General features: G+C 63.1%; 210 protein-coding genes and 7 pseudogenes (2 of these 217 cut by a window edge). 111 read left to right on the top strand and 106 right to left on the bottom strand.

Annotated elements, in window-relative coordinates; genetic code table 11:
• A protein-coding gene (locus BCCGELA001_RS26635) for an ABC transporter substrate-binding protein (RefSeq protein WP_060736681.1) crosses the window boundary here: on the bottom strand, positions 1-262 show its 5' end (the start). The gene continues 920 nt to the left of window position 1, outside the view; the window shows 262 of its 1182 coding nt (coding positions 1-262); its start codon is at positions 260-262; its stop codon lies off the left edge, out of view.
• A 60-nt stretch (positions 263-322) separates the two neighbouring features.
• Between BCCGELA001_RS26635 and BCCGELA001_RS26630 the strand changes: the two genes are divergently transcribed.
• Positions 323-895, top strand: coding sequence for a DUF3280 domain-containing protein (locus BCCGELA001_RS26630; RefSeq protein WP_144441480.1), 573 nt, complete (start codon positions 323-325; stop codon positions 893-895).
• Between the two features lie 5 nt (positions 896-900).
• Here BCCGELA001_RS26630 and fghA read toward each other — a convergent pair whose 3' ends face one another.
• Both fghA and BCCGELA001_RS26620 read right to left on the bottom strand, forming a co-directional pair.
• Positions 901-1746 carry an S-formylglutathione hydrolase gene (fghA, locus tag BCCGELA001_RS26625; RefSeq protein WP_008562539.1) on the bottom strand — a complete coding sequence of 282 codons (846 nt, stop codon included), beginning with the start codon at positions 1744-1746 and terminating at the stop codon, positions 901-903.
• A gap of 71 nt (positions 1747-1817) precedes the next feature.
• Entirely contained in the window at positions 1818-2438 is a 621-nt protein-coding gene (locus BCCGELA001_RS26620; RefSeq protein WP_008562541.1) for a response regulator, read from the bottom strand.
• A 192-nt stretch (positions 2439-2630) separates the two neighbouring features.
• On the opposite strand from BCCGELA001_RS26620, the gene BCCGELA001_RS26615 reads away from it, so the two are divergent.
• From BCCGELA001_RS26615 to BCCGELA001_RS26605, 4 genes are all read left to right on the top strand, one after another.
• Positions 2631-3989, top strand: a complete 1359-nt coding sequence (locus BCCGELA001_RS26615) for a histidine kinase (protein WP_060736680.1) — start codon at positions 2631-2633, stop codon at positions 3987-3989.
• Between the two features lie 165 nt (positions 3990-4154).
• Positions 4155-6626 (top strand): TonB-dependent receptor, encoded by a 2472-nt coding sequence (locus BCCGELA001_RS26610; protein WP_060736679.1) that lies wholly within the window; start codon positions 4155-4157, stop codon positions 6624-6626.
• Between the two features lie 112 nt (positions 6627-6738).
• Entirely contained in the window at positions 6739-6906 is a 168-nt protein-coding gene (locus BCCGELA001_RS38500) for a hypothetical protein (RefSeq protein ID WP_008562564.1), read from the top strand.
• A 61-nt stretch (positions 6907-6967) separates the two neighbouring features.
• The gene (locus BCCGELA001_RS26605) at positions 6968-7378 is read left to right on the top strand and encodes a hypothetical protein (RefSeq protein ID WP_060736678.1); all 411 of its coding nucleotides are present in this window, start codon (positions 6968-6970) and stop codon (positions 7376-7378) included.
• Between the two features lie 63 nt (positions 7379-7441).
• On the opposite strand, the gene BCCGELA001_RS26600 is transcribed toward BCCGELA001_RS26605, so the two are convergent.
• Positions 7442-8017, bottom strand: a complete 576-nt coding sequence (locus BCCGELA001_RS26600) for a YybH family protein (protein ID WP_008562568.1) — start codon at positions 8015-8017, stop codon at positions 7442-7444.
• A 128-nt stretch (positions 8018-8145) separates the two neighbouring features.
• Between BCCGELA001_RS26600 and BCCGELA001_RS26595 the strand changes: the two genes are divergently transcribed.
• From BCCGELA001_RS26595 to BCCGELA001_RS26580, 4 genes are all read left to right on the top strand, one after another.
• The gene (locus BCCGELA001_RS26595) at positions 8146-9054 is read left to right on the top strand and encodes a LysR family transcriptional regulator (RefSeq protein ID WP_335339427.1); all 909 of its coding nucleotides are present in this window, start codon (positions 8146-8148) and stop codon (positions 9052-9054) included.
• Positions 9055-9120: 66 nt separating this feature from the next.
• On the top strand, positions 9121-10584 hold the full coding sequence (locus BCCGELA001_RS26590) for a GH1 family beta-glucosidase (RefSeq protein WP_008562573.1): 1464 nt from the start codon (positions 9121-9123) through the stop codon (positions 10582-10584).
• A 113-nt stretch (positions 10585-10697) separates the two neighbouring features.
• On the top strand, positions 10698-11930 hold the full coding sequence (locus BCCGELA001_RS26585; protein WP_060736677.1) for an acetyl-CoA C-acetyltransferase: 1233 nt from the start codon (positions 10698-10700) through the stop codon (positions 11928-11930).
• Between the two features lie 358 nt (positions 11931-12288).
• Entirely contained in the window at positions 12289-12591 is a 303-nt protein-coding gene (locus BCCGELA001_RS26580; RefSeq protein WP_060736676.1) for an HU family DNA-binding protein, read from the top strand.
• Positions 12592-12663: 72 nt separating this feature from the next.
• Here BCCGELA001_RS26580 and BCCGELA001_RS38495 read toward each other — a convergent pair whose 3' ends face one another.
• The 8 genes and pseudogenes from BCCGELA001_RS38495 to BCCGELA001_RS39470 form a co-directional block, all read right to left on the bottom strand.
• Complete coding sequence (locus tag BCCGELA001_RS38495) at positions 12664-12819, bottom strand: hypothetical protein (protein ID WP_193409740.1); 156 nt, start codon at positions 12817-12819, stop codon at positions 12664-12666.
• Between the two features lie 4 nt (positions 12820-12823).
• A complete protein-coding gene (gene lon / locus BCCGELA001_RS26575; RefSeq protein ID WP_060736675.1) occupies positions 12824-15217 on the bottom strand; it encodes an endopeptidase La in 2394 nt (797 codons plus the stop codon).
• A gap of 8 nt (positions 15218-15225) precedes the next feature.
• On the bottom strand, positions 15226-15609 hold the full coding sequence (locus tag BCCGELA001_RS26570) for an Hsp20/alpha crystallin family protein (protein ID WP_060736674.1): 384 nt from the start codon (positions 15607-15609) through the stop codon (positions 15226-15228).
• Positions 15610-15763: 154 nt separating this feature from the next.
• A complete protein-coding gene (locus BCCGELA001_RS26565) occupies positions 15764-16330 on the bottom strand; it encodes a YciE/YciF ferroxidase family protein (RefSeq protein WP_060736673.1) in 567 nt (188 codons plus the stop codon).
• A 103-nt stretch (positions 16331-16433) separates the two neighbouring features.
• Entirely contained in the window at positions 16434-16640 is a 207-nt protein-coding gene (locus tag BCCGELA001_RS26560) for a hypothetical protein (protein ID WP_008562594.1), read from the bottom strand.
• An 80-nt stretch (positions 16641-16720) separates the two neighbouring features.
• Positions 16721-17908 (bottom strand): carboxylate-amine ligase, encoded by a 1188-nt coding sequence (locus tag BCCGELA001_RS26555; protein WP_008562597.1) that lies wholly within the window; start codon positions 17906-17908, stop codon positions 16721-16723.
• Positions 17909-17912: 4 nt separating this feature from the next.
• Positions 17913-18635, bottom strand: a complete 723-nt coding sequence (locus BCCGELA001_RS26550; protein WP_008562599.1) for a gamma-glutamyl-gamma-aminobutyrate hydrolase family protein — start codon at positions 18633-18635, stop codon at positions 17913-17915.
• Positions 18636-18782: 147 nt separating this feature from the next.
• Positions 18783-18860, bottom strand: a pseudogene (locus BCCGELA001_RS39470) (hypothetical protein); the annotation flags it as partial.
• A gap of 134 nt (positions 18861-18994) precedes the next feature.
• On the opposite strand from BCCGELA001_RS39470, the pseudogene BCCGELA001_RS26545 reads away from it, so the two are divergent.
• The 3 genes and pseudogenes from BCCGELA001_RS26545 to BCCGELA001_RS26535 all read left to right on the top strand — a co-directional run.
• A pseudogene (locus BCCGELA001_RS26545) lies at positions 18995-19295 on the top strand (MarC family protein); the annotation flags it as partial.
• 167 nt (positions 19296-19462) lie between these two features.
• Complete coding sequence (locus BCCGELA001_RS26540; protein WP_008562603.1) at positions 19463-20116, top strand: L-fuculose-phosphate aldolase; 654 nt, start codon at positions 19463-19465, stop codon at positions 20114-20116.
• A gap of 12 nt (positions 20117-20128) precedes the next feature.
• A complete protein-coding gene (locus tag BCCGELA001_RS26535; protein ID WP_082813684.1) occupies positions 20129-21916 on the top strand; it encodes a chloride channel protein in 1788 nt (595 codons plus the stop codon).
• Between the two features lie 106 nt (positions 21917-22022).
• On the opposite strand, the gene BCCGELA001_RS26530 is transcribed toward BCCGELA001_RS26535, so the two are convergent.
• Positions 22023-22274 carry a DUF2798 domain-containing protein gene (locus BCCGELA001_RS26530; protein WP_008565736.1) on the bottom strand — a complete coding sequence of 84 codons (252 nt, stop codon included), beginning with the start codon at positions 22272-22274 and terminating at the stop codon, positions 22023-22025.
• A 289-nt stretch (positions 22275-22563) separates the two neighbouring features.
• On the opposite strand from BCCGELA001_RS26530, the gene BCCGELA001_RS26525 reads away from it, so the two are divergent.
• The 3 genes and pseudogenes from BCCGELA001_RS26525 to ftsH all read left to right on the top strand — a co-directional run bounded on the left by BCCGELA001_RS26525 (position 22564) and on the right by ftsH (position 26175).
• On the top strand, positions 22564-22962 hold the full coding sequence (locus tag BCCGELA001_RS26525) for a hypothetical protein (protein WP_060736672.1): 399 nt from the start codon (positions 22564-22566) through the stop codon (positions 22960-22962).
• Between the two features lie 892 nt (positions 22963-23854).
• Positions 23855-24136 carry a hypothetical protein gene (locus tag BCCGELA001_RS26520; RefSeq protein ID WP_008556031.1) on the top strand — a complete coding sequence of 94 codons (282 nt, stop codon included), beginning with the start codon at positions 23855-23857 and terminating at the stop codon, positions 24134-24136.
• 198 nt (positions 24137-24334) lie between these two features.
• Positions 24335-26175: pseudogene (gene ftsH / locus BCCGELA001_RS26515) on the top strand (ATP-dependent zinc metalloprotease FtsH).
• A 47-nt stretch (positions 26176-26222) separates the two neighbouring features.
• On the opposite strand, the gene BCCGELA001_RS26510 reads toward ftsH, so the two are convergent.
• Positions 26223-26456, bottom strand: coding sequence for a hypothetical protein (locus BCCGELA001_RS26510; RefSeq protein ID WP_008556029.1), 234 nt, complete (start codon positions 26454-26456; stop codon positions 26223-26225).
• Between the two features lie 38 nt (positions 26457-26494).
• Positions 26495-26938 carry an NADH dehydrogenase ubiquinone Fe-S protein 4 gene (locus BCCGELA001_RS36200; protein WP_144441478.1) on the bottom strand — a complete coding sequence of 148 codons (444 nt, stop codon included), beginning with the start codon at positions 26936-26938 and terminating at the stop codon, positions 26495-26497.
• Between the two features lie 391 nt (positions 26939-27329).
• Here BCCGELA001_RS36200 and rpoH point away from each other — a divergent pair, with 391 nt between their 5' ends.
• Positions 27330-28337 (top strand): RNA polymerase sigma factor RpoH, encoded by a 1008-nt coding sequence (rpoH, locus tag BCCGELA001_RS26500; protein WP_008556028.1) that lies wholly within the window; start codon positions 27330-27332, stop codon positions 28335-28337.
• 288 nt (positions 28338-28625) lie between these two features.
• On the opposite strand, the gene BCCGELA001_RS26495 is transcribed toward rpoH, so the two are convergent.
• The 5 genes from BCCGELA001_RS26495 to BCCGELA001_RS26475 form a co-directional block, all read right to left on the bottom strand.
• A complete protein-coding gene (locus BCCGELA001_RS26495; protein ID WP_008556026.1) occupies positions 28626-28961 on the bottom strand; it encodes a hypothetical protein in 336 nt (111 codons plus the stop codon).
• Between the two features lie 79 nt (positions 28962-29040).
• Positions 29041-30660 carry a chaperonin GroEL gene (gene groL, locus BCCGELA001_RS26490; RefSeq protein WP_008556025.1) on the bottom strand — a complete coding sequence of 540 codons (1620 nt, stop codon included), beginning with the start codon at positions 30658-30660 and terminating at the stop codon, positions 29041-29043.
• A 33-nt stretch (positions 30661-30693) separates the two neighbouring features.
• Entirely contained in the window at positions 30694-31008 is a 315-nt protein-coding gene (gene groES / locus BCCGELA001_RS26485) for a co-chaperone GroES (RefSeq protein WP_008556022.1), read from the bottom strand.
• Positions 31009-31291: 283 nt separating this feature from the next.
• On the bottom strand, positions 31292-31597 hold the full coding sequence (locus BCCGELA001_RS26480; protein WP_008556020.1) for a helix-turn-helix transcriptional regulator: 306 nt from the start codon (positions 31595-31597) through the stop codon (positions 31292-31294).
• A 31-nt stretch (positions 31598-31628) separates the two neighbouring features.
• Positions 31629-32117: a hypothetical protein gene (locus tag BCCGELA001_RS26475; RefSeq protein ID WP_008556018.1), complete on the bottom strand. Its 489-nt coding sequence runs from the start codon at positions 32115-32117 to the stop codon at positions 31629-31631.
• A 74-nt stretch (positions 32118-32191) separates the two neighbouring features.
• On the opposite strand from BCCGELA001_RS26475, the gene BCCGELA001_RS26470 reads away from it, so the two are divergent.
• From BCCGELA001_RS26470 to BCCGELA001_RS26445, 6 genes are all read left to right on the top strand, one after another.
• Positions 32192-32407, top strand: coding sequence for a helix-turn-helix domain-containing protein (locus BCCGELA001_RS26470; RefSeq protein WP_008556016.1), 216 nt, complete (start codon positions 32192-32194; stop codon positions 32405-32407).
• A gap of 45 nt (positions 32408-32452) precedes the next feature.
• Positions 32453-33340, top strand: a complete 888-nt coding sequence (locus tag BCCGELA001_RS26465; protein ID WP_008556012.1) for a DUF7146 domain-containing protein — start codon at positions 32453-32455, stop codon at positions 33338-33340.
• Entirely contained in the window at positions 33337-35166 is a 1830-nt protein-coding gene (locus BCCGELA001_RS26460) for a hypothetical protein (RefSeq protein ID WP_008556010.1), read from the top strand. The genes BCCGELA001_RS26465 and BCCGELA001_RS26460 overlap by 4 nt, the downstream gene beginning before the upstream one ends.
• The gene (locus BCCGELA001_RS26455) at positions 35163-35645 is read left to right on the top strand and encodes a hypothetical protein (RefSeq protein WP_008556008.1); all 483 of its coding nucleotides are present in this window, start codon (positions 35163-35165) and stop codon (positions 35643-35645) included. The genes BCCGELA001_RS26460 and BCCGELA001_RS26455 overlap by 4 nt, the downstream gene beginning before the upstream one ends.
• 53 nt (positions 35646-35698) lie before the next feature.
• Positions 35699-36250 (top strand): hypothetical protein, encoded by a 552-nt coding sequence (locus tag BCCGELA001_RS26450; protein WP_008556005.1) that lies wholly within the window; start codon positions 35699-35701, stop codon positions 36248-36250.
• 254 nt (positions 36251-36504) lie between these two features.
• Positions 36505-36825 (top strand): hypothetical protein, encoded by a 321-nt coding sequence (locus tag BCCGELA001_RS26445; RefSeq protein ID WP_008556003.1) that lies wholly within the window; start codon positions 36505-36507, stop codon positions 36823-36825.
• On the opposite strand, the gene BCCGELA001_RS26440 is transcribed toward BCCGELA001_RS26445, so the two are convergent.
• Both BCCGELA001_RS26440 and BCCGELA001_RS26435 read right to left on the bottom strand, forming a co-directional pair.
• Entirely contained in the window at positions 36803-37501 is a 699-nt protein-coding gene (locus tag BCCGELA001_RS26440) for a recombinase family protein (protein ID WP_008556001.1), read from the bottom strand. The two genes, BCCGELA001_RS26445 and BCCGELA001_RS26440, sit on opposite strands and share 23 nt — an antisense overlap.
• 1103 nt (positions 37502-38604) lie before the next feature.
• Positions 38605-38790: a hypothetical protein gene (locus BCCGELA001_RS26435; protein ID WP_008555999.1), complete on the bottom strand. Its 186-nt coding sequence runs from the start codon at positions 38788-38790 to the stop codon at positions 38605-38607.
• Between the two features lie 940 nt (positions 38791-39730).
• On the opposite strand from BCCGELA001_RS26435, the gene BCCGELA001_RS26430 reads away from it, so the two are divergent.
• On the top strand, positions 39731-39967 hold the full coding sequence (locus tag BCCGELA001_RS26430) for a hypothetical protein (RefSeq protein WP_008555995.1): 237 nt from the start codon (positions 39731-39733) through the stop codon (positions 39965-39967).
• A 620-nt stretch (positions 39968-40587) separates the two neighbouring features.
• Here the strand turns inward: BCCGELA001_RS26430 and BCCGELA001_RS26425 are convergent.
• Entirely contained in the window at positions 40588-41046 is a 459-nt protein-coding gene (locus tag BCCGELA001_RS26425) for a MaoC/PaaZ C-terminal domain-containing protein (protein WP_060736666.1), read from the bottom strand.
• Between the two features lie 320 nt (positions 41047-41366).
• Here BCCGELA001_RS26425 and BCCGELA001_RS26420 point away from each other — a divergent pair, with 320 nt between their 5' ends.
• Positions 41367-42041, top strand: a complete 675-nt coding sequence (locus BCCGELA001_RS26420; RefSeq protein WP_008555928.1) for a helix-turn-helix domain-containing protein — start codon at positions 41367-41369, stop codon at positions 42039-42041.
• A gap of 138 nt (positions 42042-42179) precedes the next feature.
• Here the strand turns inward: BCCGELA001_RS26420 and BCCGELA001_RS26415 are convergent, their stop codons facing one another.
• Positions 42180-42479 (bottom strand): hypothetical protein, encoded by a 300-nt coding sequence (locus BCCGELA001_RS26415; protein WP_008555925.1) that lies wholly within the window; start codon positions 42477-42479, stop codon positions 42180-42182.
• Between the two features lie 533 nt (positions 42480-43012).
• On the opposite strand from BCCGELA001_RS26415, the gene BCCGELA001_RS26410 reads away from it, so the two are divergent.
• Complete coding sequence (locus tag BCCGELA001_RS26410; protein WP_158511637.1) at positions 43013-43951, top strand: ABC transporter substrate-binding protein; 939 nt, start codon at positions 43013-43015, stop codon at positions 43949-43951.
• A gap of 177 nt (positions 43952-44128) precedes the next feature.
• On the opposite strand, the gene BCCGELA001_RS26405 is transcribed toward BCCGELA001_RS26410, so the two are convergent.
• Entirely contained in the window at positions 44129-44596 is a 468-nt protein-coding gene (locus BCCGELA001_RS26405; RefSeq protein WP_008555920.1) for a MaoC/PaaZ C-terminal domain-containing protein, read from the bottom strand.
• Positions 44597-45035: 439 nt separating this feature from the next.
• Between BCCGELA001_RS26405 and BCCGELA001_RS26400 the strand changes: the two genes are divergently transcribed.
• From BCCGELA001_RS26400 to BCCGELA001_RS26395, 3 genes are all read left to right on the top strand, one after another.
• A complete protein-coding gene (locus BCCGELA001_RS26400) occupies positions 45036-45971 on the top strand; it encodes a 2-dehydropantoate 2-reductase (protein WP_008555916.1) in 936 nt (311 codons plus the stop codon).
• A 167-nt stretch (positions 45972-46138) separates the two neighbouring features.
• Positions 46139-46291: a hypothetical protein gene (locus BCCGELA001_RS38000; protein WP_158511636.1), complete on the top strand. Its 153-nt coding sequence runs from the start codon at positions 46139-46141 to the stop codon at positions 46289-46291.
• A 145-nt stretch (positions 46292-46436) separates the two neighbouring features.
• The gene (locus BCCGELA001_RS26395; RefSeq protein WP_008555914.1) at positions 46437-46616 is read left to right on the top strand and encodes a hypothetical protein; all 180 of its coding nucleotides are present in this window, start codon (positions 46437-46439) and stop codon (positions 46614-46616) included.
• Between the two features lie 1567 nt (positions 46617-48183).
• Here BCCGELA001_RS26395 and BCCGELA001_RS26390 read toward each other — a convergent pair.
• The gene (locus tag BCCGELA001_RS26390; RefSeq protein ID WP_008555911.1) at positions 48184-48438 is read right to left on the bottom strand and encodes a DUF1127 domain-containing protein; all 255 of its coding nucleotides are present in this window, start codon (positions 48436-48438) and stop codon (positions 48184-48186) included.
• Positions 48439-48597: 159 nt separating this feature from the next.
• Here BCCGELA001_RS26390 and BCCGELA001_RS26385 point away from each other — a divergent pair, with 159 nt between their 5' ends.
• A complete protein-coding gene (locus tag BCCGELA001_RS26385) occupies positions 48598-50172 on the top strand; it encodes a winged helix-turn-helix domain-containing tetratricopeptide repeat protein (protein ID WP_008555909.1) in 1575 nt (524 codons plus the stop codon).
• 2624 nt (positions 50173-52796) lie between these two features.
• Here the strand turns inward: BCCGELA001_RS26385 and BCCGELA001_RS26375 are convergent.
• On the bottom strand, positions 52797-53729 hold the full coding sequence (locus tag BCCGELA001_RS26375; protein ID WP_060737846.1) for a hypothetical protein: 933 nt from the start codon (positions 53727-53729) through the stop codon (positions 52797-52799).
• 440 nt (positions 53730-54169) lie between these two features.
• Here BCCGELA001_RS26375 and BCCGELA001_RS37370 point away from each other — a divergent pair, with 440 nt between their 5' ends.
• The 3 genes from BCCGELA001_RS37370 to BCCGELA001_RS26360 all read left to right on the top strand — a co-directional run bounded on the left by BCCGELA001_RS37370 (position 54170) and on the right by BCCGELA001_RS26360 (position 57273).
• Positions 54170-54385, top strand: coding sequence for a methyltransferase (locus BCCGELA001_RS37370; RefSeq protein ID WP_144441773.1), 216 nt, complete (start codon positions 54170-54172; stop codon positions 54383-54385).
• Positions 54386-56452: 2067 nt separating this feature from the next.
• Positions 56453-56908: an Hsp20 family protein gene (locus BCCGELA001_RS26365; protein WP_008555893.1), complete on the top strand. Its 456-nt coding sequence runs from the start codon at positions 56453-56455 to the stop codon at positions 56906-56908.
• Between the two features lie 83 nt (positions 56909-56991).
• Complete coding sequence (locus BCCGELA001_RS26360) at positions 56992-57273, top strand: hypothetical protein (RefSeq protein ID WP_335339425.1); 282 nt, start codon at positions 56992-56994, stop codon at positions 57271-57273.
• Between the two features lie 1263 nt (positions 57274-58536).
• On the opposite strand, the gene BCCGELA001_RS26350 is transcribed toward BCCGELA001_RS26360, so the two are convergent.
• Positions 58537-62859, bottom strand: a complete 4323-nt coding sequence (locus tag BCCGELA001_RS26350) for a hypothetical protein (protein ID WP_060736665.1) — start codon at positions 62857-62859, stop codon at positions 58537-58539.
• 268 nt (positions 62860-63127) lie between these two features.
• Positions 63128-64531, bottom strand: a complete 1404-nt coding sequence (locus BCCGELA001_RS26345; protein WP_060736664.1) for a tyrosine-type recombinase/integrase — start codon at positions 64529-64531, stop codon at positions 63128-63130.
• Between the two features lie 1008 nt (positions 64532-65539).
• Between BCCGELA001_RS26345 and BCCGELA001_RS36170 the strand changes: the two are divergent.
• From BCCGELA001_RS36170 to uraD, 4 genes and pseudogenes are all read left to right on the top strand, one after another.
• A pseudogene (locus tag BCCGELA001_RS36170) lies at positions 65540-65816 on the top strand (hypothetical protein).
• A gap of 89 nt (positions 65817-65905) precedes the next feature.
• Entirely contained in the window at positions 65906-66319 is a 414-nt protein-coding gene (locus BCCGELA001_RS26340) for a DUF3830 family protein (protein ID WP_014493672.1), read from the top strand.
• On the top strand, positions 66320-67255 hold the full coding sequence (puuE, locus tag BCCGELA001_RS26335; protein ID WP_008555871.1) for an allantoinase PuuE: 936 nt from the start codon (positions 66320-66322) through the stop codon (positions 67253-67255).
• A gap of 5 nt (positions 67256-67260) precedes the next feature.
• Complete coding sequence (gene uraD, locus BCCGELA001_RS26330) at positions 67261-68148, top strand: 2-oxo-4-hydroxy-4-carboxy-5-ureidoimidazoline decarboxylase (RefSeq protein ID WP_060736663.1); 888 nt, start codon at positions 67261-67263, stop codon at positions 68146-68148.
• Here the strand turns inward: uraD and BCCGELA001_RS26325 are convergent.
• Together BCCGELA001_RS26325 and BCCGELA001_RS26320 are read right to left on the bottom strand one after the other, a co-directional pair.
• Positions 68145-70871 (bottom strand): molybdopterin-dependent oxidoreductase, encoded by a 2727-nt coding sequence (locus BCCGELA001_RS26325; RefSeq protein WP_060736662.1) that lies wholly within the window; start codon positions 70869-70871, stop codon positions 68145-68147. The two genes, uraD and BCCGELA001_RS26325, sit on opposite strands and share 4 nt — an antisense overlap.
• The gene (locus tag BCCGELA001_RS26320) at positions 70868-71695 is read right to left on the bottom strand and encodes an FAD binding domain-containing protein (protein WP_008555855.1); all 828 of its coding nucleotides are present in this window, start codon (positions 71693-71695) and stop codon (positions 70868-70870) included. Before BCCGELA001_RS26320 ends, BCCGELA001_RS26325 begins: the two co-directional genes overlap by 4 nt.
• Positions 71696-71831: 136 nt before the next feature.
• Here BCCGELA001_RS26320 and BCCGELA001_RS26315 point away from each other — a divergent pair, with 136 nt between their 5' ends.
• Entirely contained in the window at positions 71832-73181 is a 1350-nt protein-coding gene (locus BCCGELA001_RS26315; RefSeq protein WP_008555852.1) for an 8-oxoguanine deaminase, read from the top strand.
• A 111-nt stretch (positions 73182-73292) separates the two neighbouring features.
• On the opposite strand, the gene BCCGELA001_RS26310 is transcribed toward BCCGELA001_RS26315, so the two are convergent.
• The 10 genes from BCCGELA001_RS26310 to BCCGELA001_RS26265 form a co-directional block, all read right to left on the bottom strand.
• Complete coding sequence (locus BCCGELA001_RS26310; protein WP_008555850.1) at positions 73293-74369, bottom strand: BMP family ABC transporter substrate-binding protein; 1077 nt, start codon at positions 74367-74369, stop codon at positions 73293-73295.
• Positions 74370-74445: 76 nt separating this feature from the next.
• Positions 74446-75363, bottom strand: coding sequence for an ABC transporter permease (locus tag BCCGELA001_RS26305; protein WP_008555848.1), 918 nt, complete (start codon positions 75361-75363; stop codon positions 74446-74448).
• Positions 75350-76441, bottom strand: a complete 1092-nt coding sequence (locus BCCGELA001_RS26300; protein WP_008555847.1) for an ABC transporter permease — start codon at positions 76439-76441, stop codon at positions 75350-75352. The genes BCCGELA001_RS26305 and BCCGELA001_RS26300 overlap by 14 nt, the downstream gene beginning before the upstream one ends.
• Entirely contained in the window at positions 76425-77996 is a 1572-nt protein-coding gene (locus BCCGELA001_RS26295) for an ABC transporter ATP-binding protein (protein WP_060736661.1), read from the bottom strand. Before BCCGELA001_RS26295 ends, BCCGELA001_RS26300 begins: the two co-directional genes overlap by 17 nt.
• 311 nt (positions 77997-78307) lie before the next feature.
• Entirely contained in the window at positions 78308-78793 is a 486-nt protein-coding gene (locus tag BCCGELA001_RS26290) for a nucleoside deaminase (RefSeq protein WP_008555839.1), read from the bottom strand.
• A gap of 13 nt (positions 78794-78806) precedes the next feature.
• Positions 78807-80339, bottom strand: a complete 1533-nt coding sequence (locus tag BCCGELA001_RS26285; protein ID WP_083543392.1) for an ABC transporter ATP-binding protein — start codon at positions 80337-80339, stop codon at positions 78807-78809.
• On the bottom strand, positions 80336-81019 hold the full coding sequence (gene biuH, locus BCCGELA001_RS26280) for a biuret amidohydrolase (protein ID WP_008555826.1): 684 nt from the start codon (positions 81017-81019) through the stop codon (positions 80336-80338). Before biuH ends, BCCGELA001_RS26285 begins: the two co-directional genes overlap by 4 nt.
• Positions 81020-81030: 11 nt before the next feature.
• Complete coding sequence (locus BCCGELA001_RS26275) at positions 81031-81957, bottom strand: ABC transporter permease (RefSeq protein ID WP_060736660.1); 927 nt, start codon at positions 81955-81957, stop codon at positions 81031-81033.
• Complete coding sequence (locus BCCGELA001_RS26270; RefSeq protein ID WP_008555813.1) at positions 81957-83069, bottom strand: ABC transporter permease; 1113 nt, start codon at positions 83067-83069, stop codon at positions 81957-81959. The genes BCCGELA001_RS26275 and BCCGELA001_RS26270 overlap by 1 nt, the downstream gene beginning before the upstream one ends.
• Positions 83066-84178 (bottom strand): BMP family ABC transporter substrate-binding protein, encoded by a 1113-nt coding sequence (locus BCCGELA001_RS26265; RefSeq protein WP_060736659.1) that lies wholly within the window; start codon positions 84176-84178, stop codon positions 83066-83068. The genes BCCGELA001_RS26270 and BCCGELA001_RS26265 overlap by 4 nt, the downstream gene beginning before the upstream one ends.
• A gap of 400 nt (positions 84179-84578) precedes the next feature.
• Here BCCGELA001_RS26265 and BCCGELA001_RS26260 point away from each other — a divergent pair, with 400 nt between their 5' ends.
• Positions 84579-85853, top strand: coding sequence for an allantoate amidohydrolase (locus tag BCCGELA001_RS26260; RefSeq protein WP_060736658.1), 1275 nt, complete (start codon positions 84579-84581; stop codon positions 85851-85853).
• Positions 85854-85946: 93 nt separating this feature from the next.
• Entirely contained in the window at positions 85947-87320 is a 1374-nt protein-coding gene (locus BCCGELA001_RS26255) for a hypothetical protein (RefSeq protein WP_060736657.1), read from the top strand.
• Between the two features lie 33 nt (positions 87321-87353).
• On the opposite strand, the pseudogene BCCGELA001_RS26250 reads toward BCCGELA001_RS26255, so the two are convergent.
• Together BCCGELA001_RS26250 and BCCGELA001_RS26245 are read right to left on the bottom strand one after the other, a co-directional pair.
• Positions 87354-88368 (bottom strand): annotated as a pseudogene (locus tag BCCGELA001_RS26250) (formamidase).
• A gap of 122 nt (positions 88369-88490) precedes the next feature.
• A complete protein-coding gene (locus BCCGELA001_RS26245; protein ID WP_008555786.1) occupies positions 88491-88712 on the bottom strand; it encodes a hypothetical protein in 222 nt (73 codons plus the stop codon).
• Between the two features lie 346 nt (positions 88713-89058).
• On the opposite strand from BCCGELA001_RS26245, the gene BCCGELA001_RS26240 reads away from it, so the two are divergent.
• Positions 89059-89241: a hypothetical protein gene (locus tag BCCGELA001_RS26240; protein ID WP_060736656.1), complete on the top strand. Its 183-nt coding sequence runs from the start codon at positions 89059-89061 to the stop codon at positions 89239-89241.
• Positions 89242-89266: 25 nt separating this feature from the next.
• Here BCCGELA001_RS26240 and BCCGELA001_RS26235 read toward each other — a convergent pair whose 3' ends face one another.
• From BCCGELA001_RS26235 to BCCGELA001_RS26225, 3 genes are all read right to left on the bottom strand, one after another.
• The gene (locus tag BCCGELA001_RS26235; protein ID WP_008555782.1) at positions 89267-90646 is read right to left on the bottom strand and encodes a vWA domain-containing protein; all 1380 of its coding nucleotides are present in this window, start codon (positions 90644-90646) and stop codon (positions 89267-89269) included.
• Positions 90647-90651: 5 nt separating this feature from the next.
• Positions 90652-91599 carry an AAA family ATPase gene (locus tag BCCGELA001_RS26230; RefSeq protein WP_060737842.1) on the bottom strand — a complete coding sequence of 316 codons (948 nt, stop codon included), beginning with the start codon at positions 91597-91599 and terminating at the stop codon, positions 90652-90654.
• 140 nt (positions 91600-91739) lie between these two features.
• Positions 91740-91940, bottom strand: coding sequence for a hypothetical protein (locus tag BCCGELA001_RS26225; protein ID WP_060736655.1), 201 nt, complete (start codon positions 91938-91940; stop codon positions 91740-91742).
• Between the two features lie 223 nt (positions 91941-92163).
• Between BCCGELA001_RS26225 and BCCGELA001_RS26220 the strand changes: the two genes are divergently transcribed.
• Positions 92164-93138, top strand: a complete 975-nt coding sequence (locus tag BCCGELA001_RS26220; protein WP_060736654.1) for a quinone oxidoreductase family protein — start codon at positions 92164-92166, stop codon at positions 93136-93138.
• A gap of 39 nt (positions 93139-93177) precedes the next feature.
• Here BCCGELA001_RS26220 and BCCGELA001_RS26215 read toward each other — a convergent pair whose 3' ends face one another.
• Together BCCGELA001_RS26215 and BCCGELA001_RS26210 are read right to left on the bottom strand one after the other, a co-directional pair.
• Complete coding sequence (locus BCCGELA001_RS26215; protein ID WP_008565982.1) at positions 93178-93453, bottom strand: hypothetical protein; 276 nt, start codon at positions 93451-93453, stop codon at positions 93178-93180.
• 101 nt (positions 93454-93554) lie between these two features.
• The gene (locus BCCGELA001_RS26210; protein WP_011088876.1) at positions 93555-94163 is read right to left on the bottom strand and encodes a S24 family peptidase; all 609 of its coding nucleotides are present in this window, start codon (positions 94161-94163) and stop codon (positions 93555-93557) included.
• A 163-nt stretch (positions 94164-94326) separates the two neighbouring features.
• Between BCCGELA001_RS26210 and BCCGELA001_RS26205 the strand changes: the two genes are divergently transcribed.
• Positions 94327-94857 (top strand): GcrA family cell cycle regulator, encoded by a 531-nt coding sequence (locus tag BCCGELA001_RS26205; RefSeq protein ID WP_008555772.1) that lies wholly within the window; start codon positions 94327-94329, stop codon positions 94855-94857.
• A gap of 45 nt (positions 94858-94902) precedes the next feature.
• Positions 94903-95478 (top strand): hypothetical protein, encoded by a 576-nt coding sequence (locus tag BCCGELA001_RS26200; RefSeq protein WP_008555770.1) that lies wholly within the window; start codon positions 94903-94905, stop codon positions 95476-95478.
• 45 nt (positions 95479-95523) lie between these two features.
• Here BCCGELA001_RS26200 and BCCGELA001_RS26195 read toward each other — a convergent pair whose 3' ends face one another.
• Positions 95524-95880, bottom strand: a complete 357-nt coding sequence (locus BCCGELA001_RS26195) for a hypothetical protein (RefSeq protein ID WP_008555768.1) — start codon at positions 95878-95880, stop codon at positions 95524-95526.
• Between the two features lie 704 nt (positions 95881-96584).
• Here BCCGELA001_RS26195 and BCCGELA001_RS38185 point away from each other — a divergent pair.
• On the top strand, positions 96585-96770 hold the full coding sequence (locus tag BCCGELA001_RS38185; RefSeq protein ID WP_008555766.1) for a hypothetical protein: 186 nt from the start codon (positions 96585-96587) through the stop codon (positions 96768-96770).
• A gap of 135 nt (positions 96771-96905) precedes the next feature.
• Positions 96906-97247: a phasin gene (locus tag BCCGELA001_RS26185; protein ID WP_008555763.1), complete on the top strand. Its 342-nt coding sequence runs from the start codon at positions 96906-96908 to the stop codon at positions 97245-97247.
• Between the two features lie 193 nt (positions 97248-97440).
• Here the strand turns inward: BCCGELA001_RS26185 and BCCGELA001_RS26180 are convergent, their stop codons facing one another.
• From BCCGELA001_RS26180 to BCCGELA001_RS26170, 3 genes are all read right to left on the bottom strand, one after another.
• Complete coding sequence (locus tag BCCGELA001_RS26180; protein ID WP_060736653.1) at positions 97441-97761, bottom strand: c-type cytochrome; 321 nt, start codon at positions 97759-97761, stop codon at positions 97441-97443.
• A gap of 279 nt (positions 97762-98040) precedes the next feature.
• The gene (locus BCCGELA001_RS26175; RefSeq protein ID WP_060736652.1) at positions 98041-98871 is read right to left on the bottom strand and encodes an alpha/beta hydrolase; all 831 of its coding nucleotides are present in this window, start codon (positions 98869-98871) and stop codon (positions 98041-98043) included.
• Between the two features lie 147 nt (positions 98872-99018).
• On the bottom strand, positions 99019-100815 hold the full coding sequence (locus tag BCCGELA001_RS26170; protein ID WP_060736651.1) for a ShlB/FhaC/HecB family hemolysin secretion/activation protein: 1797 nt from the start codon (positions 100813-100815) through the stop codon (positions 99019-99021).
• Between the two features lie 131 nt (positions 100816-100946).
• Between BCCGELA001_RS26170 and BCCGELA001_RS26165 the strand changes: the two genes are divergently transcribed.
• Both BCCGELA001_RS26165 and BCCGELA001_RS26160 read left to right on the top strand, forming a co-directional pair.
• Positions 100947-102224 carry a FecR family protein gene (locus BCCGELA001_RS26165; RefSeq protein ID WP_060736650.1) on the top strand — a complete coding sequence of 426 codons (1278 nt, stop codon included), beginning with the start codon at positions 100947-100949 and terminating at the stop codon, positions 102222-102224.
• Between the two features lie 50 nt (positions 102225-102274).
• Positions 102275-105016 carry an EAL domain-containing protein gene (locus BCCGELA001_RS26160; RefSeq protein WP_008555751.1) on the top strand — a complete coding sequence of 914 codons (2742 nt, stop codon included), beginning with the start codon at positions 102275-102277 and terminating at the stop codon, positions 105014-105016.
• A 9-nt stretch (positions 105017-105025) separates the two neighbouring features.
• On the opposite strand, the gene BCCGELA001_RS26155 is transcribed toward BCCGELA001_RS26160, so the two are convergent.
• A complete protein-coding gene (locus BCCGELA001_RS26155) occupies positions 105026-105286 on the bottom strand; it encodes a hypothetical protein (RefSeq protein WP_008555749.1) in 261 nt (86 codons plus the stop codon).
• Positions 105287-105546: 260 nt separating this feature from the next.
• Between BCCGELA001_RS26155 and rocF the strand changes: the two genes are divergently transcribed.
• Entirely contained in the window at positions 105547-106524 is a 978-nt protein-coding gene (rocF, locus tag BCCGELA001_RS26150; protein ID WP_060736649.1) for an arginase, read from the top strand.
• A 704-nt stretch (positions 106525-107228) separates the two neighbouring features.
• Positions 107229-107462, top strand: a complete 234-nt coding sequence (locus tag BCCGELA001_RS26145) for a hypothetical protein (RefSeq protein WP_144441474.1) — start codon at positions 107229-107231, stop codon at positions 107460-107462.
• Between the two features lie 203 nt (positions 107463-107665).
• Here BCCGELA001_RS26145 and BCCGELA001_RS26140 read toward each other — a convergent pair whose 3' ends face one another.
• A complete protein-coding gene (locus BCCGELA001_RS26140; protein ID WP_008555737.1) occupies positions 107666-107977 on the bottom strand; it encodes a nuclear transport factor 2 family protein in 312 nt (103 codons plus the stop codon).
• A gap of 142 nt (positions 107978-108119) precedes the next feature.
• Between BCCGELA001_RS26140 and BCCGELA001_RS26135 the strand changes: the two genes are divergently transcribed.
• Entirely contained in the window at positions 108120-112001 is a 3882-nt protein-coding gene (locus tag BCCGELA001_RS26135; protein ID WP_008555734.1) for a response regulator transcription factor, read from the top strand.
• A gap of 13 nt (positions 112002-112014) precedes the next feature.
• Here BCCGELA001_RS26135 and BCCGELA001_RS26130 read toward each other — a convergent pair whose 3' ends face one another.
• A complete protein-coding gene (locus BCCGELA001_RS26130; protein ID WP_060737840.1) occupies positions 112015-113193 on the bottom strand; it encodes a hypothetical protein in 1179 nt (392 codons plus the stop codon).
• Positions 113194-113431: 238 nt separating this feature from the next.
• On the opposite strand from BCCGELA001_RS26130, the gene BCCGELA001_RS26125 reads away from it, so the two are divergent.
• Positions 113432-113710: a hypothetical protein gene (locus BCCGELA001_RS26125; RefSeq protein ID WP_060736648.1), complete on the top strand. Its 279-nt coding sequence runs from the start codon at positions 113432-113434 to the stop codon at positions 113708-113710.
• A gap of 24 nt (positions 113711-113734) precedes the next feature.
• On the opposite strand, the gene BCCGELA001_RS26120 is transcribed toward BCCGELA001_RS26125, so the two are convergent.
• From BCCGELA001_RS26120 to BCCGELA001_RS26110, 3 genes are all read right to left on the bottom strand, one after another.
• Positions 113735-114949 (bottom strand): mandelate racemase/muconate lactonizing enzyme family protein, encoded by a 1215-nt coding sequence (locus tag BCCGELA001_RS26120; RefSeq protein ID WP_060736647.1) that lies wholly within the window; start codon positions 114947-114949, stop codon positions 113735-113737.
• A gap of 344 nt (positions 114950-115293) precedes the next feature.
• Positions 115294-116586 carry an NRAMP family divalent metal transporter gene (locus BCCGELA001_RS26115; protein ID WP_060736646.1) on the bottom strand — a complete coding sequence of 431 codons (1293 nt, stop codon included), beginning with the start codon at positions 116584-116586 and terminating at the stop codon, positions 115294-115296.
• A 186-nt stretch (positions 116587-116772) separates the two neighbouring features.
• Positions 116773-116958, bottom strand: a complete 186-nt coding sequence (locus BCCGELA001_RS26110) for a hypothetical protein (protein ID WP_008555701.1) — start codon at positions 116956-116958, stop codon at positions 116773-116775.
• Between the two features lie 170 nt (positions 116959-117128).
• On the opposite strand from BCCGELA001_RS26110, the gene BCCGELA001_RS26105 reads away from it, so the two are divergent.
• From BCCGELA001_RS26105 to BCCGELA001_RS26095, 3 genes are all read left to right on the top strand, one after another.
• On the top strand, positions 117129-117344 hold the full coding sequence (locus BCCGELA001_RS26105) for a hypothetical protein (protein ID WP_008555699.1): 216 nt from the start codon (positions 117129-117131) through the stop codon (positions 117342-117344).
• A gap of 311 nt (positions 117345-117655) precedes the next feature.
• The gene (locus BCCGELA001_RS26100; RefSeq protein ID WP_008555696.1) at positions 117656-117841 is read left to right on the top strand and encodes a hypothetical protein; all 186 of its coding nucleotides are present in this window, start codon (positions 117656-117658) and stop codon (positions 117839-117841) included.
• A gap of 126 nt (positions 117842-117967) precedes the next feature.
• Positions 117968-118216, top strand: a complete 249-nt coding sequence (locus BCCGELA001_RS26095; protein WP_060737839.1) for a DUF6894 family protein — start codon at positions 117968-117970, stop codon at positions 118214-118216.
• An 82-nt stretch (positions 118217-118298) separates the two neighbouring features.
• Here the strand turns inward: BCCGELA001_RS26095 and BCCGELA001_RS26090 are convergent, their stop codons facing one another.
• The 3 genes from BCCGELA001_RS26090 to BCCGELA001_RS26080 form a co-directional block, all read right to left on the bottom strand.
• Complete coding sequence (locus tag BCCGELA001_RS26090) at positions 118299-118937, bottom strand: hypothetical protein (protein WP_060736645.1); 639 nt, start codon at positions 118935-118937, stop codon at positions 118299-118301.
• 19 nt (positions 118938-118956) lie between these two features.
• Entirely contained in the window at positions 118957-119283 is a 327-nt protein-coding gene (locus BCCGELA001_RS26085; RefSeq protein ID WP_008555682.1) for a hypothetical protein, read from the bottom strand.
• A 120-nt stretch (positions 119284-119403) separates the two neighbouring features.
• The gene (locus BCCGELA001_RS26080; RefSeq protein ID WP_060737838.1) at positions 119404-119604 is read right to left on the bottom strand and encodes a hypothetical protein; all 201 of its coding nucleotides are present in this window, start codon (positions 119602-119604) and stop codon (positions 119404-119406) included.
• A 131-nt stretch (positions 119605-119735) separates the two neighbouring features.
• Here BCCGELA001_RS26080 and BCCGELA001_RS26075 point away from each other — a divergent pair, with 131 nt between their 5' ends.
• Together BCCGELA001_RS26075 and BCCGELA001_RS26070 are read left to right on the top strand one after the other, a co-directional pair.
• A complete protein-coding gene (locus BCCGELA001_RS26075; protein ID WP_008555679.1) occupies positions 119736-119963 on the top strand; it encodes a hypothetical protein in 228 nt (75 codons plus the stop codon).
• A gap of 135 nt (positions 119964-120098) precedes the next feature.
• Positions 120099-120290 carry a Myb-like DNA-binding domain-containing protein gene (locus tag BCCGELA001_RS26070; RefSeq protein ID WP_008555677.1) on the top strand — a complete coding sequence of 64 codons (192 nt, stop codon included), beginning with the start codon at positions 120099-120101 and terminating at the stop codon, positions 120288-120290.
• 33 nt (positions 120291-120323) lie between these two features.
• On the opposite strand, the gene BCCGELA001_RS26065 is transcribed toward BCCGELA001_RS26070, so the two are convergent.
• Entirely contained in the window at positions 120324-121094 is a 771-nt protein-coding gene (locus BCCGELA001_RS26065) for an EAL domain-containing protein (RefSeq protein WP_060736644.1), read from the bottom strand.
• A gap of 333 nt (positions 121095-121427) precedes the next feature.
• Between BCCGELA001_RS26065 and BCCGELA001_RS26060 the strand changes: the two genes are divergently transcribed.
• The gene (locus BCCGELA001_RS26060) at positions 121428-121676 is read left to right on the top strand and encodes a hypothetical protein (RefSeq protein ID WP_060737837.1); all 249 of its coding nucleotides are present in this window, start codon (positions 121428-121430) and stop codon (positions 121674-121676) included.
• A 114-nt stretch (positions 121677-121790) separates the two neighbouring features.
• A complete protein-coding gene (locus BCCGELA001_RS26055) occupies positions 121791-122060 on the top strand; it encodes a DUF6894 family protein (RefSeq protein ID WP_008555661.1) in 270 nt (89 codons plus the stop codon).
• On the opposite strand, the gene BCCGELA001_RS26050 is transcribed toward BCCGELA001_RS26055, so the two are convergent.
• Together BCCGELA001_RS26050 and BCCGELA001_RS26045 are read right to left on the bottom strand one after the other, a co-directional pair.
• Positions 122054-122266: a hypothetical protein gene (locus BCCGELA001_RS26050; protein ID WP_008555659.1), complete on the bottom strand. Its 213-nt coding sequence runs from the start codon at positions 122264-122266 to the stop codon at positions 122054-122056. The genes BCCGELA001_RS26055 and BCCGELA001_RS26050 overlap by 7 nt on opposite strands.
• Complete coding sequence (locus BCCGELA001_RS26045) at positions 122263-122463, bottom strand: hypothetical protein (RefSeq protein WP_008555657.1); 201 nt, start codon at positions 122461-122463, stop codon at positions 122263-122265. Before BCCGELA001_RS26045 ends, BCCGELA001_RS26050 begins: the two co-directional genes overlap by 4 nt.
• Positions 122464-122806: 343 nt before the next feature.
• On the opposite strand from BCCGELA001_RS26045, the gene BCCGELA001_RS26040 reads away from it, so the two are divergent.
• Complete coding sequence (locus tag BCCGELA001_RS26040; RefSeq protein WP_008555655.1) at positions 122807-123004, top strand: hypothetical protein; 198 nt, start codon at positions 122807-122809, stop codon at positions 123002-123004.
• Here the strand turns inward: BCCGELA001_RS26040 and BCCGELA001_RS26035 are convergent.
• Positions 122976-123185 (bottom strand): hypothetical protein, encoded by a 210-nt coding sequence (locus tag BCCGELA001_RS26035; protein WP_144441473.1) that lies wholly within the window; start codon positions 123183-123185, stop codon positions 122976-122978. The two genes, BCCGELA001_RS26040 and BCCGELA001_RS26035, sit on opposite strands and share 29 nt — an antisense overlap.
• Positions 123186-123356: 171 nt before the next feature.
• On the opposite strand from BCCGELA001_RS26035, the gene BCCGELA001_RS26030 reads away from it, so the two are divergent.
• The 5 genes from BCCGELA001_RS26030 to BCCGELA001_RS36165 all read left to right on the top strand — a co-directional run bounded on the left by BCCGELA001_RS26030 (position 123357) and on the right by BCCGELA001_RS36165 (position 128528).
• Positions 123357-123848: a DUF417 family protein gene (locus tag BCCGELA001_RS26030; RefSeq protein ID WP_008555650.1), complete on the top strand. Its 492-nt coding sequence runs from the start codon at positions 123357-123359 to the stop codon at positions 123846-123848.
• 87 nt (positions 123849-123935) lie between these two features.
• Positions 123936-124721: a DUF4261 domain-containing protein gene (locus tag BCCGELA001_RS26025; protein WP_060736643.1), complete on the top strand. Its 786-nt coding sequence runs from the start codon at positions 123936-123938 to the stop codon at positions 124719-124721.
• Positions 124722-125144: 423 nt separating this feature from the next.
• On the top strand, positions 125145-125636 hold the full coding sequence (locus tag BCCGELA001_RS26020) for an imm11 family protein (RefSeq protein WP_335339424.1): 492 nt from the start codon (positions 125145-125147) through the stop codon (positions 125634-125636).
• Positions 125637-125854: 218 nt separating this feature from the next.
• Entirely contained in the window at positions 125855-126484 is a 630-nt protein-coding gene (locus BCCGELA001_RS26015) for an imm11 family protein (protein ID WP_083543391.1), read from the top strand.
• A 409-nt stretch (positions 126485-126893) separates the two neighbouring features.
• A complete protein-coding gene (locus tag BCCGELA001_RS36165; protein WP_083543390.1) occupies positions 126894-128528 on the top strand; it encodes an AHH domain-containing protein in 1635 nt (544 codons plus the stop codon).
• Between the two features lie 147 nt (positions 128529-128675).
• Here BCCGELA001_RS36165 and BCCGELA001_RS26005 read toward each other — a convergent pair whose 3' ends face one another.
• From BCCGELA001_RS26005 to BCCGELA001_RS25995, 3 genes are all read right to left on the bottom strand, one after another.
• The gene (locus tag BCCGELA001_RS26005) at positions 128676-130208 is read right to left on the bottom strand and encodes an FAD-dependent monooxygenase (protein ID WP_060736642.1); all 1533 of its coding nucleotides are present in this window, start codon (positions 130206-130208) and stop codon (positions 128676-128678) included.
• A gap of 246 nt (positions 130209-130454) precedes the next feature.
• Positions 130455-130799: a response regulator gene (locus tag BCCGELA001_RS26000; RefSeq protein WP_008555614.1), complete on the bottom strand. Its 345-nt coding sequence runs from the start codon at positions 130797-130799 to the stop codon at positions 130455-130457.
• Positions 130800-130862: 63 nt separating this feature from the next.
• The gene (locus BCCGELA001_RS25995; RefSeq protein ID WP_008555611.1) at positions 130863-131081 is read right to left on the bottom strand and encodes a hypothetical protein; all 219 of its coding nucleotides are present in this window, start codon (positions 131079-131081) and stop codon (positions 130863-130865) included.
• 466 nt (positions 131082-131547) lie between these two features.
• On the opposite strand from BCCGELA001_RS25995, the gene BCCGELA001_RS25990 reads away from it, so the two are divergent.
• From BCCGELA001_RS25990 to BCCGELA001_RS25960, 8 genes and pseudogenes are all read left to right on the top strand, one after another.
• The gene (locus BCCGELA001_RS25990) at positions 131548-131874 is read left to right on the top strand and encodes a hypothetical protein (RefSeq protein WP_060737836.1); all 327 of its coding nucleotides are present in this window, start codon (positions 131548-131550) and stop codon (positions 131872-131874) included.
• Positions 131875-132376: 502 nt separating this feature from the next.
• Positions 132377-132949: pseudogene (locus BCCGELA001_RS25985) on the top strand (phage terminase large subunit); the annotation flags it as partial.
• Positions 132950-133193: 244 nt separating this feature from the next.
• Positions 133194-133403: pseudogene (locus BCCGELA001_RS39465) on the top strand (hypothetical protein); the annotation flags it as partial.
• Entirely contained in the window at positions 133400-133699 is a 300-nt protein-coding gene (locus BCCGELA001_RS25980; RefSeq protein ID WP_060737835.1) for a hypothetical protein, read from the top strand. The pseudogene BCCGELA001_RS39465 and the gene BCCGELA001_RS25980, both read left to right, overlap by 4 nt.
• Before the next feature lie 42 nt (positions 133700-133741).
• Entirely contained in the window at positions 133742-134170 is a 429-nt protein-coding gene (locus BCCGELA001_RS25975) for a GNAT family N-acetyltransferase (RefSeq protein WP_008555597.1), read from the top strand.
• Positions 134171-134414: 244 nt separating this feature from the next.
• Positions 134415-135680: a CaiB/BaiF CoA transferase family protein gene (locus BCCGELA001_RS25970; RefSeq protein ID WP_060736641.1), complete on the top strand. Its 1266-nt coding sequence runs from the start codon at positions 134415-134417 to the stop codon at positions 135678-135680.
• Between the two features lie 145 nt (positions 135681-135825).
• Positions 135826-137055, top strand: a complete 1230-nt coding sequence (locus BCCGELA001_RS25965; protein ID WP_008555593.1) for an acyl-CoA dehydrogenase family protein — start codon at positions 135826-135828, stop codon at positions 137053-137055.
• A gap of 9 nt (positions 137056-137064) precedes the next feature.
• Positions 137065-137628, top strand: coding sequence for a flavin reductase family protein (locus BCCGELA001_RS25960; RefSeq protein ID WP_008555591.1), 564 nt, complete (start codon positions 137065-137067; stop codon positions 137626-137628).
• 6 nt (positions 137629-137634) lie between these two features.
• On the opposite strand, the gene BCCGELA001_RS25955 is transcribed toward BCCGELA001_RS25960, so the two are convergent.
• Positions 137635-138558 carry an NAD(P)-dependent oxidoreductase gene (locus BCCGELA001_RS25955; protein ID WP_060736640.1) on the bottom strand — a complete coding sequence of 308 codons (924 nt, stop codon included), beginning with the start codon at positions 138556-138558 and terminating at the stop codon, positions 137635-137637.
• 176 nt (positions 138559-138734) lie between these two features.
• On the opposite strand from BCCGELA001_RS25955, the gene BCCGELA001_RS25950 reads away from it, so the two are divergent.
• The 6 genes from BCCGELA001_RS25950 to BCCGELA001_RS25925 all read left to right on the top strand — a co-directional run bounded on the left by BCCGELA001_RS25950 (position 138735) and on the right by BCCGELA001_RS25925 (position 145081).
• Positions 138735-139718 (top strand): ABC transporter substrate-binding protein, encoded by a 984-nt coding sequence (locus tag BCCGELA001_RS25950; protein ID WP_060736639.1) that lies wholly within the window; start codon positions 138735-138737, stop codon positions 139716-139718.
• A gap of 72 nt (positions 139719-139790) precedes the next feature.
• Positions 139791-141485 carry a dihydroxy-acid dehydratase gene (gene ilvD, locus BCCGELA001_RS25945; protein WP_060736638.1) on the top strand — a complete coding sequence of 565 codons (1695 nt, stop codon included), beginning with the start codon at positions 139791-139793 and terminating at the stop codon, positions 141483-141485.
• Between the two features lie 125 nt (positions 141486-141610).
• Positions 141611-142456 carry an ABC transporter ATP-binding protein gene (locus tag BCCGELA001_RS25940; RefSeq protein WP_060736637.1) on the top strand — a complete coding sequence of 282 codons (846 nt, stop codon included), beginning with the start codon at positions 141611-141613 and terminating at the stop codon, positions 142454-142456.
• Positions 142453-143238, top strand: coding sequence for an ABC transporter permease (locus BCCGELA001_RS25935; protein WP_008555572.1), 786 nt, complete (start codon positions 142453-142455; stop codon positions 143236-143238). The genes BCCGELA001_RS25940 and BCCGELA001_RS25935 overlap by 4 nt, the downstream gene beginning before the upstream one ends.
• Positions 143235-144002 carry an ABC transporter permease gene (locus BCCGELA001_RS25930; RefSeq protein WP_008555570.1) on the top strand — a complete coding sequence of 256 codons (768 nt, stop codon included), beginning with the start codon at positions 143235-143237 and terminating at the stop codon, positions 144000-144002. The genes BCCGELA001_RS25935 and BCCGELA001_RS25930 overlap by 4 nt, the downstream gene beginning before the upstream one ends.
• A 32-nt stretch (positions 144003-144034) precedes the next feature.
• On the top strand, positions 144035-145081 hold the full coding sequence (locus BCCGELA001_RS25925) for a hypothetical protein (RefSeq protein WP_008555567.1): 1047 nt from the start codon (positions 144035-144037) through the stop codon (positions 145079-145081).
• Here the strand turns inward: BCCGELA001_RS25925 and BCCGELA001_RS25920 are convergent.
• From BCCGELA001_RS25920 to BCCGELA001_RS25900, 5 genes are read right to left on the bottom strand one after another with little or no spacing between them, the layout of a single operon-like run.
• Complete coding sequence (locus tag BCCGELA001_RS25920) at positions 145078-146064, bottom strand: 3-hydroxybutyryl-CoA dehydrogenase (RefSeq protein ID WP_008555565.1); 987 nt, start codon at positions 146062-146064, stop codon at positions 145078-145080. The two genes, BCCGELA001_RS25925 and BCCGELA001_RS25920, sit on opposite strands and share 4 nt — an antisense overlap.
• Positions 146065-146067: 3 nt before the next feature.
• The gene (locus BCCGELA001_RS25915) at positions 146068-147156 is read right to left on the bottom strand and encodes an NAD/NADP-dependent octopine/nopaline dehydrogenase family protein (protein WP_008555563.1); all 1089 of its coding nucleotides are present in this window, start codon (positions 147154-147156) and stop codon (positions 146068-146070) included.
• Entirely contained in the window at positions 147153-148688 is a 1536-nt protein-coding gene (locus tag BCCGELA001_RS25910) for a class I adenylate-forming enzyme family protein (RefSeq protein ID WP_060736636.1), read from the bottom strand. The genes BCCGELA001_RS25915 and BCCGELA001_RS25910 overlap by 4 nt, the downstream gene beginning before the upstream one ends.
• Before the next feature lie 2 nt (positions 148689-148690).
• Positions 148691-149980 (bottom strand): acyl-CoA dehydrogenase family protein, encoded by a 1290-nt coding sequence (locus tag BCCGELA001_RS25905; RefSeq protein ID WP_008555554.1) that lies wholly within the window; start codon positions 149978-149980, stop codon positions 148691-148693.
• A gap of 12 nt (positions 149981-149992) precedes the next feature.
• The gene (locus BCCGELA001_RS25900; protein WP_083543389.1) at positions 149993-150808 is read right to left on the bottom strand and encodes an alpha/beta fold hydrolase; all 816 of its coding nucleotides are present in this window, start codon (positions 150806-150808) and stop codon (positions 149993-149995) included.
• Positions 150809-150999: 191 nt separating this feature from the next.
• Between BCCGELA001_RS25900 and BCCGELA001_RS25895 the strand changes: the two genes are divergently transcribed.
• The 4 genes from BCCGELA001_RS25895 (at position 151000) to BCCGELA001_RS25880 (ending at position 156391) form a co-directional block, all read left to right on the top strand.
• Positions 151000-151761, top strand: coding sequence for an SDR family NAD(P)-dependent oxidoreductase (locus tag BCCGELA001_RS25895; protein WP_008555550.1), 762 nt, complete (start codon positions 151000-151002; stop codon positions 151759-151761).
• A gap of 42 nt (positions 151762-151803) precedes the next feature.
• The gene (locus BCCGELA001_RS25890; RefSeq protein ID WP_060736635.1) at positions 151804-152640 is read left to right on the top strand and encodes an enoyl-CoA hydratase family protein; all 837 of its coding nucleotides are present in this window, start codon (positions 151804-151806) and stop codon (positions 152638-152640) included.
• A gap of 97 nt (positions 152641-152737) precedes the next feature.
• Positions 152738-155089: a bifunctional salicylyl-CoA 5-hydroxylase/oxidoreductase gene (locus tag BCCGELA001_RS25885; protein ID WP_060736634.1), complete on the top strand. Its 2352-nt coding sequence runs from the start codon at positions 152738-152740 to the stop codon at positions 155087-155089.
• A gap of 51 nt (positions 155090-155140) precedes the next feature.
• Complete coding sequence (locus BCCGELA001_RS25880; RefSeq protein ID WP_008555527.1) at positions 155141-156391, top strand: flavin-dependent oxidoreductase; 1251 nt, start codon at positions 155141-155143, stop codon at positions 156389-156391.
• A gap of 9 nt (positions 156392-156400) precedes the next feature.
• Here the strand turns inward: BCCGELA001_RS25880 and BCCGELA001_RS25875 are convergent, their stop codons facing one another.
• Together BCCGELA001_RS25875 and BCCGELA001_RS25870 are read right to left on the bottom strand one after the other, a co-directional pair.
• Positions 156401-156856, bottom strand: a complete 456-nt coding sequence (locus tag BCCGELA001_RS25875) for a cupin domain-containing protein (RefSeq protein ID WP_008555525.1) — start codon at positions 156854-156856, stop codon at positions 156401-156403.
• A gap of 29 nt (positions 156857-156885) precedes the next feature.
• The gene (locus BCCGELA001_RS25870; RefSeq protein WP_060737834.1) at positions 156886-158061 is read right to left on the bottom strand and encodes an ABC transporter substrate-binding protein; all 1176 of its coding nucleotides are present in this window, start codon (positions 158059-158061) and stop codon (positions 156886-156888) included.
• 250 nt (positions 158062-158311) lie between these two features.
• Between BCCGELA001_RS25870 and BCCGELA001_RS25865 the strand changes: the two genes are divergently transcribed.
• From BCCGELA001_RS25865 to BCCGELA001_RS25855, 3 genes are all read left to right on the top strand, one after another.
• Positions 158312-158830 carry a MarR family winged helix-turn-helix transcriptional regulator gene (locus BCCGELA001_RS25865; RefSeq protein WP_008568331.1) on the top strand — a complete coding sequence of 173 codons (519 nt, stop codon included), beginning with the start codon at positions 158312-158314 and terminating at the stop codon, positions 158828-158830.
• A gap of 147 nt (positions 158831-158977) precedes the next feature.
• Positions 158978-160669, top strand: a complete 1692-nt coding sequence (locus tag BCCGELA001_RS25860; RefSeq protein ID WP_008555515.1) for a benzoate-CoA ligase family protein — start codon at positions 158978-158980, stop codon at positions 160667-160669.
• Between the two features lie 21 nt (positions 160670-160690).
• Positions 160691-161149, top strand: a complete 459-nt coding sequence (locus BCCGELA001_RS25855) for a RidA family protein (protein ID WP_008555513.1) — start codon at positions 160691-160693, stop codon at positions 161147-161149.
• A 27-nt stretch (positions 161150-161176) separates the two neighbouring features.
• Here BCCGELA001_RS25855 and BCCGELA001_RS25850 read toward each other — a convergent pair whose 3' ends face one another.
• The 3 genes from BCCGELA001_RS25850 to BCCGELA001_RS25840 all read right to left on the bottom strand — a co-directional run bounded on the left by BCCGELA001_RS25850 (position 161177) and on the right by BCCGELA001_RS25840 (position 164527).
• A complete protein-coding gene (locus tag BCCGELA001_RS25850; RefSeq protein WP_008555511.1) occupies positions 161177-161905 on the bottom strand; it encodes a CBS domain-containing protein in 729 nt (242 codons plus the stop codon).
• 94 nt (positions 161906-161999) lie between these two features.
• Positions 162000-162971, bottom strand: coding sequence for a CHAD domain-containing protein (locus BCCGELA001_RS25845; RefSeq protein WP_008555510.1), 972 nt, complete (start codon positions 162969-162971; stop codon positions 162000-162002).
• 11 nt (positions 162972-162982) lie between these two features.
• On the bottom strand, positions 162983-164527 hold the full coding sequence (locus tag BCCGELA001_RS25840; RefSeq protein WP_060736633.1) for a bifunctional aminoglycoside phosphotransferase/ATP-binding protein: 1545 nt from the start codon (positions 164525-164527) through the stop codon (positions 162983-162985).
• Between the two features lie 318 nt (positions 164528-164845).
• On the opposite strand from BCCGELA001_RS25840, the gene BCCGELA001_RS25835 reads away from it, so the two are divergent.
• Positions 164846-167539: a bifunctional acetate--CoA ligase family protein/GNAT family N-acetyltransferase gene (locus BCCGELA001_RS25835; protein ID WP_060736632.1), complete on the top strand. Its 2694-nt coding sequence runs from the start codon at positions 164846-164848 to the stop codon at positions 167537-167539.
• 7 nt (positions 167540-167546) lie between these two features.
• Here BCCGELA001_RS25835 and BCCGELA001_RS25830 read toward each other — a convergent pair whose 3' ends face one another.
• Together BCCGELA001_RS25830 and BCCGELA001_RS25825 are read right to left on the bottom strand one after the other, a co-directional pair.
• Positions 167547-168032: a phage holin family protein gene (locus BCCGELA001_RS25830; RefSeq protein ID WP_060736631.1), complete on the bottom strand. Its 486-nt coding sequence runs from the start codon at positions 168030-168032 to the stop codon at positions 167547-167549.
• Positions 168033-168308: a hypothetical protein gene (locus BCCGELA001_RS25825; protein ID WP_060737833.1), complete on the bottom strand. Its 276-nt coding sequence runs from the start codon at positions 168306-168308 to the stop codon at positions 168033-168035.
• A gap of 175 nt (positions 168309-168483) precedes the next feature.
• On the opposite strand from BCCGELA001_RS25825, the gene BCCGELA001_RS25820 reads away from it, so the two are divergent.
• From BCCGELA001_RS25820 to BCCGELA001_RS25800, 5 genes are all read left to right on the top strand, one after another.
• The gene (locus BCCGELA001_RS25820; RefSeq protein ID WP_008555475.1) at positions 168484-169620 is read left to right on the top strand and encodes an ABC transporter permease; all 1137 of its coding nucleotides are present in this window, start codon (positions 168484-168486) and stop codon (positions 169618-169620) included.
• Positions 169621-169622: 2 nt separating this feature from the next.
• Positions 169623-170390: an ABC transporter ATP-binding protein gene (locus BCCGELA001_RS25815; protein WP_008555474.1), complete on the top strand. Its 768-nt coding sequence runs from the start codon at positions 169623-169625 to the stop codon at positions 170388-170390.
• A 3-nt stretch (positions 170391-170393) separates the two neighbouring features.
• Positions 170394-171497 (top strand): ABC-type transport auxiliary lipoprotein family protein, encoded by a 1104-nt coding sequence (locus BCCGELA001_RS25810; protein WP_060736630.1) that lies wholly within the window; start codon positions 170394-170396, stop codon positions 171495-171497.
• Between the two features lie 139 nt (positions 171498-171636).
• On the top strand, positions 171637-172350 hold the full coding sequence (locus BCCGELA001_RS25805; protein WP_008555461.1) for a helix-turn-helix domain-containing protein: 714 nt from the start codon (positions 171637-171639) through the stop codon (positions 172348-172350).
• 220 nt (positions 172351-172570) lie between these two features.
• Positions 172571-173299, top strand: coding sequence for a Crp/Fnr family transcriptional regulator (locus tag BCCGELA001_RS25800; protein WP_008555459.1), 729 nt, complete (start codon positions 172571-172573; stop codon positions 173297-173299).
• A gap of 10 nt (positions 173300-173309) precedes the next feature.
• Here BCCGELA001_RS25800 and BCCGELA001_RS25795 read toward each other — a convergent pair whose 3' ends face one another.
• A complete protein-coding gene (locus tag BCCGELA001_RS25795; RefSeq protein ID WP_008555458.1) occupies positions 173310-174086 on the bottom strand; it encodes a cyclase family protein in 777 nt (258 codons plus the stop codon).
• 302 nt (positions 174087-174388) lie between these two features.
• Here BCCGELA001_RS25795 and BCCGELA001_RS25790 point away from each other — a divergent pair, with 302 nt between their 5' ends.
• From BCCGELA001_RS25790 to BCCGELA001_RS25770, 5 genes are all read left to right on the top strand, one after another.
• The gene (locus BCCGELA001_RS25790; protein ID WP_008555456.1) at positions 174389-175360 is read left to right on the top strand and encodes a TRAP transporter substrate-binding protein; all 972 of its coding nucleotides are present in this window, start codon (positions 174389-174391) and stop codon (positions 175358-175360) included.
• Between the two features lie 64 nt (positions 175361-175424).
• Positions 175425-175976: a TRAP transporter small permease gene (locus BCCGELA001_RS25785; protein ID WP_008555455.1), complete on the top strand. Its 552-nt coding sequence runs from the start codon at positions 175425-175427 to the stop codon at positions 175974-175976.
• Positions 175967-177259 carry a TRAP transporter large permease gene (locus tag BCCGELA001_RS25780; protein ID WP_060736629.1) on the top strand — a complete coding sequence of 431 codons (1293 nt, stop codon included), beginning with the start codon at positions 175967-175969 and terminating at the stop codon, positions 177257-177259. The genes BCCGELA001_RS25785 and BCCGELA001_RS25780 overlap by 10 nt, the downstream gene beginning before the upstream one ends.
• Before the next feature lie 22 nt (positions 177260-177281).
• Positions 177282-178088 carry an SDR family NAD(P)-dependent oxidoreductase gene (locus tag BCCGELA001_RS25775; protein ID WP_008555443.1) on the top strand — a complete coding sequence of 269 codons (807 nt, stop codon included), beginning with the start codon at positions 177282-177284 and terminating at the stop codon, positions 178086-178088.
• A 161-nt stretch (positions 178089-178249) separates the two neighbouring features.
• On the top strand, positions 178250-180340 hold the full coding sequence (locus BCCGELA001_RS25770) for a molybdopterin oxidoreductase family protein (RefSeq protein WP_008555441.1): 2091 nt from the start codon (positions 178250-178252) through the stop codon (positions 180338-180340).
• Positions 180341-180530: 190 nt separating this feature from the next.
• Here the strand turns inward: BCCGELA001_RS25770 and BCCGELA001_RS25765 are convergent, their stop codons facing one another.
• Positions 180531-181916, bottom strand: a complete 1386-nt coding sequence (locus BCCGELA001_RS25765; RefSeq protein WP_008555439.1) for a caspase family protein — start codon at positions 181914-181916, stop codon at positions 180531-180533.
• Between the two features lie 161 nt (positions 181917-182077).
• Between BCCGELA001_RS25765 and BCCGELA001_RS25760 the strand changes: the two genes are divergently transcribed.
• Entirely contained in the window at positions 182078-182860 is a 783-nt protein-coding gene (locus BCCGELA001_RS25760; protein ID WP_060736628.1) for an enoyl-CoA hydratase/isomerase family protein, read from the top strand.
• A gap of 162 nt (positions 182861-183022) precedes the next feature.
• Here BCCGELA001_RS25760 and BCCGELA001_RS25755 read toward each other — a convergent pair whose 3' ends face one another.
• From BCCGELA001_RS25755 to BCCGELA001_RS25745, 3 genes are all read right to left on the bottom strand, one after another.
• A complete protein-coding gene (locus tag BCCGELA001_RS25755) occupies positions 183023-183451 on the bottom strand; it encodes a GlcG/HbpS family heme-binding protein (RefSeq protein ID WP_060736627.1) in 429 nt (142 codons plus the stop codon).
• Positions 183444-186419 (bottom strand): FAD-binding and (Fe-S)-binding domain-containing protein, encoded by a 2976-nt coding sequence (locus BCCGELA001_RS25750; RefSeq protein ID WP_060736626.1) that lies wholly within the window; start codon positions 186417-186419, stop codon positions 183444-183446. Before BCCGELA001_RS25750 ends, BCCGELA001_RS25755 begins: the two co-directional genes overlap by 8 nt.
• 107 nt (positions 186420-186526) lie before the next feature.
• Complete coding sequence (locus tag BCCGELA001_RS25745; protein WP_060736625.1) at positions 186527-187264, bottom strand: GntR family transcriptional regulator; 738 nt, start codon at positions 187262-187264, stop codon at positions 186527-186529.
• A gap of 134 nt (positions 187265-187398) precedes the next feature.
• On the opposite strand from BCCGELA001_RS25745, the gene BCCGELA001_RS25740 reads away from it, so the two are divergent.
• The 7 genes from BCCGELA001_RS25740 to BCCGELA001_RS25710 all read left to right on the top strand — a co-directional run bounded on the left by BCCGELA001_RS25740 (position 187399) and on the right by BCCGELA001_RS25710 (position 195176).
• Positions 187399-188601, top strand: coding sequence for a pyridoxal-phosphate-dependent aminotransferase family protein (locus BCCGELA001_RS25740; RefSeq protein WP_008555414.1), 1203 nt, complete (start codon positions 187399-187401; stop codon positions 188599-188601).
• Between the two features lie 141 nt (positions 188602-188742).
• Positions 188743-189942 carry a pyridoxal-phosphate-dependent aminotransferase family protein gene (locus BCCGELA001_RS25735; RefSeq protein ID WP_060736624.1) on the top strand — a complete coding sequence of 400 codons (1200 nt, stop codon included), beginning with the start codon at positions 188743-188745 and terminating at the stop codon, positions 189940-189942.
• A 29-nt stretch (positions 189943-189971) separates the two neighbouring features.
• A complete protein-coding gene (locus BCCGELA001_RS25730; protein WP_060736623.1) occupies positions 189972-190769 on the top strand; it encodes an enoyl-CoA hydratase/isomerase family protein in 798 nt (265 codons plus the stop codon).
• 149 nt (positions 190770-190918) lie between these two features.
• Positions 190919-191899, top strand: coding sequence for a Bug family tripartite tricarboxylate transporter substrate binding protein (locus tag BCCGELA001_RS25725; RefSeq protein ID WP_442855180.1), 981 nt, complete (start codon positions 190919-190921; stop codon positions 191897-191899).
• A 175-nt stretch (positions 191900-192074) separates the two neighbouring features.
• Positions 192075-192617 (top strand): tripartite tricarboxylate transporter TctB family protein, encoded by a 543-nt coding sequence (locus tag BCCGELA001_RS25720; protein WP_008555393.1) that lies wholly within the window; start codon positions 192075-192077, stop codon positions 192615-192617.
• A 12-nt stretch (positions 192618-192629) separates the two neighbouring features.
• A complete protein-coding gene (locus BCCGELA001_RS25715; protein ID WP_008555390.1) occupies positions 192630-194147 on the top strand; it encodes a tripartite tricarboxylate transporter permease in 1518 nt (505 codons plus the stop codon).
• 156 nt (positions 194148-194303) lie between these two features.
• Entirely contained in the window at positions 194304-195176 is an 873-nt protein-coding gene (locus BCCGELA001_RS25710; RefSeq protein WP_008555389.1) for an outer membrane protein, read from the top strand.
• 129 nt (positions 195177-195305) lie between these two features.
• On the opposite strand, the gene BCCGELA001_RS25705 is transcribed toward BCCGELA001_RS25710, so the two are convergent.
• Complete coding sequence (locus BCCGELA001_RS25705) at positions 195306-196499, bottom strand: CaiB/BaiF CoA transferase family protein (RefSeq protein ID WP_060736621.1); 1194 nt, start codon at positions 196497-196499, stop codon at positions 195306-195308.
• A gap of 114 nt (positions 196500-196613) precedes the next feature.
• Entirely contained in the window at positions 196614-196928 is a 315-nt protein-coding gene (locus BCCGELA001_RS25700) for a hypothetical protein (RefSeq protein WP_060737831.1), read from the bottom strand.
• Positions 196929-197155: 227 nt separating this feature from the next.
• On the opposite strand from BCCGELA001_RS25700, the gene BCCGELA001_RS36160 reads away from it, so the two are divergent.
• Entirely contained in the window at positions 197156-200470 is a 3315-nt protein-coding gene (locus tag BCCGELA001_RS36160; RefSeq protein WP_083543388.1) for a M10 family metallopeptidase C-terminal domain-containing protein, read from the top strand.
• A 366-nt stretch (positions 200471-200836) separates the two neighbouring features.
• Positions 200837-202417: a hypothetical protein gene (locus BCCGELA001_RS25690; RefSeq protein WP_008555368.1), complete on the top strand. Its 1581-nt coding sequence runs from the start codon at positions 200837-200839 to the stop codon at positions 202415-202417.
• A 10-nt stretch (positions 202418-202427) separates the two neighbouring features.
• Here the strand turns inward: BCCGELA001_RS25690 and BCCGELA001_RS25685 are convergent, their stop codons facing one another.
• The 7 genes from BCCGELA001_RS25685 to BCCGELA001_RS25655 form a co-directional block, all read right to left on the bottom strand.
• On the bottom strand, positions 202428-203612 hold the full coding sequence (locus BCCGELA001_RS25685; protein ID WP_236840752.1) for a glycosyltransferase: 1185 nt from the start codon (positions 203610-203612) through the stop codon (positions 202428-202430).
• Positions 203613-203632: 20 nt separating this feature from the next.
• Entirely contained in the window at positions 203633-204400 is a 768-nt protein-coding gene (locus BCCGELA001_RS25680; RefSeq protein ID WP_008555358.1) for a class I SAM-dependent DNA methyltransferase, read from the bottom strand.
• Positions 204397-205518, bottom strand: a complete 1122-nt coding sequence (locus BCCGELA001_RS25675; protein WP_008555356.1) for a DegT/DnrJ/EryC1/StrS family aminotransferase — start codon at positions 205516-205518, stop codon at positions 204397-204399. The genes BCCGELA001_RS25680 and BCCGELA001_RS25675 overlap by 4 nt, the downstream gene beginning before the upstream one ends.
• A complete protein-coding gene (locus BCCGELA001_RS25670) occupies positions 205515-205961 on the bottom strand; it encodes a hypothetical protein (RefSeq protein WP_008555354.1) in 447 nt (148 codons plus the stop codon). Before BCCGELA001_RS25670 ends, BCCGELA001_RS25675 begins: the two co-directional genes overlap by 4 nt.
• Before the next feature lie 127 nt (positions 205962-206088).
• Positions 206089-207267: a CgeB family protein gene (locus BCCGELA001_RS25665; RefSeq protein ID WP_060736619.1), complete on the bottom strand. Its 1179-nt coding sequence runs from the start codon at positions 207265-207267 to the stop codon at positions 206089-206091.
• Positions 207268-207271: 4 nt separating this feature from the next.
• On the bottom strand, positions 207272-208576 hold the full coding sequence (locus BCCGELA001_RS25660) for a hypothetical protein (protein WP_060736618.1): 1305 nt from the start codon (positions 208574-208576) through the stop codon (positions 207272-207274).
• Between the two features lie 28 nt (positions 208577-208604).
• Entirely contained in the window at positions 208605-209567 is a 963-nt protein-coding gene (locus BCCGELA001_RS25655; protein WP_060736617.1) for a UDP-glucuronic acid decarboxylase family protein, read from the bottom strand.
• Positions 209568-209757: 190 nt separating this feature from the next.
• Here BCCGELA001_RS25655 and rfbF point away from each other — a divergent pair, with 190 nt between their 5' ends.
• Together rfbF and rfbG are read left to right on the top strand one after the other, a co-directional pair.
• On the top strand, positions 209758-210528 hold the full coding sequence (rfbF, locus tag BCCGELA001_RS25650) for a glucose-1-phosphate cytidylyltransferase (protein WP_060736616.1): 771 nt from the start codon (positions 209758-209760) through the stop codon (positions 210526-210528).
• Complete coding sequence (rfbG, locus tag BCCGELA001_RS25645) at positions 210525-211583, top strand: CDP-glucose 4,6-dehydratase (protein WP_060737829.1); 1059 nt, start codon at positions 210525-210527, stop codon at positions 211581-211583. The genes rfbF and rfbG overlap by 4 nt, the downstream gene beginning before the upstream one ends.
• Here rfbG and BCCGELA001_RS25640 read toward each other — a convergent pair whose 3' ends face one another.
• Together BCCGELA001_RS25640 and BCCGELA001_RS25635 are read right to left on the bottom strand one after the other, a co-directional pair.
• The gene (locus BCCGELA001_RS25640) at positions 211584-212474 is read right to left on the bottom strand and encodes a phosphotransferase family protein (protein ID WP_060737830.1); all 891 of its coding nucleotides are present in this window, start codon (positions 212472-212474) and stop codon (positions 211584-211586) included.
• Positions 212464-213417, bottom strand: coding sequence for a sulfotransferase family protein (locus BCCGELA001_RS25635; protein ID WP_008555304.1), 954 nt, complete (start codon positions 213415-213417; stop codon positions 212464-212466). The genes BCCGELA001_RS25640 and BCCGELA001_RS25635 overlap by 11 nt, the downstream gene beginning before the upstream one ends.
• A gap of 155 nt (positions 213418-213572) precedes the next feature.
• Between BCCGELA001_RS25635 and BCCGELA001_RS25630 the strand changes: the two genes are divergently transcribed.
• Genes BCCGELA001_RS25630 through BCCGELA001_RS25620 form a run of 3 tightly spaced genes read left to right on the top strand, consistent with a single transcriptional unit; the run spans position 213573 to position 216218 of the window.
• The gene (locus tag BCCGELA001_RS25630; RefSeq protein ID WP_060736615.1) at positions 213573-214502 is read left to right on the top strand and encodes an NAD-dependent epimerase/dehydratase family protein; all 930 of its coding nucleotides are present in this window, start codon (positions 213573-213575) and stop codon (positions 214500-214502) included.
• Between the two features lie 43 nt (positions 214503-214545).
• Positions 214546-215298: a transketolase gene (locus BCCGELA001_RS25625; protein WP_236840751.1), complete on the top strand. Its 753-nt coding sequence runs from the start codon at positions 214546-214548 to the stop codon at positions 215296-215298.
• On the top strand, positions 215295-216218 hold the full coding sequence (locus tag BCCGELA001_RS25620; protein ID WP_008555285.1) for a transketolase family protein: 924 nt from the start codon (positions 215295-215297) through the stop codon (positions 216216-216218). Before BCCGELA001_RS25625 ends, BCCGELA001_RS25620 begins: the two co-directional genes overlap by 4 nt.
• A gap of 13 nt (positions 216219-216231) precedes the next feature.
• On the opposite strand, the gene BCCGELA001_RS25615 is transcribed toward BCCGELA001_RS25620, so the two are convergent.
• From BCCGELA001_RS25615 to BCCGELA001_RS25575, 9 genes are all read right to left on the bottom strand, one after another.
• A complete protein-coding gene (locus BCCGELA001_RS25615; RefSeq protein ID WP_008555283.1) occupies positions 216232-217197 on the bottom strand; it encodes a glycosyltransferase family 2 protein in 966 nt (321 codons plus the stop codon).
• A 28-nt stretch (positions 217198-217225) separates the two neighbouring features.
• Positions 217226-218605 (bottom strand): DUF6056 family protein, encoded by a 1380-nt coding sequence (locus tag BCCGELA001_RS25610; RefSeq protein WP_236840750.1) that lies wholly within the window; start codon positions 218603-218605, stop codon positions 217226-217228.
• Between the two features lie 201 nt (positions 218606-218806).
• Positions 218807-219556: a glycosyltransferase family 2 protein gene (locus tag BCCGELA001_RS25605; RefSeq protein WP_008555278.1), complete on the bottom strand. Its 750-nt coding sequence runs from the start codon at positions 219554-219556 to the stop codon at positions 218807-218809.
• A 12-nt stretch (positions 219557-219568) separates the two neighbouring features.
• A complete protein-coding gene (locus BCCGELA001_RS25600; RefSeq protein WP_008555276.1) occupies positions 219569-220972 on the bottom strand; it encodes a capsular polysaccharide export protein, LipB/KpsS family in 1404 nt (467 codons plus the stop codon).
• Between the two features lie 4 nt (positions 220973-220976).
• The gene (locus tag BCCGELA001_RS25595; RefSeq protein ID WP_193409738.1) at positions 220977-222365 is read right to left on the bottom strand and encodes a surface carbohydrate biosynthesis protein; all 1389 of its coding nucleotides are present in this window, start codon (positions 222363-222365) and stop codon (positions 220977-220979) included.
• 25 nt (positions 222366-222390) lie between these two features.
• Entirely contained in the window at positions 222391-223317 is a 927-nt protein-coding gene (locus BCCGELA001_RS25590; protein ID WP_008555262.1) for a hypothetical protein, read from the bottom strand.
• 62 nt (positions 223318-223379) lie between these two features.
• On the bottom strand, positions 223380-224915 hold the full coding sequence (locus BCCGELA001_RS25585) for a lipopolysaccharide biosynthesis protein (protein WP_008555260.1): 1536 nt from the start codon (positions 224913-224915) through the stop codon (positions 223380-223382).
• A 13-nt stretch (positions 224916-224928) separates the two neighbouring features.
• On the bottom strand, positions 224929-225750 hold the full coding sequence (locus tag BCCGELA001_RS25580; RefSeq protein ID WP_008555258.1) for an SDR family oxidoreductase: 822 nt from the start codon (positions 225748-225750) through the stop codon (positions 224929-224931).
• A protein-coding gene (locus tag BCCGELA001_RS25575) for an acylneuraminate cytidylyltransferase family protein (protein WP_008555257.1) crosses the window boundary here: on the bottom strand, positions 225747-225843 show its final stretch. It continues 620 nt past the right edge of the window; only the last 97 of its 717 coding nucleotides appear in the window; its start codon lies off the right edge, out of view — the gene reads right to left on this strand; it ends in the stop codon at positions 225747-225749. The genes BCCGELA001_RS25580 and BCCGELA001_RS25575 overlap by 4 nt, the downstream gene beginning before the upstream one ends.

Genomic DNA, 225843 nt, shown 5'->3' with positions numbered 1-225843 from the left:
GGACCGGATCCTCGCCTTCTTTGATGCGACGCTCCTCCAGCGCAAAGCGCTGATTGAGGAATTTCCCGGTGGTGTTGTTGTCCTCGATGGCAAGGCGGGCGCCGGCGACGCCGTCATTCTCCGCGGGCTGCTCCACCAGCGACAGCGTCGATCTGGTGCCGGCGACGCCGAGATAGCCGACGCCGATCGCGACGGGGTCGGCCGCGAGCGCACTCGTCGCGGCAACGCCCAAGCCGATCAGGCCGACCAACCATCGGATCATGTTTCCTCCGGACGATCTCTGCGGCTTGACCGCCGCTGGAGAATTGTCTCTGCTTCAAGCATGACCAATTTGCCAGGGCATGCAACCCCGCATTTCGTCCCCGCGCGCACGAGGATTGGAATCACGATCATGCGAGCGTTGATGTGTTTCGCAGCATTGCTGTTGACGGGCTCGGTCGCGCGCGCCGATCCGCCGAAGCTCGCCGTGTTCGATTTCGAGCTGATCGACACCAGCCTGCCCGGCGAGTTCTATGGCTCGCGCCCCGAGGAGGCGCGGCTGGAGCGCATCAGCGAGCAGCTGCGCAAGGAATTGGCAGAGTCAGGCAAGTTCCAGGTGCTCGACATCGCGCCGGTCAGGGACGCCGCCCGTCGCGCGAACTTGCAGGCCTGCGGCGGCTGCGACCTCAAGCTCGCAGGGCAACTCGGCGCCGATCTCGAGATCACCGGCCTCGTGCAGAAGGTCTCGAACCTGATCATCAACCTGAACATCTATCTGCGCGACGTGAAGACCGGCAACATGGTCGCGGCAGCCAGCGCCGACATGCGCGGCAACACCGATGAAGCCTGGACCCGCACGATGAGCTATCTCATCCGCAACCGGTTGCTGGCGCCGAATTACGGGCGGCCGCAATAGGGGGCTTACCCCTTCAATCTCTCTGCGTGCCAATGCAGATGATCGCCCATGAAGGTTGAGATGAAATAATAGCTGTGGTCGTACCCCGCCTGGCGCCGCAGCGTCAGGGGGATGCTTGCCTTGGCGCAGGCGGCTTCGAGCAGCTCCGGCTTGAGCTGCTCTTTGAGGAAATTGTCGGCCTCGCCGATGTCGACCAGGAAGCCGGAGAATTTCGCCCCGTCTTCGATCAGCGCCACCGTGTCATGGCTGCGCCAGGCGTCCTTGTTCGACCCGAGATAGCCGCTCAGCGCCTTAATGCCCCAGGGCACGAGCGAGGGCGCCACGATCGGCGCGAAGGCGCTTGCCGCGCGAAAACGGTGCGGATTGCGCAGCGCCACCGTCAGCGCGCCGTGGCCGCCCATGGAGTGGCCCATGATCGATTGCCGCTTGGCATCGACCGGAAAATTCTCCGCCACCAGCTTCGGCAGCTCGTCGGTGACATAGCTCCACATGCGATAGTTGCGCGCAAACGGCTCCTGCGTCGCATCGACATAGAACCCGGCACCCAGGCCGAAATCATAGGCGTTGTTGGCATCGCCGGGTACGTCGGGCCCGCGCGGTGAGGTATCGGGCGCGACGAAGATCAGGCCGAGCTCGGCGCAGGCCTTGCGGAATTCGCCCTTCTCGGTGACGTTGGCATGCGTGCAGGTCAGCCCGGAGAGGTACCAGACCACGGGCAGCTTGGCGCCGTCCGCATGCGGAGGAACATAGACCGAGAACACCATGTCGGTTCCGGTCGCCGCGCTCGCATGGCGATAGACGCCCTGCACGCCGCCATAGGACTTGTTCGTCGAGACAGTCTGGATCGTCATGCCCTTAAGCTCCGTGGCATCTCACTGCAATCAACAATGCAACGCTTGTGTGACCGAAATTTGTGGCGCCGTCAGGCAACGCCGCTGTCGATCGCCAGTCGCACCAGCTCGACCGAGGTCTTCACCCCGAGCTTCTGGCGCATGATCGAGGACGTGTTGGCCACCGTCTTGTAGGACGATTGCACCAGCCAGGCGATCTCGGACAGGCTCTTGCCGGCGCTGAGCAGCCGCAGGATCTCCATCTCGCGCGCGTTCAGCTTCGAGAGCGGGCTCTGCGCCAGTGCAGGTCCCGCGAAGGCGATGCTGCGCGCGATCGCGGTCGGCAGGTAGGTGCCGCCGCCGCCGACGGCGCGGATCGCCTCAACGAGGTCGTCGGGGTCGCCGGTCTTGGAGACGTAGCCCTTGGCGCCGCATTCGATCGCGCGCGCGGCGAAGGCAGGGTCGTCGTTCATGCTGAACATGATGATGCGGGCCTCGGGCGCGCGTTCGAGGATGCGGCGCGCGAGCTCGAAGCCGGAGACGGTCGGCAGGTTGATGTCGATGATGCAGAGGTCGGGGCGTTCGACGATGAAGACGCACTCGCCGTCTTCGGCGTCGGCGGCCTCCAGGATCTCGATCTCGCCTTCGTCGGCCAGCACGGCACGGCAGCCGGAGGCGACAATGGGATGATCGTCGACGATCAGAATGCGCATAGGCGTTCCCCGCGACAGCTTCGGACCTGTGCGCCGCAAGAAGCCGACCAGGCAAGACGCGTGCGCCTCATGTCGCCTCATGCAACCCGGCCGGGATTGCTGTACGTTTCCGATTAGATATCCGCCGCTTCGTCTCTGTCAACGTCATCGGACAGGCGGGCAAAACCTTCGCGGGGGCACCAGGCGAGACCAATGTGGCAAAATCTATCCTTACGCGGGCGCATCAACCTGCTGCTGGCGTTGCTGTTGGCCCTGGGGCTCGCCGTCAATATCGGCCGCCAGATCGCAGAGGCGGGGCCGCGCGTGCAGGCCGAGGACCAGAGCGTGATCCGGCTCGCGCGCGAGTTCATCGAGATGATCGTGGCGGACCTGAACGAGGCGCCGGATCCGGATGCGAGGCTGAACCAGATCGCGCGCGATCTCAGCCGCCTGCGCCACGTCAGCATCGCGCTCCATGACGGCGGCGGCCGTCCGTTGACGCCGCCTCGAACCGGGGCCGATGCCGACACGCGCGGGCCGCCGGCCTGGTTCGTCGGGCTGGTTCACCCCGAGCAGACCGCGGTCAGCGTGCCCGTCTCGATCCAGGGCAAGCCCGGCTCGCTGGTGATTACCTCGCATCCGACCGACGAGATTGCCGAGATCTGGGACAGCATCGTGACCCAGCTCGAGGTGGGCTCGGTCGTCGCATTGGTGCTGTTCCTGCTTATGACGAATGTCGTCGGCCGTGCGCTGGCCCCGCTGCAGTCGCTTTCCGAGACGATGCGCGAGATCGAGGGCGGGCACTATGACGCGCGGGTCACGCCGGGCGGCGCCCCCGAGCTTGCCGCGATCTGCGGCAAGCTCAATCATCTGGCGGCGGCGCTAGGCGAGGCGGTCGAGGACAAGCGGAGGCTTGCCGAGCGCGCGGTCTCGCTCCAGGACGTCGAGCGCAAGGAGATCGCACGCGAGCTGCATGACGAGTTCGGGCCGTATCTGTTCTCGCTGCGCGCTCATGCCAGCGCGTTGGCGAAGCTGGCGGACGGCCGCGAACCGAGTGCCGAAGCGGTCCGAAAGCATGGCAGCGCCTTGCTGGAGCAGATCAACGCGCTCCAGCAGTTCACCCGCCGGGTGCTGGAGCGGCTGCGCCCCGTCGGTCTTGCCGAGCTCGGTCTGCGTCAGGCGCTGGAATCGCTGCTGCGGCTGTGGCGGGAGTCGCATCCGGAGGTCGCGATCGAGACCACGATCTCGCCCGAGCTGGGCACGACCGGGGAGACCGCGGACCTCACCATCTACCGCATCGTGCAGGAGGCGCTCACCAACGTGTTCCGCCACGCCGGTGCGACCTCGGTCAATGTCGTCATCGAGCCCGCAGGGCAGCTCGGACGCGACGGCCGCTTTTGCGCGAGGGTGCGCGTCAGCGACAATGGCCGCGGCATGGAGCTGGGTCAGAAGCTCGGGTTCGGCCTTGTCGGCATGCGGGAGCGGATTCTGGCCCTGGGCGGTACGCTCAACGTCGTTTCCGGGGACGGCGGCTTGACGGTCGAGGCGCTGGTGCCGATGGCGGCGGCCTGATCGCGCCCGAAACGATCGGGAAAAATTCCCGATCTGATCGGGAAAACGGGTGTGGATACCGCCCGATCTTTTGTGGCTGGCGCACCCATTACGGCCGAATAAACTCGTCTGGACAAATCGGCGAAAAAATCAAAACAGCCGGTCGTTGCGGATGGGAAGGCGGGGATGGGCAAGGTTCTTTCGTTCAAGTTTCGTTTGTTGATGGCTTCGGTATCGACCGGGCTGGTCTCGGGTTTGGTCTATGCCGGCCCTGCCGGGGCCGCTCCGGACGAGGAGACCAACGTCCAGAACCTGCCGCCGGTCGAGGTGACCGCACCACCGCCGGCAACGCGGCGCGCGGCGCCGTCGCGACCGGTGGCGCGCATAGGCGCGCCGGGATCTGCCGCGCCGAGGACACGCCTTTACGTCTACCCGACGTCGCCGGGCACCGGCCGGGGTCTCGACGTCGACAAGGTCCCGTCGGCGATCAATGCCGTCGATGCCAGCCAGATCAGGCGCACCAACTCGCTGAACATCACCGATGCGCTGCGCGACAACATCCCCGGCGTCAACATCAGCGAGGTCACCGGCAATCCGTTCACGCCCGATATCGAGTTCCGCGGCTTCGTTGCGTCGCCCGTGGTGGGCACGCCGCAAGGCCTCGCCGTGTACCAGAATGGCGTCCGCATCAACGAAGCGTTTTCGGACGCCGTCAATTGGGACCTGATCCCAACGGCCGCGATCAGGTCGGTGACACTGGTGACCAACAATCCAGCCTTCGGCCTCAACGCGCTGGGCGGCGCCCTCAATCTGCAAATGAAAGACGGCTTCACCTATCAGGGCGCGGAGCTCGACATCATGGGCGGCTCGTTCGGCCGCATTCAGGGCTCGGCGCAATGGGGCAAGCAGGTCGATCAGAACTACGCGGTCTACGGCGCTCTCGAAGGCGTGCGCGACAACGGCTTCCGCAACTTCTCGCAATCGGAAGTCCGGCGCTTCTACGGCGATGTCGGCTACCGGGCCGGCGACAGCGAATTCCACGTCAACATGGGGGCCGCCAAGAACAATTTCGGCGCCAGCGCCACCGTCCCGGCCGAGCTGCTGGAGAAATATTGGGGCGCCACCTACACCACGCCGCAGACCACGTCCAACCGCGTCGGCTATCTCAACCTGACCGGAAAGGTCGACGCCACGCCGACCTGGACGCTTGAAGGCACCGCCCATGTGCGCAGGTTCGAGCAGAACATCGTCGACGGCAATCCGACCGACGCGGAGGAGTGCGCTGCAAATCCGGCGCTGCTCTGCTTTGGCGACGACACCTCGCCCGCCTACGGCGCCGGCGGCGTGCAGCTCGCCAATCCCTTCGCGCCGGGAACGATCCTCGGTGCGATCGACCGCGGCTCGATCCGTTCGTCCACATTCGGCGTGTCGGGGCAAGCCACGAACATCGATCAATTGTTCGGCCATGACAACCGCTTCGTGGTGGGCGCAACCTATGACGCCGGCGTCACGCGCTACAACGCCTCCTCAGAGATCGGCTCGATGGGAGAGAACTACGTCGTCAGCGGCAGCGGCGTTTTCCTCGGACCAACTCCTGCGGTAAATCCCGTCGCCGGCCCCGTCTCGTTGCGGACCGTCAATCAATATAACGGCCTCTACGCGATGGATACGTTCAACGTCACGGACGCCTTCGCCATCACGGGCGGCGGCCGCTTCAACGCGGCGCGGATCACCTTGGAAGATCAGCTCGGAACTGCGCTCAACGGCGACCATACGTTCATGCGCTTCAATCCGGTCATCGGCGGCACCTACAAGATCACGCCGGGCTTGACCGCTTATGCCGGCTATTCCGAGGCCAACCGCGTGCCGACGCCGCTCGAGCTCGGCTGCTCCGATCCAGCCAGGCCTTGTCTCATTGCAGCCTTCCTGGTTGCCGATCCACCGTTGAAGCAGGTGATCTCGAAGACGGTGGAGGCCGGCTTCCGCGGCACCACGGAGCTGAACATCGGCACGCTGGGATGGAAGGTCGGCGGCTTTCGCGCCACCAATCACGACGACATCATGGCGGTGCCGGTCGTTGGCCGGACCGGCTTCGGCTATTTCACGAATGTCGGGCGGACACGGCGGCAGGGACTCGAGGCGGAAGTTAACATCAAGTCGCCCACGCTGCAGTTCCAGGCGAGCTACGCCTTCGTCGACGCGCGCTACGTCGATCCGCTCGAACTCGGCTCGGAAAGCCCGTTCGCCGATCCGGCCACCGAGACCATCCAGGTCAGGCCCGGCAACCAGATCCCCGCGATCCCGCGCCACCGCGTCAAGGTCGGCATCGACTATGCCGTGACCGACGTGTGGAAGGTCGGCGGCAACGCGCTGTTCGTCTCGAGCCAGTACATTGTCGGTGACGAATCGAACCAGTACGCGAAGCTGCCTTCCTACACGGTCTTCAACCTCCACACCTCCTACCAGGTCGCCAGGAACGTCCAACTCTACGGCCGCGTCGACAACGTGTTCGACAAGCGCTACGTGACCTATGGTCAGTTCTTCGACCGCGATGCCTTGCCCAACTTCACCAATGGCGGCGCAGATTTCACCGACCCGCGCTCACTCAGCCCGGCGCGGCCGAGGGCCTTCTATGCGGGCATGCGGGTGACGTTCTAGGACGGGGCGCTGCGCAGCCTCTTTAACCGACCAGAAACCATCGCAAATGATCGGAAAATTTTAACGAAACGACTTGGCTACCTCCGCGTCAGTTCGTCGGAGGGCCCGTCCGATGACAGAGCGCCAGTTGAAAGAGCAGGAATTCCAGATCGCGCGTTACAAGCGTCTGGAGCGGGAAGTGACGGATCCGCTCGCCGCGTGTCTGCTTCACAGCATCATCGAGGACCTTGAAGCCGAACTGCGGCGAGACTTACCGGATTGGCACGGGCCGCGCGATTAACGCTTTCTTAGCGCTAATGATGCGGATTATCCGCTTGGGAACACCAACGGAGATGGCTCCCATGCTGAAGGACGGCACCTACGCGGCGTGGTACAAGACGCCACTCGATCAGGGGACCGGCATCGTCCACGTTGCCGACGGACAGATCTGGGGTCGCGACAGCCTGATGACGTATCATGGCTCCTGCCAGATCGACGGAGACCGCTTCACCGCCACCGTGTCGACGAGGCGTCATACCGACGGACGCGCGACGGTCTTCGGCAACGACGATGAGCTCACGCTGAACATCGAAGGAAATTGCCCCGGCAGGATCGCGACCTACACGGCGACGGCCGTGCAAGTTCCGGGAATGGTTCTCCAGGGCACGCTCATATTGACGGAGCAGCAGCAGTCCCCGGCGTCTGAACGAGCCGGCCAGATGCCGGCGTTCAACCCCGACAAGCTTCCGAAGTTGCCGAAGCGCTCGCGCTGAGTAATGTCACGCGGAAGATGACGCCCCAACCATTGGCCGGCTGACCCAGCGAGACGAGCGACATCATTTTTCCTCCGGCCAGCCTCGGGCGAGCGTCGCCGCTTGTTGCAAGGTGATGCGTCGCACCAGCGGATCTGCGTGACGGTGCACGAGCTGCCAATCGGTGCCATCCTTGCGGTAGATTTCGGTCACGCGCAGCGACCAGTCCTGAGCCGCTAATCCACCCACCTCGGCCCGCTGGCGTTCGATCAAGACGAGAACGACGAGCGCGTCCGATGCGTAGGTTTGCAAAATCTCGAGCTCGGTTTCACCTTCCCTGAAGTATTGCGATAGTTCGGCCAGACGCTTGGGGCTGGCGTCGAATCCCCGACTGGCAGGCCCGCCGAACGGCTGCATCAATGTGAAATCTTGCGCGATGCGGACAAGCTGGAGCCAGCGATCCATGTCGCCACGCATGAAGGCGGCATTCTTCTCGCGGGCGCGTTCGATGAGGCCGGCTATCGCGTCGTTCCCTGTGGCCGCATCGGCCGAAAGCTGAACGGTCAGCGGCATTGCAGCCGTAGCGGCCATCATCGAACGCCGCGACATCGTGTCCTGCGAGTTCGGCCATTTGTTCACTCCCGGCGGTGTCTCAGTCATGTCACGGCTCCTGATCGAACGGCGAAGGTGCCCTATCCATGAAGCCTTGATCTTGATGAATCCAGCGATATGATTTCAGCAATATGCTGAACCAAATTGATCTATCCAGGATCGACCTCAATCTCCTTGTGCTCTTCCGCGTCGTTCTGGAGGAACGTCATGTCGCGCGGGCAGCCGCGCGGCTTAGCCTGACGCCGTCGGCCGTCAGCCATGCGCTGGGCCGGCTCCGCCTGTTGCTGAACGACCCTCTGTTTCTGCGGACACCGAAAGGCGTCGTTCCGACGGCGCGGGCCTTGGAGCTTGGCGAGCCGGTGGCCGAGATCATCGCACGCATCGAGCAACTGATCGGCTCGGCTGCACCGTTCGATCCTGCGAAAAGCAGCCGCCGGTTCACGATCGGCGCTCCCGATGCCGTCCTGGTCTCGACATCCGCTCAGCTGTTGCGATCGATCGCGACTGTGGCGCCCCATATCGACGTCGGCCTGATTCACCTGATGCCTGCGCCGCGCGGCAGCGCGGTCGGACAGCCCTGGCAGCAAAGTCTCGACATGCTCGAAAGACTCGAGCTCGACATCGCAATGCTGCCGCTGCCGACGGTCTCACCCCGGTTCGAGGCGCGCAGGCTGTACGATGAGGATTTCGTGCTGGCCATGCGCAAGGGACATCCCCTGGCAAAAGCGCCGGCCCGCAGTTTGTTCTCGCAATCACAGCACCTGCTGGTGTCGCTCAGCGGTGAGGCGCGCGGCTTCGTCGATGAGATCTTGGCCAAGCGCGGCCTCGAGCGCCGCATCGCCTTGACCGTTCCCCATTTCATGATGGCGCTGGTCCAGCTTTCCGGGTCTGATCTGATCGCAGCATTGCCGCGCCGATTGGTGGATCACCATGCCGGTCGTTTCGGGTTGGTGTTCGCCGAGCTGCCTTTCACGCGCAAACCGGATACGATCCGGGCCATCGCAACCAAGGCGGCGATGAGAGACGCCGGCACCGCGTGGCTGATGCAGGTCGTAGTCGGTTCAATCGGATCAGGCCGGCCCTAAATCCGCCCTTTCTGAACCCTGGAACTGACGATCGTGCCTCGAACCAAGAGAAGTGGAGCAGCATCAATGTCGGACAAGGTCTCGCGTCGCCAGTTTGCCACGCTGGCGGGATTGTCCGCAGCCGGGATTGCAAATCCGCTTGAGGCGGCTGAGGTCAAGCCGGCACGGCCGCCGCGCGGCGGAAGCGGATTTCCGGCGGGCTTCGTCTGGGGTACCGCAACCTCGTCCTATCAGGTCGAGGGTGCCGTCAACGAAGACGGGCGAGGGGCCTCGATCTGGGACAAGTTCGTGCGCATCCCCGGCAAGATCGAGGACGGCACCACGGGCGATCGCGCCAATGAGCACTATCACCGCTACAAGGAGGACATCGCGCTCATCAAGGCGCTCGGCTGCAAGGCCTATCGCTTCTCGGTGGCTTGGCCGCGGGTGTTTCCGGATGGCGACGGCAAGCCCAATCCCAAAGGGCTCGACTTCTACAACCGTCTCGTCGACGAGCTCCTGAAGAACGGCATCGAACCGTGGCTGACGCTCTATCATTGGGACCTGCCGCAATCGCTCCAGGACCGTTTCGGCGGTTGGCGCTCGACCGAGACCTGCAAGATTTTCGGCGACTATGCAGCCTATATCGCGGAGCATCTGACCGACCGGGTCAAGAACGTGTTCACGCTGAACGAGAGCGGCCGCTTCGTCTATTTCGGTTACGGCATCGGCATCGACGCGCCGGGCGTGACGCTGCCGCAAGCCGAGGTCAACCAGATCAGGCACAACAGCGCGCTCGCGCACGGGATCGCAGTGCAGGCGGTGCGCGCCCACGGCCGACCGGGCACAAGGGTGGGACCGGCCGAGAACATCGATGCCTGCGCGCCTGCAATCGACACGCCGGAGAACGTCCGCGCCGCGGAGATCGCGCTGCGCGAGATGAATGCCGGGTATCTCAACGTCATCATGACAGGCGAGTATACCGACGCCTTCCTCAAATTCGCCGGGCCCAATGCGCCGAAATACACCGATGCGGAGTTGAAGATCATCTCCTCGCCGGTCGATTTCCTGGGCCTCAACATCTACGCGCCGCAGAACTACGTCGTCGCCTCCGACCAGGGCGCCGGCTTCATGCCGCTGCCGATCCCGAAATCATTCCCGCACATGAATTCGGACTGGCTGCGCGTCGGCCCCGAGACGATCTATTGGGTGCCGAAGCTCGCGGCCAAGATTTGGAAGACGGATGCGATTTATATCAGCGAGAACGGCACGTCCGGCGATGACGTCGTCACGCCCGACGGCAAGATCTACGACACTGATCGCATCATGTACCTGCGCAACTACCTGGCGCAGCTCCAGCGCGCCACCGCCGAAGGCGTACCGGTGCGCGGCTATTTCCTCTGGAGCCTGATGGACAATTTCGAATGGGTGTACGGACTGAGCAAGCGCTTCGGGCTCTATCACGTCAATTTCGACACCCAGGTCCGCACGGCAAAACTCAGCGCCAGCTTCTACCGCAACGTGATCGCGAACAATGCGGCGGGGGTGTAGCCGATTTTACGCGTAGCGGAAAATTCGGGTGAGAGGCGCCATCGTCGCGCATTGACTCCCCTCATCCCCTGATTCACAACGTCCTCAACGCTCATAACAAGAGGACAACGCCAATGGCTGACGCGCTGATCATCGATGCCTGCCGGACCCCGCGCGGCGTCGGCAAGGCCGGCAAGGGAGCACTCTCGGGCATTCATCCGCAGCAGCTCGGTGCAACCGTGCTGCGCGCGCTCGCCGATCGCACCGGCATCAATACTGCCGATGTCGACGACATCGTCTGGGGCTGCAGCGCGCAGGTCGCCACCCAAGGCGGCGATCTCGGGCGCATGTCGGCGCTCGATGCCGGCTACGACGTGCGCGCCAGCGCCGTGACGCTCGACCGCTTCTGCGGAAGCGGCATCACCAGCGTCAACATGGCCGCAAGCTCGATCATGGCGGGCGCGGAAGACCTCGTCATTGCCGGCGGCTGCGAGATGATGTCGATGGAGGGACGACGCGGCGGCGGTCCGATGATGATGGATTCCGGCAATCTGCGCCTGCGGGCGAGGCATCCGCAGTCGCATCAGGGCGTCTGTGCCGATGCGATCGCGACGCTCGAAGGCATCATTCGACAGGATGTCGACGCGCTCGGCCTGGAGAGCCAGAAGCGCGCCGCGCATGCGATGGCGAACGGTCACTTCAAGAAGAGCCTCGTCCCCGTCCACCGCGAGGATGGCAGCCTCGCGCTCGACCACGAGGAGTATCCGCGGCCGCAGACCACGATGGAGGGCTTGAGCAGCCTGAAGCCGGCATTCCCCGCGATCGCCGATTATGCGCTCGACGACAAGGGCACGACCTATCGCGGCCTGATCCTGCAAAAATATCCGGATCTCGACATCGACTTCGTGCATCACGCCGGCAACTCGTCCGGCGTCGTCGACGGTGCCGCGGCGATCCTGCTGGCCTCGCCCGCCTACGCCAAGGCACATGGTCTCAAAGCCCGCGCCCGCGTGGTGGCGATGGCGAACATGGGGGACTCGCCCACGCTGATGCTGAATGCGCCGGTGCCGGCGACGCGCAAGGTTCTGGCGAAGGCGGGCCTTTCCATCGACGACATCGACCTGTTCGAAATCAACGAGGCCTTTGCAGTAGTTGCGGAAAAATATATCCGCGACCTCAAGCTCGACCGCGACAAGGTCAACGTCAACGGCGGCTCGATCGCGCTCGGCCATCCGATCGGCGCCACCGGCTCGATCCTGATCGGCACCGTGCTCGACGAGCTCGAACGGCGCGATCTCAAGCGCGGTCTGGTCACCATGTGCGCCGCCGGCGGCATGGCGCCGGCCATCATCATCGAGCGCATCTAGCGCGAGCGGAGCTCGTCGCGCCGCCCGTAAGAACAGGGTGAGAGAGCCGTTGAGGCGCCGCAACACGACGTTCTAGCCTTATTTTTCAGGGTGAATCGCGACCGGCCTCGCACAAAGAGGCCGGTCGTCGCTTGTCGAAAGCCTCGAATCAGCTTTAGCAAGGTGGCTTGCGGGCCTTTGAAACAAGGCAAAAACCGCTGCCTGAGGCTCCTTTCACTCCGGAAGCAGCTAAAAAAGCAGGGTTTTTTGCTACAGAGGGCCAAAAAAGCCCGTAAAACCGCGACAAAACTGTGCAGAAGGCTATAGGCCTTCGCCGGTTGGTCTAATATGCAACCGGCAACGAATCAGAGGAGACACGATGCCGACCCAACTTTCCAAATCGCAGTTGATCGAAAAGATTGCGACTGCCACCGAGCTTTCCAAGCGTGACGTCAAGAGCGTCATGGAGACGCTGACCGACGTCGGCCACAAGGAGCTCAAGAAGAACGGCCTGTTCCTGGTGCCGGGCTTCGCCAAGTTCGTGGTCATCAAGAAGCCCGCGACCAAGGCGCGCAAGGGCACCAACCCGTTCACGGGTGAAGAGATGATGTTCAAGGCCAAGCCGGCCCGGAAGATCGTCCGCGCCCGCCCGGTCAAGGCCGCCAAGGACGCCGTGGGCTAACAACGCAAAGGCCCCCTCGCATGGAGGGGGCCTTTTGTTTTGGGGCTGCCGCGAGGGCTCGAGACGGAGGGCTCAACCCTTGCGGCGCTTCACCCGGACCGGGATCGGCTGAAGCCGCGGCTCGGGTCCTGCAAGCGGATCGCGCACCCGGTCGATGGCACGATCGAGCAGCTGGCGCAGCCGCTGCGTCTTCCGTGATCGCTTCGCTCTTTCCAGCAGTTTTGTCATCACATTACTCCGCTGCCTCGACCTTGGCCTCGGCAGGTTCGAGCGCTGCGGCGATGGCCTCGTCGACGCGCTCCAGCCAGATGAATTCGAGGTTGTCCCGCGCGCTCTGCGGGATGTCGTCGTAATCCCGCTTGTTGCGCGCCGGCAGCATCACCCGCTTCAAGCCGGCAGCGGCCGCAGCCACCACCTTCTCCTTGATGCCGCCGACCGGCAGTACGAGGCCGCGCAGCGAGATCTCGCCGGTCATCGCCGTGTCGCTGCGCACCGTGCGGTTGGTGAGCAGGGACGTCAGCGCCGTGAACATGGCGACGCCCGCGCTCGGTCCGTCCTTAGGGGTTGCTCCCGCCGGCACGTGAACGTGGATGTCGCTCTTCTCGAACGCTTGCGGATCGATACCGAGCTGCGTGGCTTTGCTCTTCACCAGCGTCAGCGCAGCCTGCACGCTCTCGCGCATGACGTCGCCGAGCTGCCCGGTCAGGATCAGGCCGCCCTTGCCGGGCACGCGCGTTGCCTCGATGAACAGGATGTCACCGCCGACCGGCGTCCAGGCGAGACCGGTGGCAACGCCGGGAACGCTGGTGCGCAGCGCAATCTCGCCCTCGAAGCGTGGTTGGCCGAGCACAGTGGCGATGTCCTTCGCCGTCACCACGACCTTCTCAGCCGTGCCTTCGGCGACCTGCACCGCGGCATGGCGGAACACCTTGCCGATCTCGCGCTCGAGGTTGCGCACGCCGGCCTCGCGGGTATAGCCCTTGACGATCAGCTTCAGCGCCTCCGGCTCGATCTCAGCCTGCTCGGCCGAGAGGCCGTTGGCCTCCAGCTGCCGCCGCACCAGATAGCGCCGGGCGATCTCCAGCTTCTCGTCCTCGGTGTAGCCGGCGAGGCTGATCAGCTCCATGCGGTCCAAGAGCGGACCCGGAATTTGGTCCAGCATGTTGGCGGTCGCGATGAACACCACGCGCGACAGGTCGAAGGGCACGCCCAGGTAATTGTCCCGGAACGTCCCGTTCTGCTCGGGGTCGAGCACCTCCAGCATCGCGGCGGAGGGATCGCCCTGCACGCCGCGGCCCATCTTGTCGATCTCGTCCAGCATCATCACGCAGTTGCGCGCGCCGGCCTTCTTGATGCCCTGGATGATGTTGCCGGGCAGGGCGCCGATATAGGTACGCCGGTGGCCGCGGATCTCGGCTTCGTCGTGCACGCCGCCGAGGCTGACGCGCACGAAGGGGCGATCCATCGCGCGAGCGATGGATTGTCCGAGCGAGGTCTTGCCGACGCCGGGCGGCCCGACGAAGCACAAGATCGGCGCCTTGCCCTGTGGGGCGAGCTTGCGCACCGCCAGATATTCGATAATCCGGCTCTTGATCTTCTCCAGACCGAAATGGTCGGCATCCAGGATGCGGCGTGCCTCCTTGATATCGATCGGCTTCTCCTCGGGCAGCGCCCAGGGCAGCTCGATCAGCCAATCGAGATAAGTGCGGACCATGCCGGCCTCGCCGGCAGCCTCCGGCATGCGCTCGTAGCGGCGCAGCTCCTTCTTGGCGTGCGCGTCGGCCTCCGGCGGCATGTTGGCCTTGGCGATGGCAGCCGTCAGCTCGGCGACCTCGGCCGCCTTGCCGTCGCCTTCGCCTAGCTGGCGCTGGATGGTCGCCATCTGCTCGCGCAGGATTGCCTCGCGCTGCCGCTCGTCGAAAGAGGCCTTGGTCTTCTGGCCGATCTCGTTGGAGATGCGCAGCACCTCCAGCCGTTCGGCCAGATGCTTCGACACCTTCTCGACGCGCAGAGCGAGATCGATGGTCTCCAGCACCTCCTGCTTGTCCTGCGGCTTGATGTCCATGAACGAGGTCGCCAGATCCGCCAGCGCGCCGGGCGCGCTGGTGTTCTGAAACATCGCCACCAGCTCGGGCGGTGCCTGCGGCAGCAGCTCGATCGCCTCGATCGCCTGGCGCTGCAGGTTCAGCGCGCGGGCCTCGATCTCCGGCGAGGTCGTGGTCGGCTCGGGAATCTGCTGGATGCGCGCGGCCGGGAACGGCGTCCCCGGCAGGAAGTCGAGGAGGCGCGAGCGCTGCACGCCCTGGCAGACGATGTGATGGGTGCCGTCGGGCGCGGTGATGTAGCGCACGATATTGGCGATGGTCGCGACGCGGTAGAGGTCGTCCGGCCCGGGCTCCTCGATCTCGGGGCTGCGCTGCAGGACGATGCCGACCGGCCGCTGCTCGCGCAGCGCCTGCTGCGCCGCGGCGATGGACTTCGGCCGGCCGATCGCGATCGGCGCGATGGCGCCGGGAAACAGCACCATCTCGCGCACGGGAATGATGATCAGGGCGTCTTCGGGGATATTCACGTCGGGGCCGTTCTGGGAATTGGTCTGTGCGGTATTCATCTGTTCGGTGGCCATGATCGACCTCAGGATTTGGCGAGGCGCAGCGCGACGCAGCCGTCCATCACGAAGCGGCTGATGGCGTAACGGCCGATGGGAAGCGCGATGCGCCGCTCGAAGCGGCCCTGCGGCAGCTCAAGGCGGTGGATGCGCGCGTTGCGAAGCTCCGGCGGAAGCGTGCGCTGGCCGGAGATGACGAGCACGCCGTCATGGATCACCGTCTCGACATTGTCCGGATTGACCCCGGGAAGTGCAACCAGAATCAGCAGTTCATGCTCGGTCTCAAGCACGTCGATCGGCGGCTCCCAGCAGGCTTCCTGGCGGCCGAACTGGTGACGCAGCCGTTCGGCGCGGGTCAGCTGGTCCAAGGCTTCGGACAGCATCCAGTCGAGGGGATTTTTGGGTTGCATGATGGAGGCTCGGCGGTGGGAAAGTCAGCATATGGGGCTGGTTCCCGGGAAATCCAGTGCGAGTGCGCGGACGTGCCATGCGCCGTCGCGCGGTTCAAAAAGCAAACGCCGCGGCATCGGCCGCGGCGTTCTGTCGTGGCAAGGAGACGCGGCATCAGGCCGCGGCGCGGTACTCGTCTTCCGCTTCGAGGTTGATCACGGACGTGGCGAGCTCGGTCAGCGTGTGATCGGTGGCTTCTTCCTCGTCCAGCGTCGCCTGGAGCAGCCTTGCCGCGTCCTGCATGCCGAGCTCCTCGGCCCAGGTGCGCAGTGTGCCGTAGCGGGAGATTTCGTAATGCTCGACCGCTTGCGCCGCCGCGAGCAGGCCGGCGTCGAGGGCGGGGGCTCCCTTGAACTCCTTCATGATCTCGGCGCCTTCGTCCGTGATGCCGTTGATGGCCTCGCACGGCTTGCCGCGCGCCGGCTTGCCCAGCATCTTGAAGATCTGGTCGAGCCGTTTGACCTGGCCCTGGGTCTCGCGCAGATGCTTGTTGAAGGCGGCCGCAAGCTCCTTCGAGTTCGCGGCCTTGGCCATCTTGGGCAAGGTCTTGATGATCTTGTTCTCGGCGAAATAGATGTCCTTCAGCGTCTCCAGAAACAGGTCGCTGAGCATCTTGGGCGCCTGACGCGGGCGGCGCGCCGCCGTCTTCTTGGTTGTCCGTTTCTTCGCTCGTTTAGCCATACGTCCTCCTCTTGAGGTGACACGGGAAGGCGTCGCCTTCCTCAATCCTCGGGCGATCAAAGCCCGCCGGAGAACGAAAGTTCCAAACTGCAACCGCGCGGGCTCAGGTCGGACGCTTGTAAGGGTCTTCCTGGCGCTGTCGCTCTTCCGTCGCGCGGTCGAGACGAGCCCGCTCGCCGCGCCTGAGGTGGCCGGCTTTCATCACCCCGTACACCAGGGCCCCGCCGAGCACGAACGCGCCGATGAACCAGAGCCAGAGCATTTGCCCCGAGGCGTGGCCCAGCAGCATGCCAACTCCGCTGTCGCTCATAGTCAGTCTCCACGGATGTCTATCTCTGATGACCTAAGTCGGCTGCCGAAACCTCGTTCCACGCGGCCGCCTCTGGCACGTCAGGCGAGATCCGGCAGGGGCTGTCGAGCAGGTGCGCCCCTCGGCTCTCCGCCCCGGGCGGTGAAGTCGCCCGCTTCGGTCGAGGTCCGCAGCCATTTCGTCACGTCAGCGATCGCTTCGCGCGGCGACCGACCGAATTTGCGCAGGCCACGGAAATATTCGAGCTGAAGATGCGCCGACGTGCCGCGTTTCGGGATGGTCTTGAGATGCTGGACATCGTCCTCGATGCCGAGATGCGCGATATCGGGCGCCAGCATGGCGATCACCGCCTCGAGCCAGCTGCGAAATGAAATCGGCTCGAACGACATGAGATCGATATAGGTGCCATCGGTTCCATAGCGCTGGGCGCGCCAGCGGTTCTCCTCGATCAGCGCGCGGTGCACGGCCGAATAGGTGGCGTTCAGATCGGGATGGTGGATGACGTGCCGGACCAGCGCGCGGAACAGCGCGGCGATCCCCACCGAGTCTGCAATGGCCGTGCAGCAATCCGTGATGCGCAGTTCGAGCGTGGGATGCTGGAGCGAAGGCCGTAGCGCCCACCAGACATAAGTGGCGTTGGGGACGATGCCGGCGCCGACCAATGTCTTCACATAGGTCTCGTATTCGGCAAGGTCGCGAAACATCTCCGGGAAACCGGTGCGGGGCAGGGCGTCATTGGCGGCATTGCGGTATCCCAGCAATCCCGTGGGGTAGCCGCACCAGAATGGCGAGGAGGTCGACAGTGCCAGCAGCAGTGGCAGGAAGGGCACCAGGCGGTGCATGATCTCGACGCGCAGGTCCGGCTCAGGCACCTCGACGTGCACGTGCAGTCCGCTGATGGGGTTGCCGAGGCCGACCATTCCGAGGTCGTTGATGACCTTGCTGTAGCGGCGCTTGCGCGTCATGCGTTGCTGCTGCGGCTGGGCCAGCGGATGCGTTCCGGCAGCGATGATGCCGACCCCGTGCTCCTTGCCGACCTCGGCGAGAACCGAGCGGTAGCGCGCGAGCTCGGCGATCGCATCGGCCGAAGATGCCAGAGGCGGGGTCGCCACCTCGATCTGGGATTGCAGGATTTCGGTGGTCAGCCGTTCTCCGAGGCGTTTCTGAGCCGCTGCCATGTAAGGCTTGGGCAGTTCGGACCGTGGGGCTGCGGATTGGCGATTGACCAGAAAATATTCTTCCTCGATCCCGAAGCGGTAGCGGTGCATGGCTTTAAGCTGCCCCTTGCGTCTTGGCTTGCTGGCGGACCGCGTCTCCGAATGAAGAGAGGATGCGGGCCGACGCATGGTCCGTGCTTGCCCAATAATCAGGATGAAACAGCGTGCCGAGCGCGAACGCGCCCGCGCCATCGACACTGACCGCCTCGATCGCGCCGTCCTCGGCGACGGCTTCCGCCACGAGACCCGGCGCCAGATCGCCGATCAGAAAGCTGTGCAGCGAATTCACGGTGATGGTGTCCGCGCCGCATATCCCGTGCAGGAGACCGCCCTTCCGCAGCGTGAGATTTTGCCGCAACCGATAGCGGGCGTCCTCATTATCGGCCTCAGGCGTGCCGTGGCGCCTGTCCTCGGGCAGATCATCCGGCTCTTTCACTAGCGTGCCGCCGAAGGCGACGTTCAGCTCCTGGATACCGCGGCAGATGAAGAGAGCGGGGATGCCCCGCGCCAGCGCGCGCGGGATCAGGCGCAGGGCGATCTCGTCGCGGAATTCATCGAACGGGCCGTCGCGCTTCTCGTCGACTGTTTGCCCGTAACGGGAGGGATGAACGTTGGTCTGACCGCCGCCGACGAAAAGGCCGTGGAGGCCATCGAGATAGGCATCGATATCGGCTTCCGGCGTCGCGGGCAGAATCCGCGGCACGGCGCCGGCGACGAGGCCGACGGCATTGACGCAGACGAGGGAGACAGAAGCGAGCTGCTCTCCGCGCGCGACCATGGAATCGGAGAGGATGCCGACCTGCGGTGCGCCGCTGCGGCCTTGCCACTGTCCACGCGAGCCGCTACGCCGCCATTGCTCGAGGCCGTACGCGACGGCATCGGCGGCGCTCCCGAATTGATGGATCGCAGCCTTGAGTTCTCGGACGTTTGTCCCTAATCGAAGCGCCCAGTGGCTGCAGGCAATCGGATCGTGCGGATCAATTCTGGAACGGGGTTCGTGCAATTGTCTTGGCCGCTTCTGTTCGGACGTTGATGCTCTTGCAAACGGCAATCAGCACGAATGGTTGCTCGGGTGGCGAGCGGCTTGATGTCTTTCCGAGCACGAGCGTTTAACTTTTGTTATGGCGCCTCGCGCCCTCCGACGTCGCGGTGTTTCCGCTCGCCATTCCGATGATGGCCGGCCCCCGGCGCGATCGCGACCACGCTGCTGCTGTCGGGGGATGCCGGCTATGGCGCGAAGCTTGCGATCATCATCGCGGTGGTGCTCTCGGTTTGCCTGCTCTGCATGCTGTGCTTCGTCTCAGCGGGCCTGATCGCGCGCACCCTGGGGCGCACCGGAAACGCCGTGCTCTCGCGCGTGCTCGGCATGCTGCTCGCCGCCTATTCGGTGCAGTTCGCCATCAAGGGGATTGCGGCCGTCCGGGCGAGCCTGCCGTAAGCTGCGACAATCTGGTAATTTGTTGATTTTACATTCCATTTCGAGAGGTGGCCGGTCCCTCGGCAAGATCGCGCGTGATCGGGTCGCTTTCGCTTGCACTGCCGCATGGCTTTGACGTACTTCCCCTCTGACAAACGTCCATCGCCAAGAAGCCGAGAAAAATCCAGATGTCGATGACAAAGGACGAGCTCGCCAAGAGACAGGCCGTCATCGACGCCTGCCGCCGCATGAACGCGCTCGGCATCAACCAGGGTACCTCGGGCAATATCAGCGTCCGACATGCGGACGGGCTTCTGGTCACCCCGACCAGCGTGCCCTATGACGCCATGACGCCCGACCAGATCGTGTTCATGGCGATGGACGGCTCCCATGCCCCCGATCGCAAGCCGTCGAGCGAGTGGCGTTTTCATCGCGACATCCTGAAATCGCGGCCCGACGTCAATGCCGTCGTCCACGCCCATCCGACCTATTGCACCATCCTGGCGATCATGGGCATGGAGATCCCGCCCGTGCACTACATGATCGCGGCCGCCGGTGGCGACACCATCCGCTGCGCGCCCTATGCCACGTTCGGCACGGTGGAGCTGTCCGAGCACGCGGTGCGGGCGCTGGAGGGCCGGCTTGCCTGCCTGCTCGACCACCACGGAATGATCGCGATCGGCAAGACGCTGGACAAGGCGATGTGGCTCGCCGTCGAGATCGAGACGCTGGCGCGGCAATATCACGGCTGCCTCCAGATCGGACAACCGCCGCTGCTCTCCAGCGAGGAGATCGAGCGGGTCCGCCAGCGCATGGCCGGCTACGGCCTGTCGGAAGGGTAGGACGGACAGAAGGTGTTCGTGCGGATCAGGCATCTCGTCGATCGCAAGGGAACGAACCGTATCATGGTTCGACTGCGCGCCCTGCTGCGCAGCAACGAGTTCTACTTGATCCCGCTCGCGCTCGTCATCGGCACGCTCGCGGGTGCAGTCGTGACGCTGATGGCCAAGCTTGCCCAGCTCGCGCATGTGGTGATCTACGGCATTCCCATCGATGTCCACCTGTCGGCTCACGAGAGCGTCAGTCCGTGGGCAGCGCTGATCGCGCCTGCGCTGGGGGGGCTCTCGCTCGGCATCATGGAATGGTCGCGGCGGCGCATGAAGATCTCGAACGCGGTCGATCCGATCGAGGCGAATGCGCTCCGCGGCGGCAATCTGTCGATGCGGGACAGTGTGGTGGTGTCGAGCCAGACCCTGATCTCCAACGGCTGCGGCGCCTCGGTCGGTCTCGAGGCCGGCTATACCCAGATCGGCTCGGGCATCGCTTCGCTGCTCGGCAAGTTCTTCAATCTTCGACGCAACGATCTGCGCCTGATGGTCGGCTGTGGCGCTGCCGCCGCGATCGCGGCGGCGTTCGGCGCGCCGATCACCGGGGCCTTCTATGCCTGCGAGCTCATCGTCGGCGTCTATGCGGTCGGCAGCGCCGCGCCGATCCTGGCGGCTTCGCTGGCGGGCGCCTTGACGGCGCAATGGCTCGGCGGCGCGCCTTATTCGCTGGAGATCCCGAAGGTCAGCGCCGTCGGCGTCGAGCAGTACCTGGCACTCATCGGCCTTGCGCTCATCACCAGCGGTGTCGGCATCGCCGTGATGCGCTCCTCGCCGATGTTCGAGCGCCTGTTCGTCTGGATGCCGGTCTGGCTGCGTCCGGTGATCGGCGGCCTCATCGTCGGCAGCTTCGCGATCATCACGCCGCAGGTCCTGGCAGCCGGCCACGGCGCGATGGTGCTCGACCTCTTCAATGACATGACGATCGGCCTGATCGCACTAATCATCGCGTTGAAGGTGACGGCCTGCCTGGTGTCGCTCGCCTCGGGCTTTCGCGGCGGCCTGTTCTTCGCCTCGCTGTTCGTCGGCAGCCTGATCGGGAAGTTCTTTGCGGCGGTACTGCTTCTGATCAGTCCGAACTTCGCGATCGATCCGCTGGTCGCGATGCTGACCGGCATGGCGACGCTCGGCGTCGCCGTCGTCGGCGGTCCGCTCACGATGTCGTTCCTCGTGCTGGAGATGACCCGCAACGTCGACGTCACCGCCGTGGTGCTGGCCGGCTGTATCGTCACCTCGATCTGCGTCCGCTTCATGTTCGGCCACTCTTTCTCGACCTGGCGCCTGCATCTGCGCGGCGAGACCATCCGCAGCGCCAACGACGTCGGCTGGCTGCGCAACCTCACCGTCGAGCGCTTGATGCGCTCCGACGTCGGCAAGGTGCCGTCGACCACGACGATCGCCGCCGCGCGCCGCGAATTCGCGCTGGGCTCGCGGCCGGGGATCGTCATCGTCAACAATGCCGACGAATATGTCGGCCTCGTCCTGCTGCCCGATTTGTTCTCCAACGACCTCGACACCATCGCCGACGACATCCAGGTGATCGAGCTGGCGCGCCTGATCGACATCGTGCTGATCCCGGAAATGAACGTGAAGTCGGCCATGGCGGTGTTCGACGAGGCCGAGGCCGAGATGCTGGCGGTGGTCGATTCCACCGACAGCCGCAAGGTGGTCGGCTTCCTCACCGAGAATTTCGCCCGGCGCCGCTATGTCGAGGAGATCGACAAGGCGACGCGCGGCGTGCTGGGGTCGCTGTCCTAGAGCATGATCCGGAAAATTGTGAAGCGGTTTTCCGAAGAGATCATGCTGAAACAACAACCCAAAGCGCGATGATGACCGTCCCATCTCATCGTGCTTTAGGCGTGTTCTATCGGCCGGGCGGGGCCGCGACGAGGCAGGCCACGATCCGGCGGACCAGCGGCAGCACCATCAGCAGCGTCGGAAAGGCGACGAGCCACGACAACGCCCAAGCGCCGGGCCAGGTCGCCAGGAACGCCGGCGTTGCCCCTAGGCTTCGGAGCGTGGAAATGACCGACACCACAGCCGTCATGAGGATGGACAGTACAAAGGGCATCACGATCGGCGCGTAGCGCGCCGGCAGTTTGCGAACCGCAATCATCTGATTTCTTCGAGGAAAGGACGCGTCGAGCACGGTGAACCCTGGAAATGGCATCGATCCCGACGGCGTCGGTTGATGCGTTGGTTCACGTGAAACGCTTACGGCGACCGAAAACGGCGCGGCTGTTCATTAACCGCTCAGGTTGGATGGTTCAAGCTGGATCTGGTTGTTCGGTTTACAATCGTTCGAAGCGTGGCAGAACGCCGCGATCAGGAAACCATTTCAGTGGTTTGCGCGTTACGCACTGTTTGCCTACATATGTTTTGAGCCAGAACAGAGGAAGATCGAGATGAGTGATGGACCGATGATTTCCGCGGCCGGACGCAACACGGTCTTGGCTGCGTTCGCAGGCCTGGCGCTGCTCGCAAGCGCGGTGTCCCCCTCATCCGCGGCATCTTCGGGTTCGAGCCCGGCGGTGTCCGCAAAGGCTGCTGCGGCCCAGGCCTCCGCCACCGTTACCGATTTCAGCGCTGCCCGTCGTCGCCACTACCATCGGCGCGGGCCCAATGCAGCAGGCCTCGCCTTCATGGGCGCTGCGGCGGGCATTATCGGCGGGGTGATCGCCGAGCAGCGGCGCCGCGACTATTACGAGAACCGCTACTACTATGGTGGCTATGGCCCGCGTCCTTACTACGGCGGCCCCGGCTATTACGGCGGCAGTCCTTATTATTACGATCCGGGCTACTGACACTGGCCGTATCAAACGGCCGGTTCATGCCGCGCGGATCGGTTTCCATCGGTCAGATGCGCTTGTGGTTTGCAACGGGGTGGCGCTTTGCGCCGCCCTTTTTGATTGCGTCTGAACCCCTGCAGTCCTGTGTCGCCCCTGTCAATTCCAACGCGCAAAAATATTCCACTTTACCGAAATTCGGATTCGTCGTATGTGGTTCGCATCCCGGCTCATCTAGAGGGGCGGTCATGTTGTCGCGTGATCGCAGAGCCGGGTTTGCGGTGGACGCAGCAGCGTCGGGCGCGAAAGCCAGGGGCAGGGCGGATTGCTCTCCGTGAGCCCTGAGGCATCGCGCGGACGAACGGCGCTACTAGGCTTTGTCTCGCCTGTAAGTTTCCGGCTCTGTCGACGGAGCCCGGGAATACTGCGGCGAAATGGCGGGCCGTGCGTACGGCAAAACCGTGTGGTCCTTTCCGCAAGCGCTTTCTGCGGTCGACAGAGGGCTCTTAACCGACGGAAAACTAAAGCATTTATCCGGCAGCCGCCGATGACTCAACGGCCTGCTCGAACTGCTGGGCCCCAATAGGCCCTGGTTTCACATAGGAGCCGTCAACGAAAGCCGTCACTGATGGGCCATCCATTAGTCAGCCAAGGGCCAGAGCGGAATTGGCGCAACTTCCTCGGCCACCTGCTCGCACGTGCCAGGAGGCATTCATCGCATAGGCGTGAGAAGCTCGCCTTCGATCGACACGGTCTATCTGCCCTCCAGTGCGCGAACGGCGTTCGAGACTTGAAGTCGTCGCCGCAAATCCTAATTTCAGACGCTGCCGGGCGGTGTCCGGCGAAACGAAACTCATACAGAGGATGGAAGAGCCCGCGTTCATTGCGGGCCGTATTCGAGGGAAGTCACATGAGAAAGCTTGCTTTTGCAATCGCCGCGGCAGCAACGCTCCTCATCGGAACGATTGCGCCGGCTTCGGCTCACTGGCGAGGCCATCATCATCACTGGGGCGGGCCCGGCATCGGCCCGGCTGTTGCCCTGGGTCTGTTCACCGGAGCGCTGGCCGCCGCTGCGGCGCCGCCGGTCTATTATGCGCCGGTCTATGGTCCACCCAGGTATTATTACGGACCCCGATATTATCGGAGCGTTCGCTATTATCCGCCGGTCGACCCCTACTGGTACGCCTGGTAATCGCTTAAGGCCCGGTCTTTGGCCGGGCCTTATCGCTGCCCTGCAAACGTGATCGACGCGTTACGGGCGCCAGGAACAGGGCCGGAGGGAAAGGTTTCCTTCGCTACAACGCAGGTCCGGACGCGTCCCGGGCCCAATCGCGTGCGCAACATGCGCCTCGACATGCCCCGGTGGCGCAACAACATCGGACCTGCTCGCATGAACAAGAATGTCCGCTTCAATCTCGGCTATGCCCTTGCCGCAATCTTCGCGGTCTTCCTCATCCAGCAATTGATCTCGACGGCCAGCCAAATCGCCGTGATCCCCTACAGCGAATATCAGCAATTGCTGCGTCAGGGGAAAGTCGAGTCCGTCGGCATTTCCGACCGGACGCTGCAGGGCACGCTGAAGGAGCCGCTGTCCGGCGGCCAGAAGCAATTCGTCACCACGCGCGTCGACCAGGACGTCGCGCAGGAGCTGGAGAAACACAACGTCCGGTTCACCGGGCAGATCGAGAGCACGTTTCTCCGCGACCTCCTGTCATGGGTCATGCCCGTGCTGCTGTTCTTCGGAATCTGGTGGTACATCGGCCGCCGCATGGCCGAAGGCGGCGGGATAGGCGGCGGGCTGATGGCGATCGGCAAGAGCAAGGCCAAGGTCTATGTCGAGTCCAATACCGGCGTCACCTTTGCCGACGTCGCCGGGGTCGACGAAGCCAAGGACGAGCTTCGCGAGGTGGTCGATTTCTGACGAACCCGACTGACTACGGCCGGCTCGGCGGCCGCATGCCGAAGGGCGTGCTGCTGGTGGGGCCGCCGGGCACGGGCAAGACCCTGCTGGCCAAGGCCGTCGCCGGCGAGGCCAGAGTGCCGTTCTTCTCGATCTCGGGTTCGGAGTTCGTCGAGATGTTCGTCGGCGTCGGCGCCGCGCGGGTGCGGGACCTGTTCAAGCAGGCCCATGAGAAGGCGCCTGCCATCATCTTCATCGACGAGCTCGACGCCCTCGGCCGCGCCCGCGGCATCGGCCCCTTCGCCGGCGGCCACGACGAGAAGGAGCAAACACTCAACCAGCTGCTCGTCGAGCTCGACGGCTTCGATTCGCGCTCCGGTCTCGTCATCCTCGCCGCTACCAACAGGCCGGAAATCCTCGACCCGGCCCTGCTCCGAGCCGGCCGCTTCGACCGGCAGGTGCTGGTCGATCGTCCCGACAAGCGGGGTCGTATCGAGATCCTCAAGGTCCACATGAAGAAGGTGCGTCTGGCCGAGCACGTGGAGGCCGAGACGGTCGCAGCACTGACGCCGGACTTCACCGGCGCGGACCTTGCCAATCTCGTCAACGAAGCCGCGCTGCTGGCAACGCGACGCGGGGCCGAGGCGGTGAGCATGAGCGACTTCAACAATGCGGTCGAGCGCATGATCGCCGGCCTCGAGAAGCGCAACCGCCTGCTCAACGCCAAGGAGCGTGAGATCGTCGCCTATCACGAGATGGGGCACGCTTTGGTCGCGCTCTCGCTGCCCGGCACCGACCCCGTACACAAGGTCTCGATCATCCCGCGCGGGGTGGGCGCACTCGGCTACACTATTCAGAGGCCGATCGAGGACCGGTTCCTGATGACGAAGGAAGAGCTCGAAAACAAGATGGCGGTTCTGCTCGGCGGCCGCGCGGCCGAGTTGATCGTGTTCGGGCATTTGTCCACGGGCGCGGCCGACGATCTGCGCCGGGTGACCGACATCGCGCGCAGCATGGTGACGCGTTACGGCATGTCCGAGAAACTCGGCAGCGTCGCCTATGAGCGCGACCCCGGCAACTTCCTGGCAGGCGCGGACCGCCCCTTTCCAGGCCGCGATCGCGACTATGCGGAGGAGACCGCAGCGGCGGTCGACCGCGAGGTGAAGACGATCGTCGACCAGGTCTTTCAGCGCACCCAGGGCATTTTGAACACACGGCGGCCGATCCTGGACCGCGCCGCCAAGAAGCTGCTGGAGAAGGAAACCCTGGAGCAGAGCGACATCGACGCGCTGATCCGGGAAATGCCCAAGGATGGGCTGCGCGCGATCTGAGCTTCGCGACCAGCGAAGGGCATTCCCCCCGGTCTGCAAGAGAGGCTTTACACGTCCCGCTTCCGCCGGAACTCGGCTGGAAGCTCGATCATCTTTCGTTTTGTTGACGAACCGTTGGAGATCACCGGCAAAGCCGGGCCTTCCCTCTTGGGCGCTTCCAATCCCATGCCGGAATTGGACTGCCTGGCGTGCCATTCGATCAAGAGATGACCGGCCACCAACATCACGCCGGCACAAAACAGCGCGAGAGCTGCGCTGACGAGATCACGGTAATTGACCATCCCACGAACCGAGCATGCGTGTTCGCCGCGTCCTCTTACTAGGCAGCCAATTTGCGATCGCGCTCCGCTGCGGGAGCAGCCGACCTGGCGGCACCGATCTGTCGGTCATCGGGGCTCGGACACTCTGGTGCGTGGATCTCTGAAGCAACATGCAGCTCATGAACCGGCGGCCCGAGCACGGTATAGTCGAGCCCCTGGCATCGCGCATAACCAACCGCAGCGTCTGCGGATGGAAAGGACAGTTCCACCTGGGCAAGGGGATCGTCGTCCTCGGTCCAACCCATCAAAGGTTCGATCCGCAGCGCCGAGCGGCGTTCGAATAGGAGCTTCCACGGCCTTCTCCGCCGCACGGCTGAGGTCATGACGGAAGTCGCCGCTTCGAAGATGAGTGCGTGCGCGTCGGCCGGGAAAGGCAATCTCGTCGGCGGAGTCACGATCTCTCGCGCTGCAGCGGTTGACTGATGTTGATGGCCAACATTCATGGACCTCTCCACATACCAGACGCCCAGCTCCAATCCGCACAAGCTTCTTCCAAGCCATCCGGTGCATAACTGAGACCAGTGCACGCAGACCACCGCGCGCACGCAGCAAGGTAGGATGACTGCCTTGCGTTTCAAGAGACCAGCTGCCGCAGAGAAGAGACAACGAATCTCGCCGGCCAAGCGCCCGGTGTTTACCATCGACGAGCATCATTGGCGCTGGAACATTCCTTCCATTTTCAAATTCTAGAGGCATCACCGGCCTGAGGTATCCGAGCGCCTGATTGGGCTCAGCGAATCAGGGGGATCGGTGGTTCTGACCATCTTGCTCTTTGGAGAATTTGGACATGAGAAAGACCTGCGCTCAAATTGCTGTCTCGGTGAGGAGCGACCGATGCTGACTATCTCGTCGCTGCCTGCGATCCATTCCGAACGCGGGTTGTCCCGGTATCTGAATGAGATCCATCGATTTCCGCTGCTCGAGGCACCGGAAGAAATCGAATATGCGCGCCGCCTGCGTGACTGCGGCGATCCGGAGGCGGCTTACCGGCTGGTGACCAGCCACCTGCGGCTGGCGGCGAAAATCGCGCTTCAACATCGCCGCTATGGCCTCGCCGTCGCCGACCTCATCTCCGAGGCCAATGTCGGGCTGATGCTCGCTGTCAAGCGGTTCGATCCGGAGAAGGGCTTCCGGCTCGCGACTTATGCTTCGTGGTGGATCAAGGCCGCAGTGCAGGAGTACATCCTCCGGTCATGGTCACTGGTCAAGCTCGGCACCACGGCAGCGCAGAAGAAGCTGTTCTTCAACCTGCGAAAACTGAAGAGCAGGCTGGCCGTTGCGGAGGATGGCAATTTGCGTGCCGATCAGCTCAAGCAGATCGCCGGCAGCCTCAACATCAGGGAAGTCGACGTGGTTGAGATGGACGGCCGGCTGCGCGGCGATATCTCCCTCAACGTCTCGCTCAGCGCCGACACCGAGGGAGACGAGTGGCAGGATCGCCTGGTGGACCCCTCTCCCGATCCTGAAAGCCTGCTGCTGCAGGCGAGCGACCGCGAACGGGAGAGGACCGCTCTCGCCGAAGCCCTTGCCGCACTGACTGCACGCGAGCAGAGCATTATCAGGGCACGATATCTGGACGAACCGCAAAAAACTCTGGAGGAGCTTGCCGGCCAGTTCGGCATCTCGCGCGAGCGAATCCGGCAGATCGAGCAGCGCGCGCTGCAACGGATCAAAACAAAGGTCTGCGTCCTTCTGACAGAGCTCGAACCAATGAGGGCAAAAACTGCTGATTGGCCAGAAGGCCGATCAGCACCCGGCGCAGATGTCAGGGACAATACTCTCGGCCGAAAAGCCGGCGCTCCGGCGCCCATTGCGGCGCGGTCTCTCAATATCGCTGCGTGAGACCGCAGCGGAGCTGGTCGCAAGCTGCCGGGTGGGCACGGCCGAACTCCGTACCTCTCCGCGCGGAAGCTCCGTCTCCTTGGCTTGGAGGACGTTCACCATTCCCCACAAAGCAACTCCAACAATGACGCCTCTCATCTCCCATCCTCCTCCCTTCACTCGAGCGTGAGAGCTACTGCATGAGCAACGAGCGGCGCTGCGTCGCTTCGTTGCTCGCCCCTAGGCACGACTGCTCTCGGCAGCGCACGTCGATCGACAGCGGAGCGGCCCGGCGACCGCTCCGACGCCTCAGCTCATGGCGGGTTGTGGGCGGGCCTGATCGTGCGGAGTCGCGTCGAGACGAATACCCGATGGCCCAAGAACCGGTGAGAGCAGCGTATCCACCTTGATGGTGGCGTTGGTCCGCTCCCAGTTCGCCCACGGCATCGTGTCGAGGTATGGGATAGGCGGCAGCGTCAACCGTTCGAAAGTGTCCGCTGTGCTCCGGTCAGAGCTGGGGCTCTCGGCACCATAGGCTGCAAAGGGCACCAGCGAAAGGCCGGCACCGACGGCCATGGCCGCCATGTGCCGCAGCATGTTGCGGGTGTTCTCCGCGCAAGCGGAGAAAGCATGATTCTTGGTCATCTCATCCTCCTTTCGTTCGAAAACAGATCCGATTGAGCGTTTGGAAAAGAGCCCGGCCGTTCGGCCGGGTTCGCTCGTCTCAGAAGTCCATGGCGGGAGCGCTTGCTGCTTCCCCCTTCTTCGGCTTGTCGGCGACCAGCGCTTCAGTCGTGATGAGCAGCGAAGCCACGGAGGCCGCGTCCTGCAAGGCGGTGCGCACCACCTTGGCAGGATCGATCACGCCGGCCTGCACCATGTCCTGGTACTCGCCGGTCGCGGCATTGAAGCCCCACGTGTAGGTTTCGTTTTCAAGCAGCTTGCCGACGACGACGGAACCGTCCTCGCCCGCATTCTGCACGATCTGGCGGGCGGGCACCTGGATGGCGCGGCGCACGATGTCGACGCCGGCCTTCTGGTCGGCATTGGCGGTCTTGACCCCATCCAGCGCCTTGAAGGCGCGCAGCAGCGCGACGCCGCCGCCAGGCAGGATGCCTTCCTCGACGGCAGCCCGCGTCGCATGCAGGGCGTCGTCCACGCGGTCCTTGCGTTCTTTCACCTCGACCTCGGTCGCGCCGCCGACACGGATCACCGCGACGCCGCCCGCGAGCTTGGCCAGGCGCTCCTGAAGCTTCCCGCGGTCGTAGTCCGAGGTGGTTTCCTCGATCTGAGCCCTGATCTGCTGGCTCCTCGCCTCGATGTCCTTCTTGGCACCGGCCCCGTCGACGATGGTGGTATTTTCTTTGTCGATCACGACCTTCTTGGCGCGGCCCAGCATCTTCACGGAGACCTTCTCGAGCTTGATGCCGAGATCTTCGGAGATGACGGTGCCGCCGGTGAGGATGGCGATGTCCTCCAGCATCGCCTTGCGGCGATCGCCGAAGCCGGGCGCCTTGACTGCGGCCACCTTCAAGCCGCCGCGCAGGCGATTGACCACCAGTGTCGCCAGCGCCTCGCCCTCGACCTCCTCCGCGATGATCAGGAGCGGCTTGCCGGATTGCACGACCTGTTCGAGCAGCGGCAACATCGTCTGTAGGCCGGACAGCTTCTTCTCGTGGATCAGCACATAGGGATCATCGAGCTCCACCCGCATCTTCTCAGCATTGGTGACGAAATAGGGCGAGACATAGCCGCGGTCGAACTGCATGCCCTCCACAACCTCGAGCTCGGTGTTCAGGCTCTTGGCTTCCTCGACCGTGATCACGCCCTCGTTGCCGACCTTCTGCATGGCCTCCGCCAGGAAGCGGCCGATCTCGGTATCGCCGTTGGCGGAGATGGTGCCGACCTGGGCGATCTCGTCGTTCGAGGTGACCTTCTTGGCGTGGGACTTGAGATCGGACACGATAGCTTCCACGGCGAGATCGATGCCGCGCTTGAGATCCATCGGGTTCATGCCGGCCGCGACGGCCTTGGCACCTTCCTTGACGATGGCCTGCGCCAATACGGTTGCCGTGGTGGTGCCGTCTCCGGCGAGATCATTGGTCTTCGACGCAACCTCGCGCACCATCTGGGCGCCCATGTTCTCGAACTTGTCCTCCAGTTCGATCTCCTTGGCGACGGTGACGCCATCCTTGGTGATGCGCGGCGCGCCGAACGATTTCTCAATGACGACGTTGCGTCCCTTTGGACCGAGCGTGACCTTCACCGCATTCGCCAGTGTGTCGACGCCCCGCAGCATGCGCTCGCGGGCCTCGGTCGCGAACTTCACGTCCTTGGCAGCCATGGTGCAAACTCCTTTCTGTTCGATGACTGTCAGTTACGCCGCCTTCTTCAGCGTGCCGGCCTGTTCGGCCACGCCGAGAAGATCGCTTTCCTTCATGATCAAGAGCTCCTCGCCGTCGATCTTGACCTCGGTGCCCGACCATTTCCCGAACAGCACGCGGTCGCCGACCTTGACGTCAAGTGGCATGAGCTGACCGTGCTCGTTACGCCCACCCGGCCCGACGGCGATGATCTCGCCCTGCTGCGGCTTCTCCCTGGCGGTATCCGGAATGATGATGCCGCCGGCGGTCTTCTCCTCGGCATCGATGCGGCACACGAGCACACGGTCGTGCAACGGGCGGAAATGCATGCACATCCTCCTTGAGTAGGTTCAGCGATGTCCAAAATCCGGGTCCGGAACCGGCCCCCGGGCGGAAAACGACCTAGGGGCGGGTGATTTTCTGTTCAAGGGGGCTGAGCGAAAAATTTTTGGGTCGACTCGGCTGCTGTTTGCCGCCAGCCGCGCGGCGCTTACTCGGGGAGAGCCCTGCACGCTAGGCTGCCGGGTATTGGCCGGGGAGATTAAGGTCTTGAGATCAATCATCTCCCGGCTGGAATTTCGCATTTGGGGCAACCGGAACGTCGCCGGCGCCTCAGTGTGCGTCCGGTTTGCGCCCCATAGCAGCACTTGCCCGCCGTCCCTTGCCCCGGGACCGGTGCGGATCAAACTCATCGACCACATTCTGCCAAGCGACGATCTGGTCCTCGTACCAGACGCGGCGGTTCGGGCTGATGTAGGTGGACTTCGGAAACCGGCCTGCCTTCTCCATGCGGTACAGCGTGGTGCGGCTCACGGGGATGATGTCCAGCACCTGCTGCTCGTTGAGCATGCGGCGGGCAGCGGACTTGAGCGCTTGGTCGGGGATCATCTCGGTAGGTGCGGGCTTTGCTCTGGTCATTACGAACTTCCCTCAAGGCCCGGTGTGCCACTCAGTCTTCGTTCTTCTCCCCGTTTTGCATCAATTCGCGAAAACGGCGGATATCGAACTTGTCAGATCGCAAACCGAGCGGTCTGACCCTGCGACGGTAGTTTCGGGCTATAGCGCGCCCAATGACCTCAGGAGGATCTTCGGGCCCGGCCTGCTGCTCTCGCGTTCCCAAGGTGATCAATGGCTTCGCGGACAGGTCGGAGCCGTCGATGGGATAGCTCATCACCTGGTCGGCGATGGCGGCCATGAACGCAGCCCGCACCCGTTCATCGCCCCACCACGTCGTGCCGAAATCGCGCATCGCCTCGTGCGCCAAGAACAGGATCGCGTAGATCAGATCGAGCGTGTGACCATCGCCCTGGATGTCGAATGACATCTCCAGACGCTGGCGGATTTCCTCGGCAATCGACCGCTGGTTGAGCCCAGCGGAGCTATCAAGCTTCGCGCGGAGATCGTCGCCGAGGGTGATTTTGAACTGCTGCTGCTTCAACGAGGTAGCCCTTGATATGAATACATGTAGCCCTACAATAGTTGACATAAAGGGTCAACTGGACCAGATTAAACATGACGAATTCTGAAAGCACGACGAGCCACCGCGTGCTCGATCAGCGTTGGGACGGTCGCTCCACGTTCACTGTCGAAGAGGCGGGATGCGAAATTCTGGGCCTCTCGAAATGCAGTGCCTACGCCGCCGCGAACTCCGGCGAGTTGCCTGCCATCCGGGTGGGGCGCCGTTGGATCGTTCCGCGGCACGCGCTGGAACGTATGCTGAGCGGCTGACGAGGGGGCGAGTGGAAGTGATCGGGCGCTAACGGGAGAGCGCATTTGATTTCTATCGAGCAGATCGCTTCGGCCTGCGGCGATGCCAAACGAACGGCACGCGGCTTCATGTGTCGCTGCCCGGCCCACGAGGAGCGGGTCGGCAGCCTTTCACTCGGTTACAGCCAGGACGGCATCGTCCTTGTGCATTGCTTCGGCGGTTGCGATCAGAAGACAGTCATCGATGCTCTGAAGGGCCTCGGCGTATGGCCGGGCTCGCGCGTCGTTGCAGCGCGTAAGTCCGATGTCACGCCGGTGTCGAAAGTTGGCGGTTTGTGCAGCTCATCGTGGGCGGCAGGCATTTGGAACGCCTCGACCTGCGCGAAAGGCTCGCTGGTCGAAATCTATCTGCGACGGCGTGGCATCACGCGGTCGATCCCCTCTGCCATTCGCTTTCACCACGGACTGCGGCACCCGGAGGGGGCGCGCTGGCCCGCCATGGTCGCGTTGGTGTCCAGTGCAATTGGCGACGCGCCGAGTGCGATCCATCGCACGTTTCTCTCGCGCGATGGCACCTCCAAGGCGCCCGTCGACACCGCCAAGATGATGTTGGGTCCCTGCCGCGGGGGGATTGTTCGCCTTGGCGGTCAGGGCGACGTTCTGCTCGTCGGAGAAGGGATCGAAACTTGCCTGTCGGCGATGCAGGCAACGGGACATCGCACCTGGGCGGCGCTCTCGACTTCGGGCATGCGGATGCTCGCCCTCCCTGCAGATGAGCGGGATATTGTCATTCTGGCCGACGCAGATCGGGCCGGGGAGGCGGCAGCCAACGCCGCCGCGTCGCGCTGGGTCAAGGAGGGGCGTCGGGTTCGCATCGCGCGCCCGCCGCCGGGGAAGGATTTCAATGACCTGTTGGCTGATCGTGCGCTCAGCGTGACGGAGCCCCTGACGTGACCGCAGACGAAATCGTCGAGCTTATTGAGCATGCTGAAGAGATTTGCGGCCCTGCGTCGCGCGTGCTGACCACGAAGCCTCGGCTTTTGGTTGAGAATTGCAATCCTGATTTGACGGTCGCCGCGCTGCGGGACGCTCTCGCCGCAGCCGGCGGACTGTTCGAACGCGCCGTCCCTGTTTGCCTCGCGTTCGACCAGATTCAGGGTGGTGCGGTCGCGCAAATCATGACGCCGGATGCCCTCGTTCTCAAAGCTCATACGATCTCTCGTCCGTACGTCAGGAAGGAGCGGCGTGACGGCACGATTGTGGAGGTTGATGCTCGCTTGCCGCGGTCAGTGGCCACCATGTACCTCGATTGGCGGGGTGAATGGCGGCTGCCCCCGCTGAACGGCATCACTTCGGCGCCGCAGCTGCGGGAAGACGGGGCAATCAACAGCAACGAGGGCTATGACGTTGCTACGGGAATGTGGTGTGAGAACGTCCCCGATGTCGGCGTCTTGGTACCCGCCAAGCCGAGCCGCGACGAGGCAGCGGCGGCCATGCGGCGGATCCGCGAGACGTTCAGGACCTTTTGCTTTGCTGATGCCGAGATGATCGGGCCGGCTACCGGCGGCGTTGCGACGGTCGACACGTCCAAGCCGCCGGGACGCGACGAGTCGTCTTTCTTGGCGGCACTGCTCACCGCCGTGTGCCGGCCGAGCCTGCATCTTGCTCCGGGCGTGCTGTTGAGGGCTGCCCCCGTGTCGGGGGCCGGCGTTGGCAAGGGTCTGCTGGCCCGCTGCATCTGCCTTATCGCCTTTGGGCGGGAGCCGCACGCCGTGACGGCCGGTGCAAACGCCGACGAGCTTGAGAAGCGGATCTCCGCCGAGTTGATGGGGGGTAACCCCGCCCTGTTTCTCGATAACCTCAACAATATCGCCTTCAAATCCGATCTGCTCGCGACCGCCATTACGGAGCGGCCGGCGCGGGTGCGGCTGCTTGGTCAGTCGCAGATGGTGCCGCTGAACGCATCCGCGTTCGTGGTTCTGACTGGCAACGGGTTGACCGTTTCCGAGGACTTGGCCCGTCGGTTCGTGACGGTGGAGTTCGACGCGGGCAGCGAGGATCCTGAGCTGCGCCCGTTCTCGACAGACATCCGGCTCGAGGTGATGCAGCGGCGCACCGAACTGCTGGCCGCGGCACTCACGATCTGGCGGTGGGGGAGGACGGCCGACGGCATCGTACCCGGCCTGCCGACTGGTAGTTTTGCCCAGTGGGGCCGGTGGGTTCGCGACCCGTTGCTCGCTTTGGGCTGCCAGGATCCTGTCGCACGGATTGGCGAAGCAAAGCTGCGCGATGGCCGCCGTCAGGCCGTCGCGGACCTGTTCGCGATCTGGTGGGATAAGCACCAGCATCATCCCGTGGCTGTGCGTCAGCTGAATGATGAGGTTCGGCAGGCCTTGGACCCGCAGGGGCGCGGTCGCCAGTACCTCGCATCGCAAGTCGAGAAATTATCAGGGACGCGCATGGCCGGTTTTGTCCTCACCCGGCAGGCGGCCGTCGGCAAATGGGGCTCAGCTACGTACATGCTCACGAAAACGGACGGCGGCGAAAATCATAGGGACCATAGGGGTCATAGGGAGGGCAAGCTGCCGCCCGCGCCCGACATCGGCGCTGATAACCCCTATGCCCCCTATGGTCCCCATGGTTTTGGGGTCACGACGACTTTGTTGAATTCCAAGGAGGCAGTCGCGGAGCGCGAACAGCCGGTCCTGGATGCCGTCGCGGATGGCTCGCCCCGGTCGGAGCCAGCGACATCTCCGCAGGGTTGGAGTGCGCGGCTATGAGCGCGGCAGAAGCTCTCAAGGCGGCCGGCGCCGCCGGTATTCGTCTCGTGCTCGACGGGGAAGATCTCGTGTTGACCGCAGCCGAGGCGCCCCCGGACGAGGTGCTCAGCGGACTCTCCCGGCACAAGCCTGAAATTGTCGCACTCTTGCGGCCCACTCGTAACAGCTGGTGCGAGGTGGATTGGCGGGCCTTCTTCGACGAGCGGGCAGGTATCATCGAATTTGACGGTGGAATGAAGCGCGCGGACGCCGAGGCGCGCGCTTTTGAATGCTGCATCGTCGAATGGCTGGATCGCAATCAGGTCCGCTCAGCGCCTGACTGTTGCGTCCATTGCGGTCAGGTTGATGAGCTGGTGCCGTTTGGCACCGAAGAGTCTGGTCATGCCTGGCTGCATTCGCGTTGCTGGGAGGAGTGGCATGCGAACCGCAAGGCCACGGCAGCCGCTGTCCTGTCGTTCATGCTGATCGGGTGCCCATAGACCCCGGAGTTCGGGTTGGACGCACTCAAAGGCAACAGATGGAGAGCCATCCGATGACCGCAGACCCTTATGTTTTGCTGAAAATGTCAGAGGAGCCCGACTGCCACTTTGTTGCGTCGTGGCTCCTCAAAGCGGCAGAAGCCCAAGCCTCCTGGTCTGAGGTACTGGACAAGCCGGATAGCGCGCGTGGTTTGGAACTGCTCTACGCGGATGGCATTCCAGATGTGGCCGCCGCCGCTCTCGAACTTCTGGGTGAGCTTGAGCACCACCGTCACGTGGTTGCGCTCGATCTCTACCCCGACGATGGCGGTCTTTTCTGCCGCGAGTTGGCACTCCTTGTGCAGCTCGGTTTCTTCGTGCGTGACGGCGAGGGTTACCAGATCGCCATCCCGGACCAGGTTTCACCCGAGTTCGTATTGGCGGCTGCCGTGGAACTGTCATCTGCTGTGAGCGATCTGGAATATGGCGTTGACGTGCTCGAGCCCGAGCTCAAATTGGCCACTCTGTCACTCCGAGAAGCAATGGCCCTACGCGCAACGCTCTTGGCACCGCGTCGGACTGGCGTCGTGGTTCGGCTGGTTCCTCGTCTGAAGGATCAAAGTTAAGCTCGCGGCAGCCGACCATCTGCCGCCCGGTGCCCTGAAGGCGAGATACGTTTCGTCGGCGGCTCAGTCGCATCGACGGGATGGGGACGCGGCAGTTTCCGATTATTCCATCGTGCAGCGCGAATGGCTACGTAACCAGCAACCAGGATTCTGAAGGTGATTGTCAACCACCACCTCCACGGCACTAGTTCCATTGCGAATATTCTAATATTGTCAGGCTTTAACAGCAGTAGATTTAGGCTGCGGAGAAATTCATGGGACGACCGATCGGCAGCGTGAACAAAGAAAAGCCGTTCAACGATGCACTCCGGATTGCGCTGAAAAGTCGTCCGTTGGCGTTGCGCAGGGTGGCGGATCAGCTGATCGACAAGGCAGAAGCGGGAAATCTCGCCTACATCCGTGAGCTGATTGATCGTTTGGATGGTAAGCCGCTTCAGGTCTTTGACCGGCAGGACGTTCCGATCCACGAGCTCAGCGACGCTGAACTTTACCGCATCGCGGCTCGTGGGGGAGTCAGCCCGGACACGATGCTGCTGCTGCCCCCGGCCAAGGTCAGGTCGGACGAGCCGGGGTGAGAGGAATGTCGCCGGCGAAGTGCAGGCGGTTGAGCATTCTGATGACCTGAGTTGCCTGCCATTTGCCGCCTCGCGGCGTCGTCACACCTCGCTCGTTGAGGATCACTGAGATGCGCTTGGCGGGAAGAGCGCGCAGAGGCGCGATAATTGGACGGAGCTGTTCGGCGTGCAGGTCCGCTTCAGCTTTGCGGGATTGCCCGATTGCGGCATTGCCGAGCATCTGACCGCGAGCCTTGGCAGCCGCGAGGGCTTCCCTGGTGCGCTGAGCGATACGCTCGCGCTCCTTTTCGGCCACCGCAGCGTGAATGTGCAGCATGAAGGGATCCACGTCAGGTCCAAGCTCGGTGACGATGAAGGGGATGCGCTGCACCATAAGGCCGCTGATGAAATGAACGTCGCGGCTCAACCGGTCCAGCTTTGCAATGACAATCGGGGCTGCACCTGACTTGCCGCCGCGACCAAGCTTGCGAGCCTGTTTCATTGCCCCCGCGAGCTCAGGACGACGCTCCAGGGCGTCGGCGCCTTTGCCGGTCTCGATCTCGCGGTACTCTGCCTCGATGCTGTAACCATGCTGCGCGCAGAACGATCTGATGGCGGCTTGCTGAGCTTCGAGGCCCAGACCACTACGTCCCTGCTTGGGCTTTGAGACGCGAATGTAGGAAACAGCCGGTAGCATAGAATTTTTATCCTCCCCCAGATTACAAACGGTCGAGCGTCTGTCTGTAAACACAGAAAATCTAACGAGCGATTTTGCATTCCGAATCCCCTACCTTAGGCGAATCGATTTCACGTGAGACACGGCGCGTGCTCGAAGCGCAAGTTTGTCATGCGTCGCCTAGTAGTGAGGTCGGGCTAGATTTCCTGGCGAAGGGGGAGGGGGAGGAAAAATCTACAGAAAAGCATGCTTTTATTTGTGATTGTCGGTTTGTGTGCGGTCGGTGAATACCGGGGCGACGATATCGTCGTACTCGCGCCCGAGCACGAGCTTCACATGCGCGCAAGTCTGACGCGGAGGCTTGGCAGTCACGACAACACGAGATGGGCCGGTTGAGGGTGATTAGATCTGGTCGGTGAGGGGGAGGGAGACCTTCTAAGGCGCTGCAAGTGAATCCGACGTCCGCTTCTGGGAGATGAGCTGACCGGGCAAGCGGGAGGGTTTTGAGGCCGTTTTTGACCCAAGCAGAGTTGGGCGACGGTCAGTGGCCTGCTTTGGTTTGCCAGTGGCTCTGAGTAAGTTACTCAAGAATAATTACTTCCCGCTGCATATCAAAAGATAGGGACCAGACCCGCGGCTGTGTCATTATCCCTTCATCCCGGACCGGACCTTGGCTTTTATCCGTGACGAGAACGCGATTGCGCTCCCGCCTTCCTCCAATTGGAAAGGAGCGCGTTATGACGATCATTCGTCGGCGTCGTTTCAAACAAACTAAGTCACTTAAAGAACGGCTCCTCGAAGAGGCTCACACGCTCTTGGAGGAGGCTAGGTTGCTGCCACACGGACCAGTGCGAGACGCGGCATTAAAAAGAGCAAGGCAAGCAGAGGCAGCCGCTCACATGGACGATTGGCTTAACTCGCCCGGCCTACGTCCGCCGAAGAAGGACAATCTCCCGGGGCCGAAGTAAGCCGCCTCAGTTCGCGGCCTCTTTTGACTATGCCCTGACTTCCGCTTGGCCCTTGAGCCGTTCCGGGCTAGTGGGCCGACGGCGGCTTTTGACCCAAAGCAAGACGTCATCGTCTTAGCCATCGATGTGGCCCGAGCGTCAAGCGCCGCCCGTTTGCTATTTAACGAGCAACCAGACGGCTGGTGCGGAAACCAAGCCGAGGACCATTTGCACCAGCATGAGGCGGCCAAACTTACCCCAAATGCTAAGTTGAGAGAACTCGCGGTTCGGCATCTTGTCCAGCCAACGGCGGAAGCGAGCCAAGTGCGGTCCCAGTCCGCTTAGTTCCAGCCATTCCAGCATTTCAGGCCCTCTCAACCGAGATATTGGTAGAAGCGAGTTAATCCGAGCTTGAAGCCATACTTAGAATTGGGACTGGTGTCTCCTTGTGGCCCGTAGCTGACCTTCACGGCGATGCGAGGCCCGCTTTTGACCCGAAGCGGAAGTAGAATCACGCGGCCCGAACGCAATCTGGTTCATCGAACGCGAGGGCGATCACTGGCGCTCTAGCGCCAGAGCGACTGAGGGTTAAGATACTTTGGCACACATCTCGGGCGGCGTTGCATCCAACCATGCGCGCATCCAGTGGTCGTTAATTCGCGCTGTAGTTGGAGTTTTATGCAGGCAGGAGCGATCTTGAGTTGTTTGACGAAGTTTTGCGGAAACACACGGCTGCTACACTAGATCTTTAGGTAACTGGTCCTGTTCTTTTTGTGCCGACCAAACAAGTCAGCCAACTGCACATTCCGACGCAGGTTCCGAATCGTATTGATCAGGATGGAATCTGAAGGATAACGGGAAGGGCGCCGAAGCTTTGCTCACGTTCGCGCGTGGAGCGGACCAAAGTGAAGAACCGCTTAATTGAAGCTTAGTTGACGGAGGCTTCCAATGCTCTCAGCAATCAAATCGAACTCTCATGGTGCTCGCGAATGGGTAGTGAGGGCCGTGTCGCTCGTCGTCGTCGCGCGGGCAAACCTGCAGAACGGCGAAAAGGAGCAAAGGCGTCCACTCTGGAAGCATTTCGACGACACGCATCACTGGGATCCAATCGCGGAGGAATGGGTCCCCAACATTGACCGCTGATCTGTCGTCCGTGAACGTCAGTTGGCGTGCACGTTCACAGGAGGTCGGGCAGGCCTCGTCAGCTGAACGACGTTCTGTCGTTCGCGGCAACGCGAGCACCATCATCAGGAAGGCCATTATGATTATTGCCCGCAGAGGGCGATCTTAGTGCAAGCCCAGCTTGAAATATGGACTGGCGATGTTCACCTCACGAACGGTCGTACACCTGATCGGCGACCCTTGCCTGAAGCTGCGCCGGGCCAAACGCAATGGCTACTGGTGTTTCGAGTTCGATGACCACGGGTTGCTCACGACCAAGATGATGCTGGTGAAGAATCTTAACGACCTGGCGCTCGGTGCTTGGCTAAGTGAGGGCAGGACATTCGCGGCCGAGATGCGCACGAAACGCAAGCAGTGACGGCGACAGTCCGCCGTAGCTGCGAGAGCCGCTTATGGCCGAAGCGGACTAGCTATGGCGAACTGGCGATGTCCGGTCTTGAAGACTAAGCTGACACGGGCCTGCCTCCGCGCGGGCTGATCGGGTTTAAGAGTACACGCCCTAATAGACGAAGTGACATTGTTGGTTAACCGCGAAATTACGTAGTTTTGCGGGTTCATGACGCGTTCGCTTTTGGAAGATTATTCTCACGACCGCAGCTGCGTTTTGCGGGGCGTATCGCGAACGATTTGTGGCGGTATAGAAGAATTGTCTACGACGTCCGAAGAGTTCACCTTTGCCGAAGGCTGCTCCGCTTCTGGGACTGGGGCCGTCGTTTCTTCGAGCGGCCCAAGCGCTTTCCCATATGCACGCCAAACACGACTGTGTTTAGCATCGTGCGAGGCCACGCTGCGCCGGGCCGGACCGAGATCGTATATTATCCCCCAGCTAGGGTCCGCTTTTGGCCCGTGCCTGGCCTCTAGTCTTGCGCTGGGATATCTGCTTTCCGAAGCTGACCGGACGGGCATGAAAAGCGGCTAGGGCAGCTTTGACCCGAAGCGGACTTCGGCGCGCCACTGGAACTCGCGACCTCCCGCGTCTCAGGAATTCGCAGGCGGTTGTCGTGCCACGAGAACCGTGTTGAAGCATTGAAGAACCGTTTCGCGCTTTTGATTTCGCAGATGTAGCTGGTTACGGACCACGCCTCTGTCGGAATGCGACTTTGACACACGCTTCTCCAAAATTGCCACTTCAAGATCGAGATTGTCTCCTGGGCGCACCGGCGCGGGGAGCCTGAGTTCATCCCAGCCAAGCCCGGCAACGATACGAAGCGAATACGGCTGTGTTCTGCTCAACAAGGAAATAAGTATAGCAAACGTGTGTGCACTCGAAGCGATCAACCCGGAAAAGACCGAGCGTGCGGCAATCTCCTCGTTGGTGTGGAAGGGCAGCGGATCGAATTTTTGAGCAAATTCGATGATCTCATTCTTCGAGACGTGGTAAGGGCCAGCCGTCCGCAGTTTGCCAACCTCCGCCTCCTCGAAATATAAGATGGCCATTGGGGCCCCCTGGAGGACATACGCTGATAAGGCGACAGCTTATCCTTGCGGCCATCCAAAGTCAGCAGGTCTGCATATGGCCTGTAATCGACCTACACGGTGATGCTCGCTGAGGGCCGCTTCTGACCCGATGCGGGCTTTTGGCTCTGCACTCTGTTCTGCGCCTTTAGTGACGGGCTAAATGCAGCAACCTGACATTGTACCTTGGTACAATGACCGAAGAGACAATCCTCAAATACGATCCCTAATAGGTTGAAGGTGCGGCAGTTTGTGAGAGTTCTCATTCCGCATGCTGCTCGATCGGGTAGGGGAGCTTACCAATGTTTGTGCGCGTATCGGATCGCCGAAAGCCGACCACGCTAGGAGACATCGGCCTCAACAGTGCATCTAATCCGATTGTTAATTTGCTGGAATTTACATACCGGAAGGGGACCGAGATATTCGGCGAGAAGGAGCCCGCCGAGCATGTGTATCAAGTAAAGCGCGGAGCCGTTCGCAGCTACAAGCTTCTCTCGGACGGCCGCCGACAAATCGGAGCCTTTCACCTGATGGGCGACATCTTCGGTCTCGAGAGTGGCGAACGCCACAGGTTTACGGCCGAAGCGGTCGTCGAGACCACCGTGCGCATGATCAAACGTGAAAGTCTTCGAGTGGTAGCGGAATCAGATGCAGTGGTTGCGCGCAATTTGCTGAGCATGACCACGAGCAACCTGGAGCATGCTGAAAACCATATGCTTCTCCTGGGGCGCAAGACCGCGTTGGAACGCGTTGCCGCGTTCATAGCCGAAATGGATGAGCGAACCGGAGCCAGCACAATGTCGCTACCGATGAACCGCCGCGACATTGCCGATTATCTCGGTCTAACCCTCGAAACGGTCTCGCGCGCCGTCTCACGACTTCATCATGAGGGAGTTCTGGCGTTCGTGGGCAATACCCAGCGTGAGATGATCGTCCTTGATCGGCAGAAGCTTCGGAGCTTTGATACTCCGATCTAACGCTAATCCGGACGCAGTGTCTTTGCGCCTCGATTACTGCGCAGCAGTAGCAATTAGGAATGCAATCCATCGAAAAGAAAAAGGCCACCGGGATATGACCGGCGGCCTCCGCACTAAACGTGGTTGCTGGACGCGAAACTACAGATCGATGCTGACCGCGATATTGCGGCCCGTTAGTTGGGCAATCTTCATTCCGTCAGCCTGGATCTGCGCAAACTCCGGGTCCTTTGACACGGCTTCCTGCACTCTCCCGTAAACTTCCCAATTGGCGTAGCGCGTTGAGACCAGCAACTCGCCTGCCCAAGGGCCAGTATGGAAACGAGCCAGCCGAAGAAACTCGGCACCGTGTTTCTCGAAGATTTTCTTCGCTTGCCGTACAATCCCGGTCATTTCCTCGGCCTTGTCAGTTTTGAAGCGAGTGAATTGAACGATCGGCATTGGCTACCTCCATCGTGGTGTAAAATGTAAGAGGCATGTATCGAGCTAGGTTTGAGGAGCGAACCTCATCGCAATCTCGATGATTGTTAGTCTTCATCACATGAGCTTGGTTCAGGCTCCACAAGCGACAACAATTCTGCCCCTTCCTTTGGGGGGCTCGCATCCTTAGGTGAGCTGAAATCAGATCTGCCGCTCGGCCTCACTAGTTGTCGGGCTGACGCAGGCGTTTGTTGAGGTTCGCCGCTTGACGAAATCATCGTTGCAGGGAAAGAAGGCCCAACGTCAATATGCCTCCACGTGTCTGGCGGCGCAAAACGCACGAGCGGCTCTTAAAAAATCGAGTTCGCTGGCGGCGAGGACTTTTCAACAGAGTCGACCCATGCGGACATTCGCTAGCAGGATCTAGAGCCGGTTTGTTTGCCTATTCTTGCTCGCCATATTGTCACAGAGTGGTAAGCTGCAGACGCCGACGAGTGGATCCTAGTGGGGGCTCAATGAGACGGCGGGAGTTCATCCTGGTGTTGGGAGTCGCGGTGGCCTTTCCGGCGACCGGCCTTGCGCAACAGAAGAAGGTCTTTCGCATCGGCTATCTAAGCGCCCCCACCCGGGATTCAGTCCAGCGTCCGCTCGAGGCGTTCTTGCGAAGGCTGCGCGAACTGGGTTGGGTTGAAGGCGAGAACTTCATCATTGAATATCGATGGGCTGATGGAAACATCGACTGGTTGCCGGAGCTTGCAAGGGAACTGGTGGCGCTCAACGTAGATCTGATCGTTGCACCTGCCACCTCAGCGGTCCTGGCGGCGAAAAAAGCGACCAGCCGTATTCCCATCGTCATGACTTTTCCTACCGATCCCGTGAAGCTGGGAGTCGTTTCCAGCCTCAGCGAGCCCGGTGGAAACATCACCGGGACGACCGCCTCGGTAGGCATGGGAATTATCGGCAAACTTCTGGAAATACTGAAGCAGGCCGTTCCTCACATCACCGCAGTTGCGGTCCTTGGCAACCCGGCCGACGCGGGTCTTGCTTTACAGATGGAGGAGCTTCAGATCGCCGCGCACTCGTTGAGCATTCGCCTTCAATTGTTCGAAGCGCGAGGTCCTGAAGAGTTTGATCATGCGTTTGCCGAGATGGCGCTGGCCCGCATGGATGCCCTTGCAATCATGACATCTCCTTTCACGCCCCACCGCGCCAAACTCGCCGAACTTGCGATAGCGGCGCGATTGCCCGTTATAACATTCCTCCGGGAGTTCACTGAGGCCGGCACCCTGATGAGCTATGGGGTGAACATGTCCGATTTCATCGGGCGTGCTGCGATCTATGTGGACCGCATTCTCAAAGGCGCACGCCCCGCCGATCTCCCGGTAGAGCAGCCCACAAAGTTCGAACTGGTGATCAACCTAAGGACCGCGAAAGCGATCGGGCTCTCCGTGCCGCCGGCGCTGCTTGCCCGCGCTGATGAGGTGATCGAATAGGGTCGCAATTGCTGCATCGAATGAGTCCGCTTCTGGCCCGTCGCGTCAGGCCGCCTCTCACGTCGTAGTGTCCGAAGCTGGGGACAGACCGGACCTCACCGCGCGGGGGGCGGAACCGGCGCTTTTAGGCGCAAGCAGACATCGGGTCGAAAACCTACTGAGCAGATCGTCCAGCAGCTATGTCGTTGTCGATGCTTTTGCATCCGGCCGCCTCGCAACGAAACCACTGCTGATGCACTGAAGCACAGTCTCGCCCTTTTGGTTGTGCAAGCGGAATTGGCCACGAACGAGTCCTCTATCGAGCTTCGACTTCGACTCGCGCTTTTCCAAGGTGGTCGCTTCGAGATAGAGCTGGTCACCGGGGCGTACTGCGTTGGGCAACCGCAGCTCATCATAACCCAACCCGGCAAGGGCGCGGACCGGAGGCTGTAATTGGTTCGTCAACGAGATGAAGATCGCGAACGTGTGGGCAGCAGATGCCGACAATCCCTTGAAAACGGAGCGAGCAGCTGCTTCCTCATCGATATGGAAGGGCCTAGGGTCAAACTGCTTCGCGACCTGGATGATTTCGTCTTTAGAGACAGAATAGGGTCCAGCCTTCTGAATGTCACCAACTTCGATGTCCTCGAAATATCCGCTGGTCATCAGTCAATCCTCTTCGCGGCGGTTAAACGAAAGGAACGGAGGAACGGCATGAGATGGCCGACTTGGGCCACTATAGCCAAAATCACAGCGTCCGCTAATGACCTTGGCTGTGTAAAAATGCGAACAATCAAAAGCCGGCTAGAACCACTTTCCTCAGTTCGCCATTTCGCTTGAAATTGCTTGCGAGCATGAGCGCTAGATCGGCCCTCGACGAACAACTTGTCCTATCGCGGTCAACCCTCGTGGCGTTTTCACACAGCCAAGACCCGAAGCCGTCCATCTGCGAAGGCGCGGCTTAGTCGGCTTCTTGAGGAGAAGCGGACGAGAGTTCGCGTGGCCAGATACTTCCAAGTCTGACCCAAGGCGGACATCGCTTCTAGCGCAAGGTTGCTCGGCATGCTTTGATGCATCGGCCAAAAGCGAACATTGGGGCAAGCAAATGCGGTATCTGGTGTTGGGCGCGGGCGGCACCGGTGGCTATTTCGGTGGCCGCCTCGCCGAGAGCGGAGCTGATGTTACTTTTCTCGTCCGCGACGGACGGCGCAAGAGTCTTTCCGAGCGAGGCTTGCGGATCGAGAGCCCGTTTGGGGACGCACAAATGGCAGTCAAAACCGTGGTCGCGGCGGAGGTGACGCCGGTCTATGACGCGGTGATCCTTACCTGCAAGGCATATGATCTCGACACTGCAATCGCGGCAATCGCGCCCGCCATGGCGCCCAACGGTTATGTCCTCCCATTCCTGAACGGCATCGCCCATATCGACGTCCTGAATGAGAAATTTGGACGGCACCGTGTGCTTGGTGGCACGGCAAAGATACAGGCGACGATCATGCCGAATGGTGCGATCCGGCAGTTCAACGACTGGCGAACGCTTACCTTTGGCGAGCAATCGGGGGACATGACGGAGCGAGTGAAAACATTGGCCGCGCTGTTCGATGCTGCCAAGGGCGTGGAGGTCTTCACGGTCGCCGATATCGTTCAGCGAATGTGGGAAAAGCTGGTTCACCTCTCGACCGCAGCCGCCATGACCTGCCTTATGCGGGCAAATGTCGGTGAGATTGTCCGCACCCCTCACGGCCGTGCGCTGTTTATTGACCAGCTTCGATGTGGCGCTGCGATCGCTGCGGCCAACGGCCACGCGCCCAGCGCGGCCTTCATGAAATCGTGGGAGGAAACGTTCTCCCAGCAGGACTCGCAATATTCGACGTCGATGCTGCGCGACATCGAACGGGGCGGGCAGACGGAGGTGGAGCACATCCTCGGCTTCATGCTTGGCAAGGCGGCGAAAGCGAAGATACCGTGCAACACGCTGTTGCTCGCCTACACCAACATCAAGGCTTTCGAGCAACGACGCGCCGCGGGGCGCTTGTCCTGATTGCTTTACCGATGTCCGGAATTAACCCATTGCTGACCTTCGCCCCGCCGAGCCGCAATGTCTGCTTCCCGGAGATGAGCCGAGCAAGGTGAAGCAGCCTGCCAAGAGCAGCTTGTGACCCAAAGGAACTTGTCATCCGATCTCGTAGTACCGGCGTCAGGGCGGCCATGAGTGAGAAGTGCGTCGAGCTGGATAAGATCACCCGCTACAAAGCAATGCAGTCGCGGGTCGCAGGCAGGCTGGCCCTGGCGGGATTGGCCGAGCTGATTGCCGAGCTACTGGCAAAGAAGGCCGAACTCCACAGGGGAGGCGAGAAGTAGGAACGGCGCGCTATGCGGGACACCCGCGCGAGAACGGCGCCCCTCGATTAACAGCCGTTAACCAGAGCGCTTTGAATACATTCACATAAGGTTCATTGGCATCGTTCTATCCAGCCGCCTTCTCCCAATCCCGAGAGCGCACGCCATGAAGGACATGCAGGCCAGCCTTGATAAGCTTCGTGCAGATGCCGCCGAAGCAGCCTTGGTTCGCGACCTTGCAACGGAGCCGCGAAAGCGAGCACTCTACACCACTCTGGCCGATCACTTGTCCAAGCTGGCGGATGTGGTCGAGCAGGCGATCATGCAGGAGCGCATGCAGTCCTGAGAGGAGTGAAGGCGAGTGAACGTCGCCTATGGCCCGATGGCGAAGTCCAGGTTGGCTCAGGTATGGTCAGTGATCGGGGCACAACGGAAGTGACAGGGGGCCTTTCAAACCGGCGCTACTGACCTGTTGCGGACGCACATGGTTTCAACGTCTTAAGCGAGCGCAGCGGTTTTCGCTTGAATAAAGAAAGAGCGCGTTGAGGTGATGTAAGTAAGTTTGCAATCATGCGCCTCAGGCCCAGAAATCTCATAACGCACAAGAGCGACGGCCCTATCAGATGAGTTAGCGGGTATGGCCAGAGCATTTGTGGCTGTCTAACCGCAGCAATTACCCATGTGATTGCGATTAGGTGGTGGACCGCATCAAGCAGGCTGCCACCTTTCCTGCTTCGGAGTTGCAAGCGGTCCACGCAGACGGCTGTCCACGAAGCTATGACAAGAAAACCGTGACTGACGGGAAGGCGAATGCGACGCACCATGATGGGTATAGGCGTGGGGGGCGCTCTGCTTGTCGGTCCCTACGGCCGCTCGCTGGCCCAAGTATTCGACGACGTTGCACGGGAGATGAGACGCGCGAATGCCCTCCGTGACCGAAGAGTTTACCTATCCCGAGGCTGCTCGCGTCGAGGATTGAGGCCGCGTCTCTTTGCGCGGGCGGAGCGCCTTCCCTATTCACTACAAGTCTGACGAGCAGGACTGCAGTCCAATCGGCGCGCGTTGGAGGGATACCTAAAAGCATTCAAAGTCGGCTCATGCGAGTTGAGCTGATCATGCTGGCTTAAGCTATATAAGGCTGGTTCTGAGCTAGAGTAGACCTCGGTCTCCACGTTGGTCAATCACTCAACCAACACCTAATCGGCTCGCTTCCTACAATGAGCTCGGACAGAGCGGATGGAAAAGAGCGCTGAAATGCAAGGTCTCTTTGGCACTCCCGTTCGTGCAAGTACGCGAAGGATATCGCTAAGATGATCGATGTAATAACGGCTAAGTACGGCCACCGTTCGCCACTCATTGAGCACTCCGTAGCAGGAGGTTTGCAATCGTCGAACGCGGCTGATCGCCTCTGTCAGCGCACGAAATCGTCCATCGCGACTCCAATGCCCGTGTCAAGACTCTAGCGTAAATAGACAGCCCAAGCCGCTGCGTCCGAGACAACGCATCCGCCTCCGCCGCCGTCTTGAGGCCGGGCCCCAGTGCGTATGGCAGCCGTCGCCCATAACGCGCTGACGCGTACAGCGAGAAGCCGAATGATCGCCACGGACGATGGGTCCAATAACGTACCGTTTTCATACCGCCGCCGGGCGGCGTTGCGAGATGTGAATTGGTTCACGCCCCGGTGCATGTCTTTCGCTCGCTCGTGCGCTCAACCTGAGCAATGCTCGTGCGACACCACGCAAGTGGCCAGTTGCTGACCTTAGGTCAGAGCACGGGTGGTCCGCCTCCGATAAGTGAGCCGACTACGGTTGACGCGAGCTGTTGGGCGGGGCAGCCTTTGACCGAACCGCAAGTCGATATTCTGGACGCGACGCGGTTCGCGTCGGTCATTTTACGACGGACCCCATCGATGCCTACAGCCGACATCGTTCGGCCGACAGTATGCCTCGAGGGTCGGTATTTCGGTTCGAGACTACGTAGTCGATCTCACCATACGTAATCCCAATATCCATCAGCTCTTGATCACTCAGTTTGCAAAGATCGAGCCGCAGCTTCTCCAATTCCCGCCATTCCTGAAAAGCGCGCCACCCTTGCTTTAAAACGCCGACATTGCGTTGGTGCGGTATGGTCGTCTGGGCCAAGCGCTCTATCTGAAGAATCGTGCTCATTGCAGCACTCCTCGGGTGCCTTGTTTCCACCCCGACAAACTGCCATGATCCGACCCAGCACGCTTTTCGTGTTGCTTACATTTTCCTTTCGGGAGGCTTATTCTTTGCTTTCCGAGCGTTGCCGGGTCAAGCCGGAAACGCCTAAAGGGATTTCGCGTCTTGCGCTATCTCTTCGAAAGGTACGAGCTGGATTCCGGCCGTCGCGAGCTATACCGCGATACCAGCCTTGTTGCCCTGGCGCCACAGACCTTTGACTTGCTCGACTATCTCATCCGCAATCGCGAGCGTGTAGTTAGCAAGGACGAGCTCATCACGGCCATTTGGAAAGGGCGGTGCGTATCGGACGCCGCGCTGACGACCCGACTAAATGCCGCTCGATCCGCAATTGGCGATTCCGGGGAGAACCAGCGTCTGATCAAGACGCTGGCGAGGAAGGGCTATCGGTTCATCGGTACGGTGCAGGAAGCTCGCAGCGCTCCGGCCCTGACAGTACCCGATCGCCAGGAAGAAGCGGCTAAACCTGACCTTCCGATCCCCGACAAGCCGTCACTCGCCGTTCTCCCATTCACCAACCTAAGCTCCGATCCAGAGCAGGAGTATTTTGCCGATGGCATGGTCGAGGACATCATCACCGGCCTTTCACGGTCCAAATCGCTGTTCGTCATCGCGCGACAATCCACCTTCACTTACAGGGGCAAGGCTATCGACATTAGGCAAGTCGGGCGCGAGCTAGGCGTTCGGTATGTGCTCGAAGGTAGCGTGCGGAAGTCCGGCGATCGAGTTCGAATTTCCGGGCAGTTGATCGAGGCCACGAGTGGTGCCCATCTTTGGGCCGACCGCTTCGAGAGCCACCTGAACGACATATTCGATCTGCAGGATCAGGTGACAAGTAGCGTGATTGGTGCACTCTTTCCTCAATTGGAGCGGGCCGAGATTGAACGCGCAAAACGCAAGCCAAATGAAAATCTTCGGGCGTACGATTACTATCTTCGTGCACTTTCGAGCTTCTATCAATTCACACGCGAACATAATGTTGAGGCCCTCAAACTGACCAGGCTTGCCGTCGAGATCGATCCGGCATTGGCCGCAGCATACGCGCTTGGTGCCTATTGCTACCTGCAACGAAAGATCTTCGGCTGGACGATCGACGCGGATCAGGAGCTGAACGACACGCGCTGGATGGCAAGGCGCGCCATAGAGCTGGACAAGGATGATCCAATTGTCCTCGTAAGAGCTGGGCAGGCAATTGAAGCCGTACTTCACGAGGTGGACGAAGGCGTGGCCCTGGTCGTCCGGGCGCATGAACTGGACCCAAACCTGGCCATTGCACGGCTAACTATTGGCTGGGGACACATTCGCAGCGGCAACATAGAGGCGGCGCTCAAGCAGTTTCATGCCGGGGGGCGCTTAAGCCCCATGGATCCGTTTCTTTTTATGATGCAGACCGGGATCGCATTCGCTCACTTTTTGGCAGATCGATACGAGGACGGCTCATCGTGGGCCAAGCTAGCTGTGCTAGACCGGCCCAATTATCTAAACGCACAATTTATTCTGGCCGCATGCCTCGCAATGTCTGGAAGGGTCGGGGAAGCGCGGCTGATCGGTGCACGCCTCATGGAAGCGAGGCCCGCTCTGCGCGTGTCCACGCTCGTGCCTAAGATCACCAGATTTTATAGGCCGGACCATCTCGAAAAGATAAGGCAAGCTTGCGTCAACATGGGGCTAACACCGTAATTGTGTGGGCCTGTTCGGAAACGAATTGCATTTTATTCCATTCCCCGTGGACTGGTTGCATGGGTCAGTTGTGGCCCATCACCGCGAGCTCGGCCCGCGCTTGAGGTCGCCAATGAGACCGCTCGCGGCTTATTGCGGCGATCTGCTTTCGAACAGCCGCCCGCGTACCTCCTCCGACACAAAGCGCTCCGCCCGGCATGCCTCATAATCGTCACCGCCGAACTGGAAGTACTTTCTAAACACGACGCGCTGAGCTGTTGTATCGATGACAGCAATCCAAACAATCTGCACCAGCGTGCTCAGTGAGCTTGTGAATGATGCCGATAATCAAGATCGGCGTGCCGCTGCCACGCGGCGCGCAACCCATCGCGCAGCGCGGTCCGTCGACAATTTGCTGCGCAGGTGCAGGGCACGAGCTAAATGCCGCTCCGCTGTGACGACGTCCCGCAGCGGTCATGATAGCCCGCAATCGCTTTTTGTGCACGCCCGTCTAAGGCGTGGCCGGCAGTCACGGTACGGGTGAATAGGCCGGCTATGATGAGAGCGTGCAATGGGCCGGCATGGCGTATGGCCATGACTCGATTGCGGTGAACTTTAACCAAGTATCGATCGCTTACTTTCGTGCCGCTAGCCGGCATCGTCAGTTCAGATTGAGTCGCGTCAGATGTTCAAAGCGAAAAACAAAAACGTTAGAGGTCGGTAGGAGAAAGTCACTTACGTGTTAGCCATCCAAGGCTGTTTGAAGTGCTCGCATTGCAAGCGTCGATAAAGGGCGCAGTTTGCTACAACGCATCACTCCCGCTTATAGCACGTAGCTGCCCTCTCAGGTGATACTCCGACTTAACGCTCAGAGCGCTGCACGCGCTTTGAGCACGTCCACTCGTGGTCCTTAGCGGCAATCGCAGCATGGTGCGCCATGACCCTTACCGACCTCCACGGCGATGCGCGCTGAGAGCCGGCCCATCGCTGACCGACCCCGCCGCCTGCCGAATTTAAAGCTTGTGACCCTTTGCGCACCTTTAGACTCGTTTGCGCTACCTTAGCGAGAAGATGGGATGCGAATAAAGCCTCTGCGATGTGTCAAATGATACGATGGCACGTGCAGAGATCGCCCACACTGTCGTCAACACCGTACGGCCGTTGGCATTTACCGGTGCTGAGATCGCCTGTTGCGCTCCCGCCCTTCTCTAACGATGGGGGGCACATGGCTTTCACTCGCTCACTTCCGAACGACCTTACGCCAGAGCAGCGCCACGTTATCGAATTGGCTTTCAACAATGCGGTTCGAAAGCTCGCCCTGGTAGATCGTGACGAGCCGCTTTGCGATTCGCTCGCCAAGGCGATGATCGACCTAAGTAGGCGCGGCGTGACGGACGCATTGGCGCTCTCCGAACTTACTATTCGACGAATTAGAGCGTCGCGGCAGTAAGTTTCACTGCTTGCTGAGCAACTCGCACAGCCTGTCGTCCTGACGGGGGATCTGCGTCCCGCCCCCGAGCGGGCCTGCCTGCGTTGTTGTTCAGTGCAAAGCAACGACGGCTGCCAAGCCGAATGCAACGATGCAGGCGGCGGCCAAAGACCAAAGCGTTATGACGATCTCTCGCGGCATGAGAATCCAAATACATGTCGCGGCTGCGGGTTCCCGCCCGAAACTCGGACCTGCCTAGGCGCCCAACGAGGAACTCCAGCAGAAGCTTACCTGAGACCTGGCCCAAAGGGCTCGCGCGGCGGCCGCGGCTCTCCCTTTTTCTCCAATCAGCCGGGGTCGCCAGCTCAGTATTGGATTTCTGGAGGACTGGGGGGCGGCAGCCCATAATCTCTGGCACGCTTGGCAACTAGTTCGCGATAGGACTTCGCCTGTTCAAGGAGCTGCCTTCTGAAAGCCGGATCAGGCTCGCTTGCCCCCAAGGTTGCGAGCAGCGATGGCCCGGTCGCGATCTCGCATAACGCCGAAAAGCTGTGCCAGTGAACGGCCGCCGTTGAGCGTCATCAACAATGTCCGCCTTTACCAGCGAAGGTGGTGCCTCCAGCCGTAGTGGTGGCCACGGCCTCTGCCCCAACCGTAGTGATGCCCACGACCCCCGCGGCGGCCCCAGCCATGACCTCCGCCGTGACCGTGGCCCCCTTTGACCTGGACCGCGCTCGACTCAACGGAACCGATCGCATCCGGTGTTGCCGCGGGCATCGCCCAAACCGAGGGTGTGGCAATCGATGCAACGGCCAACGCGACAAAACCGGATAAGCTGACCCACTTCATGTATTCCCTCCAACCTTGAATAGAGCGTGGCTCTGACTGTTCCAAATCCTTCAACCGAAAAGATGGGAAAAAGTTGCAATCCCGGCGCGCTTGCTAGGATAAGCCATCTCGTCCGACGTCCGATGTAGGAGCCGATTGGGGGGCACGCACCTCTCGGCAGCGGCTCTAAGGAAAGGTCCCAACATTCGTCAGGACAGAGCAACCGGCGTTGTGCGACCACCAAAGGGCCTTTTTGGCGAACTGGTGCGAACAGTTTGGCACCTGAGCGGCAACCCGCCATCGGATCGCCTGAGTGGGGCGATCCGAGATTACGCGCACTAGCACGTTCGGCGGTCAGCTTTGTACATGGCCGCTGTTTGTTTCCCCCTCAAGTAGCTCTGACGGAAACCGTCGGAGTCACAGCGCTTGCTCGACCACCGAAAAATGCGGCCAGCGCGCCCAGAAGGAGGGCAAGGGCACCGAACAATGCGCCCTGCGATACACGCTTCGCCGCGGTGTCGGCCGCCTGCTTTGCCTGCTCTTTGGTCTTCGCTACCGTCTCCTTGTACTGCTGCTGATACTGAGCGATCTGACCTTTTGCCTCGTCTTGAGAGATGTTCTGCGCCTTTGCCAAGGCGTCCGCCGCCTTATCATTCGCAGCAGCCTGTTGCGCAGGGTCGCCATTTAGTGCCGCTCGAATAGCTGTCATCGCGGCGTCACGAAGTGCTGCAGGATCCTGGCTCCCAGAAGCGCTTCGCACTTTGCTTTCGATGGCCGCCATCGGGTCGGAAACATTATTCAGGGAGGGAGCTGCGGTCTGAACTGCAGTCTGAAATGTTCCGCCAAGAGCCTTACCTGCTCCACCAAGAGCCGAGGACGCGGTGCTGACAGCGCCACCGATCATGCCCGAGGCCGCCGACGAGAGAAGATAGACCACAGTGAGTGTCGAGACCGCCCAAGATATCAGACCGTGATAAGCCGTCGTCGATTGCGATGCTTTGCCGGAAAGCCGGCCAGCAATGTACCCGCCGAGCGCAGCGGTGACTATTCCCGAGACGACAAACCAAATCCCAGCACCGACCGACATTGAGCCCGCGCTAGGCGCGTCGCCTTGAGCGATATCCATCGTCGATAGACCGACGCCCAGCCCGACCATATTGAGGATAATCTGCATGACCAGCCCGATTACGGCGCCTGCGAAAACAGCGCCCCAAGCGACCTGATTCAGCATGATCGTGCGTATGTCGTCGGCAGGAGCGACGGCACTCCTCTGCGGAGAAGATCGATGATTCTGGCGAGGCGCTTCGGTTGCGTAGGCCATGATGTCCATACCTAAGAAAGGAGGGGTTCGTGCGCTAAGCCGGCGTTCATCATCATGTTCCTAATTCGAGCCATGACATCTTGCCTAAGCGCCACACTCCTACTCTTGGCCTGTGCCGTCACCCATTTGCTTGCCGACGTGCATAGCGCTGCCTCTCAAGCGGAGGGTATCGTAATTACGAAGCAAAGTGTCTTGCCGTAACGGCTCTAGCAACACGAATGACGACCAACACTCTTACACATCCCGTTTTTTGCCGCGCCTTATGCGCGGCGTTATCAAATGATGTCCCTCAGCCTGACTTCGGCATTCCCTTTACCGCCCAACTCAACATCCCGCGGCGAAATTCGAAGCACACGCAGCCAGCGCGCCGGCTCCCATCCGCAGCGAGGTCAACCGGAGCCCATCTGCGTCGGTGAAGGAGAGTCGCCGCAAACAAGGGCCTGCGCGGAACGCTGTTCGATCAGCCGCACGTTGTTGGCAACGCGCTCGAAGTCCTTCACCAACATGGTATTGCGGACAGATGCGAAATCGTCGGAGGCAACTCGATAGAAACCATTTCGGAGGGGGCTGACCCTTATGTGTTGCGGCCGATTATCCACGATTGGACGATGAGGAAAAGATTTCATCCTAAAGACCTGCCGCCGCGCTATCATTGACGTGTGGTTGAGCCGTCGCACGAGGGGCCGATCTCCTAATACAGTGGCTGTCTGATTCACGCTGATGCGCGGACCGCTGGATGCGCGGCTGCGAGACGTAGCGCAACTTTTCGTAAACCCTCTCGGGCTATTATTCCCAGGTGTGGATCATGAGGACTCACCCGATTGGTTCTTGCCGGCTTTAAAGAGTGGCTACGCCCGCTTGGCCGCGATGGATGGTGGGCGGAAATCGCATGCCTGAACCCAGCCGCTCGCCGGCATCCGGTCGAGTAGAGAGATCGGCTCGCATTGACGTAGCACTCTCAGGTGACAACGCCGCCCCGCCCGTAACTGCCGGCGTCGATTACCGAACCGTCGATAGGCATCGCGAATGACAAGTGATCGATCAAGAGGAGGCTCGCTTACTCGCTCTCATCGACCAGGGTTCAACCGCTGATGAGATGGCGCTCACTTGGACTGTTCGCGCCAAGCAGTGTACGCTCGTCTGTTGCGGTTCCGCAGACAGCAAGGTCGAGTAAGCAGAACGAGCGGGATAGCCTTCGAAGAGTTGACGGCCCATTCTCCCGGCGCGCATGTCCCAACCTCGCCGAGCCTCGCCCATTCGGTTTTCGCGTCGACGGCGACACGGTGCGCTAATCAGGGGCAGATCTATTGGTTTGTTGGCTGCGAGTACTTTGATCCGCTCAGGCGGATCTTGATTCGAACGGCGAAGTGACCATGCGATACAAAATCTATTCTGAATTGAATGGACGTGCGGCCGTCGAGTATCGAGAGACAGCTCAGGGAGCAGTACTTCGAGCGAATTGGTTGATAGATTTGGGCGCCGCGGGTGTCATAATCTGGGATCGCCAAACGCTGGATCGAGTTTACACGCCTTGGCAATTTGACGAGCTATTGGAGCCAATCTATCACGGCGCGCGGCTAATCGCGCGGTAAGGGTCACCTCAACTAGAGCGCGACGCGAACAGCAAATCCTCCTCAAATCCCCAGCAATCCAGTGGACGTCACCCTCATCGGGTAAGTTTCGTTGTCAGATTTTTCATTTCTCAGAATGGAATGAAACTGCATCCCGCGGCGCCGGACATGGTTCGGATGACGTGCCGATCTGCTCCAGGGCGGACACGCAAACGGGCGGGTCGCCTGTTGCCTGATCGGCCGTAGGCGAGGGATCAGTTGGCTCCTCGTTTGCCCACATGCACTCGTGCCAGCTCTCGCACAGAGGGCGATTGGCCTCTCTGATAAACGCTTCGCCTTAGGCGCTGGCCGCTGGGGGCTGCGCCGCCAAGATGGTGGTCATGCGCTTGCCCTGCCAAGCTCCTTGCCCAAAGCCTTTCCGTCTCCACCGGAGAGCGGCGTCGGTGATGCTTCGAGCCATACGGGACGCGAACTGTCAATCAGACAGGCTCGAAGGACGGCCAGCAGCCATCCTCCTCATACCGGCCAGTCCGATTTAGGCAGGTGTTGTTCAGCAGCCGTTGGCCGACCTCCTTCCAGATGGCGTGCTGCCCGTACAGGCGGACGGCATCGGCCTTCTGGATCTCGACAATGCGCTCGCATCTGCGGCAGGAGACGCGGAGAACGTGCTCCGGGATCTCGCTGAGGCGGAGGCTCGGCCTCGAACGTCCGGCATCAGCAGTGTGGACATGGGCATCGTCGAGGAGGGCGCGCCAATATTCTTCGGGCATGTCGTCGGGTGCGAGCGGACCCTCCCTCGCGGGCGCTCTACTTATTGATGCGGCTAGCTTTTCCATCTGTTTTGGGCTGGGCATGCGCCAACTCGCGGGTCGATCGGTCATGATGGCAATTAGAACATAATGAGAACAAATGTCGAGTCGGACCGAGTGAGACTCGTCGGAAAAAAGGTTCGGCGAGCTGGAGAGCCGATTAACCATTGCGCTTCCGGGCGAAAAAATTTTGTCCACACGTCTTGAAACTGCTCCCTGGCTTCCAATTTCCTTCGGCGTCGTTGCAAGGCGATCGGGATGCCGTTTGGGTCCCGCGACTGAGACGGGCACCGGTCGTGTCCGGTGCCGCTCGTAACCATTTTGCTCCGTGGAGGATCTGGCTATGCGCACTGTTGATTTTTCGCCCCTCTTCCGGTCGGCCATCGGCTTTGACCGCGTCTTTGATCTCGCCGAAGCCGCCCAGCGTGCCGGCGAGGAGACCTATCCCCCGTACAACATCGAGCGTCTCGACGAACACCGCTTCCAAATCTCGGTCGCACTCGCCGGTTTTAGCCCTGACGAGCTCGCCCTGACGGTCGAGCAAAACGTCCTGACGCTGGAAGGACACAAGAGCGAGAAGGAGGGTAAGACTTTCTTGCATCGCGGCATCTCGACCCGCAATTTCAAGCGCCAGTTCACGCTCGCCGACCACGTTGAGGTCAAGGGCGCCAACTTCGAGAACGGCTTGCTCGTCATCAGCCTACAGCGCGAGATCCCCGAAGCGATGAAGCCGCGTCAGATTGCAATCAACGGCTCCGAGCCAAGGAACGTGACGCAAATCGATTCCAAGGCGGCCTAAGGCCATCCTGCAGAACAGCGTTCAAGCCGCGCGGGTCTTCCCGCGCGGCTAGCCCTCAACTCGTCTTGAAAATGGAGGAAGCTATGCGGCTGACGACCGCTCTTCACGACCACGCTGTCGATCTCAACGCTATCATGCATCCCGTTACAGTCACGGAGATGCTCGATGAGAACCTCGCCCGCATCCGTGTACACCGCGACAACATACGTCGCTACCGCAACCTGCTGGAGACCCAGCTGTCAGAACTAGAGCGGCAATTCATCGAGCGGCGCATATCGGAGGAGAAATCAGCTCTAGAAGCGTTGACATCGGAGGTCTTTCCCATCGCTCTCACCTTGCCCCTCAGCAGGAGGATCGCAGCATGAGCTTTGAGATCGATAAGGATTGCTACGCCGAGTACGACATCTTGTTGAAGCCACGCGGACGCGGTCGTTGGAAGTGGGCCGTGAGCAGCTCTACTGGCGAAGTTGTGATGTCCGGCTCAGAGTGCAGTCGCGCGGCCGCAAGGTACAAGGCGGAGCGCGCCCTGTTTCTGCTGCTAAGCGCGAGCGCATCGCACAAGGCACCGGTAGGTAAGCCCGCCCGATTGCCTAGGGCTTTCGATGTCTCTGACCGGAGCCAGCCCACGATCTAGACCGGGCACAAGCGATACATGGCCTGTAGTAGGCTTCCACTCAGAAAGATCGTTCGGCGCGCTAATCCGCCGCTTTGTGCGATCATCGACGCAGGGGTGGGATACATCAAAAATATCATGCGGCGTGAAGTGACGCAGATCCTGTGTGAGGGCAAGGTTGCCAAGACAATCGTGCAGGCAGATGCGCAGAAACCATCGATAATTACGTCCTGGGCTGAAGCGCGCAGTCGCTCATACCGATAGATCTATTTTCGAATCCTTCCACCCGGATCCTATGCGATCCGCACCGCGGTGTCGCATGCGTTAGATCCAACCAACATTAAGGTCGAGATCACCTGCACGGGGGTGATAATATTGGCTACCCTGGCCGTTCAGAAGCAATCACAGCACGGATAAGAGGGGGCAAGATCAAGAACATCATGAATTTCGCCTGTCAGCGAAATACCAACTATCTGGATCACTTACGGTCTGTATCACGAATGGATGGCACTGAAAACAATCGACGAAGCCGCCTGGATCTCGCGATTGGAGTTGCGGGTAGCCACGGATAACCAAACCTTCACAACGCCAGCAGAATATTGAAAAAAGGAGATCTACGTCGAACTTACGGCGGGCAACCGGGATGAGCTACTCAAGCTAGTGACCTCCCAAACGATACAAATCGAGTTCGGGCCGGCGCAAGAGCGGATATCAATTTATCAGGATGACAAGACTCCGGATGGAGGGAATCTCGATAGTTTCATCGGAGATCTTGCGGTCCTTGTATCCAAATCAATCGGTGGCGGGCCAGTGCGGTCTTTCGACAGGCGATCAATGCTGGACGTTTGCGCCAACTTTAAGAGAACCGGGAAGTATTAGGATGCCCGCGGCATCGCTTCTAGCTATTCAATAGCCGATAACGGTGAGCCCCTAAGGCATCTTGATTCGCGTGTGTGAATACAAGGCGTCCGCAACACTGACTGTGTTTTCATAGTCTTGCGTCATTCGCATTCCCTCATCCAAATCGTTTTGAAAGGTCGATGCCGACGACCGTGATGTCCTCTACACGGGGATGCTCGCCAGTAATCGAATTCCAGTGGTTCCGCAGTGACTGGAGCAACTCATCAAAATCTACCCGTTCTCCAGACGGAAGTTGCCACCGCCGACCTTTCGTGCGGTTTACCAGCAGGAAGATGCCGCGCGCTGAACGATTATCACGCAAGTAGTCGCCTGACAGCTGACCTTCCAATCGTTCAAATAACTGAGGCCCCGTCCAGCGTTCCGCCAATTTCAGTTCAGACGGCACCGAAGCGTCAAACCCAGCTCCATGAAACCGGACGTCTGGACGTTTAGAGTCGGCCAGTTCTTCCTCTTGCGTGATTGTGTATCTTCCTCGGGCTTTTTCGCGGAGTTCATGCGCAAGGTAGTTGCGCATCTCCGTTTCCTCCTCGACCCGCTGAAGAACCCTTGCTACGCTATCATCGCCATTCTCTAGGTCATCCTGAAGGTCTAAGAGACGCAGTACAGCTATGTCAGCAAGCTCGCGATGGTTCGTTGGCGTGCGATCCAGATGTTGATGGAAGTCGCGTACTTGTGTTGGCAACCACGGAGCCAGGTCTGCATCCTGTTCTGCCTTGCCGCGCGCGAAAGATGCGAGCCATGGTCGCGATTCTGCTTTTGGATGCTGCGTTGCAATTTCAGATAACGCGACAAACGCTTCTTTGCCCGGAATTTGTTTGAGCAGATTAAAGAGTGCGTTTCGCGCGTCTTGCGCGTTGTCTCGCAATCCCGGCGAGTAAACGCCGGTCCCTGACCGGTTGATATCCTCGTCTTCGCGCACATAGGTTTGCATCAACAAGAAAAGGTCCTTCAGATGCTTGGGTGTACCGAAGCCTTGACGCGGGCCGTTGGTCGTCGACCGTCTTCCACCTAGCAGTCTGGTCACTAAGTTCATTGCAAACTTTGTCTGATCTACTGAATCCGCCATAGTCGATAGGTGGGCGGTTATATGCGGGATGGCTTGCTCTGGGTCCACGCCCGCCCAAACCGCGAACCATGTCGCGGTTTCTTCAGCAGTTACTGAGCATAGGACCTTGCATCGGGCGAGCGTTGCTAGGTCCTCATCTGAGATCGAGCTACTCCCCTGGACAATGGTCAAGAGCCTTCCCAAATTGAACTTATTCGCAACATTGGTCGTTTGCAGTAGATCCAGCATCGCAGGAGCAATTCGGTGCCAGGCCCATTGCCCAGACGAACTGAGGTCGCTCAGTAGGTAGTTGGAGTCTTCGTCGGGCTTCTCGGATGAGAGTTCACTCCTGATTTCGCTGAGAAGAAACTCGCTCACGATATCCGGATAGATCGCGAACAGCTTGGGAAACCAAGGAGGGAAGCCGTTCAACTCATGGGAGGCATAGCGGCAAGCGAGCAGCACTTCCTCCTTTGACAGACTGGACGGCCAATTGGGGGTTTCGGCCGCTTCGATGTCGAGGCCGGCGAGGCCGAATATGACAAAAATCGGCGTGGAATTCGTCGGAGCTCCCTCAGAGCGGAGTATCGGCCGGTACTTGCGCCAATAATTTGTAACGCCTTCGCGGTACGCCTGCGCCACCTCTTCACCGAAGTCAGGGACCAGTTCTCGCCAAAGCCCCACTGTCCATCGATTGGCCCTTTCGGCCTTCTCGCGGAGGCGCTCGTGCAGGTGCCATTGGGCGCTTGAGATGGCAGTCGGATCTTTCAGCTCGGGCGCGCGAACAAGCTCAATATTTGCGAGGATAAAATCCTTGGACTTTTTGCGGTTGTCGCGCTCCCGCTTCTCCCTCGCGGCCGCGCGTTTCTTCCACTTCTTCTCTTCCCGCTCATGCTCGGTTACCGGCGGATTGAGTAAATTTTCGAGTCGCTCTTCCAGTACGGCGTTGCCATTTACGAGCTCGCGAAGCCGATCCAGCCACGCGGGCGGGCGATTACCTTTGGCGTAAATATCGAATGCAAGGGTCAGGGCGACCTGCTTGTCGTCTTCATGATTTGATGCGCGAATCGCGTCTGCCGCGTAGGCGAAGTCTTCGACGCCGAAGTCCCAATAACCGAGCCCAGACGCCTGCCAAAAACTTATCAATCGATGCTTTTGCTTGACGTAGAACGCGCTTTTGCGCGTCGCTTGTACATCGTACCAAAACGCTGCACGATTAAGCTCGGCCCAAGCAGGCACCAACTTGCCGAACTCGGCTTTTACATCTCGAACGTCGTCATCCCAGTTTTTGGCGGCTTTGAGCTTATGAAGGATGCCGAGAGCAGGCTCCTGAATGGCCTCAGGTCGCCGCGCTCGGATGAGTCTCTCCACTGCGATTGAAGCAGGAGTAATTAGCCAAGACTTGCTTTTCGAGACGTCGCAGAAGCCCCTTTCGATGAAAGACGGCTCTTCCAACAAATGGCTCAGCCCCTCCGCGAGTTTCGGCAACAGCTCTATTGGTGTTGCTTTCATAAAGGTCGCTACCCCGTCCGTCAGTGAATCGACCGTAAATCGCTTCTTCGGCGCCGCTCTAGCCAACGCCTCAAGAAGCCACGCTGTTATTTCCGGTGTCGGGGCAGATGCAGTGACGATCTCGCTCAGCCAGTCGCGATTTAACACGACTGCTTCGCTCGCGAACCTCTTACGCAGGTCATCGAGATCTTCGGTCGTACCAACGGCGCGAAGAGCTCGTATGGCGGCCTCGCGTGCATATTTAGGAGTGGTGGAGGACAGCGCCAAAGCCTTCGCTTCACCCTTGAGCGCAAAGAGGCGTCCCAACCAAACCATCCTCATGAGGAAGCTGACCAGCTCCGCATTTGATGCGTACGCCTTGAGCATGGTGCGGATGTCGTCCGCCAAGTCTGGGTTGGCGAAGCGCTGAACCGCGGCATAGTCGAGTGCACTCTGGCCGGACTTTCCGGATGCGAGCTCCTGGCAAACCTCAGCTAGTGTTGTTTTACGCGTCGCGAGCGGCAGGGCGCTAGGGTCGCCACCTTCAAACAGCACCTCCGGCGCTATTCGGAGAATGCGGCCGCGGATGCGGTCGTCAAGAATGGCAAGCCATGGGAGCACGGGACGCATCGTGGGTACGACGACTTCCACGCCGTACTGAACACGAAAAAGGAGTGCTTCGACCTCCCGCCGTGACGACGATCGCTCCAGCAGTTGAGCCAGCCATTCCGCAGCTAAGAATTCGCGAACGGAGCGATGATGGAACCTGACGGTGCCGTAGATGGCCTCATCAAATATCGGACGAGAAAGGAGCGTCTGCTGGTCGCGATCGTTCCAGTCCGACAGGACCATCCGCACGGGAATGCCCTTCTTGTTATGGGAGCCATCCGGCACTTGGATCGTCGGCTCCTTCCCCAATATTGATGCCGCTGCGAGCAACCGTGCGCCTTCCCGAGCACGTTGGGCCGGAAGTGGCTGTGCCTCGCGATGATTTTGATCGCGCTCCTCCAGGCGGCGTTGAACGCTGTTCTGCATCAGTTCGAGCCGCGTACCGATGCGGTTTGCCTTCTTCCAAAAATCAAGAAGCTCTTCCAAGTCTTGTGGCCTGGTCGTGAACGTTTCGGCATCTGCCCGTTCGATCTCTTCGAGAAATGCTGCTGTATTCGTCACGCCTCGCGCCTGCGAGAATACTTCTATTTGTGATTTGGAGAGGTCATCGAGAGTGACAATTCGAAAGGCTGATGGCGTCTCTTTTTCCCGTGAACACTCGGTATCGAACGACGCAGCGTCGAGAGCGTCTTCTAGGGCGTCCTCGTCCGGAAGTTCGGGCGGGACGAGCTTGGTAGTGTCCGGAGCGAATGGGAGATGGCGCTGACAGAGTTCGAGATCAGTCCTAGCGCGCCAAGCACTCGTGCGACCAGTGAGAACGATGTGCACGCGGTCGGCCGCCGCCTGGATGCGGCGGCCAAGTTTGCGGATGGCTCGTTCGAAATCACCGGGATTGCGGAGCCGCGCCTCGTCTACGGAGTCGAGAAGCAGCCAACCTTCATCGGTTGACGCGAGCCACTCCGTGAATTCTTCGAAAGTGCCGACCTCGAATGCATCTTCAAAATCGTCGGGAATATGTTCAAGGCGCATGAAGAACGCCTTTTTCTCTTCGCCACGGAGGCCTTTTGCCGCCTCGCGTATTTCCTCTGTCTTGCCAGTGCCCGCTTCGGACAAAATGATCGTTCGATAGCCCATGAGGAGGTCGGCCCAATGCAAACGCGGGCCAACGAAGAAGGCTTGGTTGAGCTGGAAACTATCGCTATCGCGCGCATACTTGGCGAGTTCGTGGAAAGACCGTTCCAACTGGATGAAGTGATTTGAAGCTTTGCCCATGGCCCGACTCTACCAGAACGGGAGGGCTGCTCGATATCGCACCTACCATCGCCTGTGGACAGCTGCGATGACTCAGACAGCGGTCTAGGCGATTGTCGCACTTTAGCTCCGTAAGACTACGGTCCAGGCGCGGATGCTCTTGGGGACACAAATGAGGACACTGCGCCAGCACCCGATTGAATTCTCTTGAGTTTTCCGCTGGCGGCTTCCCTGCGCAGGGAAAAGCGAGGTCTGCCCGGGCGAGGCACCTGCAGGCTGCCACAGTTGGTCAGGCCGCGGTCTGCAGTCTCCTCTCGGTGGCCGTTGGTACTGGCGTGCCGATGATCCTCCTCAACTCGGCCGCGACGCCATCGAGCACCGCGCGCTTCTCCTTCATCCGCCTGGAGTGATTGTAGACCTTGCCGGTCACAGTCGGTACGATCACGTCACCCTTCTTGCTCACGGCATGATCGAGGCACTTCGCGATCCATGCGTCATCGAAACCGAGATCGCCGGCCAGGGTCGCCGCCGTCCTGCGCAGATCGTGCGGCGTGAACCGCTTGAGGCCGAGCAGCTCGCAGAGCCCGGCAGTCTTGGTCTTGTCCTTGTTCTTCTCGTGCTTGGTGCCACGCAGGGCATCGGCCATAGCCTTGCGGTGGATCGGTTGGCCCTTGTAGATCGGGCTCTCGAACACATACTCCTGATCGTCCGAGGTCAGTGCCTCCTTGATGATCTCAACCGCCAGATTGGACAGCGGCTGCTGGATGACCCTCCGCTTCTTGACGCGCTTGAGGGGCACGTCAAAACGCGGATGCTCGCCGTCGAGATCGAACAGTTCATCCCGGCGGGCGCTGAGCAGTTCACGAGAGCGGAGCATGGTGACGAGCTCGAACTTGAGCGCCAGCCGCGTCCGCCGATCATAGGGGAGGTCGTTGCAGTCCAGCCCATGCCAGAAGATCCTGATCTCGTCCTCGGAGAGGACGCGGGTGCGGGGATGTTCGGGGTCGAGCTTCGGCAGGTTGACGCAGGGGCTTGCCGTCACGTAGTCGCGGCCGGCCTCGGCTGCCCAGTTGAACAGGCCCGAGGCTGCCTTGCGCATATGACGCGCGTTGCTGACGGAGGGCTTGCCGAACTTGCCGGCGACGATGTCATTCGTGAGCGTGGCGATGTCGTGTTTGGTGACCTCCATGGCCAGCTTCTTGCCGAGGCGCGGGCGGAGGAAACGGTTGAGGTGGCTCGCCGTGTTTTCCCAGCTTTCCAGCCGGGGCCGCATCTCGCCGTCCGGCTTCTTGACCGGCGTCTTCATCCATTTGATGCGTTCGTCGATGGTCTCGGCGACGGTCTTGCCGCGCTTGGCTTTCGCGGTCTTCTGGTCGCGGAAGGTCTCGGCGAGAGCGTTGCCGCCCATGGCCTTGAGGCCGTAGACCTTGCTGCGGGCGTCCTCGACCGTGAAGGTCTCGGGATTGTAGACGCCCAGCCAGCCGGTGCGCTGCTTACCCGTCTGCCGGTCGGTGAACTTGAACGAGAAGGTCGCGACGCCTGCCGTGGTGATGCTGACGTAGAGGCCCGGGCACTTCCGGTCGTAGATCTTCGTCCGCTTGGTGACCCGCTTCTCGCACAGGCGGTCAGTCAGGATAACGCTGCTATTACATCCCCGCTTGCCGGCGGGGGAGGGGGTAATGCTACTATTCATGTGGTTTCGGCTCCTAAGGCTTGGGACCAAAGGGCTCGGCGTTGGGGCTTTCAGTTTGTCGTGCGGACACTGAAAGCCTTAGGGCCGGGCCCTTATTTTGATGAAGCCCGCTGAAACAGCCCGCATCAGGGTAATCAAAAAGTGCTTGTTCTAAAGGGTTTTCTTAGTTTCGGCGTGTTTCACCGAGTGCCAAAATATAGACGTGTGGTCCTGGCCGTCGTTGCTACGGTCAAGCTCTTGCGGATGCGGCATCTGCGTCAACCGGCGCAGGGCTGGTGAATTCTGTAAGGGCGAGGGAGGCCAAAGGGAATTCGGCTCCCGGGAGAGCACGGCATAAGCCGTCCGACCATCGCGCAGGGAAGGCCGAGTGTTAGGCTTCACCTGTATGCTGCTGTGCGGTCTCCTTTGCGCATTATTCGCGCAGCAGACCGCGGGTGCGAGTCGGCACCCGGCCTTCCCTGCGCCCTCTTGGCTTTAGAGGGTGGAGCGATCACGCAAAGCTCGGGTGAAACATGCCGCGAGGCTGTGGAGGCGTGTCTGTAGCCACGCACTCGGTGTCATCGTCCGGCTTGACCGGACGATCCAGTATTTCAGAGACGCTTGTGGTCGAGCCGAGAAGCCGCGGCGTACTGGATTCCCCGCTTTCGCGGGGAATGACAGTGGAGGTTGGAGAGCCAGCTATCGCTCCATACTCGTCATTGCAAGGAGCGAAGCGCCGAAGCAATCCAGAGCCGTCCCGCGGACGGATTCTGGATTGCTTCGTCGCAAGGGCTCCTCGCAATGACGAGTGGAGAGTACACGCACCATACTGCGCTCCCGTGCCCCGGACGCAGCGCAACGTCGCTTGGATGGCGCGCTGCAGAGCCGGGACACGAGACTGCGCCATCACGCCCCGCCTGAAGCTCCGTCGACACCGGCCAATTATTCAGCAATCGCCCCCGCGGCGCCGATGGACTTGCCCGCCGCAATCCGGTTCAATAGGGGCAATTGAGTTTCCAGGCGACAACGATGTCGAGATATCTGCTGGTCCTTCTGCTGATCGCCTCGCCGGCGGCGGCGCAAGTCAAGATCGCGCCGAAGGCCAATACGGCGCATCCCGATCCCTGTGCTCCGATCGGGCGCACCGCGGATGGCAAGCTGGTCTACTCCATGGAAATGCGAGACCCTGCCGGCGCCCTCCGCGCCGCCGCAGGCGGAGCTGAAGGAAGCACCCACGCCGGCCGCCGAGCCCGAGCCGGAGGTGCGGCGGAGTGGCATTTTCGGCTGGTCCTACGACCGCAGGTAGGGCCGCGCGCCCCTTGCGCGAAGCTGTCGGGAATGCTTTTTGCCGGAAACGACCCCGTGGGGCCTAGGCCCCCGACCCAGAGAGATGAGATGAGCAAACTCGTTATCCGCGCCGGCGATTTCACCTTTGATGCCCGTTTCGAGGAGCAGCTGGCGCCCAAGACCGTCGCCGCGTTCCGCAAGGCGCTGCCGTTCGAAAGCCACATCATCCACGTGCGCTGGAGCGGCGAGGGGGTGTGGATGCCGCTCGGCGATCTCGATTTCGGCGTCGGCTACGAGAACCACACGAGCTATCCCGCGCCCGGCCAGATCATCCTTTATCCCGGCGGCATCAGCGAGACCGAGATCCTGCTCGCCTATGGCGGCGTGCACTTCGCGAGCAAGATGGGCCAGCTCGCCGGCAACCATTTCATCACGCTGACCTCGGGCCTGGAGAATCTGGCGACGCTGGGCAAGAGCGTGCTGTGGAAGGGCGCTCTGCCGATCCGCTTCGAGGAAGTCTGAGTGGCTGACGCAAGCTACCCGCGCGATCTCCGCGGCTACGGCCGCAACCCGCCGCATCCGCAATGGCCCGGCAATGCGCGGGTCGCGGTGCAGTTCGTCGTCAATTTCGAAGAGGGCGGCGAAAACAACATCCTGCACGGCGATCGTGCCTCCGAAGCCTTCCTGTCCGACGTGCTCGGCGCGCAGCCATGGCCGGGTCAGCGCCATGCCAATATCGAATCCATGTTCGAATATGGTTCGCGCGCCGGATTCTGGCGACTGTGGCGCATGTTCACCGCGCGCAACTGGCCGACCACCGTTTTCGGCGTCGCCACCGCGCTGAAGCGCAACCCAGAGATCGTTGCGGCGATGAAGGAAGCGGGCTGGGATATCGCCAGCCACAGCCTGAAATGGATTGAGCACAAGGACATGACCGAGGCGCAGGAGCGCGCCGAGATCGCCGAATCCATTCGCGTCCATACCGAGGCGACTGGCGCAAGGCCCCTCGGCTGGTACACCGGCCGCTCCTCGATCAACACCAACCGTCTGCTGACGGAGGAGGGCGGCTTCCTCTATCTCTGCGACTCCTATGCCGACGATCTGCCCTACTGGGTCAAGGGAGCGAACGGCAAGCAGCTCATGATTCCCTACACGCTCGATGCCAACGACATGCGCTTCATCAACCCGCAAGGGTTTGCCGAAGGCGAGCAGTTCTTCACCTATCTGAAGGACGCCTTCGACGTGCTCTATGCCGAAGGCGAGACCGCGCCGAAGATGATGTCAGTGGGCCTGCACTGCCGTCTCGCCGGCCGGCCCGGCCGCGCCGCAGGCTTGATCCGGTTCCTGGACCATATCGGCAAGCACGAGCGCGTCTGGGTGCCGACGCGATTGCAGATCGCGCAGCATTGGCACGACAAGCACGCGCATCTCGCGGCCGATGCGTTCGAGATCGGATAAAGGTGATGTCGCAGATTTCCCTGGCCGATCTCAATGCCGCGAGCAACGCGGATTTCGTCGCCGCGCTCGCCAACGTCGTCGAATATTCGCCGTGGATCGCCGAGAAGCTTGCAGGCCAGCGGCCATTCGCCGGCATCAACCAGCTGCACGCTGCGCTGATGGCGGCGATCCAGAGTGCGGAGCCCGATGTGCAGCTGGCATTGATCCGGGCGCACCCCGATCTCGCCAACAAGACGCAGCGCGCCGCCGGCCTCACGGCGGACTCCACTGACGAGCAGAACAGCGCCGGGCTCGATAGGTTGTCGGACGCCGAATACGCCGCGTTCGAGCGCGTCAACAGCGCCTATCGTGAAAAATTCGGCTTCCCCTATATCGTCTGCGTGCGTCGGCACACCAGGGATTCCATCCTGCGCGACTTCGAGACACGGCTGCTCAACATCGCCAAGACCGAGACGCGCCGCGCGATCGAGGAGATCGGCCGCATCTCCGCGCTGCGGCTCGATCAGCTCGTCATTGCCGACGACAAGCTGAACGTGCACGGCCGCCTGTCGACGCATGTGCTGGACAATCACGTCGGCAAGCCCGCGTCCGGTATTCCGGTTGAGCTTGTCGAGCTGTCCGCGCTCGGTCAGAGCCGCGTCATTGCCCGCACTGTCACCAATGCAGACGGCCGCACCGATCGGCCGCTGATAGGCGGCCGCCCGCTGCCGATCGGCCGTTACGAGCTCCGCTTCAGCGTGGCCAAATATTACGCTGCGCGCAACGTGGCGCTGGCCGACCCGCCGTTTCTCGACCAGATCCCGCTGCACTTCGCGATCAGCGAGCCGGAGAGCCACTATCACGTGCCGCTGCTGGTCACGCCCTGGAGCTATTCGACTTATCGCGGCAGCTAGCTGCCGAACTTGTCGAGCAATGCCGGAAACAGCCGGTCCGGCTTGAAGGGCGGTGCAGTGAAGCGGATGCCGGTGGCGTCGGCGATGGCATTGCCGAGCGCGGCGGCGACCGGATTGTACGGACTCTCGCTCATCGACTTCGCGCCCAGCGGTCCGATCGTGTCGGTCGTCTCGGCGAAGAGAACCTCGGTACGGGGCACGTCGGCGAAGGAGGGCAGGTGATAGTCGCGGAACTTGGCATTGATGACCCGGCCGTCCGCGTCGATCGCCATCTCCTCGTAGAGCGCCGCACCAAGCGCCTGAGCGACACCACCTTCGACCTGCCCGCGGCATTGCATGGGATTGGCGACGATTCCTGCGTCTGCCGCCTGCACGCTCCGGAGAATCCTGAGCTCGCCGGTGCCCTTGTTCACGGCGACGCGGAAGCCCTGGACGTTGAAACCGACCGTACGCGGCGTGCCGTCGGAATGGCCGTGCGCTGCGAGCGGCTCGCCGCGTTCGCGCGCGAGCCTTGCCAGCTCGACGAAGGACATGCGTCGCACGCCGCTGACGACGGCCTCGGCTTCGAGCGTGCAACTGGCGACGTCGCAGAGCCAGGCGCTCGCGGCCGCGGCTTTCAGCTCGGTCGCGAGTTGCATGGCCGCCGCATGTGTCGCCTTGCCCGCGACGAACATGCCCGCGCTGCCATAGGCGCCGGTGTCGTGGCCGCCATGGGCGGTGTCGGACTGATGCAGACGGATCCTGTCGACGGTGGTCGCCAGCGTCGTCGCGGCGATCTGCCGGTGCACGGTGCTGGTGCCGTTGCCGAATTCGGCGGTGCCGACGGTGAGGTCGAAGCCGCCGTCGTCGTTGAGCGCGACCACGGCGTCGGCGAGATGGCCGGCCGGCGGCGCGGAATCGATCATGGTGAGAGCGACGCCGTCGCCGATCAGCCATTCCGGCGGCAAGTCCGGCTGCGGGCCCTCGGCTTGCATGGCGCGCTCGACGAGGTCGAGGCACTGGTCGAGTCCGTAGGAGCCATAGACGACGTCGTGAAACTCGGACGGCGGCGGCGACAGCATGGGATCGCCGGGCCTGACGATGTTGCGCCGGCGCATCTCGTAGGGGCTGATGCCGAGCTGGCTTGCCAGCTCGTCGATCGCAGCCTCCACGGCGATCAACGCCTGCGGCAGGCCGTAGCCGCGAAACGCTCCCGCCGGGACCGTGTTGGTGTAGACCGCGGCGCCATCGACCCGCTTGTTCGGGCAGTTGTAGACGCTGATGGACTCGGCCATCGCGTGGAACATCACCGGGCCGGCATGATTGCCGTAAGCTCCGGTGTTGGAGAGCACGTCGAGCTGGAGTGCGGTGAGCTTGCCGTCGGCATCGGCGCCGGCCTCGATGTGGACCCGCATCGGATGCCGCGTCGACGTCGCGATGAACTGCTCCTCGCGGGTCAGCTCCAGCTTCACCGGCCGTCCGGTCTTGAGTGTTGCGAGCGCCAGGATGTCCTCGACGAACATCTCCTGCTTGCCGCCGAAGCCGCCGCCGACGCGCTCGCAGAACACGCGGACCTTGTCCAGGGGGAGCTCGAAGATGTCAGACAGCGCGCGCCGGGTCAGGAACGGCACCTGGGTCGAGGTGCGGACGTTGAGCACGCCTGCATCGTCGAGCCAGGCGAGGCCGCCGTGGGTCTCCAGCGCGGCATGCTGCACACGATGACTGTGGAAGGTGCCCTCATAGGTGACGGCAGACGTGGCGAGCGCCGCTGCGACGTCGCCGAATTCGCCATGGGTCTCCGCGACGAGGTTGCGTTGGGCGTCGGCGACGCGGTTCGCGGTGGTGCGGTCGGGATGAACGAGGGGCGCGCCGGGCGCCATCGCCTGCTCCGGATCGATCAGTGCCGGCAGGATCTCGTAGTCGACCTTGAGCCGCCGGCACGCCTCCTCGGCCGCGGCTTCGCTCTCGGCGACGATTGCGGCGACCTTCTGGCCGACGAAGCGGACGACGTCATCGAGAACGCGGGTGTCCTCGGGATCCATCCAGTCCTTTTCATGTCGCGCGGTCGAGATCAGGACCGACGGCGCATCCTCATGCGTCAGCACGGCGAGCACGCCGGCGACACGAAGGGCGTCCGACTTGTCGATCGCGACGATCCTGGCGTGAGCGTGAGGCGAGCGCAGCAGCTTGATGTGCAACAGACCTTCGATTGCGGTGTCGAAGGTGTAGCGGGCCTTGCCGCGCACGATATCGGGACCCGCCGGCGCCGGCAGGCTGCGGCCGAAGGCGGCGCCTGCCTCGACGCTTCCCTCGACATTGGACTTGCCGAGGACCGCATCCTCGATCGAGCGATAACCGGTGCAGCGGCAGATGTTGCCCTTTAACGCGGTGCCCAGATCGGTGCGCTGCGCCTGGTTCAGCGAGGCGCAGGTCAGGATCATGCCGGCGGTGCAGAAGCCGCATTGAAAGCCTTGCGCGGCGAGGAAGGCCTGCTGCATCGGGTGTGCGCCGTGGTCGGCACCGAGACCTTCGATCGTGGTCACGTTGCGCCCCTCGGCCCGGAATGCCGGGATCAGGCAGCTATGCACCGGCTCGCCGTCCAGCAGCACGGTGCAGGCGCCGCAATCGCCGGCGTCGCAGCCCTTTTTCACCCCGAAATGGCCGAGCTCGCGCAGGAACGTGCGCAGGCACTGGCCGGCGCGCGGCGCTTGCGAAAACGCCTTGCCGTTGATCTCGAAGCTCATGACGGCGCTCCGGCAGCGAGCTCGCTGCGGATCTCCTCGGCGAGCCGCAGCGTCATGTGCTTGCGCCACAGTGGTTTGCCGTGGATATCGGTGTGGTACAGGTCGTCGGTGATCTGCTGCGTGATCGCGTCGCGAAGCCCGCCGGCGTCCGGCGCTTTGCGAAAGGTCAGCTGGATCGGCCGCACCGTTGATGCCGTCACCGTCAGCGTCAGCGAGCCATCCGGATCGAGGCTGCCGATCAGCAGCGCTGCCGAGCGGCCAACGGCCGCCAGCGAGATCTGGCGAAAGGCGGTGCGGCGCCTCAATGCAGCAATCGGGATATCGATCTGCCGGATCAGGTCGCCTGGCATCAGGCGGTTGCGCTGGTTGCCGGTGACGAAGTCGACGACCGGAATCCTCTGCTCGCCGCCATCGGCCTTCCAGACGGTACAGACGCCGTCGAGCGCCGACGTCAGCGAGATCATCGGTCCCGCCGGCAGCGACATGCAGAGATTGCCGCCGACGGTCGCAGTCTTCCAGATCTTGAACGAAGCGAGAAAGGCCCGGCAGCACTGGCCGATCAGCGGCGCTGCGAGCCAGTCGGACGGGCAGGCGAGACCATCGAGCTCTGCGATGGTGCAGGTGGCGGCGATCGAGAGGTGGCTCTCGGTGATCGTCAGCGCCGGCCATTTCAGATCGGTGAGATCGATCAACCGCCGCAAATGGACCTGCGGTTCCGAGAACAGCCAGGTGCCGCCTGCGAGCCAAGCATCACCTGCCGTCCAGACGGGTAGTTGCGCGCGCGTTTGCGGATGGGCGACTGCTGTGATGGTATTCAAGTCCATGGCTGTGCCAAAGCTTCCGCCCAGTGAATCGTACGGACGAGTCTTGCAAGACCGGAGCCAAGTCGCAAGGAACAAGTCGTAGCGTTCGGGCACTTGGCCGAATGCTCGTCGCGTGAATGTGAGGGGAAGTGGGATCATGAGCGACTTAAAGCCGATCTGGATCAAGGACCCTCTCGCCATCCTCGCAGACGGCGCCGAGCGTGGAATCGTCGTGAGGGACGGCCGCATCGTCGAGCTCGTGCCAGCCGGCGGGACGCCGGCGACCGCGGACGTCGCGGTGTTCCATGCGGGCGATCACGTCGTGCTGCCGGGCCTGATCAACACCCATCATCATTTCTACCAGACGCTGACGCGGGCGTTGCCGGCGGCGATGGACCGCGAGCTGTTCCCCTGGCTCCAGGCGCTCTACCCGGTCTGGGCGAAGCTGACGCCGGAAGCGCTCGAGCTCGGCGTCACCGTGGCGATGTCCGAATTGCTGCTGTCGGGGTGCACGACGACGACCGATCACCACTACGTCTTCCCGGCGGGACTCGAGGAAGCCGTGGATATCGAAGTCGCCGTGGCCAGGCGGCTCGGCATGCGTGTGCTGCTGACGCGCGGCTCGATGAACCTGTCGCAGCGCAACGGCGGTCTGCCGCCGGACAGCGTGGTGCAGGACGAGGACACCATTCTTGCCGACAGCGCGCGCGTCGTTGCCAAGCATCATCAGCGCGGCATGGATGCGATGGTGCAGATCGGGCTGGCGCCGTGCTCGCCGTTCTCGGTGACGACGTTGCTGATGCGCGCGACCGCCGATCTCGCCGACAAGCTCGACGTGCGCTTGCACACCCATCTCGCCGAGACCGAGGACGAGAACAAGTTCTGCGAGCAGATGTATGGCTGCCGCCCGCTCGATTATCTCGAGCAATGCGGCTGGCTCAATGCGCGGACCTGGCTCGCCCATGGTATATTTTTCAACGCCGACGAGATGAAGCGGCTCGGAAAGGCGAAGACGTCCATCAGTCATTGCGCCTGCAGCAACCAGCTGCTCGCGTCCGGCTGCTGTCCCGTCTGCGAGATGGAGGAGGCCGGCGTCGGTATCGGGCTGGGCGTCGATGGTTCAGCCTCGAACGATGGATCGAACCTGATGCAGGAGGTCCGTGCCGCCTTCCTGCTGCAACGCGCGCGTTATGGCGTCACGAAGGTCAGTCACAAGGACGCGCTGCGCTGGGCCACCAAGGGCTCGGCGGCCTGCGTCGGCCGGCCGGAACTCGGCGAGATCGCCGTCGGCAAGGCTGCCGATCTCGCGCTGTTCAGGCTCGACGAACTGCGCTTCTCAGGCCACGGCGATCCGCTGGCCGCCCTAGTGCTGTGCGGGGCGCACCGCGCCGACCGGGTGATGGTGGCAGGCAAATGGACTGTGATCGACGGCGCGATCCCGGGCCTCGATGCGGCAGATCTCATCCGCCGCCACAGTTCGGCGGCGCGGGCGATGCAGGCCGGATAGTTCCAAGGCAAGATAGAAAGAGGGGGCGACCACAAGTGCCGGGTGCTTCTGGCCACCCCCTCCGAACCTCCTCCGGGAGGAGCAGGTGAGTTAGTCAATGCAAGAAGCGTGCTACTTGCCCGGCAGCTTGTCTTCGATGCCCTTCACGTAGAAATTCATGCCGAGGATCTGGCCGTCGTCGAGGTGATCGCCGCCTTTGCATTCGACCGGCTTGCCATCGTGCCCAACGATCGGGCATTTGAACGGATGCAGCTTGCCGCCGATGATCGCGGCCTGGGCATCCTCGGCCATTTTTTTCACGTCATCAGGCATGTTGGTATAGGGCGCCATCGCGAACATGTGGCTGTCGAGGCCGCCCCAGGTGTCCTCGGACTTCCAGGTGCCGGCGAGCTCGGCCTTGACGCGCTCGATGTAGTAAGGGCCCCAGGTGTCCAGGATCGAGGTGAGCTGGGTCTTGGGCCCGAACTTGATCATCTCGGAATCCTGGCCGAAGGCCAGCTTGCCGCGTTCGCTGGCGATCTGCATCGCCGCCGGCGAATCCGTGTGCTGCATGATGACGTCGGCCCCCTGATCGATGAGCGCCTTGGCGGCATCGGCCTCCTTGCCGGGGTCGAACCAGGTGTTGGCCCAGATGATCTTGACCTTGATGTTCGGATTGATGGTCTGCGCCGCCAGGATCGTCGCGTTAATGCCGGACACAACCTCCGGAATCGGGAACGAGCCGATATAGCCGAGCACGCCTGCCTTCGACATCTTGGCCGCGATCAGGCCTTGAATGTAGCGGCCCTGATACCATTTTGCCGAATAGGTCGACATGTTCGGATTGCGCTTGTAGCCGGTGGCGTGCTCGAAATGCACGTTCGGATATTTCTTGGCGACCTTAAGCGTCGGGTCCATGTATCCGAACGACGTCGTGAAGATCAGCTTGTTGCCAGCGCGGACGAGTTGCTCGATGGAGCGCTCGGCGTCGGGACCTTCGGGCACGTTCTCGAGATAGGTGGTCTCGATCTTGTCGCCTAATTCCTTCACCAGCGCCTGGCGTCCGAGATCGTGCTGATAGGTCCAGCCGAGATCTCCGATCGGACCCAGATAGACGAAACCGACCTTCAGCTTGTCCGCGGCCGAGGCTGCACCGACACTCGCGGCAAGCAAGAGCCCGGCAGCCAGTGCAAGAAGCGATTTCCTCATCGTCAATCTCCAAACATCAGGGGGAAGCCACGATCCGCAGCATGCGCGCCCCATCGCGCACGCCGTGGAATGAAACTCAGCGGTCCGGCACGAACACCGTTCCGAGCGCGGCCGGCGCGGTCGAGCCGCCGGTGCGCGCACGGGCGATAAGGACCAGCACGATGACGGTTGCGAGATAAGGCAGTGCCGACATGAACTGCGAGGGAATGCCGACGCCCCAGCCCTGGGCGTGCAATTGCAGGATCGTCACTGCGCCGAAGAGATAGGCGCCGACGACGAGGCGGCTCGGCCGCCAGGACGAGAACACCACCAGCGCCAGAGCGATCCAGCCGCGGCCCGCGGTCATGCCGGGGATGAAGAACGGCGTATAAGCGAGCGGCAGATAGGCGCCCGCAAGTCCCGCGCAGGCGCCGCCAAACATCACGGCGAAGGTGCGGATGCGCAGCACGGGATAGCCGAGTGCATGTGCGGAGACATGATTGTCACCGCAGGCGCGCAGGATCAGTCCCGCGCGCGTGCGGTACAGGAACCACCAGACGCCGACGATGAGTGCGATGGAGAAATAGACGAAACCGTCCTCGCCGAACAGTACCCGGCCGATCAGGGGAATGTCGGTGAGGCCGGGAATGGCGAGATGCGCGGCCGGCGTGATGCGCTCGCCGACGAAGCCGGCGCCGATCAGGCCAGAGAGCCCGATGCCGAGGATGGTCAGCGCGAGACCCGTTGCGACCTGATTGACGGCGAGACCGAGCGTCATCAGCGCGAAGACGAGCGACATCAGCATGCCCGCGACGATGCCGAACAGCGCCCCGATGAAGATGGATCCGGTCAGCCAGGCGCTGGCAAAGCCGCAGGCCGCGCCGACGATCATCATGCCCTCGACGCCGAGATTGAGCACACCGGAACGCTCGGTCACGAGCTCGCCGGTCGCCGCAATCAGCAGCGGCGTGGAGGCGGCAAGCACCGCGAGGATGATGGCCTCAACCAGCGCCACGTGGCACCTGTCGGTTCGAGAACACCAGCTTGAAGCGGTACAGGATGAGAGAATCGCAGGCGAGCACGTAGAACAGCAGAATGCCCTGAAACACCTTGGTGACGTCCAACGGAATCTTCATCGCGATCTGCGCCTGCTCGCCGCCGATAAAGGTCAGTGCGAGGAAGAGGCCTGCAATTAATATTCCAAGCGGGTTCAGCCGGCCGAGGAAGGCCACGATGATCGCGGTAAAGCCGTAGCCGGGCGAGATGCCCGGCTGGAGATGCCCGACGGGACCCGCGACCTCGATGATGCCTGCGAGGCCCGCCAGCGCGCCCGAGACCGCGAAGGTCAGGATGACGAGCTGATCGGCATTGAACCCGCCGAAGCGTGCGGCCCGCGGCGCAGCACCGACGACGCGGATCTCAAAACCCTTGATGGTGCGCCCGAGCAGGATCGCGGCTGCTGCGACGACGAGCAAGGAGATGATGGCGCCGAGATGCAGCCGGCCGCCCTCGATCAGCAGCGGTACGGTGGCCACCGGATCGAACTCCGCGGTGGTCGGGAAGTTGAAGCCGTGCGGATCGCGCCAGGGGCCGCGCACGAGATAGTCGAGCAGGAGATCGGCGACATAGACCAGCATCAGGCTGGTCAGGATCTCGCTGGCGCCGAACTTGACCTTGCAGATTGCAGGGATCAGCGCATAGAGCGCGCCTGCGGCGGCTGCGAGCACGAGCATGACGGGGAGCACCCAGGCCCCGGCATCGGTCCCCTGCGTCTTCACCGCGATCCAGCTTCCTGCGACGGCGCCGATCAGGAATTGACCCTCGGCGCCGATATTCCAGGCGTTGGCGAGATAGCAGAGGGAGAGCCCGATTGCGATCATCACCAGCGGTGTCGCCTTCACGGCGATCTCCTGGAGCGAATAGCCGTCGGTCAGGGGCGCGATGAAATAGGCATGAAGAGCGAGCAGCGGATTCTTGCCGAGGATCGCGAACAGGATAACCATGGTCGCGATCGTGAGGCCGATCGCGATCAGCGGAGAGATCAGCGCGATCGTGTTGGAGCGCTCCGCGCGCTTCTCAAGCACCAACTGCATGCGCGGCCTCCCTCGGCTCCAGGCTGCTGCCACCCATGAGAAGGCCGAGCTTCTCGCGGCTTGCGTCGCCCGCTGCGAGCGGTGCCGAGAGCCGGCCGTGGAACATCACGGCGATGCGGTCGGCGATCTCCGCGAGCTCGTCGAGATCCTGGCTGGTGACGAGCACCGCGGCGCCTGCGCTTGCGAGATCAAGCAGCGCCTGGCGGATGACGGCGGCGGCGCCGGCGTCAACGCCCCAGGTCGGCTGGCTCACCACCAGCACCGCGGGGTTGCGCAGGATCTCGCGTCCTACGATGAATTTCTGCAAGTTTCCGCCGGAGAGAGACGCTGCTTCCGGATCGCGCCTAGCCTTGCGCACGTCGAATGTTTCGGTTGCGCGGTCGACCGCCTTCAGGGTGGCCGCGGTATCGATGAAGCCGCGATGGACCATGCCGCTGGCCGCATGGCCGGTGAGCAGTGCGTTCTCCGACAGCCTCATGCGCGGCACGGTGCCGTGGCCGAGCCGCTCCTCGGGAACGAAGGCGGCGCCCAGCTTGCGTCGCTGCGTGATCGAGAGATGGCCTGCGGCAATGCCCTCGATCACGATGGTGCCCGGATCCTTTGACAGGCGCTCGCCGGAGAGCGCGGTGAACAATTCGTCCTGCCCGTTGCCGGCCACGCCGGCGATGCCGAGGATCTCGCCGCCCTTCAGCTCGAACGAAATGTGTTCGAGCCATACGCCATGCGCCTCGGCGGGCGCCAGCGAGAGATCGTTGACGACGAGCCGCGGCACCGTGGTCTTGCGGCCGGATGCGGCCTTCACGTCCTTGATCTCGCTGCCGACCATCATGCGCGCGAGCGAGGCGGCGGTCTCGCGCCGGGGATTGCAGGTCTCGACCTTCCTGCCGCCGCGCAGGATCGTGGCGGTGTCACAGAGGCGCTTCACCTCCTCCAGCTTGTGGCTGATGTAGAGGATGGCGCGGCCGTCAGCCTTGAGGCGTTCCAGAACGATGAAAAGCTGGTGGGCTTCCTGCGGCGTCAGCACCGCGGTGGGCTCGTCCAGGATCAGGAATCTCGGATCCTGCATCAGCGCGCGGACGATCTCGATACGCTGGCGCTCGCCGACCGACAATTGCCAGACCTCGCGTTTGGGATCGAGCGGCAGTCCATAGGTCCTCGACACCTGCTCCAGCCGCGCCGAGATGTCCTTGAAGGCCTCCTTGCCATCGAGGCCAAGCGCGACGTTCTCGGCGACGCTCAGATTGTCGAACAGCGAGAAATGCTGGAACACCATGCCGATGCCCAGGCTGCGCGCCTTCGACGGACCGGCCAGCCGGATTGGTTCGCCCTGCCAGCGAATCTCGCCGGCGCTGGGCTGGATCAATCCGTAGATCGCCTTGACCAGCGTCGACTTGCCGGCGCCGTTTTCGCCGAGCAGGGCGTGGATTTCCTTCGGCCGGATCTCGATGTCGATGGAATCATTGGCGAGAAAATCACCATAGCGCTTGGTAAGGCCGATCGCTCGAAGCAAAGGGGGCTCGCCGGAATGGAGGCCGTTAGGCGTCTGATCTGACATTCGCTGATGCGCTTGCGTGGATGAAAGTGCCTCAATTGTGGGCCAGTTTGAGCCGTCGCGTAAGAGGTGAAAAAGCCTCATCCCTTGCTCAACGCTGCGGCAGTGCGGTGGTGCCGATGAGTCGATGCTTCGGGTTTGGACGATGGTTGCCGCAAATTATGAGCAGCCGTAGCAATCGCGCCTGCGAGCGGCGCCTGTTGCAAATTTATGACGGTTTGAGCCAGTTGGAACCCGTTATGCTTCCACGGCTGCCGATGGCAGGCACGGCGCGCGGGCGCATTCGCCCCAGCTGGTAGCGGTCGCCGGGTAATCTACTTCGTCCACACGCCGTCGTGCAGCGCTGCGGCCTCGTCCTCGAGCAACGGCCCAACCACCTCGGTCGACCGCTGCCCGCTGGCAAAGACTTCGCGGCAGGACAGATCGAGCGTTGGATTGTCCGGATGATTACCCGTGATACCGCGCAGGCAGTGTTCGCTGAGGCCGTAGACCACGCGGCCGATGCCGGCCCAGTAGATTGCGCCGGCGCACATCGCGCAGGGCTCGGCAGAGGAATAGAGCGTCGCCTTCGCCAGCATCTTCCGGTCGAGTGTGCGGCAGGCCTGCGTTGCCGCGAGGCGCTCGGCATGCGCGGTGCTGTCGTGATCCGGCATGTAGCCGTTCTCGGCCTCGATCAGCACCTTGCCATCCGCATCGACGACGATGCAGCCGAAGGGATGATTGCCATGGGTGAGGGAGCGGCGGGCGACCGCGAAGGACAGGCGCAGGAAGTGCTGGTCCTGCTCCGATGCACCGTCCATAGCTCCTCCGTGATCAATGTCCCGCCATGTGCCGGCCGACCACGGTGAGATCGGCCTCGCTGGTCCGTGCTTCATACACGAATTCGCCGTGGAACATCACCACCAGCCGGTCGGAGAGTTCGAGCAATTCGTCGAGATCCTCGCTGACCAGCAGCACCGCCGCGCCGCGGTTGCGCGCGGCCATGATCTCGGCGTGGATCTGTGCGACCGCCGCGAAGTCGAGGCCGAAGCAGGGATTGGCTGCGATCAGCACCTCGACGTCACCCGCGAGCTCGCGGGCCAGCACGGCGCGCTGGACATTGCCGCCCGACAGCGCCGAGATCGGAGTATCAGGCGTGCGGGTCTTGATCTTGTACTGGGCGATCTTGGTCCTGGCGTCTTCGCGGAAGGCGCCGCGATTGAGCCACCAGCCGCCGCTGGCGAAAGGTGCACGGTCGAACTCGCGGAAGGCGATGTTGTCGGCGACGCTCATGCCGCCAACGCAGGCGTTCTTCAGCGGCTCCTCGGGCAGCAGCGACATCTTGTGGCGTCGCATCTCCTCGCGGCTGGCGCGGTAGGGATCTCCGGCAACGCGGATCTCGCCGCTTTCGGCCTCGCGCTGGCCGGCCAAAACCTCGACGAGCTGGCGCTGGCCGTTGCCGGACACACCGGCGATCCCTACGATCTCGCCGGTGCGCACGGTGAGCGATACGTCATGGACGGCGATGCCACCGGCGTCGTCGAGCGCGCGGAGCTTTTGCAGCTCGAGCCTGGCTTGGCCAGTCTCGCCGGTGCGCGGCGGCTGCACCGTCAGCTCCTCGGCGCCGATCATGGTGCGGGCCATCGCATCCGGGGTGAGCTCGGCGACCTTGCCGTGCCCGGCGAGCTTGCCGCGACGCAGGATGGTGACGTCGTCGGCGAAGGCCATGACCTCGCGGAACTTGTGCGTGATCATCAGGATGGTCAGCTCGCCCCTGACGACCATGTCGCGGAGCATGCCGAGCATCTCGTCGGCTTCCGCCGGCGTCAGCACCGAGGTCGGCTCGTCCAGGATCAGGAAACGTCGCTTCAGATAGAGCTGCTTGAGGATCTCGCACTTCTGGCGTTCGCCGGCTGAGATGTCGGAGACCTTCGCGCTGAGCGGCACCTTGAAGGGCATCCGTGCGAGGAACGCCTCAAGTTCCTTCATCTCTTTCGGCCAGTTCATCACCGCCGGCACGTCGTCGCGCGCCAGCACGAGATTCTCCGCCACCGTCATTGCCGGCACCAGCGTGAAATGCTGATAGACCATGCCAAGGCCGAGGGCATGGGCGTCCTTGGGATTGGTGATCGCTTGCTCGCGGCCGCCGACCAGGATGTCGCCCTCGGTTGCGTGGTAGTAGCCCATGATGCATTTGACGAGGGTCGACTTACCGGCACCGTTCTCGCCGAGCAGCGCGTGGAACGAGCCCGGCCGCACCTTCAGCTCGACATTGTCGAGCGCCAGGAAATCGCCGAAGCGCATCGTCATGGCGATGGCGTCGACGCCGAAAGCGCCGGGCGGCGGCGGTGTTTCGCCGATGATCACGAAATCGCTCCGATGACGGCGTCGGAGGTCGAGACCGCGCCGAACACGCCACCCTGCATCTTGATCATCTTGAGCGCGTGGTCGTGGTTGCTCTTGTCGGTCGCGCCGCAGCAATCGTGCAGCAGCACGCATTCGAAGCCGCGGTCGTTGGCCTCGCGCATGGTGGTGTGAACGCAGACGTCGGTGGTGATCCCCGTGAGGATGATGTTGTCGATGCCGCGCACCCGCAGGATCAGCTCGAGGTCGGTGGCGCAGAACGAGCCCTTGCCGGGCTTGTCGATGATCGTCTCGCCCGGCAGCGGGGCAAGCTCGGGGATGATATCCCAGCCGGGCTCACCGCGCACCAGGATGCGGCCACAAGGGCCGGGATCGCCAATGCCGGCGCCGATCTGACGCGAACGCCAGCGCTTGTTGGCGGGAAGATCGGAGAGATCGGGGCGGTGGCCTTCGCGGGTGTGGATGATGTGGAAGCCCTGCTTGCGCATCGCGGCGAGCAGCTTCCTGATCGGCTCGATCGGCGCCCGCGTCAGCGAGAGATCGTAGCCCATCTTGTCGACATAGCCCCCGACGCCGCAGAAATCGGTCTGCATGTCGATGATGACGAGCGCGGTGTTCTCGGGGCGGAGATCGCCGTTATAGGGCCAGGCATAGGGCTCGGACTTGATGTAGCGCTCAGGCATGGTGTTGCTCTCTAGCGTGTGATCGACAATTCCGCCGGGGCTCCGGTCAGCGTGCGTTTCGGCGAGCAGGTGATGATCATGATCGCCAGCGTCAGGATGTAGGGCGCGGCGTTGAAGAGGTGATAGCCGGAGGTGATGCCAACCGATTGCAGCGCCGGCCCCAGCGCCGCGGCGCCGCCGAAGGCAAGCGAGGCCCACAGGCACAGCAGAGGATCCCAACGCGCGAAGATCACGAGCGCGACCGCGGTGATACCCTGGCCCGAGGAGAGGCCCTCGTTCCAGCTGCCAGGGTAGAACAGCGACAGGAACGAGCCGCCGATGCCGGCGAGGAAGCCGCCGACCATGGTGGCGCGCAGCCGGATCAGCGACACGGAATGGCCCATCGCGCGCGCGGCATCGGAGCTCTCGCCGGCCGTGCGGATAAGCAAGCCCCAGCGCGTGGTGCGGAAGGCCCAGTACAGGATCGGCGCGAGCGCGACGCCGATCAAGAACAGGACATTGACGCGCAGCGCGGCGCGCACCTGCGGAACGTCGCTCCACCAGCCGAAATCGATCGCGGGCAGGCGCGCCGCGGTGGGCTCGATCAGCGGCTTGCCGAGATAGAAGGCGAGGCCGGTGCCGAGCAGCATCAAGGCGATGCCGACCGCGATGTCGTTGACGCGCGGCAGCGAGCAGATGCCGGCGTGCAGCGCGCCGAAAAGCGCACCGGTGATGCCGGCGGCGAGCACGCCTAGCCACGGTGATCCCGAGAGATACGAGATGCCGTAGGCGCTCATCGCGCCCATCACCAGCGTGCCTTCGAGGCCGAGATTGATGCGGCCGGAGCGCTCGGTGATGCACTCCCCCAGGCTGACAAAGAGGAATGGCGTCGAGACGCGAATGGCGCCGCCGAGCACGGCGAGGGGGACGGTCCAGAGTCCGATCGATCCGTCTGCCATCAGGATTTTCCCTTCAGGAAACCGATGCGGCCGTAGAGCGCGTCGCTGGCCAGCACGAAGACGAAGATGATGCCCTGGAGCACCAGCACGGAAGCATCGGGCAGCCCCAGGCGGCGTTGCAGCAGGCCGCCGCTGGCGCTGATGCCGCCGAGCAGGATCGCGACCGGAATGATCGCAAGTGGATTCTGCCGAGCGAGGAAGGCGACGAGGATGCCGGTGAAGCCGTAACCCGCCGCGAGATTGGCGTTGGTGCGTCCTTGTACGGCGGCAACTTCGATCATGCCGGCAACGCCGGCGGCGCCGCCCGCCAGGAAGCAGATGGTCAGGATCAGCTTGTTGACGCCGAGGCCGACGATCTTCGCGGCGCGGATGTTGCCGCCGGCGACGCGCGCGGCGAAGCCGAACACGGTGTGATAGATCAGGATGTAAGCGGCGATGGCAGCGACCAGCCCGAACACCAGGCCCCAATGCACGTCGGTGCCGGGAATGGTGCCGATCATGTTGGCGGCGCCGATCTCGCGCGTCGAAGGCTTGTTGAGGCTGGCGGGATCGCGCATCGCGCCTTCGACGAGGTGGTTGAGGATCGCGAGCGCGATGTAGACGAGCAGCAGGCTCGAAATCGTTTCGTTGACGCCGCGATACTGTCGCAGGCCGCCCGACAGCATGATCCACAAGCCGCCACCGGCCACGCCGGCGCAGACCATGGCGATCTGCACGACGAGCGGCGGCATGCCCTGAAGCGCGAGCGCCGCGCTGGTCGCTGTCAGCGCGCCGATCAGCAGCGCGCCTTCGCCGCCGATGATGACCATGCCGAGTTGCGCGGGCAGCGCGGTGCAGAGTGCCGTCAGGATCAGGGGAGCAGCGCGCGTGAGCGTGTTCTGCCAGGAGAACCAGGTGCCGAACGCGCCGTAATACATGTAGAAATAGAGATCGAGCGGATTCTTGCCGGACATCGCGACGAAGATGCCGAAGACCACGAGCGCGCCGACGAGCGCCGCGCCCGGGATGAGGATGTACTCGATCGTCGCGCCGTGGCGCTGGAGAAAGCCGGGATCGGCGGCCGGGGCAATCGTCCCGGCCGCACCAGGGGAATCCGCAGCTTCGCTCGTCACGAAGTCGCTCCGAGCACGCCTTCGACGAGGTAGTCCATCTTTTCCAGCTCGGGATCCTTCTGGCCTCGATCAGTGCCGGCGGGAATCACCGTCTTGCCCTTGTTGTCGACCAGCCCGCCCTTGAAGATGGCATAGCCTTCGGCCGAGAGGAATTTGGCCTTGACCTCGTCGGCGTGCTTGCGCGCTTCGGCGGAAACAGCTTCACCATATGGCGAGGTCTTGACGATCTCCTCCTTGAGGCCGCCGCGGTAGAAGTTCGGAATGCTCTCGCCGCCGGCGATCATCTTCACGAATTTCGGATAGAGCGCTTCCCAATTCCACTCCGCGCCCGTGAGATATGCCTTCGGCGCGAGCGGCGACTGGTTGGTGTGGTAGCCGCAGACGAAGGCGCCGCGGCGCGCGGCGTTCTCGACCATGGTCTTGGGACCGTCGACATGGCAGGTGAGCACGTCGACGCCCTGGTCGATCAGGCTGTTGGTGGCCTCGGCCTCCTTGACCGGCATCGACCAGTCACCCGTGAAGATGACCTGCGTCGTGGCCTTGGGATTGGCGAGCCTGGCGCCGAGGGTGAAGGCGTTGATGTTGCGCAGCACCTGCGGGATCGGCTTTGCCGCAACGAAGCCGAGCTTGCCACCTTTCGAGGTGTAGCCGGCGACGATGCCGGAGATATATTGAGCTTCGTCGATGTAGCCGAAATAGCTGCCGGCGTTCTTCGGATCCTTGTCGCTCCAGAGGCCGCCGCAGTGCTCGAAGCGCAGCTTCGGGTATTTGGCGGCCATCTTGGTCACATGCGGATTGTAGTAGCCGAACGAGGTCGGGAAGAGCAGGGTGGCGCCGTCGAGATTGATCATGGACTCGATCGTCTTCTCGACCGCGTCGGTCTCCGGGACCTTCTCTTCCTCGACGACCTTGAGCCCGGGAATCTTTTTCAGGGCGGCAGCGCCCTGCGCATGGGCCTGGTTGTAGCCGTAGTCGTCGCGCGAGCCGACATAGATGAAGCCGATGGTCGTCTCGGCCGCGAAGGCCGGGCGGATGCCGGCGGCAGCGCCGAGGGTCAGGGCCGCACCGCCTTGCAACACATGACGTCGTGAAATCCTGCCAAAATCCATTGCTTGCCCCCCTTGGCGGATGCCCCGCCTTGACCTCGCGGCTACCGCCGGTCTGGCGGCGCCCGGGATGAAGTGTCGCAAGCTTCGTGCCACAGGCCTCGGACGGCGGCTTCGAATTTAAGTCATTGATAACATTCGAATTCGATCGGTTGCTCGAATCCTCATCAGGAAGCCGGCAGATTAATTTCTGGGCAGTAATTCCCCATTGTATGCAATGGAGTTGAGCACTCTTAACTGTTTCGCGTGTGTGCACGCGGGTTGGGACTGTCGGCCGCTCGCCCTCATTCATGCTAACGACGCGTGGATCGAAACGGCGCCGGATGCGATCTTCGCCGGCACTGAACTTGTACCTACTGTCATCGGGACCGCCGTTGTCCCGCGAGATGGGAAGCCCGCCGAGATGGACGCTGGTAACGCCGCTCAGACGACATCGCTCGGCGAACAGATCGTGAGCCGCATCGACGAGCTCAGCGCGATCTCGGAGGAGGCGGGCAACCTCACCCGCGTCTATCTCAGCAACGAGCTGCGCGAGGCTGCGGACCTCATCCTGCGCTGGATGCGCGAGGCCGGCATGAGTGCGCGTCTGGATGCGATCGGCAATGTCTGCGGCCGCTATGAAGGCGAGCGGCCAGGTGCGCCCTGCCTGATGCTCGGCTCGCATTACGACACCGTGCGCGATGCCGGCAAATGGGACGGGCCGCTCGGCGTGATCACGGCGATCGCCTGCGTCGCGGACCTCAACCGCCGCGGCAAGCGCTTGCCCTTCGCGATCGAGGTCGTCGGCTTTGCCGACGAAGAAGGGGTGCGTTTCGCCTCGACGCTTCTCGGCAGCCGTGCGGTGGCCGGTACATTCGACGAGAGCGTTCTGAACACGTGCGACCGCGACGGCGTGTCGATGCGTGATGCGCTCATCGCGTTCGGTCTCGACCCCGATCATATCGGGGCGGCTGCGCGGTCGCGGCGCGAGCTGCTCGCCTATCTGGAGCTGCATATCGAGCAGGGGCCGGTGCTGGAAGCGCAGAACCTGCCGGTCGGCGTGGTCACCGCGATCGCTGGCGCGACACGGCTTGCCGCGCGGCTGACCGGCATGGCCGGGCATGCCGGCACGGTGCCGATGGCGCTTCGCCGCGACGCACTCACAGGGGCCGCCGAATGCATCGGGGCGATCGAACAATTTTGCCAGGCCGACACCGACGGGCTCGTTGGGACCGTCGGATATATCCACGCCACGCCCGGCGCGACCAACGTCATTCCGGGCGAGGTGTCCTTCACCATCGATATGCGCGCGCCGACCGACATGCATCGCAAGCGCGCGGTCGCCGAAATCGTCCGCCAGATCGAGGCGATCGCCGGGCGCCGGCAACTGAAGCTCCAGCTCGACGTCACCCACGAGAATCGCACCGCGCCTTGCGCCCCCTGGCTGAAGGAACAGATCGCGCAGGCGATCGTCGCGGAAGGCTTCGCTGCATTCGAGCTGCCGAGCGGGGCCGGGCATGACGGCATGGCGATGATCGACGTCGCCGATGTCGGCATGATCTTCGTCCGCTGCCGCGGCGGTATCAGCCATCATCCCGATGAGCATGTCGAGCTCGCCGATGCCGATGCGGGCGCGCGGGTGCTGCTGCGGGTGGTCGAGAATTTCAAGTCGCGGGAAGCCGGCGCTGGCTCGAACTGACACCCTGGAATCCGCTTGTCATCGGGGCGAGACACGAATCAGTCACACTTGTGACGGTGACCGGCGATCGCCGGGGATCACGATCAGGCGTACATGAACAGCGATATTTCCTTGCCGTCACATCGCGGAAACCGGTTTTATCAGGGCGTGACTGCGACCTTCGTCGCCAACGCGCTTCAGGCGGTCAATTTCCTCGGCGATCGATTCCTGAGGAGGTCGCCTCATTCGCTGTCGGCTATCGCGGATCTCTACCGGCACTCGATGGATAGCGCCTTCTCGGTGACAGAGGCATTCCTCGTCACCGGCGCGCCCCACGCCTCGGCCTATTATCCGCGCGACTTCGCCTGGTTCTATCCCGACGTGCTCGATCCCGAGACCATTATGGACTCGCAGGACGCGGTGCGGCGCGTGCGGCTGCTCGAGAAGAGCGTGCGCCTGCTGCTGGAGGCGGTCCGTGCCAACGTCGTCACCACGACCATCGTGCCGGCGGGGCGCGGCCGGTATCTCGGCGTGAACTATTTCTCGCGGCCTTCGGACACGCTGCTCGGCATCCTCGCCGGTCTCCGGCAGATGATCTCTGCTGAGGAGCGGGCGTCGTCCTATCTGGCAATGTCGCAATGCGCGCACGCCGGTCGCCTGCTGCTGGCCGAATACGGCGATGACCTGAAGCGCGCGATCCTCCAGCTCGCGAGCGAGCTGGAGCCGTTCGACGACGGCGGCACCAGATATCTGCTGTGCGACGCTCGTGGCCCGCGCTCTGCGGCAACGGACACCCGTGCCGAGCGCAGGCGTTTCGTCACCAATGCCTGCGTCTACACGACGTTCGTCTGGGGCGTGCAGCTCGGTATCGTCGGGGAGATCGAGCTGAAGCGGCTGCTCGGGCGCGAACTCGCGCAATACAAGCGGGACCTGCTCCGCCTGTTCGGCAAGAACGGCTACATAAGGCATTCCCTGGATGGTCGGGCGGGCACGCCCGCGTCCTCGGTTGCGCTGGACTTCGTCGGCGTGCATCGCGGCTTCTGGGATATGAGCGATGTCAGCGAACGGGCGCTGTTTGCGGCGACCACGAATCTGGTCATCGCCGAACCGCGGTTTCGGATCCCGAGCACGTTCCATTTCCTGGTATCGGCGGATAATCCGCGGACCAAGATGATCCACAAGGTCGCTGCGCCCGCCTATCAGGGGCGCTCCTCCTGGCCGACGTTCAACGTCGAGTTCGCGGATCGCATGCTGGACTACGACGAAGCCTCGGGGAGCGACACCTACCGCGCTTGCGCTCAAAGCATATTGAAGGACATTCGCACCGCGACCGAGGTGCACGGCGGATATCAGGAATTGATCTCCGAACAGGGCCTGAAATACCGCACCTGGGCGTACAAGGGCGCAGTGGCGCACTCCTGGTTTCCGCGCTTCCTGTCCGTCTGGAGGAGGGCGTATGGAGCGCCGCTACTTCGATGGAATGACTGACAGCCGACGAGGCTTGTCCCGACCAGAGAGGATCTATTCCGCTGCCTTCGCCGTCTTGCCGAACATCCGCGTTGGGGCCGGGAAGCCGCAGGAGGTGCCGTCGGTGACCTCGATCTGGTCTTCCCATGGCAGGCGATAAGTGCCCGCGACCATGTCCTGCATGAAGGTATAAGGGCAGTCCATTGCGCCGCCCTTCACCGCCACATAGCCGCGATGCCAGAGCTGGTAGATGTTGTTCTCCACGCCCGCAATTGATGCGGGCCTCGCGCACGAGATCGGGTCTTACCTCGGCGGTGATGATCTCATCGGCGCGGCCGGTCGTGCCGTGCGCCAGCACGCGGCCGTCGAAATTGACGATCATGCCTTCGCCCATGGAATCGAACGAGCCGTCCGAGCCGCACATGCAGACGTTGGCGGTGACCATCAGGTTCTGGAACGAGTTGGCCTGGTTGGTGAAGCGCCAGGCTTCGCGGATCGGTGCGGTGTAGCCCGCGGTGCGGATCATGATCTCCGCGCCCTTGTAGGCGCATTCCCGCGCCATCTCCGGGAACATGCCATCATGGCAGATGATCAGCGCGATCTTCGCGCCTCGCGGCCCTTCGATCACGGGGATGCCGATGTCTCCGGGCTCCCACGGCTCGACCGGGATCCAGGGATGAAGCTTCCGGTAGTAGAGCTTGATCTCGCCGTGCTCGTCGATGATCAGGCCGGAATTATAGGGATTGCCCTGCGGGTTGAACTCCATGATGGAGAAGCAGCCCCAAATCCGATTGTCGATGCAGGCCTTCTTGAAGGCCGCGACCTCGGGCCCATCGAGCCGGCACATGATCTCGGGATTGGTATCCATCGAGAGGCCGTGCAGCGAATATTCGGGGAATACCACCAGATCCATGGTGGAAAGATTGCGGCGGGCCTTGCCGACCATCCAGACGATGCGCTCGGTCTGCCTTGTGAGATCGGCAGGGGTCACGACGTTCGGCAGTTGCAGCTGCACGAGCCCGATGACGACGCCCTCGGGCGATTTGTTCAATCCACCAAGCCCGTTCATGACCAGCTCCCTCGCCGCATCCTGCGTGCCGTATTCTTACGGAAAGCAAATCCGATTTCGGCAGAGAGCAAAAGATGATCTTTCAGGCGATCGTGCCGACGCGCTACGCAGGGGCGGATTCGTCACGCCACGAGATCGAGCAACCGGCTTGAGCCGCGCACGAGCGCTCTGCGTCCGGTCGGTGTCATCTCCGGCAAGCCGTCATTGACGACGACGAGGCCGAGCGTGACGAGGCTTTCGATGAGGTAGGTCTTCGAGGGGCGACCGTTCGATGCCGGATTGCGAAGTTTACGCAGTGCTTCCCATTGATCCGGCGAAAGATCGAAGTCGACGTCGTTGCTCATGTTGCCTCAAACGATTATTACCGTTCGCGCGCCTCTGTTAGCGACGCTGCGTGAACACCGTGCGACGACAATGAGTCGGGAATTCGGTCGGCTGTTTAGAACTCCTCTTCACAAATTGCCGCACTTCATTGCGCCACAAGAGTTAAGATCGCTCGACTGCAATACCGTCCAGACCTCGATCACATATTGATGATTTAGGCATGTCTCGCGATGCGGATTGTTGCGCTGCACGGAAAGTGCTGTTGTCCCATTCTGCGTCGCAATATGCACAGAAATGATGAGACGGAGCATTCGGAAGTCTGTAGGTTTACTCGCGGCGATGGCTTCACAGGCAGGAGTGGAGTGCATGAACAGGCTGGTGGAAATTCGCAGTCAGGAATTCCTGTGCCGCGAGCGCGCAGCGCGCGATTTTGAGCGGCGGGTCTTCTGGCTTGCGCAAGCCCAGGAATGGGAGCAGCGCGCGCTCGACGAGATTGCTTATCACTTTCGGGAGTGCAATCTCGCCCAGGCCGAGTTGACCGCCAGCTGACTTCAGGGCCGGGCGTGATTGCCGATCACTGATAGGTGGCCACGATATCGGACACTGCGCGCTCGAGCTGCTGCGCGGTGGCACATTGGCGTACGACGCTGCAGAAGGTCGCGTAGCGCGGCATCTCGGAATCGCCAAAGCCCCAGGCGAGCCGTCCTTCGGGATTGAGCCAGACCAGCCGCTTCGAACGCTCGGAGATGCGGCGCAGGATGTCGGCGCGGGGGTCTAGATTGTTGCTGCGGGCGTCGCCGAGCACGATCACCGTCGTCTGCGGCGTCAGCGTGGCCATGAACTCCTTCTCGAAATCGACCAGCGAGGAGCCATAGTCGGAGGAGCCGAAGCCTACCTTGGACATGATCTCGGCCATCGCTTCTTCCGGGGAATTCTTCTCCAGGATCTCACTGACTTCGATCAGATGCGAGGAGAAGGCGAACGAGCGGACGTCGTCGACCACCTCGTGGAGCGAGTGGATCAGCAGCAGGAAGAAGTCGGCGACCTGGGCGACCGAGCCGGAGACGTCGCAAAGCGCGACGATCCGGGGCCGGTCGCGATGCTTGCGCTTCCATGCGGTGAGGAACGGAACGCCGCCCCAGGCTGCGTTGCGGCGGAGCGTCCGGCGAACGTCGAGGTGGCCGCGGCGCTGCCGCTTGCGCGGCTTCGAGTAGCGCTCGCGCAGCCGCCGAGCGATCTGGCGGATCAGGGCGCGCATCTCGGCGACCTGACGGCGCTCGATGCGCGCCAGCGGCGCGTTGCGCAAGATCTCGTTGCGGAGGTTCTCGGCCTCCTCCCGGGCGTAGAGGGCAAGTCCCTGGGAGACCGTGTCACGCACGGCTTCGCGCAGGGCATCGAGCGCGGCGCGCAGACGCTCGGCCAGCGACGGGTTGGTCGCGGTTAACTCCTCGAGATCATCCCGCAGGCGCTGAAGGCCCATGGCGTCGAGGATGCGGCTGGAGAAGATGCCGCGCTGGGTGGAGTAGCGGATATCGGAGAGCGAGGCAGCGCCCGAGGCACTGGCAATCGCTGCCGCGATCGCATTGCGATCCTGCGACAGCAGCATCTGCGCCAGCGGCCCCAATTCCTGGGAAGGCTGTCCGTCGCTGGCATCGTTTGTCGCGCCGGCGGAGGACTGTTCTCCGTCCGGCGACGCCTCGTCGGAAGCGTCATCGTTCTCGACCTGATCGTGTCGTGGTTCCGGCTGGCTGAAGAACAGATCAAAACAGTCGCCAAGCGCGAGCTTCTCGTCCTGAGACTTGGCCAGCGTCAGCAGCAGCGCATCGCGCAGGATGGCGCGGTCGGAGAAGCCGACCTGCTTGACCGCGCGCATCGCATCGATGCTCTCGGCGGGCGAGACGTGAACGCCGGCGCCGCGTGCCGCCCGAAAGAAACGATGTAGATTCTCGCGCATCGGCGTCAACCGAAGACGTTGGACCGTGCCGCCTTGGCAATGAAGCTCGTGACCTGCGGCGATGCTGCCTCGATATCGGCTTCGTACTTCAGGAGTACGTTGAGCGTGTCCTTGACGATCTCGGTGTCGAGTTCGGTGGCCTGAAGCAGCACGAGCACGCGCGCCCAATCGATGGTCTCGCTAACCGAGGGCAGCTTCTTCATGTCGAGCGAGCGAACCTCGTGGATGAAGCCGACCATCTGCCGGCGCAGTGTCTGCGAGATGCCGGGCACGCGGCTCTCGACGATGCGTTCCTCCAGCCTCTGCTCGGGAAAGCCGATGTGGAGATGCAGGCAGCGCCGCTTCAAGGCGTCGCCGAGATCGCGCTCGCTGTTGGAGGTGAGGATGACGGTCGGCGGCGTGATCGCCGAGACGGTGCCGAGTTCGGGGATCGTGACCTGGAAATCGGACAGGATTTCCAAGAGCAGCGATTCGAATTCCGCATCCGACTTGTCGATCTCGTCAATCAGGAGCACGCAGCCGCCCGGCTGCTCCAGCGCCTGGAGCAGAGGGCGGGGCTCGACGAATTCCTTGGAGAAGAACACGTCGCCGAAATCATGCAGCTGGTCGAGCGCGGCGTGCAGCGTCTGCGCGCCGCCGAGCACTTCGCCGAGCTTGTCCTTCAGAATCTGCGTATAGAGAAGCTGCTTGGCGTATTTCCACTCATACAGCGCCTTGGCCTCGTCGAGACCCTCGTAGCATTGCAGACGGATCATCTTCATGCCGCGCCAGGCGGCGATCGCCTTGGCGAGCTCGGTCTTGCCGACGCCGGCGGGGCCCTCGACCAGGATCGGCTTCTCGATCTGTTGCGACAGGTAGACGGCGGTCGCGATCTGCCGGCTCGCGATATAGCCTTGCGCGGCGAGGCCGCTCTCCACTGCCTCGATCGACGTCGAGGCCTTCTGATCAGCCACGAAATGGCGCTCCCAAAGGTCTTGCTTGAGGCTTGTTCTGCCTGCGTTCTGGGCAAAGAACAAGCCTCGTTTGGGAGACATCAGACCCGCGTGAAGGCGATTTTTCCGCTCAACGCAAATAGTTATGCGCTGGCGCGCGATCAGTGCCGCAGCAGCTCCGGCTTGCGGATGGTTTGTCGGAGCTCGGCGCCGCAATCGGCGCATTCATAGACAAAGTCGATCTTGGCGAGGCTCCAATGCGGTTCGACCTCACGCACGTACATCGGCAGGAACCCCATGCAGGTGGGGCAATTCACGGGCGCGATATCGACATCCTGATGATGCTGAACATAAGCTGGCATCTCGGCTCTCCTTCGCAGACGACGACTAAAACCCCGCGTCAACGCTACTGCCACTTGCGCCAGGCCCGTCATCAACTTTTCCGAACAGAGGCGGAACGGCGCGGGTTTGTCGTTCGCTGTGACATTCTTGTTACGTGTCTGTACTGTAACGGGCGGACCAAATGCCTATTTCAAAGGCCGAATCGATCGCTGAGATTCACTGCAACGATAAGGGAGCAAGCCCATGACGCATGCCATTCGCTTTCACAAGACCGGCGGCCCGGAAGTCCTGGTCTGGGAGGAGGTCAGCGTCGGCAAGCCCGGTCCGGGCGAAGTCCGCATTCGCCACACCGCCGTCGGCCTCAATTTCGTCGACATCTATAATCGCTCGGGCCTTTATCCGGCTCAGCTGCCGAGCGGGCTTGGCAGCGAGGCGGCCGGCGTCATCGAGGAAGTCGGCGCAGGCGTCACCGATCTGAAGCCGGGCGATCGTGTCGCCTACGGCGCCTCACCGCTCGGTGCCTATTCCGAGGCCCGGCTTATCCCCGCCGATCGCTTGTTGAAGCTGCCTGATGGGGTCGACGACAAGACCGCAGCGGCGATGATGCTCAAGGGGCTGACCACGCAATATCTGATTCGGCAGACCTATCGGGTGAAGGCCGGCGATACCATCCTGCTGCATGCCGCGGCCGGCGGCGTCGGCCTGATCCTGAGCCAGTGGGCCAAGCATCTCGGCGCAACCGTGATCGGCACCGTCAGCAACGACGAGAAGGCCAAGCTCGCCAAGGCGCATGGTTGCGACCATGTCATCATCTACACGCGCGAGGATTTCGTGAAGCGCCTCGACGAGATCACCGGCGGCAAGAAGGTGCCGGTCGTCTATGATTCCGTCGGCAAGGACACGTTCCTGAAATCGCTGGATTGTCTCGCGCCGCTCGGCGTTGCCGCGCTGTTCGGCCAATCCTCCGGCGCGGTGGAGCCGCTCAATCTCGGCCTGCTGGCGCAAAAAGGCTCGCTCTACGTCACGCGGCCGACGCTCTTCACATATGCCGCCAAGCGCGAGAGCCTCGTCGCAATGGCTGGCGAGTTGTTCGACGTGGTCAAGTCCGGCGCAGTCAAGATCGAGGTCCACCAGACCTATCCGCTGAAGGACGCCGCCAAGGCGCATGCCGATCTCGCCGCGCGCAAGACCACGGGATCGACCGTGCTCATGGTGTGATGTCCAGTCGGGCAGCGTGACACAGGCTGCTGGCTTCCGTCACGTCCGTTCGTGCTTGCGCAGATCCCAGGCGTGATCGAGGCTGGCTGCCTGGAGGTCGATATCGTCAGGTGCAATCTGGGGCAGGGCGGCTTCGGCCAGAAGCGTCTCGGTCACGTCTTCGACGGAATTCTCAGCGACTTCGTGGATGAACGAGACGTTTCGGTATTCGCCCGAAGCGATGCGGGAGATGACTTCGCGCCGCGTGATTTCGGGATCGACGACCGCCTCGCGGCCGCGCCGGCCATAGTCGATCATCACCACGAAATATTGCATGAAAAGAACCTGCCGCACGCCAAATCGAGTGTGCGGCAGAGTATTTCTGAAAAACAGAATGAAGTCAAGTATGATTTCCAAAAATCGGAAATCGGTGACTTCTATTTGCCTTTCTTGCGAGGGCGTGCCGACTTGGCGCGCAGCCGCTCGAGCTGTCCCTTGGGCATCGAGAGGCAGATCTCGCCGACCCAGTCGAGCTTCACGCCGACGATCGGCTTGGCATTGAAGCTGTTGAGATTGACGACGGACGGGCTTTTCCCGCGCTCGATGGTTTTCAAATAGCGCTCGCCGGTCTTGAGCCGGACCACGGCCTCTTCGCCGTAGAAGCTCGACAGCGGATGACGCTGGTCCTTGTAGACCACGATGACGTCGCCGCTCTCGTATTTGGGCAGCATCGAATCGCCCACGATCTCGAATGCGATCGTCTCTTCCATGATTGGGAAGGGCAGCGCGATGTCGCCGAGCCCCTCCGGCGGAACCTGTTCATAATCCGGTTCGATCACCGCACCGGCGCCGACGCGCCCCATGATCGGCGCGAGATTGAGCTCGAGATATTCCATGATCGGGATGATCTCCGAGGCCTTCACCAGCCGTTCGCCGCCGAGGATCTCCGAGACCGCGCCGGGCCGTACGCCCATGGCCGCCGCCAGGCCGCCCTTGCTCTTGCCCGTCTTTTCCAGGCCCCGCTCAATCATTGCAACGTCCAACATGGTGATTCCCTCGATTGCACCGTCTTGCTCTTGTAATCCGAAATTCGGAATTATTGCAATTATGAATATCAGAATTATCGCTTGACTTTAGTTTCGGAATACCGGAATGTGCTCGTCGCCACCCGATCCTGGGATCGGAGCAGGCGCATCACAGGACAGCAGCATGGAACCGGGCCATTGGCCGTCGGAGCACTCCGACGCGCTTCGCGATTATTTTCTCAAGGGCATGTCTTATGCGGAGATCGGAAGGCAGATTAACGCAAGGTTTGGAACGGCTTACACGCGCAGCGCGGTGGTCGGCCGTGCCAAGCGGCTCCGGCTCGTCGTCCCGCAATGGATGACGAGCCCCTCGCTCGCGCCATATTTGCCGGGTGAAGCACCTGTTTCGCCACGCCGCGCGGTGCTGCCGAACCTGAACGTGCCGCCGAAATCCGCAATGAAGCCTGCGGCGCCGGTGAAGTTGCGCTGTGTCGGCGTCCAGCCGCGCCTGATCCAGCTGGTCGAACTCGAATCTGCCGACTGCCGCTATCCCTATGGCGGTGACAAGGACGGGGAGGAGATCGCCTTCTGCGGCCATCCGCGCCAGCCCGGCTCCAGCTATTGCGCGCCGCATGCGCGTTTGACGCGCCGCTCTGGAACTGGGGCCGCACGTGTCGCCGGTCCCGTCGTACTGAGGCTGGTCTCTGCGGCCTGACCTCGTGCCATCCGTTCAATCGTCAAATTCGCAAGGAGCATCCGAGTGGCACGTGCCCGACGCAACAAGTCCTACAAATTGGCGACGATCTACGACCGGCGGTCCCGCGACGTGCCGTTCAATGGCGCGGTGGCCGAGGTCGAGATCGATAATCCGCTGGCGCTCGATCCCGGCGAGAAGATCGTCGCAATCCGATCGATCCGCAGCGATCCGCTCGGCCGGCTGCATGCGCATCACCAGATCGATGAGGCGCAATACCGCGGCGGGCGCGCCTTCCAGAACGATTGGGAAAGGGCGGAGCGAGGACCACAGGCGATGGATCCGACCCGCGAATATGTCGATGGCGCGCGCACGCGCGAGCCGGTCACCGAGAGCCAGCGTCAGGCCGTGCTGCGGCTGAACAGGGTCGAGCGCGAACTCGGCACCGACGGTGCGGCATTGGTGCACGACGTGCTGGTGCTGGGCTTGACGATGGATCAGATCGGGCAGCGTCGCGCCGTTCGCACGCAGCGCTGGAACGACTATTTTGCGCGGCGTTTTCGCGAATGCCTGGACCGCCTGGCGCTGATCTACGGATTCGCCACGAAAGCGGCGATCTCACGAGCGGAACAGCGCAAATGACGACGGCATGCCTGCGGTTTCCGCCGCGGGCATGCCGTCTGCCGATCACGGATGCGGTACGATCTTGTAGGGTGTCGTATAGGGTTCGACACGGAGCGAGGCGCTGGCCAGTAGCCCGATCTTGGCGGTCGGCGCCTGTTGCAATTCGCCGTTCGGGCCGCGATGCACGTTATACTGCCAAACGGAGAGATCGCCCTTCTGAGCCAACGCATGCGCAACAGCGCTCGCGTCGTTGCCGCCGAGCGCCTGAAGCTCTTCGGCCGACAATCCGACGACGATTTCGTCCTTGATGGTGACGATCTTGAACAGGTTCATCTTGGTCTCCTGCGCCCATGCGCCTTGGGTCGAGAGGATGAGAAGCGCGACCGCGGCGCCCTTGATGAGATCGCAGCGAGAAAGCATGTGGTCGTCCTTTGGTGGTGGCACGCGCCCAGATCATGAGTCTATCAGCCATGGCGCCGCGATCTGCGTGGCCGTTCCGCAACCGCTTTGTCGTTCGTGCCTGAACAAGGGTTCACCGGTGGAAGACAAATCGGGGCGCTGAACCTCGCTGGGAGCCCGTCAAAACGGGGTGCTCCAGAGGACTTAAGGAAGGCATCGTCTCTGGCGCTTTGCAAGTCGGTCGACTCACCGCGTCCTAGGGGGCGGGCAGCCGACGTTCATGTTATTGAGGATACAACCGCAGAAGCGCCACTCAACACATACGTGCATAAGCTGCCCGGCGCCAACTGCCTGCAAACGTCTATTCACATCGGAAACAAAGGCGAAACACTGAGCCGATTGACGGCAATCAAGTCTGTGTGCGTGATCGATGCCGCTTCTTGACGCAGGTGGGTGACGGCCATCGATATTCCTGTTATCCGGAATTGCCGGGGTGCGATGCGGACCGAGCATCGCTGCGAAGGCCGTTGGGCTTGCCGGAGGGGTTGTTCCTTGTCATACTTACAACCTGTTCGGCTAGGCCAACCGTTCCGGATACGGAGTTCGGCCTGTTGTCGAAGAAGCAGAGATCTGATGGTCGCCATTGCATTCGGTTGCGGCATTCGGTTCTCGCATGCGACTTCGACTCCGGAACGTGAAGGACCGATGCTTGCCATAGGTGCGAGATGAAGAACCTCAATTTCGCGGCTGAACTGCACCTCAAGCTCGGCGCACCTGCGACCGGTACCGTCGAAAGCCTGCGCCTGCTCCGCGCGTTCCTGAAGCTTGAGCCTCGGCAGCGTTTCGAGGTCATCAAGCTCGTCGAAGACCTCGCCACCGAAGAAGCCCTTCCCGAACATCCCTTGTCCTGAGCCAGGCCGCGCCGGCTCTTCGCCCTTCATTTCCGCCAGATCCGGCCAACCGGACTACGTTTGCTCCGGAGGCTGACCGCTGGAAGGCGGTTGGGCAAATGTGGTATTCAGTCAGAAAAAGGGAGGAGTGCGACCATGATCGAACCGAAGCTCGAAGTTCCGGCCGAACTGCGCGACTTGGCCGAAAAGACGATTGACCAGGCCGAAAAGGCCTTCGGCATGTTTTTCGAGGCGGCCACCAAATCGATGTCGACCGTTCCTGGCGCAGGAACGGAGGTTTCGAAGCAGGCGCTTGCTTTCACCGAGCAGAACATGAAGTCGGCATTCGAGCATGCGCGCAAGCTCGTTCACGCCACGGACCTACAAGAAGCGATGCGAATCCAGTCCGACTTCCTGCGCAGTCAGTTTACCAGCGCCGGGGACCATATGCGCCAGATGTCCGGTAGCTTCATGCAGTCGGGCAAGGGCAAGTCCTGATTCTGTTGGTGCCGCGCTGCGTGCCCACAAATTGGTCTTGCGCAGCGGCAAGATGCGCATTCTGCTCCGGGAGCAGGTCCATGACGGGCCACCGGATGGACTTCCATTCGCCGTCCGTCATCTTTTCTGCTGATCCCTGTCGGTCCTCCGGCAGGGATTTGCAGTTTTGGGAGACCCGCAATCGATCGGGACTCTAGCGGCGCAGCGATCCGATATAGGCCGCGATATTGCCGGCTTCGGTCCGGCTCAAAGGAAAGTTCGGCATCTTCGGGTGCGGATCGAGCAGGAGGAAGGCGAGCCGCTCCGGACTGAAGTCCGGCCTGCGTGCAACGGACGCGAAGGAGGGCACGTCGGCGCTCGCTTGCGCCTGGCCGTTCGCCACCACGTGACAACTCGCGCACCAGCGCTTGGCGAGGTCGGCGCCCTGCCCGGCGTCGGCGGCGAGGGCAGGCGATATGTCAAGGCCCACGATAGCGGCAAGCAACGGGCAGATTCGTCTCAAATACCGGTGCATCGAGCAGCCCTACATGCGTTCGCTCGCGGCCGAGGCGCTCATCCGCAGCACGATCCCGGAAATTGCGAGAGATCGATGCGGGCGATGGTCGACCGCAGCAGTTTGCGTATCGAACGATAGAGGTGCCGTACGAAAGCCGGCGTCCTTGCCGCGGGCAACCGTGGGCACTTCGTATCAAGACTTTCGGTATAATGCGACATGTGCCTCTCCGAGCTGGCGAGGCCCTTCCTATCCCGACTGGCCCGGAGCGGCCTTGATCTGCCGCAAATGGGCGTTCGGCTAATAGTCGCCGGGGTTCATGATCATCGGACTTTTCGTATCGGCTGGCGCGAGCGCGCTGCTGGCACTGTCGCGCAGGAAGCGGTCGAGCGTCGCCTGGATTTTCTCCTTGACGGCGTTGGGGCCGCGATCGCTCATCTCGCTGTGCTGAGCACCGGTATGGACGATGTCGATTCCGCGCGCTTTGGCCTCTTCCGGCGTCGGCAGCACGCCTGGATCGGTCACGAAATGCGGGTCCTTCGAGCGGAACGACAGGATCTTCATGTTGTCGCTGAGCACGAAAGGCACCCGCAGATTGTCGAGCGTGATCACCTTCGACACCAGCTCGGGGTGCTGGTGGGCGACGTACATCGAGACGTCGCCGCCGTTGGAATGACCGACGAGGGTGATGTGGTCGTAGTCGGCGTTCTCCTGCCGCCTCTTCAGCTCGCTCAGCACGAACAGAATGTTGGCCTCGCAGCGGATATAGACGTCACGGCGCCCGACATATTGCTGGCCGACATGGGTCATCAGCGGCGGATCGCTCGGCAGATCCTGCTGGATGCTGGCAACGAGATAGCCGCGTGCGGCGAGCACGTTGGCGAGAAAGGAATACTCGGTGGCCTTGACGGTGTTGCCGTTGCTGATGATGGCGAGCGGTAGCTTCCAGAGGCCGAGATTGGCTTTGGTCTCGTAGTCGCGCCGCACCGCGAGCTCGACCGAGATCGGCCGTTGGCGCGACGCGTCGAGCAGGGTCAACGTCTCATGACGGATCGCGAACCGGCTGACGACGAAATATTGGCCAACGCCAAGCACGCAGAGAAACGCCAGGATCGCAAACACCCTCTTCATGACTTCGTCTCAAATCACATTCCACTGAACATGGTCACCGGGAACTCGCGGTTCGAGCCACCGTGAGCAGCTTACGGGATTAAATTTAGGCAAGTTTGTGAGCCAGGCCGCGACGGCGCCGCATGTCGGGCGCCGCAGCGCCAAGGACTAGAGACAACCGGCCTTGCCGCGTTCGGGGCAGAGCCGCAGTGCGCTCGACAATGTGAGCAGGAAGCGCGGGCTGCGGCGCTCGTTGTCCGGCGCCCGGTAGCTTAAAGGGACGGCTACGCCGAGATCGGCCTGGAGATCGTCCGGCAGGAAGAAGCGCACGCCCACCCCGGCCGACGTCAGCGCCAGACCATCGCTCAAACGGTAGCCGTGGTTCCAGACCGCGCCAGCGTCGCTGAAGGCGTAGAGTTGATAGCCGGTCCAGTAGCGAAAATCGAGCTTCTGGTCGAAGCGCAGCTCGAGCGAGCCGGCAAGACCGTTGTCGCCGCTGATCTCGGCCGCGCCATAGCCTCGGCCGAAGGCGGCGCCGCCGAGATAGAACTGCTGTGACGTGAACAATGGCCGCGATGCCGTCTGGCTCGCCGCCGAGAGCTTGATCGACCAAGCGTCGTCGAGCGTCTGGTAGCGCGTGAACCAGAGGTTCAGCACCGAAAAATTGGACGACGCGCCGATGCGGGACAACAGATCGTCATCGAAATGCGAGGCCCCGAAGATGTCGAGGCCCTGCCGATAGCTCAGAGTCGCGAAATTGGTGCCGCCGAAGCGATCCTGAAGCCTGTAATCGGCGGTCACGCTCGCCGTCCTGATGTGGTCGTTGTACCAGGGGCCGTAGAGGTCGTGCTCGGAGACATTGCTGAAGGTCGCCGCCGCAGTCAGGATCAGCGAGGAAGATTGCGACTGCAACGGGGCGATGCCGGCACGCAGCTCGAAGGCCTCGGTCGTGGTGATGTCGCTGTCGAGGCGGCGCGTATCGCCGGGCCGGACTGCGCTGTACAGGACCGATGCACCAAGGCGTACGCCATCGACGCCGACCGGCGCATCATAGGACATCCGCGCGAAGCCGAGCTGGCGCGGATCATTGGCGATGGTCGACAGGTTGACCGCCAGCGTGTCGCCGGGCGTGAGATAGGAGTTGAAGGCACCGGTCGCGTAGGTCTGCCACGGCCCGACCGACGATGATCCGAGATTGTCCAGGCCAAACGACGAGAACACGTGCCAGGTCTTCAAATAGACGACGAGACGGAAGCGGCCGGTCGCGCCGCCAATCTCTTCCAGCGCGGTATCGGTGATGCGGACACCCGGCCTGCCATTGATGAGGAAAAGCTGGCGTTCGAGCGATGCAAGGCGCGACGGATGCTCGGCCAGGACCGGCCCGAGCATCGGCCTTACACCGAATTGTTCGGCGCCATCGCCCTTCAGCTCGGCTTGCACGATGGCGCCTTCGATCACCTCAATCCGGACACGGCCGTTAGCGATGTCCTGCGGCGGCACGATCGCCCGGCTCAGGTGGAAGCCGGCTTCGCGGTAGAGATCGCTGATCGCGCCGGCAATTGCGGCGAGATCCGCCTGCGAGACCTTCTTTCCCAGATGGGATTGATAGATTTCGGCGATGCGATCGCGCGAGACGGCGTGGGCGCCGACGACGTCGATTCCGCGGAGGACGAATTGCGGCTTGGTGTCACCACCAGTGTTCGGTTGCCCGACCGAGGGAAGCCTGACCGGGGGGCGGTTCAGTGTTTCCCGTTCGGTTTGGTTTTCAAAGTATTTCTCGGGCTGACGCGGGTCGAAACCCGGCTGGTTCGCCTGTTGTGCGAAGGACTGCGAAACTCCCGCAAAGATCGTTGCCCACAGCACCACGGCGGTAAGGAGATGCTGCCGCGCAGCACGCGCAGCGAACCCATCTCCGTAGTTTGACGGAGAAGTTCCCATCGGACGGTAAGGGTTCGTTAGCTGCATGATTTTTCTTAGTTTTTTATGGTCAATGATTGGTTAATGCGGCGCCTCCGCTGGTCGCGTCCCGCTAATTCTCTCTTGAGTGATTTCGGATACGCGTGAGGTCTGGCTGTCACGCGGATCGAGGGATCGTCATGTTCGGTAGAGTTGGAGTGCAGCGCGCCCTGCTGGCGGCGTTGATGCTGGGAATGGCATCCGGGGCATGCGCCGCCGAGAACGGCGTCTGGTCGGTGAGCAAGTCGACCGGCGAGGTCTGGGTCGCCGGCAGCGGCGCGCAGCAGGTGTCACTGACTCAGGAGGCGGCGCTCAAGCCCGGCGACACCATTCGTACCGGACGCAACGGCCGCGTGCTGCTCGTCCGCGGCGAGGAGACGATCCTGATCTCGCCCAACTCCGTGGTCGGCCTGCCGGCCGAGCAGAAGGAGGGGCTCTCGACCACCATCATCCAGCAGGCGGGATCGATCCTGCTCGAGGTCGAGAAGCGCAACGTCAAGCATTTCGAGGTCGAGACGCCCTATCTCGCCGCCGTCGTCAAGGGAACGCAGTTCAGCGTCACGGTGGGAGCGGGCAGCACCAAGGTCGGCGTGCTCCGCGGCCAGGTCCAAGTGTCCGACTTCAAGACCGGACAGATCGCTCAGATCATGCCGGGACAGGCGGCCACGGTGTTCGAACATGGCAAGCCCGGTCTCAGCCTGAGCGGTGCGGGCACGTTCAGCCCGATCGAGCAGGGCAAGCCGCGCGCTCCCACGATCGACCGCATTCCCGTGCCGAAATCCGGACTGACGGCGCCGCGCAATGCCGCCAGCGGCCATGCGATCCACGCGCTCGGTCCGACCGACAAGGGGACCAAGGCGGCCAGCCCGCCGAAGTCATCGCATCAGGCTGCCGGAGGCCATGTCTCCAAGCCTGGCGTCGTGCGCATCTCGACGTCGCTCGGTGAGGTCAAGCTGAATGTCCACAAGGCCACACGTGGGCTCGCCCACAGCGGCCATGCGCCCGGTCATGTACGCAGGGCCAACGCCAGCGCGGAGCCCAGCACCGTCTGGAGCGGTGGCAACACCAGCACCCCAGGGTCCAACAGCGCCGTCCAGACTGCGCTGACGACGAGCGGTGCGGCGTCGGCCGGCAGTGCGTCGAGTGCCGGCGCAGCTAGCGCCGCTGCGGCCGCAGGCGCTTCCAGCGACAGCCCCGGCGCGAGCAAGGGCAATTCCGGCGGCAACGGCAACAATGGCAACGGCAACGGAAATAACGGCAACGGCAACGGCAATAGCGGAAACAACGGCAACGGCAATAGCGGCCACGCCAACAATGGCGCCACTGGCAACGGCAGGGGCAACAACGGTAACGGCAATGGAAATGGCGGCGGCAATGGCAGCAATGGCCATGGCCAGGGTCATGGCAATAGACGCTGAGGCGGTGCCTTAGCGGCTTACCCGTTGCATCGGGTGCGGGGGAGGATCGGGTGAAGCGTTACCGACCGCATATTCTGGTTGCGATCGCGCTCGCGGTCGTGCTGTCCACGGGCTGGCACGGCGCGCTTCGCAATGCGATCACCGACCTCAGGTTTGGCTGGCAATCGCGTACTGCCAGCGGCAATGTCGTCGTGGTCGCGATCGACGCGCCCTCGATCGAGCAGATCGGCGTCTGGCCCTGGCCTCGCCGGCTGCACGCGGAGCTCCTCCACAGGCTGGAAGCGGCCGGCGCGCAGGACATTGCCTTCGACGTCGATTTCAGCTCGCCCTCGGATCCCGCTTCTGACGAGGCTTTCGTCAAGGCGCTGCGCGAGGTCGGTGGCTCGACGATCCTGCCGTCGTTCAAGCAGCCCGCGCCGAATGGCGGCGTAGCTCATATCAATCGTCCGCTGAAGCCATTCAGCAATCAGTCATGGCCGGCCGTCGTCAATGTCGCGATCGAACGCGACGGGCTGGTGCGCCGTTATCCGGTCAGCGAGAGGCTCGGCGATACCTTCGTGCCTTCGATGGCTGTGGTGCTCGCCGGGCAGGACGCCAATCGGCGGCCGCCCTTCCTGATCGACTTCGGCATTCGGGCGGCTTCCATTCCGACCGTCTCCTATGTCGACGTGTTGCGCGGCAATACCGCGGCCCTGGACAAGCTGAGAGACAAGAAGATCGTTGTTGGGGCGACGGCGCTGGAGCTTGGCGACCGGTTCAGCGTTCCGAATGGCCGCATCGTCGCGGGACCCGTGCTTCAGGCGCTCGCGGTGGAATCGATCCTCCAGAACCGGATGCTGCGCTGGACCTCGGACGCCGGCATGATGCTCGGCCTCGGCGCGATCTGCTTGTTGATGATCTATTCATGGCGGCGCTTTGCGCCGGGCATGCGCGTCGCGATCTTACTTGCTGCCGGCACGGCCGCCGAGCTGGTCGCGGTCCTGGTGCAGGCGAGATGGCCCTTCGTCATCGACACGTCGCTGTTTCACATCGCGATCGTCGCCTATCTGACGGCGATCGCGCTGGACGAGATCGAGTTCCGTGGCCTCCTGGGGCGCATCGCAGAGAGCCGCTTCCATCGCATCGCGATGTCGCTGGGCGATGGTCTTGTCTGCACCGACGAACAGCACCGGATCACGGTCTGGAATCCCGGCGCAAGCGCCATCTTCGGCTACATGCCGGCTGAGATGATCGGTCGCCCGTTCGAAACGCTGTGCGCCGCGCCGGCAGATGGCGAGGCGAGGCCATCCATGCATGACGCAGCGCGCCAGGCGCTCCTGGTTCCCGGCGGCGCCGTCGTCGTCGAGTTCGAAGGGCGACGCAAGAACGGCGAGACCTTCCCCGTCGAGGCGAGCTTCTCGGGCTGGCAGGGAACGGACGGCTTCCAATATGGGGCAATCCTCCGCGATATCTCGGTGCGCAAGCGCGAGGCCGAACGCGTCAAATATCTGGCCGAACATGATGCGCTGACGGGCCTTGCCAACCGCAACGTGCTGCATGCCTCGCTCACTGGTCTGATCACTGCGGCGGAGCAGCGGTCATCGAACGTCGTGCTGCTCGTGCTCGGACTCGACGGCTTCCAGCAAATCAACAACATGCTCGGCCACGCCGCGGGCGACCTCGTGCTGCGTGCGGTGGCCGAGCGTCTGACGATCGAAGCTGGCCTAGGAGCGATCGTGGCGCGCCTGAGCGGCGACGAATACGCCGTCGCGCTCGATTGCGCGGAGATCGGCGAGCCGACTGCCGAATTCGCCGAGCGGATTGCGCGCGCATTCGAGGCGCCTCTCGCAACGGCCACGCGGCAGCATCGGGTCAGGATCAGCCTCGGCGTTGCCGTCTATCCCGAAGGCGGACGCAACGCGGACGACCTCTTGAGCAACGCGCACCTCGCGCTGACCAAGGCGAAGCTGACGCGGCGCGGCGGCCATGTGATCTTCGAGAGCGCCATCAGGCAGGAGCTCGAAAGCCGCCTGGCGCTCGAGAGCGAATTGGCGCTTGCCGCCGATCGCGGCGAGTTCGAACTGTTTTACCAGCCCCAGATTCGCCTGGTCGACGGCAGCCTTATCGGCGCCGAAGCGCTCATCCGCTGGCGGCATCCCGTGCGCGGCTATGTTTCGCCTGCAGAGTTCATGCCGGTGGTCAACAGCTCTGCGCTGTCCGAGCGTGTCGCGAACTGGGTGATGGAAACCGCCTGCCGTCAGGCGCGTGCCTGGGAATTGTCCGGCAACGACGTGCGCGTCGCGATCAATCTCTCGCCTTCCCAGCTTCAGTCCGGCGATCTCGCGCATGCGGTTGCGGCACTGCTCGACACCACGGGGCTTACGCCCTCGCTGCTCGAGATCGAGGTCACCGAAGATATCCTGCTCCATGACGAAAGCCGCGTGCTCGACATGTTCAAGCGGATCCAGCAGCTGGGTGTCCGCGTCCTGTTCGACGATTTCGGCACGGGATATGCGAGCCTGAGCTACCTGAAGAAGTTTCCGCTCGACGGGCTCAAGATCGACCGGTCGTTCGTGTTCGGCCTGCTCGCGAACTCCGACGATGCCGCGATTGTCGGCTCCACCATCGGGCTCAGCAAGCAGCTCGGCCTCACGGTGGTAGCCGAAGGCATCGAGGACCGCGCCACGGCCGACTTCCTGGTGAGCATGGGATGCGAGGAAGGGCAGGGATATTTCTTCGGCCGCCCGATGCCGGCAGAGGCATTCGAGAAGCAGTTCCTGACGGTCGAGCTCGAAGCCGTCAGCGCGGCCTGAGCAGCCGGCTCAACGGCGGCGCGCGACTGCGACCCCGAACAGGAAAGCGACGAACAGGCTGGCGAGCGGCGCTTCGCGCGTGATCGCTGCGACGGTTGCGAGCGGCCGGCCCGGCTTTCGCGCTTCCTCGATCGCTGAGGTCAGCCGATCGACCGCTGCATGCAGGCCTCCAGCAACTTCACCGACCGTCCGCGACACATCCGTCGCTGCGTCGATGGCGCGCTCAGCCACGCCGGGTTGATGATTGGACTGCGGTATCTCGGTGCTCAAGCGCGACCTCCAAGCATGAGGATGGAGGCCGACACCTTTGGCTATCCGCGCGAGCGCTCGTTTTGAACAGCGGGTCTGACGACCTTTGGCTATCCGCGACAGGCGCCGTTGGTTTTACGGCGGGTGCCGGCCTTGGATGGGCAATTCAGCGCGCGGCATTTTGTTCCGGACTGATACTGCGACGGCGGATCTCCCCGGGAAACGACGGGTGCGAATCTCTGTTAGGCTGGCGGTGGCTTTGCTGATGTCAGGAGACAGCCGTGACCGATCGGACCGTAACGGATCGAACCCGGCGCATCGCCTTGCTGGGAGCGCCCATCGACATGGGTGCTTCGCAGCGCGGTACCTTGATGGGACCGGCGGCGCTACGCACCGCGGGTCTTGCGACACTGCTCGAGAGCCTCGATTTCGAGGTCGCCGATTACGGCGACCTTTCGGTGGCCGAGATGCGGGACTTCACCGACAAGCCGCCCGCGCAGGCCAATCATTACCGCGAAATCCAGCGCTGGACGCGCCTATTGAGCTGCAGAGGCTATGAGATCGCGAAAACCGGCGCGCTGCCGATCTTCCTCGGCGGCGATCACACGCTGTCGATGGGCTCGGTCAATGCGATGGCGCGCCACTGGCAGGAGTGCGGCCGTGAATTGTTCGTGCTCTGGCTCGACGCCCATGCCGACTACAACACGCCGGAGACGACAATCACGGCCAACATGCATGGCATGTCGGCGGCGTTCCTGTGCGGTGAGCCCGGCCTCGATGGTTTGCTGGGCGATGATCCGCGTGCCTCGATCACGCCTGACAGGCTCGATCTGTTCGGCGCGCGTTCGATCGACAAGCTCGAAAAGGAGCTGATGCGGGCGCGTCGGATCCGGGTCGTCGACATGCGCCAGATCGACGAGTTCGGCGTTGCCGTCCTGATCCGGCGCGTCATCGAGCGGGTGAAGGCAAGCAACGGCGTGTTGCATGTCAGCTTCGACGTCGATTTTCTCGATCCGTCCGTGGCGCCGGGCGTGGGCACCACGGTGCCGGGTGGCGCGACCTATCGGGAGGCGCATCTGATCATGGAACTGCTGCACGATTCCGGCGTGGTCGGGTCGGTCGACATCGTGGAGCTCAACCCGTTCCTGGACGAGCGCGGCCGCACCGCGCGCACAGCGGTCGAATTGATCGGGAGCCTGTTCGGTCAGCAGATCACCGACCGACCGACGCCGAGCAATGCGATTGCACCGGGCGAGTGAAGCGGCAGGCGGCTGGCGGACCCGCGAAAACGTCGGGCGGATTGAGCTTACCGAGTTGACCCGTTGCAGACGTCCCCGCATCTTCTGATGCAGAGGGCCTGGTGTGTGATCTGCGCGAGGTTTGATCTGAATCAAGCAACCGAAACAGCGAAACAGGCATGGCGTTTCGGCGTGCGGCATTCATAGCTCTTCACTAACTCCTCCAGTAAGGGGCCGCCTCATTGCTGGCCTCTTCAAATCCCAAACGCCGATCTCTGCTGCTGGCTCTCGGCCCGCCGCGTACATGGTTGTGGGCAGGCCGCAAATCTACGGGAGCGCGAATCGAATTGCTTTTTGTTATTGTGGGAACGCGAATCGGAGGCGCGATGCGAGACCCGAAAGCCAAAGAATGGTCGGAAGCCGAGCTTCGGCTCCTGATCAAGATGGTCAAACATCGCGCCAAGTCAGCGGAAATAGCCAAAAAGCTTCGAAGACATGTGGGGTCTATCAAGCGCACCGCTCGCGACCTTGGGCTTCTGCTACGAAAATGAACCCATTGGCGAGAGCGGCCTCGCAAATCATGCCGGCTACCCTGGGCCGCCTTTTGACCCGAAACGGTCGTTTTGACTTAAATCAACGCAAGCTAACCGGCATCTCCTTTCTTGCTCCGGATGAGGTACTCGGAGCCCAAGAGATTCAACGTCACGCCTGCGGTTCGTCGCGCGATGATCGCGACGAATGACCAGAAAGTGTTTCGCATTTATGGGCCGAACGGTAGCGCATGGAAGTGCGAACGCAATGGCGTCTCGCCTCGCATGCTCTGGAAACTGCTCGCGAACGAACTGATAGAGGACGAACCACAGACAGCCGTCACGATCGCTGTGCCCGCAACCATCCGCATGCGCCTGAGTAAGGTTGGGCTGGACATTCTAAAAGCGAGTTTAGACGGAAAAGCATGAGGCCAGTCGCCTCGGCTGGACGGTTAGGAGACGGGCAGCGCGCGAAAGCGATGCCGAAAACTCGCCTGGTTCGGATCGCCTGCCTGCACCGGATCGCGCCCAGAGGCCTTGAGCGCGACGAAATCACAGTGCATCGTCACCGCGCCTTTGGTTGTTGTTGGAGCACGATCCTGTCGGAGAACCGCTCTTTTCGGGATCGTGCCCTAGCGCAAGGGGCTGCAGTCCAGCACCTTGATCCTCCCGGCAGCGTCAAACGCCATAAGCGCACTCATCACGCCCGTGCTGGTGGCGTACGAAATCACGGTTCCGCGGTCCGAAGGGTTGAGATCGTCCAAGGTGCCTGCCGGATATTTTTGGAGGCGATCGGTCCAATAGGCACGAAGCGCCGCGCGGCCGGTGATGGTTTGGACGCCGCAGCAACCGAAGTGCACCACGGCATCGTCGGCATGAAGGTCCAGGATCGCTTCGATATCGCCGGCGCGATAGGCATCAAGCCAGTCGACCGCAACGGCCATCGGGTCATAGGGGATATTTGTCACTTGCTACCGTCCAAACTGCTCCAAGCCAGAGGAACCAAATCGACCGATTGTATTTTATTATCCCACCCGGCCACGGCCATATGCCGAAGGACTTAGAAACCGGGCCGAGGCAAACTCGATGTTGGACGCATCCGCCAAGCAGGGGATCCTCAAACCGATCCGGCTTGTGCTCTCTGACCGGCAACCGGTCGTCCTGCAGGGACTGAGGTCGATCCTCGGGACACTGCAGGACTTCGATGTTGTCGCGTCGACCAGCGATGGGACAAGCTGCCTCCATGCCATTCGGGACTTGTCGCCCGACGTCGCGCTTATAGCCGATACCCTGCCGGACCTGACGGCCTCCGATATCCTCGCGATTACGAAAGCCGAGAAGCTTTCCACGCGCCTGGTGTTCTTTACGGAATCCGACACCAACCACGCTCTGGCCGCAGCGATTGCCACCGGGGCCTGCAGCGCGATTTCGAAGTATGTTGCCCCCGGCACCATGCTGCGATCACTGCGGCTGATGGCGAAAAGCGGTGTGTCGCTGGAGCAATCCGATCTCTCGCCGACCGGCAAGGAGGCTGACCGCGACGGCAAGATCGAAAAGATGCTGGAGCTGTTGACGCCTCGGGAACGTCAGATCGTCCGGCTGGTCTCGGAGGGAATGTCGAACAAGGAGATCGCGCGGACGCTCGATCTTTCCCACGGAACCGTCAAAGTCCACCTGTATAATATCTTTCAGAAGCTCGAAATCACCAACAGAACCGTGCTTGCGACCATCTCGTTGTTGCAACGCACTTCGGGCTTCAGCGCGCTCGCTGTGGCCTTTCTGGCGTTCGCAATTGCCGACGAACTCAAGGCCGCGGACGCAAACGACATGCTTGGGCATGGCCATGGCCCCGGCCAGAGGGACGAGCACGCCGGATATGAGGTCTGGAAGAAGGCCATTCTCCAGCATCTTATCGTCTCAAAATCCGGCGAGGCGCCCGCGTCCACGGAGAAGGACTTGCTTGCCAAGGCAGTCCAGGCGACGGACCCTGCGGCGGCAACGGAAGCGCTCCGCGCGGCTGAGCAACTGCTGGGCTCGAAATTTTGGAAAGAGGGTGGTGCGGTCGGATCGGGCACGAACAATCTTCCTGCGCATCTTCTGGCGGCAATTGCCGCCACAGGGATTGGAGGCGTAGCGCCGGAACATCAAACCCCGCAGCTTGCTTCCAATTCGATGTCGATTCATGGAGGCTATGGCACCTTCGCCGCTATCGCCGGTGCGTTGATCTACGCCTTGAACGATCCGCAGCTCGCGCAGGCGCATGAGTCGGGTCAGGCAGCGATTGACGACCTCCTGGCCAACATTGGACACAATGCGACCACCACGTTAGCCGCGATCACGCACGTCGACACCAACCACGCAGAGAAGTCGGCCCCGGAATTCCCTGCGCGCGATGTCAGCCCCCATTCTTCCTTTGTGGTGCCTGCAAATAACGTCACGCAAGAAGGCGTCCAGGTCCAGGCGGGCCCGGACGCTGCGGGTCATACGCTCCAAAAGTCTATCGGCCTATCGGACGCTGGGCACGATTCCGGACCGGACGGATCTGGCCGCGACCAGTTGATGGGAGGCAACGTTGAAGACGTTGTCCATCGCGCTCCGATCGCTTCGAAGTCTGGGTTTTCCGATGCCGCCCCGGATGGCGCATCCGGGCCGGACAGGCTCAATCTTGCAGCTTTCGGGGCGCTTGCCTGGCTGCATCTGACGGCGGCAGCCAAATCCATCCCGCCGCACACCCTTGCCTGGATCTACGATCCCGCAACCAATCAAACGATCGTCTATGTCAACCCGACCGATCGTGCCCTTGATGTCGGAGATCACGGCCTGCTGGAATTCCATCTGCAGGGAATTGTAGCTGTCGCAGAGTCCGGCGGCACTCACCCCTCGGAAGGCGTTGCCGTCGCGGTCACCTTGGAGCAGCTCGAACAAGCGCTGATAACGGCGATCTCAACCGATGAGACTGGGCTGAGTCTCGACGACAGTCATGCGAGCGAGAGCTTGCCTGAGGCGGCCGGCTTTTGGAACGTTTCCTCCGATGACGGCTGGAACTTCCACGTCCCACACGTTCGAACTGGCTTCGGCACGTCGGCAAATTCCAGCGCTGCCAGGCGCGACTCGGCGGACACAGCGGAGGAGAGTGCCGGTGCGTCCAGCGTGACAGCCTATGGATCATCAACGCCTCCGGCCGTCGAAACTCTCACCTCGAAGAATGGACCGACGAATCCGAACGCCGGTGTTCCTTCGACCACGCAGAAGGAGATTGTCCCACCGGGCCTCGACACGGCCGGCAATGCCGGCCGCGGTAACTCGGACCACGCGTCGGACCGGGGACAGGCAAAGGGCGCGGCCGCAGAGAAGACGGAGTCTAAACCTGGTAACGGCGTCGGGAATGGCAATGAGCACCATCACGACAGTCCACCCGGGGCAGCGAAAACGGCAAAGGCCGGGGGCATCGAACACAGCAATTCGGGCCATTCAGCTTCCAACAAAGGTGCGGAAGCAGGCGAGAGCAACGCAACGACCGGCAACACAAAGGACGGTCACGCGCAGCACGCTGCGAAGCCGGGGTCCGGAAAGCCGGAAGCGACCGAGACGCCCGAAACAAAGGCCAAACCGGGTCACGGCGCGGGCCATGGCAATGAGCAACAATCACAGGCTGCGGAGACTCCGCCAGCAGCAGAGACGAGGGGCGCCGGTCACAGCAAATCGAGCCTCTCGGCTTCTAAGAAGGAAGCGGGAGCAGGCGAGAGCGATTCAAATGCCGGCAACACGGAGTGGGGTCACGCGCAGCACGCTGTGAAGCCAGGGTCCGGGAAGGCGGCGGCGAACGAGATGGCCGACACAAAGGCCAAACCGGGCAACGGGTTCGGCCATGGCAAGGAGAACTATTCTCAGGCTTCAGACGCGCCGCCCACCGTAGAGTCCGGCGCCGCAGACCACGGCGATTCGGGCCACCCTGCTTCAGCCAAGGGAGCGGAAGCAGGGGACAGCGACGCAAAGACCGGCAACTCAGAGAACGGTCACCCGCAGCATGCTGCGAAGCCGGGGTCCGCGAAGGCGGCAGCCACCGAAACGGCTGAAACAAAGCTGAAGCCGGACAACGGCGCGGGCCATGGCAATGAACACCCTGTCCAGGCTGCGGACACCCCGCCTGCTGCAGCGAAGACGGCAGAGTCCGGCGGAGCGGATCATGGTCATTCAAGCCATTCAACTTCTGCAGAAGGAGCGGAAGCGGGCAAGAGCGTCGCAACGAGCGGCAACAGTGACCACGGCAACGCGAAGCACGCTGCGGAGCCGGGGTTTGCAAAGGCGACGGACGTAGAGACGGCGGAAGCCAAGCCCAAGCCAGGCAACGGCGCCAGCCATGACGATGAGCACCAACAGGTGACCGCAGCAGACGGGTCCGATCACGGCCAATCGCAGCGTGATTTGCACGTTTCGGAGAACGGCGCAGCTGCCGGTAAGCAGCAGGCCGAGCACGATTCAACTGAACACGAATCCAATCCCGGAGAATTGCATCGCGATTTACGCGCCTCCAAGGACGTTTCCGCCACTGCCGAGCAGCAGGAGAAGGGAAATGGACCCGGAAGCCATGTCGATTCAGAGCAATCGCAGCGTGACTTGCACGAGGCACATTCAAGCGCCTCTGGGAACGAGCACGCGGGGTCGAGCCAAAAGGCTGACCGCACCGATCGAGTTGCCGCTGACGCCGCTCCCGCACAAAAGGCAGCTGCGTCCGAGCCCCGGGAGTCCTTTCATTTCAGGAATGATCCGGCAGAACCCAAACATTCAGATGATGCTGGAGTTGGCCACGGACCCGACACATTCGAACATGGTCGGCACGATGCCGGAGATCATGGACTGGCGCAGGATCTGGCAGCAGACTTGATCGGCCCTTCACACGCCGCGCAAAGCGCCTTTGACCACCCAAACGCCGCTGAGCACCATCTGCCGCATCATTGGCTTGTGTAGGTGACCGACGCCTTTAGACGATAAAGTCCGTCGCATGCAGGTCTGCCGTTTGGACGCCCTGCAGCGTTATCGTATCGCTGGCCGTCAGGTGGATGACCGCATTGCCCGCGCCGTCGTCGCTGATCAGGCTCTCCAGCGCAGTCCAATCCGCAAAGCCGTAGTCCTGGACGTCGATCAGATCGTGCTCCGCCGCCGTGCTGCCGACGACGCTGTTGCCCTGACCGAAATCCTGGATCAGATCCTGGCCCGAGCCCTTGTCGAACGCGAAGATGTCGCTGTTCGGTCCGCCCCACATCTCGTCATTACCGCCTTTGCCGTTCAGGACGTCCCTGCCGCCCGTGATCGAACCCGGCGCGGCGGGATAGTAGTGCCGGGCGTCACCAACCAGAATGTCGGCGTACGTTCCGCCCGTGAGGACGTCGTTGCCGCCCTCCGCGTTGCCGGACATGGAAAAGGCATCGCCGACCATCAGGAAGGAATAGTAGTGGAGGTTGCCGTGGAGATCGACGACGGTCAGGGTATCGTTTCCACCACGCGCATCTCCTGAGAGCTCATGCGCATCGCCGTACAGGTTTCCGCCTCCGGTCTGCGCTTCGTTCCCGATCGTGAAGATGAGGTTGTCGTTGCCGCCGCGCGCGTGATCGGTTAGGCCGCCGGCATCGCCGTAGAGAACTGCCGAGCCAGTCAGACCGGTCTGGAGAGCGAGCAGCGTATCATTGCCGCCACGGGTATCCCCGGACATGGCCCCACCATCGCCGACCAGCGTGTTCAATGACCGGCCGCCGAAGACGCCGATGACGGTGTCGTTGCCGCCCTGCACGTGATCAGACATGTCACCCCCGGCGTCGCCATAGAGTGTGAAGCCGTTCCAAATCGAATTTTCACTGTCGCCGATCACCGTGTCGTTGCCGCCCCTGGCATGGCCGGACATGGATTGAGCATCGCCGTGGACGATGACGGTGTTCAGCGAGCCCTCGATGTTCACCCTGAGTGTGTCGTTGCCGCCCTGGGAGCGATCCAGCAGGACCGCTGTATCGCCCACGAGAATGAGGGACGTCATGCTGTCGACGTCGACCGTAATGGTGTCGTTGCCGCCATGCGCATTGGCCGGAAAATCGGGATCGCCGAACAGGGTTTCGAAGCTCATTTCCGGGATGGACAGGGCGATCGTATCGTTGGGCAAACGGCGCATGGCAAATTCCATTCATCAGCGGAAGCACAGGGGATATCACTGGCGAAGCACGGCAGCCCGCGCTTCGACGACGAAGCTATCTCGGATTGATGACGGAGGTTTGCCGATAAACTGGACTTGATTGCGACCGGCGGTGGCCCGCCTCCGCCCCGGCCTTGCCGGCCGGAACCCCGATCGAGCGGGAACCCGAGAGCCGTGATCTGCATTAACCTGTGATAGGAAAATAGCGGATGCTTCGATGACAAGTGGTCGTTTCGCGAATTCCATGTCCAGTGCGCTTCGCCATCCCGGCGTGATCGCGCTCATCATTGCGGCGGTGACGATCGCAGCGATGCTGATCGTCGACCACGGCCCTTGGAGCCGAGCCAAGACCCAGCCGGCTCATCTCGCGATGTACGCAACCACGGGAGAGGCGGCGCGCGCCGCAGGTGCCGCGGTGCTCCCGACCGAGCCGAAGTCGCCGCTCGAGCCGGCGCGGCCGAAGACGTCGCCGCTCATCAATCCCGTGACGCCTTAGCTCTCGCGCGCCAGCGAACTCTCGTCAGCTTTTACGCCCGTAATTGAGCAATCCGCCGCTGGTCTTCGGTGGATGTGCGCGCAAGGCCTCCTCGTTGGGTTCGGTGCCCCAGCCTGGGCGGTCAGGCACGACCAGATGACCGTTCTGGATCTCCGGCTCGTGCGTGAAGAGCTCGTGGTCCCAGGCGAGGCGGTCGATATCGATCTCCATGATGCGCAAGTTCGGCACCGCGGCGCAGAAATGCGCGTTCATCATAGAACAGAGATGGCCGTAGAAATTATGCGGTGCGACGTTGACCTCGAACGCCTCGGCGGCATTGGCGATCTTCATGGACTGCCAAACGCCATTCCAGGGCGTATCGATGATCGCGACATCCATCGCCTGCTCATGGAAATAGGGCAGGAATTCACGCAAGCCGAGCAGCGTCTCGCAGGAGGAGATCGGGTGCGGGCTCTGCCGGCGGATATAGCCCAGCGCCTCCGGATTGAAGCTGTCGATCTCGATCCAGAACATGTCGAGGTCCGCGATGGTGCGCAGGATCTTCAGATAGCCTTCGGTCTTGGCGTTGAAATTGCAGTCGAGCAGGATATCCACGTCAGGGCCGGCGCCGTCACGGATCGCTTCCAGATGCATGCGCAGGTCGCGCAGGATCTTGCGATCGACGTTGATCTCGGGCGCGAAGGGTGAACCGAAGCCCGGGCGCCAGCCGTTCGGCTTGCCGCCGTCGTAGGAGAAGATGTTGGTCTTGAGTGCGGTGAATTTCTTCTCGCGGACCTCGCGGCCCATCGCCTTGACGCCATCGAGGCTCTCGATCGGCGGCTTGTACCAGGAGGGGTGATTGATCCGCCACGTCGCGCAATGCGACCAGTAGACTCTGACCCGGTCGCGGATCTTGCCGCCCAGCAGTTCATAGCAGGGCACGCCGAGACACTTCGCCTTGGCATCGAGCAGTGCATTCTCGATGGCGCCGAGGGCCTGCGCCACCACGCCGCCGGCGGCGGGCCGCGTCGCCGCGAACAGTTCGGCATGGATGCGTTCGTGCTGGAAGACGTTCTGGCCGATGACGCGGGCGGACAGGCGCTGGATCGCAGCGCCGACGCCGGGCGAGCCAAAGCCCTCGTCGAACTCGCTCCAGCCGACGATGCCGTCTTCCGTCGTCAGCTTGACGAAGTGGTAGTTTCGCCAGCCAGCGTCGCAGGCGAGGATCTCGAGACGTGTTGCTTTCGATGATGTGGTCATGGCGCTCCCTGGCCCCTGCTTGTTGTTCTTGTCGGTCCGCTCGCGAGCTCGGTCCCAGTCCGCATTGTTAAGCCAAGGCTTGGCCGCCGTGAAGCCCGACGAGGTGTCGCCAAAAGCAGCCCGTTTTGCCGCAAACCCCGTAGTTTCCGGTGGGGACAGCAGGCCCAATCCCACGTTTTTTGGCCACAATCGGGACCGACGATCTCGCCATGAAATTTCTGGCCATGATCTCGATTCTGGCGCTGCTCACGATGGGCGGAGCCGCCATTTCCGATCAGGTACTGACCGCCGATCAGCACGTCGCGCGAGGGGTGCAGTAGCGCGGCGCGCGTAAATCGTAAGGGTCAGCCGATCACGGACGAGCCGAGCAGGGCTAGGACGGCCAACGCCATCACCGCGGTGCCGAGCCAGCCCAACGCGACGAGCCATGAGCGGGCCCTGAAGCGCCCCATGATGGCGCGGCTCGAGACGATAACCATCATCATCGCCATGATCGGGACGGCGACGATGCCGTTGAGCACGGCGCTCCACACCAGCATGTGAATCGAATCGATCCCGGTGAAGCCGAGGCCGAAGCCGATGATGGTCGCGGCCGCGATGATCGTATAGAAGCCGGCCGCCTTTTCGGGCTTGGCCTCCAGCGTGGCGCGCCAGCCGAAGATCTCGGCGACGCCGTAAGCCGCCGAGCCCGCCAGCACCGGGATCGCCAGAAGGCCCGTGCCGATGATGCCGAGCGCGAACAGCGCGAAGGTGAAATCGCCGGCGAGCGGCCGCAGCGCTTCGGCGGCTTCCGTCGCCGAATTGATCTTGGTGACGCCGTTGGCATTGAGCACCGAGGCGGTGGTCAGGATGATGAAGAAGGCGATGCCGTTGGACAGCAGCATGCCGAAGATGGTGTCGACCTTGATGCGGTCGAGCTCGTGGTGGCCGCCGCTCGGCAGATCGCGCAGCGGCTTGTCGCGCTTGCCCTGGTTCATCTCCTCGACTTCCTGCGAGGCCTGCCAGAAGAACAGGTAGGGACTGATGGTGGTGCCGAGCACGGCGACGACCATCAGGAAATAATCGGCGCTGACATTCGGCGTGGGCCATACCGCTGCGAGCAGCGCCTTGCTCCACGGGATCTGCACGGTGAAGGCGGTTGCGACATAGGCGAACAGCGCCAGCGTGAGGAATTTCAGCACTGGCGAATAGCGGCGATAGGGCAGGAAGATCTGGAGCAGGGTGGAGCCGGCCGCGAAGATCAGCGCGTGTTCGTGATGGAGCCCGCCGATCACGAGCGAGAGCGCCTCCGCCATTGCGGCGATGTCGGCGGCGATGTTGAACGTGTTGGCGATGACGAGCATGGACACGAGCGCGAGCACCGCCCAGCGCGGCGCCAGCTGCATGACGTTGGCGGCGAGACCCTTGCCGGTGACCCGGCCGATCTGCGCGCTCACGAGCTGGATCGCGATCATGAACGGCGTGGTCAGAAATACCGTCCACAGCAGCCCGAAGCCGAATTGCGCGCCGGCCTGCGAATAGGTGGCGATGCCCGAGGGATCGTCATCGGCCGCGCCGGTGATCAGGCCCGGACCCAGTCTTTGCAAAAGCGTCGGCGCGGATTTGGTCGGCGTGAGGGCGCTTTTGCTTTTGCTCATCGACGTAGTCTCGGTCCGGGAAAGAACGGCATATCCCTAACAAATGCTAGCGACGGAACGAAAGTTCCCAAGACACGATCTGACGCGTTTCGGAATATACGAAATTGTGGTTGACCGTCGGGCAAAACGGTTGTATAAGGACATCATCGCCAGCGGTGGCCATGCAGGCCCGCCGGCAGTCCCAGCCTACTTCACGCTGACGAACATGCCCCAAGCGGCGGCCAGCGCCGCGCCGGTGAAGACGAGCACCGGATTGTCGCAGAACGTGCTGCCATATTTGCAGACGTCCGCGCCGAACTGTCCCAGCTCATGGCGGCCCGCTGAGTAGAACAGTCCCGACAGTCCCAGCAATGCAGCGGCGATGTAGTACATCGACGATCTCCAGCTTGCTCCCGCGTCCGACGAAAGCGCCTGTGCCAGCATGATGCGAAGAGCTTGCATCCTGCCGAATCCGGCCGGTTGCATTTGACTCAAATGATCGGCGCGGGAACTGCTGGACCGGTCGTCCATTAATGCAACGGATAACAAGACAGGGATCAGGCATGGGCATCGAACGGATGCACCCTCCGCGCTACTGGCTGATGCGGGCGGAAGAATTCCGCACCAAGGCGGATGCCTGCGAGTTTGCCGAAACGCGGGACACGCTGCTCAAGATAGCCCAGAATTACCTCGATCTGGCGCGCCGGGCGAAGCGAATCCGGACTGTCGACGACCTTGATGCGCAGATGCGGCAGGATACCGGCCAGGCGCAGGGCTGACTTCAAGCGAGCCGCGATAACACGTGTGATTGGAACTATTGTTCACTTTGGTACTTAGGAACCCGCATTGGTGAACTAAGAGATTTGAGTCGTGAGCGATCCAAGGGAAGCAGAGCATTTCGTGCCCGGCCGCCCGCAGCCGGGACCAACCTGTCCGAATTGCAAGACGCCGTCTCGCTATATAACTTCCATGCTCGACGTGAAGCGCGACAGGTCGGTCCTGATCTACCGCTGCGATTCCTGCCAAGAAGAGATATGGCGGTGAGCGCGTGTGCAGCCGAAACGGCTGCAACAGCAGCAGGAGAAGCGTGATGCAGGATTACCAGACGCAGCTCGAGAAGCTGCGCAAGGACGCCGCCGAATGTGCCCTGATCCGCGACCTCGCCACCGACCAGGCCAAGCGCGAGCTGTTCGAGCGGATCTCGAATCATCTGACGGTGCTGGCGGATCAGGTCGAGCAGGCGATGAATGACCGTACCAAAGGTGCCGTGGCCTGAGCTTTCCCGCACAATTACGGACCGTAGTCGGCCCGACGTGTTCCCGGGCCGGGCTTGTGATCTGCTGCGCTCATCCTTGGAATGGATGCCGCCGTGCTCTTGCATCCCCGAACGACGGAGCCGGTCATGCCGCGTTATTTCTTCGACTTGCTGGAAGGCGACATTCTCGCCGTCGACGAAGAAGGCCTGGAGCTGTCGAGCCTGCGCGCCGTGCAGGCCGAAGCCGCCAAGTCGCTCGCCGACATGGCCCGCGATGCCGTGCATAGCTTTCCGCCCGCCACCGGCCAGCAACACATGGCGATCGAGGTCCGCGACGTCTGCGGTCCGTTGATGCAGGTGAAGTTCTCGTTCGAAGTCGAACGGCTGCGGGCGTAAGCTCTTGTAAAATCCTGGGCAGGCGTTCGATGCAAAAAAGGCCCCGCAGCGCGGGGCCTTTTGTCTTGTGATCCGGTAAGGCTTATCGCCGCGTGCCCGCGCCGTAGAGCTCGCGCTCGCGGCCGATGTCTTCCGGCGACAGCGGCGGGCTTGCCGCGTCGAAATCGTTCCAGCCGGACTTCTGCCAGGCCGCGCTTCGCTCCTGAAGGTTGACGGACCTCTCGTGCAGCAGTGCATCGAGCCGGGCGCGATCGGTGTCCGCGACCCGCGCGGAGACCAGCGTGCCGCCGCGGCGAACGCCTTCCGCGTAGCGCGAGGCGTCTTCCTTCGACACGCCTGCCTGGGTCAGTGCGCCGACGATGCCGCCGGTGGCAGCGCCAGCGGCCGCGCCGACGGCGGTCGAGGCGAGCCAGCCTGCCGCGACGACCGGCCCGAGGCCGGGAATGGCGAGCATGCCGAGGCCGGCCAGAAGGCCCGCCGCGCCGCCGAGACCGGCGCCGATGCCGGCACCTGCGCCCGCGCCCTCGGCGCGATCGTCGGTGCCGTCGCGGTCACGGTCGACCTTGCCGCCGGCGCTGCCGCGCGATGAGGAGTACCAATTGTCCGAATTGTTGGCGACGAGGCTGATGTCCGAGTGCGGCACGCCGGCGGCCTCGAGCCGCGCCACGGCCGTCTCGGCGTCGGAATAATTGTCGTACAGGCGGGAGATGGTGGTGGTCATGTGATGTGCTCCTTGATTCTTACTTCTTGCCTGCCGGGTTCACGTTGCCCTGGAAGTCGACGCTGACGTCGGTCTTCGTGCCGGCCTTGTCGGCCTTGCCGCGCCAGACGCCTTCATTGTCCTTCTGCAGGCCGGACACGTTGGTGTAGCCGGCGTCCTCGATCCGCGACTTCGCCTGTCCTTCGGTAAAGCTGTTGCGGCCGGCAACGGGCTTGTTGGAGTTGTTCTGGTCGGAGCTGTTGACCGCGTTGTTTTGCGGTCCGCTTTGCGCCGGCTGCGACTGGGCGCCTGCGGGCACCGAAGCCAGCAGCAGCAAGGTTGCGGCCAGCAGAGTTGAACGTTTCATCTTGTTGTCTCCTGCAAGTGATTGTGCGGGCGACAACAAGTGACGGTCGAAAAGGTTGCTAATGTTTCCCGGTTGTTCGGTGCGGCGTTTCGGACCGCCACAAGGTGCAGCGGCGCCGTGTCACTTCGAGGCGTTCGTCGTCTCGCCCTGGCTGCGCGTTGCGGGCTCCCAGGGCGCGGGAAGGACGACGCGGATGGGGCGGGCTTCCGTGGCGCTTTGCCCTGCGACGGGCGCCTGATTCTTGACCGGCTCGGCCAGCGCGACCGCCATCATCGCAATCAGCATGGCCGTAGACGTCGTGACTACCCGCAGATCCAGCATCGATACCTCCTGTTTGCGCACCAACGCCGGGCCACGGCATTGGTTCGGGAGCGATCGGGAACAAGTGGCAATTTTTGTCGTTTGTAGATGACACGCCCGCACACCGGGCTGCTGGAGGAGGAGAGGACAAAATGAATATCAAGACGATCATTGCCGCCGCCGTGCTGACGTCGTTTGCGGCCCCCGCATTCGCGCAATCCTTCTACGTGGTGCAGGACGTCAAGACCAAGAAGTGCACCATCACCGAAGCCAAGCCGACCACCACGGAAACCACCGTCGTCAGCGGTGACACCGTGTACAAGACGCGCTCGGAAGCCGAAGCCGGCATGAAGACCGTCAAGGTCTGCACGTCGAACTGAGGAGGGCGATCGCGCAAGCGATCGACTGCGCAGGCCCGCGCGGAGCGATCCGTCGCGGGCCTTGCTTTGCGCGCTTTGGAACTTCAGGTCCGGCGGCCGATTGTCCTGCTTTGAACGCGGGAAACAGCTCCGATCATGCAATCACGCTATCCGTTGCTGAAGAAGTGGACAGCGGAGGAGCATGAGCAGTTGAAGGCCATGGCCGAAGCCGGCCGGCGGCCCGACGAGATCGCGCTCGCCCTCAATCGCAGCGAAGCGGCGGTGCGGGTGCGGGCCTGGCAGCACGGCATCGCGCTGCGCCTCGTGACATCGAAGCGCAAGAGCTGAGCGTCAGCGCGAGCGACTCAGGGGTCGCGTTCCTCACAGGGCCAGGGACAGGTCGATCTTCCCAAGACCCCGCACCGCAGGCAGCGACATGAAGCCGGGCTTTGCGAAATAATAACCCTGGAACAGGCGGATGCCGGCGGCGCGCAGCGTGGTGAGCTCGGCCTCGCTCTCGACGCCCTCGGCGAGCAGGGTGATGTCCAGCTCGCGGGCAATTCCGGCAAGGGCTGACACGATCACCTGCTTGGGCTGGCTGAGATGGATGTCGCGCAAGAGCTCCATGTCGATCTTGATCAGGTTCGGCTGCAGCCGCGCCAGCAGGCTGAGGCCGGCATAGCCGGCGCCGAAATCGTCGAGCGCGGTCCAGAACCCGAGCGCCTTGTAGGTTCGGATGATGTTCTCGACATGCTTGGGATCGCTCATCCGCTCGTTCTCGGTGAACTCGAACATCAGGTTCGAGGCCGGAAAGCGCGCGCGGCTCGCCGCCTGCAGCGACTTCTGGATGCAGGCGCGCGGCTCGTAGACCGCGTTCGGCATGAAGTTGATGGAGAGGCGCGCATGCGGATCATCGAACAGCTGGCCCGCGGTCTCGATCGCCATCACCCGGGCGTCCTGATCGAAGCGGTAGAGCTGCTCGTCAGTGAGCTGGCTCAGCACGCTGTGTGCACTTTCGCCCTCCGGCCCGCGCACCAGCGCCTCGTAGCCCCAGACGCGGTGCTCGGCGACGTCGACGATCGGCTGGAACGCCATCTTGAACTTGAACGGCAGCTCCGTGCCGTCCCCGCATCCCTTGCACGCCATGGCCACCAGCTCCCTTGCCTGAAGGCGGGAAGGTAGCGGCATCGGGGTTAAGGAAGAGCGAAGCGGCGCAGCCCGCTGGGCCGGCCCTCAGCGGTCAGTGCGCGAGCGTCCAATTGTGCACGTAAGCCCTCGCACGAAACACGGCTGAAACACTGCTGAAACCCGATTGTCTCGAACTCCCCGGCCGCGGCGCCCGACCAACGAAGCGAAAAGGAGAGACATCATGATCCAGATCGGTTCGAAGGAAGAAGTCGCGTTGCTGCTGGCCCTATTCGGCACCCACACCCAGCCGGTGCGGAGGCCGAAGCCGAAATCCCCGCGCGGATGAGGCAGGATGACATGCCGGGCCTGGCCGATTGTGTGAGCCTGCTGCGGCTCCTGATTGCGAGGGGGGATCCCCAGGGAATTCCGCTCGCCGAAAATGCCATCGAGCAATATCTCGCGGTGACGCCGGCGGCCGCGCGCGGGCGCGGGCTGTGCGTGCTCCAGCTCGATGCGCGCGACCAGCACGTCGCCGCCGTTGGCGTGCAGCGCTCCTTTGCGGAGACGATCGACGCCTATATCGCGCGCAAGCTGGCGGAGCAGTGAGCCTCGCAGGCGCGGGGCTCTGTTCCCAGAACCCGTTGATCCCAAGACAATTTTTTTCGTCCGCTAGAAACCTTTGCCCGCGCCGAACTTAACATAGGCAAAGGACCAGCGAAGATGCCCCGATACTTTTTCGATCTCCGCGACGGCAAGGGTACAGCGTTCGACGAGGAAGGACTGGAATTGGCGAGCCTGCGCGCCGTTCAGGCCGAGGCCGCCAAGTCCGTCGCCGACATGGCGCGCGACGCCGTGATCTCCGCCTCACCGGCCGACGGCAAGCAGAGCTTTGCGATCGACGTGCGCGACGAGGACGGCCCCGTGATGCACGTGCAGTTTTCTTTCGCGATAGAGAATTACAAGACGCGCTCGCACGGGCGCGATCATTGACGGGTGAACCGGGCCTGATGCTGCTGCTCGGGCTCCAACACCGCGATCTTGCGGCCGAGCTGCCAGACCTCGACCTTGCCGTGGCGCGTGAACTGCCGCGCGAAGGTGAGGGCGGAGGCGTCGGATGCCGCTTCGAACGCTTCGGCGGAACGGAAGACGCCGTTCTCGCCGACGAGATAGGCGCGATATTGCTGGCACTGGCTCATGTCGGCGCCCTCAGGCCCGGCGACTGCAGCCAGGCGTCGATCTGCATGGCGGTCTCGTCCTGCCGCGCCCGGCGCAGCAGCATCTCGCGGCGGCGCCCGGGCGACAGCGCGCGCGCTTCCTCGCGGCAGCGCGCGGCTTCGTCCGCGAGACGCTCGGCGAGAGTCTTGGTGTGTTTAAAGCGACGCCGTTTCAGCATGGCGCATCTCCCTTGCTAGAGTAGGGCGGGAGCGCAACTGGCGTTCTCATCACCGATAAATGCCACGGGCCTTGCGGTGATGAATCAACTCTACGACTTCGCAAGCACAGAGTCCCTATCAAATGATAGTCCGCGAACACTTATTTTCGGAAGCGAATACAGCGCCTTGAGCGTCTTACTCAATTTGAGCAGCGTGGTTCAAAGTTCACTTTTGAACATTCGCTATTGAACAAAGGCAGCTTGTGGTAGTTTACAGTCATCACCGGCCGAGGCTCTGCCCGTAGGCGTCGGTGGCTGAGAGACCGAGCGCGCTCCCGCCTGCAAAAGCGAAGGGAGCACGGCCATGCCGGGCGACAACCCGAACACACGTCATATCCACGAAGAGATCGCCGCCCTCGCGCGGCAGCGCAACTTCCTGCGTCAGCTCATCGCGCAATCCTGCGAGGTTCTGAAAACCCCGGTGCCCGACACGTTCCTGGGCCGCAAGACCCAGGAGCCTTTCCCGCGCGAGCCTACCGCTTCGCCGGAGCAGGAGCGCTGACGGTCAGCGCGATCGCGACCGCGGGGATAAGGCCATCCTGCAGCGTGCGGGTTTGCTCGGCCTGGGTGCAGATCGCCCACGCCGTATCCCGCTCACGCGCCAGCGCAGCTCGCAGCCGCTCGGCTTCGAGCAGGACGGCATCGGCGCGTGCCAGCAGGGGATCGGTCATTGCTCCCGGCATTCCGCTCCAACGCGGCGTCTTGCCGCTTGTTCCTGCGGGACGGGCGCTGCCTTGCCGCCCACGAAACCGTGACCCTCGCGTGAGGCGGGCGGGCGTAACGGGCCGGACGGGCGTGCCGTATCACCGGCAACCCGCGACGAAGGCGGGGAGCGCAAGGGGAAGACCACGTCCATGAAAGCAGAGTTCAACATCGCCGAAGCCGGCCACGGATCCTATCGCCCGCTCGCCATCCTGCGCTGGGTCATGGTGATCATCTTCGTCTCGTTCGGCATGCAGAAATTCACGCCGCAATCGGCGCAGGGCATCGCGCAGTTCATCGCCAGCAGCCCGTTCATCTCCTGGCTGCAGGTGTTCGGACTGCGCGGCGAGGCCTACTTTCTCGGCGTCACCGAATTCGCCATCGCCGCGCTGTTGATCGCCGGCGCCTTCTCGCCGCTACTCTCCGCGCTCGGCGCCTTCATGGGCGTCGTCACCTTCTTCGTCACCTTCTCGTTCTTCTTCACCACGCCGGGCGTCGTGACCTGGAGCCTCTCCACCGACCCGATGGCCTGGACGCTCGCCGGCGAATTCCTGTTCAAGGACATCGTGCTGCTGGCGGTGTGCGTGGTGCTGCTGCTGGCGTCGGTGAGGGGGATGGTGGAGAGGGGGACAAACGTCCCTTGACGTTGTTCCCTTTTTGTTCTAAGGTAGCAGAAGCTTCAATCTCTGGGTGAGACGAGCGTCTCGTCTCGAGCGTTCGGCGGGCTGTTCATGAGTAAGTTGTCTCTCGGTTTTGTTCTGTTGGACAGTCCGGTCACGCCGGACATGTCCGCTGTCGCGAACATCCTTCGCGCGCGACATCCGGATCTGATGACGGGGCCAGACGATCCTGGCGAGCAACACGTCCAGGCCAGCTCGCCGCTCATTCGCTGCGGCAACCAGCTCGTTGCCGTCATGTCGATGCCGGCGCCCCTTCCGGACGATACCGGCCTGTGGTCGCGCGCGGCCACGAATTGGCCGGAAAGCAAGGCCGTGGCTGTCAGGCATCGCGGCCACCTGATCGTCTCGGCCCTGGGAAAGGACGTGCCGCCGCTCACCGCCGCGCGAACCACCACCTCGGTGATTGGCGCACTGATCGCCGCCATGCCGGAAAGTTGCGGCGTGGTGTGGGACGGCCGGGTCGCCCGGCCGTCCGGTCTCTGGCTGGAATCCTCGAGCCGCGCCTTTGCCCCGTTTCCCGATTATCCCTTCACGCTGTGGGTGGACATTCTTCCCTTCCGGTCGGACCGGAAGATCGGCGCAATCACTGTCGGCTTGTCCAGTTTCGTCGGCCGCGAGATCGAGTTCAGGTCCGCCAGGCTGACCTTGCCGACAGTGATCGACAAGGTGGCCGGATTGTCCGCCTATCTGATCGAGCACGGCAACGTGGTGAAGGACGGCGACACCATCGGCGCAAGTGCGGAAGAGCGCATCAAGGTTCGGCACAGGAATTCGGAGGTTTTCGGCGATTTGCCGGTGTTCTTCTGTAGTGACGACTTGGCGGGCTCTCTCCAATGAACTGCTTCAGTCGCCGCATTTGGCGCTTGCGTGTCCCAAGCCGGTGGTTTGACACGTCGGGCAAAACACTGGCAGTATGGCATCATCGAAAGATTATAGATCGAGCCCCGCGGGAAACCGCGGGCTTTGTTGTTGGTCAGCTCATCGCGATCTCTGCCGGTTGGCGTTGAAGCACGATTTTCGCCCAGGCTCAGTCAGGAGTGACGACAAAGCATTTGTGTTGTGAAGCAATCCGCAGCGCGACGTCGCCGCCTCATAGATGGACCCCGACGGCGTATGTAAACGAGAGAAGGCGGATGGTACGTCCCCCTTCAGAGAAGCGCCCCGGCAAGGCAAAGGCTCGAAAGTTCTATTTGGTTGATCTGGACTTCAGGCTTCAAACCGCGCCGGGGTAAGATATGGAGAATCTCGCAGCTACCGCCGGTGCGCGAACTACTCATTCCGCCGCGAGGGCGCGGCTTCGTGCCTTTCCCGGAACCACCGCGACTCGTGATCGACAAGTCTCTCGGCCGCGATCCCAGGGACTGGGAGATGTTTCAGGACTACTGGCTTGTTTCCGACCGGATGAAGATCCTTCTCGAGACGCTAGATTCAGAGGGAGCCCGTTTTGTCAGGTGCGAGTCCCGATATCGAGACAATCGAGTGGCCCCTACATATTGGCTCTGCGATATCGTCCGGGTGCTCGATGCTGTCGACGAAGCGAACTCGGTTCTCAAGATCGAGTATCCGACGCCCGATTGGAAGGTCTACAAGTTACACGGAAGTAGCCTTGTGTTCAAAGAGGAGATTGTCGGGGCCGCTCATATCTTCAGGCTTTGTTTCTATCCAAGGATCGTCTGCGATCAGGCATTCAAGGATGCCTGCAAAGAATCGGCCGTTAAGGGCATCGCATTCACCGATGCAAGAAAGTATTGAGCTAATGCGCGGCTTCTGCCGATAGCTGTAAGACCTATTGTCGAGGTGTCGCCAATCTTTAAGCCAATCGTTTGACACGTCGGGCAAAACACTGGCAGTATGGCATCATCGAAAGATTATAGATCGAGCCCGCGGGATACCGCGGGCTTTATTGTTTGGCAGCCATCGGAGCCTTCGCCCGGTATTCGCTGCGACCAGGTTGTTCAACGGAAGCGGTCATGGCTGACGAAACAGGGATTTCTGTCGCGAAGCGCCCCAGAGCGCGAAAGCGCCGCTTCTATCGAATAGGTCCTGACTGGAACGGACGCAGTTCGGGATTGTGGGTGGAGGACGAGAGTATCCTTCCTCCTTATGAGGTAGCTCGTCTGCCGGCATCTCTCGAGCGTGTGCCTGTCGTGTTTGATAGATCCAGGGGCGTTTTGCCGCGTGACCTCGAACCCTGCTACCGCTGGTGGTTCATTTCGGATCGGACAAAGGTCGTGTTCGAAAGGCTTGATCCGGAAGCCTTTCGATTTGTGCCGTGCGATCTGCGAGTGGCGCCCGGTATCTATGATTGGTCGGGCTATTGGCTGTGCGATGTCGTCCGCGTCCTCGACGCACTGGATGAATCGCAATCGATCTTGGAGATCGGAATTCGGGACGATATCCGCTATCTCGATCATGGGCTGAAGTATTACGACTTCTCCTCCAGATGCAAACTGGTGTTCAGAGATGCCGAGATCGGGCAAGCACATATTTTCCATATGGCCTACGCCGAACCGACCGTCATATGTGATCAAGATTTCAAAGATGCCTGCAAGTCAGCGGGCCTCAAACGAATTAACTTCATAGACGTTTTAAAACTCTGAGCTTGCGTCGCCCCGTGCTGCGTAGCCCGATATTGTTCGCTCGCCGACAGCAGTGCATTTCCGGGGGATTAAAGGGCCGGCGAGGTTCGATTTACTGACGAATAGGTGAGACTTGGCCAGTCTCGCTTAGCGGTCTGCTCGCGTGCACAATTAGATGGCGGTTATTGCGTCGATACCGCGCCGCGCGATTGAAGATACTCGAGCCTGCATTCCCGGGCGACATATCAACGTTCCGTTGCCAAGCGTGTTGCCGGCACTCTGATTGAGCGTGTCGTCTGCAAAACCAAGCATCCAAAACCATTGCAACCCGATCTGAAGGTCGCGGGCTTTCGCTTTGCGATGTGCATGCGCGTCTCACGCGTCGACTGCTCATCGGCCGATCCTACCGAGATCGATTTCGCGAGGACGCATGTCGATATTGTCTGATCATCACATTATTCTCGATCGATTCAGAGGCCACGAAGCGTTCGATGATATAGACAAACAGACGTTCGACATCGATGGTCCCGAAAATCGCATCTACTTGCCAGCAGATCGGGAAGTCGCGGCAAAACTAGATGTGTCACCCCATCCCAGCAGACACGTTACTCCCTATAGCGAAAAAATTTCTAAAAAACTCGACAAAATCGCGAAGACTTCAAGCCCAGACGATCGGGTTCTAGAAATCAAGACTCTTATCAACGCAATACGAGTCGGTTTCCTCAACGGCGATCTCTATACAAATGTACCGATTGGCAAGACGCGAGAGGAGGTCGATCGCGGAATTGAGAAGGTTCTGACGGACCCCGAAGCTTACCTCGAACAGTATCCTGATCAACTCAGCGCTATCCGAGATCTTGAGAAGAGGGGAGCGAATGCCGGCCAGAAACATCTGATCAAATGGTTGCTCTATCTGGATCACCCAGAGAGAGAGAGGCTGCTGGATGAAGTGATCGCGGGCAACCCTGGCGTTAACATAACTGCAGACAACCGGGACCTGGACGGAACGAAGTGGCAGCGCAAGCCTTCGGCCCTCGATTCCACCGCGAATATTCTGCAGACGCCTGGTTCGACAGCACTCAACCCGCGCGACTTTCCGTCGCTGCCAGGATACAGTTCACCTTCTCTCGCTGGTCTGAATGAACAAGAAGGGTTCACACGAAGCGATCCGCGCTTCAATGGCCAACTGCCGGCCTTTCCTGCGCCTGGTCCAGACGAGAAACAGTTCGATCAACTGCCTCCAACTACGGCCACCTCAGTAGATCCTTTGGTTCTCCAATCCGATCCGGCGTCTGGAGCGTGGCTGCCGTTCTATGGAAATCCTTTGGCCGGCGGCTCATTCGTGGGGCAGAATCCTGTGCCTTTGTTGGCCGGAGCTGCGGCGGCCGGAGTAGCACTACCCTTCGTTCCCGGTTGGCTGCTTGCCTTTGGCAGCCTCTTTGCGCTCTCGAAAGCTGCCACCGCGCAGGATAGCATGCCGGCTACGAAGTTCGGTGCCGACACTCCTGGCGGAGGAGTGTTCTCAACAGGAACGACCGCGTCAGACACCTTGGGCAGCGGCCTCAAAGAAACGGATCACAGTAGCGGCTATTCGAACTCATCAACGTCCGGGCCGCAGGTTAACAGAGCTTCCTCCCTCGTTCCCGAGGCACACGCTAGCTCTTTCGCGGATCGCTTTGGCAATTGGACCAGCACGCCAAGTGGCACCGTGCCGACCGAAGGTCCGCCTGAAGCCGTACCTACACCCAGCGCGGGATCAGTCCCGCCTGAGGAAGTCCGGCGTCTGGCCCGTGTCAACGCATCGAACGCGGGCAGCGTGTTCACGTCGGGCAGTGCGCCGGTCCCGCATCTGCCTTCCACCGAACTCAATGAGAGGTTTGGCAGTTGGATTGTGCCAACAGCTGACGGCCGGCCGCCGGCGAGCAAGCCGATCGGCGCGTTCGCGGATGAGCCAAGCTACCTCATTCCGCCACCGATCTTCGGAGTGGCAGGCACTAGCAATCCACGCAATTACGCTGAAGAGTGGTTCTCGCGCTGGATACGGCCATTCATTCACCCTGAGTGAAGCCGATCGCGACGACGAGCATGCCATTGGAGATCGCCCGTTTGACACGTCGGGCAAAACACTGGCATGATGGCATCATCGAAAAGTTTGGATTAAGCCCGCGGCGCGCCGCGGGCTTCGTTTTTTGAAGCGTCGTCACGTCCTGCACTACGCCGCACCCGGCCCGAACCACTGCGTCAGCGCCTCCTCAAGTCCGTGCTCACTCTCATCTCCCACCCAGGCCACATGGCCGTCGGGCCGCACCAGCACGGCGCGTGGCGCTGCGACATCTCCGATCGCCGGCAGCTGCCATGGGCCGTCATAGACAGCGTCGACGACGGCGATGCGATCGGCCCAGCGCGCCGCCTCGCCGCCGCCGGGCTCGCCGAAATTGAGCAGCACGCCGCGCGCGCCGTGCAGCAGCGTGAACAGTGTTCGCGCCTCGCCTGCGACGATGAGATCGAGATCGGGCATGCGGCGGCCGAGCAGGGCGTGGCCTTCGCCGAGATCATAGGCGATGTCGAGCCCGCTCATCATCGCGCCATAACGCCGGCGGGGAGCGTCCAGGCCGAGCAACTCGGCGACGGTCTCGCGCGCGGCCTTGAGGCCGTCGTCGCCGCGGCGGAGCAGGGCGATCTGCGCCATGGTGGTCTTCAGCACGCGCGCGGCGACGGGATGGCGCTCGGCATGATAGCTCTCGAGCAGGCTGTCCGGCGAGATGCCGCGCACCACCTGCGCCAGCTTCCAGCCGAGATTGACGGCGTCCTGCACACCGAGGTTGAGGCCCTGTCCGCCGACGGAGTGATGGATATGCGCGGCATCGCCGGCGAGCAGCACGCGGCCCTTGCGATATGAGGTGGCCTGCCGCGCCGCATCGGTGAAGCGCGAGATCCAGGCTGGGTCGTGCACGCCGAAATCGGTGCCGTAGACGGCATGGAGGGCTTCGCTGAGGTCGTGCAAAGAGGGCTCGCCGCTGCGCGCGAGCGTTGCTTCGGTCACGACGACCAGCACACGGCCGCTCTCGGACTTGCTCAGGCCGTGAAAGCCGAGCGCGTCGTGACGCAGGCCGAACTCGGGCTGCTCGCGCATCTCGACCTCGGCCATGAGATTGCTCAGCGTCGGCGCGAAGCCGGCGAAGTCGATGCCGGCGGCCTTGCGCACCACGCTGCGGCCGCCGTCGCAGCCGACGAGATAGTTTGCGCGCAGCACCTTGCCGTCTGAAAGCGTGACGTCGACGCCGGTCTCGTCGTGCGCGACATTCGTGACTTCGGTGTTGCGATAGATCGGCACGGCGAGCTCGGCGGCCCAATCGGCCAGGATGCGCTCGATGTGGGCCTGCCGCAGCGCGAGCCCGTAAGGATGGCGCGTGGGGAGGTCGCTGATGTCGAGCCTGGTCCAGGCAAAGCCCGCGAGCTGGGTGATCTGGCCCTCGCGCAGGAAGCGATCGGCGATGCCGCGCTGGTCGAGGATCTCGATGGTGCGGGCGTGCAAGCCGCCGGCGCGGGTCTCGACCAGCGCCTGACTGGCGCGCCGCTCGATCACCGCGACGTCGACCTTGGCGAGCGCGAGCTCGGCGGCCAGCATCAATCCGGTGGGACCGCCGCCGGCGATGAGGACGGCATGATCGGCGCTCGCCGCGGCGTTCGCGCCGGCGCGATGGGCCTCGTGGTTCGAACGCGACCTTGGAAGCAGTATCGGCATGTCGTGACCCCCTCGATGTCGTTGGCTGGGTCACGGCTTCTACGGCAGGAACGGGGGCTTGAAGCAAGCCCCTTGCGCACTACATATCAAGCTGGGAGGAAGGTCGCCTTCTTTCGCGCTCGCCGCGTTGACACGTCGGGCAAAACACCGGCATAATGGCATCATCGAAAGAGTTTGGTTCAGCCCGCGCGGACGCTATCCGCTGCGGGTTTTTCTGTTCTGGGGCGTTGTTCTCTTGCGCTGTGTTCAGCAGATGCCGGTGGTTCGGTGCATGATGTCGGCGAGCTCCTCGAACGAGAACGGCTTGCGGATCATCGGCAGGCCGCCGCGCCGCGGCTCGCGGCCCGACAGCTGCAGCACCTTCAGCTCCGGACGGACGCGCCGCGCCCGCTCGGCCAGTTCATGACCGTCCATGCCGGGCATGTTGATGTCGGTGATGAGGATGGAGATGTCCTGGTTATGCTCGAGCCGGTCGAGGGCGTCTCTCCCGGCTTGGGCGCGGATGACCTGACAGCCGAGATCCTCCAGCATGTCCGCGATGACGTCGAGGACGGCGGGATCGTCGTCAACAACCAGGACAGTGTGGCTCATCTCACGCAGGTTCCTTCCAACGAAGGAACTAACGCGCCTCTCGCCAGGGTGGTTCCTTCAAGCCTAATCGTCCTTCGACAAATCGCCCGGCTTGGCGGGAAGGTCGATGGCGCCGCCTTCGCCCTGCGAGAGATCGCGACCTCTGTCCTCGGTCTCGCCGGAATCTTCGACGATCGTGTCGTGCATCTCGCGCGCCTTGTCGATGTGCGGCTTGTGATCGCCGCGCGGCGGGCCGGCTCCGGCCCGGTTGCGCGATGCCTGTCGTGACGTCGTCCTGGACATGCGTCGATCCTCCTGATCGACTAACTCTCGCGAGACCCGCAGGTTCGTTTGACACGTCGGGCAAAACACCGGCATAGTGACATCATCGAGACGAGTTTGGTTCACCCGCGCGGACGACATCCGCCGCGGGTTTTTTCGTTCTCGATTGCAGAATCGGACGGTGGCCCACGCATCACGGCCACGCACTTTGCTTGATACGCGTTCAGGGAGCGCCGATCGGCGTGCCGCCGTCCGAACCATTTGCTGGCCGTGCACGCGCGAACGTGCCGGCCCGCGGCGCTGGGGCTTTGCCCGCGCCGCTGCGGTCTCCGGAGCCACGGAGATAGGGTTCGCGCCCGAAACGATCGCGCCTCATCGCCGCGATCTGCCGCGCATTTTCTTCTTTGGGAGGAATGATGACCGCTTACCTGATTTCGCTCGCGCTCGCGGGTCTCGTCGCAATCGTGCTGTGGGAGACTTGCTCTTGATCGAGGAGGAGAGCGAGAGCGCGCCGGCGCGCTTGCCCGCGCCCAGGAAGACGTCGCGGGCGCGGACGCTGACCGAGATCCGCTCGCTGGCGCGCAGCCACACCAGGACCGCCATCCGTGTTCTCGTCGGCATCATGCGCAGCGAGGATGCAACGCCTGCAGCACGCCTCTCGGCGGCCAACGCCATCCTCGACCGCGGCTGGGGCAAAGCCGCGCAGCCGGTCGAGAACGGCGAAGACCAACCGCTCGAACTGGTTCACCGGGTCGAGCGCGTCATCGTTCATCCGAAGGATGGGAGCGACACGGAAGGCGAGAGCGAGGCCTGAGCTCGCCGGCGCAGATTCGGAATTTTCTATTTGTCGTTTGACACGTCAGGCAAAACACTGGCAGAATGGCATCATCAAGATTTAGTTGGTTCAGCCCGCGCCGTGCAATTGGCCGCGGGTTTTTCGTTTCGGTGACCCTTCCGCTAGTTCTTGGTCTGCTTGCTCGTCCGGCGTTGCGCCGTATAGGAACGCTGCACTTGGTCGCCGCAGTAGGACAGCTTTCGGCCGTCGCCGGTAAAGCGTCCATCCTGAGTTGAGCAAGCTAGCCGAAGCTGCGGATCGCGGCAACGGGTAGAACGAGCTGGCTTGCGTCTCTTGAAATGGAGAGCGCGCAGAAGCAGCTCGGAGGGCTTTTTGGACTTTGGCCGCCTTCTCTGAAAGCGCGGTCTCTCCTGACCTGAGCCAGACCCGGCAGGGACCACCTGGCATCCCTAACAACGAAGACTGGTCCGCGATGTGGCGCAGGCGCACCGGCCTGCCCTAGGGCAAGCGAGCGCATCCATTGTCCATTCTGAAAATTCCGACGGCGAAGATCTTCGAGCCGTTGCTGAAACCTGCGCGCTACAAGGGCGTTTACGGCGGACGCGGCTCGGGCAAATCGCACTTCTTCGGCGAGCTTCTGGTCGAGACATGCCAGGCCGAGCGCGGCACGCTCGCGGTCTGCATCCGCGAGGCGCAGCGGACGCTGGCGCAGTCCTCGAAACGTCTGATCGAAGGCAAGATCGCGAGCCTTCGCCTCGGCCACGGCTTCAAACTGTTCAGCGACAAGATCGAGACGCCCGGCGACGGGCTGATCATCTTCCGCGGGCTTCAGGATCACACGGCCGACTCAATCAAGTCGTTGGAAGGTTTTCGCATCGCCTGGATCGACGAGGCCCAGTCGCTCAGCGCGCGTAGCCTCGCGCTGCTGCGGCCGACGATCCGCGCCAAGGATTCGGAGCTCTGGGCGAGCTGGAATCCGCGACGCAAGAGCGATGCGATCGACGATTTTTTACGCGGGCGGCAGCCCGACGGCGCCGTCGTCGTGAAGGCGAACTGGCGTGACAATCCCTGGTTTCCGGACGTGCTCGGGGAGGAGCGGTTGCTGGATCAGAAGCTCTATCCTGAGCGCTACGATCACATCTGGGAGGGCGAATATGCCCGCGCCTTCGAGGGCGCCTATTTTGCTTCGCTGCTGTCGGAGGCGCGTGCCGGGGGACGGATCGGAAAAATCTCCGCCGATCCTCTGCTGCCGCTTCGCGCCTTTATCGACATCGGCGGCGCCGGTGCCGCGGCAGATGCCTTCACGATGTGGATCGTGCAGTGGGTCGGCAGCGAAAGCAGAAATCGGGCACTGGTACGAGCCGGACAAGCTGATGGGCTATTGCGTGGCGCTCTATTTCGCAAAGCTCCTGGTCTGGGACAAGGTTCTCGGCTTCGGCTCGACGGACGCTCTGGCGGGATTTGCGGCAATCACCGCCAATCTCGTGGTCTCCTTTTACTTCGCCAAGCGCGGCTTCGAGAACGTTGCAAGGATCATCAAGCGGTGAAAATCGTGAATGACGAAATCAGGGCGATCGTTGCTGAGACACTGGCCGAGCAGCACAGGCTCCAGCAGGAAAGCATCGATGCAATCGTGCTGAAGGCGGTGGCGTCGGTGCTGGCTTCTTTTGGAATTGAAGATGACGACCGGAAGGAGCTCCGAGCTGATTTTCAGCACCTGCGGCGCTGGCGAAAAAGCGTGGAGCAGGCGCAGAGCTACACCTTCAAGGCCGTCATCACGGTGATTGCGACCGGTCTGATGGGAGCGGTCTGGCTCGGTGTCAAAGTCGTGCTGGGCAAGTGAGTCTCGACGGCCGGACTTAAGATCCCCCACAAGGCTATCTCCATGTACAGAATTCGTACCGTCGATGCGGACGATGACGAGACTGCCGAGATCCTCGGCGATCTGCATCGGCTGACATTCTTCAATGGGGCCGCCATGCCGCAGTTCGGTTTGGGTGCGTGGTGGCTCGCCTATCACGATGATGATCCGGTCGCCTTCGCCGGCGTCGTGCCGTCGACGCATGCGCGAAACAGTGGATATTTTTGCCGGGTCGGGGTTTTGCAGCGGCATCGAGGACGGGGGCTTCAACTCAGGTTGATGCGGGCGATCGAGGCGCAAGGGCGGCGTCTGGGGTGGAATAGCATCGTCTCCGATACGACGGACAATCCGACATCTGCGAACAATTTCATCGAGGCGGGTTATCGGCTCTACGAGCCCGAGGCACCCTGGGCCTGGTCGCACACGCTGTATTGGCGAAAGCGGCTACGCTGAGCATCGCGGGCCCGTTTCCCGCGGCGCGGAACGTGACTTCCTCAAACGAGGAGGGCTACGCAAGACGCGCGTGGCCTCCGCACGCGCTGAGCATCTACCGGCCCGGCAGCCTGATAGGCTGCCGGGCCTTTTTTGCGTTTGCGGCCATGCGGGCGAAGCACTTGCGAACTCGGCGGCGTCGGGCTTTAAGTTTGCTTCTGCAGGAAATTCGGCGGCCACAAGCCGATGTAACGGAGCGCTATCGATGTCCACTAAGCCTCAATTGCCGGAACGTTCACCGCGTGCGACGGTAGCTCCGGCTGCGCTCGACGGTTTGCTGGTCGTCGATTTCACGCGTGTGGTGGCCGGCCCAGCCTGCACGCAGACGCTTGCCGATTTCGGCGCGCATGTCATCAAGATCGAGAATCCTGACGGTGGCGACGACACGCGTGCATATGAGCACGCCGAAATCGGCGGCGAAAGCGCCGCTTACCTCAGCCTGAACCGCAACAAGCGCGGGATTGCGCTCGACCTTGCCGTGCCGGAGGCTCGCGCGATTGCGCTCGACCTGATCCGCAAGGCGGATGTCGTCGTCGAGAATTTTTCCAGCGGGGTCATGAAGAAATTCGGCCTCGACTACGAAGCTGTCGCGCCGCTTAACCCGCGGCTGGTCTATTGCTCGATCTCCGCCTACGGACGCACCGGGCCGTTTGCTTCGCGTCCGGGCTTTGATCCGATCACACAAGCGGAAAGCGGCTTCATGTCGCTCAACGGGTTTGCCGACGGCCCGGCGGTTCGCACCGGTCCGCCGATCGTGGATATGGCAACGGGAATGTCTGCCTGCAACGCCATCCTGCTGGCGCTGCTGGCGCGGGACCGGCTCGGCCGCGGGCAGCATGTCGAGGTCGCGCTGTTCGACATTGCCATGGGAATGACCGGCTTCTACGGCATGGCCTATCTGATCAATGGCGAGAATCCCGGCCGGTTCGGCAATTCGCCGAGCGGATCTCCGACCGTCGGGGTGTATGAGGCCTCCGATGGGCCGCTCTACATGGCCTGCGCCAACGACCGGCTTTATCGCCGCTTGGTCGTCGAGGTGCTGAACCGGCCCGACCTCATTAACGATCCACAGTTCGCCACACGCAAAGCGCGCTCGGAGAACAAGGAGCTCTTGCGGGCAGCCATCGCGGAAGTCTTTGCCGACGATACGCTCGAGAACTGGATGGCGAAGATGAAGCAGGCCAATATCCCTGTGGGCTATCTTCGAACAGTCGAGGAAGGGTTCAATGCGCCCGAGGCGCGCGAGCGTCATCGCTTGAACCGGATACCGCATCCGACAGCGGAGTGGGTCCCTAACATTGAGCCGCCGATCGCAATGAGTCTGACCGGCGCGATCGATCCTGTTGCAGCTCCTCTGCTGGGCGAGCATACCAAAGCCGTCCTCCATGACTTGCTCGGTTATGATCAGCTTCGGATCACTGAGCTCACTGAAAAGGGTGTCTTTGGCACAGGCAAGGCGACGCCGGCTTGAGCACAAACGTCCAACGAGGTGGAGCATCCTCTCCCTCGGCTTGCCTTCAGGCAGTCTCCGCAAGGCCATTGCACAGCCTCGATGTTGCATCGGCTTGATTTGGCGGTGGTCCGGCCGCATAAATGTGCCAAAGCGAGGGACACCAATGGCGCCTGGTCGAGAGCCGAGCATCAGCGAGCCTGCCAGGCTGGAAGCCGGCGAACTCGCCTATGCGGCCATGATGGCCAAGGCACGGGCGCTCCTGCCGCGACTGCGGGAGCGGGCGGCGCGGACGGAGGAGTTACGGCACCTTCCGCCGGAGACCGAAAGGGATCTTCACGATACTGGCCTGTTCCGGATGCTCCAGCCGAGCCGGATCGGTGGCGCGGAGCTCGACTACGTCTCGTTGATCGATTGCGCGGATCTGCTCGGGCAGGCGGACGCGTCGGTCGCCTGGAATCTCGCCAATTTGGCGAGCCATCATTGGATGCTCGGCATGTTCGAGCCGAAGGCGCAGGATCTGGTCTGGAGCCGGGATCCGGACGCGTTGATCGCATCCTCATTCATTTTTCCGGCTGGTCGCGCCACAAGGGTCGAGGGCGGGTATCGGCTGCATGGCAGCTGGCCGTTCTCCTCGGGCGTTGCTTCCTGCGAATGGAACATGCTGGCAAGCGTCGTCTACTCCGACGACGAAGCCGACGGCATCGAGTATCGGATCTTTCTGCTGCCGAAGGACGATTACAAGGTGCTCGACACCTGGAACGTCGCGGGACTGCGCGGGACCGGGTCTTGCGACGTGGAGGTCAGGGATGCCTTCGTTGCCAACCATATGACGGTTGCTGTCGGCGATCTCGCCGGGGGCCCGACGCCGGGCAGCAAGGTCAATCCAAATCCGCTGTATGCACTCCCTGTCTTTTCGCTGTTTCCTTACGTTCTCTCCGGCGTTGCGCTCGGAAATGCGCAGGCATGTCTTGACGACTATGCGGAGGTCGCACGTCATCGCATTTCAACCTACAACCGGGCCAAGCTGAGCGATTTTCAAAGCACGCAGATCAAGATCGCGGAGGCCTCGGCGAAAATCGACGCCGCGCGCCTGATCATGCGCTCGGCATGTCTGGATGCCATGGCAAATGCGCGACGCGGTCATATCCCTGACATGGCGACCAAAACCAGATATCGGCGCGATGGCGCCTTTTCGGTGAATCTGTGCACCGAGGCGGTCTCCATGCTGTTTGCCGCGAGCGGAGCACGTGGCCTGTTCACGACGGGCGTGCTGCAGCGGCAATTCCGTGATGCGCATGCGATCAACTCGCATCTGGCGTTCAACTTTGATGCGGCCGGGACCAACTATGGACGCGTGGCACTGGGCCTGCCGTCCGAGAATCTGACGCTGTGAGGCCGGCCGATGAATGACCTGCCGAAGCAGCCGGCCGCTCCCGATCCAGCCAACGAACTCGCGAGCGACAGCTCGTCGATCGATCCCCGCGATTTTCGCAACGCGCTCGGCACCTATGCGACCGGCGTGACAATCATCACAGCCGCGGCTGCTGACGGAAAGCCCTACGGCCTGACCTGTAACTCGTTCGCATCGGTCTCCCTGAATCCTCCGCTGGTTCTGTGGAGCCTCGTCGTCTATTCCTCGAGCCTGACCGTGTTCCAAAACGCCAGTCACTTCACGGTCAACGTGCTCGGCGCTTCGCAACAGGCGCTTGCGAACAAGTTCGCCAAATCGTCCGATGACAAATTCACCGGCGTCGATTGGACGCCAGGGCTTGGCGGCGCGCCGGTGCTCGCCGACAGCGTCGCCAATTTTCAGTGCCGCTCGGTCAATCGCTACTATGGTGGCGATCACGTGATCTTTCTCGGCGCGGTCGAGGCTTACACCTACAGTGCGAAGGAGCCGCTGCTGTTCGCACGCGGGACGTTCGGTCGCTTTCTGGCCGACGACGAGCGCAAAAAAATCCCCTAACGCGGCTCAGCTCGCTTCGGACGGCTTGACGCCCGCTGACAGCTTGTAGATCTCCAGCGCGTCGGCCTCCGCGCCTCGCGCCGCCTTCGCCAGCCTGAAAAGTTGTCCCGCAAGCGAAGCCATCGGCACCGGTGTCGATTTCGCCTGAGCGACATCGGCGACTGTATCGAGGTCCTTGAGCATCGTGGCGATGTGGCCGAGCGGCGGGCTGTGAATGCCCTGAACCATCCGCGGCACGAAGAGCTGGAGCGGGATGGAATCGGCAAAGCCGCCAGCGAGCGCTTCGGGCAACCGGTCGGCGTCAATCCCCGCGTTCACGGCAAGGCGTGTTGCTTCCGCAAGAACGGCCATTGCGCATCCGACGATCACCTGATTGCACAGCTTCGTGGTCTGGCCGGCGCCGGTCGGGCCCATGTGAGTGAACCTGCGCGCCATGGACAGCACATAGGGCCGCACCCTCTCGATGTCGGCCGCTTCTCCGCCGGCCATGATCGCGAGTGTGCCTTCTTCGGCTCCCTTCGTGCCTCCGGAAACTGGCGCATCGATCCAGCCTGCGCGGTTCGCATCATTCAGTCGTGTTGCAAGGTCGCGGGCAGCGTCGGGATGGATCGACGAGAAGTCGACGACGAGCTTGCCGGCACCGGGAGCTGATGAAAGGCCCTCACGCCCGAAAATCACCTCTTCGACGGCGGCGGCGTCCGTCACACACATGAAGACGATGTCCGAACTCGCCATCACGTCGCGGGGCGTAGCGGCGGCAATTGCGCCGGCCTCGACGAGCGGGGCCATCTTGCCCTGCGAGCGGTTCCAGACAGTGACCTGATGGCCGGCCTTGAGCAGGCGGCGGGACATGGGCGTCCCCATGAGCCCGAGGCCGAGATAGCCGAGCTTCGCAGCATCTTGCGGGTTCGTCTTGCTCGCATCAGCCATAGGTTGTCTCCTCCTGTCGCGGCGCAACGCAGCGCCACCGTTCCCTTACCTTACATGGTGCATCGCTTGGCGAAACCGCCGAGCCCGCATGGCTTGCCTGATTGTTTGAACCATGAAACATTTGGGCCGGTCGGGTTGGGGGCGCCCATCGGCGCCGGAGCAGCGGAGTGAGCACCATGCGAACCGTTTCGAGGTGGATCCTGGCATTGGGGGCGGTTGCGGCCGTGTTCTCGGGCTCGAGCCCGTTGCGGGCGCAGCAGACGATCCGCGTCGGCTGGACGATCCCGGCCGAGGAATCCAAGTACTGGATGATGCGCCGCGCGGCCGAGTTTCCCAACATCGGCAAGGCCTACAACATCGAATGGACCCAGTTTCAGGGCACCGCGCCGATGACCCAGGCACTGGCAGCCGGCGCGCTGGATTGCGCGACGCAGGCCCCATTGTCGCTCTCAAACGGCGTCGTCGGCGGCAATCTCAAGGCCTATATCGTGGCGCAGCACGTGTTCGAAAAGCCCGGCGGCTTTTCGGTCTATTGGGCGGTGAAAGACGACTCGCCGATCAAGACCATTGCAGATCTCAAGGGCAAGACGGTCGGCATTTCCGTGATCGGCGGCGGAACACAGGGGCCATTCAACCTGCTCTTGAAACAGAACGGCGTCGATCCGGCCAAGGACATCAAGCTGGTGGAGGTCGGCTTTGCCGTCTCTGAAGACGCGCTACGCCAGGGGCGCGTCGATGCCGTCAACATGAACCAGCCGTTTGCCGCGCGTGCCGAAGCGAAGGGCGGCACCCGAAAGCTGTTCTCGCTGTCGGAGGCCATGCCGAACATCGTGCATATCCTGGAGGCCTGTCGTGCCGATTTCGTCGACAAGAATCCGGAAGCGGTCAAGGCCTATGTCCGCGACATCACGTCGGGCATGAGGAAGGCGCTGGCGAACCGCGAAGAGACCTTGAAGGTCGTCAATGAGGTTCTCAAGGCGCCCATTCCGGTGCTCGAGACTTATCTGCTCAAGGACAATGATTTCGGGCGCGATCCCGGTGCAGCGCCGAATTTCCCTGCAATCCAGAAGATGCTGGACATCTATGCGGAGACAGGGATGCTGCCGAAGCTGGATGCAGCGCAGTTCAGACACCCGACGATCGTCGCGCCGCTGGAGTAAACAGGCAGGCGAGTTATCGCGGGATTGCGGCGTTCCGGATCGTTCGGGACGCCATATGAAGAAGATGCACGCATGAAGAAATTGCGATCACGGGTCACCACTGATGGTCTCGACCGAGCTCCGCATCGTGCCTTCATGCGCGCAATGGGGCTCGATGACGCCGCGATCGCCAAGCCGATGGTCGGCGTCGTCAGCATGAAGGGCGAGCAAACGCCCTGCAACATGACCCATGACTTTCAGGTCGCCGCAGCCAAGACCGGCATTGAGGAAGCCGGCGGCACACCGCGGGAATTCTCGACCGTCTCGGTTTCCGACGGCATCAGCATGAATCACGAGGGGATGAAGTTCTCTTTGTTCTCGCGTGAGCTGATCGCGGATTCGATCGAGGCCGTCGTCCATGGTCTCGCCTACGATGCGCTGATCGGTTATGGCGGATGCGACAAGACGCTTCCAGGCGTGATGATGGGCATGGTTCGCTGCAACGTGCCGTCCATCTTCATCTACGGCGGCAGCTCGCTGCCGGGGCGCGTGGACGGGCGGACGCTGACGGTGCTCGATTCCTATGAGGCTGTCGGCAGCTTCATGACCGGCGAGATCGACGGTGCCACGCTTGAGCGGATCGAGCGCGCTTGCCTGCCGACGATCGGTGCCTGCGCCGGCCAGTTCACCGCAAACACGATGGGGATGGTCTCGGAGGCGATGGGCCTCACCATCCCCAACGTCTCGATGGTCCCCGGCGTCTACGCCGAGCGGGCACAGATCTCGCGGCGCGCCGGCCGGCTGATCATGGAGATGCTGGAACGCGGCGGGCCGCTGCCGCGTGACATCGTGACGCGGAAATCCCTCGAGAACGGCGCGGCCATCGTGGCCGCGACGGGCGGTTCGACCAATGCCGCGCTGCATCTGCCGGCGATCGCGAACGAGGCGGGCATTGCCTTCACCATCGATGATGTCGGTGAGGTTTTCGCAAGGACACCGCTGATCGGCAACCTGCGGCCCGGAGGCAAATACACAGCGAAGGATGTCTACGACATCGGGGGCGCTGCGGTGATCATTCGCGAGCTGATCCAGAGCGGTCACGTCGACGGCAGCTGCATCACCATCACGGGCCGCACACTTGCCGAAGAATATGGCGCGGCCAACGCACCCGATGGTGAGATCGTTTACGCGTCCCGCGCGCCGATCATGCCCGATGGCGGTGTGGCGGTGCTGAAGGGCAATCTCTCCCCGGACGGCGCGGTGATCAAGGTCGCGGGTTTGAAGAGCCAGTTCTTCGAGGGCGTGGCACGGGTGTTTGAAGACGAGGAAGCCTGCGTCAAGGCCGTTCGCGACCGCAGCTACAAGGCGGGCGAGGTCCTCGTGATCCGCAATGAAGGACCCGTTGGCGGCCCCGGCATGCGCGAGATGCTCGGCGTCACCGCGCTGATTTATGGGCAGGGCATGGGCGAAAAGGTGGCCCTGATCACGGATGGACGGTTCTCGGGCGCGACCCGCGGCATGTGCATCGGCTATGTCTCTCCTGAGGCGTTCGTCGGCGGTCCGCTGGCGCTGGTCCGCGACGGCGATAGGATTCGGATTGACGCGGCAAACCGGCGAATGGATCTGCTGGTCGACGAGCAGGAGCTTGTGGCACGCAGGCGCGATTGGAAGCCGCGGCCTCCGCGACACCGCGCCGGCGCGCTCGCGAAATATGCGCGACTCGTCGGACAGGCGCCGGGCGGTGCCGTGACGCATGAAGGCCCGGCAGAATGGCCGTGGTTCGAATGACGCGCCGCATTCGCGCGAAAGCGGCGGCCAGTCTGGCAAGTTTCTTGCTAAGCTCGTGGCGCTGATGACGGACATTCAGCGGAGTTGTCGCGCGATGTCCGTGCGCGAGTGAGGCGAGAGACGCGATGAAGGTATTGCCTTCGAGATCGAGCGAATGGGTGAGACCGGTGACGCCACATGAGCCGGCTTCTGCGATCATCGAGATCGACCGCGTCTCGCAGGTCTTTCAGACCTCGGCACGTAAGGATCATGTGGCGCTGTCGGGCATCTCGCTGACGATCGAGGAGGGGGCTTTTGTCTCCATCCTCGGTCCATCCGGCTGCGGCAAGTCGACCCTGCTCTACATCGTCGGCGGCTTCGTCAGCCCGACCAGCGGCGCGGCGAAGATGAAGGGACGAGCGATCACGGGGCCTGGTCCGGATCGCGGACCGGTGTTCCAGGAATTTGCGCTGTTTCCCTGGAAGACCGTGCTCGGCAATGTGATGTACGGACCGCGCCAGCAAGGCGTTCGCGCCACTGAAGCCGAAGCGCAGAGCCGGGCCTTGATCGAGATGGTCGGCCTCAAGGGCTACGAGAACTTCTATCCCAAGGAGCTCTCGGGCGGCATGAAGCAGCGCGTCGCGCTGGCGAGAACACTCGCTTACCAGCCCGAAGTGTTGTTGATGGACGAGCCGTTCGGCGCGCTCGATGCCCACACCCGGACACGCTTGCAGAACGACCTGTTGAACATCTGGGAACGTGATCGCAAGACGGTGCTCTTCGTCACCCACTCGGTCGACGAAGCCGTCTTCCTCTCCGACAAGGTCGTGATGATGTCGAAATCTCCCGGCCGCATTCGGCAGGTCATCGACATCGATCTGCCGCGGCCGCGCCGCCGTAACGAGCTGTTGCTTGATTCGCGCTACCAAAAATACGTCGTCGACATCGAGCGCATGTTCGATGAGAGCGACGAAACCGGCGCGCCCACATGATGTCTTCGGCTGCCATGGTCAAGCGCGCTGCCCCGGTGCTCGCCTGCATCGGATTGCTGGCGGTGTGGCAGATCGCGTCTCTCGCGCTGAAGAATGACAGCTTTCCCACGGCGATCGAGGCGATGCGGGCGATCCCGAGCATTCTTGGCGACAAGGAATCCCTGATCAACATCCTTGCCTCGCTCCGCCGCATGGCGATCGGGTTTGGCTTGGCCGTGCTTGTCTCGATTCCGCTTGGCCTCTTGATGGGACGCAGCGCTGCGGTCGCGGCCTTCTTCAATCCGCTGCTGATGGTGATTTATCCGGTGCCCAAGGCGGCCTTGATGCCGATCATCATGCTGTGGCTGGGCGTTGGCGACATCACGAAGACGCTGGTGATCTTCCTCGGCGTCAGCCTGCCCGTCATCTATCACAGTTTCGAAGGCGCCAAGGCGGTCGAGGAGAAGATGATGTGGTCGGGCGCCGCGATGGGACTCTCGCCGGCGCAGCGCCTGGTGCGCATCGTGCTGCCGGCGGCGCTGCCGGAAATCCTGACGGGGTGTCGTACCGGACTGGTGCTGGCGCTGATCACGATGATCACCAGCGAGATGATCGCCCGTCAGTCCGGCGCCGGGAACATCCTGTTCAACGCGCTCGACATGGGCCAATACGATACCGTCTTTGCGATGATCATCATCGTCGGTGCCATGGGAATCTGCCTCGATGCGATCTTCGAGCGGGTCCGCGCAAGACTGGTGCGCTGGTCCGAGCCTCAGTTCGACATGCCGCTGAGCTTTTCATGATGTCGCGCCTTGTCTCCCCAAATATCGTTCTTGGCATCGCCCCGATCCTGCTGGTGATCGCGCTGTGGCAAGGCCTGGTGTCTTTCGGCTTCGCGCCCGCAGTTCTGCTGCCGCCCCCAGGCTTCGTCTTCGGCCGCCTGCTCCAGCAGCTCGTGACCTCGACGTTTCAGCATGAGATCGCGGCGACCCTGATCCGGCTGTTTGCAGGATTTTCGATTGCGGTCGTGCTGGGTATCAGTCTCGGCATCGCGGCCGCCGCCAATCCGGCGATCAACGCCGTGGTTCGGCCGATCGTGCGCGTCCTGGCGCCTTTGCCCAAGGTTGCGCTCTACCCGGCATTGCTGCTGCTGCTCGGCTTCGGCCACGGCTCGAAGATTACTTTGGTGGCAGCCGATGCACTCTTCCCCATCCTGTTGTCCACCTATTACGGCGCGTCGACCGTGGAGCAGAAGCTGATCTGGTCGGCCATGGCGGCGGGAACGCCGCGCCGTGAAATCCTCTTCAAGGTCGTGCTGCCCGCGGCGATGCCGTCGATCCTGACGGGATGCCGGATCGGCCTTGTCATTTCCTGCATCGTGGTGTTTCTGGCCGAGATGATTACGTCGACGGACGGACTGGGTCATGCGCTCGTGACGGCGGCCCGGACTTTCCAGGCCGTGGACATGTTCGTCCCGCTGATCACGATATCGCTGCTGGGTTTGATCCTGAACGGCCTCTTGGGAGCCGTGCGATCGTACCTGCTCCGGGGCTTTCCGGAAGCGTAACAAACAAGAATTCAGAAGACCGGGAGAGAACCATGCTGGCTGATCGCATCGAAGCAAAATGGATTGATGCATTCTGCGAGATTTTCGAGCGATGCGCCGTCAAGGCCGGCGATATTGCGGCGATCCTGTCGGAAACCCAGTCACGCGCGCTGAATGTGCATCTTGCCGAGCTCGCTCTGTTGCGCATGGGCGCGCGGCCGTTTCACGTGGTGATGCCGACACCGCGCAACCGGAACATCGTCCCGGTTCGCTCGACCGGGGCGAGCGAGGCGATCCAGAAGCTTGGTCCGGTCGTCACCGCACTTCAGCAGGCCGGCTTCGTGGTCGATTGCACCATCGAAGGCCTGATGCACGCGGTGGAGACACCGGAAATCCTCAAGGCCGGCGCGCGGATCCTGGTGATCTCCAACGAGCATCCCGAGGCGCTGGAGCGGATGGTGCCGGATCCCGCGCTGGAAAAGCGTGTTCGTGCCGCCGCAAAGATGCTGCGCGGGACGAAGCGGATGCGGGTCACTTCCAAAGCAGGAACGGCGCTCGATGTCGACATGGTCGGGGCCTCCACAGTCGGCGTGTGGGGATGGACCGACAAGCCCGGCACACTGGCGCACTGGCCTGGCGGCATCGTCGTCAGCTTTCCCAAGAGCGGGACCATCAATGGCACGCTGGTGATGGCGCCCGGCGACATCAATCTGACCTTCAAGCGCTACCTGACTTCTCCGGTGAAGATGACGCTGAAGGACGATTATGTCGTCGAGCTGGAAGGCGAGGGCACGGACGCCGCAATGATGCGCCGCTATCTCGCCGCTTGGGGTGATCGCGAAGCCTATGCGGTCTCGCATGTCGGCTTCGGCATGAATCCCGGCGCGCGCTACGAGGCGCTGTCGATGTACGATCAGCGCGACACCAACGGCACGGAGCTTCGCGCCGTGTCCGGCAATTTCTTGTTCTCGACCGGCGCGAACGAGTTCGCCGGCCGCTACACCGCGGGCCATTTCGACCTTCCGATGATGGGAACCACCATCGAGCTCGACGGCGTTGCGGTCGTGCGTGAAGGTGTGCTTCAGGACGTTTTCGGCTAATCGCGTACGGGCGGCCGTGCCAGGCCGAAATGGCGGAGCAGGTCGACCATGGCCTTGAGTCGCTCGACACGGTAGGCGTCGACATCGAGGCCGGAATAGTCGAGGAAGCCTGAGCCCGTCCGCAGGCCGATCCGTCCCTCGTTCATGTTGCGCGAGATCACCTCCGGCGCCCGATAGCGATCGCTGCCGAGTGCGCCTTCGAGATAGCGGCTCGCGTAATACAGGATGTCGCCGCCGCCCCAGTCGATGAATTCGAGCAGACCAAGCACAGCGTAGCGAAAGCCGAAGCCGTAGCGGATCGCCTTGTCGATCTCTTCAGCGCTGGCGACGCCTTCCTCGACCATGCGGGCAGCCTCGTTCATCGCGAGGGCCTGGATGCGCGGGACGATGAATCCGGGAGTCGCCGCGCAGACCACCGGCACCTTGCCAATGCCTTCGAGCAGCGCCTTGACCTCGTCGATGATCGCGGGGTCGGTGGCCTGGCCCGGCGAGACTTCGACCAGCGGGATCAGATACGCCGGGTTGAGCCAATGCACGTTGAGGAAGCGGCGAGGATTGACGATTGCGCCGGAGAGATCGTCGACGAGAATCGTCGACGTCGTCGATGCGATGATCGTGTCCGGGCCAACTTGCTTTGACGCAGCCCCCAGCACCTCCCGCTTGAGCTCGACCACCTCGGGAACGCCCTCGAACACCATGCCGGCCTCCGAGAGCGCGGCGGCGCTTTGGCCAGCCGCGACCACCGAGACGCGCGCGATGAGCGGAGCAACGTCCGCTTCGGTCAATAACCCCAACTTCGACAGGCTGGCAAAGGTCCTTTGAACCTCGCCAAGCGCGTCCGCTTCCAGCCTGGTGAACTCCTCAGCCGAACGCGCCTTGATGTCGATCATCGTGACGCTGTGGCCGGCATAGGCGAAGGCGACGGCGATGCCGCGCCCCATCCGGCCGGCACCGAGACAGACGATATTGACGCGGTTGGTCATCGATCAGAATCCATTACGAAGCAGCGTCAGCAATTCGGCCTTGCCAAGATTGTCGAGCCCGAGCGTCTCGAGCGTACGGCCGCCTCTTGCGAAATCCTCGCCGCAGATCGCACTGCCGATCGACAGGAACGCCTTGGCCAGCGGCGTGTCCACGCCGGCAAGGCCGGCGACTGACACCAGCAGCGACAGCCCGAGCCGTAGGTCCTCGCGCATGTAGCGGTGTTCGGTCAGCACGATCCGTTCGCGCCAGTCGCCGGAATCCGTCAGCCGATCGTGGGAGCCGCGGCCATACATCCAGATCTCGCCTTCCCTAGCGTAGTGATGAGCGAGCGGGAAATGCGGCGCGCCATAGCCGAGCGCATCGCGCACCGCGATCCGTTCCGCGTCGAGCGCGTCGGTGACCCGGCGGATTGCGGCTTGCGTGCCTTCCTTGTGAATGTCCCAGCGCTCGAAATGTTCGATCGGACCGGCGTTCATCACGATCAAGGGCGGATGGATGATGGGACCTGCATTCATCAGCGCCCCTGACAGCGCGTCCCCGCAGGCTTCGATCACGTCGGGAAAAGCGCGTCCGATCACTTCGAGCGCATGCGGTGCCTGATCGAGCGGGAACACACCGACCGGCAGTCGCTTGGCGCGGATGGTGATCGCGACCTCGAACGGCCCGTGCTTGCGCGTCAGCCAGGGCAGCGTGCCGGTCTCGGCGAAGCTCGCCTTGGCAGCGTTGCCGGCATCCCGGGCCGCCTGGGCGAAGATCATCGAGCCGAACGTCGCCGGCGGCAGAAAGATGACCTGGCCGTCCCGCAGATGCGGAGCGAGCAGGCGGGCAATGTCCGGCTGTGCGAAGGCCGGCGCAGGGCAAAGGATCAGTTCGACGCCGCGAACCGCGTCAGCGATGTCGGTCGTGACCAGCGCGAGCTTCACGTCGTGGCGACCGTCGTGATCCTTGACCAGGATGCGCGCACCGGCAGCGCGATGCGCAGCAACCTGATCGGCATCGCGGCGCCACAGCCGGACCTCATGCCCCGACAGCGCAAAATCGCCCGCGGCCGCGAACGAGCCGTTTCCCCCACCCAGAACTGCAATCTTCAAGACGCTTCTCCTTGCACGCGCGACTGCGCATCAAGCTGCTTCAGCAGGAAATGCTGGACCTTGCCCAGCGCCGTGCGCGGCATGTCGGTGACGAAGACGATCTCGCGTGGAACTTTGTAGCGCGCGAGCTGCGCCTGGGCGTGCGTTCTGAGCTCATGCGCTTCGAGCCGCGCGCCGGATCGCGGGATCACATAGGCGATGGGGACTTCGTCCCAGCGCGGGTCCAGCCGGCCGATCACGGCGCATTCGCTGACATCGGGATGTTCGAGCAGGACGCGCTCGACCTCCGCCGGATAAACATTCTCGCCGCCGGAAATGATCAGATTCTTCTTGCGGTCGCGCACCCAGAAATAGCCGTCGGCATCGCACAGGCCGATATCGCCGGTCCGATACCAGCCGTCGTGAAGCGCATCGCGCGTGGCGGCCTCGTTGCCCCAATATTCGAAGAAGACGTTGGCGCCGCGCACCGCGATCTCTCCCGGTGTGCCCGCCGGCACCTCGTTGCCGATCTGGTCAATGACTTTCGCCTCGCAGTACAGGCCGGCGAGTCCGGTCGATCCAACCCGTGAGAGATCGCCGCCGAGGCGGGTGTAGACTGCGATAGGGCAGGTTTCGGTGGAGCCGTAGACCTGAAGCACGGGAACGCCGCGCGCGGTGAAACGATCGATCAGGTGCGGCGGTACGATGGTCGAGCCTGTCGCGACGGCCTTCAGTGATGAGAGATCGGCCACTGCCCAGCCAGGATGCTCGCTCACGGCATGGATGATCGCCGGCACCATCACCGTCAGCGTCGGCCGCTTCTGTTCGATCGCCGCGAGCGCCGTGTCCGGCGCAAACCGCGCGTGGATCGTGACGGTTGCGCCCAGCTGCAGCGCAGGCGTGGTCTGGATGTTGAGGCCGCCGACGTGGAAGAACGGCAGCACCGTCAGCACATGATCGTCCGAGGTCATGTTGTGCATGTGCTGGCTCATGACGCCGTTCCAGAACAGCGCCTCCTGCCGCAGCACCGCGCCCTTCGGCCGCCCCGTCGTTCCCGAGGTGTAAACGATGAGGAGCGGGCAGGAGAGGTCAGTGTGCGGGTTGCGGCCGCTGCCCTCGCTGCAAGCCAACAGGTTTTCGAATGTCGCGCCGCGCGGTGGGGCGAAATCGAGGCCGACGACGGATGTCTCAGGCGCGGTCCTTTCAAGTTCGGTGAGCACGCCTTCAAATGCCTGTTCGAGCACCAGGACCTTGGCGCCGGCATCGCTCAGAATGAACAGCTGCTCGGCCACGGCCAGCCGCCAGTTCAGCGGCACCAGCATCGCCCCCAGCCGCGCGCAGGCGTACAGCAGAACCAGGTAGTCGGGCCGGTTCAGGCTCAGGATCGCGACACGGTCGCCGCGGCCGACGCCCAGCTCTTGCTTCAGGGCGGTGGCGGTCCGTTCGATGCGCGCGGCGAACGCCGCATAGCTCAGCCGTTCCCCCTCGAAGGCAATGGCGGTCTTGTCTGGCGAAAACGCCGCGTTGCGATCGATCAGACTACAGAGGTCCACAATCAGTCGTCCGTCTCGCCAGCCTCGTAAAGTGCCTCGCGCCCGATGCGGTCGAGGCAGAGTTCGGCGGTCCAGGGCAGCATCAGCGAGCCGCAGCGGCTGTCGCGGTAGATCCGCTCCAATGGCAGTGACCGCAGCATGGCTTGGCCGCCGCAAGTGCGGATGGCGAGCGCGGCGAGCTCGTTGGCACCCTCCATCACCGAATATTGTGCGGCATAGGCCCGCAGAACCTGTTCCTTGCTCGGATTGGCGCGGGCTTCGGTCACAGCCTGAAACCAGATCGCCTTGATCTGCTCCAGCTTGATCTGCATCTGCGCCACCGCGATCTGCTTGGTGGGATACATCCTGCGCTTGACCGGCGGCATCCCTGGCACCTCGCCGCGCAGATAGCGCACGGTGAAGTCGTAGGCGGCTTGTGCGAGGCCCATATAGGTCGGCGACAGCGTCAGGAACATGTGGGGCCACCGCATCGCGGCCTGGAAATAGACGCCGCGCGGCATCAGCGCCGCATCCTCCGGCACGAACACGTCCTTGAACAGGAGCGTTCGCGACACTGTTCCGCGCATGCCGAGCGGATCCCAGTCGCCGACGACCGAGACGCCGTTCGACTTGGCCGAGATAGCCAAATAAAGCGTGTTGCGGCGCGAGGCCTTCTCGCCTTCCTCGATCTCGGTGCAGAGCACGCCATAATAGTCGGCGTGGCCCGAGAGCGAGGCAAAGATCTTCTTGCCGTTGACGATCCAGCCACCATCGACCGGCCTTGCCTCCGTGCCGAATGCGACTCCGCCCGCGGCCGCCGCACCGCCTTCGGAGAACGGCTGCGAATAGATCGCGCCGTCCTCGACGATGCGCTTGTAGTGAACCGCGCGCCGCCGCTCGTGCTCGGCGCGGGTGTCCGCGTCCATGTCGAGATCGTCGGCGAGGGGACCCGACCACAGGGTCGAGCAGACGTGCATATTCCAGGTCAGCGCGGTCGCGCCGCAATAGCGGCCGATCTCGGCCGCCGCCAAAGCATAGGTCTGGTAGTCGGCGCCGAGGCCGCCGTGCCTCTTGGGAACGGCAATACCGAGCAGGCCGACGCGATGCAGATCGCGATAGTTCTCGGTCGGAAAGATCGCTTCGCGATCGTACGTGGCGGCGCGGCCCGCGAACACGCTCTGGCCGATCTCGCGGGCGCGCGCGATGATCCCGGCTTGCTCGTCGCTCAGGCGGAATGCCACGGGATCGAAGATCGGCGCATCCAGCGCAACCTTCTCGGTCGTGCTCATGGTCTTGCTGACTTGCATGGTCATTGCGCGGTCACCTTACGCTTTGTTCGCGAGAGAGTTCAGGAACCGCCCAAGGGCCTCGTCGAAGGCGTCAGGGCGTTCGAGATTGGCGAGATGGCCGACGCCGGCAAGCTCGACATATTCGGCTGCCGGGATGTAGGTCGCCGTCTTCGCCATCATCGGCGCAGGCGCGTTGTTGTCTTTGGAGCCCGACAGCAGCAGCGTCGGGATGGAAATATCCTTGAGCGTGCTGCGCTGATCGAACCCCATCAATGCCAACATCATGGCGCGATAGCTTGCCTCCGGCACGCTTGCCATGCACTCGCGCGCAAGGTCCATTCCCCTTGGATCCGGATCGTCGCCGACCAGCTCCGTCACCAGCGAAGGCGCCAGCGACTTCATCGTCTCGCCGCGATCGAGCGGCCCGAGGCGGGCCGCAATGAACGATTTCTGCCAGTCACCATCGGCCTTGCCAAAAGCCGGGCTGGTCTGCGCCAGGACGACCGCGCGCGCCAGTTTCGGTGACTGCACCAGCCATTTCTGGACGATCATGCCGCCGATCGAATGACCGACCAGCACAGGCCTGCTTGCACCAAGCTGATCGATGAATTGCTGGAGCGCATCCGCCAGGGCAGCGATGCTGACGCTGGCGAGCGGCGCCGAACCGCCATAGCCCGGCATATCCCATGCGATGGCGCGGAAGCGGGTGTCGAATGTGGCAAGCTGACGCCGCCAAGCCCGCGCCGCGCCGCCAATACCATGCAGGAAGATCAAAGGTGTTGCGCCCGGATCGCCCGCGGCTTCGTAGGCGAAGCGTCCGTCTTTTGTTATCATTGGCGAAGGCTGCGACACGCGACATCCTTTTGCTTGGCCCCTTGATGCTAACAGGCTTGCGGGCGATGGGAAGTGATAATTTTAGGCTTAAAGCAATTTTCGGGCCGGGCACTGTGCCGGCTCTCGCCGAGTCGATCAGTGCTTTCGTTGCAAAAATTTGAAGGTTAAAATATATCGAGGAAACGATCTGCATCCCAGGGAGCCAGCGCATGTCCGGATTGCCGCATTCGCCGCACGCGCTGGTGACCGGTGGCGGTCGCGGCATCGGCCGCGCGATAGCTGCCTCTCTCGTCGATGCGGGCGCCACCGTTACCGTGCTCGGCCGGAATGCGGCGAGCCTTGCCGAGACCGTCGATGCGGGCGCCGCACATTCTGCGGCCGTTGCCGATGTCTCTGATGAGGCGTCGGTGAAGGCCGCCATCCTTGAAGCGAGTGCGCGCAAGCCGATCGACATCCTGATTGCCAATGCAGGCAGCGCTGAATCGGCGCCGTTCGCGAAATCGGACAGCGCGCTCTTCAGCCGGATGATGGATGTCAATTTCATGGGCGTCGTGCATGCCGTCCAGGCTGTGCTGCCAGGCATGAAGGATCGTCCCTACGGCCGCATTGTCGCGGTGGCGTCCACCGCCGGGCTCAAGGGCTATGCCTATGTCAGCGCCTACGTCGCCGCGAAGCATGCCGTTGTCGGCCTCGTGCGTTCCCTTGCCCTCGAAATGGCCGGAAGCCATGTGACCGTGAATGCGGTGTGTCCCGGTTTCACCGACACCGATCTGGTCGCCGGCAGCATCGACAACATCATGAAGAAGACCGGCCGAACCCGCGAGCAGGCGATCGCCGAGCTCGCGAAGCACAATCCGCAAGGAAAACTAATCACGCCGCAGGAGGTGGCCGACGCGGTGCTCTGGCTGTGCGGCGAGGGCGCCAGCGCGATCACCGGGCAGGCGATCGCGGTTGCGGGCGGTGAAATCTAACATGGCAATGCAGGCCCGGATCAAGACATCCAAGGAGATCGCATGAGCAGACCAGCCAATCCCGTCACCGTGCCGCTCGCTGATTATTCACCGCAGCATTTCCTGCTGGCCGTGGTCGAGGGCGTCGCGACAGTCACGCTCAATCGTCCCGAGCGGAAGAATCCGCTCACCTTCGAAAGCTACCGGGAGCTGACCGATTTCTTCCGCGCCTGCGCCTTCGACGATGCGGTCAAGACCATCGTCGTCACCGGCGCCGGCGGCAATTTCTCGTCCGGCGGCGACGTGTTCGAGATCATCGGCCCGCTCGTGAAGATGGACACCAAGGGGCTGACGGCCTTCACGCGCATGACGGGCGACCTCGTCAAGGCGATGCGGGCCTGCCCGCAGCCGATCGTGGCCGCGGTCGAGGGCATCTGCGCCGGTGCGGGCGCGATCATCGCCATGGCCTCTGATATCCGCCTCGCAGCCAGCGGAGCCAAGGTGGCGTTCCTGTTCAACAAGGTCGGCCTTGCCGGCTGCGACATGGGCGCCTGCGTGATCCTGCCGCGGATCATCGGCCAGTCGCGCGCCTCCGAACTGCTCTACACCGGCCGGTTCATGACCGCCGAGGAGGGCGAGCGCTGGGGCTTCTTCAGCCGGCTCGTCACGCCGGAGCAGCTGCTGCTCCAGGCGCAGGTTCTGGCGAAGCAGATCGCTGAAGGGCCGACCTTCGCCAATACCATGACCAAACGGATGCTGGCGATGGAATGGGCGATGTCGGTGGAGGAAGCGATCGAGGCGGAAGCCGTCGCCCAGGCACTCTGTATGACCACGGCGGATTTCGAGCGCGCCTTCGAGGCGTTCGCGAACAAGGTCAAACCGGTCTTCAGGGGCGACTAGGGCGGTCCTCTTTCCGGGAAGCCGCGACAGGGGGCTTGCGCGAAATTATTTTAGGCTTAAAATAGTTTCCGTGGCCGGGTGAATTGGCGAGGCTCCCATGAAAGTCGCGATCATCGGTGGCGGACCTGCGGGTCTCTATGCTGCGATCCTGCTCAAGAAGCAGCGGCCGGGCGCCGAAGTCACGGTGTATGAGCGCAACCGGGCCGATGATACTTTCGGCTTCGGCGTGGTGTTCTCCGATGCCACGCTGGACAATTTCGAGAAGCACGATCTTCCGAGCTACCGCCGCATCACCCAGGAATTCGCCTATTGGGACGACATTGCCGTGCACTTTCGCGGCACGGTGCATCGGGTCGGCGGCAATGGCTTTTGCGGCTGCTCGCGCCAGAAGCTGCTGCTGATCCTTCAGGAGCGCGCTCGCGAGCTGGGCGTCGCCCTGCATTTTGAAGTGGATATCGACAACGAATCCCGCTTCGCGGATGCCGATCTCATCCTGCTCGCGGATGGCATCAACAGCCGCTTCCGCGAGAAACATGTTGATCATTTCCAGCCCGAGGTCGATGTCCGCTCCAACAAGTTCGCCTGGATGGGCTCGACCAAGTCGCTCGATGCCTTCACCTTCATTTTCCAGGAAACCGAGTGGGGCCCGTTCATCGCCCATGCCTATCAGTATGAGGCTGGGCATTCGACCTGGATCTTCGAGACGGATCCGGAGACGTTCGAGCGGGCTGGGCTGACCGGGCTGGACGAAGCCCAGTCCGCCGCGCGGATGGCGGAGATCTTCGGCTGGTTCCTCGGCGGGCACCGGTTGCTGACCAACCGCTCGATGTGGCGCAACTTCCCGATGATCCGCAGCAAGCGCTGGGTGAAGGACAACATGGTCCTGCTCGGCGACGCCAAGGCGAGCGCGCATTTCTCGATCGGCTCAGGCACCAAGCTTGCGATGGAGGACGCCATCGCGCTGGCCGAAGCGATGGAGAAGGCGCCCAGCATCAAGGCGGCGCTGGAGGTCTATGAGCATGGCCGCCGCGAGGAGGTCGAGAAGACGCAGCATGCCGCCGACGTCTCGTTGGTCTGGTTCGAGCACGTCGACCGCTTCTGGGACTTCGATCCCGTGCAGTTCGCCTTCGGCGTGATGACGCGCTCCAAGGCGATCACCTATGACAATCTCAAGCTCCGCGCGCCGGACTTCGTGGCCGAGGTCGAGAAGACGTTCGCCAGGCAAGTGCGCAGCAGCGGGTTCGATGTCGACATTGACCGGCCGATGGTGCCGCTGTTCCAGCCGTTCCGCTTGCGAGAGATGGAACTCGCCAATCGCGCGGTGGTGTCGCCGATGTGCATGTATTCGGCCAAGGAAGGCGTGCCGACCGACTTTCACCTCGTGCATTACGGCTCGCGTGCGATCGGCGGCGCCGCGCTGATCTTCACCGAAATGACCTGCGTCAGCCGCGATGCCCGGATCACGCTCGGTTGTGCCGGCCTCTGGAACGACGAGCAGGAGGCTTCCTGGCGCCGGATCGTGGATTTCGTCCACGCCAATTCAGCCGCTAAGATCTGCCTGCAACTGGGTCACGCGGGCCGCAAGGGCGCGACCAAATTGATGTGGGATGGCATGGACCGCCCCCTGGAGCAGGGCGGCTGGGATATCTTGTCGGCATCGCCGCTGCCCTATTTCCCCGACAGCCAGGTGCCGCGCGAGCTCGATCGCGCCGGCATGAATGCCGTGAGGGACGCTTTCGTCGCAGCGGCCGAGCGCGGCGAGCGCTGCGGCTTCGACATGCTCGAACTGCACTGCGCCCACGGCTATCTGCTCGCGAGCTTCATCTCGCCCCTGACCAATACCCGCACTGACGAGTATGGCGGCTCGCTCGAAAACCGTCTGCGGTTCCCGCTCGAAATTTTCGAGGCGCTGCGCGCGGCGTGGCCGTCACACAAGCCGATGTCGGTGCGCATCTCCGCAACCGACTGGGCTGACGGCGGCATTACCGGCGATGATGCCGTCGCCATCGCCCGCGCTTTTGCAGAGGCGGGCGTCGACCTCGTCGACGTCTCGACCGGCCAGACCGTGCGCGACGCGCAGCCGGTCTACGGGCGCATGTTCCAGACGCCGTTTTCGGACCAGGTCCGCAACGAGGCGCGGGTGGCCACCATGTGTGTCGGCAACATCACCACGGCGGACCAGGCCAACACCATTCTGGCCGCAGGCCGGGCGGACCTCGTCGCGCTCGGACGTCCCCATCTCGTCGACCCCTTCTTCACCATGAAGGCGGCGGCCTGGTACGGGGCAAACGAGGCCTTCTGCCCGCCGCAATATCTGCCCGGAAAAGATCAGATCTTCCGCAACAGCGTCCGCGACCGGCAGGATCTCGAGGAGCTCAGAGTTAAGGCTAAGCCCAAGACCCGGGCCGAGCTCAAGGCGGAGGCGACAAAGCCGCTTGCGGCGGAGTGACCGCCCGTGCGACGTTAACCCATTGCCTGTGTTTCCAGTGGAGTTTGGGCGATGAAGGCGATTATCGTCGGTGGCGGCATCGGTGGTCTCACCACGGCATTGATGCTGCGCTCGCGCGGCCTCGATTGTGAGATCTTCGAGCAGGCCGACACCATTCGCGAGCTCGGCGTCGGCATCAACACGCTGCCGCATGCCATGCGCGAGCTGGCCGGCCTCGGCCTGTTGCAGAAGCTCGACGACGTCGCGATCCGCACCGATCAGCTCTATTATCTCAATCGCCATGGCCAGGAGGTTTGGCGCGAAGCCCGCGGCCTCGACGCCGGCCATGACGTGCCGCAATTCTCCATCCATCGCGGCCGCCTCCAGGGCGTCATCCATCGGGCGGTTGAGGAGCGGCTCGGGCGGGAGGCGATTCACACCGGCTGCCGGCTCGGCGCATTCACGCAGGACGAAGGTGGTGTCACCGCCTATTTCTTCGATCGCGCCGGCTCGCACGTCCGCACCGCGCGCGGCGATATCCTGATCGGCGCCGACGGCATTCACTCGCGCGTCCGCGAGACGCTGTTCCCGAACGAAGGGCCGCCGTGCTGGAACGGCCTGATGCTGTGGCGCGGTGCCCGCGACTGGCCGGTGTTCCTGACCGGAAAATCCATGATCGTGGCCGGTGGTCTCGATGCCAAGGTGGTGATTTATCCGATCGCGGAAGGATCGAGCCCGGCGAGCCGTCTGACCAATTGGGCCGTGCTGGTGAAGGTGGGCGAGGGCAACGCGCCGCCGCCGCGGAAAGAGGATTGGTCGCGGCCGGGCCGCCGCGAGGAGCTGATGCCGCACGTGGCCCGCTTCTCGATCCCTTATATCGACGTCAGGAGCTTGATCTCGGCGACGCCAGAATTCTACGAATATCCGACCTGTGATCGCGATCCCTTGCCCTATTGGTCGGCGGGGCGCGTCACGCTGCTCGGCGACGCCGCGCATCCGATGTATCCGGTCGGATCGAACGGTGCCTCGCAGGCGATCCTCGATGCGCGCTGCCTCGCCGATGCGTTGGTGCGCGCCGAGCATCCGCGCCAGGCGCTGCTCGAATACGAGAAGAAGCGCCTGCCGATGACGGCAGAGATCGTCCGCTCGAACCGGCGCGGCGGTCCCGAAGGCGTCATCGACGCTGTCGAGCAGCTTGCGCCTGACGGTTTCGACAACGTCGACAACGTGCTGAGCTATTCCCAGCGCGAAGCCATCGTGCGCGGCTACGCCACCAAGGCGGGCTTCGCCGCAGTGCCGGGTCTCGCGGCGGTGCGCGCCTGACGCGCGACGCTAGCCGCCGGGTGGCGGCGGCAGGAAGTGGATGTTGAACTCGGCGGCCATCGCCACCACGTCCTCTGGCTTCTGTTCCTTCATGTTGTGAAGGCCCCAGAACAGGTCGAACAGCTTTTTGGTCGGCGACACCCAGAACAGCACTTTGGCGGTCTGTTCCGACTTGTTGAAGATGCCGTGCGGCACGCCCATGCCGAGCCGGATCAGATCGCCCGCGGTTGCCTGCGATTCCGAATTGCCGAGCATGAAGTCGAGCTTACCCTCCAGCATGTAGAGATACTCGTCCTGGTCGGGATGGATGTGCGGCGGCACGAAGGTGCCCGGCGGCAGTGTCGCATGCCAGGAGAAGCTGTGCTCCGTCTTGCTTTTCGGCACATAGGTCTGGCCGAGGATGTTCCAGGAAATGCCCTGGATCCCCTCATTCGCCCGGGTGATGCCGGTGATTTCGCTGCTCATTGAAGTCCTCCCTTGACGCGACGCTCGGCTTAGTTCGCCGCCTTGCAATCCTTGGCATAACGGTCGCCGTAATTTTCGAACACCTTCTGCACGATCTCGGTCTGGAACTTGCCGTCCGGTCGCTTGGCAACCTTGGTCAGGTAGAAATCCTGAATCGGATAACCGTTGGTGTTGAACTTGAACGCGCCGCGCAGCGAAGTGAAGTCGGCTTTCTTGAGGGCGGCGCGAACAGCGTCCTTGTTCGACAGATCACCCTTCACCGCCTTGACCGCGCTGTCGATCAGCATCGCGGCGTCATAGGCCTGGAAGGCGTAGGTGCCGGGCACGCTGTTATAGGCGGCCTCATAGGCGGCAACGAACTTCTTGTTCTGCGGATTGTCGAGATTGGGCGCCCAGTTCGCGCCGCCGAACATGCCGACCGCGGCGTCCTGCTGAGCCGGCAAGGTGGATTCATCCACCGTGAAAGCCGAGAGCACCGGGATGGTGTCGGCAAGGCCCGCCTGCCGGTATTGCTTGACGAGATTGACGCCGAGGCCGCCGGGCATGAACGTGAACAACGCATCGGGCTTCTGCGAGGAGATCTTGGACAGCTCCGGCTGGAAGTCCAGCGTGTTCAGCGGCATGTAGGATTCCTCGACGATCTCGCCCTTGTAGTCGAGCTTGAAGCCCGCCACCGAATCCTTGCCGGCTTGATAGTTCGGGACCATCAGGTACATGCGCTTGTAGCCGCGATCCTGCGCGACCTTGCCGAGGATCTCGTGCACCTGGTCGTTTTGATACGACGTCACATAGAAGAACGGGTTGCAGTCCTTGCCGGCAAAGGTCGACGGACCGGCATTGGGGCTGATCAGGAAGGTCTTCGATTCCGTGATCGGCCTGTGGATCGCCTGCAGGATGTTGGAGAAGATCGGGCCGACCACGACGTCGACCTTGTCGCGCTCGAGCAGGCCCTTGACCTTGGTTACCGCCGCGTCCGGTTTCAGTTCGTCGTCCGCGACGATCACCTCGACATCGCGGCCGCCCATCTTGCCGCCGAGATCCTTCACCGCGAGTGCGAAGCCGTCGCGCACTTGCTGGCCCAGCGCAGCGGCAGGTCCCGACAGGGTCACGACCACGCCGAGCTTGATCTTCTCCTGAGCGAAGACAGGGCTCATCGCGGTGCCGAGCAGCATGGCGGCTGCGGCGAAGGTCATTTGCGTCTTCATGATCTGTCCCCTCGTGACGAACGGCTTGCGCTGCAAGCCCCGTACTGCAATCCAAGCTTATGCCGATGATGACCGCCGCGGCAAGCCGCGCTCAAGACATCGCATCTGCGGGCAGCGGCGCATGCAAGCACCGCGCCAATTATTTGAAGCCTAAAGAAATCGGCATGCGGTCGATTGTTGCAGCTTTGGACTTGCGGCCGGCTCCGATTTATTTGAAGCTCAAAACGTTGGGGAATCCGTGCGGGCGCGAATGCCGGCCGTGAGTGACTGCATCAACATGCTCGATTCCGAGACCAAGGCCGTCGAAACGCCAGAGGACCATGCCGAAGAGCTTCGGCTGTGGCTGCGACTCCTGACCTGCACGACCCTGATCGAGGGCGAGGTTCGCGGCCGGCTGCGGCAGCGGTTCGACGTCACATTGCCCCGGTTCGACCTGATGGCACAGCTCGACAAGGCACCTGACGGCATGACGCTGTCCGATGTCTCCAAGCGCATGATGGTGTCGAACGGCAATGTCACCGGCCTCGTCGAGCGTCTCGTGGAATCCGGTCATCTCGACCGGCGCACCTCGGAGACCGACCGCCGGGTCCAGGTGATCCGCCTCACGAAACTCGGGCGTGCCGAGTTTCGCAGGATGGCTGCGGAACACGAAACCTGGATCGCCGATCTCTTCGCCGACCTGACGCCGAAGGATGTGCGCGAATTGATGCGGCTCCTGGCCAAGACCAAGGCGTCGGCTCAGAAATCGGCCGCCCGCCGCCGGCCGTAGCCGCGCGGGCGACAGGCCACCTCAGCCCCATTGCCGCATGAAAAAGCACGCCATGCCCAAAATCCCCTATTGCGCCAAATTGTTTTAAGCCTAAAATGTTTTCCAGATCGTGCTGCCGGGTGCAATCCATGCTGAAAGGAGCGTGCGATGGCCAACGCCGCCAAGGTTCAAGTGTCGGGCTCGTGTGACGGCAATGCTGCATCGGCCCATACCGATACGTTTGCGCGGCAACATCTGCCGCCGCGCGAGCTCTGGCCCGAATTCATCTTCACGCGGCCGGAGCTGCGCTATCCATCGCGATTGAACTGCGTCAGCTATTTCCTCGATCGGTGGGTCGAGCAGGGCCACGGCGATGCGCCCTGCGTCATCAGTCCTGCGGTCGGCTACACCTATCGCGAGCTGCAGGCGCTGGTGAACCGCATCGCCAACGTGCTCGTCGACAAGCTGGGGCTTGTCACCGGCGGGCGTGTGCTGCTGCGCTCGGCCAATAACCCGATGATGGTCGCGACCTATCTCGCCGTCATCAAGGCCGGCGGCATCGTCGTCGCCACCATGCCGCTGCTGCGCGCCAAGGAATTGTCCTATCCGATCCAGAAGGCGGAGATCACGCTCGCACTGTGCGACGGGAAGCTCTCCGAGGAGATGGAGAAGGCGAAAGCCGCAGCGTCCGGCCTCAAGCATGTGGTGTATTGGGGCAATGGCACCCCGGATTCGCTCGAAGCGCTGATCGCGGATGCGAGCCCGGAGTTCAGGGCTGTCGACACCGCGTCGGAAGACGTCTGCCTGATCGCCTTCACCTCGGGCACAACGGGCGATCCCAAGGGCACCATGCATTTCCACCGGGACATGCTGGCGGTGTGCGACGGCTATGCGCGCAACATCCTGCGCGCCGAGCAGAATGATCGCTTCGTCGGCTCGGCACCGCTTGCCTTCACCTTCGGTTTTGGCGGCGTATTGTTTCCGATGCATATCGGCGCATCCTTCGTGGTGCTGGAGAAGACGACGCCAGACGACATTCTCAATGCGATCGAGCAGTACAAGGCCACGGTCTGCTTCACGGCCCCGACCGCGTACCGGGCCATGCTCGGCAAGCTCGCCGGCCGCGACATCTCTTCGCTGCGCAAATGCGTTTCCGCGGGCGAGACGCTGCCCAAGCCGACATTCGACGCCTGGCTCAAGGCCACCGGCATCAAGCTGATGGACGGCATCGGCTCGACCGAGCTGCTGCACATCTTCATCAGCGCGACCGAAGACGAGATCCGGCCCGGCGCGACCGGCAAGCCGGTGCCGGGCTATGAGGCCAAGATCGTCGATGATGAGGGCCACGACGTGCCTCCGGGCACGATGGGCCGCCTGGCCGTGCGCGGGCCGACCGGCTGCCGTTATCTCGCCGACGAGCGGCAGCGGAAATACGTCCAGAACGGCTGGAACATCACTGGCGACACCTACCTGATGGATGCCGATGGGTATTTCTGGTACCAGTCGCGTTCCGACGACATGATCGTGTCGGCTGGCTACAACATCGCGGGGACCGATGTCGAGGCGGCGCTGCTCACCCATCCCGCGGTCGTCGAATGCGGTGTGGTCGGTGCCCCGGACGAGGCCCGCGGCATGATCGTGAAGGCGTATGTGATTGCCGCCCCCGGCGTGACGACCGATGCGCAACTCGTCGCCGAGTTGCAGGAGCATGTCAAACGCGAGATCGCGCCGTACAAATATCCGCGTGCGATCGAGTTCGTGACGCAATTGCCCAAGACCGAGACCGGCAAGTTGAAACGATTTGCCCTGCGTCAGCTGGCGCAGGCCGCAGCGACGTCCTCAGGCGTCGCGGCGGAATGAGAGAAGGATAGAGAATTGTCCGTGACAACGCCCAAAGGTCCGCAGCTCGCGGTGCTGCCGGCGGCAGCCGAGCACGAAACCCGTCCGAAGGCGCAGGTCCTGCAGCCGTCCGGCTGGCCGCTGCCGAAGGGCTATGCCAATGGCATGGCGGCCGAGGGACGCATCGTCGTCACGGGCGGGGTGATCGGCTGGGATGCCGAAGAGCGTCTCGCGGACGGCTTCGTCGCGCAGGTGCGCCAGACCTTGGCTAACATCGCAGCGATCTTGGCCGAGGCCGACGCGCGACCCGAACACCTAGTGCGCCTGACCTGGTACGTCGTCGACATGGACGAGTACCTGGCCAATCTGAAGGAGCTGGGCAGGATCTATCGCGACATCTTCGGCGCGCACTATCCCGCGATGGCGCTGGTTCAGGTCGTCCGGCTGGTCGAGAAGGCGGCGCGCGTCGAAATCGAGGCCACCGCCGTCATTCCTCGCTGAGCCCGGCTCGCGATCGGGTCGCGCTGGTTAGCCCGCTTTGGCAAGCCTGTCGTCCTCGGGCGAGTTGAGATAGACGCCCGATATGGTGTCGACCCAGCAGAGATGGTCGTGCACCTTCTTCACGCCCGCAACGTTCTCCGCGGCGACGACCGCGGCCTGCCGCGTGCGCTCCTCGGTGATGACGCCGCTGAGGTGAACGATGCCGTCGCGGACGATGACGTTCAGCCCGAACGGGCACCAATCGTTCTTCTCCATGGTTTCGATGATGCGGCTGCGAATGTGATCGTCGTCCGCCGTCGGGTCCGGCACCTCGCGGGCGAGCCCCGCCACCGCCTGTAGCAGATTGGCGCGTGAGACGATCCCGACGACCTTGTCGCCGCGCACCACCGGCAGCCGCTTGACGTTATTGCGTTCCATGAGATCGACGATCTCGGCGAGCGCCGTGTCCTCGGTGATGGTCACGACCGATTCCGTCATCACTTCCGAGACCCTGCGGCCGTGCTCGTGGACGAAGTCGCTGGCCGATTTGCCCGGACCGAGGATGAATCTCAGCCACCGTCCGCGCTTACGTCCGGTGCCGATTTCGCTGCGGCGGATGAAATCCCCTTCCGAGACAATGCCGACTAGCCTGCCGGTCTCGTCCACGACCGTGAGGCCGCTGACATGCCGCTTCAGCATGATGTTCGCGGCCTCGACGATGCTGGTGTCAGGAGTAACCGAGATGACCGATCGGGTCATGATCTGATGGGCGCGCATCGGGAAGCTCCGCGAGTTCACACTGATATCGATGTGCGAAGCTTAGATCATCGGGAGAGGCTGGATTTGACGCAAGTCAAGCGGGGGCGAGCACCTAATCCTCAGGCTCCGGGTTCGGCGCGAGGTCCGAGGAGCGGAACGGCTTGGACTTGTCCAGCTTCCGGTAGGCCGCTGACGCTTTTCGCAGCAGCTTCTTTTCCCGCTTGCGGTCGTGGAAGCGAATGCCGGCTTCCGGGCCGGCGCCGTTCAGCGATGCCGCAAGCGCCTGCCCGCGCGCATCGTCGTTCAACTGCCCGAGGGATTTCTGTGCCTTGCGCAATTGCTTGAGAATCGACTTCTGCTTCGTCGCCGACCCATCGGCGAACAGATCCGCTAGCGATTCGACCGAATAGGTCATTCGCTTGTTGAGGAGCCGCAGCTTGTGCCGTTTCTCGACGTCGAGCTTGCTCAGTTTCCGGGCTTTCTCGAGCAGGGTCTTTTCCCACGCCGTCAGCCGCTCGGTCGCGTGGTCGGCGAGCGAGCAGCGGCGCAGTCGGATGGCTTCCTTGCTGCGGCGGGTCGACCATGAGCCGCTCTCGATCCAGGCCGAGGTCTGCTCGACCAAGCGGCGATAGCGCGCCGATTGCAGCGCGCGCGCCAGCAGGCGATGGCTCTCGGCACGCTTCTCGTCCCAGTGCTGGAGCTCGGCGATCACGGCGAGTTCGTCACCGCTTTCGGCGACGACACGCTCGATCGCCACGTCGAGATCCCGCACCATGCCAAGCTGACTGTTGAGCCATTTCAGTTCGGCCCAGACATGCGGCCGCTGCGGGTCGTCGACCATCGGCGAGAAAAATCGGATGGCGGTGCGAAGATGCGTCAGCGCGATCCGGATCTGGTGCAGCGCGTCGGGATCGCCGCGGCATGTGCCGTCGTGTTGGGCGAGCACGGCATCGAAATGACGGCGGGCGATGATCCGGAACGCCGTGTCGCAGGCCATGCCGGGACTGAGGCGGCCGGGGAGGGCGCTACGCCGCGTCGTCGGCATGGCGCGTGCGGCCGTCGAGGTCGTGCTGGGTCGCGCCATCCTTGCCCGCGTCAATCAGATTGCCTTATGCCCTCAGCAATTGCATCCCGGCAGCTCTGAAGCGTCCGCTCTGGCGCCCCGGATGCATCGATGCTCGCCCAACCGACACGGCCGATATTATAGTGCTCCTGCTGCGCGGCAACCTCTTGCGTGGCGTCGGATGCATCCCCCCGGCGGCTTCCGATCCGCGCCTGCCGGGTTGCGAGGTCCGCAACCAGGAATAGGCCGTTCAACGGCACGTTGCATTCGCGCGCCATCGCAGTGATCGCCTCTCGTTCCTCCTCGCGGGCGAATACGCCGTCGATGATCACCGAATGACCTTGCGCCAGCACCCGCCGGGCCTGCCGGGCCAAGGTGTCATAAACGCGGGCCGTGACATCAGGCGTGTATGCGGATGGCGGCAGCCGCTGCGTGTCCTCGAGCCCGAACATCTGCTTGCGAATGACGTCGCTGCGCAGCACGATTGCGCCCGGCTGTGGCGCGACGCTTGGCGCGAGCGCGCGCGCCAAAACCGTCTTTCCAGTGCCGGACAGTCCGCCGACGGCGATCAGCCGTGGAGCGGGAGGACGGATCAGCATGCGGGCGAGGCCGAAATAGCGCCGTGCATCCCCGAGGATGTCGGTATCTTCAGAACCTGGCGGCTTCAGACGTGCCAGTGCAACTTGCGCGCGGATCGCCGCCCGGATCGACATGAAAAGCGGCAGGGTGGAGAGCGCATCGAGATTGTCGGGCGGCGTCGCGGCGAAATATCTGTTCAGGACGATGTTGGCCGCGCGTGCCTGATCGTGGCGCAACAAGTCCATCAGCGTGAATGCGAGATCGTAGAGAACGTCGACAGTTGCTATTTGGGGATCGAATTCGATGGCATCGAACAGCACCGGCCGCCCGCCGATCGACACGATGTTGGCAAGATGCAGGTCGCCGTGGCAGCGGCGCACGAAGCCCTGGCGGCTGCGCTCTTCAAGCACCGGCCGGAGGCGCTGGAACATCACGTGCGAAGCCTCGGCAAGCTGCGCGATTTCATCAGCGTCCAAGCGATTGCCGGTTCCCAGGCCTTTGCTGTTGCCGTCGATCAGGCCGGGGATGGCGAATATCCACGCCTTGCCTTCGGCGCGCTCTGCCGCCGCATGCGCGGCTATGATCGCGTCGGCGGTAGCCAACGCGAGAGCCTCATCCAGCGGGCCGGCATTGGCCAGATGATCCAGCGTCTGGCTTTCGTCGAAGCGCGACATGGAGACCGCATATTCGATCGGCCGGCCGGGCCCGTCGATCTGCACCGACCCATCCGGCTCCTCCGTGATCGCCACCACGGCGTGATAGATCTGCGGCGCCAGCGGCCGGTTGATCCTGATCTCCTCCTCGCAGGCTGCCTTGCGCTTGTCGAGCGTCGAATAGTCGAGGAACGGAAATTTCACGGCCCGCTTGATCTTGAGCGCGCGATCGCCGTCGAGAAACACGGAGGCTGCGTGCGTATCGATCCGCCTCACCCCCGGATGCACGGCGGGATCGGTGAGGACCGCAAAGATCCGATCCTGGGTCGCAGACTCGTCCGTCATTCCTGCTGCACATCCAGATGCGTTGAAGCGGAGCGGGTCCGCAACGCAGTTAATTCCTAAAGCGAGATCGCGGCCAGTCCTTGACGCCGGTCAATCGCCGTCCCGAGCTGCCTGTCGCAATTCTGCTGCTTGACCAGGATCAACCGTCCCGACGAAACCCGGCCTATTCTGGTGGTCAAGGAGAGATCATTTGGGGCGGTGTGACGAAGACCGTCATTGGCCAGCCACCGTGATGGGTTATGATTTCACACGAGACTCGCAGTTTTCGCCCTGATCATCCACCATCGGAACCGCCAGCGACCGGGCGCATTTGCTTTCATGTCGACTTATCGCCTGAAAAACCTGCTGTCGCCTCGCTCTGTCGCGCTGGTCGGCGCAAGTGCCCGCCCGGTATCGGTCGGGCGTGCCGTCCTGGAGAACATCCGCAGGGCGGGGTTCAAGGGAGAATTTGGCCTCGTCAATCCGCGCCATGCCGAGATCGGCGGGATCGCTGCGGTGAAGAGCCTGGACAAGTTGCCTTTCGTGCCAGAGCTCGTGGTCATCACCGCGCCGGCGCGCGAGGTTCCCGGCATCATCGACCAAGCCGGACGTCGCGGCTCGGCGGGCGCGCTGATCGTCTCGGCCGGGCTCGGCCACGGTCCGGGATCCCTGTGCGAGGGCGCGATCGCTGCGGCCCGCAAACACGGCATGCGGCTGATCGGGCCGAACTGCCTCGGCATCATGATGCCCGCGGTCAGCCTCAATGCCAGTTTTGCCGCGCACATGCCGGGACCAGGCAATCTCGCGCTGATCTCGCAATCGGGCGCGATCGCGGCCGGCATGGTCGATTGGGCGGCGCAGCGCGGGGTGGGCTTCTCCGGCATTGTTTCGATCGGGGACCAGATCGACGTCGACCTTGCCGATCTGCTCGACCATTTCGCGATGGATCACAAGACCCGCGCGATCCTGCTCTACATCGAGGCGATCAAGGACGCGCGCAAGTTCATGTCGGCGGCGCGCGCCGCCGCGCGCGTGAAGCCGGTCGTCGTGGTGAAGTCCGGCCGCATGGCGCAGGGTGCGAAGGCCGCGGCCACGCATACCGGTGCGCTTGCCGGTGCCGACGCGGTCTATGACGCCGCGTTCCGCCGCGCGGGTGTGCTGCGCGTCTCCGACCTGCGGGAGCTGTTCGATTGCGCCGAGACGCTCGGCCGTGTCGAATCGCCGGCGGGGAAGCGCTTGGCCATCCTGACCAATGGCGGCGGCATTGGCGTCCTCGCCATCGATCGATTGGTCGAGCTCGGTGGAATTCCGGCCTCGATCTCGGCCGACGTCCGCAAGAAACTCGATGCCGCGCTGCCGCCGACCTGGTCCGGTGCAAATCCCGTCGATATCGTGGGCGACGCTGATGCTGCGCGCTACGCCGCGGCGCTGGAGCTGCTGCTCGCCGATCCCGATAACGATGCGGTCCTCGTCCTCAACGTGCAAACGGCGATTGCCTCGGCCGCCGAAATCGCTGCGACCGTGACCGAACTCGTCGGAAAATACCGTGATCAGCATCGCCGATGGGCGAAGCCTGTGCTCGCCGCGTGGGTCGGGGCCGATCAGACCATCATTCAGGCCCTCTCCAACGCGGGCATTCCCAATTACCCGACCGAGGACGATGCGGTGCGCGGCTTCATGCATCTGGTCCGGCACCGCGAGGTGGTGGAAGAACTGAGCCAGGTTCCGCCCGCGATGCCTGATACGTTCGTGCCGGACGCCCGAGCCGCCAGGCAGATCGTCACCGCGGCGATCGCGGACGGCCGCCAATGGCTCGAGCCTGTCGAGATCAAACACCTGCTCGAAGCCTACGATATCGCGATGGTGCCGACCTATGCCGCTGCTGATGTCGAGCAGGCGGTGGCCTGCGCGAAGGAGATATTCGCGCAAGGCGGGACCGTGGTGCTGAAGATCATGTCGCGCGACATCGTCCACAAGTCGGATGTCGGGGGCGTCGTCCTCAATCTGACCACGCCGGATGCTGTGCGCGCGGCCGCCACGGATATTCTCGATCGCGCGAGGAAGCTGCGGCCCGAAGCCCGCATCGGCGGCGTCATCGTGCAGGCCATGGTGGTCAAGGCGAAGGCGCGGGAGCTCATTCTTGGTCTTGCCGACGATCCCACCTTCGGAACCGTCGTCGTCTTTGGCCGAGGCGGGACGGCCGTGGAAATCATCAACGACAAGGCGCTGGCGCTGCCGCCACTCGATCTGCAACTCGCCCGCGACCTGATCGACCGCACACGCGTGTCGCGGCTGCTAAAGGCCTATCGTGATGTGCCGGCGGTGAAGCAAGACGCCGTCGCCATGGTGCTGGTCAAGCTGGCGCAGATGGCCGCCGACATCCCCGAGATCCGCGAATTCGATATCAATCCGCTGCTCGCGGATGAGACCGGCGTGACTGCTGTCGACGCCCGCGTCGCCGTGGGGCCGCCGCAACGGAAATTCGCCGGCTCCGGCCCGGCCAATTTCGCCGTTAGAGCCTATCCGTCGCAGTGGGAGCGCCGCCTCAAACTCAAGGACAGCTGGCGCATCTTCGTGCGGCCGTTGCGTCCCGAGGACGAGCCGACCATCCACGAATTCCTGCGTCACGTGACCGCGCACGATCTCCGCCTGCGCTTCTTCGCACCGATGAAGGAATTTACCCACGAGTTCATCGCGCGCCTGACCCAGCTCGATTATGCGCGCGCGATGGCCTTCATTGCCTTCGACGAGGAGACCAGCGAGATGGTCGGCGTCGTCCGGCTGCATTCGGACTCGATCTACGAGAGCGGCGAGTATGCCATCCTGCTGCGGTCCGATCTCAAGGGCAGGGGCCTCGGATGGGCCTTGATGCAGCTGATCATCGACTACGCGAAGTCGGAAGGGCTGAAGACCATCTCGGGCGACGTGCTCCAGGAGAACATCGTCATGCTCGAGATGTGCCGGCAGCTCGGCTTCGAGGTAAAGCCGGACCCGTCAGAGCCTGACATCTGCGACGTCAGGCTGAAATTTTGAGCGGAGCTTAGGACCCGGCTTCACCCGGCGAGGAGGCGGACTCCTTGGCCGTCTTCCGGAGATTCCTGACGATAATCGCGATCAGCGGCAGCAGCACCGGCACGATCGTGCTGAGCGGATGATGCACGGCACCCGACACCTGGGCCTGGAGCGCGCGCGCCTCGAGCTGGAGCGCTTCGATGGAGGCGTCATGAATTTCATTGGCGAACTCGATGTCACGCCCCGACGGAGCGCGGCCGGCGATCACGAACAGTACCGCGGCGATGACGAAGTTGACGGCGCCGAGGATGGCGGCCGCGGCAATCGCGCTCCACATCTGCACCAGCGCGAAATAGGCCGATAGCTCCAGCATCAGGAGCCCGAATGCCGCAATCAGCGCCGCGAAGGCGCGAAGGCCAAGCCCCATCGCCAGATGGCGCAGCCTGATGTCCGCGATGATCCTGTCGGTGCGCCACAGCACGCGCAGATGTTTGACGACATTCTCGGTATTCACCTAATGTCTCCTCAGCATGAAGCCGACCACCACGCCGAGCGCGAAGGCGGAGGCGAGCGACGTGATCGGCCGATCCGCAATCAGGCCCTGAAGCTGCTCCTGCTCTTGCTCGGCGGTCTCACCGAGTTCGGCGAGCGCCTCCTTGATCTGGTCGGCCAGCGCCTCGGCGCGATCTTTCGTGGTGTCGTAGATCTGCTCGCCGGCGGTGCTCAAAAGACGCGTGACGTCAACCTTCAGCGCGCGCAGTTCGTCGCTCATCCTGTCGCTGTCGAACATGGATTGGGTATCCTCGTTGAATGCCGGCAACCTAGGACCCGCGGCCGCAGCCCTGCTTGATTTGTGTCAAGGGGTGCGCTCCGGCCATCATCTTGAGACAGGTCAATCCGGCCGCCACATGCTGGCCTAGAAATGCCGGCTGAATGGGCACCAGTCGGCCCGATGAGGTGGAAGCGTGAACTCCGAACCGCTGTTGCTGGCAACGCCGTCCGGCGACCTGCTGAAATTGCGCCCGGAAGGGCCGTGGACCGCAGCGAATGTGGTGAGGCTCGAAACATTGTCCCGGTCGGTTGGGGCGGATGTCGAACGATCCAGGGCCGTGACCCTCGACATGTCCGGCGTCAGCGCGCTCGATACGCTCGGTGCCTGGGTCCTGGAGAAGCTGTCGCGCCGGGCTGCATCGTCAGGCAGATCGGCTGAATTCGTCGGCGTCGCCGACCATTTCAGCGGCCTGATGGACGAGGTGCGCCAGGTCAATCGCGACACCCCTGCGCCGGCGGCCCGGTCAAATCCGGTCCTGCTCAGGCTGGGCGATCTCGGCAAGGCAACTGTCGGTGCGCGCGAAGACATCACGATCTTTCTTCAATTGCTCGGCGCGTTGTTCATGGCCGTGATCGGCGTGCTGCGCCGGCCAAAATCGCTGCGGCTGACCTCGCTGGTCTATCAGCTCTATCGTATCGGATGGCAGGCGATTCCCATCGTCGTGCTGATCACCTTCCTGATCGGCGCCATCATCGCCCAGCAGGGATTCTTCCATTTCCGAAGGTTCGGCGCGGAGTCCTACACCGTCGATATGGTCGGCATCCTGGTCCTGCGCGAGCTCGGCGTGCTGATCGTCGCCATCATGGTCGCGGGCCGTTCTGGCAGCGCCTACACCGCCGAGCTCGGCTCGATGAAGATGCGCGAGGAGATCGACGCGCTCTCGACCATGGGCCTCGATTCCGTCGACGTCCTGATCCTGCCGCGTGTTGCCGCCCTCGTCATCGCGCTGCCGATCCTCGCCTTCATCGGGTCCATCGCCGCGCTCTACGGCGGCGGGCTGGTTGCTCAGTTCTACGGCGACATGGGACCGGCGATCTACATCGCGCGGCTGCATGACGCCATTTCCATCACCCATTTCGAGGTGGGCATCCTGAAGGCGCCGTTCATGGCGCTGGTGATCGGGATCGTCGCCTGTAGCGAGGGTTTGCGCGTGAAGGGCAGCGCGGAATCGCTCGGACGGCAGACCACGACGTCCGTGGTGAAGTCGATCTTCCTGGTGATCGTGCTCGACGGCCTGTTCGCGATCTTCTTCGCGTCGATCGGAATGTGACAATGGCCGAACCACAGCAGGAGTTCGCGATCCGCGTCCGCGACCTCGTGGTCGGCTTTGGCCGCCAGACCGTGCTCGACCGATTGTCGCTCGACGTCCGCCAAGGAGAGATCCTCGGGCTCGTTGGGGCGTCAGGCGGCGGCAAGTCGGTGCTGATGCGCACCATCATCGGCCTCATTCCGCGCCGGAGCGGTACCATCGAGGTCATGGGACGGCCCATCGATGGTCGAGCTCATGGCGCCGCCACGACATGGGGCATCCTGTTCCAGCAGGGCGCGCTGTTCTCGTCGCTGACGGTGAGACAGAACGTCCAGTTTCCCCTGCGCGAGAATCTGGTCCTGTCGCAGGAGCTGATGGACGAGATCGCGATCGCCAAGCTCGAGATGGTCGGGCTGCGGGCGCAGGACGCGGACAAATATCCGGCGGAGCTGTCGGGCGGCATGACCAAGCGCGTGGCATTGGCGCGCGCGCTCGCGCTCGACCCGCCGATCCTGTTTCTGGACGAGCCGACCTCCGGCCTCGACCCGATCGCCGCCGGGGATTTCGACGCGCTGATCAAGACGCTGCAAAAGACCCTGGGCCTCACCGTGTTTATGGTCACCCATGATCTTGCGAGCCTGACCACGGTCTGCGACCGCGTCGCCGCACTCGCCGACGGCAGGATCGTCGCGATCGGCCCGATGCGCGAGCTGCTGCAATCCGAGCATCCCTGGGTGCGCGCCTATTTCCACGGCAAGCGCTCGCAGATGCTGCAACACGAAATGAGATGACATATGGAAACCCGCGCTCCCTACGTCCTGATCGGCACCTTCGTGCTGGCTGCGATCCTCGCGGTATTCGGCTTCGTCTATTGGCTGAACAACACCGGCGGCATCGGCCCGCGCACGAACTACCATGTGCAATTCCAGGGGCCGGTGCCGGGCCTGCTGGTCGGTGCCGGCGTGCTGTTTAACGGCATCCGCGTCGGTGAGGTCAGCCAGCTCGGGCTCGCGTCGGATAACCCGCGCTTCGTCAATGCGACGATCTCGGTTGCCGCGGCGACGCCGGTGCGCGCCGACACCAAGGTCGGGCTCGATTTCCAGGGCCTGACCGGCGTCCCTGTGGTGACGCTGGAGGGCGGCATGATCATCGCCAAATCCGGCGAGCCGCTGACCCTGATCGCAGAGGCCGGCGCAGGCCAAAGCATGACGCAGGCCGCGCGCGACGCGCTGCGGCGGGTCGATACCGTGCTCGAGGACAATTCAGGCCCGCTGAAGGACACCATTGCCAGTCTGAAGACGTTCTCCGATGGGCTCGCGCGCAACACCGGCAAGATCGACGGCATCCTGGCGGGCCTCGAGAAGATGACGGGCGGCGGAACGCCCGCGCAGAAGATCACCTACGACCTGCGCACGCCGCAGAATCTGGGGCCGACTGGCAAGACGCTGACGGCGTCGCTGACCATTCCCGAGCCGACCGCCGTCGCGATGCTCCAGACCCAGCGCATGCTGTTCTCACCCAGCGGCAGCAATCCGGGCTTTGCCGACTTCCTCTGGGCCGACAGCATTCCAAAGCTGGTGCAGGCGCGCCTGATCGACAGTTTCGAGAATTACGACATCGCTCACGCGCCGCTGCGCACGAGCGATCTCGGGGCGGCGGACTATCAGCTCCTGATCGACATCAGGCGGTTCGGGATTGCCACCGACGTCGGCACGCGGGTCGAGATCGCACTGTCGGCACGGATCGTCGACAAGAACGGCAAGGTGATCGCCTCGCGCCTCATCGAGACCGGCGAGAAGCTCGACAAGGTCGAGCCCGCGTCGGCAGTTGCGGCATTCGATGTGGCCTTCGCCCGCCTTGCGAAGGAGCTGATCGGCTGGACCGTGCAGGCGGTGTAACGGTCGACCGCTTTGCGAGAAATAGTGGTGAGGTTCGCCGGATTTGATCTGAGTCAATCGCCTTTGCCACGGCGCAGTAAAATGCAGGTGCGTGGCAAATCGGCCGGGGCCGAGCCAAGGCCGACGCTTGGAGCGATGGATGAAGCCTTCCGTGGTCGCGATTGAGCCGAACGGACATGTCTGTGACGATTGCGCCGTCCGCGGTGCGGCGGTTTGCGCGTCGCTGGACGCCGCCGAACTCCGGGAGTTCGAGCATCTGGCACGCCGTGTCCGTTTCGACTCGGGCGAGACCGTGTTCTCCGAGGAGGACATCACCACCTCGTTCTACAACGTCCTGGAAGGCGTCATGCGGTTGTACAAGCTGCTGCCTGACGGCCGGCGGCAGATCGTGGGCTTCGCCTTGCCCGGCGATTTCCTGGGGATGAACTTGTCCGGCCGCCACAATTTTTCGGCCGACGCGATCGGTGCGGTGACAGTGTGCCAGTTCGGCAAGGCAGCTTTCGGCCGCTTCGTCGAGGACCGGCCGCAACTGCTGAGGCGGATCAACGAGCTCGCCGTTCGCGAGCTGAGCCAGGCGCGCGACCACATGGTTTTGCTCGGCCGCCGCTCGGCGGACGAGAAGGTCGCGACCTTTCTGCTCGGCTGGCGTCAGCGTCTGTCGGCGCTCGGGGGATCGCCGGATATGGTGCCGCTTCCGATGAGCCGCCAGGACATCGCCGACTATCTCGGCCTGACCATCGAAACCGTCAGCCGCACCTTCACCAAGCTGGAGCGTCATGGCGTCATCGAGATCCTCCATGGCGGCATCAGCCTGCGCGACGCCGCGCGTGTCGAGGCTCTGGCCGCAGCCTGACAAGCCAGCCTGCCGCAGCGCCTCAACGCAATCGACTTGCGTTGCCTGCAACTCTGCATCGATCCCAATGCATCGACGCATCCCTTGGGTACCCGGCCCGGCCCGAACACGGCATTTTCGCGGCATTTGCCTGAAATCGCGCCCGTGCTTTCCGGTTGAAAAGCCTGGTAACGTTGACTACGCAGGAACCCCAGTGCCTCGCAGTCTCAGGAGCCGCGGCGTGCCTCAGGACAAGACCGGCGATCCCCGACAGTCGGCGGGCAACAAACTATCGGTCCTGCGCAAGCACCCGATCTTCGCGGATCTGGAGCCGGAGGCGCTCGACCAGCTCTGCCGCTATGCCAAGCACACCACCGTGAAGCGCGGTGCGACCATCGCCGCCAAGGGCGATCCCGGCAACAATCTGTTCGCGGTGATCACGGGTACGGTGAAGATCTCCTCTTCCTCGCCGGATGGGCGGAACGCCATTCTCAATCTGATCGGTCCCGGAGAGATTTTCGGCGAGATCGCCGTGCTCGATGGCGCGCCCAGGTCGGCCGACGCCACCGCCAACACCAATTGCGAGCTTTATATTATCGATCGCCGGGACTTCCTGCCGTTCGTGAAGAGCCAGCCGGCGTTGGCGATGAAGTTCATCGAGCTGCTCTGCGCACGCCTGCGCTGGACCAGCCAGCAGGTCGAGCAGGTGATCCTCCAGAACCTGCCGGGCCGGCTCGCCAGCGCGCTGCTCGGTCTCACCGAGGAGCGCAAGCTCGACTCCGGCAGCGGCACGCTCGCCATCACGCAGCAGGAGATCAGCGAGATGGTGGGAATGACGCGCGAGAGCATCAACAAGCAATTGCGCGCCTGGGCCGGCCGCAACTGGGTTCGTCTCGAACACGGCGCCATCGTCGTGCTGGATACCGATGCGCTGCGCGAGCTCGCCGAGAGCGGCCTCGACGGCGCGTGAGAGCTCGAGCCTAATCGTCGATGATCGCGACCGCGCGGGTCCAACCCGCCGAGGCGCGTTCGATCTTCACCGGGAAGCACGAGACGGTGAACCCGGTCGACGGCAATTGATCGAGATTGTGCAGCTTCTCGAGATGGCAATAACCGATGTGCCGTCCCGCCTTGTGGCCTTCCCAGATCAGGCCTGCGTCTTTTGTCTCGGCATATTTCTTCGCGGTATAGACGAACGGCGCGTCCCAGCTCCAGCCGTCGGTGCCGGTCAGGCGGACGCCGCGTTCGAGCAGGTACATGGTGGCCTCATAGCCCATGCCGCAGCCGGAATTGACGTAGTCGGCCTGGCCGAATTTCGCGCCGGCGCTGGTGTTGACGACGACGATCTCCAGCGGCGACAGCGTGTGCCCGATGCGCTTCAGCTCTTGCTCGACATCGCCGGCGCTCGCCACGTAGCCGTCGGGCAGATGCCGGAAGTCGAGCTTCACGCCGGGCTGGAAGCACCATTCCAGCGGCACTTCGTCGATGGTCCATGACCGTTCGCCGCGGTTCATGGTCGGATGAAAATGCCAGGGCGCATCGAGATGCGTTCCATTGTGCGTCGACAGCGAGACCTGCTCGACGGCCCAGCCCTGGCCATCCGGCAGATCCTGCGCCTTCAGGCCATCGAAGAACTGCAGCATGCGCGGCAGGCCCTGCTGGTGATCGATGTACTGGATCGTCGGATGGTTGCCCGGCGGATCGGCCGTCACGTCGTTCTTGAGCGGCACCGAGATATCGATCAGCTTCCGCGGCATGGGCATTCCCTCAACTTCGTCCGCTCTTCCGAATATCTTGAGGGGCCTTCATTGCCGGCGTCAAGTCACGTGGCGGCGACGTCAGCCAGGTCCGCGTACCCGCCGTAGGACGAATTGCGCGGGAAATTGATCGATGCAACTCTTGCATTGATCGATGCTGGATTTGGCTTGGACAGAGAATGCCGGCCGCCCTAGGGACGACTTGGCGCTTGACTTCACGTCTGAAGTGGAGCGACCCAAGGCGGCCTGCAGGCGGCCCGACAACGATATAATCAATGCAATCAACCAGGAGGAAAGCCCAGATGAAGACGCTCACCGGTATCATCACCGCCGTTGCACTGGCGGTCTCAGCGCCCCTGGCGACTGCGCGCGATTTCCGCTCCGCCGACATCCATCCCGCCGATTATCCGACCGTCGAGGCCGTCAAGTTCATGGGCAAGCAGCTCGCGGCGGCGAGCGGCGGCAAGCTCGGCGTCAAGGTGTATCCGAACGGCGCCCTGGGCTCCGAGAAGGACACCATCGAGCAGCTCAAGATCGGCGCGCTCGACATGATGCGGATCAACGCATCGCCGCTGAACAATTTCGTGCCTGAGACCATCGCGCTGTGCCTGCCCTTCGTCTTCCGGGATACGCAGCACATGCGCACCGTCCTCGACGGGCCGATCGGCGACGAGATCCTGGCCTCAATGGCGCCCGCGGGCCTGGTCGGCCTTGCCTATTACGACAGCGGCGCCCGGTCCATCTACACCGTCAAGGCACCGGTCAAGTCGCTCGCCGACCTCAAGGGCCTGAAGATCCGCGTCCAGCAATCCGACCTGTGGGTCGGCATGATCCAGAGCCTCGGCGCCAACCCGACGCCAATGCCCTATGGCGAGGTCTATACCGCGCTCAAGACGGGCCTTGTGGACGCTGCCGAGAACAACTGGCCTTCCTATGAGTCCTCGCGTCACTTCGAGGCCGCCAAGTTCTACAATATCACCGAGCACTCGCTGGCGCCTGAGGTTCTCGTGATGTCGAAGAAGGTCTGGGACACGCTGAGCAAGGACGACCAGGCCATGGTCCGCAAGGCGGCCAAGGAATCCGTGCCCGTCATGCGCAAGCTCTGGGACGAGCGCGAGCAGGCTTCCCGCAAAACCGTCGAGGCGGCCGGCGTTCAGGTCGTCACGATCGCCAACAAGGCGGAGTTCGTCGACGCGATGAAGCCGGTGTACCAGAAGTTCGCCGGCGACGAGAAGCTCCAGAGCCTCGTCAAGCGCATCCAGGACACGAAGTAAGCACAACGGCGTCGGGTCCGGAGCCGCCGACCCGCGGCACCGGACCCCGGCGGGGAGGGGCGGGATGACAGATCCACACGTCGCAGATCACGAGCACGAGGCGGTCACCGGCCGCCCGTCCACCGGCTTGCTGTCGCGGATCAATGCGCCCGTCGCGCGCGCGGGCATGTATCTGTCCGTCACCGGCCTGCTCGTCATCGTCATCATCGTCTTCTACCAGGTGTTCGGACGTTACGTGCTCAACTCCAGCCCGACCTGGACGGAAAACCTCGCGCTGGTTCTCATCCTGTACGTCACGCTGATCGGTGCCGCCGTCGGCGTGCGCGATGCCGGACACATCGGCATGGACAGCTTGCTGGTGATGCTTCCGGATCACATGCGGGAGAAGATCGAGCTCTTGATCCACGTCCTGGTGGCCGTGTTCGGCGTAGCGATGGTCTACAACGGCTGGATCCTCGGCGCGTCGGTCGGAACCGTGCATATCCCCAATCTGGGCCTGCCCGAGGTGATCCGCTACGTGCCGCTGATCGCCTCCGGCCTCCTGATCGTTTCCTTTTCAATCGAGCACATCATTGCTCTCCTGCGCGGCGAAGAGGTGGTCCCCTCATGGAACTGATCATCCTCGGCGCCACCTTCTTCGGCTTCCTCATCCTCGGCGTTCCCGTCGCCTTCGCGATCGGTCTCTCGGCGATCTGCACCATCCTCTACGAAGGCCTGCCGGTCGCCGTCATCTTCCAGCAGATGATGTCGGGGATGAACATCTTCTCGTTCCTCGCCATTCCCTTCTTCGTGTTCAGCGGTGAGCTGATGCTGCATGGCGGCGTCGCCGACAAGATCGTGCAGCTCGCCAAGAATCTCGTCGGGCACATCCGCGGCGGGCTCGGCATGTCGAATGTGGTCGCGTGCACGCTGTTCGGCGGCGTCTCCGGCTCGCCCGTGGCCGACGTGTCGGCGATGGGCGCGGTGATGATCCCGATGATGAAGAAAGAGGGCTTCGACACCGACTACGCCGTCAACGTCACCACCCATGCCTCGCTGGTCGGAGCCTTGATGCCGACCAGCCACAACATGATCATCTATGCGCTTGCCGCCGGCGGCAAGGTCTCGATCGGCGCGCTGATTGCCGCCGGCCTCCTGCCGGCGCTGGTGCTGATGGTCTGCATGCTGGTCGCCGCTTACGCGGTCGCGGTGAAGCGGGGCTATCCCGCAGGAAAATTCCCGGGCTGGGCCGAGGTGTTCCGCTCGCTCGCGGCCGCGCTGCCAGGCCTTCTGATCGTCGGCATCATCCTGGCGGGCATCCTCTCCGGCGTGTTCACGGCAACGGAATCGGCGGCCATCGCCGTCACCTACACGATCCTGCTGACCTTCTTCATCTACCGCACCATGACCTGGAGCAACTTCCTGCGCGCCGCGGCCAAAGCCGTGAAGACGACGGGCGTGGTGCTGCTTCTGATCGGCGTCTCCACCATGTTCCAGTACCTGATGGGACTCTACGAGGTGGCCGACCTCGCCGGCGAGATGATGAGCAAGGTCTCGACGCAGCCCTGGATGATCTTCCTGCTCATCAACGTCATCCTGTTCGTGCTCGGCACGTTCATGGACATGGCGGCGACGATCCTGATCTGCACGCCGATCTTCCTGCCGATCGCGATGAAGGCGGGCATGGACCCGGTGCAGTTCGGCATGCTGATGCTGATCAACTGCGCTCTCGGACTCAACACCCCGCCGGTCGGAACCACGCAGTTCGTCGGCTGCGCCATTGGCGGCATCTCGGTCGGCGCGGTGATGCGCACCATCCTGCCGTTCTATGCCGCGCTGATCGCAGCACTGATGTTCGTGACCTACGTCCCTGCATTCTCGCTGTGGCTGCCCCGCCTGCTGATGGGCTACAAGGGCTGACAGCACCTGGGAGACACTATCAGTGACGGACTATCGCAAGCTCTTCGATCTCACCGGCAAGACCGCAGTCGTGCTCGGCGCCGCGTCCGGCATCGGCAAATCGTCGGCCGAGGCCTTGGCCGGGCTCGGCGCCCGCGTTGTCTGCGCCGATCGCGCGCGCGATGCGGCGGAAGCGACCGCAGCCGGCATTCGGGAGAAGGGCGGCTGGGCGGAGGCAGCTTCGTGCGACGCCGCAAGCGCGGCGGACGTCGGCGCGCTCGCGAAGATCGTGACGCAGAAATTCCCGCGGCTCGACATCGCCGTGACGACACCGGGACTCAACATCCGCAAGACCATCCTGGATTACACCGAGGAGGATCTCGACCGCGTCCTCAACCTCAACGTCAAGGGCACGGTCTTCTTCTTCCAGGCCTTCGGCCGTATCATGGTGGAGCAGAAGGGCGGCAGCATCATCGCCTGCTCCTCGGTGCGCGCGGTGACGATCGAGCCGGGCCTCGGCGTCTATGGTTCGACCAAGGCGGCGATCGGTCTTTTGGTGAAGGGCTTCGCCTCCGAGGTCGGCCATGCCGGCGTGCGCGTCAACGCTATCGCGCCGAGCATTGCCGAGACCGCGCTGACCGGCCCGTTCAAGCAGCGCCCCGACATCTACAATCTCTATGCCGGCCATACCGTGTTCAACCGCTGGAGCAGCGCCGACGAGGTCGCCACCGCAGTGGCCTATCTCGCCTCGGACGCCGCGAGCTATGTCAGCGGCAGCACGCTGTTTGTCGATGGCGGCTGGACCGCTGTCGACGGCCCGCCGACCGGGCTCACCCAGCTGCACAAATAGGGCAGGGGCGAGCTGGCCCGGGATTGCCCTGTGCGCAACGGTGGCGTCGTCTTCGCAGGCGCAGCAGGAACCTCGGGCGCGCGCGGAATGAGCAAAATCGCATGGGCATTGCCGGATAAATGCCCTCGGCTGGCAGGTATTTTGGTGTTACGAATCTGGCCATGAACCAGCACGCCAAGATCGAAATCCGCCATTCGACCTGCCCGCATGATTGCCCGTCGGCCTGCGCGCTCGATGTCGAGGTGGTTGAAGGCCGCAGCATCGGCCGCGTCCGAGGTTCGAAAAAGCAGACCTATACGGCCGGTGTCGTCTGCGCCAAGGTCGCCCGCTACGCCGAGCGCATCCATCACCCTGACAGGGTGACGTTTCCGATGCGCCGCGTTGGCCCGAAAGGCTCCGGGCAATTCGCGCGGATCTCCTGGGACGAGGCGCTCGACGAGATCGCGGACCGCTTCAACCAGGCCGAGCGCGAGTTCGGCGCGGAATCGATCTGGCCCTATTACTATGCCGGCACCATGGGCCTGGTGATGCGCGACGGCCTCAACCGTCTCACCCATGTGAAGAAATATTCGCGCTTCTATCAGACCATCTGCGCCAATGTCGCGCGCATCGGCTTCGCGATCGGCACCGGCAAGATCGCCGGCGTCGATCCCCGCGAGATGGCGCTGTCCGATCTCGTCGTGATCTGGGGCACCAATCCGGTCAACACCCAGGTCAACGTGATGACGCACGCCGCCCGCGCGCGCAAGGAACGTGGCGCGAAGATCGCCGCGGTCGACATCTACGACAACGACACCATGAAGCAGGCCGACATCAAGATCATCCTGCGGCCCGGCACCGACGGCGCGTTTGCCTGCGGCGTGATGCATGTCCTGTTCCGTGACGGCTACGCCGACCGCGCCTATATGGACAAATACACCGATTGCCCCGCCGAGCTCGAGGCGCATCTGAAGACGCGCACGCCGGAATGGGCTTCCGCTATCTGCGGCGTGCCGGTGTCGGAGATCGAGGCCTTCGCCAAAGCGGTCGGCGAGACCAAGCGGACGTTCCTGCGTCTCGGTTACGGCTTCACCCGCTCGCGCAATGGCGCGACGCAGATGCATGCCGCGCTGTGCATCCCCGCGGTGTCGGGCGCCTGGCAATATGAAGGCGGCGGCGCCTTCTTCAACAATTTCGCGCTGTGGCACTTCAACGAATCCATCATCGAAGGCCATGATGCAATCGACAAGACCATCCGCGCGCTCGACCAGTCGCAGGTCGGCCGCATCCTCACTGGCGATGCCGAAGCCTTGCTGGGCAAGGGTCCGGTCAAGGCCATGCTGATCCAGAACACCAATCCGATGACAGTGGCGCCGGAACAGGCGCTGGTGCGGCAGGGCTTTGCGCGCGAGGACCTGTTCGTCGTGGTGCACGAGCAGTTCATGACCGAGACCGCCGAGATGGCCGACATCGTGCTGCCGGCGACCATGTTCATGGAGCACGACGATCTCTATTACGGCGGCGGCCATCAGCACATCTCGGTCGGACCGAAGCTGATCGACCCGCCCGGCGAGTGTCGTTCCAACCATGAGGTGTTGCAGGCGCTGGCGCCGCGGCTCGGCGCAAAGCATCCGGGCTTCGAGATGACGCCGCGCGAGCTGATCGACGCGACGCTGAAGCTGAGCAATCACGGTGACATCGCCGGCCTCGAAGCCGATATCTGGCGCGACCTGCAGCCGGATTTCCGCACCTCGCATTATCTCGACGGCTTTGCCCATGCCGACAAGAAATTCCACTTCAAGGCCGATTGGGCGCATCCGCCATTTGGCCAGACCATGGGCGACTACGACAAGATGCCTGATCTGCCGGACCATTGGGCGGTGATCGAGCACGCCGACCAGGCTCATCCGTTCCGGCTCGCGACCAGCCCCTCGCGCAGCTTCCTCAACACCACCTTCAACGAGACGCCGTCCTCGCAGGCGCGCGAGGGCAGGGCAAGCGTGATGATCCACCCCCTTGACGCGGCTGCGCTCGACATCGCCGATGGCGATGCGGTGACGCTCGGCAACGGCCGCGGCGAGACCACGCTGATCGCAACACTGTTCGAGGGCGTGCGGCGCGGCGTGCTGATCGCCGAATCCGTTCATCCGAACAAGGGCCATATCGGCGGCCGCGGCATCAACATGCTGACCGGCGCGGATACGATCGCGCCGATCGGCGGCGCCGCATTCCACGACAACAAGGTCTGGATCAGGAAGGCTGTTTCCGTCTAATCGGCCATCCTTCGAGACGCCCGCCGTCGGCGGGCTCCTCAGGATGAGGACGGAGCGCGTGGCAGCCAATTCAAAGGGCACCGGCGCTGATGAGCCTCATCCTGAGGAGACCGCGAAGCGGTCGTCTCGAAGGACGAGGCGCTGGCTCAGGCGTCGCCGAGGAGCGTAGCTACATTTGCGGAGCGTTTCCTCAGGGCACGCACTCCGTCACACCGTACCCTACGAACTCCTTCGCGATATCGGGGTTCATCGCCTTCGCCTGCGCAATGTCTGTGGCGCCGTCGCCGCCGCTCTTGCGGGCGGCGATGCCGCGCCCGAACAGCGAGGACGAGGAGCGCGGGTTGCGCTGGATCGCGTCGGTGTAGTCCTTGATCGCCTCGGTTGTGCGTCCGAGCCTGAGGTTGACGAGACCGCGGCTGTCGAGGGCATCGCTCAGTCCGGGGTCGATCTGGAGCGCGCGATTGCAGTCGGCGAGCGCGCCTTGCAGATCGCCGGTCGCAGCCCGGGTCCAGCACCGGTTGTTCAGCGCTTCCGCATCGCCGGGCGCGCGGCGGATCACCGCGTCGAAATCCTGCATGGCGAGCGCGTAGGCGCGCTTGATCGCATAGACCTGGCCGCGCTTGTAGCGTGAGGCGACATCATTGGCATTCGACGCAATCTTGCGGCTGAGGTCGGCGATGACGGGATCTCTTGCAAGGTCGTCCGCGGTCGGGGCAGGCGCGGCTTGCGGCACCTCGCAGATTGGCTTTTGCGGCTCCTGTTTCTGCACGTCCGGCTTGGTTAGCGGCTTATCGTCCGGTGGCCGTGTGGCAGCACCCGCAAACGAGAATTCCGTCGTCAGCGAGGATGACAGCCAGGGCACCTGCTCGCGGTTGGTGGCGGCGACGACGCCGTTCTTGGTGTTGGCCAGAGCCTGCTCGGCGCTGATCTTCGGTGCGCGCATCTCGCGCAGCAGTTCGGCGACGAACAGGCTGCGGTCGGTCTTGCCGGTGGGCGCGACTGCACCGAGCGCGGCTGAGTAGAGCACCAGCGAATTGTTCGGCGCGATCGCGGGCGCGAGGCCCGCCGAATAGCGGCGGAAGCGCCGCTCGAACGGGTTGCGGCGGGAGGCGTCGATCAGCGCGATCTTGATCGCGGCACCGCGCGTGTTCATCTCGGCGATGATGGCGTCGAGGCTGAAGCCGTCGCGCGAGACATCAGGCTCGGTCCAGACCTGCGCGTCGACCGGCAGCAGATAGGTCTGGCGGTTGGACTGGATGCCGAAACCGTCGAAGAAGATCAGCGCCACCGCCCCGCGCTCGATGCGGGCATAGAAGCGATCCAGCGCCCGCCGCATGGCATCGCCCGTGACGTTGCTCTGGCTGTCGACGACGAAACCGGCGCGCTTCAAATCCTCAGCGACGTCCTGTGCATCGTTGGCGACGTCGCTGAGCACGGATTCGTTGTCCGGATATCTGGCGTTGCCGATCACCAGCGCGATCTTCGCGGCATCGGCTGCGCGGCTGGCGGTGCCGCCGCTCAGCATGACCAGGCCTGCCAGCAACAACAGAAATGCAGCGCGCATGAAATGGCTCATCAGCGGAATCTCCAGTCAGGATAGCGGGCACATCCCGTAGTTCAATCGACAAGCGAAGTTGCGCCCACACGCTATGATGACGGGCATCGCAGATTGCCCTTGCGCGCACTGCCCGACCTGCCGCAAATGGCTGCAAACGGGAGCAAGGAAGCGAGCGAGCCATGACCAACACCACTGGCGTCATCACCGAGAAGCGCGGGCAGGCGCTCTGGATCACCATTAATCGGCCGGAGAAACGCAACGCGTTGAACGGCGACGTGATCGCCGGCATCACCAAAGGCTATCGCGACGCGCATGACGACAAAGACGTCCGCGTCATCGTGCTGACGGGCGCGGGCGACAAGGCGTTCTGCGCGGGCGCCGATTTGCAAAATTCCGGCGCGGCTTTCGCGATGGATCATTCCAAACCAAATGTCGACTATGCTGATCTGTTACGTTTGTCACAGAACTCCACCAAACCGGCGATTGCGCGGGTCGCCGGCGTCTGCATGGCCGGCGGCATGGGCCTTCTGTGCATGACCGACATGGCGGTTGCGGCCGACCACGTCGTCTTCGGCCTGCCGGAGGTAAAGGTCGGGGTTTTCCCGATGCAGGTGCTGAGCCTGCTCCAGCGCATCGCGCCGCCCCGCCTCGTCAACGAATGGGCTCTCACCGGCGAGCCGTTCGATGCCAGGGCCGCGCAGGCTGCAGGCCTCCTCAACTACGTCGTGCCCACCGCCGAGCTCGACGCCAAGGTCGACTGGTTGATCAGCCGCATCGTCGACAAATCGCCGACCGCGATCCGCCGCGGCAAATACGCCATGCGCGCGATCGCCGCGATGTCGTTCGACGAGAGCATCGCCTACACCGAAAGCCAGATCGCGCTGCTGGCGATGACCGAAGACGCCAAGGAAGGCCTGAAGGCGTTCAGCGAGAAGAGGAAGCCGGTCTGGACGGGAAGGTGAGGGCGGAACTAGCCCCACGGTCATGCCCCGCGAAGGCGGGGCATCCAGTACGCCGCGGCTCATCCGTATCCTCGCATTGTCTCGGAGTACTGGATCGCCCGCCTTCGCGGGCGATGACACCTGGAGTTGGACTCACGCGCGCTCCAAGCTCGCAGTAGCATCTCACCCCGCGTTGGCCTTCAGCCCTGCCGCCTGGATGCCCGCAACCGCGCAGGCTTCGTCATTGTCGGAGGTGTCGCCGGAAACGCCGACGGCGCCGAGCAATGTCGCGCCGTCCATGATCAGGACGCCGCCGGGGACCGGCACCAGCGCGCCCTTGGCGATCGTGTTCACGGCATCGATGAAATAGGCTTGCTCCTGCGCGCGCTGGAACAAAGCGCGCGAGCCCATGCCCATGGCGAGGGCGCCATAGGCCTTGCCGTGCGCGATCTCGGCGCGCATCAGGCTGGTGCCGTCCTGCGCGGCGGCTAGCTTGAGCACGCCGCGTGCATCGAGGATGGTGACGACCAGCGGCTTCAGCTTCAGCTCGCCGGCCTTGGCGAAGGCGGCGTCGAGGATCTTGCGGGCGATGTCGAGCGTGAGGTCAGCCATGGCTGGGTTCCTTTGCAGCTGGAGAAGTGGAGTTGGTGTCGGCGCAATCGAGGCTCATCGCCAGCACGCGGGCGACGTGGAGCGCTTCGCGCTGGGCGCCGTCGTGGATCTGGTGCCGGCACGAGGTGCCGTCGGCAACGACGAGCGTATCTCTGTCCGCGCGCCGCACGGCCGGCAGCAGCGATAGTTCGGCCATCTCGATCGAGGCGTCATAGGTGTCCGCACCGTAGCCGAAGGCGCCCGCCATGCCGCAGCAGCTGGACTCGATGGTCTCGACCTTCAGGCCCGGCACGAGGCGCAGCACCTGCTCGACCGGCTTGAAGGCGCCGAAGGATTTTTGGTGGCAATGGCCGTGCACAATCGCTTTGTCGGCGATGGTACCGAGCGGCAATTGCAGCCGGCCGGCCTCGGCCTCGCGCACCAGGAATTCCTCGAAGGTCAGCGCGTGGGCGCCGACCGCCTTGGCGTCATTGTCCTTGCGCAGCGAGGCAAGCTCGTCACGCAGCGTCAAGAGGCAGCTCGGCTCCAGGCCCACGATCGGCACGCCGCGGGCGGCGTAGGGCGCGAAGGCGGTTACCAGCCGGTCGAGCTCCGCCCTGGCTTCATCGACGAGACCGGCTGAAAGGAATGTGCGACCGCAGCAGAGCGGACGGTCGCCGCTCGCGAGTTTCGGCAGATGCACGCGATAGCCGCCCGCCACGAGCACGCGCAACGCGGCCTCGAGGTTCTCGCGCTCATAGATGCGATTGAACGTATCCGCGAAAAGAACGATCTCGCGTCCTGTCTCGGAGCCGACGCTGTCAGCCGGAGGCACGAACACGTCGCTGCGGAAGGCGGGTAGCGCCCGCCGCGCGCTGATGCCGGCAAAGCGCTCGAACAGTCTTCGCAACAGCGGACTGTTGTTGCGGAGATTCGCCAGCGGTGCAAAGCGCGACGCGAGACCGGCATAGCGCGGGAGATAACCGACCAGCCGGTCGCGCAGCGTCAGGCCGTGAGAGCCGACGCGCGCGGCGAGCACCTCGATCTTCATCTTGGCCATGTCGACGCCGGTCGGGCACTCGTGGCGGCAGGCCTTGCAGGAGACGCAGAGCTTGAGGGTCTCCATCATCTCGTCGGAGGAAAGTGCATCGGGACCGAGCTGGCCGGAGATGGCGAGGCGGAGCGTGTTGGCGCGGCCGCGCGTGACGTCCTTCTCGTTGCGCGTCGCGCGGTAGGACGGGCACATCACGCCGCCTTCCAGCTTGCGGCAGGCGCCGTTGTTGTTGCACATCTCGACCGCGCCCTGGAAACCGCCGCCGGCACCGGGGTAGGCCGACCAGTCGAGCCTGGTCTTCAGCTCGCCGACGCGATAGTCCGGCTTGAAGCGGAACAGCGAGCGGTCGTCCATCCTGGGCGCATCGACGATCTTACCTGGATTGAGCACGCCGCCCGGATCAAAGCGCTGCTTCACTTCCTTGAAGTCGGCGACGAGACGCTCGCCGAACATGGTCCCGTGGAATTCGGAACGCACCAGGCCGTCGCCGTGCTCGCCGGAATGCGAGCCCTTGTATTCGCGCACCAGCGCAAACGCTTCTTCGGCGATGGCGCGCATCGCCTTGACGTCCTTCTCCAGCTTCAGGTTCAGCACGGGTCGCACATGCAGGCAGCCCTCGGAGGCGTGCGCATACATCGTGCCGCTGGTGCCGTGTTTGGCAAACACCTCGCTCAGCCGCGCGGTGTAGTCGGCGAGGTGGGGCAGCGGCACAGCGCAGTCCTCGACAAAGGAGACCGGCTTGCCCTCCTGCTTCATCGACATCATGACGTTGAGGCCGGCGGCGCGGAAATCGGCGATGCCGCTCTGCAGCGCCGGTTCTGATATCTCGACCACGCCGCCCCATTTGCGCGTGTCGTTGTTCCAGCCGAAGCCGAGATCGCCCATGAGCTCGCCGAGCTGCTTGAGCCGCATTAGGTTATCCGCCTGGTCCTCCTCGGCGAACTCGACCACCAGCACCGCATCCGGATCGCCCTTGATCGCGGCGGAGATGATCGGCCTGAACATCGCGATGTCGCGGCCGAGCGCGATCATGGTGCGGTCGACCAGCTCGACCGCGATCGGCTTCAGCTTGACCAGATGCTGAGCCGCGTCCATCGCCTCGTAGAAGCTGCCGAAATGGCAAACGCCGAGCGCCTTGTTGCGGATCACCGGCCACAGCTTCAGCTCCACCTTCGTGGTGAAGGCCAACGTGCCCTCGGAGCCGACCAAGAGATGCGCCATGTTGTTCGGCGCATTGCGCGGCACCAGCGCATCGAGATTGTATCCGCCGACGCGGCGCTGCACCTTGGGAAAGCGCGCCGCGATCTCCTCGGCCTCGCGCGCGCCGAGATCGAGCATGTCGCGGAACAGGGCGCGCGCACTGTCGCCGGCCTCGACATCGGAGAGATCGCGCGAGACCTCGCCGAAGCGGCTCAGCGTGCCGTCGGCAAGCGCCGCTTCCATCGACAGCGTGTTGTCGCGCATGGTGCCGTAGCGCAGGCTGCGGCCGCCGCAGGAATTGTTGCCGGCCATGCCGCCGATGGTGGCGCGCGAGGCCGTGGAGACATCCACCGGAAACCACAGGCCGTGCTTCCTAAGCTGCCGGTTGAGGTCATCAAGCACGATGCCGGGCTCGACCACGCAGGTCCGGTTCTCGACGTCGAGCGACAGGATCCGGTTGAGGTGCTTGGAGAGATCAACCACGAGCCCGTCATTGACGGTCTGGCCGCATTGCGAGGTGCCGCCACCGCGGGGGGTGACCTTCAGACCCTCGTCACGGGCGATCGCCATGGCCCGCAAGGCCTCGTCCATGGTCCGGGGCACCACCACGCCGGCCGGCATGATCTGATAGAACGAGGCGTCGGTGGCGTAGCGGCCGCGGCTGAAGCCGTCGAATAGGACGTCGCCGGTGGTTTCCGCGCGCAGGCGCCGTTCGAGCGAGGAGGCGTTCGTCATCCCTGATCCCGGACTGATCCAGCGAGCTGGCCCAGCCTTGCTGCGTTATCCATATCGGTTCTTGGTCGGTTATATTGTGAATTCAAAATGAGCAAGCTGGCCGTCCCTCAGGGCGCGGCTGGCGCGCCTTCTTCGGCCTCGGCGAGGTGCTCGATAGCCGCCGCACGCTTGTTGCGCAGGTGCTGGAACAGGATGTCGCTGAGCTCGCTTGCGGCCCGGCGGCGCAGGGCATCGAGGATGGCCTCGTGCTCGCGCATCGCCTCGGCCCAGCGCTGCCGCTTGCGGGCGAAATTGGCGGAGTAGCGGACGCGGCGGATCCGGCCGGCGAAATTGGCATAGGCCGTCTTCAGCGTCTCGTTGCGCGCGGCTGCGACGATGCTCTCGTGGATGCGCTGGTTGGCCTGGAAATAGCCGTGCATGTCGCGATGCAGATAGTGACCGTACATCTCGTAATGCAGCTGCTCGATCGCGGTGATTTCCGCATCCGTAATGGCTTCGCAGGCGAGGCGCCCGGCCAGGCTCTCCAGTCCCGCCATCACGTCGAACAGCTCCTCGAGGTCGTGCTGGTTGAGCTGGCGCACGCGCGCGCCGCGGTTGGGCAATAGCTCGATCAGGCCCTCGGCGGCGAGCACCTTGAGCGCCTCGCGCAGTGGGGTGCGGGAAATGCCGAGCATCTCGCACAGCTGTCGCTCGGGAACGCGAGCTCCTTCCGGGATGTTGCCCTCGACCACGTAGTCGCGCAGCCGCAGCAGGATCTCACCATGCAGCGAGGCCTCCTGGCGGTCGCCGCCATTAGCGGCGGGCGGGGCGATCGGAACCCCGCTGTCGGGAATCGTGGATTTCATTTGCAGCACACTAGTTTGGCCGTCTGGCCCCGTCGACGATCACAATCGAATACCAAATTCTGATTGAAAGGACAAAAAATGAATGCAAAATAGGACTTCAAAAGCCGGTCCGAACTGCCGACTGGGAGGTTTTCATGCATCAGGGACGCCATTTCCTGCAGATTCCGGGTCCAAGCCCGGTCCCCGAGCGCGTCCTGCGCGCCATGGACATGCCCGTCATCGACCACCGCAGCGTCGAGTTCGGCGAGCTCGGCCGTACCGTGCTCGAAGGCAGCCAGAAGATCTTCCAGACCCAAGCTCCCGTCGTGATTTTTCCCTCCTCGGGGACGGGGGCCTGGGAGGCCGCGATCGTCAACACGCTCTCGCCCGGCGACAAGGTGCTGATGGTCGAGACCGGCCATTTCGCCACGATGTGGCGGCAGATGGCCGGCCGCTTCGGTATCGAGGTCGATTTCGTCCCGGGCGACTGGCGCCGCGGCGCCGATCCGGTCGTGATCGAGGCGAGGCTCGCCGCCGACACCGCGCACGCGATCAAGGCCGTCATGGTCGTTCACAACGAGACCTCGACCGGCGCGACGAGCCGCATCGCCGAGATCCGCGCCGCGATCGACCGCACCTCCCATCCGGCGCTCCTGATGGTCGACACCATCTCCTCGCTCGGCTCGGTCGACTATCGCCACGACGCATGGAAGGTCGACGTCAGCGTCAGCTGCTCGCAGAAGGGGTTCATGCTGCCGCCCGGCCTTGGCTTCAACGCGATCTCGGAGAAGGCGCTGGCGGCGTCCAAAACCAACAGGATGCCACGCTCCTATTTCGACTGGGAGGAGATGCTCAAGCCCAACGCCAAGGGCTTCTTCCCCTACACGCCCGCGACCAATCTGCTCTACGGCCTGCGCGAGGCGATCGCGATGCTGCTGGAGGAGGGGCTCGACAACGTCTTCGCAAGGCATCAGCGGCTCGCGGCCGCGACCCGGGCCGCCGTCAGTCATTGGGGCCTCGAGATCCTCTGTCAGGAGCCGGCCGAGTATTCACCGGTGCTCACGGCGGTGCTGATGCCGCCGGGGCATGACGCCGACCAGTTCCGAAAGGTGGTGCTCGACAATTACAACATGTCGCTCGGCTCGGGCCTGTCCAAGGTCGCAGGCAAGGTCTTCCGCATCGGCCATCTCGGCGAATGCAACGCGCTGACACTGCTCGGTGCGCTCACCGGGGTCGAGATGGGCCTGTCGGTCGCCGGCGTGCCGCACCGCGCCGGCGGCGTCGACGTCGCGATGAAGCTGCTGGAGCAGCGCCCGCAGGGCAATGCCTCGCCGCATCTGAAGATCGTCGGCACCTAAGGGGTGGTCGCGATGGAAGGGATGGCAGGCGAGGGCAGGCCGGTCCGCCATGCATGGACGGACCCTTTCGAGAGGGGACAAGCCGGTCAAATGGTGCTATTCGGCGCCCACCAAACCAAGGCTAGACCGGGAAGGACGCCGATGACCGTGCATACTGGAAGGCATTTCCTACAGATTCCAGGACCGACCAATGTGCCCGACCGCGTGCTGCGCGCGATGGACATGCCGACGCTGGACCATCGTGGTCCGGAGTTCGCCGAGCTCGGTTTCGCGGTCCTCGCCGCGATGCAGCGCGTGTTCCGCACCAAGCAGCCCGTGATCATCTTCCCCTCGTCCGGTACTGGCGCCTGGGAAGCGGCGATGGTCAACGTGTTCGCGCCCGGCGACAAGGTGCTGATGTGCGAGACGGGCCAGTTCGCCGTGCTGTGGCGCGGCATCGCCGACAAGTTCAAGCTCGACGTCGACTTCATCCCAAGCGACTGGCGCCATGGCGCCGACCTTGCCGAGATCGAGAAGCGCCTCGTCGCCGACAAGCAGCATGCGATCAAGGCGGTCTGCGTCGTCCACAACGAGACCTCGACCGGCTGCGTGACTCCGCCGCTGGAGGTGCGCAAGCTGCTCGATCGCGTCAAGCATCCGGCGCTCTTGATGGTCGATACCATCTCCGGCCTCGGTTCCATGGAGTACGAGCACGACGCCTGGGGCATCGACGTCTCCGTCGCAGGCTCCCAGAAGGGCCTGATGCTGCCGCCCGGTCTCGGCTTCAACGCCGTCTCGGAGAAGGCGCTCAATGTGGCGAAAGCCAATCCCGGCATGCGCTCCTACTGGGACTGGCAGGAGGTCATCAGCTTCAACAAGCTCGGCACCTTCCCCTACACGCCCGCGACGAATTTGCTCTATGGCCTGCGCGAAGCCGTGAAGATGCTGGAGGAGGAGGGGCTGGAGAACGTCTGGTCCCGCCACAAGCGCCACAGCGCCGCGACGCGCGCCGCGGTCAAGGTCTGGGGCCTGGAGACGCAATGCGCCGATCCTGCCGCGCATTCGCCGGCGCTGACCGGCGTGCGCGTTCCTGATGGTCACGATGCCGACGCCTTCCGCAAGGTGGTGCTGGAAAACTTCGACATGTCGCTCGGCACCGGCCTGAACAAGGTCAAGGGCAAGGTGTTCCGCATCGGACATATCGGCCATTTCAACGATCTGATGCTGATGGGCACGCTCGCCGGCGTCGAGATGGGGCTCGATCTCGCCAAGATCCCGCACCGGAGCGGTGGGGTTTTGGCGGCCATGGACGTCCTGAAGGGGCGCGATGCGGTGCCGATGGCCCAAGCTCAGGTGGCCTGAACTAAATTGGAAGAAGAAGTGAGCGCGCGATGAACCTACCTGCGACGACGAACGAAGACCTGCTCTACTCCGTCCAGGAGGGCATCGCGCGGATCACCTTCAACCGCCCGCAGGCGCGCAACGCCATGACCTTCGCCATGTATGACCGCATGGCGGAGATCTGCCAGGAGATCAACGCCGATCGCTCGATCAAGGCGCTGATCCTGACCGGCGCCGGCGACAAGGCGTTCGCCTCCGGCACCGACATCTCGCAATTCCGCGCCTTCAAGACCGCGCAGGACGCGCTCGACTACGAGGCCCGCATCGACCGGGTGCTCGGCACGCTCGAGCAGTGTCGCGTGCCCGTGATCGCGGCCATCGCCGGCGCCTGCACCGGCGGCGGTGCCGGCATCGCGGCCTGCTGCGACCTGCGCATCGGCACCGAGACGACGCGGATGGGCTTTCCGATCGCGCGCACGCTCGGCAACTGCCTGTCGATGTCGAACATCAGCCGCGTCGTCGCGCTGGTCGGTCCCGCCCGCACCAAGGATCTGATCTTCAAGGCGCGCCTCGTCGAGGCGCAGGAAGCGCTCGCGCTCGGACTGCTCAACGAAATCGTGCCCGACGTCGAGACGCTGCAGCGCCGCGCCGACGAGACCGCAAAGCTCGTTGCCAGCCACGCGCCGCTCACGCTGGAAGCCACCAAGGAAGCGGTGCGCCGCATTCGCCGCACGCTGTCGCGCGAAGAGGGCGAGGACCTGATCCTGAAGGCCTATATGAGCGAAGATTTCCGCGAAGGCATGGACGCCTTCCTCAACAAGCGCACGCCGAACTGGAAGGGCAGGTAAGTCTCACGGGCTTCCGGCTTCGTCAGTCGAAAGTCATAGGCGTGGAATTGCCCGTCTGCTTGAACTCGTCAGGATTAGTCCGCACTATGCAGGGATAGAATTTTCCGCACCTACAACTCAAAAAACATCAGGGGACGAAACTCGTGCGAATTCCAGTGAAAGCCGTCGGCGCTGCGACGGCGCTGTTGTTGAGCACGCCGGCGTTTGCCGGCTGGGAACCGGCAAAGCCCGTCGAGATCGTGGTGGCCGCGGGCGCGGGCGGCGCCTCCGACCAGATGGCGCGGATGATGCAGGCCGCGATCCAGAAGAACAATCTGATGAAGCAGCCGGTGGTCGTCTCGCTCAAGGGCGGGGCATCTGGCGCGGAAGCGCTGATGTACATGAAGTCCAGCGACGGCGATCCGAACAAGGTGCTGATCGCCTATTCGCTGATCTACATGTTGCCGCTGTCGGCGAAGATCCCGTTCAACTGGCGCGAGCTGACCCCGGTCTCGGTGATCGCGCTCGACCAGTTCGTGCTGTGGGACAACAGCGCAGGCCCCAAGACGGTGAAGGAGTTCGTCGCGGCCGCGAAGGCTGCAAGCTCGCCGTTCAAGATGGGCGGCACCGGCTCCAAGCGCGAGGACCACGTGCTGACCGTCTTCCTGGAGCAGAAGACCGGCGCGAAATTCTCCTATCTGCCCTACAAGTCCGGCGGCGAGGCCGCGACCCAGTTGGTCGGCAACCACACCGAAGCCAACGTCAACAACCCGTCCGAAAATCTCGAAGTCTGGCGAGCGGGCCAGGTGCGTCCGCTCTGCGTGTTCGACAAGGAGCGGATCGCCTACACCACCAAGGTGACGGAGACGCAGTCCTGGGCCGACATCCCGACCTGCAAGGAGGAGGGCGTCGACGTCCAGTACCTGATGCTGCGCGCGATGTTCCTGCCCGGCAAGGTCACGCCGGAGCAGCAGGCGTTCTACGTCGATCTCTTCCACAAGGTGACGCAGACCGCCGAGTACAAGGAGTACATGGAGAAGCAGGCGTTGAAGCCGATCTTCCTCACCGGCAAGGACATGGTGCAATTCCTCGAGGAGGACGATGCCATCAACAAGTCGCTGATGACGGAAGCCGGATTCGTCGCGAAGTAGCGGTCTTCGCCTCTGCGCGCCGGCGGGAGAGGTCGCATCGCATCGTCGGATGCAATGCGGGTGAGGGGGCGCCCCGCGAGTCCCATTCTCACCGATCCCGCGGCGCCTCCTCTTCACCCCGACCCTCTCCCTGCTGGGGAGAGGGAAATTGAACGCACTCCGTTCCTGACAGAGCATGTCCCAAACCGATCTTGAAATCGTTGTCGACGACCCCACCGCGCCCGAAGAGGACTCCCCCTCCGTCGTTTCCTCCGGCACGATCGAGATTATCGTCTGCCTGCTGCTGCTGGCCCTTGCCGTCACGCTCGGCTACGACAATTGGCGCACCGGCGCGGCCTGGGATGCGACCGGGCCCGAGCCCGGCTATTTCCCGTTCTACCTCTCCATCATTCTCGGCGGCGGCAGCCTCTACGGCCTTGTCGCGGCGCTGGGCGCGCACCGCGCGGCGCGCGAGACCTTCGTCACGCGTGCGCAAGCCCGCCGCGTGATGGCGGTGTTCGTGCCGACGCTGCTGTTCTGCCTGGCGATGCAGTTCCTCGGCCTCTATGTCGCGAGCTTCCTGCTGATCTCCGGCTTCATGCGCTTTGTCGGCAAGATCGCGCTGTGGAAGTCGCTGCTCACAGCTTTCGTCTTCACGGCGATCATGTTCGTCACCTTCGATGTCGCCTTCGACGTCATCATGCCGAAAGGGCCGCTCGAAGCGGCCTTCGGACGCTAGGACGGGTCCGCGATGGAAGCTCTCGGTCTCCTGCTTCACGGCTTCGCCGTCCTGCTGACGTGGAAGACGCTCATGCTGATGATGGTCGGGCTGGTGCTCGGCATCTTCGTCGGCGTGCTGCCGGGCCTCGGCGGCCCCAACGGCGTGGCGATCCTGTTGCCGCTCACCTTCACGATGGATCCGACATCCGCGATCGTGATGCTGTCCTGCATCTATTGGGGCGCGCTGTTCGGCGGCGCGATCACCTCGATCCTGTTCAACATCCCCGGCGAGGCCTGGTCGGTCGCGACCACGTTCGACGGTTATCCGATGGCGCAGCAGGGCAGGGCGGCGGAGGCGCTGACTGCGGCGTTCACCTCCTCCTTCATCGGCTCGCTGGTCGCGGTGATGCTGATCACCTTCCTCGCGCCGATGATCTCCTCCTTCGCCTTGAAGTTCGGCCCGCCCGAGTTCTTCGCGGTGTATCTCTTGACCTTCTGCTCCTTCGTCGGCCTCGGCCGCGAGGCCAAGCACAAGACCGTCATCTCGATGTCGCTCGGCCTGCTGCTCGCCGGCGTTGGCATGGATACGGTGTCCGGCCAGTTGCGCATGACCTTCGGCTCGGCCGAGTTGCTCCGCGGCATCAACTTCCTGGTCGCCGTCATCGGCCTGTTCGGCATCAGCGAGATCCTGCTGACGATGGAGGAGCGGCTGGCGCTGCGCGGACATGCGGCGAGCATCTCGCTCCGCGTCGTCCTCGGCGTCTGGCGGGACCTGCCGAAATATTGGATGACGCTGCTGCGCTCCTCCTTCATCGGCTGCTGGCTCGGCATCACCCCGGGCGGCGCGATCGCGGCCTCTTTCATGGGCTACAATCTGGCAAAGCGCTTCGCCAGGGAGCCCGAGGGCTTCGGCAAGGGCCGCATCGAAGGCGTGTTCGCGCCCGAGACGGCGGCGCATGCCTCCGGCACCGCCGCCTTGCTGCCGATGCTGGCGCTCGGCATTCCCGGCTCCGGCACCGCCGCGATCCTGCTCGGCGGCCTGATGGTGTGGGGCCTCAATCCCGGCCCGCTGCTGTTCGTCGAGCACAAGGATTTCGTCTGGGGCCTGATTGCCTCGATGTATCTCGGCAACGTCGTCGGCCTCGTCCTGGTGCTGACGACGGTGCCGATCTTCGCCTCGATCCTGCGCGTGCCATTTGCTGCGGTGGCGCCGATGATCGTAGTGTCCTGTGCAATCGGCGCGTATGCGATCCAGAACGCGATGTTCGACATCTGGCTGATGCTGGGCTTCGGCATCGTCGGCTATGTCTTCAAGAAGATCGGCATTCCGCTGGCGCCGTTCACCCTGGCGCTCGTTCTCGGCAACCGCGCCGAGGATGCCTTCCGCCTGTCGATGATCGGCTCTGGCGGCAACCTGAAGGTGTTCTGGTCGAACGGGCTGGTCGGCTCGATCACCACGCTGGCGATCTTGCTGTTGTTCTGGCCGGTGATCGACGGACTGCTCGCCCGTGTCGGATTGACGCAGCGGGCTAAGGCGGTGCAGAGCTAGGAAAAAGCCTAGATAGTTCAGTTGTATAAGGGGATGTCGCCGTAGTCCTAGGCGGCACACGCCCCGATTGTTTTCGATTGTTGCGCGCCCGGCACAGCCCTCCGACGACTCTCCGCGTATATTTTCATCACGAAATTGTGCGGAAGGGGAATGTCCATGAAGCGGATTGTGATTGGAATGGCGACGGCAATGTCGCTGTTCGCGACGGGCGCGCTGGCCGCCGATATCGCGGCAAGGCCTTATGCCAAGGCGCCTATCGCCGATCCCGTCTGGAGCTGGACCGGCTTCTACGTCGGCGCCAATGGCGGCTATAGCTGGGGCCGTTCGCGCACCGACGTATCCTACTTCAATTCGGCCACTGGCCTCCCCATCGCACCTCCGGCCGGCTCCATCAGCAGTGGATCGTTCGACATGAACGGCGGCGTCGCGGGTGCCCAGGCGGGCTACAACTGGCAGAATGCCAACTGGGTCTATGGCATCGAGGGCGACCTGCAATGGTCGGGTGAGAGGGGCAGCTCCGCCTTTGTCTGCGCCGGCAGCGCCGTCTTCCCGATCGCCGGGCCCTGTCTTCCCGGCCTGACCTTCCTTCCGGCCGGCGCCGGGACGAACACGGTTCTGACGGTCGATCAGCACCTCCAGTGGTTCGGCACCCTCCGTGGTCGCGTCGGCATCCTGGCGACCCCGAAGGTCCTGTTCTACGGCACCGGCGGTCTGGCCTTCGGCGAGATCAAGACCACGGGCACCATGACCGGCTTCACCCCAGCTGGCGTAGCCATTGCATCGATCGGCACGAACTCGACGACGCGCGCGGGCTGGACCCTCGGCGTGGGTGTCGAAGGCAAGATCACGCAGAACTGGAGCGCCAAGCTCGAATATCTCTACATGGATCTCGGGCGCTTCTCGTCCGGTCCGTTCACGTTGGCACCGCTCTCCACGGTCAGTGCCAACGTCTCATCGCGCTTCACCGACCACATCCTGCGCGCCGGCATCAATTACCAGTTTGGCGGCCCGATCGTCGCGAAGTACTGAGAACAACAAAGGCGTCAACGAGAAGCAAAGCCCGGCTCGCGCCGGGCTTTGTCGTTTCCGATTTGGCTGCCGCGGGAGCAACGCGCGCGTCGTCTCGCGGTCCTCTTCCTTCGACGTCGAGCGAGACGCTCACACCACCTTGGCATCCCGGAGCTTCGCGATCTCGTCCGCACTGAGGCCGAACTCCTTCAGCACCTCGTCGGTCTGCTCGCCGAATTCCGGCGGCCGCGCCACCATCCGGCTCGGCGTGCGGGACAATGTGACGGGCTGGCCGACCAGGCGGATGTGGCGGTCATCGTCGCTCGGCACGTCCTGCGCGATGCCGAGATGCCTGACCTGCGCGTCCTCGAACATCTGGTCGATGGCGTAGATCGGCCCGCAGGGTACGCCCGCCTCGTTGAGCTCCCGGACCCAGGTTTCGGTCGACTTCGTCACCGTGCGCTTCTCGATCTGGGCATTGAGCGCGTCGCGGTTCTTGGAGCGGGCAGGGGCCGTCGCGTAGTCGGGATGGGCATAGAGCTCCGGGGCGCCGATCGCCTGCGCGCAGCGCTCCCAGATCCGCCCGCCCGTGGTGGCGATGTTGATGTAGCCGTCCGAGGTCCTGAACACGCCGGTCGGGATGCTGGTCGGGTGGTTGTTGCCGGCTTGCTTGGCGACCTCCTTCTCCATCAGCCAGCGCGCGGCCTGGAAGTCGAGCATGAAGATCTGGGCCTGGAGCAGCGAGGTCTGCACCCACTGGCCCTTGCCCGAGACCTCGCGCTCGAGCAGCGCGGTGAGGATGCCCATGGCGCAGAACAGGCCGGCGGTGAGGTCGGCGACGGGAATGCCCACCCGCATCGGGCCTTGGCCCGGTGCGCCGGTGATCGACATCAGCCCGCCCATGCCTTGGGCGATCTGATCGAAGCCGGGCCGCTTGTGATAGGGACCATCCTGGCCGAAACCGGAGATGCTGCCATAGACGATGCGCGGGTTGATCGCAGCGAGGCTGTCGTAGTCGATCCCGAGCTTCTTCTTCACGTCGGGCCGGAAATTCTCGACCACGACATCGGCCTTGGCGGCGAGGCGCTTGAACAGCGCGAGCCCGCGCTCGTCCTTCAGGTTCAGCGTCATGGCCCGCTTGTTGCGGTGCAAATTCTGGAAGTCGGAACCCCGTCGCGGCCCGCCCGGCTGCTCGCCGCCGGCATCTTCGGTCAGCGCGTCGATCTTGATCACGTTGGCGCCCCAGTCCGCGAGCTGCCGAACGCAGGTCGGCCCGGAGCGGACGCGGGTCAGATCGAGCACGGTGAAGCGCGACAGGGCTTCTGAGGCATGCGGAAAGGGCATCGTGAAAAGGCTCCGGGACGGATTGCGGGCCCACCATAGTGCCGAAAGACCGTGCGACAAGTCTGGGCCGGCGCGGATGCTGCCTGTCGAAATGCCATGGCTGGCGCGAAGGGATCAGCGCGACAGGCGCTTCAGTTCCGCGCGCGCCTGCTCGGCCAGCGGGGCGTCGCCGTGGCGCGCAATGAACAGCTCGAACGCCTCCCGAGTTCCTTTCCGACGCGCGGCTTCGTACTCTTCCGCCACCGCAACGGAAGGATCGCGAGCCATCGGCATGGAGGGCGCACGGCCCGCCTTGCCGCTGTCCTTGCCGCGGTCGTCTGCTTTGGCTTTCCCGCTCATGACGAACTGTTCTCCCATGGACAGACGATCCTGCCCGACGACCACCGCGAGGATCCCGAGGAGACCGGCTGAGAGGAAGCCAAGTTTCATCATTCTCCTCCCGATATCATCGCGTAGGCTGAACCTCGCGTTTCCGGGTCCGGCCCCGTACGATTACGGAATCGCTCGGCCCGTATGACTACTGGATGTGTTGGCTAATGCGCTCTTATGGAAGAGTGCCAGGCACAGGTGCCAAATTTAAGCCAAACGTTTACCTCTGAAGCTAGAATCATTCGTCCTTGCTCGAATCACGCGATGGGTAGTTCCGGAGATTTCCATTGGCCACCGCTGTCAACGTCAGTGCCACGAACAATGCCGAGATCGACGGCCTGCTGTCCGGCTACAAATGGTCCGGCGCGATCACCTACAGCTTTCCCGACGCGGCCAGCGACTATCCCAATCCCTATTACGGCGGCAGCGGCGAGCCGACCACCTCGGGCTTTGCCTCGACGCCCACCCAGATCCAGACGGCGATCAACTACGCGATCGGATTGATCCTCGGCTACACCAACGCGGACATCCAGTACGCGGGAACGAACGGCGCCGACATCATGGTCGCGCAGTCCCCGGCGGCCAACCCGACCGCCTACGCCTACTATCCCGGAAACTACGCCTCCGGTGGCGACATCTGGTTCGGGACCCAGTACAATTTCTCGCTCGCCAAGCTGGGTAATTACTATTTCACGACCGCGCTGCACGAGCTCGGTCACGCTCTCGGCCTCAAGCACAGCCAGGAGGCGGGCGGCCCCGGCAACGTCGCGGTGCCGAGCGTGCACGACAGCAGCGAATATACCGTCATGAGCTATCGCAGCTATGTCGGTGCCTCGACCACGGGTGGCTACACCAACGAGGCGTACGGGTTTTCGCAGACCTATATGGCCAACGACATCCTCGCGCTTCAGACCATGTATGGCGCGGACTTCACGACCCAGAGCAGCAACACGGTCTACACCTGGAATCCGACCACGGGGCAGGAATTCATCAACGGCGTCGGACAGCTCGCGCCGGGCGGCGGCCTCGGCGGCTCGGCCAATCGCATATACGAAACGGTCTGGGACGGCGGCGGCGTCGACACCTACGACCTGTCGAACTACACGACGAATTTGAGCATCAACCTCAATCCCGGTGCGGCGTCGTTGTTCTCTTCCGTGCAACTGGCCAATCTCGGCAACGGCCACTACGCATCGGGCAACGTCTACAACGCCTATCTCTACAACGGCGACGCGCGCTCCTACATCGATAACGCCATCGGCGGGTCCGGCAACGATACACTGGTGGGCAACGCGATCGGCAACGCGTTGAACGGCGGCGGCGGCAACGACACGATGACAGGCGGTGCGGGCAACGACGCCATCAATGGCGGTTCGGGCACCGACACCGCGGTGTTTTCGGGCAGCCGGTCCAATTATCTCGTCTCGTACAACGCAGCCACCCAGACATTCACTCTGACGGACCAGCGCGGTGGCGCGCCCGATGGCACCGACACCGTCACCGGCGTCGAAAATTTCCAGTTTGCGGGTATCACCGTCAGCAGTTCTAACCTCCTGCCCAGCGGGACCGATACGTTCGGATCGACGACCGTCGCCCTGACGAGTGGCCTCTACTACCTGAACAACATCTCGACTGGCGCCGGACCGACCCTGAAATACGGCGGCGCGGCAGTGATCGCGGCCAACTACAGCACATGGTCGGTCATCGGCGCCGAGAAGGTGACGGGCGGCGGGTACGACGTGGTCTGGAAGAACGCGGCGAACGCGCATTATTCGGTCTGGAGCACGGACAGCAACGGCAATTTCCTCACGACTCTCGGCTCGGCTCCTGAAATGCTGGGGACTGATGCAGCGCTGAAAGCGCTGGAGCCGACGCTGCAGCAGGATCTCAACGGCGATGGCACGATCGGCCTGCCTGTCATCCCCGGAGTCATGATCGAATCGTTCGGATCGACCGCATCGGTCCTGAACGGCGGCAACTACTACATGATCGACCTCGCAACCGGCACCGGCCCCACCCTGAAATCTGGTGGCGCTGCGGTGATCGCGGCCAATCAGGGCACGTGGGCGGTCATTGGCGCCGAGAAGGTAACCGGCGGCGGCTATAACGTGGTCTGGAAGAACTCGGCGGACTCACACTACAAGGTCTGGAGCACAGACAGCGCCGGCAACTTCCTTACGACTCTCGGCTCGGCTCCCGAGATGCTGGCGACCGATGGATCGCTGAAAGGTTTGGAGCCGACTCTGCAGCAGGATCTCAACGGTGACGGCAGGATCGGCTCGCCTGTCATCCTCGGCGTCACGATCGAGGCGTTCGGATCGACCGCGGCAGCCCTGTATAGCGGCAACTATTACCTGGACGACCTCTCGACCGGCACCGGACCGACCCTGAAATATGCCGGTGCAGCGGTGATCGCGGCCAATTACGGCACGTGGTCGGTCATCGGCGCCGAGAAGGTGACCGGCGGCGGTTACGACGTGGTGTGGAAGAATTCGGCGAACGGGCATTATTCCGTCTGGAGCACGAACAGCAGCGGCAACTTCCTCACGACTATCGGGTCGGCTCCCGAGATGCTGGGAACGGATGCGGCCCTGCAGGCCCTGGAGCCGACGCTGCATCAGGATCTCAACGGCGACGGAACAATCGGGATTGTCGGTGTTCCCGTCGTCAGCGGCACCACGATTGAAGCGTTCGGATCGACCAGTGCGGTCCTTTCTGCCGACAATTACTATCTGAAAAACATATCGAGCGGGACTGGACCGGTCCTGAAATATTCCGGCGCTGCGGTGGCAGCATCCAGTTACGGCACTTGGTCGGTCATCGGCGCCGAGCAGGTGACAGGAGGCGGCTACAACGTCGCCTGGAAGAACTCGGCGGACTCACACTACATGGTCTGGAGCACGGACAGCGCCGGCAACTTTCTCAAGACTCTCGGCTCCGGGCCCGACATGCTGGGATCCGATGGATCGCTGAAAGCGTTGGAGCCGACGCTGCAGCAGGATATCAACGGCGACGGCAAGATCGGCCTGCCCGTTATGAGCGGCGTCACGATTGAGACGTTCGGATCGACCGCAGCGGCCCTGTACAGCGGCAACTATTACCTCAACGACCTCTCGACCGGCACCGGACCAACCCTGAAATATGCCGGCGCAGCGGTGATCTCGGCCAATTACAGCACGTGGTCGGTTATTGGCGCCGAGAAGGTGGCCGGCGGCGGCTACGACGTGGTCTGGAAGAACGCAGCGAATGCGCATTATTCGGTCTGGAGCACGGACAGCAACGGCAACTTCCTCGGGACTCTCGGCTCGGGTCCCGAGATGCTCGGGAACGATGCAGCGCTAAAGGCGCTGGAGCCGACTCTTCGTCAGGATCTCAATGGCGATGGCGCCGTCGGCGCGGCGCCTTGGGCCGGCGATAACTTCGTGTTCGATTCCTTTCAGGGCCCGTCGGAGGTGCCCGACCCCATGCCCGGTTGGGTTGGCGTGCAGGCCACGTCCTCATCGGCATTCGCCGACGCATCGGCGAGCCAGGATGTTGCCGGGCAGATCAGCCCGATCGATATTCTCCATGCTCTGCAAGACCAGGGCTTCCTGCTCGGCTGACGGCTCGTCGATCCGAACCGATATGCCTTCGGCGAGCGGGCTCCGATATGGAAGCACTTCGCGGCTGCATGAGGCCGACCCTGAGAATAGCCGGCCGATCAGGCTGCAACGGGACGAAAATCGCGTGCCGTCGCCATCGTGACATCATGCCCCTGTTTTGCCCGACGCGTCAAATCGATTCGCAAAATCCGCAAGGCGTCCGAGGCGCCCGCTAAGTCATTGACAAAGCTGCATCCGTCTACTTTGCATGGGGTTGTTTTCGCCGCTTTTTTGTGAGACCGGCCTCGGCTATGACGATAGTCGCGCGTGTGAACTGCCAGAACTCCTCGATCAGCGAGGCCGATCGTTCGCCGGGAAGGATGCGGCTTGACCGACACGCAGCTTGAGGCATCCGGAAAGGCCGACGGTGCGAGCGGAGCCGGTGGGGCCGGCCGCGCCCGCCGGCTGTTGCACGGCTGGTCCGCGAACCTCGTCCAGATGGTGCTGGGCTTGAGCCAGCAGCTGTTGCTGATCCCCGCCTTCCTGCACGTCTGGACCGGCGACATGCTCGCAGCTTGGCTCGCGATCTATGCAGCGGGCAGTCTCGTCGTGGTGGCGGACGCGGGATTGCAGCTCCGCGCGATCAACCGCTTTCTCGCCTTCAAGTCCTGCGCCGATTGCGACGGACGCACGGCGAGCTTCTATTCGGCTCTGCGGCGGATCTATCTTGCGATTATCGGCGGGCTCGGCGTCCTCCTTTGCGTCGCCGTTGTCCTGGCGCCGCCATCGGTCGTGCTCGGCTTTCAGGCGACGCCGACATTCGATGCCGCGATGCTGGTGATGATTTTGGGCATGCTCCTGACCTTGCCCTCCAACCTCGTTTCCGGCCTCTATCGCGTGCGCGGCCGGTATGGCCGGACGGTCTGGCTGCAAAACGCCGCCCTGCTACTTGGACAGATCGCGCAGCTCGCAGCACTCGCGATGTTCGGCAGCCTGCTCGCGGTCGCGATCGCGTTCGTCTCGATGCAGATCCTGCTCGCGGTCTTCCTCACTGCATTCGACGCGCCGCGCTGGTTTCCGTTCCTGCGTCGTGCTGGCAAGTCGCCGTTCGTATCTCCGTCCCTGCGTTGGAGTCTCGGGCAATTCCGCCGCGCGCTGCCCTTCGCGGTCGCCAACATCACCGAGCTAGCGCTCGTCAACGTCCCGGTGCTGCTGGTTTCGGCGCTGGTCACGAACCGCGTCGCGGTGGCGCAATGGGGGCTGACCCGCGTGATCGCAAGCCTGGTGCGCAGCCTCTGCCTCCAGGTGACGCTGCCGCTCGCCGCCGAACTCGGCCACGATCATGCGACCGGCGACAGGGAGCGGCTGCGCCGCCTCTATGCCCACGGCTCGGTGTTCGTGACGGCCTTGGCCTGCCTCACCGTCGCGGGCCTGCTGCCGTTCTGGCCCGACTTCTTCGCGCTGTGGACCCATGGCAGCATCCCGTACGACGCGCCTCTCACGGTGACGCTGCTGCTCGGCTCGGCGGCCGTCGCGCCGTCGCTGCTGGCGCTCGTCTTTGCCAATCACAGCAATCGCGGCGACCTCCTGATCCGGACCAAGGGACTTCAGCTCGTCGTTTTCCTGGCGCTGTCCGTCGTCCTGATCCCGCGGCTCGGGCCGCTCGGCGCCGCGCTCGCCGTGGTCGCGAGCGACATCCTCGTGCAGTTCGGACTGCTCGCACTGATGGTAATGCGCCAGACGCTGCATCATCCGTTCAGGCACATCGCCGTCCTGGTGCTGATGGGCGGCGCCATCGTGGCGTCGGGCTGGCTGATCGGGCAGGCGATCATCGCGCTCGTGCCAGGGAGCGGACTCCTGCACTTCGTCGTGGAATGCGCGATCTGGCTGGCCGCGGTCGGCCTGCTCGCCAGTCCGCTGCTGAACACGGCGCTGCGCGAGCGCTTGCGAGCGCTGATTCCGGCTTAGCTGCTGCCGTTCAACGCTCGGTCAATGCCAGCCGGTGCTTCAGCCTTTCCAGGTGGCGGGCGAATTGAAGGCGGCCGGCTTCGGTCTCCGCCGCAAACTGCGCGAGACGGAGACGGCCGGCCGCGCGCAGCCGCTCGCGTGTGCCGTCGGTGCGCAGCGCGATGATTGCCTCCGCCAGCGAGTGCGGATCGTCATAGTCGAACAGGATTGCGGCATCTCCGGCCTGCGCCTTGAACGCCTCCGGATAGATCACCGGCGTGCCGATCGCCCAGGCTTCCAATGGTGGAAGATTGGTCGGACCGAAGTAGCTTGGCATCACCAGCGCCGCGGCGCTGCGGTAGAGTGCGCCGAGTTCGACGGACTTGACGAAGCCGATGATGGAGATCTGATCCGACAATCCATATGTGCGGATCGCCGCATCGATCTTGTCGCGGCCGCCACGATCCGAGCCGCACAGCACCAGTCGTTCGGTGATGCCTCGCTCGCGCAGCAGGGCGAGTGCGGCGAGCAGCGTCATGTGATTCTTGTGTGGCCAGAACTGCGCCGGATAGAACAGGTAGCCGGGCTCGAGCCGGTACTTCGTCAGCACCGCCGCGTCGGTCTCGGCATCGGGCAGGGATTGGCTGACATAGGTGGAGGGCGAGAACGGGATGCAGACGGCGCGCTCTCTCTCCATGGCGTAACGCCGGCAGAGATCATCAGTCAGCTCGGGCGCGTTGACGATCACGATTGCTGCCTTGGTGCTGGCTAGGCCGAACAGGATCTCGCGGCGCTCGAATTCGCCGAAGGTCCTCACTTCCGGAAATTCCGGCGCGTCGCGATGGCAACCGTCGAAGATGGTGATGATGAAGGGCAGCTCGTAGAGCAGCAAATGCCGCTTCGAGGTCGAGGTGAAATGCACGACGTCGATGCCGTCGCGGATCAGCGTGCGCTCGAACGGCGATTTCAGCTTCGATGCGATCTGGACGAGATCGAACGGCCCGCAATATTTCAGGAACAGGAAGACATGGTCGAGCGGGCCGAATTTGAGCAGGCGGGCAATCACGCCGAACTCTTTCAAGATCTCCAGCGTCCTCGGATCGGGCGAGTACACCACGATCTCGTTGCCCGATTTGGACGCCCAGTCGCGCAGCCAGAGCAGGTCGTTCAGCGGCTGCTGAAAGCCGCCGCCGACCTCGAGGGCCTGTTCCAACATGACGGCGAGCCGCAGCGGTCTCACGGTGTGATGCTCTTTCGGGCGATCGCATAGGCCGCCCAGCTCTTGGTGTGCGGAGTGTCCTGGGTCAGCCACGCGGCGTGAGTGGCGGGCTGAAAGCCGCTCGCGATGAGCACGGCGTTGATCTCGAACGGAAACCAGTAGCGCAAATGGTGCGCTTCATCGATGCGCCGGATCGTGGCGCGTTCCATGTCCTCGCAGAACAGCGTGTAGTTCACCGTGACGGTCGCCGCCTGTTCGTCATGATCGGACTGTGCGATGCGGGTGAGGCGCAGCGGGTTCTGCTCGATCACCTTGACCCGCGTTTCGACCCCTTGCGCCAGCACGGCGCCGCCGTACCAATAGTCGAAGAAGAACAGCCCGCCTGGTTTCAACGCGGCGTATGCGGTGCGGAACATCGACGTCAGCGCATCGTGGCTGGTCTGGTAGCTCGCGACGTGGAACAGCGACACGACCGCGTCGAAGTCGCGCTCCGGACCCGCTTCGCGGACGTCGCCTTGCCGGAACGGAATGGATAATCCGGCTTGCCCGGCGCGCGCCTTGGCGCTCGCGATCATTTCCTTGCTGAGATCGATGCCGGCAACGTTCCACCCCTGGCGGGCGAAGGCGAGCGCGTGCAGGCCGGTGCCGCAGCCGAGATCGAGCAGCCGGCCCGGGCCGGCGCCGTGGTCGTGCAAGCGCGCCTCGACGAATGCCGTCTCCGCCGCGTAATCCTTGTCCTGATAGAGAAGGTCGTACCAGGGCGCGTATTCGGCGAAAACCGTCACGCCAAAATCTCCTTTAGCGCCTCCGCCGAGCGGGCAATCTCGCCGTCAGTCAGGGCAAGTCCGCTCGGCAGGTAGAAGCCGCGCCGGGCGATGTATTCCGCGTTCGGATGGCTCTCGTTGAGCATCAGACCCATGCGGCGCAGCACCGGCTGCTCGTGCATGCACCAGAAGAATGGTCGCGTTCCGATACCCTTTTCGCCGAGGCGGCGCATCGCTTCCTTGGCGTCGAACGGGACGTCGTCGTTCAGCACGATGCCATAGACCCAGTAGATGTTGTCGGCGTACGAGGTGCGGGCAACCGGGCGGCGGATGCGGTTTAGCCCTCCGAGATGTTCGTCGTAAAGCCGGCCGATCCGACGCTTGATCTCGACGGTCCGCGGCAGGCGCTCGACCTGGGCGATGCCGAGGGCGGCCTGGAGATTGGTCATGCGCGCATTCCAGCCGAACTCGTCGTGGACGAAACGCTGCTGCGGTTGGAAGCAGAGATTGCGATAGCCTTGCAGGCGATCGGCGAGGCCATCGTCGTCGGTGAGGATCATCCCGCCTTCACCGGTCGTGACATGCTTATTGGGATAGAAGCTGAAGGTGGAGACGTCGCCGAAGCCGCCGCAGGGCGCGCCGCGATAGGTCTGGCCGTGCATCTCGGCGGCGTCCTCGATCACCTTCAGGTCGTGCTTGCGGGCGAGCGTCAGGATCGGATCGAGATCGACCGGCAGGCCATAGATATGGACCAGCATGATCGCGCGCGTGCGCGGCGTGATGACGGCTTCCACGCCCTCGACGGTCATGTTCCAGGTTGCTGGATCGCAGTCGACACCGACAGGCACGAGGCCGGCGCGCACCACGGCGGCAGCGCAGCTGATGATCGTGAAAGTCGGGATGATGACCTCGGAGCCTTCCGGCAGCCCGAGCGCATGGACGGCGATCTCGAGCGCGACCGAACCGTTGGTGACGGCGATGCCGTGTCGCCGTCCCGCAGCGTCGGCCATCGCCTGCTCGAAGCGCTTGATGAACGGTCCCTCCGAGGAGATCCATCCGGTCCGGATGCATTCAGCCAGATAGTCGGCCTCGTTGCCGTCGAGCAGTGGCGTGTTGACGGGAATGAACGGCGCAGTCACTGGCCTGGGCCTTTGATCCGGATTTCTGATCGGTCGGCTTCGGCAAACCGGGTCTTGTCGTTCTCGCCGGAATAGGGACCTTGCTTGATCTCGAACATTTCGAGCGGTTCGAGCACGTGGAAGCCGTGCGCGCCGCTGCACAACAGGATGATGTCGCCGGCACCGAGCACGCGGCTTTCTAGATATTCCTCCTCGACGGTGTAGAAGTCGACCTGGAGCTTGCCCTTCTGGATCAGGAGGGCCTCCTGAGTGTAGTGCACCTCCCGCGTCACCTTGTTGTGGCGGTGCGGCTCGATGGTCTTGCCTTTTGGATGGCTCATGAAGGCGAGCTGTTGCGACAACTCCGGCGTCGAAAAGAAGTGGATGCCCGGCTCGCGGAACGAGGCGCGCACGATGATCGCGTAGAGCTGGTCGCCGAATCGAACGTGTTCGACGTGTTCCATCGTGAGCCTCGACAAAAACGCTGTGATTAGAGTGAGATAGCTATCCTGCTGCGCACTTTGGCCATTTTGGCCGGGACCGTCAAGGGCGCACGGACTATGTCGTTTGTTGCGCCCCCAAACGGAAATTTCAGCCAACGTGCGTGAGGATCTCCTCGACACGCCGGCGGAAGGTGTGGGCGGCAAATGTCCTGGCCTGTCCCGCTTTCGCAATCGACAGGCGCGCCGCATCGTCCGCGAGGTACCGGTCGATCAGGGCAAGGCAATCGTCAACGTCGCGCCATGCAACGACTTCGCGGTCGGGAGCGAACAGCGTGTGCAGATTGTCTTTGAAGTCGGTCAGCAGGAATGCGCCGACGCCCGTCGCCTCGAACAGACGCGCGTTGCCGGCCTCGCGCCCGGCCATGTCGATATGCGAATTGAGCGTGATGCGCGAGGCGCGCAGGGCCTGGTACATCTCCACGCCCCACACCTCACCCTGGTAGCAGCGATGCAGCGGCGAGGAGGAGGGGAGAGATTGCAGGCCGCTGCCGAACAGTTTGAGATCGTAGCGCTGCGCCACCGCTTCGAGTTGCGCGACGCGGAGCTGATGATCCGCCGACACCGCGCCGACGAAAGTGACATCGAAATTGTCCTGGGGCCGCGTAGGCAGGATGTCGCGGATGCCGGTCTCGAAAGCGAGATGGACCACTTCGCCGCGCACGCCCTGCTGGCGGAAGTAATCGACGACTGCCGCCATCTGCGAGATCATGAGGTCGTAGACCGACCAATCCTCACCGCGCGAGGGCGAGATGCCGACCTGGCCGATCAGGATAGGACGGCCAATCTGCTTGATCCTGCGCGCCAGGCGCGTGTCGACATGGAACAGATCCTGGTTGAGGACGAGATCCGGCTTGAAGTCCTCGATTTGCGCCAGCAGGATCTTTTCCGCTTCCGCATCGAGCCGCGGGCTGAGTCCCACCTTGCGCGCGAGCGGCCGCAGCACCGGCTTGAACGGCGCGACCGCGCGTTGCAGCCAGCCGGGAACGGCATCGCGCGCGGCGGGCGCGCCGGGCGGCGACGGATCGGTGACGGCGAGGCCGCGCTCGCGCGCCCATGCGGCCCGCATCCATGGATTGTTGACATGGATGTCGGCGGCGACGTGCCCGAGGCCGGCGAAATTGCGCGAATAGAAATCGGCGACGCCGAACAGGCTGGCGTTCCGCGCCGCCATCTGCGCCGCGTAGGGCTCGTTCTCGAGACCCGGACGGCGGCGATAGAGCCAGGACAGGAAGCGCGGATAGTCGGCGTTGAGGATCAGGATGCGCACGGCGTCACGGCTTTTGTTCGAACAGGCTGCGGGGCGTCACGTACCAGAGCAGGAACAGGATGGCGGTGCCATGGGTGACCATGGCAACCGTGAGCGGCACATTCAGGAGCACGTGCGGAATCACGGCCGCGGATATCAGGACGAAACGGGGCGGCAGGCCTGCGGACGCCCGGTTGCCGAGCGCGAGCAAGAGGCCCGATGCGAGCGCGGTCAGCGGCGCGAGCCATGGGCCAACAGACGCAACGCCTTCGGTCGCAAACAGCGACGCATTCAAATTGCCGAAGCCGTAGGTGTTCTGCATCACCACCGCGAGCGGCTGCTCGTAGGGACAATGCATCAGCGGCTTGAGCACGGATATCTGGCAGAACCAGGTCAGCGGATGGGTCGCGAAGAAATGGTTGTAGATGTCGAGTGCGCTCGATGCTGTCGCCATCATCCGGATATTGACGAGGTCGAAATATTTGCCGGGCGCGCTGTTGAGGCTGGCCCCGGTGATGACGATCACGGCGAGGCCGAGCAACATCGGCACGAAGATCGAAGCGATGACCGACGCTCTGGGCTCCAGAAGCCGCGACAGAACGACCAGCGCGATCAGCCAGGCCGGCGTGAACAACGCGAACTTCGTCAGCGTGATCGGATAGAACAACAGGAGCAGGATCAGCACCAGGCCGGCGCGCCAGCGTTGGCCGAGCAGCCAGTAGCACGCGAAGGCAAACGGCAGCAGCGTGCTCGACACCCAGCCCGTGAGATACCGTACGGCTCCGGGAAATTGCAGCGCGTCGCGGTAGTCGTAGATGTTCGCAACGGCGACCAGGCGGAAATTATAGGTCGACGCCACGGCGATGGTGACAATGGAGATCACCAGGATCAGCGTGAGCAGTTGCGCGAAGCGGGCATTCGACAGTGTGACGAGCTGCCGGAACGGCGCCCTGACGAACAGCGTCGGCAACAGCAACAGTACGAGCGACAGTGCTGCCGAAAACCCGGCGAGCAGTCGGGGGTAGCTATACTCGGAGAAGACGTCGATCCACAGGAAGCCCAGGATCATCGTGTAGAAATAGAAGCCGACATAGTAGCCGAAACTGAAGCGGGCGGCTGCGAACAGGAGCGAGACGATCGAGAAGGCGATTGCGACGCCGGCCGCGATCCAGACCCGCTCGCCATCGAAGTGGATGTAGGCCTGGAAGCTCGCGACCTTGATCAGGGACAGGCATGTGAGGGCGCTGTGCAGCAGCGCCATGAGCGTCAGCGCAGGCTTCGAATCCAGCCGCGACCCTAGCTCCCTGATGATGCTGGACGGTTCATTCATGCGGGTAGGTTGAGGTTTGCAGGCGCGATCAGGCGATTTCAAGCGAGCGCTTGAAATAGGCGATCGTCTCCTTCAGTCCGTCCTCGAGCGCGACCTTCGGCTCCCAGTTCAGCACCGCCTTCGCCTTGGCGAGGTCGGGCTGGCGCTGCCGCGGGTCGTCTTGCGGCAGCGGCTTGAACACCAGCTTGGAGCGCGAACCCGTGAGCATGATGACCTTCTCGGCAAGCTCGCGGATCGTGAACTCGGAGTTGTTGCCGAGATTGATCGGGCCGGTGACGTCTTCCGCGGTCACCATCAACCGCATGATGGCCTCGACGAGATCGTCGACATAGCAGAACGAGCGCGTCTGCCCGCCATCGCCGAACACGGTAATCGGCTCGTCCTTGAGCGCCTGGACGATGAAAGACGACACCACGCGGCCGTCATTGGGCTGCATGCGTGGACCATAGGTGTTGAAGATGCGCGCGACCTTGATCGGCAGGCCGTGCTGACGCCAATAGTCGAAGAACAGCGTCTCGGCGCAGCGCTTGCCCTCATCATAACAGGAGCGGATGCCGATCGGGTTGACGTTGCCCCAATAGTCCTCGGTCTGCGGATGGATCAGCGGATCGCCATAGACCTCGCTGGTGGAGGCCTGGAAGATGCGCGCCTTCAGCCGCTTGGCGAGGCCGAGCATGTTGATGGCGCCGTGCACCGAGGTCTTGGTGGTCTGCACGGGGTCGCGCTGGTAGTGGATTGGCGAGGCCGGGCAGGCCAGGTTGAAGATCGCGTCGACCTCGATATAGAGCGGGAAGGTGACGTCGTGCCTGACCGCCTCGAACAGCGGATTGGCGATCAGGTGAGCGATGTTGCGCCGGCTGCCGGTGAAATAATTGTCAGCAGACACCACCTCGGCTCCCGCATCGAGCAGCCGCTCGCAGATATGCGACCCGATGAAGCCGGCGCCTCCCGTCACGAGGATGCGGCTGTTCTTGTAGCTTTCAAACGGCATGATCAATTCCAGATGAGTCCGCGGGCGGGGCGGGCTGAGTGGTATCGGCTACGCGAGGAAAGGCCAATAGCCTTGCGCTATGGTATTTAAATACCGCATAGCTGTGGTCGCGGACGGTTTTTCAGGTAGGGCCAGTTCGTATAGAAGCCGTCTGGATTGCGAGGATGTCTCCTCGTTCGGAGCAGATTTGATGAAAGTCGTAATTCTCGCGGGAGGCCTGGGCACCCGAATCGCAGAGGAGACCAGCACGCGACCGAAGCCGATGGTCGAAATCGGCGGCCGGCCGATCCTCTGGCACATCATGAAGATCTACAGCCATCACGGCTTCAACGACTTCGTGATCTGCCTTGGCTACAAGGGCTACATGATCAAGGAGTATTTCGCGAACTACTTCCTGCACATGTCCGACGTGACGTTCCATCTCGCCGAGAACCGGATGGAGGTGCATCGCGAAACCGCCGAGCCCTGGCGGGTCACGCTGGTGGATACCGGGGAGGACACCCAGACCGGCGGCCGGTTGAAGCGCGTGCTGCCTTACGTCGCAAACGAGCCTTTCTTCGCGCTGACCTATGGCGATGGCGTCGCCGATATCGACCTCGGCGCCGAGATCGCCTTTCATAAGGCGCATGGGCGGAGAGCCACCGTTTCGGTGGTGCGGCCGGCCAAGCGCTTCGGTGCGGTCGCAATCGAGGGCGACCGGGTCGTCAATTTCGAGGAAAAGCCGAGTGACGATGGTGGCTGGATCAATGGCGGATTCTTCCTGCTATCGCCATCGGTCGGCGATCTCATTGACGGCGACAAGACGATCTGGGAGCGCGAGCCGATGGAGCAGCTCGCGCGCGGCGACGATCTGCGCGCCTATGTGCATCCCGGTTTCTGGCACCCGATGGATTCGCTGCGCGATCGCAATTTCCTCGAGGGCGAGTGGGCGGGCAATCGCGCGAAGTGGAGAATCTGGTGACGGATCCTGCATTCTGGCGCGGCAAGAAGGTCTTCCTGACCGGACATACCGGCTTCAAGGGCGCATGGGCTTCGTTGCTGCTGGGTCGCCTTGGCGCCAGCGTCTACGGCTATGCGCTGCCGCCGACGCATCAATCCGCGCTATTCGTGACGGCGCGCGTCGCCGACGGCATCAAGCACCGCCTCGCCGACATCCGCGATCTCCCGGCTCTGCGTGCGGCGATGGCGGAGGCGGAGCCGGACATCGTCATCCATATGGCGGCACAGGCCCTGGTGCGCCCGTCCTATGAGGAACCTGTCGAGACCTTTGCGACCAATGTGATGGGAACGGTGCATGTGCTGGATGCCGCACGGCATTTGCGCTCCGTGCAGGCGGTCCTGATCGTCACCACCGACAAATGCTACGAGAACAACGGTGCGGGTGCCGCCTTTCGCGAGGAGGATCGTCTCGGCGGCAACGACCCCTACAGCAACAGCAAGGCCTGCGCCGAGCTCGCAACGCATGCCTATCGGCACAGCTTCTTCAATGCGGAGGGCGCCGCACGCATCGCGACCGCGCGCGCCGGCAACGTCTTCGGCGGCGGCGACTGGGCGCGCGACCGCCTGGTGCCCGACGCGATGCAGGCGTTCCTTGCAGGCGAGGCGCTGCGGATCCGTAACCCTAATTCGGTGCGGCCCTGGCAGCACGCACTCGATCCCGTGCTCGGCTATCTCGAGCTGGTCGAGCGGCTAGCGGACGATCAACGCTTCGTTGGTGGCTGGAATTTCGGGCCTGATGCCGCAAGTGAGGTGCCGGTCGGGACGGTGGTCGATCATCTGATCGCGCTGTGGGGCGATGGCGCGCGGTGGACGGCGGATGCCGGTCCGCATCCGCACGAAGCAGCCTATCTCAGGCTCGACTGTGCGAAAGCGCGGAGCGAGCTCGGCTGGAAACCGCGGCTGGACCTGGCCGAGGGCCTTCGGCTCACCGTCGACTGGTACAAGGCGCTGCGCGAGGGACGCGATCTGCGCAAATTCTCGCTCGATCAAGTCGATCAGGTCGCCGCGCAGGCGTGATCAGCGCGGCAGGTCGAGAATCTCGGCGATGCGGGCCTCGGCCGACAGCGCGTGCTTCAAATGCGCGCCCGACAGTACCGCCAGGTAGGATTTGAGCAGGACGACGAGTGCGAGGATGGCGCGTTCGACCTCCTGCGCGAGGCCGGTTCGGCCGAACGCGTCCCTTTGCAGGAAGGGCCGGTTTTCCATGAAGGTCAGCCAATAGAGATAGTCGTAGCCGGCAATGCCGTGGAATGCGTCTTCCCAGTCGATGACGCGCGGCTCGGCGGCCTGGAGCATGACGTTCTTTGGTCCGAAATCGCCGTGACAGAGCGCTTTCGGCAGGTCCGGAAGACGATCTCCAAGCAGCGCGATCAGACGCTGCATTTCGGCCGCGCTGGTCCGCTCCAACAGACCGCGCTCCGACAGCATTTTCAGGGCCCGTTCCGCGGCTGCCAGATAGTGCTCGAACGAGGCAAGCTGACCCGGCCGCAAGTCGTTGAGTCGCTCGCTGAGCGCGTCTGCCATCGCGGCGGCAACAGCGGACGGCATCGGGCCGGTCAGCGGTGCGAGGGCGGGCATCATCAGGCAGAGCCGGTCCGTTCCGTCCGCAAGCGGGATTTCGAAACGATCGCGCACAATCGTCTGGCCGTAGAGCTGGAAGAGGATCTCCGCTTCCTTGGCGAGGCTGCCGCGTGCGGTCGCGCCCGGAAGATGCGTCTTCACGAACTGCTTTTCGCCGGAGATGTCCGCCGTAAAGCAAATGCCGAGCGTGCCGTCCGGCACAGGGGCAACGGTGACGTCGCTGCCTGATGATTGCAGATGCTGCCGCAGTGCGGGCAGCAGGCGCGCGCGGTCGGCGGCGATGTCGGGGCGGTGGTCGGCTTCGTAGAAGGCGATCTTACTCAGCACGGTAGAGCGGGCTCAGATAATCGATACGGTCGTAGCCGAAATGGCGGGCCAGCGCCGCGGTGCCCTGTGCGATCTGCTTGCGCTCCTCGTCCGAGAGCTCCTGGATGACGGCCTGGTTGTAGTCCTTGGTGCTCTTGAGCACGGTTCCCCAGGGCGCGATGGAGTCCTTGATCTCGACGCCGTTCCAGCTCGGATAAAGCATGCTGTCTGCGAAGGGTACGCCGATGAAGCCGGCGGCTTCGGTCATGAACTTGCGCTTGTCCTCGACGAGATCCTCGTAGCGGAAGATGCGCACGTTGTCCGGATACATCTTCGCGAACATCTCGACTGTGGAGTGATAGATGTTCCAGGTGATCAGGTATTTGGTCAGCGGCTGCGGGAAGGGGCGGCGCTTGGTGTCGCGATAGGCCGAGAACGGATTGCGCACGATGTGCAGGATGCGCACGTTGGGGAAGTCGCGCACCATGCGGTCGGCGTCGATGCCGATGGCGGGCGAGTAGCCGACATGGACCATGCCGGGACGCGGCTTGGTGTAGTAATTCTCCCAGGCCGCGAAGGTCGCGCGGAAGAAGGCCTCGATCACCTGCCGGCGGAAGATCGGGGGCTCGCCGACGAGCCGGGCGAATTCGGCGACGCGCTTCTTCTCGTCCAGCACGCAATCCGCGTCGCGGAACTTGGAGCCGTTGCGCTTGCGCAGGAACGTCTTCAGTTCCTCGTCGATCATCTGCTCGTAGAGCTCGATCGCCGTCAGCCCTTCCGGGAATTCGGGATAGCGGTATTGAACGCGCTCGACCGAAGCCAGGAAGTCGTTGAAGTTGCGGTTGCCGAGCTGCGACTCGAAGGGATAGACGAGCAGGTCGGGATGACCGTCGAAATGACGATGGGTGACGTTGCCGCCGTGCTCGAAGCCCGCGGACACCATGGCCAGCCTGAAGTCACTCATACGTCCAACCCCTGCGTCGTGGAACATCGATTCCGGCCCTCCCTTTAGCCGCATGGGCCGGATAATCAAGCTCGGATCGGACGTGATCGGGACGCTGGGCGGCGCTCGGGAGGCGGGACATTGACGGCCCGGGGGGCGTGATCTACCCGGGGGTCATGCGTATTTTTGTCACCGGCGCGAGCGGCTTTCTGGGCTCCTATCTGGTTACGGACCTCGTGGCGCGGGGACACGAGGTGGTCGTCCTGCTGCGGCCTGCAAGTTCCGATTGGCGCCTCGGGGAGGTTCGCGACCGGCTGCAGGTGGTGGCGGCCGGTCTGGACGATCTAAGCGGGTTGCGCGGAGCGCTCAGGGCTTTCGCGCCGGAGGCGGTCGTGCACATGGCCTGGCGCGGGGTCGCCGGTGCCGACCGCAACAGCCCGGTTCAGGCCACTAACGTCGCCGACACGGTGAGGCTCGCAGATCTCGCAGCCGAGGCGGGCGCCAAGATTTTCGTCGGGGCCGGATCGCAGGCGGAATACGGGCCCTACGACCGCGCCATCCGCGAGGACGACGCCCCGCGACCGACGACGTTGTACGGCATGGCCAAGCTGGCGGCCGGATCGATGGCGCTGCGCTTGTGCGAGGAGCGGGGGCTGCGCGCGGCGTGGCTCAGGATCTTCTCGACCTACGGCCCGAACGATGCCGATCATTGGTTGATCCCGAGCATGATCCGTAACCTGCGCTCCGGACAACACATGGCCCTCACGGCTTGCGAGCAGCGCTGGGGATTTTTGCACGCGCGCGACGCGGCGAGCGCCTTCCGGCTGGCCATCACGCATGACGCTGCGAACGGCATCTTCAACGTCGGCAGTCCGGACGCGCCGCCGCTGCGTGAGACGGTGACGCGGTTGCGCGATCTCGTCGATCCCGGCGCAGTGCTCGGCTTCGGCGAGTTGGCGTATCGGCCCGATCAAGTTATGGTCCTGGCTGCGGACGTTTCGCGCGCGCTGGCGTTAGGTTGGAAGCCCGAAGTGTCGTTGGATGAAGGCTTACGCGAAACGGTAAACTGGCATGACGCGACCACCTCTTCCCGCAAATCGTCCTGAGCCGAGGGAGTTCGCCCGCCGAATCCGCGCGCATGCGCTACGGATGGTGCACGCTGCCAAGGCTTCCCATATCGGCGGCTGCCTCTCGATGGCGGACATCCTTGCGGTGCTGTACACGCGCATCCTGCGTATCGATCCCGCAGATCCGCAAAGCCCGAACCGCGATCGCTTCGTGCTCAGCAAGGGCCACGCCACCGCGATCATGTACGCCACGCTTGCCGAAAGCGGTTTCTTTTCGCGCGACGAGCTCGGCACCTATTGCCGTGATGGATCGATCTTCACCGGCCATGTCAGCCATGCGGTACCCGGCGTCGAGGTCTCGACCGGCTCGCTCGGCCATGGCCTGCCAATCGCGATCGGCATGGCCCTGGCGGCTCGTTCGGCAGGCGCCGGCAGCCGGGTGTTCTGCCTGCTCAGCGACGGCGAATGCGACGAGGGATCGAACTGGGAGGGCATCCTGTTCGCGCCCCACCACAAGCTCGACAACCTCTGCGTCATCGTCGACTTCAACAAGATCCAAAGCTTTGGCTCGGTCGCCGAGGTGCTCAATCTCGATCCCTTCGCGGAGAAGTGGCGATCGTTCGGCTGGCAGGTCGAGGAGATCGACGGCCACGACCTCGACGCGCTCGAGCGCGTCCTCGGCACGATGCCGGCACCATCGGGCCTGCCGACCGTCGTGATCGCCCATACCGTGAAGGGCAAGGGCGTGAGCTTCATGGAAAACAAGCTCGAATGGCACTACCGCTCGCCTTCAGATGAGCTGCTCGCTCAGGCGCTGGCCGAGGTCAGCGCATGAGGACGACGTTCATCGAGAGCCTGTCGCATGCTGCGAGCGAGAATCCCGACATCTGGCTGCTCTGCGGCGATCTCGGTTATTCCGTGCTGGAGCCGTTTGCGGCAAAGTTTCCCGACCGCTACCTGAATGTCGGCGTCGCCGAGCAGAACATGGCAGGGATAGCCGCCGGCATCGCGCTGTCGGGTAAGACGGTCTTCATCTACTCGATCGGCAATTTCCCGACGCTGCGCTGCCTCGAGCAGCTGCGCAACGACGTCTGCTACCACGGTGCCGACGTCAAGGTGGTGGCGGTGGGCGCCGGCTATGCCTATGGCAGCCAGGGCTACACGCACCATGCGTTGGAGGACGCAGGCATCATGTCGATGCTGCCGGGCATCGAGGTGTTCGTCCCCTGCGATCCCATGGAGGTGCGGGCCGCGACGCGCCTGATCGCTGGAAGCGGCAAACCGTCCTATCTGCGGCTCAGCCGGCAGGGTGAGCCCAATCTCGGGGCCGCCGTGACCGACCTGCGCAAGCCGCGGGTTCTGCGCGAGGGACGTGAGGTCGTCATCCTCGCGTCGGGGCCGATCGCCTCGCGCGCGCTGGAGGCGGCCGGCGAGCTCGCCGGGGGCGGCAGGGAGGTCGGTGTGGTCAGCGTCTCCTGCCTGAAACCGCTTGACGAGACCGCGATCCGCGGCGCCGTGCGTGGCGCATCGCTGGTCGTGACGCTGGAGGAGCACATTCTGCGCGGCGGGCTGTTCAGCCTCGTGGCGGGCGCGTTCGCGGGCGATGCACAGCGGCCGCCGATCACGGGTCTCGGCATTCCCGAGCAGGGCGGCAAGACCTCGCAGGCCGGATCACGCGAGGCGCTGCTCGACGCTGCCGGCCTGTCAGTGCAGACCATCGTCGCACGGATCGAGCAGTCGCTGGCCGCGCGCTGAGGCCGTCTGCGCCTCACGCGCCAGAGGGCGGCGGCGGCGGATCGAAATTGACGCGCTCGCGCTCGAACACCACGGGCTTCTCGCGCACCTGTCCGTAGATCGCGAGCACGTATTCGCCGATCATGCCCATGAAGAACAATTGCACGCCGCCGAAGAAGAACATGGCGACGATCAATGTGATGATGCCGGGTTCGGCGAGCTGCCGGTACAGAACGAGGCCGATCACGAAATTGACGAGAGCGTAGCCGATACTCAGGGCCGAGATCAGAAAACCTGCGAACAGGCCGAAACGGACCGGCGCCGTGGTGAAGGACACCAGCCCGTTGAGCCCCTGATCGATCAACGCGCTGGCGCGGTTCTTCGAAAAACCCTTCTTGCGCTCGCGCCAGGTGTAGGGCACGCCGACCATGCGGCCGCCGCACTCGAACGTCATCATGCGCATGAACGGATAGGCATCGCGGACGTGACGCATGGCTTCGACGACGCGCCGGTCGACGAGCTGGAAGTCGCCGACGCCCGGGGGCACCTTGAGCTCGGAGAATCTGGTCAGCACGCGGTAATAGGCATCGCGCAGCCCGCGCATCAGGCGGCTTTCCTCGCGCACGGCGCGGATGCCGTAGACGATCTCGTTGCCGGCTTCCCATAGCTTGACGAATTCGGGGAGCAGTTCGGGGGGATCCTGGAGGTCCGCCGGCATGAACAGGAGGACGGCGTCGCCACTGCTCGCCATCACCCCGTTATAGGTATTGCGCAACGGCCCGAAATTGCGCGCGTTGACGATGACCTTCACCGCGGGATCCTGTGCGGCGATCTCTCGCAGGATCTCCAGCGTGCGGTCGTCGGAGGCGTTGTCGCAGAAGATGTGCTCGCGCCGATAGCCCGGGAGCTCGCGGTCGAAGATCTGCCGGATCGCCTCATAGCAATCCCTGACGTTCAGCTCTTCGTTGTAGCAGGGCGTGATGACGCTGATTGTTTTCACGTTCGCATCTCTGGGGCAGGGCAAGTGGTCACCGCGCGGTGTCGGCGGCGTAGACGGCGGTCTTGTGATAATATCTGGCGATGCAGTCGTTGGGCAATCTGTCGGCGTTGGCGGTCACGTCGGCGGTCATCAGCAGCGAGGGTGTCCATTTGTGCCGCGGAAGCGCGATGGCCGGTTCGGGGCTCGTTGTCAGATGGATGTGCCGTTCGACACTCTCGCGCCAGTATGGGTACAGGTCCTGCCATTGCGCGCGCAGCTGAAATGCCGTCGAGCTCAGGCACAGCGCAGCGAACGTGAGGAGCATCAGACCCGCTGGCATCCCGACCGGACCGAGCAGGCCGCGAAACCTGCTCGCAGCGAGACGTTCGCGCAATTGCGAACGGTAGGCGCCGACGACCAGCTTGACGCCCAGCGTCGATCCGAACAGCAGCAGGATCAGTGCCGGGTTCTGCGCCCTTTCGACCAGCCGCATGCCGGTCGCATAACGATGCGCGAAATATGCGAAATAGCAGCACGCCAGGCAGATCGCGATCGTGCCGAGTGCCAACAGCTTGCTCTTTTGCGGTGCTTGGGCCGACGGGTCCGGCTCGGCCAATGCAATGAGACCGACAGCGGCGAGCCAGGCGACGATGGCAGGCTCTCGCACGAAGCGACCGAGACCGCCAAGCGAATCGACAAGCGCCTGGAAAATGGACCAGATCGGGTGGCCGCTGTTCGGGAGCTGTCCCATGCGCGTGCCGTTGCCGCTGGCCGATACGACGATGATCCAGGCAACGGCAATGGCTGCCGCAATCAGGATGTGGTGCTCGATTTGACGCTGCTGGCCGAAGAGATGGCGCGCGCCCAGTGATGCGAAGACGATCAGAATGAGCCAAGGTCCGGTGAATTCGTTCCCAAGCGAAGCTAGGAATCCGCCCAGAGCCATTGCGAGGCTGAACAACCACGAAAAACCCGTCTGCCTGTCCAACGCCCGGACGCACTCCCCGAGGATTAGGATGGTGATCAGAGCCGACGGGACGTAGCAGGTCACGGACGACAACCAATAGAGCAGATCCCGAACGCTGGGCGCTGCGCCGACCACCGCGCTCGCAAACGCAAGTGTGAGGAAGGCCAATTGGAGCGCGCCGGCGCGCGGCCAGGCACGGACCATGGCAAGGGCCGTCGCAGTCAGGAACAGTCCCGCATTTGCTGCCATCGTCAGTGAATAGGCCGACAACAGGCTGATTCCCGTCGCGGCAGAGATTGCTGGTGGAAGCTGGGTCAGCCAGAGGGCGAGAATCCGGCCTGATTGCGCATGATAGAAGAGCGAAACGGTGTGGACGAAGCCGTGGCGCGCGTACAGCTCCGCGAAGCAGAAATCGTCATGCTCGGGCGCGCTGAGCAGGGTCAGCGCAAACAGACACAACAAGAAAACTGCGGGACATAGGCTGCACAGCGCCCAGACCATCCGCGGCCGGCGATTGGCGAGGGGACGCGCCTTCAATGGAGCAACATTTTGATTATACAAGCAAAGTCCCCTCGACTCGGCCGCAGATTAGAGCCAACCCTCAGCGGTCGCAATGTTCAGTTCCGGTCGTTGCAGGTGGCTGCGCGGCGGGTCCGAGCGCTGCTAGAACTCGCGCCGCTTCAGCCAGGCCCGCCCCCCCCAATGCGCAAAACACCAGGCGGACCTGATCGGCGAGAGGTGTTCGACATTGCGGTAGATCTGCCAGACCCATTTGGCCGAGCGCATCGGACGGCTGGAGACCGAAGAACCCCTTACACGGTAGCGCGCGAGATCCTCGTTGAGGCCGTATGCGGTGTGGCCACGCTTGAGGATCGAGAGCCAGAGGCAGAAATCGTCATAGCCCTCGTTCTTCATCGCGATGGGACCTGAGATCTCGCGGTCGACCATCGCGGTCAGCGTCGCGATCGCGGTGTTCTTCAGGAGCTGGCCATAGGTGAGCGAGGCTGGCACCTCGATGAGCCTGCCGGTGACCGTGTTGGCCTCGTTGATGCGGCGGAACGCGGTATAGCTGAGGGTAGCCTGCTTCTGCTTCGCGAAGGCAAGCTGCCGCTCGAGCTTTTCGGGCAGCCACAGATCGTCACTGTCGAGGAAAGCGAGATAGCGGCCCTGGGCGGCGTCGATCGAGGCCTGACGCGCGAGCGCCGGGCCGCCGTTTTTGACCTGCCGGATCAACTTGACGCGGGGATCGCGCTCGCCGATCGCCGCGATGATGGCAGGGGTGGCGTCCGTCGAGCAGTCGTCGGCGATCAGGAGCTCCCAATCGGCGAATGTCTGGCTCTGCACCGAGCGGATCGTCTCCTCGATCAGACTTTCGACGTTCCAGGACGGTGTGATGATCGAGACCAGCGGCATGAAGGGTCCGTTTTACTTCGCGCTGGGCGGCTCGGCGATTGCCGCGCGCAAGGAGACAGTAAACGTGTCGAGCAGCTTGGGATCGCTGATATAGAGCTCGCCCGGATGAGAGCGGCGCCAGGCCGACTCGAAATAGGGCGCACCCCTCGCGGGATCGAACGCTCCGCCAGCGAGCGCTTCGCGCAACCGCGCGGGTACGTCGGCCAGACGATCGACCACATAGACAAGGGGGCAGGAACGGTAGAATGCATCGCCCATCACCACGACCGGCTTGCCGAGCAGGAGTGCTTCGGCGCCCGACTTGCTGTTGACGGAAACGACGGCGTCGGCGCGATTGAGCACGGTGTAATTGTTGGTCTGCGGCGGCAGCAGCACGAAATTGTCGAACCGGTCTGCGAGCTCGAACAGGCGGGCAGCCGAGATCGCCCCGATCTGCGCGGGATGTTCCTTGACCACGAGCACATGCGAATCCGGGATCGTGCGGAGCAGAAAATCGACGGTCGCGACCTGATCGAGATAGTCCGGCGAACGCAGCGTCAGTGCCATGTCGGCCGGAACGTGGAAGGGGTAATAGATGAAGGGAGCTTCGGGCAGCGGCCGGTAGAGCTTGCGCAGCCGCGTCGCGTTGAGGGCCATTGCTGCGTGCACGCGGGCGTGGCGCAGATTGTGCCCGAACTCCTGATGCTTTCCGAGGGCGAACTGGTCCCAGAGCTTCTCGGCGAGACGATGTGCATTGCGCACATTGAGGACCTTCTTGAATGCCGCCGAATAGTGGTGCTGATCTTTCTTGGGGATGACGATCGCGCGCTGCGTCAGCGTCTCATCCAAATAGGCACGCACCTCGGCGGACACCGAGTCCGCGGGCCCAGCCATCACGTCGGGTGCGGAAAACCTGTCCGGCGTGAAATACATGCGGCCGCGGAAGAACGACGGCTCGATGAACCAGTTGCGGATGCCCCTGCGCCTTGCGGCGTGGAAACTTGCGATGACGGACAGGAAGCCGCCGAGCTCCTGGACCAGTTCGGCCTGCCGCTCCTGCGCCTCGAGCCGGTCGAGCACCGCTTCCATCGCGTTGGCATAGATCATGAAGCGCCGGCGGAGCGCGTTCGTGTCCTTGATGCCGAAGGTGAAGCGCTCGTGGCTGAACAGGAAGTTGGTCCCATCGAGACCGTAAGAGGAGACGCGCGCATCGAACGCCTTGCGATCCTCGGGCGAAGGACCGGCTTTGAGGCCCTCACGATACATGTTCGTCACCGGCACGCCTTCGGCGACAGACATTTCGGCGCTGCGGTCGTCGAAGGCAAGCAGCTCGACGTCGTGTCCCGCCATGCGCAGCCGCTGCGCGACCGGAATCCAGAATCGGGTCTGGTATTCGGCCAGGGTGGTGATGAGAATGGTCTTTGCTGCTGTTGCCATGGTTCTATCGAATGTGTTCGATCGCAATGCTCGCGAGCGGCAGCCCGGTCGTCACGCAGCGCGCGCGTTGAGCGGTGAACTGCGACGGCTTCGCGCGATCATGACTTGCGATGCGATGAAGCAAGGCCTCGACGAGAGCAGGCTCGATCCGCTTGTCACGCCGGGCCGGATTGAATTGGCTGCGCAACCGCTCGGTGACGGCGGAGCCGAGTGCCGCGCTGGCTGCGCCCTTGACGATTTGGCCGACGCTCGGCTTGGCGCGCGTGCCCATCACGGTCGCAAGCAGCGAGACGTAGGGCCGGCGCGCAGTCGTCGTGCGGGTCAGAACGTCGGCGACACGCTCGGCGGCTTGCCCGTCGTTGAGATGGAAGAAGGCCTCGATATCGGCGGCGTGAACGCCCGCGAAATCGAAGCTCTCGGTCTCGCGCTCGATGTGATCGATGGCGCCAAGCAGTTCGTCGAACGAGGCGACCTTCCGGCTTACGCGCGCCGGCAGTGCGGCATGGCCGGCGGTGGTCGGCGTGTTCAAATATTCGAGCTGGAGCGGCAGCTTTCCGAGCAGTACCGATTCGACGGCCGTGCCGCAGTTGAGATGGACGACCGCGACCGCATTGCGGATGCGGTCGAGCACGCTGCCGGCGCCGTCGATCAGGACGTTGGCATGGCGCGAGAGCGCGTTGCGATAAACTTCCTCGCTCTCGAAGGGGTGCGGGCGCACGAGAATGCTGCGATCAGGCCGCGCCGCGGCGAGCCGGCCGATCTCGGCGAGATAGTTGGAGAAGACTTGCTTCAGGTCGACGATGAAGCGATCGACATAGGCGCCGTCCCAGCCGGACCGTACCATCGCCTCGCGCTCGCCGCCCGGCGTGCCCGTAAAGCGCGAATTGACCAGCGGGAAGTTGGCGTTGACGAGCAGATAGCCGCGCGGTTCGCCGTCGAGCAGCGCGCGCCAGCGGGCCGCCGCGAAATCGAAGCGGGGGCATCCGGTGAGATGAAGCTGCTCCGGCTTCATGGTTCCGGCCGCCAGAAAGGCATCGTGCAGCCGGCTACCCCAGAAGAAATAGCCGGTCAGGATGTCGGCGTAGCCGCTGGCCTTGATATGTGCGGCCATCGCCGGCGGCGAATTGCCGCCCGTCGTCGCGAGCACGCCGCCCTCGGTGTCGAGCACATACAGCGGGAGGCCGGCTCCGGCAAAGCTGCGCATCAGGTCGAGATTGACCGGGCGCGCATAGTTGGCGACCAGCGCGTTCAGCCCGAGCCGCGGCACATCGACGGCCTGCTCGTACATCGGCACCAGCGCGACCGAGACGCCGCGCCGGGCGAGTTGATAACCAAGCATGACTGCCCCCGGCAGGTCACGCTTGGGGTGATCGACCACCAGGCCTATGCGCAAGATGTCAGCTCCCGGCAGATCCGTGTCAGAGCCGCATCACGGTGCGCTCGAGCTCCGTCAGGGTACCGACGGCGCGGAAGCGCGCCGGCGGTTCGGGGTAGATGCGCGGCTGCTGGATGTAGGTCGCCGTGTACAGCAGGCGACTGTGATCCGACTGGATCCGGCTTCCCATGTGTAGGCAGCGGGCCGTGTTGATGATGAAGGCCGACAGGCGGGGCGCGATCATCTCCTTGACCGCGTCAGGACCGGTCTTGGCGAACACCTGCGCATCGCTCATGTGGCTCTTGAGCGTGTTGCGGAACGGCTTGGACGGACCGGCCGGAATGAAGGTGAAGGGACCGTCGGCCGTGTTCTGCACGTCCGTCAGATAGATGAAGAGTTTGCAGACGCGCTTGTCGTCGTGATCGAGATGCCACAGCTGCGAGTAGCTCAGCGCCTGGTTCGGAGTCGGTTGTGACAACGTCAGCAGCACGTCCGACAATTGCGGCAAGTCGTGCATGAATTCGCCGATGATGCGCAGTGCAGCCGGCTGCAAAGCGTAGCGCACGAAAGGATGGTCGGTCGCAAAGGCGCCGTTGACGAGGTCCTCGTCCAGCAGGCTGACCCAGAAGGACTTGTGCCCGAGCTTCTGCTTATCGGAGAGTTCGTTCAGCCGGCTCACCTTGTCGTCGGCAACCGTGGCGACGGCCTGCGCGAGGCTGCGATCCATCAGCTGGGACACGTCGACGTAGCCCTCCCGGTCGAGCTTCCGGCTTGCCTCGCTCCATTCTGCTTTCGAGGGAAGCTGGCCAAGCAGCGCGGCACGCTTCGCTCGCGCGCCCGGCTGCAGGGTTGTCAGGGCCGCTTTGGTGAGCCAGCCGAGATCAGTCCGGTTGACGTGCCACAAGAGGCGACGAAACTGGCTGATCTTCTGCTTTTTCGGCGTCTTCACGCCGGCATCGATGGTGGTCATACGGGGTGCCCGATCGCAGGAAAGCAGGTCTCTTTAACCTCAAGGCTCCCTCTTTTGCCACCCTAAAGTGCCGCCGGGGAGATCCCCTTTCGACCGAAATAGGTCCGTCCGAGCGTGCCGATCAGGCCGCGCTGCGCCTCGCTCAAAACCAGAAAATACTGTGCGATCCATGTCGCGGCGCAATACACGGCCATCAGCCCAGCCAAGGTGAGAATACCCGGCTCAGGCGTGAAATGCAGGATGCCGGCGAGGGGCAGCGCTGCGATCGCGAGGATCGCCCAATGGCTCAGGATCGCAAACCAGAACCGCCTGGAGTCGATTTCGAGTTCCTTTACGAAGATCAGGAGCTGCCAGGGGACGATCGCGGCAGTTCCGAGGATCTGCCCGAGGATGAAGGCCCGCTCGGCCAGGAGATGGACGGCCGCAGCGCTGACGACCGCCCAGATCAGCAGATGGATCATCATCAGCCTGTTCAACCGCCGCTGAACCTTGGTGCGGGTCATGAACAGCGTGTTGCCGAAGATCACGTATTGATAGCACATCGTGACCACGAACATCAGGCCCATCCAGTGCGCGTAAGGTGCGATCTGCGGACCGATCCAGAGATGCATGATCGCAGGAGACATCACCGCGGCCGCGACAAAGGGCGGCACGGTCACGACCGGCAGCATCATGATGCCGGTTTCGCCAAACCGATTGAACTGCTGGTGGCTGTTGCGTTGATCGAGCCGGCTCACCACGGGAAGCATTGCCGAGATGATCAAGCTCGCGACCACCTTGGCAAGCCGCGGAATTCTGACCAAGGTGTCGTAGATGCCGACACTCTGCGGGCCGATATAGCTGCCGATCAGGAAAGGTTGGATCGGCGCGATGATGCCGCCGATCAACTTGCCCTGCATCACCAGGATGCAGCGTGTCATGACCTCACGGCTGACCGCAGCCCCCGGCACCGACAGCTTGATCCGCGTGCGGCTGAGCGCGGCGACCGAGGCACCGAGCAGGATCAAGGCGCGCAACAGGCTGCTGGCGAGGAAATAGTAGGTCACCACCTCGTAGGGTTGCCCGGATCGCGCAGCATGGATGGTGGCGCCGACATAGAGCAAAGTCGTCAGGAACTCGCAAAGCCGCAGCAGCCCGTAACGCTCGAAACCCTTGACGATGCCTTCCCATATCAGGGCCGGGAACAGCACGAGGTTGCTCGCAGCGGTCGCAACCAGCATGTTGGTGAAGCTCGCCGCGTGAGCCGGTTCGACCTTGAACAGGGAGACGGTCAGCGGCGCGGTCCACCACATCACGAGGCTCACCAATACTCCCAGCAGCAGGGAAATCACGGCGAGCAACAGGAGTTGACTGCCGCCCAGGCGCCAGTCGCGGTGCTCCCGGGCACGTGCCACCACTTGCGTCGTCACCTCCGGCAGGCCGAAATCGATGACGCCGATCAACCCTGAGGGCAGGAAAAGGCGGGTGAGAACGATCAGTCCGAACGCGGCAACGCCCCAGGTGCCGATGATGACGGGAATGACGACGACGCCAAGGATCGCGACAAGTCCGAAGACGATCGCCGAGACGACGGTATTCTGGACGAGGCGCTTCAGCATGGCATCAACCGGTTCACCACGCGCTCAGGCCGCCATCGACGGCGATGTTCTGACCGGTCACGTAGGAGGCCGCGTCCGACACCAGGAACAGCATCGTCCCCACCATCTCGTCGGCGCGGGCCATCCGGCCGAGCGGAATGCGGGCGCCGTAGCGCTGCTTGAAGGTCTCATTCTGTCCGCTCTCGACCCCGCCCGGGGTGAGCGTGTTGACGCGAACGCCTTTTGCCGCCCAGTAGGTGGCGAGATGTTTCGTGAGGCCGATGACACCGGCTTTCGACGCCGTGTAGACCGCGGGCGTGTTGATGGCCCGGCCGAGATATTCGGAGCCCTCATAGATGCGTTGGTCGGGTGCCATCAATCCGTAGATCGAAGCCGTCTGCACGATGGCGCCGTAGCCGCGCTCGGCCATGCGGCCGCCAAACACCTGCGCGACGTTGAACATGCCGTCGAGATTGACCGACATGATCTCGCGCCACGTCTCCTGGGAGAATTTCTCCACCGGCGCGAAGAAAGCGTCGATGTCGCGGGTCTTGCTGGCGGCGTTGTTGAGAAGAATCGAGACCGGCCCGAGGTCGGCTTCGATCACATCGGCCGTGTTGCGCACCGTATCAGGGTTGGTGATGTCGCAAGCGTAGCCTTTGGCACGGACGGCATGGACTGAGGCGACGTCAGTTGCTGCCGTGTCGGTTGCAGCCTGATCGAGATCGACGATCGCGACATTGGCACCGAACTCGGCGAGCCCCTCGGCGAAGCGGCGACCGAGAATGCCGCAGCCGCCGGTGACGACGGCGGTCCGTCCCTTGAGATCGAACAGCGCCTTGAAACTCGTCGTCATGATGATGTCCCTTGCTGCGCCTGCTGCTTGCGGAGCAACAACTCCACCAGCGCGAAGTCGATCTCGGAATCGATGTCGACCGAACGTTCTTCA

Source organism: Bradyrhizobium sp. CCGE-LA001 (genome assembly GCF_000296215.2).
In the GTDB taxonomy this organism is placed as follows: domain Bacteria; phylum Pseudomonadota; class Alphaproteobacteria; order Rhizobiales; family Xanthobacteraceae; genus Bradyrhizobium.
This window is presented reverse-complemented; position numbering and strand designations above follow the sequence as displayed.

Coding starts and splice junctions, on each gene's coding strand:
- BCCGELA001_RS26630 (WP_144441480.1), top strand. CDS start 323: ATGACCAATTTGCCAGGGCATGCAACCCCGCATTTCGTCCCCGCGCGC.
- fghA (WP_008562539.1), bottom strand. CDS start 1,746: ATGACGATCCAGACTGTCTCGACGAACAAGTCCTATGGCGGCGTGCAG.
- BCCGELA001_RS26620 (WP_008562541.1), bottom strand. CDS start 2,438: ATGCGCATTCTGATCGTCGACGATCATCCCATTGTCGCCTCCGGCTGC.
- BCCGELA001_RS26615 (WP_060736680.1), top strand. CDS start 2,631: ATGTGGCAAAATCTATCCTTACGCGGGCGCATCAACCTGCTGCTGGCG.
- BCCGELA001_RS26610 (WP_060736679.1), top strand. CDS start 4,155: ATGGGCAAGGTTCTTTCGTTCAAGTTTCGTTTGTTGATGGCTTCGGTA.
- BCCGELA001_RS38500 (WP_008562564.1), top strand. CDS start 6,739: ATGACAGAGCGCCAGTTGAAAGAGCAGGAATTCCAGATCGCGCGTTAC.
- BCCGELA001_RS26605 (WP_060736678.1), top strand. CDS start 6,968: ATGCTGAAGGACGGCACCTACGCGGCGTGGTACAAGACGCCACTCGAT.
- BCCGELA001_RS26600 (WP_008562568.1), bottom strand. CDS start 8,017: ATGACTGAGACACCGCCGGGAGTGAACAAATGGCCGAACTCGCAGGAC.
- BCCGELA001_RS26590 (WP_008562573.1), top strand. CDS start 9,121: ATGTCGGACAAGGTCTCGCGTCGCCAGTTTGCCACGCTGGCGGGATTG.
- BCCGELA001_RS26585 (WP_060736677.1), top strand. CDS start 10,698: ATGGCTGACGCGCTGATCATCGATGCCTGCCGGACCCCGCGCGGCGTC.
- BCCGELA001_RS26580 (WP_060736676.1), top strand. CDS start 12,289: ATGCCGACCCAACTTTCCAAATCGCAGTTGATCGAAAAGATTGCGACT.
- BCCGELA001_RS38495 (WP_193409740.1), bottom strand. CDS start 12,819: ATGACAAAACTGCTGGAAAGAGCGAAGCGATCACGGAAGACGCAGCGG.
- lon (WP_060736675.1), bottom strand. CDS start 15,217: ATGGCCACCGAACAGATGAATACCGCACAGACCAATTCCCAGAACGGC.
- BCCGELA001_RS26570 (WP_060736674.1), bottom strand. CDS start 15,609: ATGCAACCCAAAAATCCCCTCGACTGGATGCTGTCCGAAGCCTTGGAC.
- BCCGELA001_RS26565 (WP_060736673.1), bottom strand. CDS start 16,330: ATGGCTAAACGAGCGAAGAAACGGACAACCAAGAAGACGGCGGCGCGC.
- BCCGELA001_RS26560 (WP_008562594.1), bottom strand. CDS start 16,640: ATGAGCGACAGCGGAGTTGGCATGCTGCTGGGCCACGCCTCGGGGCAA.
- BCCGELA001_RS26555 (WP_008562597.1), bottom strand. CDS start 17,908: ATGCACCGCTACCGCTTCGGGATCGAGGAAGAATATTTTCTGGTCAAT.
- BCCGELA001_RS26550 (WP_008562599.1), bottom strand. CDS start 18,635: ATGGTCGCGCGCGGAGAGCAGCTCGCTTCTGTCTCCCTCGTCTGCGTC.
- BCCGELA001_RS26540 (WP_008562603.1), top strand. CDS start 19,463: ATGTCGATGACAAAGGACGAGCTCGCCAAGAGACAGGCCGTCATCGAC.
- BCCGELA001_RS26530 (WP_008565736.1), bottom strand. CDS start 22,274: ATGATTGCGGTTCGCAAACTGCCGGCGCGCTACGCGCCGATCGTGATG.
- BCCGELA001_RS26525 (WP_060736672.1), top strand. CDS start 22,564: ATGAGTGATGGACCGATGATTTCCGCGGCCGGACGCAACACGGTCTTG.
- BCCGELA001_RS26520 (WP_008556031.1), top strand. CDS start 23,855: ATGAGAAAGCTTGCTTTTGCAATCGCCGCGGCAGCAACGCTCCTCATC.
- BCCGELA001_RS26510 (WP_008556029.1), bottom strand. CDS start 26,456: ATGGTCAATTACCGTGATCTCGTCAGCGCAGCTCTCGCGCTGTTTTGT.
- BCCGELA001_RS36200 (WP_144441478.1), bottom strand. CDS start 26,938: ATGAATGTTGGCCATCAACATCAGTCAACCGCTGCAGCGCGAGAGATC.
- rpoH (WP_008556028.1), top strand. CDS start 27,330: ATGCTGACTATCTCGTCGCTGCCTGCGATCCATTCCGAACGCGGGTTG.
- BCCGELA001_RS26495 (WP_008556026.1), bottom strand. CDS start 28,961: ATGACCAAGAATCATGCTTTCTCCGCTTGCGCGGAGAACACCCGCAAC.
- groL (WP_008556025.1), bottom strand. CDS start 30,660: ATGGCTGCCAAGGACGTGAAGTTCGCGACCGAGGCCCGCGAGCGCATG.
- groES (WP_008556022.1), bottom strand. CDS start 31,008: ATGCATTTCCGCCCGTTGCACGACCGTGTGCTCGTGTGCCGCATCGAT.
- BCCGELA001_RS26480 (WP_008556020.1), bottom strand. CDS start 31,597: ATGACCAGAGCAAAGCCCGCACCTACCGAGATGATCCCCGACCAAGCG.
- BCCGELA001_RS26470 (WP_008556016.1), top strand. CDS start 32,192: ATGACGAATTCTGAAAGCACGACGAGCCACCGCGTGCTCGATCAGCGT.
- BCCGELA001_RS26455 (WP_008556008.1), top strand. CDS start 35,163: ATGAGCGCGGCAGAAGCTCTCAAGGCGGCCGGCGCCGCCGGTATTCGT.
- BCCGELA001_RS26450 (WP_008556005.1), top strand. CDS start 35,699: ATGACCGCAGACCCTTATGTTTTGCTGAAAATGTCAGAGGAGCCCGAC.
- BCCGELA001_RS26445 (WP_008556003.1), top strand. CDS start 36,505: ATGGGACGACCGATCGGCAGCGTGAACAAAGAAAAGCCGTTCAACGAT.
- BCCGELA001_RS26440 (WP_008556001.1), bottom strand. CDS start 37,501: ATGCTACCGGCTGTTTCCTACATTCGCGTCTCAAAGCCCAAGCAGGGA.
- BCCGELA001_RS26435 (WP_008555999.1), bottom strand. CDS start 38,790: ATGCTGGAATGGCTGGAACTAAGCGGACTGGGACCGCACTTGGCTCGC.
- BCCGELA001_RS26425 (WP_060736666.1), bottom strand. CDS start 41,046: ATGGCCATCTTATATTTCGAGGAGGCGGAGGTTGGCAAACTGCGGACG.
- BCCGELA001_RS26420 (WP_008555928.1), top strand. CDS start 41,367: ATGTTTGTGCGCGTATCGGATCGCCGAAAGCCGACCACGCTAGGAGAC.
- BCCGELA001_RS26415 (WP_008555925.1), bottom strand. CDS start 42,479: ATGCCGATCGTTCAATTCACTCGCTTCAAAACTGACAAGGCCGAGGAA.
- BCCGELA001_RS26405 (WP_008555920.1), bottom strand. CDS start 44,596: ATGACCAGCGGATATTTCGAGGACATCGAAGTTGGTGACATTCAGAAG.
- BCCGELA001_RS26400 (WP_008555916.1), top strand. CDS start 45,036: ATGCGGTATCTGGTGTTGGGCGCGGGCGGCACCGGTGGCTATTTCGGT.
- BCCGELA001_RS38000 (WP_158511636.1), top strand. CDS start 46,139: ATGAGTGAGAAGTGCGTCGAGCTGGATAAGATCACCCGCTACAAAGCA.
- BCCGELA001_RS26395 (WP_008555914.1), top strand. CDS start 46,437: ATGAAGGACATGCAGGCCAGCCTTGATAAGCTTCGTGCAGATGCCGCC.
- BCCGELA001_RS26390 (WP_008555911.1), bottom strand. CDS start 48,438: ATGAGCACGATTCTTCAGATAGAGCGCTTGGCCCAGACGACCATACCG.
- BCCGELA001_RS26375 (WP_060737846.1), bottom strand. CDS start 53,729: ATGGCCTACGCAACCGAAGCGCCTCGCCAGAATCATCGATCTTCTCCG.
- BCCGELA001_RS26365 (WP_008555893.1), top strand. CDS start 56,453: ATGCGCACTGTTGATTTTTCGCCCCTCTTCCGGTCGGCCATCGGCTTT.
- BCCGELA001_RS26360 (WP_335339425.1), top strand. CDS start 56,992: ATGCGGCTGACGACCGCTCTTCACGACCACGCTGTCGATCTCAACGCT.
- BCCGELA001_RS26350 (WP_060736665.1), bottom strand. CDS start 62,859: ATGGGCAAAGCTTCAAATCACTTCATCCAGTTGGAACGGTCTTTCCAC.
- BCCGELA001_RS26345 (WP_060736664.1), bottom strand. CDS start 64,531: ATGAATAGTAGCATTACCCCCTCCCCCGCCGGCAAGCGGGGATGTAAT.
- BCCGELA001_RS26340 (WP_014493672.1), top strand. CDS start 65,906: ATGAGCAAACTCGTTATCCGCGCCGGCGATTTCACCTTTGATGCCCGT.
- uraD (WP_060736663.1), top strand. CDS start 67,261: ATGTCGCAGATTTCCCTGGCCGATCTCAATGCCGCGAGCAACGCGGAT.
- BCCGELA001_RS26325 (WP_060736662.1), bottom strand. CDS start 70,871: ATGAGCTTCGAGATCAACGGCAAGGCGTTTTCGCAAGCGCCGCGCGCC.
- BCCGELA001_RS26320 (WP_008555855.1), bottom strand. CDS start 71,695: ATGGACTTGAATACCATCACAGCAGTCGCCCATCCGCAAACGCGCGCG.
- BCCGELA001_RS26315 (WP_008555852.1), top strand. CDS start 71,832: ATGAGCGACTTAAAGCCGATCTGGATCAAGGACCCTCTCGCCATCCTC.
- BCCGELA001_RS26310 (WP_008555850.1), bottom strand. CDS start 74,369: ATGAGGAAATCGCTTCTTGCACTGGCTGCCGGGCTCTTGCTTGCCGCG.
- BCCGELA001_RS26300 (WP_008555847.1), bottom strand. CDS start 76,441: ATGCAGTTGGTGCTTGAGAAGCGCGCGGAGCGCTCCAACACGATCGCG.
- BCCGELA001_RS26295 (WP_060736661.1), bottom strand. CDS start 77,996: ATGTCAGATCAGACGCCTAACGGCCTCCATTCCGGCGAGCCCCCTTTG.
- BCCGELA001_RS26290 (WP_008555839.1), bottom strand. CDS start 78,793: ATGGACGGTGCATCGGAGCAGGACCAGCACTTCCTGCGCCTGTCCTTC.
- biuH (WP_008555826.1), bottom strand. CDS start 81,019: ATGCCTGAGCGCTACATCAAGTCCGAGCCCTATGCCTGGCCCTATAAC.
- BCCGELA001_RS26275 (WP_060736660.1), bottom strand. CDS start 81,957: ATGGCAGACGGATCGATCGGACTCTGGACCGTCCCCCTCGCCGTGCTC.
- BCCGELA001_RS26265 (WP_060736659.1), bottom strand. CDS start 84,178: ATGGATTTTGGCAGGATTTCACGACGTCATGTGTTGCAAGGCGGTGCG.
- BCCGELA001_RS26260 (WP_060736658.1), top strand. CDS start 84,579: ATGGACGCTGGTAACGCCGCTCAGACGACATCGCTCGGCGAACAGATC.
- BCCGELA001_RS26255 (WP_060736657.1), top strand. CDS start 85,947: ATGAACAGCGATATTTCCTTGCCGTCACATCGCGGAAACCGGTTTTAT.
- BCCGELA001_RS26245 (WP_008555786.1), bottom strand. CDS start 88,712: ATGAGCAACGACGTCGACTTCGATCTTTCGCCGGATCAATGGGAAGCA.
- BCCGELA001_RS26240 (WP_060736656.1), top strand. CDS start 89,059: ATGAACAGGCTGGTGGAAATTCGCAGTCAGGAATTCCTGTGCCGCGAG.
- BCCGELA001_RS26235 (WP_008555782.1), bottom strand. CDS start 90,646: ATGCGCGAGAATCTACATCGTTTCTTTCGGGCGGCACGCGGCGCCGGC.
- BCCGELA001_RS26225 (WP_060736655.1), bottom strand. CDS start 91,940: ATGCCAGCTTATGTTCAGCATCATCAGGATGTCGATATCGCGCCCGTG.
- BCCGELA001_RS26220 (WP_060736654.1), top strand. CDS start 92,164: ATGACGCATGCCATTCGCTTTCACAAGACCGGCGGCCCGGAAGTCCTG.
- BCCGELA001_RS26215 (WP_008565982.1), bottom strand. CDS start 93,453: ATGCAATATTTCGTGGTGATGATCGACTATGGCCGGCGCGGCCGCGAG.
- BCCGELA001_RS26210 (WP_011088876.1), bottom strand. CDS start 94,163: ATGTTGGACGTTGCAATGATTGAGCGGGGCCTGGAAAAGACGGGCAAG.
- BCCGELA001_RS26205 (WP_008555772.1), top strand. CDS start 94,327: ATGGAACCGGGCCATTGGCCGTCGGAGCACTCCGACGCGCTTCGCGAT.
- BCCGELA001_RS26195 (WP_008555768.1), bottom strand. CDS start 95,880: ATGCTTTCTCGCTGCGATCTCATCAAGGGCGCCGCGGTCGCGCTTCTC.
- BCCGELA001_RS38185 (WP_008555766.1), top strand. CDS start 96,585: ATGAAGAACCTCAATTTCGCGGCTGAACTGCACCTCAAGCTCGGCGCA.
- BCCGELA001_RS26185 (WP_008555763.1), top strand. CDS start 96,906: ATGATCGAACCGAAGCTCGAAGTTCCGGCCGAACTGCGCGACTTGGCC.
- BCCGELA001_RS26180 (WP_060736653.1), bottom strand. CDS start 97,761: ATGCACCGGTATTTGAGACGAATCTGCCCGTTGCTTGCCGCTATCGTG.
- BCCGELA001_RS26175 (WP_060736652.1), bottom strand. CDS start 98,871: ATGAAGAGGGTGTTTGCGATCCTGGCGTTTCTCTGCGTGCTTGGCGTT.
- BCCGELA001_RS26170 (WP_060736651.1), bottom strand. CDS start 100,815: ATGCAGCTAACGAACCCTTACCGTCCGATGGGAACTTCTCCGTCAAAC.
- BCCGELA001_RS26165 (WP_060736650.1), top strand. CDS start 100,947: ATGTTCGGTAGAGTTGGAGTGCAGCGCGCCCTGCTGGCGGCGTTGATG.
- BCCGELA001_RS26145 (WP_144441474.1), top strand. CDS start 107,229: ATGATCGCGACGAATGACCAGAAAGTGTTTCGCATTTATGGGCCGAAC.
- BCCGELA001_RS26140 (WP_008555737.1), bottom strand. CDS start 107,977: ATGGCCGTTGCGGTCGACTGGCTTGATGCCTATCGCGCCGGCGATATC.
- BCCGELA001_RS26135 (WP_008555734.1), top strand. CDS start 108,120: ATGTTGGACGCATCCGCCAAGCAGGGGATCCTCAAACCGATCCGGCTT.
- BCCGELA001_RS26130 (WP_060737840.1), bottom strand. CDS start 113,193: ATGCGCCGTTTGCCCAACGATACGATCGCCCTGTCCATCCCGGAAATG.
- BCCGELA001_RS26125 (WP_060736648.1), top strand. CDS start 113,432: ATGACAAGTGGTCGTTTCGCGAATTCCATGTCCAGTGCGCTTCGCCAT.
- BCCGELA001_RS26120 (WP_060736647.1), bottom strand. CDS start 114,949: ATGACCACATCATCGAAAGCAACACGTCTCGAGATCCTCGCCTGCGAC.
- BCCGELA001_RS26115 (WP_060736646.1), bottom strand. CDS start 116,586: ATGAGCAAAAGCAAAAGCGCCCTCACGCCGACCAAATCCGCGCCGACG.
- BCCGELA001_RS26110 (WP_008555701.1), bottom strand. CDS start 116,958: ATGTACTACATCGCCGCTGCATTGCTGGGACTGTCGGGACTGTTCTAC.
- BCCGELA001_RS26105 (WP_008555699.1), top strand. CDS start 117,129: ATGGGCATCGAACGGATGCACCCTCCGCGCTACTGGCTGATGCGGGCG.
- BCCGELA001_RS26100 (WP_008555696.1), top strand. CDS start 117,656: ATGCAGGATTACCAGACGCAGCTCGAGAAGCTGCGCAAGGACGCCGCC.
- BCCGELA001_RS26095 (WP_060737839.1), top strand. CDS start 117,968: ATGCCGCGTTATTTCTTCGACTTGCTGGAAGGCGACATTCTCGCCGTC.
- BCCGELA001_RS26090 (WP_060736645.1), bottom strand. CDS start 118,937: ATGACCACCACCATCTCCCGCCTGTACGACAATTATTCCGACGCCGAG.
- BCCGELA001_RS26085 (WP_008555682.1), bottom strand. CDS start 119,283: ATGAAACGTTCAACTCTGCTGGCCGCAACCTTGCTGCTGCTGGCTTCG.
- BCCGELA001_RS26080 (WP_060737838.1), bottom strand. CDS start 119,604: ATGCTGGATCTGCGGGTAGTCACGACGTCTACGGCCATGCTGATTGCG.
- BCCGELA001_RS26075 (WP_008555679.1), top strand. CDS start 119,736: ATGAATATCAAGACGATCATTGCCGCCGCCGTGCTGACGTCGTTTGCG.
- BCCGELA001_RS26070 (WP_008555677.1), top strand. CDS start 120,099: ATGCAATCACGCTATCCGTTGCTGAAGAAGTGGACAGCGGAGGAGCAT.
- BCCGELA001_RS26060 (WP_060737837.1), top strand. CDS start 121,428: ATGCCGGGCCTGGCCGATTGTGTGAGCCTGCTGCGGCTCCTGATTGCG.
- BCCGELA001_RS26055 (WP_008555661.1), top strand. CDS start 121,791: ATGCCCCGATACTTTTTCGATCTCCGCGACGGCAAGGGTACAGCGTTC.
- BCCGELA001_RS26050 (WP_008555659.1), bottom strand. CDS start 122,266: ATGAGCCAGTGCCAGCAATATCGCGCCTATCTCGTCGGCGAGAACGGC.
- BCCGELA001_RS26045 (WP_008555657.1), bottom strand. CDS start 122,463: ATGCTGAAACGGCGTCGCTTTAAACACACCAAGACTCTCGCCGAGCGT.
- BCCGELA001_RS26040 (WP_008555655.1), top strand. CDS start 122,807: ATGCCGGGCGACAACCCGAACACACGTCATATCCACGAAGAGATCGCC.
- BCCGELA001_RS26035 (WP_144441473.1), bottom strand. CDS start 123,185: ATGCCGGGAGCAATGACCGATCCCCTGCTGGCACGCGCCGATGCCGTC.
- BCCGELA001_RS26030 (WP_008555650.1), top strand. CDS start 123,357: ATGAAAGCAGAGTTCAACATCGCCGAAGCCGGCCACGGATCCTATCGC.
- BCCGELA001_RS26025 (WP_060736643.1), top strand. CDS start 123,936: ATGAGTAAGTTGTCTCTCGGTTTTGTTCTGTTGGACAGTCCGGTCACG.
- BCCGELA001_RS26015 (WP_083543391.1), top strand. CDS start 125,855: ATGGCTGACGAAACAGGGATTTCTGTCGCGAAGCGCCCCAGAGCGCGA.
- BCCGELA001_RS36165 (WP_083543390.1), top strand. CDS start 126,894: ATGTCGATATTGTCTGATCATCACATTATTCTCGATCGATTCAGAGGC.
- BCCGELA001_RS26005 (WP_060736642.1), bottom strand. CDS start 130,208: ATGCCGATACTGCTTCCAAGGTCGCGTTCGAACCACGAGGCCCATCGC.
- BCCGELA001_RS26000 (WP_008555614.1), bottom strand. CDS start 130,799: ATGAGCCACACTGTCCTGGTTGTTGACGACGATCCCGCCGTCCTCGAC.
- BCCGELA001_RS25995 (WP_008555611.1), bottom strand. CDS start 131,081: ATGTCCAGGACGACGTCACGACAGGCATCGCGCAACCGGGCCGGAGCC.
- BCCGELA001_RS25975 (WP_008555597.1), top strand. CDS start 133,742: ATGTACAGAATTCGTACCGTCGATGCGGACGATGACGAGACTGCCGAG.
- BCCGELA001_RS25970 (WP_060736641.1), top strand. CDS start 134,415: ATGTCCACTAAGCCTCAATTGCCGGAACGTTCACCGCGTGCGACGGTA.
- BCCGELA001_RS25965 (WP_008555593.1), top strand. CDS start 135,826: ATGGCGCCTGGTCGAGAGCCGAGCATCAGCGAGCCTGCCAGGCTGGAA.
- BCCGELA001_RS25960 (WP_008555591.1), top strand. CDS start 137,065: ATGAATGACCTGCCGAAGCAGCCGGCCGCTCCCGATCCAGCCAACGAA.
- BCCGELA001_RS25955 (WP_060736640.1), bottom strand. CDS start 138,558: ATGGCTGATGCGAGCAAGACGAACCCGCAAGATGCTGCGAAGCTCGGC.
- BCCGELA001_RS25950 (WP_060736639.1), top strand. CDS start 138,735: ATGCGAACCGTTTCGAGGTGGATCCTGGCATTGGGGGCGGTTGCGGCC.
- ilvD (WP_060736638.1), top strand. CDS start 139,791: ATGAAGAAATTGCGATCACGGGTCACCACTGATGGTCTCGACCGAGCT.
- BCCGELA001_RS25940 (WP_060736637.1), top strand. CDS start 141,611: ATGAAGGTATTGCCTTCGAGATCGAGCGAATGGGTGAGACCGGTGACG.
- BCCGELA001_RS25935 (WP_008555572.1), top strand. CDS start 142,453: ATGATGTCTTCGGCTGCCATGGTCAAGCGCGCTGCCCCGGTGCTCGCC.
- BCCGELA001_RS25930 (WP_008555570.1), top strand. CDS start 143,235: ATGATGTCGCGCCTTGTCTCCCCAAATATCGTTCTTGGCATCGCCCCG.
- BCCGELA001_RS25925 (WP_008555567.1), top strand. CDS start 144,035: ATGCTGGCTGATCGCATCGAAGCAAAATGGATTGATGCATTCTGCGAG.
- BCCGELA001_RS25920 (WP_008555565.1), bottom strand. CDS start 146,064: ATGACCAACCGCGTCAATATCGTCTGTCTCGGTGCCGGCCGGATGGGG.
- BCCGELA001_RS25905 (WP_008555554.1), bottom strand. CDS start 149,980: ATGACCATGCAAGTCAGCAAGACCATGAGCACGACCGAGAAGGTTGCG.
- BCCGELA001_RS25895 (WP_008555550.1), top strand. CDS start 151,000: ATGTCCGGATTGCCGCATTCGCCGCACGCGCTGGTGACCGGTGGCGGT.
- BCCGELA001_RS25890 (WP_060736635.1), top strand. CDS start 151,804: ATGAGCAGACCAGCCAATCCCGTCACCGTGCCGCTCGCTGATTATTCA.
- BCCGELA001_RS25885 (WP_060736634.1), top strand. CDS start 152,738: ATGAAAGTCGCGATCATCGGTGGCGGACCTGCGGGTCTCTATGCTGCG.
- BCCGELA001_RS25880 (WP_008555527.1), top strand. CDS start 155,141: ATGAAGGCGATTATCGTCGGTGGCGGCATCGGTGGTCTCACCACGGCA.
- BCCGELA001_RS25875 (WP_008555525.1), bottom strand. CDS start 156,856: ATGAGCAGCGAAATCACCGGCATCACCCGGGCGAATGAGGGGATCCAG.
- BCCGELA001_RS25870 (WP_060737834.1), bottom strand. CDS start 158,061: ATGAAGACGCAAATGACCTTCGCCGCAGCCGCCATGCTGCTCGGCACC.
- BCCGELA001_RS25865 (WP_008568331.1), top strand. CDS start 158,312: ATGCCGGCCGTGAGTGACTGCATCAACATGCTCGATTCCGAGACCAAG.
- BCCGELA001_RS25860 (WP_008555515.1), top strand. CDS start 158,978: ATGGCCAACGCCGCCAAGGTTCAAGTGTCGGGCTCGTGTGACGGCAAT.
- BCCGELA001_RS25850 (WP_008555511.1), bottom strand. CDS start 161,905: ATGCGCGCCCATCAGATCATGACCCGATCGGTCATCTCGGTTACTCCT.
- BCCGELA001_RS25845 (WP_008555510.1), bottom strand. CDS start 162,971: ATGGCGCGACCCAGCACGACCTCGACGGCCGCACGCGCCATGCCGACG.
- BCCGELA001_RS25840 (WP_060736633.1), bottom strand. CDS start 164,527: ATGACGGACGAGTCTGCGACCCAGGATCGGATCTTTGCGGTCCTCACC.
- BCCGELA001_RS25835 (WP_060736632.1), top strand. CDS start 164,846: ATGTCGACTTATCGCCTGAAAAACCTGCTGTCGCCTCGCTCTGTCGCG.
- BCCGELA001_RS25825 (WP_060737833.1), bottom strand. CDS start 168,308: ATGTTCGACAGCGACAGGATGAGCGACGAACTGCGCGCGCTGAAGGTT.
- BCCGELA001_RS25815 (WP_008555474.1), top strand. CDS start 169,623: ATGGCCGAACCACAGCAGGAGTTCGCGATCCGCGTCCGCGACCTCGTG.
- BCCGELA001_RS25810 (WP_060736630.1), top strand. CDS start 170,394: ATGGAAACCCGCGCTCCCTACGTCCTGATCGGCACCTTCGTGCTGGCT.
- BCCGELA001_RS25805 (WP_008555461.1), top strand. CDS start 171,637: ATGAAGCCTTCCGTGGTCGCGATTGAGCCGAACGGACATGTCTGTGAC.
- BCCGELA001_RS25795 (WP_008555458.1), bottom strand. CDS start 174,086: ATGCCGCGGAAGCTGATCGATATCTCGGTGCCGCTCAAGAACGACGTG.
- BCCGELA001_RS25790 (WP_008555456.1), top strand. CDS start 174,389: ATGAAGACGCTCACCGGTATCATCACCGCCGTTGCACTGGCGGTCTCA.
- BCCGELA001_RS25785 (WP_008555455.1), top strand. CDS start 175,425: ATGACAGATCCACACGTCGCAGATCACGAGCACGAGGCGGTCACCGGC.
- BCCGELA001_RS25780 (WP_060736629.1), top strand. CDS start 175,967: ATGGAACTGATCATCCTCGGCGCCACCTTCTTCGGCTTCCTCATCCTC.
- BCCGELA001_RS25770 (WP_008555441.1), top strand. CDS start 178,250: ATGAACCAGCACGCCAAGATCGAAATCCGCCATTCGACCTGCCCGCAT.
- BCCGELA001_RS25765 (WP_008555439.1), bottom strand. CDS start 181,916: ATGAGCCATTTCATGCGCGCTGCATTTCTGTTGTTGCTGGCAGGCCTG.
- BCCGELA001_RS25760 (WP_060736628.1), top strand. CDS start 182,078: ATGACCAACACCACTGGCGTCATCACCGAGAAGCGCGGGCAGGCGCTC.
- BCCGELA001_RS25755 (WP_060736627.1), bottom strand. CDS start 183,451: ATGGCTGACCTCACGCTCGACATCGCCCGCAAGATCCTCGACGCCGCC.
- BCCGELA001_RS25750 (WP_060736626.1), bottom strand. CDS start 186,419: ATGACGAACGCCTCCTCGCTCGAACGGCGCCTGCGCGCGGAAACCACC.
- BCCGELA001_RS25745 (WP_060736625.1), bottom strand. CDS start 187,264: ATGAAATCCACGATTCCCGACAGCGGGGTTCCGATCGCCCCGCCCGCC.
- BCCGELA001_RS25740 (WP_008555414.1), top strand. CDS start 187,399: ATGCATCAGGGACGCCATTTCCTGCAGATTCCGGGTCCAAGCCCGGTC.
- BCCGELA001_RS25735 (WP_060736624.1), top strand. CDS start 188,743: ATGACCGTGCATACTGGAAGGCATTTCCTACAGATTCCAGGACCGACC.
- BCCGELA001_RS25730 (WP_060736623.1), top strand. CDS start 189,972: ATGAACCTACCTGCGACGACGAACGAAGACCTGCTCTACTCCGTCCAG.
- BCCGELA001_RS25720 (WP_008555393.1), top strand. CDS start 192,075: ATGTCCCAAACCGATCTTGAAATCGTTGTCGACGACCCCACCGCGCCC.
- BCCGELA001_RS25715 (WP_008555390.1), top strand. CDS start 192,630: ATGGAAGCTCTCGGTCTCCTGCTTCACGGCTTCGCCGTCCTGCTGACG.
- BCCGELA001_RS25710 (WP_008555389.1), top strand. CDS start 194,304: ATGAAGCGGATTGTGATTGGAATGGCGACGGCAATGTCGCTGTTCGCG.
- BCCGELA001_RS25705 (WP_060736621.1), bottom strand. CDS start 196,499: ATGCCCTTTCCGCATGCCTCAGAAGCCCTGTCGCGCTTCACCGTGCTC.
- BCCGELA001_RS25700 (WP_060737831.1), bottom strand. CDS start 196,928: ATGAAACTTGGCTTCCTCTCAGCCGGTCTCCTCGGGATCCTCGCGGTG.
- BCCGELA001_RS25685 (WP_236840752.1), bottom strand. CDS start 203,612: ATGTTGGAACAGGCCCTCGAGGTCGGCGGCGGCTTTCAGCAGCCGCTG.
- BCCGELA001_RS25670 (WP_008555354.1), bottom strand. CDS start 205,961: ATGGAACACGTCGAACACGTTCGATTCGGCGACCAGCTCTACGCGATC.
- BCCGELA001_RS25660 (WP_060736618.1), bottom strand. CDS start 208,576: ATGAATGAACCGTCCAGCATCATCAGGGAGCTAGGGTCGCGGCTGGAT.
- BCCGELA001_RS25655 (WP_060736617.1), bottom strand. CDS start 209,567: ATGCCGTTTGAAAGCTACAAGAACAGCCGCATCCTCGTGACGGGAGGC.
- rfbF (WP_060736616.1), top strand. CDS start 209,758: ATGAAAGTCGTAATTCTCGCGGGAGGCCTGGGCACCCGAATCGCAGAG.
- BCCGELA001_RS25635 (WP_008555304.1), bottom strand. CDS start 213,417: ATGAGTGACTTCAGGCTGGCCATGGTGTCCGCGGGCTTCGAGCACGGC.
- BCCGELA001_RS25630 (WP_060736615.1), top strand. CDS start 213,573: ATGCGTATTTTTGTCACCGGCGCGAGCGGCTTTCTGGGCTCCTATCTG.
- BCCGELA001_RS25625 (WP_236840751.1), top strand. CDS start 214,546: ATGGTGCACGCTGCCAAGGCTTCCCATATCGGCGGCTGCCTCTCGATG.
- BCCGELA001_RS25620 (WP_008555285.1), top strand. CDS start 215,295: ATGAGGACGACGTTCATCGAGAGCCTGTCGCATGCTGCGAGCGAGAAT.
- BCCGELA001_RS25605 (WP_008555278.1), bottom strand. CDS start 219,556: ATGCCGCTGGTCTCGATCATCACACCGTCCTGGAACGTCGAAAGTCTG.
- BCCGELA001_RS25600 (WP_008555276.1), bottom strand. CDS start 220,972: ATGGCAACAGCAGCAAAGACCATTCTCATCACCACCCTGGCCGAATAC.
- BCCGELA001_RS25590 (WP_008555262.1), bottom strand. CDS start 223,317: ATGACCACCATCGATGCCGGCGTGAAGACGCCGAAAAAGCAGAAGATC.
- BCCGELA001_RS25585 (WP_008555260.1), bottom strand. CDS start 224,915: ATGCTGAAGCGCCTCGTCCAGAATACCGTCGTCTCGGCGATCGTCTTC.
- BCCGELA001_RS25580 (WP_008555258.1), bottom strand. CDS start 225,750: ATGACGACGAGTTTCAAGGCGCTGTTCGATCTCAAGGGACGGACCGCC.